Here is a 230,686-nt window from a genome sequence, read left to right on the forward strand (position 1 = left end):
TCAACTTTTAAAAGAACTTCTTAATAAAGACACCAGATAATTCGGTATATGACAAGTTGTAGATATATCATCTCCTTGAAACATGCAAGGAGATCTTTTTTTAAAAAATGCTTTGACATTCACGTTACGTTAAAGTGTACGGTTACTGTATAAGGAGGGAGAAGAAATGGAATATACCGTTCAGAAGTTAGCCAAATTAGCGGGAGTCAGCACAAGAACGCTTAGGTATTATGATGAGATTAACCTTTTACAGCCAGCACGGATTAATTCATCTGGATACCGAATTTATGGGGAAAAAGAAGTCAACCAATTACAGCACATTTTATTTTATCGAGAGTTAGGCTTCCAATTAGAGGAGATAAAAAAATTAATCTTTTCCCCATCTTTTGATCGTCAGAAAGCATTAAAGGATCATCATGCAGAGCTTTTAGAAGAAAGAGCCCGGATTGATAGCCTTATCCAAAATGTAGAGAAAACAATTCATGCAGAGGAGAGAAATGAAAAAATGAGAGATGAAGAGAAATTTACCGGATTTAAAAAAGAGCTTGTGGAAGAAAACGAGAGGAAATACGGAGCAGAAATACGCCAAAAGTACGGCAAAGAAGTGGTAGAAGAAGCTAACCAAAAAGTGTTGAATATGACAAAGGAGGAATATGAAGAGCTGACCGCTACAGAGAAAGAAATGTTTGAAAAACTTAAAAAAGCATTTAAAGAAGGAGATCCAAAAAGTGAAGATGCATTGAAAGCGGCGGAATTGCACAAAAAATGGCTTCTTTATCATTGGAGCGACTACAGCAAAGAAGCGCATGCAGGTCTAGGGGAGATGTATGTATCAGATGAGCGCTTTAAACGATATTACGATCAACATGGTGTGGGATTAGCTGAATTTCTAAGACAGGTGATCTATGTATATACGGGGAAAGTAAATGATTAAGCGTGCAACTGATGCATGGACGTTATCAGGCGAAAACGATTGCGAAGTTTGAAGCACGATTGAAATAAACAAGAGAATTCCTTGGTAATGATGGGGGATCCTCTTGTTTACTTTCTTCAAAAAGTTTTGAATGTAAGGTAGCGTGGGACCTGAAAAATGTAAAAAGCTTACTAATTGTAAGCTTTTTTATAAATGTATGTAAGAATACTTAGCCAAAAGACTAAGCATCCTCGACATCTCTTTCAAATATCATTTCAAAATAAGCAGCTGCTCCATACCCGTCTATACTAGGGGCGAAAATCTGAATAAACTTCCATCCTTTTTGAGCATAGTCACGAATAATTTGTTGGTAGTCTTCTTTGGGCCTTCTTCTCATGGTACTAAGTTCGACTCTAACGAATTCATACTCTTTCATCATGTGATACCTCCTCTAAGGTTATACGAAAGAGCGAGAGAAAAGTTTCCGAAAGATGGGAAAACAAAAGATGAACATACCGAAAATAACTAACGGTTCAAGAACATTCGAGTTCTGATCATATTCACACAGTTCTGATTGACCAGTACCTAATCGTGAGATGCTGATTTTCAAAAAAAAGCCAATGGTCGGAAGCAAGAACGCAGAGCGAGGTACGCCTTGTCCTATCATCTAGATGAACCGGCGATTTAGAAAAAGGGGGAGAGGATCATAACGGTGCTCCTTTTATGATATTTCAATGGGGCATGTGGAAATGACATATTCTTTACCGAGCCGTGTGGCAATCGCGGATCAGCAAAACAAGTGATAATAACACATATAAAAACGAACAGATCATCAGTATACTCATGAGTGGATAGTGTTTCGCAGAGTATATGAAAAAGTCCAGCTGTGAAATTTGTTTGGGGCTGGTGATGGTGTCAATGCCGTTAAGGAGCTTTGTAAATTTGGCTGTGTAATTCCAATCGAATTGATCTGAAACAAGCTCGCTTCCTTGATACCAATTGACAGCGGCTAAAAACAGAAAAGCCATAAATGAAAATCCAAGCTGAACAACTAAAACAATCCCTTTCATCGTATGCCTCCAAATCAATGAACATGAGAAAAGCAAATCATATATTACCATAATGTAGGCAGTTCGACAATTTTTTCTTTATTTCCGGATTGGGACTATTAATGGAAAAGATCTTAGTCTGGTTTAGTTTCATATTTTAAAATGGATAGATATTATGTATTTTATTGGGATTTTAGTTCTGCCTGGGCGGGTGCTTTTTTACTCTTTCGTCTTTTGTCGCTCTCAGCTATGTGTTATTTTGGATATTGGTGATCATATCCAGAAAGTGATGGTGTCCATGAAAAAAGTATCTCTAAAATACATACTTATTATTTTTTCAATATGTGCAGCCCTCCAGGAAACAGATGATATGAGTATTGCCCATAGCTGGATTTTGACTGAAATCATACGATTTTTGATTTGCACGGCTGTGTTTCTTATCATGACATTTCTATTAGAGACTATTTTTCCAAACAAAAAAGAGTCACATTAATGTGTGGCTCTTTTTGCAACATCATCTGATTAAAAACATTACTAAGGAATCAATCATCATGACAAAAAACAGCAAGCAAAAATAAATGAGCGAGTAGACAAACATATCCTTTGCCCACTTTACGTCATCGTCTGTTTTGAATCCGTGGACGCCTTTTTTGATCCATATACCTCCGAGAACCAAGGCAGTTAAAAAATAAAATGGGCTGATATGGCCGGTGCCGAGAGAAAAAGGAAATAATAGCGTAACCGGCACCAGGACTGCAATATATTGAATCATTTTTACTTTCGTTACATGATTTCCTTTTACAACAGGCAAGAGCGGGACACCAGCCGCTCGATATTCCTCTTTGCGTCTTATCCCAATGGCCCAAAAATGCGGGGGCTGCCACAGAAACATAATGGCATATAACATGACGGCGGTTACACTGATTTCTCCTGTGATGGCACAATAACCCATTAGCGGCGGAGCAGCTCCCGGAAAGCTTCCGACAAATGTGCTCCATACCGAGGCCCGTTTCACCCATACTGTATAGATGATGGCATAAAAAATAAAGGCGACCAGTCCGAGAATTGCAGGTAAAGGATTGAGGGAATACAGCATGGCAAGACCTGCTATTCCTAAAACAGAGCCATACGTTAAGATTAAAGCTGGCGGCATTTTTCCTGTGACTGAGGCCCTGCTGCGGGTGCGCTCCATTTTTGCGTCCATATGCCGATCAAAATAGTTGTTGTAGACAGTGCCGGAAGCCATAACAAACGCGGTCCCAAGCATTGCCGTCACCATTGTCATGAAAAAAGCGAGTCCCGTTAATGGTTTTTCTGAGCTCACAAATGCGATCCAAAATCCGCCGAAGGCTGCTATTGAGTTTGATATGATAATGCCGGGTTTTGCAAGCTTTATAAAATCGTAAACGGATACCCGGTTCGAGGCTTTTATGTATTTTGTTTCAGAAATCGGAGCAGAAACTCTTGAATTCTCCAAAAATAGACGCCTCCCCCAAAACTGCATGCTTTTGTTATCGTACCAAGAGGCCAGCCAGATCACAATTATTTCCTGTATTTGTCATGATATTGTCAATATTCATACAAAAAAAGGGGAGCTGGACTGCCCCCATTTTCGGTACATAAACCTGCTATCTGTTGTATCCTCCATATCCGCCGCCGTATCCGTACCAAGGGTAGTAAGGAGGGCGCGGGTAGTAGTAAGGCGGACGTGGATAAAACGGATAAAACGGTCTTGGGTAATAATAAGGCGGATAAAAGGGCGGTCTAGGGCGCGGACGCGGGTAGTAATATGGCTGTCTTTCATCAAAAGGGGAAACTTGCTCATACTGGTCGTAATTCACAGGAAATTCCAAGAGGGTTACCTCCCTAGCATTTTTTATTCTGTTTACCTTATTCCTGATATGAGAAATAGGTGTATGTCCATTGACCAGATTGTTTTTTAATGAGTAAATCCTTAGAAAGGGATTGACAAGAACTTCTAAATCTCCTAATATTACAAATGTGAAATAAATGTTACTTTAATGTTACAAAAACATTTCTCATTGGGAAGAAAAAGCATAAAGAACATTATCTGAATCTATTGATGGAATATAAATCGAAGTGATTACGAAAGAAGGAATTTGTTTTGTTGGGGAAAAGAATCAAATGGTTTCAATTATTGCTAGCAGTAGTTTGTGTGGCAGGGGTCATAGGCTTTTGCCATAATACATCAAAAAAAGAAACGGTCATGAATCAAGTGAAAACCGATTCTCAGTATGGAGATGTAGAGATCGCAACGCTTGTGAATGACGGGAAAACATTTAATTACGCGGTCAACTATCCTGTTTTTAAAAATAAAAAAATGGATGCGGCATTAAAGCGTTTCGCAGAGAAAGAGGTTCGACAATTTCAAAAGGAAACGAAAGATGCTGACCAGGAGCATACAAAAAAGCGCAATGAACTCAACATCGATTACGAAATCGTTCATTACGCCAAGCAGACAGCGGCAGTGGTCTTTACTGAATATAAATACATAGGCGGCGCTCATGGACAAACCGTGAAAAGAACGTTTAACTTTGATTTTAGTAAGGAAGCCTTTCTTTCTATTGATGATATTTTTAAAAAGGAATCGGATTATTTACAAAAGCTTTCGCTGATCGCTTATCATGAGCTTAAAAAGAATAAGGACATTGCAGCGGACGACGAACTGTTAAAAGAGGGAACTGCACCGGCAAAAGACAATTTCAGCCGTTTTGCCGTCAAGGAAGATTATATCGAGTTTTATTTTGATACATATCAAGTCGCTGCGGGCTATCTGGGAGAGCAGTCGATTGCGATTAAGAAACATCTTTTAAAAGATATATTGAAAGAACAATATATTGATAAAGCGAAAAACAAAAATAAAATCAAAGAACAAAAACCGAAGCACGAAGTCATTTCATTACCCAAAGAAGAAACAATTGATCCGAATAAAAAAGTCATTGCGCTTACTTTCGACGACGGCCCGAATCCTGCGACAACAAATCAGATTCTGGACTCCTTGAAGAAATATGAGGGGCATGCAACGTTTTTTGTGCTGGGCAGCAGGGTTCAATATTATCCGGAAACGTTAAAAAGAATGCTGAAAGAAGGGAATGAAGTGGGGAACCACTCATGGAGCCATCCGCTTCTCACAAGGCTTTCAGTGAAAGAGGCATTAAAGCAGATCAATGACACGCAGGACATAATTGAAAAAATAAGCGGGTATCGTCCGGCGCTTGTGCGGCCTCCATACGGGGGCATTAATGATGAACTGCGAAGCAAGCTGAAAATGGATGTCGCGTTATGGGACATTGATCCGGAAGATTGGAAAGACCGAAATAAAAACACAATTGTCAACCGAGTCATGAGCCACGCGGCTGACGGTAAGACGATTTTAGTACACGATATTTACGGCACCTCTGCTGATGCGGCCGATGAAATTATTAAAAGACTGACCGATCAAGGTTACCAATTGGTGACGGTCACTCAGCTTGAAGAGGTAAAAAAACAAAGGGAAGCGAAATAAATGTGGAAAGGCTGTCGCGGGAAATGCCCGTTGGACAGCCTTTTTTCTTTTTAATAAGAGCCTGTGGTTGCCCATACATTCAGGTTGGGGCCTGAATATTTACCGAAAGCGTAGGAGGTTCTCGGGTCTAAGTCATAGACCATAGGCGTATAACAAGATTTTTGGCCTGCCACTGCTTTGCCATTGCCGCCTGCAGAGTCACAGTTATATCTCTTTTTGTCTGTGTTCCGGGTAATTTCCGCATTTGCTTCATAGCCTGTTGTCAAGGTGTTGTTCATCGTGATTTTTGCCCATGCCGTTTTGCACGTACTGCTGAACTTGAGCTCGACGACTCCGATGACTTGATTGTTTGCGTTCACTAGGTTAGAAGATTTTTTTGTGGTGGCACTGGACGCACAATCATTGTAATAAGGGCTTTTTCCATCGTAGGCATGCGTTTCCGCATGAGCGGGTGCTCCCTTGACGGCAAAAATAAATACGAATGCGAACAACGCCAAAGACACCTTTTTAACCATTCTTTTCATTTTTTCCTGACCTCCTTAAAATGACAAACAATAAATCATACGGAGGAAAGAGCAAAACATGCATGCTTTTTTGTGAAAAACAAAGGCGGCCGGGAGATGGTGTTTCTTTGCCGCCTTTAGCGTGAAGCTAAGCTTTTAGGTCAATTTTTTGTCCAAGCGTCGGATGCTGAATCAGCTTAAGGGTTTGATCCGCATTTTGCTGGGCAGTGTCCAGCATCTTTTTCGTTAAAGCGATATCAACATTTTGGGCCAGATTTGCTTGATGCATGGCAACTGATAATGCAGGAATATCCATTGCTACACCTCCTATGCCTTTCCTATCGGCGGCCCGCTTTGATTTTATAGGGCAGAAAGGCTTAATTTTTTCTGTTGATCCTTACGCTGCGGCATACCGTATATTTTTCGTAAGGAGGGATTAGGATGAATATCGTAATAGAACAGACCTTTCAGCAATATGAAAAGCTGTTTTCCATGGAAGAACACGAAAGAGAGGACGAGTTTCGGTATACGATGATGGGACCGTTTGAAAAAATGTGGCGCGCCATACAGGTTCCGCTAAAAGCGAAGACACCGAATGGATATGATGTGATGATGGCGGTAAAGATGCTAGGTTATTTGGATGTGTGTGATGCTGAAACCGGACAGAAAGCATTGAGAAAACTGCAGCAATTGCATATTGCCGAGACTGCTGCATCTGCGCTGCAGCAGTGTATACATTTTGCCGAGCGTGAAAAGCTGCGCGTAAATGCGGAAGAAATGAGGTTCGGGCTTTACATTGCTGATCCAAACAAGCTGAAGCTGCAAAAAGGGTATTGCGGGTTTGGGGGAATTCCAGGCTTTATTCACGTTTGGATGTATCCGAACAGCTATAACCTCCTGAGGATTTCATCGATTATTGCCCATGAATTTCATCATAATCTGCGATTTTCGTATTTTGATTTTCACCGAGGTTCTGTGTCAGTCGGGGATTATCTTGTCATTGAAGGGCTGGCTGAGTCATTTGCGCGGGAGCTCTTTGGCGAAGAACAATTAGGCCCTTGGGTTACTCGCTTTGATCGGGACGATTTGCAATATTCCATTGAAGTTATAAAAGAGGTGCTTGATGTAAAAGGCTTTTCAGAGGTGAGCCGTTACATGTTTGGAGATCAAATAGCGAAAGCGCAAGGCTTCGAGCCGGCGGGATTATCTGCTTTTGCCGGATATGCGGTTGGATATCACGCTGTTCAGTCTTTTATGCATAAACACCGGGTCGATATAAAGGTGGCCACGCTCTTGGATACAGAGACGATTCTGTCTCAGTGCGGGCTGTTCTCGCTATAAGAAAAAGCGTCACGTCAGCGGCGCTTTTTGATGTTTTGATGGAGCAGCTCTATGAGTGTGCAGGTGACAATTCCCATCGTATAAGCTATGATATCGCTCCATAAAAATCCGTACCCCAGCACGAGGCCGCCGAGCGAAGTGTCCCTGATCCGGTCGATCCACTCAGCATGGTACAGCTGGCTGCATTCGATAATAACGCAAAATGAAAGGCTGATAATGCCTGTCATGATGGTTTTCATCGTCTGAAACAGAAAGCCGCAGCCCGTAAAAATCATTGCGGCCCACAGCGCATCTCCGAGATAGGCATTGACGCTAGCCGGAAGAAAACTGGAGAACGCTCTTGACCCCAGTCCCAACCCAATGATGAGGATTGTAAAGGCCGCATATATGAACCGGTTCCTTCTCATTAATGATTGATACCTCTTCTCGTATTTATCCTCCCATGTATTGTAAGGAATCCATCTTCACTTTGTCCATAAAAAAAGAGGCTGAACAGCCGCAGGTACTTTATCTTGCTCTTAGATTGACATGGTTGGCTGTCTGGTCTTCTCCAATAACGAAATGAAGCTCATAGCGGCCTGTATCATAGATATAGTCGATTTCATCCGTGAATGGGACAGTTAAAATTCGATCGGCGGGGCCAATTTGATCGCTCAGTACATCCGGTGTAACCCCTCCAAGATTCAGATGGCGTTCTACTCCGGTTCCGAAGTAACGGATTTCTGAAATGGTCATGTCTTTGTTATAGGAAAAGCCGTAGCCGGGATTTCCCATATTCCAGCTGTATAAATCAAACATATTGTTTCCTCCAGCCGGTCTTTCCGGTTCTCCCATCTTGGCATGGACATCCCCTTTTGTGCTTTTGTTCATCGTAAGGCCTTGTACCTGCTGCGGCATTTCACCTGTAAAAGCGGTGTTATAAAGACTTTTTACAAGCTCAGCGGATGATGAGGTTGTTTCTTCAGCAGGCGGATTTGCCTGAGCGGCAGCTTTCGCCGGAATTGCCGTCCCAAAGCCAAAAACAGTACATGACAGTGCTGCCGCCGCTGTTAATGCGGAAATGGTTTTCTTCATGGTTATCCCTCCCTTTTTGTCTATCATGTCGTTTCCCGGTGTTCGTGCATTAAAACATTCCTATGCGCTCTGTATGTTTTAATCAGCACATGTAAGGGAACTGAAATGGGTAATTCGGTATATAAACGCAAGAAAGGGGAATGGAGATGGCGGACACAAAAAAAGTAACAATTAACGGCGTTGAGCTAGAGACAGCCGGGGACCAGACGGTGCTGCAGCTTTTGAATAACAGTTCAATCGAAGTGCCGCAAGTATGCTATCATCCGAGCCTTGGGCCGATTGAAACATGTGATACGTGTATCGTCAGCATCAATGGTGAGCTGAAGAGATCGTGCTCTGCTGAAATAAAGGATGGCGATGTCATTGATACGGTTTCGTCTGATGTGAAAAAAGCACAGGTCATCGGGATGGATAAAATCTTATATAATCATGAGCTTTACTGTACAGTTTGCGATTACAACAATGGAGGATGCGAAATACATAATACGGTGAAGGAAATGAAAATCAATCACCAAAGCATCCCGTTTGATCATAAGCCTTATCATAAGGATGAATCCCATCCGTTTTACCGGTATGATCCTGATCAATGTATTTTGTGCGGCCGCTGTGTCGAAGCATGCCAAGACGTACAGGTGACAGAAACACTGACGATTGACTGGGAGCGGGAACGCCCGCGCGTCATTTGGGATCATGACGTGCCGATTAACGAGTCGTCATGTGTGTCGTGCGGCCATTGCTCAACCGTATGTCCGTGCAACGCAATGATGGAAAAAGGAATGGAAGGGGAAGCAGGATATTTAACAGGCATCAATAACAAGTCACTGCGCCCGATGATTGAGATCACGAAAGGCGTAGAGACAGGTTACGGCTCGATTCTCGCCATTTCTGACATGGAATCTGCCATGCGTGATGAACGAATCAAAAAAACCAAAACCGTCTGCACTTATTGCGGTGTCGGCTGCAGTTTTGATGTTTGGACAAAGGGCAGAGATATTCTGAAAGTGGAGCCGCAGGAGGAGGCGCCCGCCAATGGCATTTCCACTTGTGTAAAAGGCAAGTTCGGCTGGGATTTTGTAAACAGCGAGGAGCGTCTGACAAAACCGCTCATCCGCGAAGGCGACCATTTCCGGGAAGCAGAGTGGGAGGAAGCTTTAACACTGATCGCCGGCAAGTTCACTGAATTGAAAGAAGAATGTGGCCCTGACTCACTTGCTTTTATCACGTCGTCTAAATGTACGAATGAAGAATCCTACCTGATGCAAAAGCTGGCCAGAGGGGTTATCGGCACAAATAATGTGGATAACTGCTCGCGCTATTGCCAGTCTCCGGCTACTGCCGGACTGTTCCGGACAGTCGGATATGGCGGTGACTCAGGATCGATTACAGATATCGCCCAGGCAGATCTAGTTTTGATTATCGGTTCGAACACGTCAGAGTCGCACCCGGTATTGTCTACCCGCATTAAACGGGCTCACAAGCTGAGAGGGCAGAAGGTCATCGTGGCCGATATCAGAAAACACGAAATGGCTGAGCGTTCTGATCTATTTGTCCAGCCGCGTGCCGGATCAGATATCGTCTGGCTGAATGCCATCGCCAAATATCTGATTGAAAGCGGCAAGGCTGATGAACGCTTTTTGCAGGAAAGGGTCAACGGCCGGGATGAATACGTGAAAAGCCTTGCGCCGTACACACTTGAATATGCAGAGGAGAAAACCGGAATTGATAAACAAACCCTGATTCAAATGGCTGAAATGATTCATGAGGCTGACAGTGTGTGCGCGTTGTGGGCCATGGGTGTGACCCAGCACATTGGAGGCAGCGATACAAGCACTGCGATTTCAAATTTGCTGCTTGTCACAGGTAACTACGGAAAACCGGGTGCGGGTTCTTATCCATTACGCGGCCATAACAACGTCCAGGGAGCAAGTGACTTCGGAAGCATGCCTGACAGCCTGCCGGGCTATGAAAAAGTGAAGGATGAACAAGTCCGCAAGAAATACGAACAAGCCTGGGGTGTGCAGCTGCCGGAGGAGCCGGGCATGACCAACCATGAAATGATTGAAAAAATCCATTCCGGACAGCTGAAAGCGATGTATGTAAAAGGGGAGGAAATGGGTCTTGTCGACTCAAATATCAATCATGTGCACGCCGCATATGAAAAGCTTGATTTCTTTGTTGTGCAGGACATTTTCCTATCTCGGACGGCAGAATTTGCAGATGTTGTTCTTCCTGCGAGCCCGAGCCTTGAAAAAGAAGGCACCTTTACAAATACTGAACGCCGTATTCAGCGTTTGTACCAGGTATTTGAACCACTGGGTGAATCAAAACCGGACTGGCAGATTATTATGGAGGTAGCGAATAAGCTTGGGGCCAATTGGAATTATGAGCATCCTTCCGACATAATGGAAGAAGCTGCAATGCTGTCACCAATTTATGCAGGAGTAACCTATGAACGTCTTGAGGGCTACAATTCCCTGCAATGGCCTGTTCGTGCTGATGGGAAGGATTCGCCTTTACTCTTTACAGAGCGTTTTCCTTTCCCGGACGGCAAAGCGATTCTTTATCCGGTTCAATGGACTGAGCCCGAGGAGTTCGGTGAAGAATATGATATCCATGTAAATAACGGCAGGCTCTTGGAGCATTTCCACGAAGGAAACCTGACGTATAAATCAAAAGGCATTTCTGAAAAAACGCCGCATGTATTCTTAGAAATTTCTCCAGAGCTTGCGGCAGAACGGGGGATTCAGGACGGGACCCTTGTCAGACTCACATCGCCTTTTGGAAATGTGAAGGTGAAATGCCTGATCACCGATCGTGTCAAAGGGAAGGAAGTGTATCTGCCAATGAACGATTCTGGGGAAGCGGCGATTAACCTGTTAACAGGCAGCCACGCGGACAAGGATACCGACACGCCTGCTTACAAAGAAACATCAGCGAAGATGGAAATCTTGAAGCAGGATGGAATCAATCCGCTGCCTAAAATCAATCACCGCAACGGAAACCCGCAGCCGCAAATTGGTGTGCAGGTTCATAAGAAATGGGCGCGGAAGGATTACATTTTCCCTGGCGACGCAGTGAAAAGGGGGCTTGGGCACAATGGCTAAAGCGATTAAACGCATTCAGAAAGTACAGGTGACCGAAGAAGATCAGCGCAAACGTGATTTAGAAGAAATCGAAGATGCCTTAGTCGACAACAAAGAAGCCATTCTGGAGACGCTGCAAATGCTTGGGCACATGAACGATCGGGGCGTACTGCCTTTGCTCCGCGGTCTTTTTGGCCAAGGTGATAAAGTCCTTGACATCCTAGTGAAAAAGGCAGATACAGAGGAAACGGCCAATATGCTTAAAAACCTGCTTCTCCTGTTTGGAACGCTTGGCATGCTGGATGTCAAACAGCTGGAGCCGCTCATTTTGAAAGTGAATGCCGGTGTGGCGAACGCGGTAGAACAGAAGAACAGTGAAGAGAAAACAGGTTATTTTGATATCATCCGGTCGCTTAAAGACCCGGAAATCAACAAAGCGGTTACGCTGCTGTTCTCCTTTTTAAAAGGAATGGGACAAGATACAAAGGAGCTGGAACGCACAACTCAGCCTCCGGAGCATCAAAAACATCATCAGGAACCCCGAGAGAAAAGGGGAATGGATAAGCGAGATTGACCACCCACCCGAGCCGGCTGCTGCCAGCTCGGGTTTTTTGATGAAAAGGTCTAATGGACTAGTGAAAAATGTTCAAATACTAGAAAGAAGTGACTTTGTAATGAATGATGTAGATAAATTTGCTACTTTCTTACCTGTTAAGAAAAGGGAAAATATGATTATAATAGAAAACGATTACTTTAGATGGGGGAACAGTCATGAGAAAAGTCTTATTACTATTATTTGTACTGACGATCGGGTTTGCGCTTTCAGCGTGCAGCCAATCGAGTAATGCGTCAGAGAAGGAAAAACCGAAGGAAAAAACGCAAGAAGAGCTTGAAAAGGAACTTGATAAGGAACTGAAGGAAGGCGGTGTATCAAAGGCTAAAAAAGATGATAAGATACATAAAATAGGAGAAACAATTAAGGCAAATGATATTAATTTTACGGTGAACAAAGTGGATCGTGTACAAAAAGGCCAATATGATTATTTGGGCGGAGATGAAGATAATAAAATAAAAACAGTAAAAGGTAATGAAGAGCGGTTAATTATAGAAGTGACCCTGGAATACGTGGGAAAAGGTTCAATGGAATACAACCGATTCGGATTAGATCTGAAAGACAAGAAGAATAAATCAGTACGTCCTGTAATTTCCATAGAAGAGAAAGGAAAAATATTTTTAGGGGGAACCCTGGCATCAGGAAAAAAAGTGACAGGGGTAGTCAGTTATGTAATTCCTAAAGGTGAACAGAAGAATTACACATTGGTATATAACCCTTTCTTAACTGATAGTACAAGTGAGAGAATGGAAAAAAGCGCAAAATACGATATAGATTATTTGATAAAATTAGATTAATTCCTTTATAAAAAAGCACGTATTGCCCTCTGGGAAACGTGCATTTTTTATAGTGAAAGATAACTTGAAGGGACGAGTGATAAACGTGCAAACCAAGTGGCTTGAACGGGCCCAGCGGATTCAGGCGATCGCACAGTCGGGGCTTGCTTTTTCCAAGGATGTGTATGACAGGGAAAGGTACGAAGAGCTGATGAAGCTCAGCTCTGAGATGATGGCGGATTACTCGAAGAAGGACATTGAAGTCATCACTGATTTATGGAAAGGCGAGAAAGGCTATCCAACACCGAAGGCGGATGTTCGCGGCGCGGTATTTCAAGAGAATTGCATATTGCTTGTCCGGGAGAAGCATGACGAGCTGTGGTCACTTCCGGGCGGGTTTTGCGAAATTGGTTTATCGCCCGCTGAAAATGTGATCAAGGAAATCAAAGAAGAGTCGGGGTACGATACAGTGCCTTCTCGATTACTGGCCGTGCTGGACAGTCATAAGCATCCACACCCCCCTCAGCCTTATCATTACTATAAGATCTTCATTGAATGCAGCATAACGGGCGGGCAGCAGAAAACCGGGATTGAGACGAACCATGCCGCTTTTTTTCCGGAAGACAGGCTCCCGCCGCTTTCTCCGAAACGAAACACTCAGTCACAGCTCAGCATGCTTTTTGACTTTCAGCGTCATCCGGATAAGAAAATCGTATTTGATTAAACAAAAAAGAGCCGGAGGCTCTTTTTTGTTTTACAAGACAATATGTTTTTGGCTGGCAAGCTTCAGAAGGGTTAGTACCGAATCAGCTTGTTTATGGCCGAGCCTTTGTTTTAGTTTGCTTTCTTCAACTAAACGGCTTCCATATATGTCGACAGAGGCTTTGTCAACGACAGTATGCCAGTTTTCCTGTTTTGATCCCTCAACGAGCGGCTTTGAATGTCTCTCAGAAAAAGAGAACACAAACAATACAAATGCAAGTGAAAGTACGATGCCGACAACGAGTTTCTTGCGGTTGATCTGTGCTGTCATTTGTTCTCTCCTTCACCATTTTACTTTCTATTTAATCATATCTTTCGCTTGGATTACATAATGGAAAAGTCATCTTTTAAAGTAGTGCTTATGTTGCGAATGAGGATGGCGTGTGAGATTTTCATAAGCTATTGATTGCGGTTCTTATATGGATGGGCATGCCTAAGGTCACATTGTGAATCAAATCGGGTGTGCGTAATAGAAAAAAATTGAAAGATTATGGTAAGATGAACAACATTCGAGGGGGATTATATGATGCCTGCACCGGCATCTTGAAAACCTGCCTGCTGTTTCAGACGACAAAATGGATATCCCTCTTTTTTTCGATAGCAGGAGGTGGTGAAGTTCGTCAATTGCTGAATCTTTTCTTTCATGGGGAGGGGAAACGCATGAATGTGGTAAATCGGCGACAAGCTTTGCAGCGTGCATTGATGAACGGAAAAAATAACCAGGATGCTTATCATCCGTTTCCGTGGTACGAATCGATGAGAAAGGAAGCGCCTGTTTCCTTTGATGAAGAAAATGAAGTGTGGAGCGTTTTTCTTTATGATGATGTCAAAAAAGTCATTGGGGATAAAGAGCTTTTCTCCAGTTATATGCCGGAGCAGACAAGTTCTATCGGGAATTCGATCATTAATATGGACCCGCCAAGGCATACGCAAATCCGTTCTGTTGTGAATAAAGCGTTCACACCGCGCGTGATGAAGCAATGGGAACCGAGAATTCAGGAAATCACAGATGAACTGATCCAAAAATTTCAGGGACGAAGCGAGTTTGATTTGGTTCAAGATTTCTCATATCCTCTTCCTGTCATTGTGATATCCGAGCTTTTAGGCGTGCCTTCAGAGCATATGGATGCGTTTAAGACATGGTCTGATATATTGGTGAGCACACCAAGGGATGGAAGTGAGGAGGCGGAGAAAGTCTTTCTGGAAGAGCGAAACAAGTGCGAGGAAGAACTGGCCGCGTTTTTTGCCGGCATCATAGAAGAAAAACGGAAGAAACCGGAACAAGACATCATCTCCATTTTAATTAAAGCGGAAGAAACCGGCGAAAAGCTTTCTGGAGAAGATCTGATTCCGTTTTGTACATTGCTGCTGGTGGCGGGAAACGAAACGACAACGAACTTGATTTCAAACGCGATGTACAGCATTTTAGACACGCCGGGCGTTTATGACGAATTGCGGCGGCATCCAGAGCTGGTGCCTCAGGCGGTGGAGGAAGCTCTGCGTTTCAGAGCGCCCGCACCTGTTTTGAGGCGCATTGCCAAGCGGGATACGGAGATCGGGGGCCATCTGATGAAAAAAGGTGATATGGTTCTGGCTTTTGTGGCATCAGCAAATCGTGATGAAGCGAAGTTTGACAGGGCGCACATGTTTGATATTCACCGCCATCCCAATCCGCATATTGCGTTTGGCCACGGCATTCATTTTTGTCTCGGGGCTCCGCTTGCCCGTCTTGAAGCAAAGATCGCGTTAACATCCTTGATTTCTGCTTTTCCTCATATGGAATGCGTCAGTATCACTCCGATTAAAAACAGTGTGATATACGGATTAAAAAGCTTCCGTGTGAAAATTTAATAGATAAGGAGACTGGAGATTCATGAAAAAGCACCATATCTCGATTATCAACATCCCGGCGTACGGGCATGTCAATCCTACGCTTGCATTAGTGGAGAAGCTTTGTGAGAAAGGGCATCGTGTCACATATGCGACGACTGAGGAGTTCGCCGCCAGTGTTCAGCAAGCCGGTGCAGAAGCATTGATCTATCATACATCCTTGAATATTGATCCTAAGCAAATCAGGGAGATGATAGAAAAAAATGAGACGCCGATCAGTATCTTAAAAGAATCACTTAGCATTCTTCCGCAGCTTGAGGATTTATATCAGAATGATCATCCTGATCTGATTATCTATGATTTTATTGCGCTAGCGGGAAAATTGTTTGCTGACAAGCTTCATATACCGGTCATCAAGCTTTGTTCCTCATATGCCCAAAATGAATCCTTTCAGCTCGGAAGTGAAGACATGCTGTTAAAAATGAAAGAAGCAGAGGCTGAATTTAAAGCCTATTTGGAGCAAGAGCAATTGCCGGCTGTTTCATTTGAACAGTTAGCTGTGCCGGAAGCATTAAATATTGTCTTTATGCCGAAGTCTTTTCAGATTCAGCATGAGACGTTCGATGACCGTTTCTGTTTTGTCGGCCCATCCCTTGGGAAACGGACGGAACAAGAAAGTTTGGAAATTGAAAAGGGCGATGGCCCGCTTATGCTGATTTCATTGGGAACGGCGTTTAACGCATGGCCGGAATTTTACAAGATGTGCATCGAGGCATTTCGGAATTCTTCATGGCAAGTGATTATGTCTGTCGGGAAAACGATTGATCCTGAAAGCCTGGATGAGATCCCTGCTAACTTTACCATTCGCCAAAGCGTGCCGCAGCTTGAGGTATTGGCGAAAGCCGATTTGTTTATTTCTCATGGCGGGATGAACAGTACGATGGAGGCGATGAATGCCGGTGTGCCGCTCGTCGTCATTCCGCAAATGTATGAGCAGGAGCTCACTGCAAAGCGTGTCGATGAATTAGGCCTTGGCGTTTATTTGCCGAAAGAGGAAGTGACTGTTTCCAGGCTTCAGGAAGCGGTTCAGGCGGTATCCGGTGATCAAGAGGTGCTCAGCCGCGTCAAGAATATGCAAAAGGATGTAAAAGAAGCAGGCGGAGCGGAGCGTGCGGCAGCTGAGATTGAAGCGTTTATAAAAAAATCCGCTGTACCGCAGTAACATAAAAAACCGAAATCAATTTGATTTCGGTTTTCTGTTTAAATGTTTTTTTTCATCCCGCATCTCCGGCATTCTCTCAAAAACTTTCCGCCTTTTACGGAGCTTTTGAACAGTGTGTAGTCACAATTGTCGCAGCGCCCGCTGTGGACGTCCGGATATTCGTTGAATTCGTAAATTACCGATGTGTCGTAGCCTTTTGTTTCGTATTCTTCTTTTGTTTCCATGATCGATCCTCCGTTAAAAAAACGTGTCTATTGTTTATATTATAGCATGCACCCGGTGTATTCAACGGGTAATGAGAGGCATTTGGTTCATCTTGATTTCTCCTTTGATTTGCGACACAATAGCTTTATTAAAGGTTATATACATATAAAGCCTAAGCTGGCAAAGAGGAGAGGAACGGATATGGGGAAAGGTTTACATGGAAAACGCGTTGCGATCGGCGGTTCTCGGAAAACGGAAGAAATCAGCACAATCATTGAAAAACAGGGCGGAATTCCTGTCGTCCGTTCTCTCCAAGGAACGGTATATTTGGCAGAGGAACAGGTGGAGCCGGAGCTGCGCAAATTTGCGGAAGAAAAAGCCGACTGGGTGATCTTTACGACAGGCATCGGTACGGAGACGCTTGTGAAGATGGCAGAGAAAATCGGCGTGAAGGACGAGTTCCTGATGGCGATTCGCCAGGCTAAAGCGGCATGCCGAGGGTACAAAACATTGTCTGCGTTAAAAAAGCTCGGAATCACAGCAGAGGCTTCTGATGAAGATGGGACAACCAGCGGATTGATCCGGTCCTTGGAGCCTTACGATTTTTCAGGAAAAAAAGTAATGGTGCAGCTTCACGGAGAAAACGCGCCTGCCCTCATAGCATTTTTGAAAGAAAAGGGAGCTTCAGTTTTGCCGATCCTTCCATATCAGCATATCCCGCCAGAGAAGGAAACGGTGGAACAGTTATGCCGGGAACTGCTGAATGGTGAATTGGATGCTGTTTGTTTTACCACGGCGATTCAGGTTCGTTCTCTGTTTGATTTTGCCAAGGAGCGCGGCTTTATCAATGAAGTGAAGGCTGTATTCGAAGAGCGTGTCATCGCAGCGGCTGTCGGAAAAGTGACTGCTGAAGCGCTGCGGGAAGAAGGCATCACAAGGCTGCTTGCACCGGAGATTGAGCGGATGGGCGCGATGATTATTGAGCTGTCCAAGTATTATGAAGAAAAGGAATAACCAGTACAAAAGCCGCTTTCCAAATGGGAAGCGGCTTTGTCGTTATCCATTTTCCTTTAATTGCTGATGCGCGGTGAATAATGACGGGTATGTCAGCACGCTTAAGATCACACATGTCAGCGCAGCGGACGCCATCGTTGTAAAAACAATCAAAAGCTGAAAGCGAACCGCCTGAATCGGATCGGCGCCCGCTAAGATTTGGCCGGTCATCATGCCGGGAAGCTGGACAAGGCCAAGTGTTTTCTGGCTTTCTAGCGTTGGGATCATACTCATTTTCATAGCGGAAGTCAGGATGTGCTGTATGGATTGTTTTGGTGTGCCCCCAAGCGACAAAATCAATTGAATTTCTTCTTTGCGCACCCCGACCTCGGAGTTGATCCGGTTTAAAAAAAGGCTCGCGAGCACCATTGAATTTCCGATGACCATTCCGCTGATCGGGATGACATACCGTGCGGTAAGCGGGATGATGTGAAGCGCCAGAAGAATGCCTTGGGTGACGATTTCTACAATCGCTAAGGCCAGAAACACCCTCCAAAAAGAACCGATTTTCATTTTCTTTCTTTTGACGACGTTTTGGGCTGCCACCCCCAGCATTAACAGCACCATCAGCAGGATAAACACAGGGTGTTCTCCATGAAATATCAGCGATAGCACATAACCGATCACAAGCAGCTGTACCGCCGCCCGGATCGTTGCGATTATCATATCTTTTTCAACGTCGGCTTTAAAGGATTTTGATAAAAACAAGGCAATCAGCACAAAGATCATGGTTAATGAGAGAGAAAGGTAATCCATTACCGTGTGCCTCCCTTCAAAAATTCACGGGCTGCTTCATGCTGAGGACGCGAGAAAAATGTGTCTGTCTCCGCGATTTCCAACAGCCGGCCATCAGCCATAAACCAAATGGTATCGGCTACTCGTTTCGCCTGCTCCATGTTATGGGTCACCCACATCACCGTCAGTTTTTTCTCTTGATGCTGCTTTTTGATTAGCTCTTCAATCTCCAGAGCAGAAACAGGGTCCAGGGCAGATGTAATTTCGTCCAATAATAGGATGGAGGAAGGGTTTGCGAGTGTTCTGGCAAGTGAGAGCCTTTGCAGCTGTCCGCCGGATAAATCCTTGGCGCTCCTGTCTAACAGCTCTGGAGACAGGCCTGTCAGTGAAGCGAGCTCTTCAGGAGAGTAAAGCTGGGTTTGATGCAGCTTCTGTACCAGACTCAAATTGTCACGCACCGTTCCGTCAAGGACGGGAGCGGATTGAAAGGCGAGTGCGGCCGTCCGCCTTAGTTTATTCACATCCCAGTCTCTGACTTCCTTTCCGTAAATCTTCACTTCACCGTGATCCGGTGTTTTCATCAAATTACACATGGACAGCAGTGTGCTTTTACCTGAACCGGAAGGGCCCAAAACGGCCACGATTGCTCCCTGTTGAATGTCTCCGGTGACAGCCTTCAATACGTCATAGGTTTGTCCCTCTTGTTCATAGCTTTTTCGCACAGATGTGAATGAGATCGCTGGTATATCGTCTTTTTGATTGTTTGCTTCCATTAAAATATCACCTTTCAGTTAAGTGGGCTTAGACTCTACATAAATATAACGTGAAACAGGTCTCTTTTGGAAGGAGTTAAAAAAGAAAGGAGAACGGGTTTTCGCCCATTCTCCAGCCGCTGCTATGCAGTCAGATTTGACTGCGTTTTCTTTTTGGGTTTTTGTTGGGAAGCGAAGGTATGTAGCACCATTCCGGCAATAATGATCATTAAGCCGGTAAACGATAAAATGGAAGGGAAAACTCCTGACAGCAGGATTATTTCACCAAGCAAAGCGAATATCACTTCCCCGGATTGTGTTGCTTCAACAGCAGCGAGCTTTTGCGGGTTATCCCTTACCATATCCGTTGCCCAGAAAAATAAAACGGTCGCAATGATGCCTGAGCTGACGGCAACGATAAAGGATTGAACGGTTTGCCCCGCTGTCGGAAGGCCATCTGACCACCAGCCGTAAGCTGCCAATACAAGCCAGAATGGAAGGCTTGCAAGGGTCATTCCCAGCACGCGCTGAAATGTATCAAGCCTGCCTCCGTATTGCTCAAGCATTCTCCGGTTTCCCAGCGGGTAGGCGAAAGCCGCGATGACAACCGGCAGCACGCTGAAGAGCAGCATTTTTCCGGAAAGCGATTCTGCATGCTGGAGCTGTATCAGTGCCGCTCCGATCAGAATGACCACGGAAGTGCCCAGTGAAACAAGGGGAATCTTTTGCCGAACGAGCAAAGTGCCTCCAGGCGTGTCTTTTTTCTCATAGAAAAATGGAGACAGCAGCACACCGGCTACAATGGTAATTTGCCATGTTCCGGCTACGAGCCAGCCCGGCCCGAATGCGGCGGCAAACGTGATTGGCGCATAAAAAAGCACAAAGCCGACAAAGCTCCACTTTATCCAAAATAACGGCTTTTTCCGCATTTCTTGTAAAAGAGGAACGAACTTCCCTTTCATTATGACAATCAGACATAAAAACGGAACCATAAATATAAAGCGTAACGAGGCGCTCCAAAGCCAGCTGCCTCCGGATAATTCCATCGCCCTGTTTAAAATAAAGGTAACGGCGAAAAAGAGAGAAGCCAATATTCCGATTACAATCGCTTTCATCAAATCCCTCATTCTGGCATTATTTTTTTATACTATACTACCCGGGATGATACAGATCAACGGAATTGTGAGAAAATAATGATGTTTTACAGATCAATAGATGTGGAAGACAAAAATAGGGAGGCGAGATGATGGAAACAGAAACGTACTTTTTTCAGGATGACGGAAGGATTCCAAATCACCCTGATTTTCCGCTCGTTATCTATAAAAATGTTTTTATGGGACGTGCTGAACTGGCAGAGCGGATCGTCAACCGGCATGGCTGGCTAAACAGCTGGTCGGGCAGTGTTTTTCCGTACCATCATTATCATAGCAATACGCATGAAGTCCTAATCACAGTCCGAGGGGAGGCTGTTATTCAATTTGGGGGAGAAAAAGGAGCTGCTATTCCTATCAAAACGGGCGACGCAGCGGTCATTCCAGCCGGCGTCGGGCATAAAAAGCTAAGCGCGAGCCCGGATTTTACCGTGATCGGCGCTTATCCAGAAGGTTCTCGGTATGATATAAAGACGGGAAAGCCGGATGAAAGAGCGGCTGCAATAGAGAATATAGAGCAAGCAGTACTTCCGGCATTGGATCCAGTTACAGGAAAAAGAGAACCTCTATTGGACATATGGGTAAGTCGCAGGGGAGAAAATTGTTGGATTGTCAATAACTAGTGCTGAAGAAATGTTATGACACGGGCACCATATAAATTAATTTCATAATCGAAGCAATTCACGTTCAAATTTTGTTCAAAAAGTGTTATCATATAGAAGGTAATCAAATTGGAGTTTTTTATGTTTGCTATTTTCAGAGAGAGTAAAGGATTTTGACTTATTCAATGGTTTATTTTTGAGATAAAAATAATACTGAATATGGCAAGATGAAAAACTGGGTAGTAAACATTTATTTTTGCGAATGATTGTGCATGAATTCACAATCCTTCTTCTCATGCTTTCAAACATGAGATCAGGGAGAGGCACTACCCTTTCCAAAAAATCAGCATACTGCTTATAGTAAAGGAGAATTGGATATGCCAGAAACAATCGATCAAACAAATGCGTCTGTCAGCCAAAGCCAGCAAGATCTTATTGATCAGCTGTTAAAGCCAGAAGTTCAAGAATCACTGACTGTTTTAGTTGACCAGCTTCCAAAGCTGACTGAATTAGTGAATATTTTAACGAAGTCTTATGATTTCGCTCAGTCTGTTGCGACTGACGAAGTATTGAAAAGCGATACAGTCGGTGCGATCACTGAAATTCTTGAGCCTGTAAAAGAAACAGCAAAAGAAGTGGCTGCGACTGCAATCGAAGCGAAAGACCGCGCGGATGCTAGCAACGAAACGATTGGACTTTTCGGCCTGTTGCGCATGCTGAAAGATCCTCAAGCTCAAAAGCTGTTCCGTTTTGCTAACAGCTACCTTGAAATCATGAACGAAAAACAAAAATAATCTCAGATTCAAATTGATATAAAGGACGGAGGATATACGATGTCAAAACATATTGTCATTTTAGGCGCTGGTTATGGCGGTGTTCTTTCTGCTTTAACAGTTCGCAAACACTACACAAAAGAACAAGCACGCGTGACAGTGGTAAACAAATACCCAACTCACCAAATCATTACGGAATTACACCGTCTTGCAGCAGGCAACGTGTCTGAAAAAGCGGTTGCAATGCCGTTAGAAAAACTTTTCAAAGGCAAAGACATTGATCTTAAAATCGCGGAAGTCAGCTCTTTCTCTGTTGATAAAAAAGAGGTTGCGCTTGCTGACGGTTCTACATTAACTTACGATGCGCTAGTAGTAGGCCTTGGTTCTGTCACTGCTTACTTCGGCATCCCAGGACTTGAAGAAAACAGCATGGTTCTTAAATCTGCTGCTGATGCGAACAAAGTCTTCAAACATGTTGAAGACCGTGTGCGTGAGTACTCTAAAACGAAAAACGAAGCAGATGCAACAATCCTTATCGGCGGAGGCGGCTTAACAGGCGTTGAGCTTGTCGGTGAGCTTGCTGACATCATGCCGAACCTTGCGAAAAAATACGGCGTAGATCATAAAGAAATCAAATTGAAACTGGTTGAAGCAGGTCCGAAAATCCTTCCTGTTCTTCCGGATGATCTTATCGAACGTGCTACTGCAAGTCTTGAAAAACGCGGCGTTGAGTTCTTAACAGGCCTTCCTGTTACAAATGTAGAAGGAAACGTAATTGATCTGAAAGACGGATCAAAAGTGGTTGCCAACACATTTGTTTGGACTGGCGGCGTACAAGGTAACCCATTAGTAGGTGAATCAGGCCTTGAAGTGAACCGCGGACGTGCGACAGTAAATGACTTCCTGCAATCTACATCACATGAGGATGTATTCGTTGCTGGAGACAGCGCAGTTTACTTTGGTCCAGACGGCCGTCCATATCCGCCAACTGCACAAATCGCATGGCAAATGGGTGAGCTGATCGGTTACAACCTATTCGCTTACTTAGAAGGAAAAACACTTGAAACATTCCAGCCAGTAAACTCTGGTACACTTGCAAGTCTTGGACGCAAAGATGCGGTTGCCATCATTGGTGCTAATTCTACACCGCTTAAAGGTCTTCCTGCTTCCTTGATGAAAGAAGCAAGTAACGTTCGCTACTTAACACACATTAAAGGACTATTCAGCCTGGCTTACTAATCCTTTGTTGTGGTTCAGACATTGCCAAAGCGTTCCTTTTGGGATGCTTTCCGGCAATGTCTTTTTTATTTAGTTTGCTAACGTTAACATTTCATTTTCAAAAAAGAGATTGATCCCAGAGGAATATAAAGGTAAAATAAAACCATATCAAAATGTTAACGTTAACATTTTGAAATAGAATGAAAGACGGTGAGGACATGGAACCCTTTATGGGCGAAAATTTTTTGCTGAAAAATGAAACCGCTGTCAAACTTTATCATCATTATGCGAAAGACATGCCGATTATTGATTACCACTGCCACTTAAGCCCGAAAGAAATCTATGAGAATAAGAGATTTCAAAACATCACAGAAGCCTGGCTGTATGGAGACCATTACAAATGGCGCATCATGAGAGCCAATGGGATTGATGAGTCATACATTACCGGCGATGCGACTGATGAGGAGAAATTTATGGCTTGGGCGAAAACCGTGCCGATGGCGATCGGCAATCCGCTCTACAATTGGACTCATTTAGAGCTGCAGCGTTTTTTTGGAATTTATGAGATTTTAAATGAGAAATCCGCGCCGGCTATATGGAAACGGACGAATGAACTGCTCCAAGGAGAAGGCTTCGGGGCAAGGGATTTGATTGTGAAATCCAATGTGAAAGTAGTATGCACAACCGATGACCCTGTCGATTCTCTCAAATACCACCTCTTATTAAAAGAGGAAAAAGATTTTCCTGTCAGTGTGCTGCCGGGATTTCGCCCGGATAAAGGGCTGGAAATCAATCGCGAAGGCTTCCCGGATTGGGTGCAGGCGCTTGAAAGGGCTGCGTCACTGTCGATTACAACCTATGATGAGTTTTTGGAGGCTCTTGAAGAACGAGTGCGTTTCTTCCATTCAGTCGGCGGCAGAGTATCTGATCATGCGATTGATTCAATGGTGTATGCCGGAACGGACAAAGAGGAAGCGGGCCTCATTTTTACCGCAAGATTAAACGGGGAACAGGTTTCTTGCGAAGATGAGAAGAAATTCAAGACATATACGCTTCAATTTCTTTGCGGATTGTATGCTGAGCTTGACTGGGCGATGCAGTTTCATATCAATGCACTCAGAAATACGAATACGAAAATGATGAAGAAATTGGGACCGGATACAGGCTATGATTCTATGAATGACGAAGAAATTGCGAAGCCTTTGTACAGGCTGCTGAACTCCGTCGAAATGAAAAACCAGCTGCCGAAAACGATTTTATATTCGCTCAATCCAAATGATAACTATGTCATTGCCAGCATGATCAATAGCTTTCAAGACGGCATCACGCCTGGGAAAATACAATTCGGCACAGCATGGTGGTTTAACGATTCCAAGGATGGGATGCTCGACCAAATGAAAGCGTTATCAAACGTCGGGCTTTTCAGCCGTTTTATCGGCATGCTGACTGATTCCAGAAGCTTTTTGTCGTATACACGCCATGAGTACTTCAGACGGATTGTCTGCAATCTGATCGGCGAATGGGCTGAAAACGGTGAAGTGCCGAAAGATATGGAGCTTCTTGGCGGTATCGTACAAGGCATTTGCTATCACAATGCGAAACAATATTTTCAATTTCAAGAAGAAAAGGCAAACGTATAAAAGAGGTTCCGCTCAGAATACCCTGCGTCAAACTGAGCGGATATCTCACCGAAAATTCTTAAGACACAGAGGTGGAAGATGCGAGCAGAACTGGAAAATAAGGTTGTGTCGATTGAAACGGAGAAGAGGCTACCGCTGAAGGAGAAAATTTCCTATGGTTTTGGTGATTTTGGCAACGGCTTTATGTTTGATCTCGGTCAGATTTATTTATTGAAGTATTTCACTGATGTAGCGGGAATTCCGGCTGCAATGGCGGGGGGCATTTTTTTAGTCAGCAAGCTGTTTGCGGCGATTACAGATCCGATTGTCGGCTCATCAATTGATTATCGCAAAAATATCGGCAGGCGGGGGAAATTCAGGCCTTATTTATTAATCGGCAGTATTGTTCTTGCTGTGCTTACTGTTCTTATTTTTCTGTCCCCGAATGTATCAACGACAGGCAAGCTGATTTATGCGTATGCATCCTATATGCTGTGGGGCGTGGGCTATTCATTTGTAAACATTCCCTACGGCTCATTAGGAGCAGCTATGACTCAAAATACCGAAGATCGGACATCTATCTCTACTTTTCGCCAAATCGGCTCACTCGGGGCTTTGTTTATCACAAGCGTGGCCGTCATGCCGCTGCTCGTCAAGTTTGATAACCCGAAGGTAGGCTACCCGGTGGTCATGGGATTGTTTGCTGTTCTCGGTGTGCTTTGGTTTTATATTTGCTATCGCAACTGCAAGGAACGTATTGTTATTGCGGAAGCGCCAAAAGAGAAATTAACATTTTCATCTGTCGTCAAAACGTTTATAACGAACAAACCGCTGTTAACCCTTGTCCTGATGACCATTTTTTCGATTTCCGCATACAACATTAAATCCGCAATGCTCGTATACTTCGCACAATATAACCTAGGCAATGTCGAACTGATGGCTTATATGAACTTTATCATTATTGGTTCTTCCTTTTTGGGCGTCGTGTTTCTGCCAAAGCTCGTCAAGATGTTTGGAAAGAAACAAACCGCAATGATCGGTTTCGGCATCAGCGTTGCCGCGGACCTGATCAACTTTATTCTTCCTTCAAATGTATATGTGTTTACCATCCTTGCAAGCATCGCGTTTATCGGAATCAGTATTCCCAATGGCATTACGTGGGCGCTTGTCTCAGATATCATTGACTATGGCGAGTGGAAATCCGGTGAGCGGAAAGAAGCAACGACGTATTCCCTCTTTAACTTCTCTCGGAAGCTTGCCCAGTCATTGTCTGGATTTCTCTCCGGGATCGGATTGGGACTTGTCGGGTATATGCCGAACGTAGCCCAGACGGCACAGGCGCTGATCGGCATTAAAGCGCTTCTTCTTCTGTATCCCGCCATTGCTTTGGCATTAGCTATGATTATTATCGGTTTTCTTTATAAACTAACAGATCAGCAGCATGCCCAGATTGTCGAGGAGCTTCAGCATAGAAACTGATCAAACAATCCTATATAGAATATTTTGAATAGTTTGCAAGTAAAAATAATTTGTAAGGGTTTTCGCTAAGTGATGAAACTGAAGGAAAGGAGGCTCTTTATTGAATACGGTAACAATTTCCGCTGAAGAAGCGAAGGAACTGGTTCAGCAAAAGCTGATCGGCGCCAATTTGAATGAACGTGATGCCGAAAAAGTAGCAGACGTGCTCGTACACGCTGATTTACGCAATGTAAATTCTCATGGTGTTTTGCGAACAGAACATTATGTGAACAGGCTCAGGGCTGGAGGCATCAATCCAAAAGCGCGTCCCGTTTTTAAAGAAACGGGTCCGGTGACAGGAGTGCTGGACGGTGATGATGGGTTCGGCCATGTGATTGCCGATAAGGCGATGGCTCATGCCATTGAAATGGCAATGAAAAATGGTGTTGGCATGGTCACTGCGACAAACAGCAGCCATTGCGGAGCGTTAAGTTATTTTGTGCAAAAAGCGGCTGAGAAAAAACTGATTGGTATCGCTATGTCTCATACTGACAGTATTGTAGTCCCGTTTGGCGGGAGGTCTCCTTTTTTAGGCACGAATCCAATTGCTTATGGGGTGCCGGCAAAGCATAAAAAACCGTTTATCCTAGATATGGCGACGTCAAAAGTGGCATTTGGAAAGATTCTGCAGGCGCGTGAAGAGGGCACAGAAATACCAGAAGGGTGGGGAGTCGATGAAAACGGAGAGATGGTAACAGACCCTCACAAGGTCGTCTCACTTTCAACCTTCGGCGGTCCTAAAGGCTACGGGCTATCTGTTGTGGTGGATGTATTTTCAGGCTTGCTGGCTGGGGCGGCTTTTGGGCCGCATATCGCTAAAATGTACGGCGATCTTGATCAAAATAGGAAGCTTGGACATTATGTTTGCGCGATCCATCCGTCCTATTTTACCGGACAAGATATGTTTTTAGAGCAGATGGACGCCATGCTTGATGAACTGCAGCAATCACCTCCGGCTAGAGGAGTCGAGCGCGTCTATGTGCCTGGCGAATTGGAGCAGCTGCATGAGGAAAGAAACAGGAAGCACGGGATTTCCATTGCTCGGAGCGTGTATGAATTTTTAAAAAGCAGGTGAGAAAATGAAAGCGGTTCAAGTGCGAAAAGCGTATGATTTGGTGACAGCAGACATGAAAAAGCCTGTTCTTTCAAAGGCTGATGAGGTGCTCGTCAAAGTAAAACGAGTCGGAATTTGCGGTTCTGACATGCATATTTATCATGGCACGAATCCGCTTGCGACCCTTCCGAGAGTAATCGGACACGAGGTAACGGGAGAGGTGGAGGAGGTTGGTGCGAATGTTAAAGGCCTGAAAGCCGGCGACCATGTTGTGATTGAACCGATTTCTTATTGCGGAAACTGTTATGCCTGCCGTAAAGGCCGGCCGAATGTTTGCGCGAAGCTTTCTGTGTTTGGCGTTCAAGAAGATGGCGGGATGCGGGAATATGTTGTGCTTCCTGAAAAGCAGCTTCACGTCGTTTCAAAAGAGCTGCCCTGGGAGGAGGCAGTGATGGCCGAGCCTTATTCGATAGGTGCCCAAGCCGTTTGGCGTGGACAGGTAGAAAAGGGCGATCGCGTTCTGATTCAGGGAGCGGGGCCTATCGGCATCTGTGTGTTAAAAATGGCAAAGCTTGCGGGTGCTTCCGTCATGATAACCGACTTAAATAATGAGCGGCTGGCATTTGCCACTGAGAACGGTGCGGACGCTGTTGTGAATGTTCAAACAGAACATGCGGCTGAGCGGGTTCGGGAATGGACGGGAGGTGAAGGAGCCAATGTAGTCATTGATGCAGTCTGTCTCCCTGCGACTTTTGAGCTTTCTGTTGATGTCGTTTCTCCGGCAGGGCGTGTGGTGGTGCTTGGATTTGATGAGAGAGTGTCACATATTCCTCAGCTCCCCATTACAAAAAAAGAAGTCACGATTACCGGCTCAAGACTCCAGACAAATCAGTTTCCGAAGGTTGTAAAGCTGCTGAATGAAGGCCGGTTAGCGCATAACGGGCTCGTCACCCATACGTTTTCAGTTGATGATGTCCATCACGCGTTTCAATTTATCAAGGAGCATCCTGATCAGGTGCGGAAGGCAGTGATCACATTTGATTAAAAGGCTCAATCCGGAGGTGCAGGATGAATATGACATTTCGATGGTATGGACGAGGCAACGATACAGTCACACTTGAACACGTGAAACAAATTCCCGGGGTGAAAGGCATTGTCTGGGCTCTCCATCACAAACCTGTCGGAGAAGTGTGGGAAATAGAGGAAATCAAAGCCGAGACGGAATATATACAATCCCATGGTTTTCATGCAGAGGTTGTCGAAAGCGTAAACGTTCATGAAGCGATTAAACTGGGCAGCGAAGAACGCGGCCGGTACATTGAACATTATAAGCAGACCATCCGCAATCTGTCTGCTTTTGGCGTGAAAGTGATTTGCTACAATTTTATGCCGATTTTCGACTGGACGCGCACCGACATGTTCCGTCCGCTGGAAGACGGCTCAACCGCTCTGTTTTTTGAGAAAGCCAAAGTGGAGAGCTTGGAGCCTCAAGAGCTGATCCGGACGGTGGAAGACGCGTCTGACCTGACACTCCCGGGGTGGGAGCCAGAAAAAATGGCACAGATCAAAGAACTGTTTGAGGCCTACAGGGCGGTCGATGAAGAACAGCTCTGGACCAATTTATCGTTCTTTTTGAAGGAAATTCTGCCGGTTGCTGAAGCGCACGGCATTCAAATGGCCATTCATCCGGATGACCCGCCTTGGCCGATTTTCGGATTGCCGCGTATTATCACAGGAGAGGCAAGCTATGAGAAGCTGCGGGCCATATCAGATTCACCTTCTAACTGCATCACCTTATGTACCGGTTCAATGGGAGCCAATCCCGCCAATGACATGGTGGAAATTGCTAAAACATATGCCGGACTCGCTCCATTTTCACACATCCGCAATGTGAAGATCTTTGAAAATGGCGATTTTATTGAAACATCTCATCTGACAAAGGACGGTTCAATTAATATTCAAGGGGTTATGGCAGAACTGCACAAGCAGGATTACAACGGATATGTCAGGCCGGATCACGGTCGCCATATTTGGGGAGAGCAATGCCGTCCAGGCTACGGCTTATATGATCGCGCTTTAGGCATTATGTATTTGAACGGACTGTGGGACGCGTACGAATCAATGGCGAAAAAAGAGGTGGAATTATGATTCCTCTTCATCATCGGCTGGCAGGTAAAGTTGCTGTTATCACAGGCGGTAGCGGTGTGCTCTGCTCGGCAATGGCCCGGGAGCTTGCCCGCCATGGTATGAAGGTGGCGATACTGAACCGGTCATCTGAATCAGGCCAAGAGGTTGTGCGGGACATTACAGAAGCTGGCGGTACGGCATATTCCGTTTCTGCTGATGTGCTGAACAGGACGTCGCTTGAGAAGGCGAAGACTGAAATTCTTGGCCGATTTGGCGCTGTCAATTTGTTAATTAACGGAGCAGGAGGAAATCATTCCGCTGCGATTACTGATGTGGAGACATATGATGACGAGGGAGAAGGGCAATCATTCTTTGACATGGATGAAAACGGATTTTCAACTGTTTTCTCAACCAACTTCACTGGGGCATTTCTGGCTACCCAAGTGTTTGGAAAGGAACTGCTGAAGGCAGACTCACCGGCCATTGTAAATATCTCATCAATGAGTGCTTATTCACCTATGACGAAGGTCCCGGCGTACAGTGCGGCCAAGGCATCAATCAATAACTTTACAATGTGGCTGGCTGTTCATTTTGCGGAAACCGGACTGCGGGTTAACGCAATCGCACCAGGCTTTTTTCTGACAAAACAAAATCACGATCTGCTGATCAATAAGGATGGAAGCTTTACAGACCGCTCTAAAAAGATTATTGCGGGAACACCGATGAAGCGCTTTGGAAAACCAGAGGACCTGCTCGGCACGCTTCTTTGGCTGGCGGATGATTCCTATTCAGGCTTTGTCACCGGCATTACCGTTCCTGTCGATGGAGGGTTTATGGCTTATTCAGGAGTGTGACGAAAGCAGCTACAGATACTGAACCAACATAGGGGTGAGGTTGAGATGTTTTCAAAAGATAAGCTTCCAGTCATCCTTTTTTTGTTCCTGGCTGGTGTAATTAACTATCTAGACCGTTCGGCATTGTCCATTGCAGCTCCATTCATCCAGGATGATCTCACACTGTCCGCTACACAAATGGGCTTGATTTTCAGCAGTTTTTCGATTGGATATGCCGTTTTTAATTTTCTTGGCGGTGTGGCATCTGACCGCTATGGAGCAAAACTGACCTTATTTGTGGCCATGGTCGTTTGGTCGCTATTCAGCGGAGCAGTTGCTTTGGCTTTTGGCTTTGTCAGCCTGCTGATCATACGAATTTTGTTTGGAATGGGGGAAGGGCCGCTTTCGGCGACCATCAATAAAATGGTCAATAACTGGTTCCCGCCGACTCAGCGGGCGTCTGTTGTCGGAGTCACAAATAGCGGAACGCCCCTTGGCGGAGCCATTTCCGGCCCAATTGTCGGCATGATCGCCGTTGCATTCAGCTGGAAGGTTTCCTTCGTTCTGATCATGATCATCGGATTGATTTGGGCATTGCTCTGGTTAAAATTCGTAAAAGAAAAGCCGGCTGAGCCAATGGGCAATGCACCTGCGATGAAAGTAGAAGCCGCTTCCGAGGAAAAAATTCCGCTGACCTTTTATCTGAAACAAAAAACAGTTCTGTTCACGGCGTTTGCTTTTTTCGCTTACAACTACATCCTTTTCTTCTTTTTGACGTGGTTTCCGAGCTATCTTGTCGAGGAGCGGGGATTAAGTGTTGGGTCAATGAGTGTCATTACAGTCATTCCGTGGATTTTAGGATTTATCGGCCTGGCAGCCGGGGGATTTGTTTCTGATTATGTATACAAAAAAACAGTCCAGAAAGGCGTGCTGTTTTCGCGTAAAGTCGTGCTCGTCACATGTTTGTTTTCTTCCGCGGTATTGATTGGTTTGGCTGGGCTTGTCACCACAACTGTAAGCGCTGTTACGCTCGTGGCTCTGTCCGTCTTCTTTTTATATTTGACGGGTGCGATCTACTGGGCTGTTATTCAGGATGTAGTCGATCAAAAGAATGTCGGTTCTGTTGGCGGATTTATGCATTTTCTCGCCAACACCGCAGGCATCATCGGTCCCGCTTTGACTGGCTTTATTGTTGACCGGACAGGTACTTTTTCTGGCGCATTTTTACTTGCCGGAGGGCTGGCCGTATTCGCTTCGCTGGCTGTCATCCGTTTTGTGCGGCCGATCATCAGCAGCACTGCCGGAACGCATGCTGATGATACGGTTTCTTATTAATCTGGAAATATGGTGGGAGAGGCGGTGTGTTTGATGATACAATATGTAATAACTAATCGCAGCCGGTATGATAAGGAAGGGAAATAGATGGTAACCATTAAAGATATCGCAAAACTTGCAAACGTATCCCATACAACCGTTTCCAGAGCACTCAATAACAGCCCTTATATTAAAGAACACACGAAGAAAAAAATATTGGAGCTTGCATCCCAGCTCAACTATACACCGAATGTGAATGCGAAAAGCCTTGCAATGCAAAAATCCCATACGATCGGGCTTTTCTTTACAAGCATCACAAACGGAACCTCACACAGTTTTTTCGCTGATACCATAAAAGGCGTAAACCAGGCGATCAGCGAGGAGTACAACCTGTATGTGCGCGGCATTGATGATCTAAAAAGCTATGATTCTGTAACACCAATGAGATATGACGGCATTATTTTAATGAGTCAAAGTGATATTGATAATTCTTTTATTTATCATATTCAGGAAAAAAAGATCCCGCTCGTCGTGCTGAACCGGGATATCGATGACAGGAGCATTACCAACATATTGTCCAATGACAAGGAAGGTTCTCAGGAAGCTGTAGAATACTTGATTAAAAACGGACATCAGGACATCGCAATCATTGAGGGAATCGAAGGATTTAAATCCTCTCAGCAACGAAAGGAAGGCTACTTAGCGGCGCTGATTCGCCATCATATCCCAATTAAACATGAATACAGTGTAAAAGGGCAATACGATATGGAGAGCGGCTTTCAGGCGATGGAACGTTTGCTGGCGCTTCCGAACACGCCAACCGCTGTCTTTTGTTCGAATGATGACATGGCGATCGGAGCATTGAATGCCATATTTGCCAAGGGGATGCGCGTGCCTGATGATATATCTGTCATCGGATTTGATGATATTGGTTTTTCGCAATATATTACGCCAAGGCTTTCTACAGTGAAACGTCCTGTCGAGAAAATCAGCGTGCTCGGTGCAAAAAAATTATTGGCGCTGATCAGCACACCTGATACAAAAGCAGAAAAAATCTTTGAAAACACAGAGTTTATGGTGCGTGACTCTGTAAAAAATGTCACGACATGATGCCCCGTTTTTCCAGCGGGCATTCTTTATACAGAAAAATGTTAACGTGTGCATAAATCTGAAAGGGAGGCAATGACGGTGCAAAAGCTGAATAAAAAATTGTACGAAGGCTATACACAGTATCCAGAAAGAATTCTCCAATTTGGGGAAGGGAATTTTCTGCGGGCGTTTGTCGATTGGCAAATTGAACAATTGAATCGGCATACTGATTTCAATGGAAGTGTCGCAGTTGTACAGCCGAGAGGCTCAGAGAAAATCAATAGATTAAATGACCAGGATGGCTTATATACTCTTTTTTTACAGGGAATGAAGGATGGGGAAGCGGTAAACGAAAAGACGATTATCAATTCAATCAGCCGCGGGATTGATCTGTTTTCCGACTATGACGAGTTCAAAAAGCTGGCTTCAAGCGAAGAGCTGCGTTTTATCATTTCTAATACGACCGAAGCTGGTATTGTTTGTGAGAAAGAAGACCGCTTAGAGGATAGGCCGCAAAAAACATTTCCAGGGAAATTAACAGCTTTTCTGTACTTTCGCTACCAGGCTTTTGCCGGAGACGAGACAAAAGGGTGTGTCTTGATTCCATGTGAGCTGATTGAAAATAACGGACAAAAGCTAAAGGAAGCGGTTCTGCATTATGCTGATCTATGGGAGCTGGAAGAGGGGTTTACGCAATGGATTCAGAACGCCAACACGTTTTGTCATAGTTTAGTAGACCGCATTGTTCCCGGTTATCCTGTAGACAGCATTGATGAGATCACTGGGGAATTAGGCTATCAAGATGAATTGGTTGTTGTGGGAGAACAGTATTATTTATGGGTGATTGAAGGGCCGAATTGGATTGAAGAAGAATTGCCCTTTGCGGCAGCCGGTCTCCATACAAAGATTGTCAGTGATCTGACCCCATATCGGACGAAAAAAGTGAGAATTTTAAATGGCGCGCATACGGCAATGACGCCAGTGGCTTCTTTATACGGTTTGAAAACGGTGCGTGATTCAGTTGAACATCCGGCAGTGGGGCGCTTTGTTGAGGAACTGATTCATGATGAAATACTTCCTGTTTTGAAAATGGAAGGGCTTACTCAATATGCGGAGGATGTGCTGAATCGCTTTAAAAACCCGTACATCAAACATTATGTAGAAAGCATCGCACTGAATTCAGTGTCGAAATTCAAAACGAGAAACCTGCCGACCCTTCAGGAATATGTTGAACAGAAGGGACAGCTTCCTGCACGTTTAGTGTTTTCATTCAGCGCGCTTCTGTATAGTTATCGAAATAGGGAAATGCAGGATGACCCGGCTGTTCTTCGATTTTTCCAAGAGGTTTGGAATCAGGAGACCGGAGATATGCTCCGTATCGCTTCAGCCTTATTAGGAGAACAATGGCTGTGGGGAGCAAATCTGAATGAGATTCCGAAGCTGACTGAGAGAGTCGCTGAGTACTTGAATCATATTCATGAACTGGGAATGGAGCGGGCTCTTGAACAATGCTGTCTGCAAAGGGGGAAAGTGCTGTGAAATCATTTATAAAGATTCATAGACAGGATAATGTTTTGCTTGCTCTGCGTGATATTCAGAAGGGAGAGCGGCTGAATGCGGGCGGCGTGATGATTGAAGTAAAAGATGATATTAAAAGAGGCCATAAGATTGCATTGCAGCATATAAAGGAAAATGACAGCATCATCAAATACGGGTTTCCGATCGGGCATGCGTTAAAAGATATTTTTATTGGAGAGCATATTCATGTTCATAATACAAAAACAAATTTATCTGATATTCAAACGTACAGTTATACACCGAGATTTGAAAAAAATCCATACACGCATGAGAACCGGACATTTAAAGGATATAGAAGAGAAAACGGAAATGCCGGTGTCCGCAATGAATTGTGGATCGTGCCAACCGTCGGCTGTGTCAATGGAATTGCCGAAAAAATGCTTCAACGGTTTGTCAGAGAAACGGGAGATATTGCCCCGTTTGACAATGTGTTAGTGTTAAAACATCAATACGGATGCTCACAGCTTGGCGATGATCATGAAAATACTAGGCAAATCCTGCTGAACGCCATTCGCCATCCAAATGCCGGCGGTGTCTTGGTGCTGGGGCTCGGCTGTGAAAATAACGAGCTGGCATCAATGAAAAAAGCGCTTCAGGATGTCAACAAGGATCGGGTGAAGTTTCTCGAATCCCAGTCGGTGACAGACGAAATGGAGGCAGGTGTCGCATTGCTGAAGGACATCCATGAAGCCGCCAAAGGGGATAAACGGGAAGACATCCCGCTTTCTGAACTGAAAATAGGGTTGAAATGCGGGGGATCTGACGGTTTTTCCGGCATCACAGCGAACCCATTGCTCGGACGGTTTTCTGATTATATCATCGCGCAAGGGGGCAGCACGGTTCTGACGGAGGTACCGGAGATGTTCGGTGCGGAAACGCTGCTGATGCAGCGGGCTGCCAATGAAGAGGTATTCCATAAGATTGTCGATTTAATCAATGATTTTAAACAATATTTTATTCAGCATGATCAGCCGGTGTACGAAAACCCTTCGCCAGGCAACAAAGCAGGCGGCATTTCCACCCTTGAGGATAAATCGCTGGGCTGCACGCAAAAAGCGGGGATTTCTCCTGTCTCAGATGTATTAAAATACGGAGAAGTGCTTAAGACAAACGGACTGACGCTTTTGAGCGCGCCTGGCAATGATTTAATCGCTTCCTCCGCATTGGCTGCGGCGGGCTGCCACATTGTCCTGTTTACAACTGGGCGAGGTACGCCGTTCGGCACTTTTGTTCCAACAGTAAAGGTGGCGACGAATACACAGCTGTACGAGACGAAGCCGCACTGGATTGATTTTAACGCAGGTCTCTTAGCAGAGGATGATGTTCATGACGAATTTGTGCTTCGAGAGTTTATCGATTATATCACGAAGGTTGCAAACGGAGAGCTTGTGAATCACGAAAAAAATGACTTCAGAGAGCTTGCTATTTTTAAATCGGGTGTGACGCTATAACAAGAAAGGCTATCCTGTAAAGGATAGCCTTTCTTGATTAAATCAGCTTTAATCCGCTGATTAAGATAATGGATGCCATAATAAATTGCAGCGGACGGGGTGAAAATCTAGGTGAGAGATGACTGCCAACCAGCACCCCCGGAATGGAACCGATAAGCAAATTGGCCGCTAACAAATAATCAACGCTCCCGAAGCTTGCGTTTAAAATACCTGCCGCAGTAACGAGCAGAAAAGCATGCGCAATATCGGTTCCGACAATGTCGGATGTTTTCATTTTAAATAAGTACAGCATAGCAATCGCAAACAACGAGCCGGAACCGATCGATGTTAAGCCGACGATAAATCCAAACACGACACCGATTAGAATCGTAAGCATTCGCTTATCTTCTAGCGGCATCAGCTGCCAGCGGTTCGGGCGAAGTTTTTTGTCCAGAAACAGGCGGACGATGATCGAAATGGCAACTAGGGTCAGAACATAACCAAGAGCGTGTTTAATAATCTCTTCCTGATGCTGGTGGAAGGCGGGAAACAAATGAAGTATGCCAATGGCTATAGAAGCACTCGGAATACTGCCGATGGCTAAGTATTTTACCAATTTAAAATTGATTGTTTTCTGCCGCCAATGGGACGCAACGCCAAACAGCTTGGTGATTGAGTTATAGACAAGGTCCGTGCCGACCGCTATGGAAGGATTGATTCCAAGCACTATTAAAAGAGGAGTTAAAAGCGCAGCTCCGCCTACACCTGTCAATCCGACTAAGACACCGACTAACAAACCCATCAAAATGATGCTAACACTCATGATAAAGACCTCCTGAAAACCCGACTATTTTTATCAGATTATATATGATTAGGTCGCTTTAATCAATTAAATTTTTTGAATATTTGTACGGATACTTCTTTGATTTTTGTATGCTCAATATCTTTATTCATTTGCCCCATAATGAGTGTCAGGACGAGATGGGAGTAAGTTTGACCGGTTAAAACAGGTCATTCGGGTCGGTATTTGGTTGAATCAGGTCAACCATTCAGCCAGCTATGTGCCAATACCGGCTGTCACTAGGAATCGAGGTGTGTATTGGATGCGGTAGGAAACGAAGGCAATAAAAAAAGATACCTTTAGGTCAGGTATCTTTTTTTAGGTTACATACGCTGCTGATAAAACGGCAGCTCTGTATGACCCATTTCTCTTACATAAACAAACAGGTTGCCTTTATGGTGAATTTCATGCTCCAGCGCAAGCTGAAGCAATGCGCTGCCAGTGACTTTTCTTCCGAAAGCAGCTGTCAAATCAATTTCTCTGTTAAGGTGTTCCTCAGTCAGCTGTTCAAGGATGGCAGCCGTTTTTTCTGTATACGTTTTAGCCAAAACATTGAGATCCGTTTCCGTTTCTTCCTGCTGGTTTTGAAAAGGTGAGGCATTGCCTTCTTTAATGACATTTGCGAACAGATAGAAAGACGTCAGGATGTGCTTGACCAGCTCTTCTGCTGACATTGATGTTTCCGTCGGTTTGTAGCTGTAATGGTCTTTGCTGATTTTTTCTGTCAGCTCAATCGTCACATTGCGATGTGACAAAAAGTGACTCACAATTTGAGTGGATTGGGTCAATAGAATCTCCTCCATATTCAAAATAAATGGTGCAATGAAATCCTATATCAATGGGCATAAATTAACAAGCAATATGCTAAGAATTGATTGTATATTCTTGCGGTTAGCCGAAATTCGACAATTGCGGTCTTTTTGCGTTCTTCTTTTTCTTGTAAATATGATAAAATATGACATATCTCGGGTATATAAAAGGGGGGATTAATTGAGGATGAAGCAGACTATTCCGTCCTCTTATGTCGGGCTTAAAATTAATGAATGGTATACCCATATCCGGCAGTTTCACGTAGCTGAAGCAGAACGGGTCAAGCTCGAAGTAGAAAGAGAAATCGAGGATATGGAAGAAGATCAAGATTTACTGCTGTATTATTCTCTAATGGAATTTAGGCACCGTGTTATGCTGGATTACATTAAGCCTTTTGGAGAGGACACCTCACAGCTAGAGTTTTCAGAATTATTAGAAGACATCGAAGGGAATCAGTACAAGCTGACAGGACTGCTCGAGTACTACTTTAACTTTTTTCGCGGGATGTATGAATTTAAGCAGAAAATGTTTGTCAGTGCCATGATGTACTATAAGAGGGCAGAAAAGAACCTTGCCCTTGTGTCAGACGACATTGAAAAAGCTGAATTTGCTTTTAAAATGGCTGAGATCTTTTACAATTTAAAGCAGACGTATGTCTCTATGAGCTATGCCGTTCAGGCGTTAGAAACGTATCAGATGTATGAAACGTACACTGTCCGCAGAATCCAATGTGAATTCGTTATTGCAGGTAATTATGATGATATGCAGTATCCAGAAAGAGCATTGCCCCATTTAGAACTGGCTTTAGATCTTGCAAAGAAAGAAGGCAATCCCCGCCTGATCAGTTCGGCCCTTTACAATCTCGGAAACTGTTACGAGAAAATGGGTGAACTGCAAAAGGCAGCCGTATACTTTGAGAAATCTGTTTCTATTTGCAAGTCGGAAAAGTTCGATAATCTTCCGCATTCTATCTACTCATTAACACAAGTTCTGTATAAACAAAAAAATGATGCCGAGGCGCAAAAGCAATATCGTGAAGGATTGGAAATCGCCCGTCAGTATAGCGATGAATTATTCGTGGAGCTTTTTCAATTTTTACATGCGTTATACGGAAAAAACATTGACACAGAATCAGTCTCACACACCTTTCAATTTCTCGAAGAACATATGCTGTATCCTTACATTGAAGAGCTGGCGCATGATGCTGCCCAATTCTATATAGAAAACGGACAGCCTGAAAAAGCACTTTCCTTTTATGAGAAAATGGTGCACGCACAAAAACAAATCCAGAGAGGAGATTGTTTATATGAAATCTAAATGGATGTCAGGTTTGTTAATCGTTGCGGTCGTGTTCAGCTTTACTCAGGAGATGGTCCATGCAGGAGAAACAGCGGATACAGAGGGAAAAACATTTCATATTGCGGCACGCAATCAAACATGATGATAACGAAAAAAACCCCTCCGGTTGCGGAAGGGTCTTTTTTATTTTAGCTTCCATTCCTTAATGGCCAGCTTTAGAGGACCCGCTGGACAGCAATTGATCAGCTTGTCCGATATTTCGGGCGCCTCTTCAGTGAGCACGCTTTGATGACGAAAACTCCGCCTGTAGCGTCGCTGAATGGGCCTAAATTATTAAGCGCGAAGGTGACGGAAGACACAATATTTACGTCCTACGAATGCCACCTATTAATGAAAAAAGAAAAAGGAGAGATGATAGGTGAGCATTCAAGTGAAGAAAAATTTGGTTTCTGAGGCGAAGTACGCGCTGAAATGCCCGAATGCGATGTCCGCTGAATACATTACCATTCACAACACGGCCAACGACGCGTCCGCTGCCAATGAAATCAGCTACATGATCGGGAACACCAGCTCGACAAGCTTTCATTTCGCGGTTGACGATAAAGAGGTGATTCAAGGACTGCCGCTTAACCGTAACGCTTGGCATACTGGTGACGGCACAAACGGTACAGGCAATCGCAAGTCGATCGGCGTAGAAATTTGCTACAGTAAATCGGGAGGCCCAAAGTACGAGGCAGCCGAGGCATTGGCGATCTCTTTTGTGGCACAGCTTTTGAAGGAGCGGGGCTGGGGAATTGACCGTGTCAAAAAGCACCAAGACTGGAACGGTAAATACTGTCCGCACCGCATTTTATCAGAGGGGCGCTGGGAGCAAGTCAAGGCGGCAATTGAAAAGGAATTAAACGGTGGCGTATCAGCGAAAAAAGCTTCATCTTCTGCGCAAGTGTATTATGTAAAAAAAGGAGATACGCTGTCCGGCATTGCAGCATCACATGGTGTGAGTGTGAAAACACTGCAAAGCTTCAATCACATTACTGATCCAAATCTCATTAAAGTCGGACAAGAGATCAAGCTTTCCGGGACCGCTTCTTCTAAAAGCCATGCCCCATCCTCATACCCGCTGCCATCCGGGGTTATCAAAGTAACGAGCCCGCTGACAAAAGGCACAAAAGTAAAGCAGGTGCAAACTGCACTGGCAGCTCTATATTTTTATCCTGATAAAGGGGCGAAGAATCATGGGGTGGACGGTGTATATGGGCCAAAAACAGCAAATGCTGTCAAGCGCTTTCAATCTGTCAGCGGATTAACGGCAGACGGCATTTACGGGCCGAAAACGAAAGCCAAAATGGAACAAAAACTATAATGAAAAAAGGAAGCTTCACCTGAATGGAGCTTCCTTTTACATATTACATAAACGCAGTGAGAACCTCTTGAATATTAGATATACTTTTAGACTGATTTGGCACAGCAGGGGAGCGCCACGCCACAAAAGATTTAAGTGTTATAGACAATTTCCTAGGCTTAAAGCTGCCAAGGAAATCTAGAGAAGCAACAATCTTTGAGCATTAACATAGAAAAAAAAAGACCCGGTGATTACCGGGGAAAATAAATAGAAAGTTAAAGGTTTAGTGATATTTTTTATATTCTACTTTGTAATCATAGTCATGCTTGTCATGATCATAACACTTTTTGCCATGGTCATAATATTTTTTATCATGGTCATAGCACTTTTTGTCGCAATCGTAATCTTTCTCATGATCATCATAATACTTTTTATCATGGTCATAATACTTCTTGTAATATTTCTTTTTGTAAGTGTAATACTCTTCTTTATATTTTTTATAATAACCCATGCTTACTCCTCCTTTAATGTTTGATCAGTTTTATTATATGAATTCAAAAAGAGATGGTATGGTCATATGTATTCGTCGACAAAAAAAGGCTGTTTTAAAAAACAAACTGATAATAATAGATAGCGTGCCAGCTTGTTGAAAGATTTGGCAAGCCTGAAGACATAAAATAGAAATCCTGCTGAATAAACGTAATAATAGTTTAGCCTCGTTTGAGTAAACATGTTTTCCGCCTTGTACCTTGATATGCTTGTGTACGATTGTTTATTGCCGAGTAATCCACCTGTTGATCGACCGTATAAGACGTGTGTCAGAATCACACTCCAATGTAAACGCCGCATTTTTTCCTCTCTAGTAAAAGAAGAGCTAACTTTTCTTTCGCCTCAGCTGTAGAGTCAATCTACCAATAAACCCTTTATCTATCTCCTGAAATGTAAATACGATAAAAAGGTTTTCATTCATAGATGAGTAGCGTAAACTGGTGCTGACTGATAAAGGAGAGCGCTTAGCATGAAAGATATGTATGACAGTTTTTTATCCCTTTCTGCGTCTGAATCGGAGTACCGGATTATATATGAAGAGAACAGCGGGAGCGAGCATATTGTTCTTGGTCCTCACGGCGGAAGAATTGAGCCGGGCGTCAGCGAACTGGTGCGGGCATTTGCTGATCAATGTTCCATTTATATTTTTGAAGGATTGAAGCAGCGCAATAACCGTTCGCTTCACCTGACAAGCACTCGTTTTGATGAACCGCTTGCCTTAGAAAAAGTAAACGCCCACCGATTCGCACTGGCCTTTCACGGCTACCGTGATCTGAAAAAGCCGCATACATTGGTCGGAGGCGCGGATCGAAGAAAAGCAGCAGCCATTTGCGAGTTGCTGAATGAGGCGGGGTTCAGTGCGGAACTGGTCAATGAAAAAGACCGGCTGGCAGGTGTCCATCCGCAAAACATCGTCAATAGGACAAAAAGGGAGATGGGACTGCAGCTGGAACTGAGTACGGCGCAGCGGAGCGCGTTATTTCACAATTTTGGCTGCCGTAAAGGACGGTACATAGAAACCAAGCTTTTTTCTCAATATGTGAATGCTGTTAAGCTTGGTTTTTATGGAAAAAGCAAGTAGGACCTGCAATAACTGCCTATTTCTTCATACGCTGTGAATGTGTGAATGCGTAGGGAGGAATGAACTCATGTTTTATCATATTAAAGAGCTTCAATATCAGGCAAAGCCTTCCCGTCCGGATCCTGTTTATGCGAAAAAGCTTCAAGAGGTGCTGGGCGGCCAATTTGGTGAAATTAGCGTCATGATGCAATATTTGTTTCAGGGTTTTAACTGCAGGGCAGATGCCAAGTATAAAGATTTGCTATGTGATGTGGGGACGGAAGAGATCGGACATGTGGAAATGTTGGCTACAATGATTTCCAGGCTTCTGGATGGTGCTCCCGCTGATGTACAGGAAAATGCTTATAAAAGCAACCCCGCTATTGCAGCCGTGATGTCAGGGATGAACCCTCAGCACGCTATTGTGTCCGGCTTAGGTGCGATGGCATCAGATAGTGAGGGTTATCCGTGGAATGCAAAATACATTATCTCAAGCGGAAATCTGCTGGCGGATTTCCGCGCAAACTTAAATGCGGAAGCCCAGGGGCGCCTTCAGGTGACGCGGCTCTATGCCATGACTGATGATCCCGGGGTAAGAGATATGCTGTCATTTTTGATTGCAAGGGATACTTATCATCAAAATATGTGGTATGCAGCGATTAAAGAGCTGGAAGAAAGAGAACGGGATATTGTCGTTCCCACGACATTTCCGCGTGAGCTAGAAAAGCAGGAAGTATCCTATGATCTGTTTAACTTTTCCAGAGGGGATGAAAGCTCACAGGGAAGGTGGGCTCATGGCGAAGCCTTTGATGGCCGGGGCGAATTCAGGTATATCCCGGCTCCGATTGCGTTCGCATCTGCGCCTCATCTTAAACCGGCGCCAATGTGGCTGCAGAATACCATGCCTCCGATGTCGAAATATTAATATCTATGCCGGGCTGAGGGCAAATGTCCCCAGCCCGTTTTTGATTAGCTGTATTTGCCGATTTGATACAACGCTTTTTCTTCAGCGACCTGCAAGTGCTGCTGATCGCCTTCCTCGTACGCATTTGGCCGCTTATGTGATAATAAATAAGCAAGCCTCTTCTGAAATTGAATACCTGCTTTACGCCGTTCAAACATTTCAAGTCTTTTCTCAGCAAAGTCCTTTGTCACCCGGAATACCGTCGCAATGGTTGCAAGAGCCTGACTTCTCCATTGCGGCAGTTCCATCTGCAACAGCATAAAGGTTGGCACACAGAAGTGGTACATAAATTGGTTCGCCTGGAATTCCTGCAGCTCCCTGAAGAGCTTGTTCATCTGAAAATGATTGCCTGCATGCTTTAATACGTGGCACAGTTCATGGCCAAAATCCTCCCATTGCTCTTCTTGGGACTTTTTTTGGTTCAATATGATACTGTACATGCCGTCGTATTTTACCATCATGCTTCCCATCTCCTCGAAATGAACCCATATATCAAGGTCGTTTGCGATTTTCAGCATGTCAATGTGATGGGGAGAGGTAATGCCCAGCCGACTGTATAAATTTTTTACGTATTCCTCCAGATGTGATAAGTAATCGCCCAATTGAATACTCCCTTTCGAACATATGTTCTGTTTGTAGCGAGAAAGAAAAGCCCGTTTAGGACTAAAAAAGTGTGTTGAAATCTTTCCCTTTTCTTTAAAAAATAAACACTTTTTTCTTTATATCGGTCTATTTTTTATATGTTTTAGAGAACAGAAAAAATATTTATTTGTTTTTCGGTTTCCGGTTCTTTTCTTTTTCTTTTAAATAGTTGATAAATTCAATGGCCTGCTGCTTGCTTTCCGGGGAAAAATCCTGCATATCCCGGTATGCGAGCTGCAAGTCCGGATCAGAAAACATATCATCCTCAGATTTTTTTTCTTTTCCTGTTAATAAGTAATCCGTTGTCACTTGGAAGTAATCAGCCAGCTTTTGCAGTGTGTCGTAATCAGGTTCGCTTCGCCCATTTTCATAATGAGAATAGCGTGCGCGCGATACACCGATGTGAGATGCGATTTCTTCCTGTGTCCTTTTCCCTCTGAGACTCTTCAATCTGCTGCCTATCATACTATGACCTCTCTTTTTTTAACTCCCTAAGTTACTTACGATTATAGATACAATCTGTATCAAAATAAAGTTATGATAAAAAAAGTATCAAAAATAACTTGATGATACATAATGTATCGTTTATACTTGGTAACAGTTGATACGAATTGTATCAAAAACAAATCGGGAGAGTGATCACATGCATCCGATTCAAATCGTTTTTAGTGAAAATCCGATAGATCAGCGTCATCTCGGACAATCCGGCGGCTCCATTTCTTTTACGGCATGCGGCCTTCCGGTATTCCATTTTGAAAATCGAGAACAATTTCAAGCGTACTTGCTGTTAAAAGAAGAGGTGAAACGCAATGAAAAACGATAAAAGCTATCCTTTTCCGATGTATTCAGGGCTGTTGAATTCAGAACATTATGACAAAATAGGATCGGCTCTGTGGCTGTTTCTCTGGTTTATCAGCTCAACGACAAAAGAAATTGAAAAGGACGGCGTGAACTGGGGAATTGTGCTCGGCCATAAGCCGTTAAAAGCGAAAGAGATGGCAGCCTTATTCGGTGTTAGTGAAAAAACAGTCAGAAGATGGCTGGAGCTTCTTGAAAGCCATGGATACATAAAGGCTGCCCGCGCGCCATACGGACTCATGATCTCTGTAAAGCATTCCAAAAAATTCAGCTTCAGATCGGACAAAACGGAACAACGCAGCGATAAAGAGCGGTCATTTTCGCCGCTGGCACTGGACAAAGAAGACCGCTCTAATATAGATAAAACAAAAACATATACTGCTGCTGATGATGCAGTGGATCACATAGCGAAGCGGTTTACACAATTACGGTCGGCTCAAGAAGGACGCACCGTGTATCCTTCCTCCAGAGATTATCAAGCCATCGCCCGTATTGTCGCCATCGGCGTTCCTGTTACGCAAACAATCAAATGGCTTGAGGAATGTTTTCAAGCTTTTGAAAACCGGCGAACAGCTGCTTCTGAAACGATAAAGGCCTTTCGCTACTGTTCGAAATTCATCGAAGACCGATTTTTCGCGCAGCAAGCCAAAAAGACCGTTGCAATACAACATGAGAGGAATGAAAGTAATGACAAAACATACAATCGAGCAGATTTTAGACGAGCTGAGAAAAGGGAGACGTCCATTACTGGCGGACAAACCGGCCGAATCAGACGCAAGCCGGTATGATTGCCAGAGATGCAAGGATCAGGGGGGATATCTCAGCCGGCAAGACGGTCTGGAAGTATGGACAATGTGCAGCTGTATGGCAGAACGAAAAGTGAAACGGCTGCTGGGCGCCAGTGAAATTACCCCTGCCTTCAGACAGCTTGGCTTTCATGAATTCCGCACCCAAGGGAAGCCACAGGCCGTCAAGGACGCGTTTGAATGCGCCAAAGAGTTTGTGGCGGATTATGAACACATCAAGGACAGCCGGAAAAACAGCATCGCCCTTTTGGGTCAGCCCGGTTCTGGGAAAACACACCTTCTTACTGCTGCGGCTAATGACTTGATGAGAAAGCGCCATGTGCCGGTCATTTATTTTCCGTTCGTCGAAGGCTTTACTGATTTAAAAAATGATTTTGACCTTTTGGAAGCTAAGCTGAACCGAATAAAGCAGGCAGACGTGCTGTTCATTGATGATCTCTTTAAACCGGTAAACGGCAAACCACGCGCCACTGATTGGCAGCTGGAACAAATGTATTCCGTTTTGAACTACCGCTACTTAAATCATAAACCGATTCTGCTTTCAAGCGAGCTTACGATTGAAACGCTTGTCCGGGTTGATGAAGCGATCGGCACGAGAATCTATGAAATGTGCAGTGATTATTTAGTGATTATCAAAGGAACAGCGTATGACCTGAATCATAGATTGGAGGGCATCAGATAATGTGCAAGCTCTGTCATGCAAAGAAAGTAATTGTTGAACATACCGGGATCGGAGCGGTTTTTCATCCATGTCCGAACTGCCGGTCCGGCAATGATTTAACGCCGGTTATTCAAAGGCTGGAACAAATGCTGACAGCCGGAAAAGCGGGGCTGAATGCCCGTGATTAAACAGCTGGCTGCTCTGTTCGCTTTGCTGTTTCGGGCGAAGCGAACAGAAAAAAACATCGAACAATGGTACAAGGATGACGGGAAGTGAAGCAGATGCAAGAAACAAAACAATTTGAAATGAGTCCTGCGCCGTGGCGTGCTGTCGCATGCGGAGATACGAAGCCAATTTATATCTATTCTGCTTACAGTGAAGAAGAAAAAGAGAGATTCCCTTATTCAAATGGCCGGCTGATCGCCGCTGTATTTGACCTCAGCTCTTTTTCGCAAATAAGCAATGCCAACTTGATGGCAGCCGCACCTGAGCTGAAGGAAGCGGCTAAAGCGGCGCTGGATTTTCTGAACGGGAACTCCGCCCATTCCAAGGAGCACATCATAAAGGTATTAGAAAAAGCTAACAAAAGCGCTGAACCCGAAAGGAAGGAAAAGACATATGATCAACCCTAAAAAACTTGTAAATATTGATTCCATCACGCTCGACAGCCAGCTTGAGGATGGAAAAATCCGCGTTATTATAGTCGACGGCATAAAGAATGAAGCCTGGATCACAGAAGCTCCAGAGCACGGGAAAACGCTTGTTGAAACGAGAAAGGGAGACCTTGCCCGAGTAGAATTTGAAATCGGCTACAAATTAAACTAAAGCGAAAAAAGAATACGTCCAAGACGGAAAGCCTGCGGACACTGATCAACATGCACAGCATTTGTGCGTTGATTGGTGTCCGCTTTTTTTATTGCATAAATGAGGAGGAATCATAGAATGCAAGACTTATTATTTGAATATAAACGCACATTAAAACAAACAAGAACACTTTATAAACCGCTCGCTGAAGCAGATGAATCAGTGCTCTCAGCTGAAGACATGAAGGATAAAAAGATTATCAGAAACATCATCACAGACCTCGAATATGTAACAGAATGGCTTGAAAAAGGAAGACAGCCCGGCATCAGACGGGCGATTGACCGGCGTGATGCGTATCAGCGGCTGATGATCAAAGATCCAAGAATCATAGAATCATTTTCTGGCAATATGATGTTTGAGCCGGACGGACAGGTATCTGAGGAAGACAGGGACAGAATCCGTGAAGCTTTATCCCTTTTAACGGACAGGGAGAAAGAAATGTTTTTGCTGCATAAGGTAGAATGCTTTTCTTATGAACGCATTGCTGATCTTCTTGGCGTCAAAAAATCAACTGTGCAGACGACAATCAAACGGGCTCTATTAAAGATGCAAAGACAGCAGGAGGAAATGAACCGATCACTTGCCTGAAGCTTGTCATACGTTTGCCACCTATAAGTGAAAAGAGCATGACACATAAGCGGCCGGCATTACCGGCCGCTTTTATGAATAGAAATCTATGCTGGAGGTGGCGGTGATGCCGTAGCATGAAAACACAACAAAGAGAACAAGCATTAGCAATCTATCAGCACCATCAGGGAAATATCACAAACCGGGCCATTGCAGACACAATCGGCGTTTCGGCGAAAACAATCAGCATTTGGAAAAAACAGGACAGGTGGAAAGAAACCTTGTTTTCTGAAAACGGACATAAGCAGCGCCGCATAGAAAACGATGAATTAAATGAACGGCAGCGGCTGTTCTGCCTGTACTACGTAAAAAGCTTCAATGCGACACAATCAGCGATCAAGGCGGGCTATTCTCCGGACAGCGCCCATGTGACGGGCTGCCGACTGTTAAAGAATGAAAAGGTTGCCGCTGAAATCAGGCGGATAAAAAAAGAAATGGTGAATGAAGTGTTTATTGAAGCGATGGACGTTTTGCAGGTATATGTCAAAATCGCGTTCGCCGATATCACGGATTATGTGACCTTTGGCAAAAAAGAGGTGCAGGCCGTCGGGAAGGCAGGACCGCTGTTTGATGAAGATGATAACCCGATCATGAAGGAAGTCAGCTTTGTCGATGTCAAAGACTCCGGTCTTGTTGACGGCACCATTGTCACGGAGGCAAAGCTCGGCAAGGAAGGCATCGCCATTAAGCTTGCCGATAAGATGAAAGCACTTGAAAAGCTGTCATTATACTTTGATTTGTTTCCGGATCAATTTAAGCAAAAAATAGAAAATGAGAAGTTAAAGCTCGCGAAACAAAAAGCGGATAAAACTGATGACGGCCGCGAGCCAATTGAAATCATGATCAAACGAAAAGAGGACAAGGCATGATCGTAAAAGAAATCAATCCTCATTTTGAAGATTACGTGTTCAATTGGGAGCAGACGTACCAGTTTCTCGTCGGCGGCTACGGCTCATCTAAAAGCTATCATACCGCATTGAAAATCGTATTAAAGCTGCTGAAGGAAAAGCGGACGGCGCTCGTCGTCCGCGAGGTGTTCGATACCCACCGGGATTCGACCTTCGCTTTATTTGAAGAGGTGATTGAAGAGCTTGGTCTCACGAAGGCAGCCGCAGCACTTTCTTCCCCGCTTCAGCTGCGGTTTCAAAACGGCAGCCGGATCATGTTCAAAGGAATGGACAACCCGGCGAAGCTGAAATCTGTTCACAACATTTCATTAATATGGATTGAAGAGTGCTCTGAGGTGAAGTATGAAGGCTTTAAGGAATTAATCGGCCGTCTGCGCCACCCTGAGCTGAAGCTGCACATGATTTGCACCACCAATCCCGTCGGCACCTCCAATTGGACATACCGGCATTTTTTTCGGGATGAACGCAATCAGCGGTTTGTGCTGGATGACAGCGAGCTTTACGAAAAGCGGACACTTGTCAGGGGAGATACGTATTATCATCATTCCACGGCAAACGACAACCTCTTTCTTCCGGAAAGCTATATCAGGCAGCTTGACGGACTGAGGGAGTATGATCCAGACCTTTACCGAATTGCCCGAAAAGGCAGGTTCGGCGTTAATGGAATCAGGGTGCTGCCGCAGTTTGAGGTGCTCCCGCACGACCTTATCGAAGAGCATATTGCGGCCATCAGCCAGCCAATCCTTCGCACGGGCATGGATTTTGGTTTTGAAGAATCCTACAATGCTGTTGTCCGTCTCGCCGTCGATCCCGATAAGAAATATCTCTACATTTATTGGGAGTATTATAAAAACAAAATGACAGATGACAGGACGGCTGAGGAGCTGCGGGAATTGCTTGAAACACAGGAAATGATCAAAGCCGACTCCGCTGAGCCGAAAAGCATTCAATATTTCCGCCAGCAGGGTTTTCGGATGGTCGGAGCCAGAAAGTTTCCCGGCTCCAGGCTTCAATATACCAAAAAGGTCAAACGCTTCAAAAAAATTTTCTGTTCGGACCGCTGTGAAAATGTCATCTATGAGCTCAAGACACTGACGTATGCCAAAGATAAAAACGGTGCGCTGATTGAGGATGAATTCACGATCGATCCGCATACGCTTTCTGCCATTTGGTATGCGCTTGATGATTATGAGGTCGCAGATGTGAAGGAGACAGCGCAAAAACGAATCCGTCCGAACCGAGAAAGGAGAAGGTCATAAATGCCGCACAATCAAACAGTCAGAGCAACCGTTTTAAAAGCCAATGCATCTGCTCCTCAGACAAAGCAAATTTATGAAGACGACTTTTCTGATTTGTACGGAGAGGATATCATCGCTCCGCCCTACAATATCACCGAGCTCAAAACAATTGCTGAATACTCAACCATTCTTCAGCAATGCATTGATGCGTACAGAGTGAATATTACTGGTTTTGGTTTTGATGTGGAGTACACGTTTGATGTCAATGCCACGGAGGTCGACCAGGAGAAAAAGAAGAAAGCGGAAAAAGACTGGGCCAGACTTGAAGCCTTTTACAAATGCCTTCACTTTGATGAATCTGCTGAAATGATTTTAGGCTATGCCATTGAAGACAGGGAAAAAACCGGAAACGGCTTTATGGAAGTGCTTCGCGACGGAATGGGAAAACCGGCCGGCATTGAATATTTGGATGTGAAATATATGCGCGTATGCGGGGCCGGCGAGCCTGTCGAAGTATCTTTTATGTATGAAGAAAATGGAAAAGTGAAGAGAATTAAAAGGCAGAAACGGTTTCGGAAATTTGTGCAGATGATCAATGGAAAAAAAGTATTTTTCAAAGAATACGGCGATCCTCGAAAGATGGACATGCGCACGGGCGAATATGTCAGCACACTGGCTGAAAAGCACCAAGCAAATGAAGTGATCCATCTTAAAATCGGAAGCGGCGTATACGGCGTGCCCCGCTGGGTAGGCAATATCGTCAATTTATACGGCGCCCGGAAAGCGGAAGAGCTCAATTTTATGTACTTTAAGCAGGGGCGTCACGTACCCGCTGCGATTACAGTGGAAAACGGGATGCTGTCTGAAGCGTCTTACCGGGAGCTGCAGGCGTACATGAATGACCTTGAAGGTGTGGAAAACGCCCATAAATTTCTTTTGATTGAGGCGGAAGGCATCGCGAAGGAGAAGGATCTACACGGCGGTGAAGATATCACGCCGGTTTCTGTGGAGATCAAATCTCTTGCGGAAATCCTGCAAAACGACGCCTTGTTTCTTGAATATGATGAAAAAAGCAGAAATAAGCTGCGCTCTGCTTTCCGTCTGCCCCCGCTTTATACGGGAGAAGCTCAGGAATACAACCGGGCTACGGCTGATACAGCGAGAAAAATTACGGAGGAACAGGTGTTTCAGCCAGAGCGGAAAACGCTTGTCAACAAATTGAACACACTGCTTTTGCCGGAGCTGAATCTTCATGATGTGAGGCTGACATTAAAAGGACCGGACTTTCGTGATCCGCTAGAGATTGCGAAAGTGCTCGGTCCTTTTATTACGGCTGGAGCCGTTTCGCCAAATGATTTACGAGACCTTGCCGGACGGGTGCTCGGCAAAACGCTTGAGGAGTGGCCGGAGGACGTTTACAAACGCCCTGCCGGACAGGATGCTGAAAAGACGAATCTGACAGCACTTATGCAGGAGCTGAAGGACAGCATCGAAGATATCAAAACGTCCTGAAGGGAGGTGAATCAAGCAGGTGGCGCGGGAATTGAAAAATGCCAAAATCAGCTTTGTCAGCTATGTGGACAAGGCGGCAAACCAGACAGAATTTTTCTTTGCGAAGTCAGCCGAACCTCCGTCATTTGAAAAAAAGGTTCGGCTGTTTACGAAAAGCCAGCAGGATGAACAAAAGCTTGTATACGGAATTGTGTATGAGCCTGATGTTCCAGATGCCCACGGCGACTATATGACCGCAGAAGAAATTGAAAAAGCGGCGCATGGCTTTCTTGCAGACGCGCGGGAGATTGATATCAATCACAGCTTTGAAGGCGGCACAGGCGTGGTCGTTGAATCCTATGTTGCGCCCGATGATTTTATTATCGGAACAAAACGGATTACAAAGGGCTCGTGGGTGCTTGTGACAAGAGCGTCAGATGAGGTGTGGGAACAGATCAAAGCCGGCATCATCACCGGCTACAGCATGGCGGGCACTGCGGATGTACATGAAGAAGAACCGGTTGAAAAAGCCGGATTCTTAAGCGTGTTCAAGCAGCTGCTGGCCGACAAAACAGGAAAGGAGACTGAAGACATGAGGAAAGAAGACATGAGGGAATCAATCGAGCATGCGCTGTATCCGTTACTCAAACGGCTGGAGACCATTGAAAAAAACACAGAAACAGAGGAAAAACCGGAGCAGACGACGGGAGATGACGAGCGCCTGAAGAAGCTCGTTGAGGACATGATTGCCCCGCTGATCGAACGCATTGAAGCCCTGGAAAAAGCTCGGGGAGCCTCTAAACAGACGGCGGACGATGCGGCCGGCAATACAGAGCAAGTCAAAAAAACAATCTGGAGCGGACTGCTGTAAACCAGTCAAAGAGGAGGAAATCAATTGAGAAATCAAGAGATCATTCGGAAAGCGGAAATGTCGCTTTCTGCTTTAAAAAGCGGCGGGCTCATGAACCCTGCACAAGCATCAGCTTTTATCCGCATGGTGCAAAACACGCCGACCATTTTCAGTGAATCCCGCGTGATTCAAATGGAAAACGATTCACAAAAATTTGAGAAAATCGGCTTCGGCCAGCGTATCTTACGTGCAGCTCAAGAAGGAAAGGCGCTGACAACAGACGAGCTGACGGTTCCGACGACCAGCACTGTCCAGCTGAACACAAAGGAAGTCATTGCGGAAATTAACATTACGTACGACACGCTCGAAAACAATATCGAAAAAGGCGGACTGCAGCAAACGATCATGCAAATTTTAGCAGAGCGGGCGGCAGTTGATATTGAAGAGCTGATCGTAAACGGAGATACGGCATCAAAAGATCCATACCTGGCGCAGCTTGACGGGATCCGTAAACAAGCAGTGTCCCACATCGTCGATATGAACGGTGAAGAACTGTCCAGAGCGACATTTAAAAAAGGCTTAAAGGCTGTTCCGCCAAAATATTTGCGTATCCCTCAGGAATTCAGATTCTATACCTCTCACGGCTTAGAAATTGAATGGAAGGACCGCGTGGCGGACCGTCAGACAAATCTTGGGGACCAGGCTGTCCAAGGCGGCTTGTCCACAGCATTCGGCGTACCGGTAAAAGGGGTATCCAATATCCAGCCGTACGCAGTCGGAGAGGGAGACGCGCAATATGATGCGTCTGATATCATTCTGACACATCCGAAAAATATCATTCTCGGCTTCTCGCGCAATATTCGAATCGAAGTCGACAAGGATATCCGCTCCCGTAAGTTCATCATTGTCTTAACAGCCAAGCTGGACAGCAAATTCGAGGAAGAGGATGCCTGCGCTAAATTAATTAACGTAAAAGAATAATAGAAATGGGGTGGCCAGCTTATATGCTCATCGAACCGACTGACATCGTTTCTTATTCGGTCTATGACCAGGTGAAAAACAGGCCGGAAGAACTGCTGGCGCAGGATATCATCGAGGCGGAATCGGAAGCTGCCCTCATTACAGGGCACAGCTTTACAGACAGCGTCTACGATCCGCTTCCTGAAAAGGCAAAATTAGCTTTGCTGAAGCTCGCCCAATACTTTGCGCTAGTAAACAGCGACGAATCAGCGGCATCAAGCTATCAGTCTGAGAAAATGGGGGATTACTCCTACACGGTTTCCGGTGAAGCCGGTATTCAAAAGCCCGATGTGTATCATTTGCTGGAAGAGTTTATCCAACCGGATTATGTTCCGGAGTCCGCCAGATTGAAGGTGCGGTCGTTATGAGCTATCAGCAGATGCTGATCCATCGCTGTGATATTTATCATGAAACAGCGCAGTCGCCGCTGGCGGGACGATTCGGGATTCCGGCGGACAAGCTTCAGCCGGTATTTTCATATCCGGATATACCCGATGAAGAAAATGTCCCCTGCTATTTTACAGAAAAAACGCAGCAGCTGATTCAGGAGGAGCCTGATCAAACCGTGTACCACAGCTTTCTTGTCCATTTTCCAGGATCTTCGGATATCCGTATGAACGACAAAATCATTTGGCAACACAACAGCTATATTCTGAAGCTGCCAAAAAAGATCAGACACCATCATTGGGAAGTCATTGCTGTCAGGGATGAAAGTCTATGAAGATAGCGGGGCTTAAACAGCTGAACGCATCGTTAAAAGAAGCGGCATCCGGCGGTTTTTCCCGCGAGGCGTCCCGGTGGCTTGAAGAGTGTGGGCAAGATTTTCTGGAGATCGTACAATCTGAACTCATCAGCACGCAAACGATAGATACAGAAAAACTGCTCAGCTCCTTTCAGAAAGGCTCAGAGGACAACCTCTGGATGGCACAAAGCGGCGGACTCTCACTTGAGGTCGGGACCCAGCTTGAATATGCCTCTTTTCTCAATGACGGCCACTGGACGTTAAAAGGAGACGATGTGAGATGGGTGCCGGGGCATTTTCAAGGCTCGCGGTTTATCTATGATCCGGCTTCTTCCACAGGCATGGCACTTAAGAAAAAATGGATACCCGGTACGGGCTATTGGGAGCATGCACTGCTTCTATATGAAAAGCTGTTTGCAACATCAATGGAACATAAATTGCGCCAGTGGCTGAAAAAGATGTAAGGAGGAGCGGGATGAACAGCGAAACAGGATCGATCATGGCTTTTTTGTACAGCCAGTGGTCTGTTCCCATTTATGAAAGCCAGCTGCCTGATCAGTTTCAAGTGCCGTCTTTATATGTCCCTGCGCCATCTGTTTTTGAAGAAACAGATACGGTCTCCACATTTAAAAAAACCTACAGTCTCAATGTGAAGCTGTTTCATCTTGACTCCGTGCAGGCGCTGGATGAAGCGGACAGGCTCGCGGATGCCATCAGAGAAGCGAGAAATATGGTTCCGCTGCTCAGTGAATCCGGTGAGAAGACGGGGGATATGGTTCGCATCACCCGAATCGAGACGAGGGTAGGAGACAGGGGCGAGGCGGTCATGGTGATCAGGTGGAGCAGCCGATATTATTATCACAAAACAGAACAGCCTGTCTTACAGGATATCGACATGAACAGCGGGGTGAAGTAGCGGTGGCAAAGCAGAAACAAGCGAAGGCTGTACATACAGAGAGCCGGGAAGCTCTTTTTGATACAGCGGATTTGATCAAGCACGCAAAGGAGCTGTTCGGCGTTAAGCCGGAGATCCTTCAGGGGGCTTTATTTGGCGTGGACAAAACACGTCTGGCGAAATCAGAGGCCAGTCAATTGATACAAACATTTTTAACTAAGGAGGTCATGCAATAATGAATGGCGGAACATTTACAGCAGGAACAGAAAAGGAACGTGCAGGCATTTATTTCAATTTTAAAACGACGGCACAGGAACGGGTGTCACTTGGTGAACGGGGGACGGTCGCACTTCCGGTTGCATCAAGCTGGGGCGAAGCGAAAACATTCGTCTCTATTTCAAGCGTGGAGGATTTAAACAAAAAAGTGGGTCTCAGCATCGACGATCCATCTTTATTACTGTTGCGTGAAGCGAAGAAAAACGCGAAAACGGTATTGATGTACCGTCTCACTGAAGGCGTCAGAGCATCTGCCGATATTGCCGAAGGCGTTAAAGCGACTGCTTTATACGGCGGATCAAAAGGGAATGACATCATCATCCGCATCAATGAAAACGTACTGGATGCAGCGGCATTTGATGTCACAACGTATATGGATGAATCAGAAGTGGATAAACAGACTGTCAAAAAAGCTGAAGAGTTAACAGCGAACGGCTATGTGACATTTACCGGAACAGGAGATCTTTCCTCTTCAATTCCGCTGACTGGATCAGAGGGAGACACGGCTGCCGAGACGCTGAACGCATCTGCGGGAATCCGTTTATCCGGCGGAACAGATAAAGCCCCGGTCAACTCAGACTATACCGATTTCTTGGCTGCGGCTGAAACGGAGAGCTTTGATGTCATCGCTTTGCCGGTTGCAGAAGGAGATCAGCTGAAGGCGACCTTTGCCGCATTCATTAAGCGTCTGCGTGACGGCCAAGGGCAAAAAGTTCAAGGGGTTACAGCTAACTACAGCGGTGACTATGAAGGCATCATCAACGTGACAGAAGGTGTGCTGCTGGAAGACGGAACAGAAGTGACACCGGACAAAGCAACAGCTTGGGTAGCAGGCGCAAGTGCGGGAGCAACCTTTAACCAATCGCTGACATTTGTGGAGTATGAAGGAGCCGTTGATGTCTTAAACCGCCTTGACCACGACACGATTGTGGAACGCTTAGGCAAAGGCGAATTTTTATTCACATTTGACGCCCGTGATAAATCGGTAAGCGTTGAAAAAGACATTAACTCACTTGTCACGTTTACGGCTGAGAAAAACAAGAAGTTTGCGAAAAACAAAATCGTCCGTGTCTTAGACGCCGTCAATAACGATTTAACACGCGAGCTGAAAGCCTTAATTAAATCAAGAAAAGGCAGCGGAAGCGATATTCCGGCGTCTGAAGACGGACTTCAGTATGTGAAAACGATGATTACGCAATACATGACAACGCTTCAGGATGCGGGCGGCATTATCGGTTTTGATTCTGATGAAGATATCACAATTTCAATGAATGAAGATCGTGACGGCTTCTTGATTGACCTGGCTGTACAGCCTGTCGACGCAGCAGAAAAATTCTACTTTAATGTGGAGGTAAACTAATATGGCATTAAAAGCACAAAACACGATTTCAGGTAAAGAAGGACGCTTATTTCTCGATGGCGAAGAAATGGCGCATATCAAAACATTTGAAGCAAATGTGGAGAAAAACAAGTCTGAAGTAAACATTATGGGCCGCCGCATGACAGGCCATAAAACAACAGGCGCAAACGGAACAGGCACAGCGACATTCTACAAAGTCACATCAAAATTTGTCATCCTGATGATGGACTACGTCAAAAAAGGCAGTGATCCTTACTTTACGCTGCAAGCTTTGCTGGATGATAAGTCCTCCGGAAGAGGCACAGAACGAGTCACACTTTACGATGTAAACTTCGACTCCGCCAAAATCGCCAGCCTCGATGTTGATTCAGAAGCGTTAGAGGAAGAAGTTCCGTTTACATTTGAAGACTTCGACGTGCCTGAAAAGCTTTCTGACACGTTTTAATCAAAACTGAACAAGCCATACGCAGACCTTTCTCAGAAAGGTCTGTTTTTTAATGATGAAATCAATTTAAAGATAAGGGAGTTTTTTACATGAGCGAGAAGAACGAAAACGTATATGATCTTTCCTTTTTTATGCCGGGAAAAACAATCGAAGCCGAAGAAATCAAAGTGCCGATCTCTAAGCGTTTTGTTGATAAAAAAGGGGACATCGTACCATTTATATTTAAAGCGATCACGACGGAGCGCATTGATGAATTAGAGAAAGAAACAACAACTTATAAAAATGTCAAAGGCAGAGGCCGTGTAAAAGATTTAGACAGCCAGCGCTTTTATGCCCGAATCGCAGTTGAATCAACCGTTTATCCGGACTTCCGTTCAAAAGAGCTTCGAGAAGCTTACAAAACGGCCGACCCGGTAGAAGTTGCGAAACGCGTCCTCTCAGTTGGAGGCGAATACGCAAACTGGCTCAACAAAGCGATTGAGATTAATGGTTTCGAAGATGAATTAGAGGATCTGGAAGAAGAAGTAAAAAACTAATCAAGGATGGGCATAAAGAAGCCGTGTATCTCTACTATGCGATGCACGAGCTTCATTATTCTCCATCGGATTTATTAGAACTGTATGAAGCGCCCAGAAACTTTAAGGCGCTTTTGTATGGACTGATTGGATATAAGCTGGATCTTCTTGAAAAACAAGCTAAGAAAGGAGGGGCATCGTAATTGGCAAAGCTGACAGCAAGATTTGAAATGGAAGACCGTGTAAGCAAAAAGTTAAGAAAGATACAAAATGGGTTTAGAGCACTTGAAAAGTATAGAAAAATGGCACAGCGAAATAGCGCTATTGATATACGAAAAGAAAGCAAAACTGTGTTAAGTACAATTGATCGGATACAAAAATCAATAAAGAAAAAGCTTGGGGCCCAAACGATATCCATTTCAGCTGAGGATAACGCCAGCACTGTCATTCAGAAGGTTCAAACTCAATTGCAGGGATTGCCGGCATCGGTATCTATTAAAATTGGCGCTAATGATCAAGCAACAGAAAAGTTTGAACGATTAAGAGAGTTCGTTGCGGGTTTCAAAGGCTTTACGATTATGCTGAGTGCGGAAGATCAAGTTTCGCCAGCTGTGCAAAAAATACAGCGTTATATGGAAACCGCACTTAAAAATGGTTACTCTGTTACGATACGCGTGATTGATCACGTCATGAAAACAGTCGGCCGCATTTCAGCAGGCATTGGTGCACTTACACAAAAAGATAATCAAATTCAGCTTACTTTGAATGATCAGGTATCAAAAAAGCTGGATGAACTTCAGAAGAAAATTGATAGCTTTGGGAAACTAAAGACAGCTGAGAAAACCGCTTCCCCATCAGCTAAGAAAGCAGAGAGCAAAAAGGGAGAGGAAAAAGAAGGCGGTTCCTTCTGGGGAAACCTCGTTGAAGAAGGTAAAAAGAAGATCAAAGAAAAACTAGATGAAAAAGTAACTGAATATAAAGAAGCCGTTATTGATCGTGTTACTCAAAAGTTTGAAAAGTTTAATCCAGAAAAAATACTGGATGATAAGTTTTATGCTTTATTAGATAAAGTGTTCGGTCCCGAAGAAAAAACTCCGGCAGAAAATGCGTGCTGCTGCAACGGATTGAACCCAGGAGCTGGAGGAGCCGCAGAATCAGGAGGCGGAGGCCTTTTAGATTCATTTATTAGTGAAGGTACAGTCGGTATCAGCAACGCGATTGAGGAATTAAAAAATACCTTTTTGAAGGAATTTGAACACTTTACACCCGAATCGATCACCTCAAAATTAGAATCATACACAGAATCCATTACATCTAAAATGACTGCACTAGCTGAGAAGTTCAGTCCGGATACGATTTTAGCAGAGCTGGATAAGTTTACAACATCGTTCATGGGAAAAGTGGATGAGATCGCGACGAAGTTCAGTCCAGAGACGATTTTGACAGAGTTGGATAAGTTTACAACATCGTTCATGGGAAAAGTGGACGAAATCGCGACGAAGTTCAGTCCAGAGACGATTTTGACAGAGCTGGATAAGTTCACAACATCGTTTATGAGTAAGGTGGATGCGATTGCGACAAAGTTCAGTCCAGAGACAATTTTGACAGAGCTGGATAAGTTCACAACATCGTTTATGAGTAAGGTAGATGCAATTGCGACAAAGTTCAGTCCAGAAACGATTCTGGCACAGCTGGATAAGTTCACAACATCATTCATGGGTAAAGTGGACAAAATCGCAAGTAAATTTAGTCCTGAAGCCATTTTTAAGCAGCTTGACAAGTTTACAGGCTCCTTTATGAAAAAAGTAGACGAAATCGCAAGTAAGTTCAGCCCTGAAGCCATTTTTAAGCAGCTTGATAAATTTACAGATTCCTTTATGAAAAAAGTGGACGATGTCGTAAGTAAATTCAGCCCAGAAACCATTTTTAACGAACTGGATAAGTTTGCAGATTCCTTTATGAAAAAAGTGGACGATGTCGTAGGTAAATTCAGCCCAGAAACCATTTTTAACGAACTAGATAAGTTTGCGGATTCCTTTATGAATAAAGTGGACGATATCGTAAGTAAATTCAGTCCAGAAACCATTTTTAACGAACTGGACAAGTTTACAGACTCCTTTATGAAAAAAGTGGATGATATCGTAAGTAAATTCAGTCCGGACGCAATTTTCACTAAAGCGGAAGACTTTGTAACAAATATTGTTGACAAAATCTCTGAAAAATTCGATTTCCTCAACCCAGATAAAATCGCGAATAAAGCAGAAAAGTTTTTTGATAATATTGTCTCAAAAATCGCGAAAAAATTTGAGAAATTCAGCCCTGATAAAATTATTGAAAAAGCGGCGGAATTTTTTGAAAAAATGATAAAAGGCATTGCTGAAAAACTGGGGAATCTGGATTTTGGAGGACTGTTTGGCGGCAAATCCAGCGGAAGCAAAGGCAAACAAAGAGCCTCAAAAGCCAATACAAATCATTCAACTTCAAACAACTCAAACCGCACTAAAAAACCTTCGATGAACCAAAAAGCGTCAGGTTCTAAATCGAAGAAATCAGGCGGCAAATGGGGCGGAGCTTGCGGATGCTGTTGTGCCGGTATCAGTACAGGCAAAAGCAAAAAAGTCAAAAATAGAAACGGTTCATCAAAGAAAGGCAATCAATCAAATCCTGTGAATACGCCTAAATCGGCAAAAGCAGCTAAAGGCGGATCAGGCAAAGGTTTTTCAGGCCTTCTGAAAACATTGGGAGAATCAAAAGGTTTGAAGGGCGGACTGAAGGGTTTAAAAGGAGCCGCAAAAGGAATACCGGGATTAGGCGAAATTTTGTCTCTAACTGACTTAGCTGGAATCAATAAGGATAATGCCGGTGAAAAAGTAGGTTCAGCCGGCGGAGGTTTAGCCGGAGCAGCTGCCGGAGCGGCTATTGGAAGCGTTGTGCCTGGAGTGGGAACCGCTATTGGCGGTGTTGTAGGAGGAATTGCCGGCACTTTCGGTGGTGAAAGTTTAGGGAAGGCATTTGATGCCGGCGCACTGAATGATACATGGAACAGCATTACAGAGGGAGCGCAAAATGCTTGGTCAGCCATTCAGGGTATTTGGGGAACTGTATCAACATGGTTTATGGACAATGTTTGGACACCAGTATCATCCGCAGTTGTGGGTGTGGCTACAAGTATATGGTCAAATATTGTAAACGCATGGACCACGATACAAACAATCTTTAGTACCGTGGCAACATGGTTTATGGATAATGTTTGGACACCGGTATCATCCGCGGTTGTCGGTGTGGCTACAGCGATATGGTCTAAAATTGTAAACGCATGGACTACGATTAAAAATGTGTTCAGTGCAGTTGCTTCATGGTTTATGAGCAATGTATGGGAGCCAGTCAAATCGGCTGTTATCGGAGCGGCAACCACTATCTGGGATAAAATGACGGGCGCTTGGGATAAGGTTAAGAGTGTTTTCAGTACAGTATCAGGATGGTTCATGGATACAGTTTGGAACCCAGTTAAAAATACAGTCTTAGATGTAGGCAAGGGAATATCTGATGCTTTCCAAAAAGCTTTAGATACGGTCAAGAACATTTGGAAGGGTCTGAGCGGCTGGTTTAAAAAGAATATTCAAGAACCTCTTACTAAGGTTGGAGAAACAGTTTCGGATGCTTTTTCTAAAGCGTTCGGCTGGGTAAAGAAAATTTGGGATAAAGCAGGCGGCGTTGTCTCAAGCATTGTCAACTTCGTAACTGGCGGAGGAGACCCGGATGACTATAAAGGAGAAAAAACTAAAACTGATAAAAATGCCACAGGCGGCTACATCACCAAACCAACCATTTCATGGATCGGTGAAGCCGGCAAGGAATTCGTTATCCCAGTTGATAATAACCGAGGCAGAGGTAAAATGCTTCTCTCACAAGCGGCGTCTAAACTTGGTATGCAAGTCGTAGACAATATGGGAACCGCTTCGTCTTCTGCTGGAAGCCCGGTATCTGTATCAAGAGGAGCTGCTGCCAGTCCGTTATCAGGATCAGCCTCTCCATCAATGGACACTGCAAATCTGACAGGGCAAGCGTCCACACTCGGACAGCAATTTTCAGAAGGCTTTGGTAAAGGCATCAGCAATCAGCCGGTCAAAATGGAAGATTGGAAAAAGAAAAACATCAATACGCCATTTACACAAATGATTTCTTCTTCACCAAATTACGGAAAACAGATGGTAAGCGGCTATGCTAAGGGGCAAAACGGCACAGCAACCGGAACAGACGGCTTTTTACAATCAAAAGTCAAAACACCGTTCCAAGCTACTGTAAATAAATCTTCATCATGGGGAAGCGGTACAATCAAAGGGTTTGCTTCAGGACAGAATAGTTCCCAAACCGGTACTGATCAATATGTAAATACACATGTGAATAAGCCGTTTTTGCGATCTAAAGAATCATCAAATGGCTGGGGAACCGGTATGATCGGGAATTTTGTATCAGGTATGACTTCAAAAGCAAGTGAAGTCCATGAAGCCGCCAAGGAACTCGCGAAAAAAGTTGAGAAGGCTTTCCGTGAAGAATTAGATATCCATTCGCCTTCTCGAGTTATGATGAGTCTTGGCCGCTTTGCCTCAGTCGGTGTTGTAAAAGGCCTGGATTCTGTCGATGTGAAAAAATACGCTGAAAAGCAAGCTGGTTCACTGGCTGCTGCTTATTCCGGAATGGGAGCAGTGGGAGGAAATGTGAAACAGTGGCTTATGGCTGCAATGATGGCCACAAAAACACCATTGAGCTGGCTCTCGGGATTAATGACGATTGCACAGTATGAATCAGGGGGCAACCCGAACTCTATTAACCTGTGGGATAGCAATGCGAAGGCGGGAAATCCATCCCAAGGGCTCATGCAGACAGTCCCGACCACTTTTAATGCACATAAAGCGCCAGGCATGGGTAACATTAGAAACCCGATTCACAACGCTGCTGCAGCGATCGGCTACATTAAAAGCAGATACGGCTCAATTGACAATGTGCCTGGTATTAAAAGCTTGAGACGTGGCGGACCGTATGTTGGATATGCCAACGGCGGACTGATCACAAAAGAACAAATCGCCCGTGTCGGTGAAGGAAACAAGCGGGAATGGATCATTCCGGAGGAGCGGGGCATTCGCGGCCGCTACCTCCTTCAGAGAGCAGCCCAAGCTTTAGGAATGGAAGTAACAGATCCATCACAAACTCAGCAGTCTGAGCTTTCATCAGGACAAGTTTCAGCAGCCGTTACTTCCGGATCCCGGCAAACGGTACAAACAGCCGGAACGAAAGAAATAAAGATTGAATTCAATGGCGACCAGCATTTTCATAACGGACAGGATGCTGACAGTCTAGTAGCTAAAATCAGGCAAGCATTACTTGATGAATTACAAAAAGACATTAACACCGGAACAAAGGGGGTCGTGGCTTTTGACTAAGTCTGTCTATGAATTTTGGATATCACAGGGGAAGGAAAAGCTGCGATTTCCCGTTCTTCCCGAGACAATTGACGTATCTAATAGCTTACAAAATGACTCAGTAAAAATAACAGGGCTGGGTGAAATCACATTTATTGAAGAGCCCGGAGCTAAAGAAATCTCTTTTTCTTCTTTTTTTCCAAAAAGGTATAGCCCGATAGCTGAATATCAGAATATCCCTTCTCCAGAGAACGCCATTGTTAAAATTGAAAAATGGATGAAGGCGAAAAAGCCTGTCCAATTTTTAATTACGGGAACAAAAATCAATATGACATGCAGCATTGAAAGTCTTAAATACAGTGAAGGAGACAAAGAGATAGGAGATAGGGATTTTGATATTGTACTGAAAGAATACAAAACCGCATCACCCCGAAAAATCAAGCAGAAGAAAAAAACAAAGGCAAAACGCCCGTCGAAGGCGTCTCCGAAAACCTATACAGTGAAAAAGGGGGACACGCTTTGGGACATTGCCGGCAGATTTTACGGGAACAGCACGCAATGGCGCAAAATTTGGAATGCCAATAAAACAGCCATGATTAAACGAAGCAAACGAAATATCAGGCAGCCGGGCCACTGGATTTTTCCCGGCCAAAAATTAAAGATACCGCAATGAGACAGGTGATGTATGATGATAGAATTGTTTGTCATTAAAGATACAGAATGGCTTGAGCTGGTAGCGGAAAGCGTGTCGCTGGAGGGGCACCGCTTTCAGGCGCCGCGCTCCATAGAAGCGACCATCGTCATCAAACAGGGCGACCATACGTATTACAGCGTCACAGAAGGAGATACCGTCTTGTTTAAATGGAAGGGAAAAGAGCTTTTCCGCGGGACCGTCTTCGCCCGAACGCCTGATGAACATACGCTTGCCTTCAGTGCTTACGATATGCTGCAATATCTGGTCAAAAATCAGGATGTGTACGTGTTTTCCAACCAGCGTGCTGACCAGATGATCAGGAGGATTGCCAATGATTTTCAGATACCGACAGCCTCGATTGCGAACACAGGCCATACGATCAAAAGCCTTGTCATTAAAAATGATACGACCCTGTATGACATCATCTTAAAAGCGTTGAAACAGACGAAAAGCCAGACAGGACGGAATTATCAGCTGTATTCGGAAAAAGGAAAGCTCGGCCTGCGCGCTTGGCCAGATCCGGCAGAGGTATGGGTGCTGGAAACCGGAGTCAATATTACGGGCTACCAATACAGCACGTCTATAAATGATACCGCTACACGAGTCGTACTGCGCCGCCAGAAGGATAATAAGACGTATAAAGCGTCTGCGAAGGACAGTTCAGGCTTAAACAAATACGGCGTGCTTCAATATACGGAGACTGTAACAGACGAAATTAACCAGGCGCAGCTTCAGCAGAGAGCTGACGTACGCCTTGCCGAAAAAAAGGGCGTAAAAAAAGAACTGAAAAATATTCAGGCAGTCGGCATTCCAGAAGTGCAGAGCGGCTTGCCTGTTTATATTTCCATTCCGGAGGCCGGGATTAAGAAAACCTACTGGGTAGATACAGATCGGCACGAGTTTAAAGGAACGAAACATACGATGACCATTGATGTAGTCGAAAAGAATACGATGCCGGAAGGGGTTTCCTGATGAGATTGAGTGAAGCCATTAAACATTTGGCCGTCGGTGCGGTTGATGCTGAATCTCCGGTGGAGCTGCTCCCCGCTGAGGTGGTTTCGGTTTCTCCTGTTGAAATCAAATTAAAAGAAAACAGCAAACTGATCATACCGGCTGACGCCCTCATCATCCCAAAACGGATGCAGTCCGGAGGAGACGATGCACTCGAGCCGGGGGATCGCGTCATGGCCGCGGCTCTGACTGGCGGGCAATCGTTTTTTATTTTAGATAAAGTATAGACAAACCGCTTCGGCATGAAGGGGTTTTTATTTAGCTTGTAAAAAGGAGTGGGCATCATGGCCCTGACACCAGAAGTGGAGTTTGAGGATATCGAAGATGACAGCGAAGTCATTGAAACCTCTAAAACATACAAAATAGATTTTGAAAACGGAAGAATTACAAATGAGCTGATTACCGGGCTTGAAGCGATCAGACAGTTTGTGTATATCGCCTTACAAACAGAACGATATGCGTACTCCGTATACAGCCATAATGTCGGAAATGAGCTGCAGGACGTGCTTACAGATCATGAGACGACTGATGCCTACAAAAAAATGGAGATTCCAAGGCTCATAGAAGAGGCACTTGTTTATGATGACCGGATTTCCGCTGTAACAGATTTTGAGATAGAAAAAAAAGGCGATGCGTTTCATGTTTCCTTTGTAGTCGAGACAGATGAAGGATCGCTTGAGATTGAGGAGGTGATTGGCGCAGATGTTTGAAAATCAGACCTTTGAAGAGATAATGGAGCGTATGCTGAACAGCATCTCCGCAGATATTGACACAAGAGAAGGCAGCGTCATTTATAACGCATTAGCCCCGGCGGCAGCCGAGCTTGCGAAGTCGTATATATGGCTGAACACCGTGCTCGAGCTTGTGTTTTCTGATACCGCGCAAGGAGAGTTTTTGGACCGGCGCGCTGCGGAAGCGGGGATTGAACGGACAGCTGCAACAAAGGCAGTGAGAGCAGGAGAGTTCACAGCTGGCGTCAGAATTCCTGAAGGCTCCCGCTTCTACGTGGATAATCTTTATTTTCAATATACAGGAGATGGGACGTTGGTCTGTGAAACGCCGGGAGAAGCAGGAAACGCCAATTTGACCGGACGCAATCTGTTGTCACTGGATACTATCCCGGGATTGGAAAAAGCGATTGTCAAAGAGATCCTGATTCCCGGGCGTGAAGAAGAAGGAGACGATAGTTTAAGAGAACGGTATTTTACGAGGGTTCGTCGCGAGGCTGTCAGCGCTAACAAAATGCATTACAAAGAATGGGCTGAAGAAGTGGACGGGGTTGGAAAAGCAAAGATCTTTCCGCTTTGGAACGGAGACGGGACGGTTAAAATTGTCGTCACGAATGCCAACCTTGAGCCGGCTTCTGAAATCTTAATTCAAAAAGTGAAAGACTACATTGACCCTGAGCCCGGTCAGGGCGAGGGGCAGGCGCCAATCGGAGCCGTTGTCACAGTGGAAAGCGCGGTCTGGAAGGAAGTTGAGATTTCTGCCGAGGTGCTGCCTGAGATCAATCACTCAATTGATGAAGTGAAGTCAGAAATTGAGAAGGGCGTTTTAAATCTCTTTAAGAAAATGGCGTTCGAAGACAATGTCATCCGCCTTTCTCAAATTAATAATATCGTCTATAATTCGCCGTCTGTCAGTGATTATTCCAATATTAAAATCAACGGCACTTCCGAAAATTTAGTGCTGAGCGACGTAGAAATCCCTAAGCTTGGGCAGGTGAAGATCATTGAGCAAACAAGATGACATGACAGCCTATCTGCCTCCGTTTCTCACCAGCCTTAAAGAAATGTCGGAGCTCCTGAAAGCGGAAGCGCCTGAGTTTGAACAACAAAATAACAGCATATTTGATCTGACAGACCAGTTATTCGTGCCAACAGCAACATGGGGGCTCAGCCGCTGGGAAAAGATTTTAAACGTGCCGCGGGAATCAGGAGACACCGACGAAATCAGGCGATTGAGGCTCATTTCAAAAATGTCGAACATTCCGCCAATCACATACCGGGCCATTGAGCAAGCGGTGAATCGTTTCTTAAAAAACCCGTCGGCACAAGTCCGCCTGCTGCCCGGTGAATACCGCTTTAATGTAGACATCAATATTGATGATCTCCAGCACATGAATGAGCTGATCGAAGCATTGGAAAATATGAAGCCGGCACATCTGGCGTATACGCTCAGAGGCGGATTAAATGAGACGCTCCAAATAAAGGACACAGTCATCCTGAATCATCGAAGATACCGAACAGCCAGTGAGCTGAAGGTCGGTTATTCTGTCACCCTTAACAACAATGAGGTGGTCTTAACTTGATTTCAACCATATACAGAGAACGCACAGCTGCCGATCTGAAAAGCAGGATTCATCACGTGCTGCTTAACGGCCAAGAAACAGAAATAGTGGAGCTCACCATTGACGGTGCAAAAGTGACTGTTCTGACAAAACGTGAGGAAGATATTAAACATATCGAAACGGTACAAATTTTTGACGAACTGGGCAATGTCATTACAGAAAGAAAAACAGACCTGGACGTCAGCGAAAACAGAACACTTGATTTCAGATTTACCTTTGAGGTGGTGTAAACATGGCATACGAAGAAAAAACCGACTGGCTCCCGGACGATCCCATCAACGAAGATGACGTCAACCGCTGGGAAAAAGGCATAAAAGACGCCCACACAGACCTGGCAGCCCACAAAAACGACATGAACAACCCCCACAATACAACAAAAGAGCAAGTCGGGCTGGGGAATGTGGATAATGTACAGCAGGCGGCGAAGAAGGATTTTGACAAGCATATTTCAGATGAAACCATACACATTTCATCTAGTGAGAGGACAAAGTGGAACAACGCACAATTAACTAAGTTAACTGATGAAAAAGGAAAATATCTAGCAAGCATCCAAAATGGTCTGGATTTTCATAAAATTGTGGAAGAATTGGATCAAACCTTTTTCTTTTATACTGATAAGACTGGGATCAATACCCCACCGTTTGCCACTAGAGGATTGTATATTGGCTACAAATCTTATGGAGAAGCTTTGGCAATGGATTATGAAGGAGGTACATGGCGAAAAACCCTGAATGATTCCGGCTGGACTGATTGGGTTCAATTAGAAACTTCAGAAGGCGCTCAATTTAAGGTGAGGAGCCATGAAGAAAAAACTGAAATACATGTAAATAAAAGCGATAAAGACAAATGGAATTCGGGACAGTTATTTAAAGTAACTGCCGATAACGGGACACAAAAGATTAACCTGTCATCTGGATCTTTTTATGATTCGCTCAAAGATGTTGGGACTGTTACTTTCTATGGAACAAACGCGGTCACAGATAACCCGTCAGACACAAGTCTTCGAGGTATGCAATTGGTCGGTCAGCTAGGAATAGGTATTGGCTATGCTGTGGATGTGAGAGGTAACGCTTGGTGGTTTTTCTATAACGCTAACGATAGTGCGATCAATTGGTATCAAATTGAGTCTACCTCGGGGGCGCAGGCAAAGATAGATGGCCATGCCAATAAAACAGATATCCATGTAACAAAATCTGATAAAGACAAATGGAATAATGCACAACTATATAAATTAACCGATACTCAAGGCTGCCGGACTAAAATCCCAGATGGGACTGACTTATTAACGTTGCCATCTGGCTTTTATTATGCATTAGGGAATGTCATAATAAACAATCCTGTTTCAGGAGATGGATCATGGTATAACTATGATGTAATTGAAACAGGGGGTGGCGGCCGAAAAACCATTTTTGCATCTAGAAGTTACGACGGAACCTTTTGGATGGCAACGATTCATACAGACGGCGTGTTTAAAGGCTGGAATAAGGTCGAGACTGAGGCAAGTGCTCAAACCAAAGCAGATAAAGCGCTAGCTGATGCAAAAAACTATGTTGACACAAATTATACAAATCAAAAATTAACTGTCTTAACAGGAACAAATGCAATCCAAGATGCGAGAACAAGCGGAAATGATTACCCATCCGGAATCACTTTTATGGATATAGGAGCTAATAACACTACAGGATACCCGCTCACTTATGGATTTGTAAAAAATGAAAAGCATAGTAATTATCGCTTTACTCAGTATTTCTATGGTAATGCAGACACAACTAATGGAACTTATGATCATGTCGGTTCTTGGATCCGCCATTGGTGGGCTGATTCAGGCTGGACAGCTTGGCAGAAAATTTCTGGATTTGCACATGCCAATATTCGGGCTAACAGCATACAATATTTAAATAAAGCTAACCATACAAAAATTCAGTTTAAACGCAAAATAAAAGATAGTCATAATGCTTTTGACACAAATAATAGTAGATTCGTTGCCCCTAATGATGGAATGTTTTTAGTGGGAGTTGGGCTGTATATGATAAATACACCGGCTTACATCAATTTTCATCTGAAACTCTATCTAAATGGATCATTGTATAAACCAATTGACCATAAGAGAGGGGACTTTGTTGATAAGCAAAATGAAATGTACCTTGGATTAAATGGTAATGTAACCGTTCCTATGAACAAAGGTGACTATATAGAGATCTATTGTTATTGCAATTATAGCGGTGATGATAGAAGAGGTGTATCCGATTTTAACGAGCTATACAACTATATAGACGTCCAAGAACTTGGAGGACTTAACTATCCTACAGTATAAGATAGGAGGCAAAATGATGATCGCAGAAGCAATCATGTTTAAATACCCCAGTGCAGACCCAACAAGAGATTTTATCGTTCGAAATGACGGGGAAGGGTCTTATATAGCCGAGTGGAACCTGCGCTCGCCCATCCCAACACAAAAAGAACTCGAAACCTGGTGGGAAGAGCTGCAAAAAAATCCGCCGTACGAGCCGCCTGATCAGGTGGAGGTACTAGCTCAGGAATTGTCGCAGGAAAAGCTGGCACGCAAGCAGCTTGAAGAGCTAAACAAAACGTTGGGGAGCGAGCTGTCAGATATAAAGCTTTCATTATTATCTTTGAAAGGAGAGAGTGCTGAATGAATTATTGGGTGCTTGCCTTACATTATGATTGGGCGACGACAGATATGGTGAAACAGGCCGTCGCATATCAAGACTGTTCATTTGAGGATCTGGCAGAAGGCGTGAGCAAAAAACTGATTACTTCTGACCAGTATGAAGAAATTACCGGTAAAGCCATGTAGGCTTTTTTATTTTGCTCGTTTTTACATGAAAAGGAGGATAAAAATGGTCAAGTATCAATATGAGTTTCCTCTCGATAAGACTGGAAAAGCTGGAGCTGTGAAGCCGTATAGAGGAGAAAAAACCGATTTTGTCACACCTGTTTCGAATCTGTCAGGTGTAGCGGAGATTTTAACAAATGCCGCGCTTAAGGCCACTGAGGCATACAGTCAGCTCGGACAAGACCGGCTTGGCGCAGTTCTGATTTCGAAAGTAAAGGGCTGTGCGTATGCAGATCGTGAAGGCACGCTCTTTATAGAAGAAAGCGACAATAACAATATTTGGACAACGACGGCAGCAGTCAATGTAGCTGCGGGTGTCCTGACAGCGACTGACTGGGTGTATATCACAAAACGCTATTACCGCTTCCGATATGTGAACGGAAATCTCCAGCAATCGGAGTTTGTGTTATATCAATCAGTCGGCGCAGGTGAATTGGACGTACGCTTAAATGAAAATCTTCCTTTGCAAATTGATTTTAAGGAAAATCAGACAGATGACGGACGGCTGAAAGTGGAGGCCGGCAAAACAATTGATTTTGTTTTTCATGAGAATGCCGAGTCGGCTGGCGAAGGTGCTGCCTTATCCGTAGAAGGCGCCTCGCATTTACTCGTTGAAGTATTCGGCACAGCGGAAACGAGTGAGGTGAAATTTTGGGGAAAATCTTTGTCAGGACAGAAACTTCCAATTAAAGGTGTGAAATCGGATGATGCTTCTGCCGCTTGCAGCACCTTAGGCAAGGATGAGGCTTGGTCCTTTGATATTAAAGGCTTTAAGGAGATCGTGATGGAGATTGCCAGCATGACCGGCGGGAGTCTATCAATTAAAGGAACCGCGGTCTCTTAACCATTGCGATTGGCCTCGGAAAGGAGGTGATTCATATGTAAAGGAGGAGTGAATGATGCAGCAAGACATAGATGTTAATGTCTTTCAGCAGGATTTAGCAGACATAAAAGGTGAACAAAAAGCGCTGGAGCAGAGGGTTTCCGCATTAGAACGAGTGTCTGACCGGCAAGACCAGCAAATCATGACGCTCAACGAAAAATTAAACAAAATTGAAGAAAATACAACATGGATTAAACGCTCCATCACAGGTGCCATCATCACAGCAGTGTGCACAGGGATCATCGGCGGAGCCATCGCCATTATGTACAACCTGCTGCAGCATTAAGGGGGATTATCATGAAAACGTATGATAAAGGCACGGTCACTAGGACGGTGCTTCTTTTGCTTGCGCTCATCAACCAGAGCATGCTGATGCTTGGCAAATCACCATTGGATATACAGGAAGAGCAGGTGAATCAGCTTGCAGATGCTCTGTATTCAGCAGGATCAGTGATCTTCACAATTGGGACAACACTAGCAGCTTGGTTTAAAAACAACTATGTAACAGAAAAAGGGAAAAAGCAACGCGACTTGCTAAAGGAAAATAATCTGACGAAATAAGGAGAGATGAAAATGGTTAACATTATTCAAGACTTTATTCCGGTCGGTGCCAATAACCGCCCAGGCTACGCGATGACACCTCTTTATATTACCGTACACAATACAGCGAACACGGCAGCAGGCGCCGACGCCCAAGCGCATGCCCGCTATTTGAAAAACCCTGATACGGCAACAAGCTGGCATTTTACAGTTGATGATACAGAGATTTATCAGCATCTGCCGTTAAATGAAAACGGCTGGCATGCAGGAGACGGGAACGGAAGCGGCAACCGGGCTTCTATCGGGATTGAAATTTGTGAAAATGCGGATGGCGACTTTGCAAAAGCAACTGCTAATGCCCAGTGGCTGATCAAAACATTGATGGCTGAACACGCTATCAGCCTCGCTAACGTGGTGCCTCACAAATATTGGTCAGGGAAGGAATGCCCTCGCAAACTGTTGGATACGTGGGACTCGTTTAAAGCGGGAATTGGCGGTGGCGGCAGCCAAACTTATATCGTGAAACAAGGTGACACACTTACATCCATAGCGAGAGCGTTCGGTGTCACTGTAGCTCAGCTGCAAGAGTGGAACAATATCGAAGATCCAAATTTCATTCAAGTAGGTCAAGTGTTAATTGTAAGTGCCCCCTCGTCCGCTGTAGAGCCAGAACTCTATCCGCTCCCTGACGGCATCATTCAACTGACAACACCATATACCTCAGGCGAACACGTCTTTCAGGTGCAACGAGCGCTGGCGGCTCTCTACTTTTATCCTGATAAAGGAGCTGTGAACAACGGAATTGACGGCGTTTACGGGCCGAAAACTGCTGACGCGGTTGCGCGTTTTCAGTCTGTTAACGGTCTAACCGCCGACGGTATCTACGGACCTGCGACAAAAGCGAAGATCGCTGCTCAATTAAGCTGATGAAAGAACATAAAAATCCCGGAGTTGCTCCGGGATTTATTTTTTCTTCCTCAATTTTTTTAGAATTCCCGCACTCCGCTCTCTCACCCGAAGCGAATACCCGGACAAGCCAAACCTCCCGTAATCAATAACCTTCACACGCCGCACCAATTTTTTCACTGTATCACCTGACATTATCCTCTGTTTGTTTTATTATATGTAGTCCCTTAAGAAAAGGAATAAGGACAAGAGCTGTTTTCCCTTGTCCTTTTAGTGTGATCATGCTTTTTTTCGTTTATACTCATCAATCAGCCGTTCGTTTTCTTTGAAGATTCTTGCTGTGTGCGGACTGACTTGATAGCTTGCGACACTGGTGGTTGAACGTTTTTTCAGGATTTTGAACGGTTTCTTTGCCTGTGGATGGCATCCGTTTTGAAACGCGTTTTCCATTATCCTTCACCTTCCTCCTCAATTGGCAGCACCAAATCATATATGCTCGTTAATGATGTGAAAAGCAAATAATCAAACTCTGTTACAATGCTGTCAGACGTCAGTTTGATGACATAGCTCTGTGTCTCGATTGTAAAGGGAATGAGCACTACTTTCCCATACTGGTCGTAATAGACATCCTTTCGATCCAGCCTCGTTTGTACGTCAGCGGGATCCTCCATATGCTCTGTTAACCGGTCTTTATCAGGCTGTGTCGAATAGTGACAAAGACTGGCTGTCAGATTCATTTTATCAGCATAGGTTTTCAGCAGTTTATCAATTCCTTGAGCATATGCTTCTATACTTCCATAATAAACATGAATCGGTTCGTTTTTCAATAGATATTGGTATGTTTTCAGCCGATCAAGATACATGTGGAGCATTTCGTTGTTTTCTTCGAGAATTTCTCTTGTGTCTGTTTCCAGTTCACTGCCGGCCAGCTTTTTAACATAAGCACTCAAAAAGATAAACGCGTCAATTAAAGCAAAACTGACAGCGACAATCACATACCGCTCCCAGTTTGTGAACAGGGAAGAGGGATCATATGTCCAGTATATCATGGCACCAAAAACAAACAGCAAATACCATGTTTTTCGGATGGCGGACATTTTTTCTTTGACCTTCGCTTCGAACCGCCACGTGGCGTATACGTAAAAGCCTAAAGCGGCCATAGTGCACCAGACCATGATTTGAAAGAATAAAAGCATACATCAATCCCTCGCATCGTAAATAGGTTCTGATTATTGTATTCTAGAAATGCGGCTGGTTTTCCTGTTTCATCAAAAAAACCGCTCCTTTGACAGAAGCGGTGAGACATTAAAAAATCATATTTAAGATAAAGTAGGCGATGGCACCAAGTGTCGCTGAAATTGGAAGCGTGATGACCCATGTAATGAGCATCCGCTTAGCTGTGCCCCAGTTTACGCCTTTTACCCGGTGTGATGCACCGACGCCAAGGATTGATGAAGAAATGACGTGGGTTGTACTGACCGGCAAATGAATAAATGTGGCGCCGAAAATAATGGCTGCCCCGGTTAAGTCAGCGGATACACCGTTTACCGGACGAATCTTCATGATTTTTCCGCCAACGGTTTTAATGATTTTCCATCCGCCGATTGAAGTTCCGAGACCCATGGCTGTCGCGCAGGCGAATTGCACCCAGGTTGGAATATCATTAGCAGAAGTATGTAAATTTGCTGTGATGAGAGCCATTGTGATAATTCCCATTGCTTTTTGCGCATCGTTTGTTCCGTGTGTATACGATTGCAGGGCAGCAGTTATAATCTGCACTCTGCGGAATTGCTTGTTCGTTTTCGCCAAATTGCTGTCTTTGAAGATCAGCTTGACGATGGTGTAAAGAATATAACCAAGGACAAAGGCAATAATTGGTGATAAAATGAGTGCCTCAATGATTTTAATGAAGCCCTTATAATTTAACGCAGTAAATCCGGCTGCCGCTACGGCTGCACCGGCAATCGCCCCGATGATGGCATGGGATGAGCTGCTTGGGATGCCATAATACCAAGTGAGCAGGTTCCACGCTATTGCTGCGATTAAAGCAGCCAAAATAACAACAGAGCCATTTTCCAAAGTATAAGGGTCTACAATATCTTTCGTTATGGTTTTGGCAACACCTGTAAACGTCATTGCTCCGACAAAGTTCATCACTGCCGCCATTATAATGGCATGGCGCGGTTTTAACGCTTTTGTTGATACTGAAGTCGCAATTGCGTTCGCCGTATCATGAAACCCGTTGATGAAATCAAACGCCAGAGCAAAAATGACAATTAGTATCGTTAATATAAATAGAATATCCATTTTTATCCCTCGTTACGCGTTTTTCATAATAATGGTTTCAAGATTATTGGCAACACTTTGGCAAGAATCGGCAATTTCCTCAAGCGTTTCGTAAATTTCACGATATTGAATGACTTTAATTGGATCTGTTTCATTTCCGAAAAGATTCTTTAATGATTTTCTGTGCAGGTTGTCACAGCTGTGCTCATACTCTTTAATTTTGATCGCGTGAGGCTGAATATCCTTTAAGCGGTTTTCTGCCAGAAGCTCAATGGTTATCAAAATTTCTTTCGCGCATTCTCTGATGTAGCCGCTGAATTTATCGATATGCTCGTCTGATGAAGTAATTGAGAAAATCTCCATCATGGCAGAGAAATGTTCGATTCCGTCAAGCACATCATCCAGGCTGTTTGTCAGCTGAAGGATATCCTCGCGCTCAATAGGAGTGATGAATGCTTTGTTAAGCTCTTTGATCATGACATGAACATGATTGTCACCTTTTGTTTCATATTCCTTTAACGTATCTGCAAACTCTTTAAGCGTCGTTTGGTTAGTGACCTTAAAATTCAAAAAATATTCTGCAGTTTCGTCTATGTTCTTTGCAATTTCTGTTAAAAGGAGTGAGAACTTATCTTTTTTTCTTCTTATCATTAAAAACCCTCCATAGTTTGAATGAACAATGCACACATCAAATTATTATATAGCCTTTTGTCGAAAAAAAACAGGAAAAGTCGAAAAAAACGCGGCTTGACTTTTTCAGTAAAACGTGTCTCCTTATTTTGGCCTACTTCATCTCAAAAAAACAAACCAAGTTTGCAAAATCTTTCTGGTTAACGTAAAAAGTATATCAAAAGTTGTGTTTTTTTTGTCAACATTTATCTTCTGATTCACCAAAAAACGATTCCCTAAACAAGGGAACCGTTTTTTTTAGCTGGCTTTTCGTTTTTGCATCCAATAATACAAAGGGAGTCCGGCCAGGCCGATGAGAATTGATAATCCGCAGCTTAATGTGTCTGTAATGAGTGTGCTTCCCAATACAAAGAATGAACCTGCGATCGCCAATATCGGCATGAACGGGTAAAGCGGGACACTGTAAGCACGCGTTTTTCCCTTTGTTTGTTTCCGAAGAATAAATACTGCAAAAAAGGCCATTACGTAAAAGATATAGATCATAAAAATAGAGATTTCAGAAAGCTTATCAGGGTTGCTGATGAGCATCAGGATAATCGCTACAGCAATTTGGAAAGAAATTGCAATCCATGGTGTGCGGAATGTCGGGTGCACGCGGGACAATCTCTCAGCAAAAGGCAGCTGTTTTCGTTCAGCCATTGCAAAGGTCACACGCGGGAAAGAAAGAATCTTTCCGTTTAAACAGCCGAAGATGCTGACAATAATTCCGATACTGATCAGCTTTCCGCCGATTGAACCGAACAGCATGCTGGCAGCAGTGCTTGTTGCATTTTCTCCAAGTGTCACAATCTCGTTCGCAGACAGGATGTGAAGCAATGCAAAGTTAATGAAAATATAAATTGCTGTTACAATTAATAATCCGCCCGTCATTGCGCGTGGCAGCAACTTTTCGGGATTTTTCATTTCTCCGCCGAGAGCCGCAAGCAGGATCCATCCGTCATAAGCAAACAATGTAGCCAAAATGGCTGCCCCGAAATTCATATCAGAAATGCTTTCGTTTACTGCCGTAAAGATATGCTGATCGCCTTTCCAAAGACCGAAAATAATGATACAGGCAATCGGAATCAGCTTTCCGACCGTAGTCAGTGTTTGAACAAAACCGCCGTATTTTGTACCAATAATGTTAATCACACATAAAAAAATAACTGCTATAATACCGATTACCTTTGATAGTCCTGAACCCCAGCCAAAAAGATTTGCCATTAAAGATCCAAAATATAAACCGAGTGCACCGATAATCGCCGGGCCGTAAATAATAATCTGCACCCAGCCGCATAAAAATCCCCAAAACTCGCCGTAAACTTCTTCAAGGTACGTGTAAAGTCCGCCTGTTTTCGGAATCTGCGTACCGATTTCTGCAATCGTCAGTCCGCCTGCCAGCGTTAATATACCGCCTAACAGCCACGCAAATAGCGCAGTCTTTGAGTCTCCTGAATAAGCGAGCACAGCGCCGGGCTTCATAAAAACGCCGGAACCAATAATGGTTCCAATAACAAGAGTAAGGGCAAACAAGAGGCCTATCTCTTTTTTCAAACCGTTTTCTTCATTATGCATGTCCTTAACCTCCTATGATGAAGCTTCGTGATGAAGAATCTATTTTTCATATTGTAAACCCTATTTTAGAAAACTGAAATAAAATAAATTTTCTGATTTTCGATAATTGCTATATTTACATTCGTGAAATCTGTGAAAACGTCTATTTTTTATCTCTTTAAACGAATAAAGGTGAGTATAATCTTTTGTATTGTTCGTGTTTTATGAAGGATGTTCAAGTGGAGAATGAACACAATAAATGGCTGGCGGCGGGACTTAGCAGGATGCCGGACCCAGATGAAGCTGATATGTTGACTTTCGTATGTGAATAAAATATCTTGTAATTAGGAAAATAAATAGACAGCTTTGATATAATATCTCGAAATCGAGATAAATTGACCTGGAGGGACAGCATATGAAAGTCAACGGCATTCACCACGTGTCCGCATTAACAGCTGACGCGCAAAAAAACTTGGATTTCTATAGTAAAGTATTAGGATTAAAACTTGTCAAAAAATCCGTAAACCAAGATGAACCGACGATGTACCATCTATTCTACGGAGATGAAGTGGCAAATCCGGGAACGGAACTGACGTTTTTTGAGATTCCCCGCATTGCGCCGTTTCATGCTGGAACAAACAGTATTTCTTCGATTGGATTACGTGTTCCAAGCACAGACGCGCTGCATTACTGGAAAGAACGTTTTGAAGAGCATCAGGTGGCGCATAGCGGTATCGCCCAAAGAGCTGGACGTGACATATTGGCGTTTGAAGATCATGAAGGACAGCGCCTTGTGCTGACTGCTGATGAGAAAGGCAAAGGTTATGGTCTGCCTGTTAAACAAAGCGGCATTCCGGAAGAAGTTTCATTTCGCGGGTTAGGGCCTGTTGAACTGACAGTGCCATACGCTGAACCAACCTTACACGTATTAACCAAAATTCTTGGATTTACAGAGATCAGCCGGGAGCCGGTTGAAGGACAGGGAACAGCGGTCATTTTAGAATCTGGAGAAGGCGGTGCGGCCACAGAAATCCATTTAATTGAAAGAAATGATCTTCCGCGCGAACGTCAAGGAAAAGGAAGTGTCCATCATGTCGCATTTCGCGTGAGAGATGAAGAAGAGCTTGCTGGATGGCACCGCATCATCAGCCTAGAAGGCTTTAGCAACTCAGGCATCGTTGAGCGCTACTATTTCAAGGCACTGTATTTCAGAGAACCGAACGGCATTCTGTTTGAGTTATCTACAGACGGTCCGGGCTTTATGGTTGATGAAGAAATTGATGAGCTTGGCCAAACCATCGCTCTTCCGCCTTATCTTGAGCATAGAAGAGAGGAAATCGAAGCAAGACTGAAGCCGATTCAATAACGATATATTGTGATTCTTTGCCTTCCGGCGTCACCGGAAGGCTTTTTTTGTTCAAAAACGGGTGTGTTTTTATTAATATTTTAAATTTTGACATATACCGCATGTTGATTAGGTAGAAAATATCAGATTTGAATCAGGATAAAGACTCAAAAACCTTTGTTTTTATGGACAGATCGTATGAATTGGTTTCGGCAAAACTATTGCCATTGTTTATTAATAGTTTTTTCACATTTGCTTGTTACACTATTTCAAAGGTAGACGAAAAGGAGTGAAGACACACGTGGAAACGAAAAAGCGAGAGCTGGACATCTTCCTGATTCTCATTTTGCTCGCATCTGCATTCTTAAATATCTATAACATCTGGAATGACGATACGGTGAATCCTTATTACACCGCTGCCGTCACAAGTATGATGCAAAGCTTTCATAATTTTTTCTATGCCTCATTCGACGCGGCGGGGTTTATAACGGTTGATAAACCGCCTATTACGTTCCAGATACAAACCATCAGCGCACTTATATTCGGTATGCACGGCTGGAGCGTCATCCTGCCTCAGGCACTTGCTGGTGTAGGTTCTGTCCTTTTAATGTATCTGTTAATAAAACCGACATTCGGTAAGACGGCAGCAAGGATCGCCTCTTTCATCATGGCATGCACACCGATTGCGGTGGCTGTCGCCCGGACAAATAATGTTGATGCGTTACTGGTATTTTTCTTATTGCTGGCTACATGGCTTCTCTTTAAAGCCATCAGAAAAGGAAAGCTGATCTGGCTGTTAGCAGCATTTTTCGTAGTTGGTGCAGGTTTCAACACAAAAATGCTTCAAGCTTATATGATTTTACCGGCTTTCTTATTGTTCTACCTGATTGCCGCAAATGCCACAATCAAGAAAAAAATCATTTCACTAGGAAGCGCATTAGTCGTATTAGCGGCAGTTTCGTTATCATGGCCGCTCATCGTTGACAATATCCCTGCCAGCAAACGTCCTTATGTCGGAAGCAGCCAGACCAACTCTGTTTTGGAATTGGCTTTCGGATACAACGGAATTCAGCGGCTGACAGGGCAAAATTCCGGCGGCGGTCAGGGCGGGTCAAGCAAAGACGCAGCAAAAGAAATGCCTTCTTCGGAGAACAGTTCATCTGACGCTCAGGCACCGCCTAATCAGTCAACAAGCAGCAGCTCATCAAACGATGACAAATCTGCAAATGGCAATATGACGGCACCGCCATCCAATGGGGAAATGCCAAGCGGCGGTCAAGGAGGCCCTCCAAACGGCGGAGGAGATGGCGGACAAGGCGGACCTGGCGGCGACAGAGGTAAGGGCGGTTCAGGCGGATCGAAAATGCAATCAGGTACAGGAATGTTCGGAACGGGAACACCTGGCCCGCTTCGGCTCTTCCAACAAGAACTATCTGATCAAATCAGCTGGCTGCTGCCATTTGCGATTTTTGGAATGGCAGGCTTGCTGATTGCAGGCGCGAGAGAAAGAAGAAGATTATCTGTTGAGCAGAAGGAGACGGTGTTCTGGGTTGCATGGCTTGCGCCGATTGCCGGATTCTTTAGTGTAGCAGAATTTTTCCATCATTATTATCTCATTATGCTGGCGCCGCCGATTGCAGCACTTGTCGGAGCTGGATGGGTTGCGCTCGTTCAGTTATACCGAAGCCATACAGGCTGGAAGTCTTGGCTTTTGCCGACAGCGATGGCTGCCACAACGGGATTTGAATTATTTATTCTGAGAAACTACAACGATCAAATCAGTATTGGATGGAGTATCGGCGTAGGAGTTATCGGTGCGTTATCTGCCATAGCTCTTCTGATTTTTAAACAGCGCCAAAAACCGCTCACATATTATATATCACTTGCAGGTCTTCTCGTATTGCTTGTGATGCCGATTTATTGGGCAAGCACACCTTTCCTGTACGGAGGGAACAGCTCTCTTCCTGAAACAGGGCCGCAGCTCGCTTCAAGCAGCGGAAAAGGCATGGGAATGAACGAGTCGAGTGTAAATGAAAAATTGATTGAGTATTTAGAAGAAAACAGCTCCGGAGCGGAATATTTATTCGCCACAACTGATTCAAACACAGCGGCTCCGTATATTATCAAAACGAAAAAGGCCGTCATGACGATCGGCGGATTCAGCGGTTCTGACCCGGCCATCACGCTGACTCAATTTAAAAAGCTCGTAAAAGAAGGGAAAGTAAAATACTTCTTGGCTTCAGGAATGGCGAAAGGCGGAAACAATGAAATTGTCGAATGGGTACAAGAAAACGGCAAGAAAGTTTCTTCTGATAAATGGCAGTCAAGCTCTGATCAGACTGATTCATCAGGTACGGCAAGCAAGAGCAACGCTTCAGGCCAAACCGGCAAAATGGGCGGCGGGACTGGCGGAATGAACCAGTCAGCTACATTATACGAACTAAATGCTGATGAGTAGGAGGAAAAAACATGAGCAGACATATTCAATATTCAATTGTGATACCTGTGTATAATGAAGAGCTTGTCATTCATGAAACCTATCAGCGCTTAAAAGAGGTCATGGATCAGACGAAGGAAAACTATGAGCTGCTTTTTGTCAATGACGGCAGCAAAGATCGCAGTATTGAGATTTTAAGGGAACACAGTCTGATTGATTCGAGAGTGAAAATCATTGATTTTTCCAGGAATTTTGGGCACCAGATCGCGATTACAGCGGGAATGGATTATGCACAGGGGAATGCAATCGTCGTTATTGACGCCGATTTGCAGGACCCTCCTGAGTTAATTTTAGACATGATTGAAAAGTGGAAGGAGGGCTATGAGGTCATATACGCCGTGCGGACAAAACGAAAAGGGGAAACCTTTTTCAAAAAACAGACAGCGGCCATGTTTTACCGGCTTCTCAGCAGCATGACAGATATTGATATCCCGATAGATACCGGGGATTTCCGTCTCATGGACAGAAAAGTCTGTGATGAAATGAAAAAATTAAAGGAAAAAAATCCTTTTGTCCGAGGCCTCGTCAGCTGGGTAGGCTTCAAACAAACGGCAGTTGAGTATGTACGTGATGAAAGGCTTGCCGGAGAAACGAAATACCCGCTTAAGAAAATGCTGAAGCTTTCAATGGATGGCATTACGACATTTTCACATAAACCGCTGAAGCTGGCAAGCTATGCCGGGGTCTTAATGTCAGGCGCAGGTTTTCTGTATATGTTTATCGTGCTGTATTTGAAGCTGTTCACTGACAGCACCATTACCGGCTGGTCATCGCTTATTGTCATCCAGCTCCTGTTCAGCGGCATCGTGCTTCTGATATTGGGGATGATTGGTGAATATATCGGCAGAATCTATGATGAAGCCAAAGACCGGCCGCTTTACATCGTACAGAAATCGTACGGGATTGAAAATAAAAGACTCTATAGAGACCAGCATATGTCCTGACCAGAAACCCCTGTCCTTTACGGACAGGGGTTTTTATGTATCAAAGTAAAAGATGCTGATATGGAAGGGAGAAGGAGAGAAGAAGGGATTGTGAGCTTGCACTGCGGTTCAGGCAAGCTGAAATTAGCTGTTAGATTGAGGGGTTTTTAAGAAACGCATGATCACAGCCGTACCTGTTATGTTTAATAGAATACTGGCACCCAGTGTAACTCCCCATGCCAATGTTGCTGCAGGAAGGAGATAGCTTAGCATCAGAAAAGCCAATCCTGCGCAAATCATGCTCAATCCCATGGTTTTCATGTCATACCTCCTTTTAAACAATGTTTCAAGCATCTGATTAGAATGAAATCAGCCTGTATCATATACGGATGTATCGGTAGAAAGTTTCATAGAGTAGATCGTTCTTTTGTCTAACAAAAAGCCTCAGACCGCTTTTGCGGCCTGAGGCGCTTTTCTTAAGAAGGTGTTTCTTCTTTTTGATCGAGTTTGATTTTTTTCGTCATTTCTTTGCCGTTTCTGAGAATTTTCACTTCGACGGTGTCGCCGATATTTGCGTCTTTGTATAGGATATTGCGCAATTCGCTGCCTGTGTTGATTTTTTTGCCTTTTAAGCTGATGATAATATCTTCGGCTTTCAGCCCGGCCTTTGCAGCAGGGGAGCCTGAAGCGACTTCACGGATGTATACGCCTTTATTCAGCTGGCTGCCGAATAAGCCAAGTGTGCCTTCTTGATAGTTTTGCGGCACCTGTTCCAAATCGAGCATGCTGACACCGATATATGGACGTTCAATTTGCCCTTTAGACAGCAATTCTTCAGCTATCGGTTTGACGTCGTTGCTTGGAATGGCAAATCCGATGCCCTCAACATCATCTTCACTGATTTTCATGCTGTTAATGCCGACAATTTTGCCGTCTGTATTTAACAACGGACCGCCGCTGTTACCCGGGTTAATTGCGGCATCAGTTTGAATCACGTTAATGCTTGTTTGACCGGCTGATGTTGACATTGAAACTGTTCTATCCACGCCGCTTACAATTCCTTGTGTTACTGTGCGAGACAGGTCTTTACCGAGCGGATCTCCAATTGCAATGACGGTTTCGCCTGTTCTGAGATCCGATGAATCACCGAAGTTTGCTACCTTTGTTACGTGGTCATCACTGATTTGAAGAACCGCTAAATCTGTTAAAGAGTCACTGCCTACAAGCTTTGCTGTCACATCAGTGCCGTCGTATAAGGACACTTTAAGTGAAGTTGCGCCTTCTACAACGTGGTTATTCGTAATGATATAAGCCTTGCCGTTCTCTTTTTTGAAAATGACACCCGATCCTGAGCCGCTTTCTGTATCTTCGCTAGAATCAGAGCCGGAACCAAACAAAGAGCTGTTTGACTGAGCCTGAAGGTTTGTGATACCCACAATCGCCGGTGAAAGATCTTCCACCATATCTGAGATTTTAGAAGAATCCTCGCTCTTAAATGCAGATGAGCTGCTTGAGCCCGTCGAGCTTTTGCTTGATTCAGAGGAGGTGCTTTTAGCTGTAACAGATTGAGTTTGCTGCTGGCTGGACGTCTGTTTCGCTGCGTCCTGAGAATCGTGGTCGCCAAGCGGTGTGAACGTATAAATGCCAAGGGCGAGACTTCCGCCGATGACTCCGCCAAGCAGCGGCCTGAACCATCCGAATCCGCGCTTTTTCTTCTCTTGATCATGAATCACATTGCGGGCTGAGTAAGAAGGGTTTTGATCATTCTCTTTCGTTAAAAAAACCTCATTCTCTTGTCCTTCTGTTCTATTTTCGTCACGATAGTTATCCATCATGTTCACTCCGTTTCTCTCTATTTTCAACTCATTACATCTTGATTATGGCAGTTTTATGACTTGATTTTATCATAAACAAAAACTGTGGGATAAAAATGAAAACTTTATGGGAAATTGTGAAAAAGTACGAAAACCGGTACACTTTATAAGGAATATTGTACATGAAAGGGCTGAAACAATGGAACCAATCGGATTGATCGGATATGGCAGCATGGCGGATATGTTCGCCAGACAGCTGCTGAAGCATAAACAAATAGAGGAAAATGAGCTGTTTGTTGAGACAAGAACTAAGGGCGATCGGCTTCAGGCATTGCTCGCTGACTATCCAAACGTTTCGGCAAAACCGCTCGAGGTATGGGCGGAAAAGTGCGCGTTGATCTTTATATGTGTCCCGCCGCTCCATGTCATTGAAACAGTGCGCCGGCTGCACCCGTATGTGAACCGGAATACTCATATTGTATCCGTTGCGGCTGGTGTGCCTCTGCGGCTTTTAGAGGCTGAAACGGCAGCTGGAATATCACGGGTGATCCCGGCCATTACATCTGAAGCAGAAGCCGGCATCTCGCTGGTTGTTCACAGTGAAGCTCTGGCGGCACAGAAGAAAGAACGTTTGGATGAACTGTTATCGGCTTTCAGCAGTGTGCGAGAAATAAAAGAATCCAATTTGGATGCCGCCAGTAATCTGACGAGCTCTGCTCCTGGCTTCATTGCCGCAGTGTTTGAAGAATTAGCGCTGGCGGCTGTGAGAAACAGCGGCCTGACAAAAGAAGAAGCCTTTGATTTCCTGATACACTCACTGTATGGGACAGGCAAGCTGCTGATTGAAAAGAAGATGTCCTTTGAGGAGACGCTGAACCGTGTTGCAACGAAAGGCGGAATTACAGGAGAGGGGGCGGCGGTGATACGTGCCTCCGTGCCGAATGTATTTGATCAAGTATTTGAAAAAACACTCGAAAAATATGAGCAGCTGACAGAACAGGCAGCAAAAGAAACATGAATCCTTGAAAGAGGATTCTTTTTTATCTCTGACCGTTAGTGATTTTTCCCAGCTATATTGCATTTTTCCTCTTTTTTTAATATAATCTGTTAGAATATTCATAATTTAGTAAAAAAGGAGGAGCGCTATGAAACTGTACATGTCAGTAGATATGGAGGGTATTTCAGGTCTTCCGGATGATACCTTTGTTGATTCCGGCAAGCGTAATTATGAACGCGGACGGCTGCTCATGACCGAGGAAGCAAACTACTGTATTACCGAAGCGTTTAACAGCGGGTGTACGGAGGTGCTGGTGAATGACAGCCATTCGAAAATGAATAATCTGATGGTTGAAAAGCTTCATCCGGAGGCAGATTTGATTTCCGGCGATGTTAAACCATTTTCGATGGTACAGGGGCTGGATGATACTTTCACGGGCGCGTTGTTTCTCGGTTATCACGCAAGAGCTTCAACTCCCGGTGTCATGTCCCATAGCATGATTTTCGGTGTTCGTCATTTTTACATAAATGATCAGCCTGTTGGTGAGCTTGGATTAAATGCTTACGTTGCCGGTTATTACGATGTCCCGGTATTAATGGTAGCCGGTGATGACCGGGCGGCCAAAGAAGCTGAAGAGCTCATCCCGAATGTCACAACAGCTGCTGTTAAACAAACGATTTCAAGATCTGCAGTTAAATGTCTGTCGCCTGCGAAAGCCGGCCGGCTGCTGACAGAAAAAACCGCATATGCCCTGCAGAACAAGGATAAAGTTAAACCGCTTACACCGCCTGACAGGCCTGTATTGAGCATTGAATTTGCCAATTACGGCCAAGCTGAGTGGGCTCATCTAATGCCGGGTACAGAAATCAAACCGGGAACCACAACCGTTCAATTTCAGGCGAAGGATATGCTTGAAGCCTACCAGGCTATGCTTGTCATGACTGAACTGGCGATGCGAACATCATTCTCCTAAAGGGGTGTAAAGGCTTTGGCAAGATATATAATGAAGCGTTTTTTGGCAATGGCAGCTACGATTTTGGTCATTACCACCCTGACTTTTGTTCTGATGAAGGTCATTCCCGGGTCTCCTTTTAATGAGGAGAGGGGTACAAATGAAGCGGTTCAAAGAAATCTCGAAGCCTACTATCACTTAGACGATCCTCTCATTATCCAATACACCATCTATCTAAAATCCATCATTACATTTGATTTTGGCCCTTCAATTAAAAAACCGTCAGACAGTGTAAATGATATGCTGGAACGCGGATTTCCCGTTTCCTTCGAACTTGGGATGGCAGCGATTGTCATTGCTGTGATCTCAGGGCTGATACTTGGCGTAACCGCCGCGCTGCGCCGCAACGGCTTTTTGGATTACGCCGCGATGAGCCTCGCGGTACTCGGCATTTCCATCCCGAATTTTATTATGGCGACGTTGCTTATTCAGCAGTTTGCCGTCAATTTTAAACTATTTCCCGCCGCTACGTGGACGAGCCCGATCCATATGGTGCTTCCGACCGCAGCGCTTGCAGTTGGACCGATGGCGATTATCGCCAGGCTGACAAGATCAAGCATGGTCGAAGTCCTGACACAGGATTATATCCGCACAGCGAAAGCGAAAGGGCTGTCTCCGCTCAAAATTATCGTAAAACACGCACTCAGAAACGCGCTCATGCCCGTCATTACCGTACTGGGAACACTCGTTGCCAGCATTTTAACAGGAAGCTTTGTTATTGAAAAAATCTTTGCCATTCCCGGAATGGGAAAATATTTTGTCGAAAGCATTAATCAGCGGGACTATCCCGTGATTATGGGAACGACCGTTTTTTACAGCGTCATTTTGATCGTGATGCTGTTTTTGGTCGACTTGGCCTACGGTCTGCTGGACCCGCGCATTAAACTGCATAAGAAAGGGTGAAGCGTATGAATCTCCCTGTACAAACAGATGAACGCCAGCCGCAGCAGCACGTTCAGGTGCCGGACGAATGGTTTGTTCCGAATCAGGAAAAGACCCAAGAGACCGATTCAGTCAAACGGCCGAGTTTGTCCTACGCGCAGGATGCCTGGAGGAGGCTGAAGAAAAATAAACTAGCGATGGCCGGGCTTTTTATTCTTTTATTTCTATTTGTGATGGCAGCAGTCGGTCCTTTTTTATCCCCTCATAGTGTCGCGCGCCAATCGCTGACAGAACAAAACCTTCCCCCTTCTGCAGATCATTGGTTCGGTACAGATGAGCTTGGCCGGGATGTGTTTACACGAACATGGTACGGAGCGAGGATTTCATTATTTGTCGGAGTGATGGCTGCACTGATTGATTTTTTGATCGGTGTCATTTACGGAGGCATTGCCGGCTATAAAGGCGGCAGAACAGACAGTGTTATGATGCGGATTATTGAAGTGCTGTACGGGCTGCCGTATCTTCTTGTTGTCATTTTGCTGATGGTCTTGATGGGTCCGGGGCTTGGCACCATTATCGTAGCGCTGACTGTTACGGGATGGGTCGGCATGGCGAGAATTGTAAGGGGCCAGGTGCTGCAAATAAAAAATTACGAGTATGTGCTCGCCTCGAAAACCTTTGGTGCGAAAACCTTTCGCATCATTCGCAAAAATTTGCTGCCGAATACAATGGGCGCGATCATCGTACAAATGACTTTAACTGTACCTACCGCCATATTCGCAGAATCATTTTTGAGCTTTCTCGGTCTCGGCATTCAAGCACCGTTTGCCAGCTGGGGTGTGATGGCGAATGACGGCCTGCCGACCATTTTATCTGGGCATTGGTGGCGCCTGTTCTTTCCTGCCTTTTTCATCTCATTAACGATGTACGCGTTTAATGTGCTGGGGGACGGATTGCAGGATGCACTGGACCCTAAGCTAAGGAGGTAGCTGTATGGAGAAAGTTCTGTCAGTCAATGATCTGCACGTTTCTTTTACGACTTACGGCGGGACGGTTCAGGCGGTCAGAGGCGTGAGCTTCGATTTGTACAAAGGCGAAACCTTTGCCATTGTCGGTGAATCGGGCTGCGGCAAGAGCGTCACCTCGCAGAGCATTATGGGACTGCTCCCGCCCTATTCAGCGAAGGTGACAGACGGCAGCATTTTATTTAAAAACAGAGACCTTTGCCGTCTCTCTGACAGAGAAATGAGGAGCATAAGGGGAGCGGACATTTCAATGATTTTTCAAGATCCGATGACGGCGTTAAACCCGACGCTGACTGTCGGAGACCAGCTGGCAGAAGCGCTTCTTCGTCACAAGAGGATGAAGAAAAAGGCTGCTGAGAAAGAGGTTCTTTCTATGCTGGCATTGGTCGGCATTCCAGATCCTGAAGCACGCCTGAAGCAGTATCCCCATCAATTTAGCGGCGGCATGAGACAGCGGATTGTCATTGCGATGGCGCTGATCTGCGAGCCTGATATTTTAATAGCGGATGAACCGACAACTGCCCTTGACGTCACCATACAGGCGCAAATTCTGGAACTGTTTAAAGAGATTCAGAGAAAAACAAAGGTTTCTGTCATTTTGATCACACACGATTTAGGGGTGGTTGCGCAGGTTGCTGACAGGGTGGCAGTGATGTATGCCGGAAAAATAGCGGAAATTGGCACGAGAAAAGATATATTTTACAAGCCGCAGCACCCTTATACAAAAGGGCTGCTGAATTCCGTCCCGCGGCTGGATCTTGAGGACGCGGAGCTGATTCCGATTGACGGCACGCCGCCGGATTTATTTTCACCGCCGCCGGGCTGTCCATTTGCCGCCCGCTGTCCGAGCAGAATGATCGTGTGCGACAGGGTATACCCTGATCAAACCGTTAGATCCGGCACGCACGCTGTTCACTGCTGGCTTCAGGATAAACGGGCTGAGCACGTGGTGCTGCCGGGAGCGAAGGATGAATAACGAAAAAGGGGGAAGAGGATGAAGAAAGTGAAGAAGCTATGGGGAATGGGTCTTGCACTGGGACTTTCATTTGCGCTGATGGGATGCACGGCAAATGAGCAGGCTGGAAAAGAAAGCGGAGAAGATAAGGCAAAGACAAGCGGAGAAAAGGTACTGTACTTAAATAATGAAAATGAACCGACTTCGTTTGACCCGCCGATCGGTTTTAATAATGTGTCTTGGCAGCCGTTAAATAACATCATGGAAGGGTTAACGCGCCTCGGTAAAGACAATGAACCGGAGCCGGCGATGGCAGAGAAGTGGTCTGTGTCGAAGGATAAAAAAACGTACACATTTACGATTCGGGAAAATGCGAAATGGACGAACGGAGACCCTGTGACAGCCGGAGATTTTGAATATGCTTGGAAACGGATGCTTGATCCGAAAACAGGAGCATCTTCCGCGTTTCTCGGCTACTTTATTGAAGGCGGCGAAGCCTATAACAGCGGAAAAGGGAAAAGAGACGATGTGAAGGTGACGGCAAAGGATGATCATACCCTTGAAGTGACACTTGCCGCGCCGCAAAAATATTTCCTGAGCGTGGTGTCAAACCCGGCGTATTTTCCGGTTAACGAAAAAGTCGATAAAGAAAATCCAAAGTGGTTTGCTGAAGCTGATACATTTGTCGGCAACGGCCCGTTTAAACTGGCGGAATGGAAGCATGATGACAGCATCACAATGAAAAAAAGCGATACGTACTGGGATAAAGAAACCGTTAAGCTTGACAAAGTGAAATGGGCAATGGTGAGTGACAGAAATACAGATTACCAAATGTTTCAGTCTGGAGAATTGGACACCGCATACGTACCGGCTGAGCTAAGTGACCAGCTACTGGATCAAGACAACGTGCACATCGTTGATCAGGCGGGTTTATACTTTTACCGCTTTAATGTCAATATGGAGCCGTTTCAAAATGAAAACATCAGAAAAGCCTTCGCAATGGCTGTTGATCAGAAGGAAATCGTAAAATACGTCACGAAAAACAATGAAAAACCGGCACACGCTTTTGTTTCGCCCGGGTTTACACAGCCTGACGGCAAGGACTTTCGGGAAGCGGGCGGAGACCTGATCACACCAAATGAAAACAAAGCGAAGCAGCTGTTAGAAAAAGGAATGAAGGAAGAGAAGTATGACAAGCTGCCTGCGGTCACGCTTACTTACAGTACGAAACCGGAGCATAAAAAGATTGCTGAAGCCATCCAGCAAAAATTGAAAAATACTCTTGGCGTCGATGTGAAGCTGGCCAATATGGAGTGGAACGTGTTTTTAGAGGAGCAAAAAGCGCTTAAGTTCCAATTCTCACAAAGCTCATTTCTGCCTGATTATGCGGACCCTATCAGTTTCCTGGAAGCCTTCCAAACAGGAAATTCGATGAACCGCACAGGCTGGACCAACAAAGAATATGATCAGCTGATGAAGCAGGCGAAAAATGAAGCGGATGAAAAAACGCGTTTTTCACTCATGCATAAGGCGGAAAAGCTTCTCATCAATGAAGCACCTATTATTCCGGTTTATTTCTATAATCAGGTCAATCTGCAAAACGAACATGTAAAGGACATCGTCCGGCACCCTGTCGGCTATATCGATTTAAAATGGGCCGATAAAAACTAACACTGCGATTGAGAAAATACTGCTCTCTTTATGTGAAGGAGCGGTATTTTTTCTCTTATTTATACGTATACGTAGGGTGCAGAGCAAATGAAGGGAGCTGATCGGAGTTGAATCACAAGCCGAACGCACTGAAAAAAGGCGATATAGTCGGTGTCATCGCACCTGCAAGCCCGCCTGATCCGAAAAAGCTTGACACGGCGCTTTTGTTTTTAGAGGAGCTCGGCCTTCAGGTAAAGCTGGGCAAGGCGCTGAAAAACCAGCACGGCTATTTAGCGGGACAGGATGATGAGCGGCTGGCTGATCTGCACGAGATGTTCAAAGACCAGGAGGTGAAAGCGGTGCTGTGCGCATGCGGAGGCTTTGGCACGGGACGGATCGCCTCAAGCATTGATTACAGCTTGCTCCGCAAACACCCTAAAATCTTTTGGGGATACAGTGATATTACGTTTTTACATACCGCCATCCATCAAAACACGGGCCTCGTCACTTTTCACGGGCCGATGCTCAGCTCAGATATAGGCCTGGAAGACGTTCATCCCCTGACAAAAGCGTCGTATCAGCAGCTGTTTCAAGAGATGGCATTCACCTATACAGAAAAACTTTCACCGCTGACGGTGCTTGTCCCGGGAAAAGCGGAAGGGGAGCTTGTCGGCGGCAATCTATCCTTGCTGTCATCTACACTCGGCACGCCGTTTGAGATTGATACGAGGGGAAAGCTCTTGTTTATTGAAGATATTGACGAGGAGCCTTATCAAATTGACCGGATGCTGAATCAGCTGAAAATGGCAGGGAAGCTGTCGGACGCAGCCGGCATTCTTGTTTGTGATTTTCATAATTGTATCCCGGTGAAACGGGAGAAATCTTTGACACTTGAGCAGGTGCTCGAAGACTATATTGTGTCCTCCGGAAGGCCTGCTCTTAGAGGGTTTAAGATTGGCCACTGTTCGCCGAGTATTGCCGTTCCGATCGGTGCGCACGCGGCCATGGATACAGCTAAAAAAACGGTCGTCATTGAGGCGGGCGTTTCTGGAGGGGCGCATTGAGTATGAAAATAATAAAAATAGACACAAAACGGGTCGCCGTGCCGCTGACAAAGCCGTTTAAAACGGCGCTTCGCACAGTGTATACAGCTGAATCTGTGATCGTAACGATCATTTATGACAATGGCGCAATCGGATGGGGAGAAGCGCCTCCGACGATTGTGATTACCGGAGACAGCATGGACAGTATCGAAAGTGCGATACACAACGTCTTAAAGCCGGCACTGCTTGGAAGAAGCGTGTCCGGCTGCGAGGCCATTCTGCATGACATCCAGCATCTTCTGGCGGGAAATCAAAGCGCAAAAGCAGCTGTGGAAATGGCTGTATACGACGGCTGGGCGCAGATGGGCGGACAGCCGCTTTACCAAATGCTCGGCGGATATCGAAGCACGCTTGAAACGGACTACACCGTCAGTGTGAACCCGCCTGAAGAGATGGCGGCGGATGCAGAGCGTTTTCTTAAACAAGGCTTTCAAACGCTAAAAATAAAGGTTGGCAGAGATGACATTGAGACAGATATCGCCCGTATTCAAGAAATCAGAAAACGGGTCGGGCCTGGGGCGAGGCTTCGTTTGGATGCCAATCAGGGATGGGCGCCGAAAGAAGCGGTAACCGCTATTCGGAAAATGGAGGATGCCGGCCTGGACATTGAGCTTGTCGAACAGCCTGTCCATAAGGATGATCTTGCCGGGCTCAAGAAAGTGACGGATGCAACGGACACGCCAATCATGGCTGATGAAAGTGTATTTACTCCGCGACAGGCATTCGAAATCCTTCAAACCCGCAGCGCCGACCTGATCAATATTAAATTGATGAAGGCAGGAGGAATCAGCGGAGCAGAGAAAATCAATGCCATGGCAGAGATTTGCGGGGTGGAGTGCATGGTCGGCAGCATGATCGAAACAAAGCTCGGCATTACAGCTGCGGCGCATTTCGCGGCAAGCAAAAAAAACGTTACGCGCTTTGACTTCGATGCCCCGCTCATGCTGAAAACGGATTTGATCAAGGGCGGAATTGTATACAGCGGCAGCACGATTACGTTGCCAGACAAACCGGGTCTTGGCATTACAGGAGTTGTGCTTCAGAAAGGAGAAACGGAGACATGAACCATACTGTTATATCAGCAGTTGCCAACATATGGACGGCGCCTGATTCACCTCGTCCATTTGATCACACAATGCTCGATCCAACCGTGTCGATCAGAGAATGGCTCAAGATCATGACCTATGATCAGCGGCTTGGGTTATGTAAAGATAATGTGATCCAAACGCAGGTTCTCTTTGGCGAGGAGGTGCTGGTCACGGCGGAACAGGATGAATGGGTGTCTGTCATTGTGCCCGGCCAGTCATCCCGCAAGGATAAACGCGGATATCCGGGCTGGATGAAAAAGAACCAGCTGATAAACACAAATCTCACACAATCGAATCACACCGTGTCGATCAGCAAACCAACAGCTTTTTTGTATGGGGATACCCGAGAAAAGGAAATTGAACTGAGCTTCTTAACTGCTCTGCCTCTGATTGGTGAAGAGGACGGCTTTTTCAAAGTAGCGACTCCTATTGGAGATAGGCTTCTGAGACAAACTGATGCGGAGCTTGTTCAGCATAAGAAAGGAACGGCCGAAGACATCATTCAGACAGGGGCATGTTTTCTCGAACTTCCTTATTTATGGGGAGGTATAAGCGGATTTGGATTTGACTGCTCTGGTTTTATGTACAGCTTATTTAAAGCCAATGGGTACAGTATTCCCCGTGATGCGGGAGACCAGGCGAAAACAGGGAAGAAAGTGCCGCTTCACGACATCGGTGCCGGTGATCTGCTATTTTTTGCATATGAAGAAGGAAAAGGAGCAATTCATCACGTGGGTCTGTCCATAGGAGACGGAAAAATGCTTCATTCTCCTAAGACAGGGAAATCGATCGAAATCATCACGCTGAAAAATACAGAATATGAAAAAGAGCTTTGTGCGGCACGCCGCTGTTTTTCAGAATGAGGAGGGAGACACATGACACCACTGCTAGAGGTCAGTCAGCTGAAAATGCATTTTGACGCAGGGAAAAAGCGAACAGTCAAAGCGGTCGACGGGGTAACCTTCCAGGTTCATGAGGGGGAGACGTTCGGGCTTGTCGGGGAATCCGGCTGTGGGAAATCAACCTTGGGAAGAGTGCTGATGCGTCTATACCATCCCACAGAAGGAAGCGTCAAATACCGCGGAACCAATCTTCACGCCCTCAGTGAGAAAGAGCAGTTTGCCTATAACCGCAAACTGCAGATGATTTTTCAGGACCCTTATGCATCACTCAATCCGAGGATGACAGTTCGAGAAATCATTCTAGAGCCGATGGAAATTCACAATCTTTACAATACCCATAAAGCGCGGCTCCTCGTTGTGGACGAGCTGCTTGAGGCAGTAGGGCTTCACCCGGATTTCGGCAGCCGTTACCCACATGAATTCAGCGGAGGCCAAAGGCAGAGGATCGGGATTGCCAGAGCGCTGTCATTGAATCCGGAGTTCATCGTAGCGGACGAGCCGATTTCTGCGCTTGATGTGTCGGTTCAGGCGCAAGTGGTCAACCTGCTGAAGCGGCTTCAAAAAGAAAAAGGGCTCACGTTTCTGTTTATTGCCCATGATTTATCGATGGTAAAGCATATCAGCGACAGGATCGGCGTTATGTACTTAGGCCACATGATGGAAATTACAGATAGCGGCACATTGTATCGTGAACCGCTGCACCCGTATACGAAGGCGCTGCTGTCTTCGATTCCGATTCCGGACCCTGAGTTAGAGGACAAGCGTGAGCGCATTATTTTAAAAGGGGAGCTGCCGAGTCCGGTTCATCCGCCGAGCGGCTGTGTGTTTCGGACGCGCTGCCCGGAGGCGATGCCTGAATGCGGGGAATCACGCCCTTTGCTTCAAGAAATCGAAGCCGGCCGTTTCGTTGCCTGCCATTTATATCGAAATGCTGAAACGAAAGAAAAGGTGAGATAAATAAAAAGCTGGCTCCGTTGTTAGGAGCCAGCTTTCTTTTATGATTGCTGTAAAAATTTCACGCATACCGGATAAGGGACAGAAACGGTTGAAGGAAGCAGTGTCAGCCGGCCTGTCTCTGTGTCTCTTTCAAACAATACGAGATTGCCTGTTTCTTCGTTTGAAGCGACAAGGAAGGACTCCGTTGGATCCAGCACAAAGTCACGAGGCCAGTTTCCTTCAGTCGACACTCTTTCCACAAATGCCAGCTCGCCTGAATATTGATTCACTTCAAACACAGCGATACTGTCATGGCCGCGGTTTGCTACGTAAACAAAACGGCCGTCCTGAGTGACATGAATGGCGCTTCCCTGGCTGTTATCTGTGAAATCATCAGGAATGGCAGAGACGACTTGAAGTTCTCTGAATTCGCCGGCTGTCGGATTGTATTCAAGCGCAATTACTTCATTGCTTAATTCTGTCATGACATAAGCGTACTTTTCTTTTGGGTGAAAAGCGATATGACGAGGGCCTGCACCTGGAGCGAAGGAATGGCTACCAGATTCCTTCAATTCACCGTCTTTTAGTTGATAGGTGTACAGCTTATCTGTCCCTAAGTCAACCGCTACAACATAATTATGTTCAGGTGTAAAGCCCGCATAGTGTGTATGCGGCTTTTCCTGTCTTTCATGCGGACCCTTTCCTGTATGGGCGGCTTCTGAAGCGGGGGACTGCAAACCTCCGTCTTTTTGAACCGGAAAAGCGTGCACCTTCCCGCTGTGATAGTTGGCTGTCAATACGTATTGCTGATGATCATCGACGCTTACATGACATGGCGATGGGCCATCGATTAACTGATGATTCAGAAATGTTAATTCGCCGCTATTTTTATCGATTTGATAGGCAGCAACACCGCCTATTCCGTCTGCTTTTTCAATTGAATAAAGAATCGTGTTGTCTTTATTCGGCGTCACATATGTGGGGTTTCCCAGCTTTGCAGCAAGCTTTGGCTCGCTGAGTGTTTTTTTGTCAGCATCCAGCTCAAATGAATAAATGCCTTCACTTCCGCCTTTTGTATATGTTCCGACATATCCTATGTACTTTGTCATGCGATTTCCCCCTTAAAAATGATGTCATCTCTATATTAACGTATCTTACTGAAATACGCTGTTTAAAACATGAAAAAGGGGAATATTCTTCATTCGCCTCGAATGAGCGGCATCGTACAGCATCTGAAGGCACCGCCTGATTTGATAATTTCTGACAAGTCAATTTCGATGATGTGATAGCCTCTTTTGGATAATTCACGATTGACATGACGATTGCCCGGCAGGCTGATGATAGTCTTTCTGCCGATAGACAGGACATTGGTGCCAAGTGTAAATTGTTCGTTTTCCGGTACCTCAATGAGATTGTAACGGTCCGCCAGCATATCCACTTCCTGCTGCGGAAGGGCTTTAGGGTAGATTAACGCTTCGCTTTCAGAAATAATATTAAATACGCAGTCCAAATGCAGAAATTTTTCATGGAGCGGAACTGGGATAATGGTGTATTCAGGAAGCTCTTCTTGCAGCTGGCCGACCGCTGAGATGTCCGTCCGCTGGCTGATTCCGACATAAACGGTATCACCATCTATGACGACGTCACCGCCTTCAATGCTAGTATCGAGCATCCGGGTATAAGGAATCCCTTGATTGTGGAAAAATTCTTTTATCACAGCTTCTTCCCCTTGGCGAATGGGCTCAGTCATGCTGGAAAGAAAGGCTTTTTCCCCGATGACAAAACCGATATCCCGGGTAAATACCTGCTCAGGCAGTCCGTGTTGAACAGGCAAAAGGATGACCTCAATACTGTGTGACCTGAGCTCTTCTACTAAGCGGCTGTGCTGCTCTTTGGCGGTTTTGACCTGAATATTGTCATCTTCAAACTGTTTTTGGGTTTCATTAATTACGTCCTTAATTGTCATATGCTCGGGTTTGCATAAAATAACTTTCTTCAAGGTGCCATATTCTGTTTGGCATACGGTTTTGTGCTGATGTTTTGGAACGGATACATCCATTTGTTTCTCCTCCTGACCGTGTGAAATACGTATATTATTCCCTCATCATCCTGATCATTAAACATTCCAGAAAGAAAACCTCACAGACAAACCATTTTAAATTTTAGACAAATGGATGAGAATATTGTTTAATAGGAGAATATGAGTGCATTTACTAATCGATCAGACATCAAAGGGGAGAAAGGTATGGAAGCACAGGAAACAAAATTTTGTAAAGAGTCAAAGGTTGTAAAAACCAGCAGGGTATTCCCTCTTGATACAAACAATCATAATACGCTGTTTGGCGGAAAACTGATGAGTTATATCGATGATATTGCGTCTATTTCCGCAGCGCGCCATTGCAGACGTGATACGGTAACGGCTTCGATGGACTCTGTCGATTTTCTGAAACCGATCGGGCAAAGGGAGTCTGTCTGCTTGGAATCTTATGTGACGTGGGTGGGCACATCTTCCATGGAGGTGTTTGTGAAAGTCATCAAAGAGCATCTGATGACTGGTGAAAGGGAACTCGCCGCGACATCCTTTTTGACCTTTGTCGCATTAGACTCCAACGGCAAGCCGGTGCCTGTGCCGAGAGTTGTACCGGAGACAGAAGAGGAAATCATGCTGCATAACACAGCGGTTCAGCGTGCAAGTGAACGGAAAAACCGAAAAAAACACAGTCAAGCGCTGGCAAATGCGCTTGGAACAGACAAGCCTTGGTAAACATGAAACCCAAAACAAATTTGTTTTGGGTTTTTTTGTGCCTTCGGATTATTTCGCTGCCGATGCTGATAAACCACAAAGATTAGTCCGTTTTTGCTAGGGAATTCTATGCAAAAGCAACAATTGTCACGTTAAATTGATAATTTTGTGGCAACTTTTTTAAAGATTCATTTGAAATATATCTTTTAAGGGCGGGATCATGTATTTTAAAGGTATATTAAAAATACATCTTTTCGGAAGGGTTGTTAAACGATGTTAGATAATAAAACAATCGAAATCATAAAAAGTACTGTGCCAGTATTACAGCAGCACGGTGAATCCATTACAGGACGTTTTTACGACCTCATGTTCCAAAATCATCCTGAGCTTTTAAACATTTTTAATCAAACAAACCAAAAGAAAAAAACACAGCGTACTGCCTTGGCGAATGCTGTTATTGCAGCTGCCGCCAATATTGACCGGCTTGGCCATATCATTCCGGTCATCAAACAAATCGGCCATAAACACCGCAGTATCGGCATTAAGCCTGAACATTATCCGATTGTCGGCAAATATTTGCTGATTGCCATTAAAGATGTTTTGGGAGATGCAGCGGCTCCTGACATAATGCAGGCGTGGGAGAAAGCGTATGGGGTAATAGCTGACGCGTTTATCAGAATTGAAAAAGAAATGTATGAGCAGGCAGAACACCAAACCGGCGGATGGAAGGAGTATAAGCCTTTTGTCATAGCGAAAAAAGTGCGTGAAAGCAAAGAAATTACATCCTTCTATTTGAAACCGGAAGACGGCAAGCCGTTATGTGAATTTCAAGCAGGGCAGTATATCAGCATCAAAGTCCGGATTCCTGATTCTGAATATACGCATATCCGTCAATACAGCCTGTCCGATATGCCGGGAAAAGACTATTATCGAATTTCAGTTAAGAAAGACGGTGTGGTGTCTTCTTATCTACACAATAAGCTGCATGAGGGGGATACATTAGAAATCAGCGCACCGGCAGGGGATTTTGTTTTAGATTTCTCATCCCGTAAAGATCTCGTTCTGCTTAGTGCCGGAGTTGGCATTACGCCGCTGATCAGCATGCTGAAAACGTCTGTTTCCAAACAGCCTGAGCGGCAGATTGTGTTTATCCATGCCGCGAAAAATAGTGAATACCACGCGCTACGCGATGAAGCAGAAGAGGCAGCAGAACATTCTTCTGTTAAAACGGCATTTGTGTATCGCGAGCCAACAGAAAAAGACCGAACAGGTAATATTCAATTTCATGAAGGGCAGATTGATCAGCAGTACCTCAAAGCTCTGATTGCCAATACAGATGCGGATTATTACATTTGCGGTTCACCGTCATTTATCACTCACATGCACAAGCTTGTATCGGAACTCGGATCAGCGCCAGAGTCTATCCATTACGAACTGTTCGGTCCTCAATTAAGTATGGCGAAGTCTATTTCTTAACATATACGCGGCTCTTCTCAAATATTGGGAAGAGCCTTTTTTAGGATAATAGAAGAAGGCGGACGAGCGCCTTCTTCTACATCCGTACAATGACTGATCCGCCTCCGCTGGTGCATACGCGATTTTGCTGCTCTTGAATCGTTCTCAGCAATTCATTGTTCACCTCGATAGCTCTGATCAATTGTTCCATTTTAAGCTCTAAACCGGCCAGCCTGTCAGCTGTATGGTATGGCTGATAGGCTACGGATTTTTGCTGTATGCTTTCATAGTGCCAATTGGCACTCTTATGCTGATGTTTCATGCTGTCCCTCCAATCAACATGGCTTTCTACTATGTTATGTGCCTGCATTCTGCACGTTCGCCTATTTAGATGCTGGATGAAGAGGTAAAGATATGCATAGCGTTACGGTCCCAGGGAACAATATATTCATTATGGCTAGCGGATGGAGGGCAATGATCAGTGTTATGGATGGTATGGGCATTTTTACTCAAGCCTGTTATCGTGTTTTCGATTGCTTATATTTTGTTTCGGCTTGCCGGTAAAAAAGCCGTGTCACAAATGAACAATTTTGATTTGCTTTTGACCTTCGCAATCGGAACCATTATCAGTGAGCCGATTCTCACATCCAAACTGCCGATGTCTATTTATTACGCGTGCTCCTTTTTATTGCTTTATCTTCTGATGAGCAAGCTTGCTCTTTCTAATAAGTGGAGGTGGCTGCTGGTGGTCAGTCCGACAGTGTTAATCCGAAACGGGGATATCGATGAGCGCGGACTCAAAAAAGAGAGGCTGACCGTCAATGAGCTGCTCGGAAAACTGAGAGAAAAGGGCTATGCTGATCCGGCTGATATTGATCTTGCCATCATTGAAGAAACGGGAGAAGTAAGCGTAATCCCGACAGAAGAAGCGAGAGCAGTGCAGATGCGGGATTTGAATATGGAGGCTGAGCGGAACTTTATCCCAATCCCCCTCATATTGGACGGTGAGATCCTTGATCACAATTTGAAGTACCTTCAAAAAAACCGAAGCTGGCTGTATGAAAAGCTTGAGGAAAAAGGGCACAGCCCAAAACAGCTGTCTTTGATCACGCTCGGCACGTTAAATGACCGCGGTGACATCTCACTCGATTTGAATACAGCCAACGATTCGCACCATGACCCGTATTTGTACAAGCCTGGAAATAACAATTAATTTGCTGCCGACATTCTTTCGCGCTTTTTTGATAGATTAGATTGTGCCTTCTGCAAAGGAAATGTTCCCCCTTACGTCAAATGTACACTTAGGTAAGGAGGGAATGGAACATGAGGGACTTATTCATTAGAAAAGACATGGCGCCGACAGTCAGTCTGCTGTATTCCGCAGTGGAAGAAAACAGACTCCGTTTGGCATCTATTGTTAGCCGCATGACTCACAGAGAACTATATGATAAGGGGTGCTGTCAAACAAAAAACAGCACGGCACAGCTGCTGCAGCATATCGCAAATGTTGATATCAGATGGGTGTGGCGCATAAAGGAGAATCGGGTCCCTGACCATATTGAAGACATTTACGGCCCGATGACAGATGAAAGCGGACGATTGCCTGAACCAAAGAATCAGCCGGGATTAGAAGAGCTTTTGACAAGGCACCAACATGTCGTAAACGAGCTGAAATCGGTATGTAAGACCTTGACCGAGAACGATTTGCATCAAACGCTTTCTTACGAGGGTGACAAGGCAACAGTAAGATGGGGCATCTGGCATATGGCGGATCATAATCGCTATCATCAAGCCCATATTGAAGCCCTCAAAAAAGAATGGAAGCAGGATATAATCAAAAATGCGCGCTGAAACGAAGCTTGAGACCGAACGGATTCGTTTGCGCTGTATGGAGGACAGGGATCAAGAAGCTTTACTTGAGCTTTTCAGCGACCCTGAAGTGATGAAGTATTATTCCGGTTTAAAAGATAAACAGGAAACCCGCGAGTGGATCGCTTGGAACAAAAGAAATGAAAAAGGGTATCGGGTCAGTCTCTGGATCGCCGAGGACAAACAGTCGGGGGATTTTTTAGGCCAATGCGGAATCGTTCCTCAGCAAACTGAAAATGAAACGGCGATGGAAATCGGCTATATGTTTGCACGCCGGCACTGGGGAAACGGCTATGCGCAAGAAGCGGCCAAAGCCTGCCTGGAATATGGCTTCAATCACCGGCAGTACGGCAAAATTGCGGCTTTGATTGACCCGGATAACAAAGCGTCTATACGGGTGGCGGAGAAAATCGGCATGCTTTACAGCCGGACGATCAGAAAATGGAATAAACCGATCGCTGTGTATGAAAGAAAATCTTACAATTGAAGACAGCATTGAGGTGTAGTATCATAAGACCAGATAAAGTTTTCTAGGGTTCCGCATGTTAATTGATATGGACTGGTCCGAGAGAAAACACATATGCGCATCATAACAGCGCATATGCACACGGAGGGAAAAAAGCCCGGGAGAGTCAAGCTCATTAGAGTCGACTGTCCGGGGTTTTTTTGTTTTCGGACAATAATAGGAGGAAAGGAATGATGTGATATGAAATGGGGATTGGTTGTGCTGGCCGCCGTGTTTGAGGTTGTTTGGGTTGTGGGCTTAAAGCATGCTGACTCACTCTTAACATGGAGCGGCACTGCCGTCGGTATCATATTTAGCTTTTATTTATTAATGAAGGCGACAAGCAGCCTGCCGGTCGGTACTGTATACGCCGTCTTTACAGGTCTTGGCACAGCAGGAACGGTGATGAGTGAAATGTTTCTGTTTCACGAACCGGTCGGATGGCCGAAGCTTGTGTTAATCGGTGTGCTCTTAATCGGTGTGATCGGATTGAAGCTTGTGACACAGGATGAGGCTGATGAAAAAGGAGGCGAGGCATAATGCTTCATTGGATCAGTTTATTAGGCGCGGGCTTTTTGGAAATGGCAGGCGTCGCACTTATGAATCAATTTGCGAAAGAAAAAAGCGCGAAATGGGTGGTGCTGATCATTATCGGTTTTGCCGCCTCATTTTCCTTATTATCGTTTGCTATGGAAACCATTCCGATGGGCACCGCTTACGCCGTTTGGACAGGCATTGGCACCGCGGGCGGGGCGCTTATCGGCATTCTCTTTTACAATGAGCAGAAAGACGCCAAACGGATCTTCTTTATCGCTTTAATCTTGTGCTCGGCCGTCGGTTTAAAAATTCTGTCATAAATTGATTTTTATCAAATCTTCAGTATAATGGATAATTAGTCTAGACTTACAAAGATAAGAGGGATTATTCATGAAATCATATATGACCCAGCGGTTAAATGAATACCGTGACGGAAATGAAGATAAAGGGCGCCTCTTGGTCAGCTGTCCCGACCAGCCGGGAATTGTTGCTGCGGTTTCTGCGTTTTTATTGGAACATGGCGCCAATATTATTGAATCCAATCAATACACGACAGATCCTGAAGGCGGGCGTTTTTTCCTGAGAATTGACTTCGATTGCAAGGGCATTCAGGAGAAAAAAGAAAAACTCCAGGACGCGTTTTCGTCTATTGCGGATACATTCGACATGACGTGGAGCTTAACGATGGCCAGCGAGCTGAAGCGTGTCGCTATTTTTGTATCAAAGGAGCTTCACTGTCTGCATGAGCTCATTTGGGAATGGCAAACAGGCAATCTCATGGCGGAAATCGCGGTTGTCATCAGCAACCATGAAGATGCGAGAGACCTTGTTGAACCGCTGAATATTCCATTCCACTATTTAAAAGCGAACAAAGATATCAGAGCGGAAGTGGAGAAACAGCAGCTTGAACTGCTGGAGCAATATGATATTGATGTGATCGTTCTTGCTCGCTACATGCAGATCTTAACGCCTGATTTTGTGTCAGCTCACCCGAATCGAATCATTAATATCCACCATTCCTTCCTGCCTGCTTTTATCGGTGCCAATCCGTATAAACGGGCTTATGAGCGGGGGGTCAAATTGATTGGCGCAACTTCTCACTATGTCACAAATGACCTTGATGAAGGGCCGATCATTGAACAGGACATTGAGCGTGTTGACCACCGCGACAATGCCGACGCGCTGAAAAATATCGGCAGAACGATTGAACGCAGCGTTCTTGCCCGCGCTGTGAAATGGCACTTAGAAGACCGTGTCATCGTTCACGAAAATAAAACAATTGTCTTTAACTAGACTGCCAGGCGCCCGCGTAATGCGGGTTTTTTTGATGTGTAAAAAAACTTGACAAGAAGCTTTTTTCTTTGCATAATATAAAAAAATCATTGAGCGTTGAAGAGGATTAGTAAGCAGATCTTTCTGTGACAGAGAGCAAAATGAGTGGCTGAAACATTTTGCCGCATGAAACCTGCCGAACCTGCCTTGGAGTCTTAGGGGGAAAACCTAGGCGCATAACCTGGCGTTACAGGGAAGCGGAACGTGCTGAAGTGCGTTCAAACAAGGTGGTACCACGGAAACCCATTTCGTCCTTATCAATAAGGATGAAATGGGTTTTTTTATTGTAAGTTGGCTGGCGAAAAGCCGCGGAGGAGAATAAATGAAAAAACAAAGAATAGTAGTGAAGATAGGAAGCAGTTCGCTTACAAATAGCAACGGAAGCATTGATGAGGTAAAAATCAGAGAACACGTTCAGGCAATTTCTCTTTTGAAAAAAGCGGGGCATGAACTGATTTTGATTACCTCGGGAGCAGTAGCGGCGGGGTTTTCCAGTCTCGGTTATCCGTCCCGTCCCGTCACCATCAAGGGAAAACAGGCGGCAGCCGCGGTCGGACAAACACTGTTAATGCAGCAATACATGAATCAATTTAAACAATACTCACTTACCCCGGGACAAATCCTTTTGACGAGAAATGATTTTTCGAAAAGAGAGCGGTATCGAAACGCGTATGCAACGATAATGGAATTACTGGAGCGCGGCGTCATTCCGATTATCAATGAAAATGACTCTACATCTGTTGAAGAATTGACATTCGGGGATAATGACATGCTTTCTGCGTTGGTCAGCGGTTTGATTCATGCGGACCAGCTCATGATTCTCACTGACATTAACGGGCTGTATGATGCCAATCCGAATAAAAATCCTGATGCGAAGCGATTTGATTACCTGCCGGAGATCACCCCTGAATTGCTGGGATACGCGGGTTCAGCTGGATCAAAGGTCGGCACTGGCGGTATGAAATCAAAGCTGCTGGCCGCACAAACCGCACTGTCTCTTGGGGTCAAAGTATTCATCGGAACAGGCAGCGGTGAACAAAAGCTGGCGGATATTCTAGACGGCAGGGGAGATGGGACTTATATCGGCGACAAGGAGCTATCCTCAGTCAACAATACGAGACAATGGATTCAATTCCACTCGCCGATATCAGGAGAAATTGTCATTGACGCGGGTGCCCAAGAGGCGATGGTTTATAACGGAAGCAGTCTTTTACCGGCTGGCGTAGTGGGCGTGAACGGAAGCTTTCCAAAAGGGGCTGTCGTGGAAGTCCGGGGACCGGGCGGTGTGATCGGCAAAGGCCAGACCCATTATTCATCTGAGGAAATTATGGAGGCAAAAGGCAAACGAAGCAATGAGCTTGATTTTGACAAAACGTTTGAGGTCATTCACAGGAATGACTGGGTCAACTTAAAAGACTAGGGGGCGGAAAAATGAGTGAAGTTTCTGTAAAAGCGAAGCTGGCAAAAGAAGCAGCAGATGAAATGATGATGAAAACAACGGCTGAAAAGAATGAGGCGCTCAGTCTCATTGCAAACGGACTCCGGAAAGAATTGGATTTTCTCTTATCGGAAAATGCAAAAGACATAAAGAACGGAAAAGCAAATGGGTTAACACCCGATGTCATTGACCGTCTCACGCTGGATGAGAAACGCATACGCGACATCGCGGACGCGGTAGAGCTATTGATTGATCTGGCTGACCCAGTCGGCGAATCTCTTGAAACAATTGAAAAAGAGAACGGCCTGTTTATTGAAAAAATCCGTGTGCCGCTCGGAGTTGCCGGAATGATTTATGAGGCGAGGCCAAACGTCACAGTTGATGCAGCTACCCTTTGCCTGAAAACAGGGAATGCGGTCGTCCTGCGGGGGAGCTCCTCAGCCATTCACAGCAACAAAGCACTCGTCGGTGTTATTCACAGAGCGCTTGAGAAGTCAGTGCTTCCAATCAACGCTGTGCAGCTGATTGAGGATACGAGCAGAGAGACAGCAAAAGAACTCTTTACGTTAAATGACGGCTTGGATGTATTGATTCCGCGCGGTGGCAAAAAACTGATCGATCTCGTTGTTAGAGAATCAACAGTCCCAGTATTAGAAACCGGAGCCGGCAACTGTCATATTTTCATAGATGAAACGGCAAATCCGGAAATGGCAGAAAGGATCGTTGTAAACGCCAAAACGCAGCGCCCTTCCGTTTGCAACGCGATTGAATCACTGCTGATCCACAAAGCGTGGGCAGAGCAGCACGGAAAAGAATTGCTGACGCAGCTGGAAAAAGCGGGAGTCGAAATCCGCGGTGATGAATTCGTATGTGGACTTCATTCTTCAAGCAAACAGGCGTCAGAAGAAGATTGGGGAACGGAATACTTAGGGCCTGTCATCAGTGTAAAGACGGTTGAAAGTGTACAGGAAGCTGTACAGCATATCCAGAAATACGGCACTAATCATTCTGAAGCCATTTTAACTGAAAACGATAAGCATGCAGCTTACTTTCAAACGGCTGTCGATGCCGCCGCGGTTTATCATAACGCGTCGACCCGTTTTACCGATGGCTTTGAATTTGGCTACGGAGCAGAAATCGGCATCAGTACACAAAAGCTTCATGCAAGAGGACCGATGGGTCTTCCTGCATTAACTTCTACAAAATATATCATTAAAGGAACAGGACAAATCCGCGAATAGCGGGGCAATGTTCGATGAAAAAGCTTATCTCGTAACGGGATAAGCTTTTTTGTGCGCTGAAAAATTGACACAATAAATTAGATTGTGTACAATTAAATTGTATAAAATATATTTAGGGGGACACAAAGATGAGTCAGCCATTATTTACAGCGTCTGTTTCAGCGGTAGGAGGAAGAGAAGGAAAGGTGATTTCATCAGACCGCGTTCTCGAGCTCGATGTCGCAATGCCGGGAACACCGAGAGCAAAGAAATTAGAAAAAGCGACAAATCCGGAGCAGCTGTTTGCGGCAGGTTACGCAGCTTGCTTTGACAGTGCACTTCAGCTTGTAGCAAGAACAGAACGAGTAAAAGTGGAGACAGAGGTTACAGCGCATGTCAGCCTGCTAAAGGATGAAGCAGATCAAGGCTACAAACTGGGTGTGACGCTGCAGGTGAAAGGAAAAGGTGTCAGCGCATCAGAATTACAGGCACTTGTCCAAAAAGCGCACGGTGTCTGCCCTTATTCAAAAGCAACCTCCGGCAATATCGATGTCACATTGGAAGTCGCTGAATAAAAAATGAGGATGCCTCACATAGGGCATCCTCATTTTTTTTGGTGCAGGGTTTCAAGCAATGTATATAGAGCCGATTTTAAGTGTTTTAATTCCTCGCCGGACTGGCCTGAGAGTGCCAGAATCGTTCCCGGAATATCAGCCGCTTTTTCTTTTAATAATGTTCCGTTCTCTGTCAGGCTGATCATCACCAACCGCTCATCCTCTTCAGATCTTTTTCTGGTAATCAAGTCCTGCTGCTCCATCCGTTTCAGCATCGGTGTCAGCGTTCCGGAATCCAAATACAGAAGCTCGCCCATTTTTTTGACGGAAAGTGTTTCGTGTTCCCACAATAAAAGCAAAGCCAAATATTGAGGGTATGTCACATTCAGCTTTTCAAGCAGCGGCTTGTACTGCTTTGTCATTTCCCGCGAACTCGCATAAAGCAAAAAACAAAGCTGATTCTCTAATTTCATATGATCAAATCCATTTTGCATCTGTGTTCACCAACTCTTTCTGACATTACATACTATTGTAGCTGAAAATCACCACTTTTCCTATTCTCGGCAAACAAAACATGTTTAAAAAGATGTGTATGGGAAATATAACAACTAAAGACAAATAAGGAGGCTGAAAACAAATGGCATTATTTACAGCAAAAGCCACTGCTCGCGGTGGACGTTCAGGACATATTCAATCAGATGACGGGGTTCTCGATTTTGACATTGTCATGCCCAATGCAAAAAAAGAAGGACAAACCGGTACAAACCCGGAACAGCTCTTTGCCGCAGGCTATGCAGCATGCTTTGGCGGCGCGCTTGAACACGTGGCCAAAGAACAAAATATTGATATTGATTCAGAAATAGAAGGCCAGGTCAGCCTCATGAAGGATGAGAAAGACGGCGGCTTTAAAATCGGAGTCACACTAGTCGTCAATACAAAGGGATTGGATCGGGATCAGGCCCAAAAGCTTGTCGAGGCTGCTCATGAATTCTGCCCTTATTCTAAAGCAACAAGAGGAAATGTTGATGTGAAATTGGAATTAAAATAATTTGCGGCATCCTGAGAGTTCTCAGGATGTTTTTTTGCGGATAATAACGGATTGGTTATGATCTTTTCGAAGTGTGAATACATGTAGTATAGGTAGATTCAGACTAGAGAAAAGGTGAGCAAATGAAAAGACCGAAGCTGTCAGTTTGTATGATTGTTAAAAATGAAGAACGTCATATTGTCCGCTGTTTAGAAAGCGTGCAGCATATTGCTGATGAAATCATTGTCGTTGATACCGGATCAAACGACCAAACAGAAGAAATTTGCAGAAGTTTTCATGCTCAGGTCTATCATCATCAATGGACACAGGATTATTCGCAGGCAAGAAACATCAGTTTACATCATGCCAAGGGTGAGTGGATTTTGATTTTGGATGCAGATGAAGAGTTAGACTTGGATACGGGAAGCTTGTTGCGTTCACTGCTGAATGACTGCAGGCAGTCCCTTGGTTACGTGAAGGTTATAAACTATACGGGAAAGCAATGGGATGAAAACGAAGCATTTGAACAAATGCAAATCAGGCTGATACGGAATCAGCGGAAGATAACTTTTAAGGGAAGAATTTGCGAAAAGCCCGTGGGTGAGGAGGCAAGCGGCGCTTTCTCTCTCCCTTGTGTTATTCACCATTACGGCTATCTGGAGCAGGAGGCAAAGTGTAAGCATAAACACAATGTAAGCATATTGAATACAGAATTATCGTCGTCATATGCCGACCCGCTTCTCATTTATCAAAAAGCAGCTGAGTACGACAGAGGCGGCGAACCGAGCAAAGCCATCCGCCTGGCAATGAATTTCATAAATGAATGTAACAGCAAAAAGCAAATTCCTCCAGCGTTTATATATTATATCAAGTTTAAACTCCTCATTGATACTGAACGGTATGAAGAAGCTGAACGGGATATTGATGAAGCGCTGCGGCATTATCCGGATTACAGCACCCTTTACTACTACAAAGGGATAATGATGTATCAGCATAAAAAAGTCAGAGAAGCGATTACAGCATTTGAATCCTGTCTGCAAACGCAAGGTGAAAACCATCAGTACGTACAGGTTAAAGGAGCCGCTGATTTTCGATCCCTTTGCTGGCTGGGCGTCTGTCACGCTGAATTGAATCAACATATGACAGCAGTTTTATATTTGCAAAAAGCGCTGAAAGCAAACCCGAGGTGTACTCAGGCACAGCAACTGCTCAGCGAATTAACAAAGGATCAGGCCGTACATGCCTGATCCTTTAATATTCTTTTTTATGGTCAACATCCCGCCATGCTTGGAACGGAGACAAATGCTCCGCAAGAGTCACGTGATAAAAGGGGATCGTTCTCTCTTCAGCAGGTTTATCAATTTCTTCATAAATAAATGAATCATCAAATCCTGCTTCAGCAGCATCTGTATGCTCAGCAGCAAAGTAAACGGCTTTCGGCCGGGCCCAGTAGATGGCGCCTAAGCACATGGGGCATGGCTCGCAGCTCGTATACAACATGCAGTCATCCAGCTGGTATGTCCCAAGTGCTTTACAGGCGTTTCGAATAGCAGTCACTTCCGCGTGGGCAGTCGGATCATTGCTTGTAGTGACGTTGTTCTGTCCCTCGGCTATAATAATTCCATCCTTCACGATAACGGCTCCGAAAGGCCCGCCGATTCCAGCTTTCACTCCTTCACGTGCAAGCTCGACAGCCCGCTTTAAAAACGCTTCATGATTCATCCCAAACCCTCCCAGTCGATCGAATGATATAAGTATAGCCGAAAAGAAGTGCAAAAAACATTCTCAAAAAAATGAAAAATAAACAAAATATTTGGGGGATTTGCTAAGATGAAAAAAGGGAGGGGAGCATATGCTGCATTTGTATATTGCCAGGCATGGACAGACGCATTGGAACGTAGAAAAAAGGATGCAGGGCTGGCTGGATTCTAGTCTAACAGAACTTGGACTGTACAACGCCCGTGCTCTTGGAAAACGGCTGAAGGATATTGAATTCAATCAGGTTTACATCAGCCCGAGCAAGCGGACAGAAGAGACGGCAAAAGCTATATTGGGATCGCGTCGCCTGCCGCTGGTGAAAGATCGTATATTCAGAGAGATGTCACTGGGGCCTTGGGAAGGGAAAAAACAAGAGGATATTGAAAGAGACGAACCGGATCTTTTTCATGCTTATTTTCAGAATCCTGAAGCATATCGCCAGCCGGGATGTGAAAGTTTTTTTGACCTTGAAAGCCGGGTAAGACTGGCTCTCCAATCGATTTTAAACAGCCATTCTTCCGGGAATGTTCTTCTGGTTACCCATTCTGTCTTTATATTGATGCTGTTAAATATCATAAAGGGAAGAGGCATTCATGACATATGGAACTCCTCTTACATACATGATACGTCTTTGAGCCTTGTGGCATTTGATAAAAACGGAACAGCCGATATTTTAAAAGAAGGGGATGGAGAGCATCGAAAACCGATTTCCGTTTTCTAAAAGAAAAACCATCTGCATCTGCAGATGGTTTTCATCTTAAACAAGCTGTGTCTGCTTGGCTCTTGCCTGTTTCGCCGCCTCAACCATATTTTTTAAGGCTGCGACTGTTTCTTCCTGCTGTCTTGTTTTTAAACCGCAGTCAGGATTTACCCAAAAACGGTCAGTCGGACATACGGCAAGCGCATCAACGATAATGTTGTACATTTCTTCAGTTGACGGGACACGGGGACTGTGAATGTCATAAACACCAAGACCGAGTCCTTTCAAATACGGATGCTCTTTTAAGTAATCCAAAAATCCTCCGTGGCTTCTGCTGTGCTCGATCGTAATAACATCCGCGTCAAGATCATTAATCGTATCGACGATGTCTTCAAAGTTGCTGTAGCACATATGCGTATGAATTTGCGTCTCGTTTTTCACGGAAGAAGTGGTTAATCTGAATGCTTCTGCCGCCCAAGTCAAATATTCATCCCAATCGTGGGTTTTTAACGGAAGGCCTTCGCGCAGGGCTGGCTCATCGACTTGAATGATTTGAATGCCTGCGTCTTCAAGCGCTTTTACTTCTTTGCGAAGGGCGAGCCCGATTTGGAACGCGATTTCTTTTCTCGAGATATCGTTCCGAGGGAAAGACCAATTTAAAATCGTAACAGGCCCTGTCAGCATTCCTTTTACATGCTTGGATGTTAACGATTGAGCGTATACAGTATCTTTTACTGTCATCGGTTCAATAAACTCTACATCTCCATAAATCACTGGCGGGCGGACACAGCGTGAGCCGTATGATTGAACCCAAGCGTATTTTGTGAAGGCAAAGCCGGCCAGCTTTTCACCAAAGTATTCAACCATGTCTGTCCGTTCGAATTCACCGTGAACAAGAACATCAAGATCCAATTCTTCCTGAATATCAATCCATCTTTTCGTCTCCGCATTGATAAAGTTTTGGTATTGTTCATCAGACCACTCGTTTTTCCGCCATTTTTGGCGTGCGCTCCGCACTTCAGCAGATTGCGGGAAACTTCCGATCGTAGTCGTCGGCAAAAGCGGGAGGCCAAGAGATTCATTTTGCAGGGATAAACGTTCTTCAAACGGAATCGGGCGCTTGAAGTCTTTATCGCTTAACTGCTCCAGCTCTTTCTTTTGTTCAGAATTCGCGCCTGTTGCAAACTGTTTAAGCGCTTTGATGTCGGCTTTCGCCTGCTGAATTTGCTCACTGATTGCGGCTTTGCCTGATACTAAGCCTTCTTTTAAAGCTGTCAGCTCTGCCAGTTTTTCTTTTGCGTAGGACAATCCGTTCAGCAGATCCTGTTCCAAATGCTCATCGGGGTGTTTAGCTACCGGAACATGAAGCAGGCTGCTGGAAGGCTGAATCCATAGTTCATCAACCTGTGCGAGGCTGAGGATATGAAGCACGGCATCGAGGCGTTCTTCAAGATCCGCTTTCCAAATGTTGCGGCCGTCTATAACGCCGGCTGCCAGCACTTTATCTTTCGGAAAGCCGTGTGTCTTAAGCTGTTCCAGGTTTCTGCCCTTATCATGAACGAAATCAAGCCCGATGCCCTGTACAGGATAAGAAATGAGCTCCTCATAAGCATCAACAGAATCGAAATACGTTTGCAAGAGCACATTCAAGGAAGAAAGCTCATTTGTGATGCTTTCGAATAACTCTTTTACGCCGCGTACATCCTCTGCTGAAGCGGTGACAAGCGCAGGTTCATCAATTTGCACCCATTTTACGCCTTCTTCTTCAAGCTCTTTTAAAAGCTGAACATATAAAGGAACGAGGCGCTTTTGAATTGCTTTAGCTTCAGATGGCTCGTAGCCTTTTGCAAGCGTGACGAACGTATAAGGGCCGACGATAACAGGTTTTGTTTCAACGCCGTACTCCTGTTTGATTCGGCGGTAATCTTCAAGCTGTTTGTTTCTTGTCAGTCGGAACTCTAAGCTCTCGTCATATTCAGGCACGATGTAATGGTAATTTGTATTAAACCATTTTGTCATTTCACTTGATACGGCGTCTTTTATTCCGCGGGCGATGGCGAAGTATGTATCTGTACGGTCAGTCAGGTGTCTGAAGCGTTGCGGGATCCAGTTGAAGCTGACCGCCGTGTCAAGAACGTGATCATACTGTGTGAAATCAGAAACAGGCACAACATCAATCTGCTGGTCAATTTGCGTTTTCACTGCGGATAAGAATAATTCATCGATTTGCTTCAAAAACGTATCTTTATCGCTGTTTCCTTTCCAATACGCTTCAAGCGATTTTTTCCATTCTCTGTTCAGTCCGATTCTTGGGAATCCTAAATTCGATGTTTTGATTGTTGTCATTGTTTCTCCTCCTTTATATGTAAAACACTCTTGTTGACCCGCGGATACAGGCTATTAAGAGGTTTTCTCACAACTAAAAAGCCTCTTTCCCATGAGAGAAAGAGGCTTTTTTACAAAACATATAGCCTCTCTCATCTCTCAGAAACAATCTGATGGAATTAGCACCGTGCCTTAAGAGATATAAATCTCGGCGCGAAAATCAGTGCGCCCCATTTCACAATGGAATTACGGTCGGTTGCTGTTGGGGTCAAAAGGCCAATCCCTCGCCCAACTCTCGATAAGAGAAAATGTTATTAATTTTTTGAAAAGTTGAATCATTTGTTGGTAATCTTAACAGCAAGTCAAATTCATTGTCAACAGAGATTTTAAATTTTATTTTACAAATTACGGGATATATTATATGAGAAAAATAATATTATAGGGTCAGTAAATGTGACTGCTCTGCTTTCTCCGACAGCTCATCAGGAGCAGTTAAATACAGGAATCCATTCCCCGCCAATGTTTTTGCGATATCGAGCGGAAGTGTCCTGCGGATCAGCTGCGCATAAAGCTCAGATTCAGAAAGCTCTCTTTGAAAAGATTCTTCTTCAAAGCTTTTAATTAAAGCAAGCGCTCCGCTGACATGAGGGGCAGCCATTGAAGTGCCCGTCAGCTTCCCGTATTTCTTGTTGGGAAGAGTGGATAAAATGTTTTCACCAGGTGCAACAAGATCAATTTCTTTATTGGCGTTTGAAAATTCTGACGATTCTCGCGCTACGGAAACAGATCCAACCGCAATCACATCATTATACGCAGCAGGATAGGAAAGCTCCTCTGTGCGTTCGTCGCCGTCACCTTCATTTCCCGCGGCACAAACGACTAGCACTCCGTTTTTGACGGCGTTTTTGACTGCTTCCTCCAGTTCAGGCACATCGCTCGGCGGTCCGCCAAGGGACATTGAGATGATATCAGCCTTTTGCTCAACAGCATAGTTAATGCCGTTAATAATCCATTCGTACTTTCCGCTGCCGTTTTCACCGCCAAGCACCTTTACAATTAAAAGGCTTGCCTCAGGCGCGACTCCGGCGATGCCGCCGTTTGAATCGTTAGCCGCAATCGTTCCGGCAACGTGAGTGCCGTGTCCGTTGTAGTCGGAAATGGCATCTTCCTTGCCGCCGTCATCATCTGTGAAATTCTTGCCGCCGATGATTTGGTTTTTCAGATCGGGATGGCTTGTATCGCAGCCGGTGTCCAATACAGCAATTGTTACATCTTTGCCTTTAACCCCTTTTGCCCACACTTCTGGCGCCTTAATCACTTTAATACCCTCAGGAAGCTCGTTCACATCCATGATCTGCTCATTCGTCACATACGGGATCAAGCGGATTTCACCATTCATAAAAAAGCCCTCCTTTTTTATGCCTGCAAGTGGATACAAGGGTGTTATCTCACATTATATGAAAAAAACAGCCGCTCGGACAGAGTCGTTTGAAGCATTTTGAAAAAATAGGATACAATCCAATGGATTAGTCATTTTCAAAATAATGGGTGGGTTTAGCGTGTATGACTGGGATTCAGCTGTCAGTCAAGTTATAATAGAAGCTGGGAAAGGAGCAGTGTGATGAAACTGAATGAAAAAATATTTGCGTTTTTTTCTGAGCATGTAGAACAAATGGCCGAGGAATGGATTGACACAATGGAGGAAAGCGATCCGAATTCAATTTATGCCTTACATAATGCAACTGTAACTGAGGAGCTGAAAGAGCAGGACAGAGAGTTCTACCGGCATCTGAATTACATGTATGTTTTACCGGAAAAACAATTTCTCGATGAATTTCAACAATGGGTTATTGAGCTGACGAATGATCAAAAACATCTCGAGACCCCGGTGCAATACGTCATCCGTGAGTTTATGAGAAACCGAAGATTATATACGAAGTATTTTGAGAAATTCGCAAAAGAAAACGAGTCGGCATTTGGACCGGGAGAAAAACAAAAATGGGCTAATTTGATTGTGAAAGTTTTTGATTTTACCATTTATACATTCGTCGATCACGCTGAATCGAATGCAAAACAGCAATTAAATGCCCAGAGAGAAATGATACTGGAATTAAGTTCGCCTGTCATTACTCTGAGCAAAACGACAGCTCTGCTGCCGCTTGTCGGTGATATTGATACTGAACGGGCAAAGTTTATTCTCGAGAACACGCTTAGTGCATGTGCAAAAAGACGCATTGAGCATCTGTTAATCGATCTTTCAGGTGTCGTGGTTGTTGATACAATGGTGGCACATCAAATCTTTAAATTGATTGAGGCGCTTACTTTAATCGGTGTCAGATCCACATTGTCTGGAATCAGGCCAGAAATCGCGCAAACCGCTGTACAGCTTGGTATTGATTTTACGAACATTAATATTAAAACCAATCTTGCCCAAGCATTGAACTATCATCAATAATGAGAAAGCCGCTATTCAACATAGCGGCTTTTTTATGAGGTAAAACATAAAGACACAAGAAAAGATCCTGCGAATAACAAGAGAACGATGAAAAAGAACAGCCAGTCGCGCAGGCTGACGGTAAGCGACCGGTAATACGTCCGGTTTCGGGTGCCTGTAAATCCTTTTGATTCCATCGCAAGAGCTGTTCGTTCCGCTTTTCTGATCGCACTTGCTAATAGCGGGATTGTATAGCGCTTTAACGCGCTTATTTTTTCTTTTAAGCCATTTTCCGCCGCCCCGCCTCGGATTTTATGTGCCTGCTGGATCAGCTGGACCTCCTCTTTTAACAGAGGGAGAAAACGAAATCCGGCAATGACGCCATACGCGAGCTTCGGGGACAGCTTACACTGTTGCACCAGACTCAGCATAAATAGAATCGGATCGGTTGTAAAAACAAACATCATCGATAAGGCAGAAAAGCACAAAATCCGAAACCCGAGTGAGATGCCGACAGCCACATTTTCACTGTTGATCGAAAAAGGGCCGGCTTGGAACAGAATATTATCTGCAGTCGTCGGAATTTTGCCGAAAACAGCGGCTGTCCATACGCAGCCGAATGCTAAAATCAAAAACGGAATCGTGAACAAAAGCCATTTTTTCAGTGGTATTCTGGCCGCAAACAGGACACCCGCAACAATTATGATATAAAAGCACGCCGGTGTGTAAGGATTGTAAATAAACGACAGCATGACGACACAGCAAAAAACCGCCGCTGCTTTTACTGCCGGGTTAATGAGATGTAACGGCTGCTTCATCACGCACCTCCTGCTGGTATGTCATCCATTCATATCGAAGGGGGAGGGTGAGCTTTGCTTTTTGGACGAGCCCCGCTTCCTTAGAAAATAATTGTTCCGGTGTTCCGTCAAAGGCCAAATGTGTGTTGTGAAGCACAAGCACGCTGTCAGCATATGAAGATACAAGCTCCATATCGTGTGTGATCATAAGAACAGCGGTGCCTTCTGCCTGGATATGCTGAATCATCTCCATACATTCAGCCGCTGTTTTGGCGTCTTGGCCAAAGGTCGGTTCGTCTAAAAGCAAGACCTTTACATCATGCATCAGCATGGTAGCGACACTCAGCCGCCGTTTTTGCCCTTGGCTGATCGCAAACGGATGGTGGTCCGCCAAATGTGCAAGACCGAAGCGTTGCAGCAGATTCTGCGCTCTTTTCTCGGTTTCGGCATTTGCCGTATGGCCGAATAGCAGCTCATCATATACTGTATCAGTCACAAACTGGTGTTCTGGATTTTGGAAAACAAACCCCAATTGTTTACGAAGCTCTTTTTCTTTGTAAGACTCCAGCGGCTTATCATGCAGAAGAATCTTGCCGCTATTCGCTTTGAGCAAACGGGCGAGAACAGATAACAGGGTAGATTTTCCTGTGCCGTTTGGCCCGACAAGTGCCGTCAAAGAGCCTGCACGCAATGAAAAACTGATGTCTTTGAAAATGGTCTGCTGTCCTCTTGAAAACGATAAGTTCTTGACCTGCACTGCATGTTCAGCAGAAAGAACCACAGCTTCTTCAGTATGCCCAGCAGGGAAGGGTTCCTTGAACAGCGTTTCCTTTGACAATGTAAACGGTATAATCACATTTTCTTGTAAGTCACAAATTTTTGGCACAGTGATTCCCATTGTTCTTAACATGTTTGAGTGATGCTGAAACATATCCGTAGTCGGCCCGTCTAAGGCTTTCTTGCCTGCTCCATCCAGTACAATTGTTCTTTCAACCCAAGGCGCCCACTCATCAAGCTGATGTTCGATGACGAGAAGGCCGAAGCCTTTTTCCTGCTGAAGCTCTTTGATCATTTGAACGAATTCCCGCGCTGAATAAGGATCTAAAAGGGAAGTCGGTTCATCCAGAATAATGAGCTCAGGCTCCATCGCCAAAATACAGGCGAGCGCGACTTTTTGCTTCAGTCCCCCTGACAGAGTAGAAATTGTGCTTTTCTTTAAATGAGAGATGTGTAATTTATCCAGAACCGCATCAATTTTCTTTGCCATTTCTTCTTGAGGAACTTGCAAATTTTCCAATCCGAAGGCGATTTCGTCCTCCACTGTCAGCATACAAAACTGCTGATCAGGGTCCTGAAAGACGACTCCGACATGCTGAGCGATCGTTTCAGAGGTTTCATCATCAGTGATCGGTTTTTGAAATAAGAATACATGCCCGGACAGCACCCCGTCACAAGCTTCGGGGTAAAGTCCGTTTAAACAGAGGGCAAGCGAGCTTTTTCCGCACCCGCTCGGCCCTAACAATAAAGCGCATTCTCCTTTTAGGAGCTCAAACGTTATCTCTTGAAAAATCGGTTTCTCGTTTTCTTCATATGAAAAACGAAGCCGGTCAACCGAAAGTAACGTATTATAGGCTTGCATGATTAGATACCCGTTTCCGTTTCTTTTTCAGTTCCTTTCCCAGCGCCATTCCGTTTAAGACGCCCGTATATGCGAGAGAATCGCTGACAGCTTTTCCAAGAAGTCCGGCTAGAACCGCACCTGAAACGAGACGGATCACAAGCATAATGAGCAGGTATCCCGGTGAATACGCCGCATAACCGGAAACAAAGAGATCATAAATAAAGCTGGCCACCGAAGACCCCATACCCGCCAGAAGCAGCACAGGAAGGGAATATGCTTTCCAGCGTGTCGCAAGAAATACTGCTTCTGCTCCGAGACCTTGAACAACGCCGATCACGATAACCATCGGGCCTGAAGGATTTCCCAGCAAACATTCAACGAGAGCTGCGATGACTTCAGATACAAGGGCAGCCCCCGGTTTGCGAATGATGTACGCGGCAATCACCGACACGATAAACCAAATGCCGTAAATAGGTTCATAAGCGATGGGCCCGAACATCCCTGCAAGTACGTTTCCAAAATGAGTGAATACTAAATAAACAATGGCAAAAACAATACTGATTACGGACATGATGACAATTTCTTTTACTTTCCAGCTTTTCATTTTATCCCTGCTTTCTGTTTTCTTGATGGACTGTTTGCCGAGAAGTTCACGGTCATTGTGACGTGTGTTGTTTGCTGATTTGCCATGCGGAAAGCGGCTTCCAGCGTTCGGAACACGTCGTGTGCATCTCCGTCTAGCTCACTTGCGTAATGAACACCCTGAACAAAGGTGCCGTCAGCCTTAGCGATTTCAACAGCTTTCATGATGATGTCCATATAATCCGGCTCATTCATCGGATAAAGTGCAAATTGGCATGGAGCCTCTGCTTTCAGGGTATGGACAAATTCTTCGTTGACACGCTTTTCATCTGCTGTCAGAAATGTATCTCCTTGTGTATCGCCGGGGCAGCCGATGGAAAACGTCCCGTTCATAACGATGTGTTTTTCGCTATTTGCTGCATAAAGGTAGATGGCTTTGGCGGCGTCGAATACATGCTCGATCGATCCGCGCAAAACTGTGCTGATATGATCGGTTTTTGTCCAAACCTTTGACGTATCGGTTTTTTTCAGCGCAGACTTAATCACACTGATAAAATCATCCGTCATTGGGTATAAAGAGAACCGAAAACCGGCGATTCTGCTTGTACCGCATAAGTTGTCCATTTCTCTGACCTCCTGTTTTTTTGGTAAAATAAAAAACTGCATATCCTTAGGGAATATGCAGTCATAGATCGAGTAAGCGCACGAAAAAATACACCTTTCGGTCAACCTGCACTTCCCCACGCTGGTATTATCCAGATCGGGTCATAAGGGATCAAAGCGTGTTTTTTCGCGCTTTATCTCAGCCATAACAGCACCCCTAGTGCTTTCCGTATACAATTTTTTATTTTGACATCATAATAGATGATAAGAATCATTTTGTAAACAATGAAATCATTTTTTTCATATAGGAACATGAGAGGATGATCGGATTTGGAAAAAGGGCACATATTAATTGTGGAAGATGAAGAAAAAATCGCCAGGGTCCTTCAGCTTGAATTGGAATATGAAGGATACAGCGTGACCATCAAACATAATGGCACTGAAGGGCTTGACGCGGCCGCCGAAGGTTCGTATTCCCTGCTGCTGCTTGATGTCATGCTGCCAGGGATGAGCGGGCTTGAAGTGCTGCGCCGGCTGAGGAAAACAGATCAAGGAACACCGGTTATTTTATTAACCGCCCGCGACAGCATTCCAGATAAGGTAACAGGGCTGGACATCGGTGCGAATGACTATGTCACCAAGCCGTTTGAAATTGAAGAATTGCTTGCCAGAATCAGAGCGGCACTTCGCCAAACCGGAAGCAAAACAGAGGATATCGGCACATTTTTGACATATGACGATTTGCAAGTAAACGAAAAAACACGTGAAGTCAGACGGGGAGACAAAGAAGTTGAATTAACGCCCCGGGAATTTGATTTGCTTGTCTATATGCTGAAGCATCCGCAACAAGTGCTGACGAGGGAGCAAATTCTCAGCTCTGTATGGGGGTTTGATTACATCGGTGATACAAATGTCGTCGACGTGTACATAAGGTATATCAGAAAAAAATTGGACTATCCTTACGAAAAACAGCTGATTCATACCGTGCGCGGAGTCGGCTATACCATTAAGGGGTAAATGATGAAGCTGAAGACTAAGATTCATCTTTATACATCTATTTGGCTGTTGATTTTATTAATGTTGGTCCATACTGCGGTCTATCTCATTTTTTCATCGGCACTCACCTCAAAGGATGCAGCCCGTCTTGCTGATGAAACAGACAATATCGCCGAAGCTCTTCATACCGCCGAAACACAAGGAGTGGCTTTGCAGGATATGCTGCAGGCGTATCTTCCGGCAAACGGAATGGTACGGATAGTGACTGCGGATCAGAAAGCCGTTATGACCATCACCAAGGAAAAAGCATATAAAGACTTCCCTCTTACTTTTCACAGCGGAGAAACGACAGACGTGACAAAGCATACAGGCAAACTGTTTGCAGCAGCAGCTGTCCCTGTCATTTGGACAGATGGACAAGTCGTATCTCTTCAGCTCGTGGAAAGGCTGGAGCATACAGACGAAAGTCTTTTTCTGCTAAAATTTATTTTAATTGCGGCCAGCGCAGCGGTCTGTATCGCTTCCTTCTTTGCTGGCAGCTTACTCGCCCGCCATATCATCAATCCAATCAGACAATTGGTGACAACGATGAAAGACATCCAGAGAGAAAAAGCATTCAAAACAATTTCTCTGGAAGGACAGTCGCACGACGAATTATATCAAATGGGGCTGACTTTTAATGAGATGGCGAGCATGCTGAAAGAGCACTACGACAAACAGCAGCAATTCGTCCAAGACGCTTCACACGAGCTGAAAACCCCGCTCACCATTATTGAAAGCTACAGCAATCTAATGAAACGCTGGGGGGCAAGAAGGCCTGAAGTGCTTGAGGAATCCATTGAAGCCATTCATTCGGAAGCGATCCATATGAAAAAACTGACCAATCAGCTGCTTACCCTGGCCAAGAGCCATAAAGAAATGGAGCTTGATCTGAAAACGGTTGACCTGATCGAAATGTCGCGCGCCGTCATACAAACACTCCAGCCGGTTTATAAACGCGACATTTTTCTCGAGGCGGGCAAAGAGCATTTGTTCGTAACGGCAGATGAAGAACGCATAAAGCAGCTGCTGACGATTTTGCTTGATAATGCTATAAAGTATAGTGACAAGGGCATTGTGATTTCCGCAGGAACCAAAAACAGCCGGCCGTTTTTGTCTGTAAGGGATGAAGGAATCGGCATACCTGAGGAGCATCTCCCGCGCCTGTTTGAACGTTTTTACCGGGCGGATGAGGCGCGTAACCGCAAAACAGGGGGAACGGGTTTAGGTCTATCCATTGCGAAACATATTGCCGATGAGCATGGCATTGACCTGTCTGTAAAAAGCAAACCGGGACAGGGAACAAATGTCACAATGCAATTTAGAGAACAGAATGGGGGAGCGCTATGACAAAACGTATGAAAACAGGAGCTGCTGCGGCGGCAGCCGTTTTAGCCATTGTCATCTGCGCGGTTCTTATCATTCAGCAGACTCATGAGGACGCGCTGTCAAAGGAGGCAGTCATAAAAAAAGTAGAAGCCTCCTATGAAGGCGACATCACAAAAGTGACGCGATCCAATGATAAAAAAACCTATGATATGACTCTGGAAAATCCAAAAGGAATTTATTTTCTGAAAGCTGATGCTAAATCGGGTGACATATTGTCAATGAACAGAGTGAAAGAGACGAACACAGCTGACATGACAGAAAAAGAAGCTGAGCAGCTTGCTCTGGTGCGGGTGCCGGGCACCGTCAAAAAACACACGCGAAAACATGGAGTTGCGTCGTATACCATTCAAAAAAATAATGGGGAAACATACGAAGTGAAGGTAGATATGAAGACAAAAGCGGTGGTGTCCGCTGATAAAATCAGCAGCAAAGACAAACAAAAGACAACAATTTCGGAAAAAGAGGCAAAAGCCATTGCAGAGCGTGAAGCTGGAGGAAAAGCGGATGACGCCGATTTGGAAGAAAGCGAAGGCACTCTCCTGTTTGAAGTAGATGTTGATCTCCCGAATGACAAGGAAGCTAAGGTGAAAATAAACGCCTATACCGGCAAAGTTTCTAATATTATCTATGAAGACTAATGGTTTTCTCATCAAATTCTCATCTTTCTCTCGTTTTCCTTTCATGTTGAGTGTGTAAACTGAACTCATAACAAAACAAGGGAGGAATCACATATGCTGAAGAAAAGATGGATGATAGGCATATTAGCAGGTTGTTTAGCGGCCGGAGGATTCAGCTACAACGCGTTTGCGAAAGAAAATAATGAACATACACAGTCTGTTTCTGGAACTGGCGGACTTACTGAACAAGAAGCGGAGTCCATTGCCAAAACAGTTGTTGACGGAACAGTGGATGACATCGACAGAGACATCTATAACGGCAAAGAAGCCTATGAAGTTGAAATTGAAAAAGACGGCGAAGATTATGATGTTTATGTGGATATTAAGACCAAACAAGCTCTCAATGACCCGTTAAAAGAGAAAAAAGAGCAAGTTGTTTTGACAAAAGAAGAAGCAGAGCAGATTGCTCTAAAGCAAACAGCTGGAACCGTCACAGAAAGCAAGCTGGATGAAGATGATGGTGCGTACATCTACGAAATTGAGGTTCAAACGAAACAAGGGACTGAAGCAGAATTTGACATCTCTGCAAAGGACGGACGTATAATTAAACAGGAATTAGACGACTAACCCCGCACACGCGGGGTTTTTTTCATGATAACGAACGGTTTTTTGGAGAATCTAATGAGTAAAGGAGGCGTGAAGCGCATGGAAAAGAAAGAAGAACAATACATCAATCAGGCTGAGTATGTTCCACATCCGACGAAGGAAGGGGAGTACGCCTTATTTCTTCATGAAACCTATCATTTGCTTTCTGAAGATGATGAAACGCAAACAACAGAATAAGGGCTTAAGGCCCTTATTTTATTTCATCTGATGAGGTGTAAACGCATTAATAACTTTTTTAAGTTGACATAGCTTGTTTTTTTCTGTAATCTCAGTGTGTCAATTCAATTACGAACTTCGTTAGGTGAGGCTCCTGTATGGAGATACGCTGCTGCCCAAAAATGTCCAAAGACGCCAATGGGTCAACAGAAATCATCGACATAAGGTGATTTTTAATGCAGCTGGATATTGCTCCTATGCCATACAGTGCTAAAGCTCTACGATTGAAGGCGCCCGCACGCTTTTTTTTGCCGTGCTTCTTTCCCCTTCAATCCAGAAGGCTTTTTTTATGCCTTGAAAACGAAATGCTGAACAAAAAGGAGGTGCGGAGTATGGATTCTCCCCATTCGAGTCAATCTGAAGAAGTACCCATATACTATGACAGCGAGACAATTGATCACACGATGAGGAGACGATCTGCCGCACCTTCTGGCGAGGCCGGCACGTCTCCGTAGAGGAGGTACGAGTCCCAATGGTTCAAAACATGACCTATGACGAACTCATTTTACGCATTATTATATTATTGCGAGACGGAAAAATCAGGGATTTCAGAAGTGTTATTGATGAGCTTCAGCCCTATGATATGGCGTTTATTTTTAAAGAAATGCCGGAAAAACACCGCGCCCGCTATTTATCTTATTTAACTGTTGATGATATTACTGATATGATCGGCGAGCTGGAACGGGAATTTCAGCTAGCCGTCTTAAATAAAGTCGGAAAAACAAAAGCAACACTCGCGATGAACAAAATGGACAACGATGACCTCGCTCAATTGCTTGAAGAAATGGATGAAGAACTGAAGGATCAGCTTTTATCCAGCATGGAGGCCTCAGAGTCAAAAGCCGTTCAGCTCCTTATGAATTACCCGGCTGATTCAGCGGGGCGCATGATGACCAACCGCTATGTGTGGATTCCTCAGCATTACACGGTAAAAGACGCGGTCGTCAAACTAAAAAGTTTCGCGGAAATCGCAGAGTCTATCAACTACTTATATGTCATAAATGACAGTAAGCAGCTTGTCGGTGTTCTGTCATATCGCGATTTGATTCTCGGGGAACCGGAAGAAAAGGTGCAAGACTTGATGTTTACCCGTGTCATCGCAGCAGACGCGCTTCAAGATCAGGAAGAAGTGGCGCGGCTGATTGAACGTTACGATTTCTTAGCGATACCGATCGTGGAAGAAAACAATGTGCTTGTCGGGATCGTGACGGTCGATGATATCATCGATGTCGTTATTCGGGAAGCCGATGAGGATTACGAAAAATTCGCCGCTTCAGGTAAAGCCATTACCTTCGATACAAAAGCATATGTTGCAGCATACCGCCGCCTTCCATGGCTAATCCTGCTTTTGTTCATTGGGCTGATTTCAGGCAGCATCATGAGCTATTTTGAAGATACGCTGAAGCAGGTCGTGGCGCTGGCATTCTTTATGCCGATGGTGTCAGGGATGACAGGGAATACAGGAACACAGTCTCTCGCGGTTGTCATCAGAGGTTTATCTAAAGAAGAAATGAATAAAAAAACGATTATGAAACTGATTTTTCGGGAACTCAGAACGAGTATTTATATCGGTGCGGTCTGCTCTGTCTTAATTACGGTGATCGCCATCATATGGCAGGGGAATGTACTTTTAGGATTTGTTGTCGGCTCTTCACTGCTGCTGACCTTGATTATCGGCACGATGTCCGGAACAATCATCCCTATTATTCTGCACAGACTGAATGTAGACCCGGCCATTGCGTCAGGCCCGCTCATTACGACGCTAAATGATATCTTGTCTTTATTAATTTATTTTGGTATTGCAACTGCATTCATTCACTCATTATAAACGATAAAAGTCCGTCTCAGATTGCGAGGCGGACTTTTATCGTTTATCGGTTTTTGTACCTAAAGTGAGCATTAAGCTGCCCCTCCAGCATTTTTTTCCGCACTTGCGGATCGTTTTTTACCATTTGTTCTTTTTTGCGCATATCTTTTAGAATTTCAGCCGTCTGCACGCCGTCTTCGCGTTTGTTGGCGATATCCATCAGCCGCTCGACATCTGCAAAAGAATATTTTCTCGTTCCCCTTGAAGAACGCTGCGGATAAATCAGCTTCCGCTCCTCATAATACCTGATCTGTCTTACGGACAACCCTGTCAATTCACTGACAATCCCAATTGAAATCACTTTTTTGTCTTTATAAGAATGATCTTCTGTGGTCATTTTTCCACCCCTGGATGTCTTTTGATAATAGTATATAAAAAACATAGAGAAAAAACCTGACGCTTGTTATATTTTCTAACATGAAATAACAGATTTTTGAAAAAATACGGCAGAAAAATTAACAAGAATGATGCGTAACCGATAAGCGCGCTTTATCCTATATGTAAAGATTAATGAGGAGGAAGGATAATAATGGAGGAAGAAAAAGCGGTCTCATTGGCAAAGGAAATAATCGAGTTGGATATGAAACGGGATGAAATGCTTGAAACGTTTATGCAGCTTGCCGGAGAACATGCTTTTCAGCTTTTAAGATCAGTTCAAAACGGACTTTACCGAAAATCTTCGTAAACATAAATTCTTTACACTAGATTCATACCACGTTCATTTAAAAAGAGTATCTTATGAAAAGGATACCTCAAAATGAAGGAGGGCGCTATGAGTAATTTATTGAAATCAGCATTAGAAAAAGAACGAAGCCATTATTCAGAAAAACTCTTTCAAATCGGAGTTTATAATAAAGAAGTAATGAACAAAATGACACTTTCTGAATTGCGAAAGGAATACGCATATTTCTTTCGCAGCATTCCATATCACCAAAAAAATCCTTATACAAAATAACGTATAAGGATTTTTTTGTTTCCTGAAAAGGAATTTCTCGAATTATAGCGAATAAAAATAATAAGGGCATTAAACTCTTATTATATGTAAGGGTTTTCATTATTTTTTTATAAAAATTCTATATACGGGGTAGATATGATGAGATTATCGTTTAACGAAGAAGAAGTTGAGCGTGCGATGAATTTGTACAGGGTTTTTGCAAGGGCTTTCAAAAGTGTTTCTGAACACAGCATCCGTGACAGCAAAGAGCACGGCTTCAATCCCACAGAATTTGCCGTACTGGAACTTTTGTATACGAGAGGCCCGCAAAAATTACAGCAAATTGGGTCGAGACTTCTGCTTGTAAGCGGAAACGTCACATATGTCATTGACAAGCTAGAAAGAAACGGGTTTTTAGTCAGGGAGCAGGACCCGAAAGATAAACGCTCTGTTTACGCGCATCTCACCGATAAAGGGAATGAGTATTTGGATAAGATCTATCCAATTCATGCGCTCCGTATAGCGAGAGCGTTTTCAGGCCTTTCGTCTGATGAGCAGGACCAGCTGATCCTCCTGCTGAAGAAAGCTGGCATCCACAGCCAGCATTTACTGTTTCGTTAGCCATTCCACACTCTCTTTCAGGAGAGTGTTTTTTTATATTTAGATTCATCTAATATCCTGTTTAAAACCTCCTCAATCTTCAGGTCGCACATTTGGCCAAGATACCTGCTGATACGCTTTTCTGCTGCTGCCCGTTCATTCGATTGAAAAAATGCGGAAATGCGCTCTTCTGCCCGCTTCATATCCCAGTTTCTTATATCTGTAACAAGCTGCTGTTCTTTTAACAGGTTCACATTCATTTCCTCCTGGCCCGGCAACGCATGATAGATAAATACCGGAAGCCTTTTCTTTAAGCATTCACTAATGGTTACGCCTCCTGGCTTTGTCATGATGCCTGAGGCCTCTGCGTACAGCCGGTTCATTTCTGCTTTGCTGTGAAGGTAAGGGATCGCCTCAATAAAAGGATGCTGTAAACTTTTAACATATCGGTAGAGCTTTTCGTTTCTGCCGCATAATATTTTGTATAAGATATTTCCGCCTGGCGACAGCTCCTGAACCAGCTTAAAAATACCTCCGACTCCCATACTGCCGCCTGTGATCATGACAGTATAAGGCGGACGATGCTGACAGGTGTCTGCGGTTCCTGTTTCAAAAGCTCGGTGAACGGGAATGCCGGTCATAAATATTTTTTCCTGGTTAATTCCTTCGGACATGAGCTGCTTCTTAATATCCATAATCGGGACAAAGTGGTAGTCAATGTTCTCCCGTCCCCATACTTGATTCACAAAAAAATCCGTGTATACATTTACGATGGCCATGTTTGGATATTCCGGTTTTAGCCGGTTCAGCAGGTAAGAAGGCAGGGCATGCGTACAGAAGGCGATATCAGGCTGTTTTTCTTTGAGAATCTGTCTCATGCTTTGCATAAACAGCCATTCATACATGGCATAGCGTCTGACCTTCTTACAATCTCCGCAAGCGAGAAGCTTGTATATTCCGCTGTACGTTTTCGGAACATATTGAATCCATTTTAAATAAGCTGAGGAGGACAGTTTTTCTAAGCGTTTATACGTATGAGAGAAGATATCGATTTTTTCTGAATGCAGCCCTTTAGATTCCAGATCAGTCTTCAGGGTATCAGCGACATGATGATGCCCGGTGGAAATGCTTAAAAAAGGAAAAATGAGAATGTTTGTCATGTCTGTCCCCCTTAAAAATATGCCAACTATATTTTGGGGAGAATCATCACAAAATATAAGGGTGTTTTTTTGCTGATAAGGAAGGTGAAGAGATGAAAACCTGTTTCCTTTCCATTTGGAGAGTGATTGACCCAATTTATTTCTTTTTTTCGAGGCTGACCTTGATTGATGATGAGCAAAAATGCGTCTTTCGAGTCAGACTGACAAAATACAAAGGACATCATGTCGTGCTGAGTGACGGAACCCATATAAGAAAAAACGATGTGCTCGTTAAAATCCATCTGCACAACATCAAGCTGGTCAGAGAGCTGCAAAGCATTGAAAGCGCGGTCAGAAAAGGAATCATCATTTATCAAAAAGTATATCAATCAATGCCGATGCTGCTGGAGTATATCAACAATCATAAAAAAAGCGAAAAAATCAAAGGAATCATTGGCATTACAATGCTTGATAAAGGCGTAGAAAGACTCGGCTTTGACGTGGTTACCCCGGTCAATCCTTTTTACAGATCTTTTAAAAAAATTACCCATATGCCAATCTTATATTTAACGGCAAAGCCAGTGAGCTTGCGGAATTTACCGAATTCATCCTATTTGTTTATCTCGAAAGAAAAGCTTCAGCACACCTATCAAACAAAAGACTGATGCCATGGTCAGCACAGTCTTTTTAAATTTGATGGAAAGTCACTTCCGGGCGGCTTCCTACACGGATATTAACGCCAGTTTGTCCTAAACCTTCACTGATATAAAACGGTTTATCGTGGTGATAATGAAGGCCTTTAATCATATTCATGCGTACAAGCTTGCCCATTTTCACCAAATGATACGGCTTTGGCCAGTGGATTTGCCCTCCATGAAAATGGCCTGATAACAGGTAGTCAAAATGAATATCTTCCATCTCTAATATAATGTTCGGATCATGTGTCAGTACAAGGTGATAGCCATTCTCCAGACCTTTATAAGAGTTTGTGATTTTACTGCGATTCGTACTGTAATCGTCAATGCCGATAATATTAACAGGTCCTGCATCAGTATTGATGTGAACATGTTCATTTTGAAGCGTCATGCATCCATTTTCCTCGAGCACTCGCTTTAATCTTAGAAAGTCCTTTTCTTTTAATACATAATCATGGTTGCCAAACACCGCGTACATGCCATAGGCAGGCTTCAGTTTTTGCAATGCCTGCAAGTAGCCGGTAAGCTTTGGAATATTTCGTTTCCGGTCCAGAAAATCTCCGGTAAGAGCAATGATGTCTACAGGTTGATTATTTGTTAAACGATACAGTTCATCAGGCGATACAGAAATATTTTCTAAATGAAGATCCGATAAATGAAGGATATTCAGTTTTTTTCTTGCTGGAAGGCCGTCTTGCTGATCAATTGAAATCGTGTTGACCTTCACATCTTTTGTGTTGCGGTTTGCTTTATATATAAATGGCATAACAGCCAGTATGACCAATGAAAGTAAGATGGACACATGTATCCCCTCCCTTCTACCAGTATAGTAAGTGGTCCAGCCTTATGGAAAGCGGGAATTAATGGGTTGAAGACCAGTTTGAAAAATGCAGAAAGGATTGACATTTGATGAATGTTTTAGAAGGGAAAAGGGATAATAAATTTTGACACGTGAGGCAGATCATGCCCGATAGAAGTCAGAATAACAGATGGATGTGTTAGGGATGTTACGATTAAGACGACACAAAAAAGAAACCTATTATCTTTTGATGGCTTTATTTCTCCTTTTGCTGTATGTGTCCCCGCTTTTTATTTTAAAGGAAGATGCCCATATTCGCGTACACGATAATTTGGATTCTAATATCGCGTGGTATAAGGTGCTGGCCGACAGCGGAGAAATCATCGGCAAAGTGGATGCGGCCATTCCGCAAATCATTAACGGACTGCCCCGGGATGCGTTCGGCACCGAGTGGAGTGGAATTGTTTGGCTGCACGCGTTGTTTTCTTCTATGACCGCCTATGCGGTAAGCCAGACCATTACGAGAGTTGTCGCTTTTTTCGGAATGTATGTGCTGCTGAAGAAACATGTGATTCCGGAGCAGAAAGCGGCATTGATCCGAATTGGCGTATCGCTCGCATTTGCCTTAACGCCTTTTTGGCCTTCTGGAATGCTGAGCACGCTTGGATACCCTTTGGCGCTGTGGGCTTTTTTGAATATCCGAAAAGGGGATATTTCATGGAGAGAATGGCTGACGCTCGGTTTGCTGCCGCTGTATTCAAGCTTTGTATTAGGCTTCTTCTTTTTCTTGGCTGGGATGGCATGCTTCTGGCTGTATGATGTCATCACAAAAAGAAAATGGAATTTCATTTTTTTAGGCAGCATCGCTTTTATGACAAGTATTTATCTTTTTGTCGAGTATCGGCTTGTCTATTCAATGGTGATCTCACACGCGCCGATGCACCGGATTGAATTTATTTCATCAAGGCATGATGTATGGCACTCTCTGCGTTTATCCGTCAAAAACTTTGTCTACGGCCATAACCATGTCATGACAGTTCATACCGTTGTGATTCTTCCAATCTTATTACTCGTATTTTTTGCTGTGCTGTTCAAACGAAATCGGACAAGGGAAGAAAACGTTTATCTTTTTCTCTGCGTGCTGAATTATGCGCTTTCACTATGGTATGCGTTTTGGTTCAACAAAATATGGGCTGTTCCAAAACAGAAATTTGCATTTTTAGCAGAATTCAATTTTGCCCGTTTTCATTTTTTGCGCCCGCTGGTGATCTATATGAGTTTTGCGCTCGCTTTGTACCTCATTTTGCGAATGGGGAAGAAGTGGCAATGGCTCGTATATGCGGCAGTTACTGCGCAGCTGATGGTGCTGGTGCCTTTTAATGAGGAGTATACGTATGGCGTTCACTACAACGCGCCGACATTTCGCGAATTTTACGCGTCTGACCAATTCAAAGAGATTAAGGAGTATATCGGGCGCCCGCAAGATTCGTACAGGGTGGCGAGTATCGGTCTGCATCCGTCTATTGCCCAATACAACGGCTTTTACACCTTAGATACATATAACAACCTGTACCCGCTCTCATATAAATATGAATTTAGAAAAATCATTGAAAAAGAGCTCGAAAAAAACGCCCAATTGAAACGGTACTTTGATGAATGGGGAAGCCGCTGCTATCTGTTCGTCGATGAGCTTGGCAAACGATATGACTTTAAAAAGAATTCAAAGAAAACAATCAATCATCTTGAATTAAATACAGATGTGTTTAAACAAATGGGCGGACGATATATTTTTTCTTCGGTTCCCATCATGAACGCTGATCAAAACCACCTGGCGCTCGTGAAAACATTTGACCATAAAGACTCCGCCTGGCGCATTTATTTATACGAAACAAAATAAGGAGGATATCGATTGAAACAGCCACAGCCAGTGTTAACCATCGTCGTTCCGTGTTTCAATGAAGAGGAAGTATTTAAAGAGACAAGCCGTCAGCTGACGGAGGTTGTAAACAGCTTAATGGAAGAAAAAATGATATCAGAAGACAGTAAAATTTTATTTGTTGATGACGGCAGCAAAGACCGCACCTGGTCTTTGATTGCCATGGAAAGCGTGAAAAACAAGAAGGTAACCGGATTGAAATTAGCCTGCAATGTCGGACATCAAAAAGCGCTTTTAGCAGGTTTGCATAAAGCAAAGCAAAAATCAGACTGCGTGATTTCGATTGATGCCGATCTGCAGGATGATATCTCTGTTATCAGGGAATTTATGCTGAAATATCACGATGGTTTTGAAATCGTGTACGGCGTGCGCCGATGCCGGAAAACCGATACCTTTTTCAAGCGCACGACGGCTACAGGGTTTTACCGGCTCATGAATAAGCTTGGGATTAAGTTAATTTACAATCATGCCGATTTTCGTTTAATGAATAAAAGGGCGCTTGAAGAACTTGCGCGCTATCCGGAAGCCAATTTGTTTTTAAGGGGCATCGTTCCTATGATCGGCTTCAGATCAGCCGAAGTGTTGTATGACCGCAAAGAACGTCTTGCCGGTAAAACGAAATATCCGCTGAAAAAGATGCTGTCATTCGCTTTTAACGGAATCACATCCTTCAGCGTGGCCCCGATTCGCTTTTTTACGCTTTTGGGTTTTCTATTATTTTTGGTAAGCGCCATGGCGGGGATTGGCGCAGTCATTCAAAAAATGCTCGGACACACAAATGCAGGCTGGGCGTCTCTCATCATCTCCATTTGGTTTCTGGGCGGGTTGCAGCTCATGGGAATCGGGATTATCGGCGAATATATCGGAACGATTTTTTCTGAGGTGAAAAGACGGCCGAAATATGCGGTTGATATCGATTTGTATAATGAGCCCTTGAGCCCGCTGCAGCGGCAGGAAAGTGAACGTTTGGAGAAAAAATACAGCTGAAATAACACAAAGAGCTGACCGAATAAGTCAGCTCTTTTTCTTCAGCTGATTCAAAATAGCGGCAAGAGGTTCATCCTGCGGATTGCGGTAAAATTCATAAAACGGGCATCCGTGTTTCTTGACCCGGTCAACGACGGTATCGATTGTATACATCGCCGGTGTCAAAGATGGCTGTACCTCGTGCCAATAGAGCGGCGCCGCTACGGTGCCAAGCTCGTTTCCCCTGGTGGAATAGGGACAGATAATCGTTTTTCCTTCAGCATGCTGCAAATAATCGAGATACAATTTTCCATGCCTGTTTTTGATCAAGCGTTCGGTTGTAAATAGCTCCGGAAATGCATTGGTACAATATTCGGCAATCAGCTGTGTAAATTGGCGTGTGTCCTCGTACGTAAATGCTTCTGGTGACAAGGGAATGTAAAGCTGAATCCCCTTGTTGCCGGAAAGCTTAGGATACGATGTGATGCCGAAGGATTCGAAGAGCTGTTTAAGTTCATTTGCTGCCTGAACAGCCATTAGAAAGTCATCCCGGGACGGGGGATCTAAATCAATGACAATCTCTGCCGGCCTCCTGCTTGCAATCGTTTGAAAAGGAACATGTAACTCCAAAGCGAGCTGATTGGCAAGCCACAATAAGGTAGACAGGTCCTTACAGACCACATGTTCATGGCTCCCGTCAAAAAAGGATTGGACAAAGTCCGGCGTATAATCAGGCTTATTTTTTTGGAAAAAGGATTCGCCCCTTGATCCGTGCGGATAGCGAATAACCGTGACAGCACGATCTTTGAGAAACGGGAACAGATAGTCGCTGATTTCAATCATATACTGGATGAAATCTTCTTTTGTTTTTTTATGCTTTTCAAATATGATTTTATCTAGGCTTGTAAACTGCAGTTTTGGATGAACCGGCTTTGAGCGGCGCACGAGCTGTGCAAAGGTGCAGTCGGTCCAGTCCATATGAAATTGAAATTTGACAAACGAAACCTCTCTTAGCGTGCCTTGTAAAATCGTTAAATACTGAACAGTAGCGCAGATCGATGGTTCGAGTGTGTATTCACCTGACGATGTTTTTTGTCCGTGCTCTTCCATAATTGCGCGTATGGCATTTTTTTCTTCCTCGCTCATTCCGTGTGATACAGAGGCGACAGGCGTCATTACACCGTTTTTTAACACAGAAACCGTCAGAAATCCATTGTGAGGATTAAATCCTGTGATACAAACATCGGCATGTTTAAAGTTTTTGTATTTCAGCCAATCAGATGACCGTTTTTTTTCGATCCATTTGCTGTTGATTTTTTTCGCTACAATGCCCTCTCCGTCATACTTTATTATCTTCTCCCAAATTGGATCGAAGTGCTGGTGGGAGGGGATATACTGAATGGTTTCCTTTGCGTAAGGATTTGGCTCAGCCGGGAGCTTTGCAGCAGACATCAGCTCATGCAGCGATGTTTTTCGGTCAATATAGGAATGAGTGGATACATCTTGTCCGCTTCGTTCCAAAAGGTCAAATGCGAGAAAGCAGCAAGGCCGAGAGCTTGCGGATTCCTGTATCTTATCCGGCCTTTTCAAGCGTCCCCGCACTTGAATATGTTCAAAATCTGAACGGAATGGATTCGCCAAAAAAACGATTTCTCCATCAAGTGTTAACGGAAGTTCCTTTTTTATATGCTGAAAAGCAGTTTCGGCGAATAGAGAAATTTCAGGGAAGGTACTGTTAAGCTCTAAACCATTTCTGCTCGTTAATGTCACACCTGACGGATTAATGCGGAGAATACAGCGAAACCCGTCATATTTTACTTCGTAACGCCATTCCGCTCCTTTTGGAGGTGAAGAAGTAAGGACGGGCTGCATGGTAAACGCCATTGGCTATGATGTGCCGGAGACTTTTTTTCTAGTGGTTTTCTGCTTTTTTTCTCCGGCTCCTTTCGGTTCTCCGCCTTCGGCTGGTGCTGCCGCTGGTTTTTCCCGATTCGGCCTTTTGGTTCGATCGATGCTGGCTTGAAGTGCGCTGACCAGGTCGATCACATCCTCACGAGGAGGCGCTTTGTCAGGAGTAACGGCTGTTTCTTTATTCTCCAGCTTATCATTGACTCTTTGCAGCAAGGCTTTTCGATACGTGTCCTCATATTGTTCTGGCTGAAATTCAGTTGTCAGCTCATCTATCAACGTAATGGCGGTCTGCAGCTCTTTATCATTTACATTTGATTGATCAGGCACTCCGGGTACGTGGGCAGCGCTTCTTACCTCATCGGGATAATGAATGGATTCCATTACGATGCAATTTTCATATACGCGGAGAATGGCAAGCTGCTGTTTCGACCTAATCGTCATATTGGCGATCCCGATCTTTCCGGTGGATCGAAGCGCCTCGCGAAGAAGAGTATAGGCTTTCGTGCCGTTATCACCGGGCCCGACATAGTAGGAACGGTTAAAATATATCGGGTCTATTTCCTGCAGTTGAACAAAATCGACAATTTCAACCGCTTTCTCTTCATGCTCCTGCTTTAAGCTTTTTAAATCTTCATCAGTCAGCACGACATATTTTCCTTTTACGTATTCATATCCCTTCACAATTTCATCAGGGCTGAGCGTTTTTTCACAGTTTGTGCATATTTTTTCATATTTAATTGGCGCATGATCTTCTTTATGAAGACTTCGCAGCTTAATGTCTTTATCTTCTGTGGCGGCATAAAGCTTGATGGGGATATTCACCAAACCGAAGCTGATGGATCCCTTCCACATTGTATGCATATCGATGAACCACCTTTTTTTCATTATTGTGGAGATATGAGGGGTGATTCATGTGTAGTAACTTATGGGTATAAAAAACAGCCGGCGCTGTTAACGCGGCGGCTGGTTTAATATCAAGTGTTCAAGCTGTTCCGGCGGTATCGGTCTGCTGAAAAAGAAGCCCTGTAAATGGTCACAGCCTTTTTCGTCAAGCAGCTGTTTTTGGCCGGAGTTTTCTACGCCTTCGGCAATGACTTGTAAAGACAGCTGATGGCCCATGGCAATAATGGCGCCGGTAATTTGTTCTGATTTCGGATGAGTCTGAATATCATCGATGAATGATTTATCGATTTTCAGTCTGTGAATCGGAAAATCCTTTAAATAGCTTAGAGAACTGTGCCCCGTGCCAAAATCGTCAATGCTGATCCTGATGCCTAATTTGGTTAAAGAAGATAGAACCTTTTTGGAGTGGTCTAGATTATCCATGGTCATGCTTTCTGTTACTTCAACTTCAAGAAGGCGAGGGGGAAGCCTGTATTTAAAAAGGGTATTCTTGATGAGCGGAATCAGTTCCTCTGATTGAAACTGTCTGGCGGAAATATTAATGGCGACAGAAAGATCAAATCCTTTGTCGTGCCACACTTTTGCCTGCCGGCACGCCTCATCAATAATCCACTTTCCGATATCAATAATAAGGCCGGTTTCTTCGGCAACACCGATGAATTCTCCAGGCGGACGCAGATTGCCGTCTGGAGTGACAAGGCGTATGAGCGCTTCAGCACCTGTCATTTTCTGATCTTTTGAACTGAATTGCGGCTGATAATGCAAGACAAATCTTTTGTTATCAATCGCTTCCCTCAGCTCCATTTCTTGATTAAGCTTGACGGTTTCTTTATTGCCGATTGAGAAAGAGTAGTATCTGTATTTGCTTTTGTTTCGCTCTTTGGCCGCATACATTGCCATATCTGCCTTTTTCATCAATTCAGGGCCGTCTGTTCCGTCTTTAGGAGAAATCGCAATACCGATGCTGACGGATGTAATCAGTGTGTGGTCCTGAATTTTAAATGGCTTTTTGAATTGCTGAATGATTTTTTTAGCCAAAATGTCTGCTTCACCCGTTCCGGTATTGGCGTCAGTCAAAATAATAATGAATTCATCACCCCCAAGCCGTGCGATAAACCCATTATCTGGTATAACAGATGAAAGCCGTTTAGCCGCGAGCTGGAGCAGTTGATCGCCGACATTGTGGCCTAATGCATCATTTATCACTTTAAATCGATTCAAATCTAAGAAAAATACCACGGTGTTATAATCCAGGGCATGCTCGCGGTTCAAGACCTTTGTTAGGTGGGAGATCGCATGTCTTCTGTTGGGTAAATCTGTAAGTGAGTCGTAATGAGCCATTCTATGGATTTTTTTTTCGGCTCTGTACTGTTTTGTCACATCTTTACAGATGACATATATGCTGTCCAGTTCTTGATTAACCTCAACAGGTATAAACGTAATATTCAAATGAAACTGGCCTTTGTCCGTCATAAGAGTGGCATCGCTGTTAATGGCTTGTTTTTCGCTTTTGACCTGCTTAAAAAGCGCATTGATTTTTGTCGGCATATAGTGATTCCAATTTTGATGGTTTAAGCCGAAGTTATTCATCATATCCTCACCAGCATGATTAGAAGAAATAATATCTCCTTTTAATGACAGGATAAAGATCGCATCAATATTGTGGATAATTAAAGATTGAAACCGCTGTTCGTTATCCTTCATGCGTTCATTTTGTTTCATGAATTTTCGATCGGCATGGGAACTGAATAATAATAACGTTTGAATACAGAAGATGATTAAGGCAATCAAAATAGACCAATCGAATGTATGGACTTCCATATGATGGTCGGGAGGTGCACTATCTTTATAAAATGTAGCGGCCATCATTCCTGTATAATGCATTCCCGAAATGCCAATTCCCATTATTAAGGCACTGATGATTTTATAAATCAGCAAATGGTCTGCAGGTTTTTTCATGGACAAGTCAAAGAAAATCTTTAGTGAGACGAATGATGCTGCAATGGCAATGACAATGGATAATGTAAAAAGCAGCGGTTCATATATCATCATTACCCGGGAAATGGAAGACATTCCGATATAATGCATAGATGAAATCGATGCACCCAGCATCACCGATCCTGTAAGCAGCCTGTAAAAGGTAAGCATATACCGGCTGACAATATATAAAGAAACAAATGATCCAGAAACAGCAGCTGCAATCGAGGCAACTAAAGGCACCAGTTCATAATGCATCGGTACCTCCGTATGAACAGCCATCATTCCGATAAAATGCATAGACCAAATCCCAAAGCCCATGATGAAAGAGCCTGCAATCAGCCACACCTTGCTTTTTAATCCTGTATGAATGGTGACTTTTCTTGATAGTTCAAGGGAGGTGAAAGATGCTGCACAAGCAATAAGAATAGATAAACATATGAGTGCTGTATTATATGTTACGTGTAATTCCATATGGAGATTCCCCCGTGTGTTCCAGTCTGGTTGACTCTCCTTAATATCGGCTGCCAGCTAAAGAATTTCAGTCTATATGCCTAGAGAAATTGTCAGAAAAACGTTTGGAATGAAGAATCTCTGTTTTTAGTTCTGCTGACCGTCAAAAATATGTTAAAATCATTTTGATGTTTTGAGTTAAAAACAAAAATGTGTATACATAGATCAGGGAAAAGGGAAGTGAAGATGATCGAAGAATTGGTTATGTCCTGGATAGAAGCATTTAAAAGCTTATCTTATTTCGGAATTTTTCTGGCGCTCTGTATTGAATTTATACCGGCTGAAATTGTCCTTCCGCTTGCGGGTTATTGGGTATCGAGAGGTGACATGACGCTTGCCGGCGCTGTTCTGGCAGGATCATTAGGAGGAGTCGCCGGTCCGCTCACCCTGTATTGGATCGGGCGTTATGGAGGCAGGCCGTTTCTTGAACGTTTCGGAAAGTATCTCTTTATCAAGCCTGAGGCTCTTGACAAATCGGATGAATTTTTTAAAAAACATGGCGGTTTTGTCGCTTTCAGCGGCCGCTTCCTGCCGGGGGTCCGCACCCTGATTTCCATACCGTGCGGCATCGCAAAAATGAATGTCTGGGTGTTTTCTCTTTACACATTTATCGCTATGCTGCCGATCACATTTGTTTATGTATATCTCGGTGTGAAGCTCGGAGAAAATTGGAAAGACGTAGGCTCTATTCTAGACCAATATATGCTTCCGATCGGAATCGCCATTTTGATCTTGTTTGTTCTCTATTTAGTGATAAAGAAGAGAAAAAAACGAATGCAGTCTGAACATTTTTCAGTTTTTTTAAAAAATAAGCGTTGACAAATAAGCTCGCTCCGCATATCATTGACTTATAATATGATATTTCTTGAAATCCCAAAGGGGAGTAGCGTCCGGAATGTTTCCGGAAACAAAGTCGTCATTTCATGGATAGTGATATCCATCGGCTTTGTTGGCATGCCTGAATTCATGTCTAGCAAGACCTTTGCCTTATGTCGGCAAAGGTCTTTTTTGCATGTCCGGCCGGCATAAGATCGGATGAAGAGAAAGAAAACAACTTTTTTGGGAGGGTATCATTTATGGATGCAGCATTATTATTGGAGTATGGTTGGGTTCTTCTCGTCTTGATCGGGCTGGAAGGTATTTTAGCCGCCGATAACGCTTTAGTGATGGCGGTTATGGTAAAACATCTGCCGGAGGAGCAAAGAAAGAAGGCATTGTTTTACGGGCTGGCAGGCGCCTTTGTTTTGAGATTTGGTTCTTTATTCGCTATTTCTTTTTTGGTCAATGTATGGCAGGTTCAAGCCATTGGCGCGCTCTACTTGCTGTATATTGCAGCAAGCCACTTGCTCAAAAGATATGTATTTAAGAAAGAAGACAATCATAAGGTGACGAAGCAAAGCGGATTTTGGCCTACTGTAATAAAGGTTGAGCTGGCAGATATTGCTTTTGCTGTAGACTCCATCTTAGCAGCAGTCGCTCTGGCGGTTACGCTGCCTGGAACTTCACTTCCGAAGATCGGCGGACTTGATGGAGGACAATTCCTCGTTATTTTGGCCGGAGGCATTATCGGGCTGGTGATTATGCGTTTTGCGGCTTCGATGTTTGTTAAGCTTTTAAAGGAACGTCCAAGCCTAGAAACAGCAGCTTTTGTAATTGTCGGATGGGTCGGGGTAAAGCTTGCTTTATATACACTCGCACATGATGACATAGCCATTGTTTCCTCGCACTTTATTCATTCAGGGACATGGAAGCTGATTTTCTGGGTTGTCTTAGCGGCGATCGCAGTTTGCGGCTGGTTTATGTCAGGCTCAAAAAAACAGACGGAAGACGCACAAAATGAACAAAATAACAGAAGCCAAGAAAGGGCTTAATCATAAAGACTCTGCTGAAAAGCAGAGTCTTTTCATGTTTGAAGCGTTTTCACTGGCGAAATAAAATAACAATTTTATAACAGCTTTGTTACAAAAACCTCTTATAAAACCCCCAAAATTCTCTTTAAGGGCACGAAATCCTGTATAGTACGTGAGATTGTGTTGTCACAATTGAGACATTGGAAATCAATATTTCTTTTTCTCCTTTGCGATTCCCTATCAAATTAGCTATCATTAATGAGTAGTTATAGGGAGGAACTGAGGTGAAACCAGTGCTTAGCCTTTTGTTTAAATTGGGAAAAAAGAAGCAAACGCTTGAAAAAGCTGTTGAAAGTATACAAAAAGGCAATAAAGATCTGCAAAACGAGTTGATACAGCAGTATAAGCCATTTATCGCAAAGACGGTTTCATCCGTTTGTAAACGATATATAGATGAAAAAGACGATGAGTTTAGCATCGGACTGATTGCATTTAACGAAGCTATTGAAAAATACTCACCTGAAAAAGGAAATTCGCTGCTCGCATTCGCAGAGCTTATTATAAAAAGAAAAGTTATTGATTACATTAGAAAAGAAGCAAGAACCGCTCAAAATATTAATATGGATTTACAGGAGGGTGACGATCAGGAATCCTCACAAAGCTTGATTGAAGCCGAGCTTTCTATTGATGAATACCGCCGCCAAATAGAACAGGAACAGAGGCGTGAGGAAATCCTGTATTTTCAAAAGCAGCTCAAAGACTACGGTCTTTCATTTCAAGAGCTGCTTGAACATTCTCCAAAGCATGCGGACGCAAGGCAAAACGCCATAAAGGTGGCGCTCACCCTTGTAGAGCATGAAGAATTAGCTGCGATTCTTTATACGAAGAAACAGCTTCCTGTTAAACAGCTCGAACAGCTCGTTTCAGTAAGCAGAAAAACGATTGAGCGAAACAGAAAATATATCATTGCCATGTGCATTATCATTACCGGTGATTATATTTATTTAAAAGATTATCTTAAAGGGGTGCTGCACTCATGAGAAGAGGGATCATAGTCGAGAAAAATAAAAAATTCGTCACGTTGCTGACCCCTGACGGACAATTTTTAAAAGCCAAAAATGATCGCCAAACATATGAAATCGGAGAAGAAATCATGCTTCCGAGTGAGACACGCATGGGCAGAAGGGCCAGCTTTTTTGATTTTTTAAGACTGCGCCCTTTCAAAATGGGGATTTTTACGATGACTGCTATTATGCTTTTTATTTTTATTATTCTCCCCGTTTTCTCTAATGACAAGGCCTATGCGTATATGACAATAGATATTAATCCAAGCTTCGAAATGGCGTTAAACAGCGATTACGAAGTGATTGAACTGACGCCCCTCAATGATGACGGCAAGAAGGTTATCAGTGACATCGATGATTGGGAGGAGACTGATTTTAAAAAGGTGATAGACGATATTATTACGGATTGCAGCGAGCATGGATATGTAAAGGAATCGAAAGAAATATTGATTTCCACTGTTTATGAAAATACGGATGACAATACATATAAATCAGGAGTAAAAAAACAGCTGAATGATGTAACGGAAAAATATAAAACGACATACCGCATGGAATCTCTCGAAACCGATATGAAAACGAGAGAAAAAGCAAAAAAGGAAGGCGTATCAACAGGAAGCTACATAAAATCAAATGAAAAGAATAATGTGAAAGATCCAAACGAAGATTCTCAAAAATCCGGGGAAGAGGATCAAAAAAATACCGGCAGCGAGGAAGAAAACACGGATCTAACAGATGATCAAGACAGCAAACAAGGAGAAAATGAACAGCTGGATGATACGGACTCAGAGAAAGAAGATACAACAGACACGCAGAATGACGATAGTGAACTGAATAAAGACGTAAAGGAATCAGATGAAAACACGAAAACTGAAAAAGATGGGGATACTGAGCAAACCCCTACACAAGATCCTCAAGATAACGGAAATGAAGAAGAAGACAATGGTGAACAGAATAGCAAGAATCAAAAAAATTGGAATAACGGTGAAAAAGGAAAGGGTCATTCCTCATCTAATCGGGATAATGCTTCTTACCACCGTAACCCAAATAGCTACAGCAGCAATAATAGTTCAGCTCAAACTGAAGATTCGCCGAGTGCCCCCGGCGAATAGAGTCCTGAGTTTATTTATTTGTGCCATTTAGCTGTGATTGTGCTTGCTGAACCAGACGCTTTGTCATTTCCCCGCCTACAGAGCCGTTTGCACGTGAAACTGTATCAGAACCAAGGTTCACACCGAATTCTTGAGCTACTTCAAGTTTAAATTGGTCTAGTGCCTGCTCCACCCCTGGAACAACGAGTTTATTTCTGCTCGCCATCTTTTTTCATCTCCTTTTTCTCGTAAGAAATTCTTAACGCGTATTTAGTTTGAAATGTACGGGGTTTATTTATGCTGGCAATTGTTGTGGGGGAATAAAAAACCCCCCGGCAACCTGCCGGGGGTACATCCTGATTATAGGATATCTGCGGTCATTTTGTTCGCGGTCGCCTGAATATGGAACGTCAAAATGGAGAGAACTGTAATGGCAATAATCTGCCTGATTTTGACCCATTGAGCGTCACTCAGCTCTTCAAAATGGTGACGGATAAGGTCCGTTTCCTGTTCGACGATCTGCTGGAGATTTGAATCCTTCATGGAAGGAGTGTCTTGGTGATGAATGGCATGCAGCACACGCGCGCAGCTTTCGTAGTATGCTAACGGGCTGATGACATCATCAGATCTGTCTGAGATGGTGTTAAAAGCAACTTTTAAGATAGCTCGTATGTGTTCAAAGTCATAAATGGATTTTAGGTCACGTACAATTAAAAGAATCACTGCCTGTTCAACTGAATACTTTTTACCCAGCTCAGGATGGCCAATGAGATCTTTGATATCGCGTTTCACCCAATTTTGAATCGCGGTTGACTTTAACGACGTCAGCTCGCATAAATTGCCAAGCTCAACGATTTCGTTGGTAGACAGACCGTATTCTTTTTTCTGTTTTTTTCGTTCATATCTTGTAAGAAATTCCGGAATCTGAAGATGGCTTGCAGCTTCTTCCGCTGGCATATTCGCTGATTTGACGAGGATGTCGAGCGGGCTAATGTCTCCCAGGCCTTTAAGGGAATAGAGCAGCCGTACCATCTCAATTCGAGTGAGTTTAAAAATATTCATTGTTCACCTCTTCAAGACAATTTGACGCGGATATAATCTTTATGTATAAATGCACTATTAAAGCGTCAGCAATACATTAACATCATACGTCTAAATCCTTGCATTTTCAAACAGATGTTTTATAATTTAAATATACAAGTTCTTTTGATCTTAAAAATAACGGAGGTTATTATGGCGAAAAGAATTTTTCTGTTTATTTTAACGAATATTTTGGTGCTTACAACAATCGGAATTGTTTTATCTGTCATAAGCTCTGTCACTGGAGTTGGGACGTACTTTACAGCTGATGGCGGTATAGATCCTATTGCTCTTCTTGTATTCAGTTTAGTCGTCGGTTTTGTCGGTTCCTTTACATCTCTTGCGATGTCTAGATGGATGGCAAAAACAATGATGGGTGTCAGAGTGCTGAATCCGGAAAAACATACACTTAGCTATGAAGAGCAGCAATTGGTTGACCGTGTTTATAAATTAAGCCGCTCTGCCGGCTTAACGAAGATGCCGGAGGTCGGAATTTACCGCTCATCCGAAGTGAACGCGTTTGCGACTGGTCCTTCAAAACGCCGCTCTCTTGTCGCTGTGTCGTCAGGTCTGCTTGACCAAATGGATGACGCTGCGGTTGAAGGCGTGCTTGCCCATGAGGTCGCGCATATTGCAAATGGTGATATGGTGACAATGACGCTTTTACAAGGTATTGTGAATACCTTTGTCGTCTTTTTATCACGTATCGCTGCATGGATCGCGAGCCGCTTTGTTAAGGAAGATCTTGCGCCGATTGTTCATTTTATCGCAATGATTGTGTTTCAGATTGTCTTTTCCATTCTCGGAAGCCTCGTTGTTTTTGCGTATTCACGCCACCGTGAATTCCATGCTGACCGGGGAGGAGCTGATCTTGCCGGCAAGGATAAGATGATTCATGCTCTTCGAACGCTTAAGAGCTATTCTTCCCGCATCATGGAAGAAGATCAGACAGCTGTCCAAACGCTAAAGATTAATGGCAAGAAACGTTCATCGCTTTTCTCTACTCACCCTGATTTAGATGAAAGAATCAGACGGTTAGAAGCTAAATAAAACCAAAACATCCTTCCTCTGAGAACCCTCAGAGGTTTTTTTTCTGTTTCACTTTGACTAAAATAATAAAAAAATATGCAAGTTAAGAAAATGTTTCGCAAAAGCCTTTAAAAATGGAACTAATATCTTTAGAATAATTACCGTACTTTAAATGGAGAGGCAGAAGGATTTCACATGAGATTAAAGCTTGGAAAATTGATACAGGCATTATCTCCGGCCCAGCTGATTGCATTATATTATTTTCTCGCAGTAACTGTGGCCCTGATATTGCTGAGTCTGCCTGCTGCCCATAAGCAGGGAGCGGATTGGACCTTTATTGACGCACTTTTTACGGCTGTCAGTTCAGTCAGCGTCACGGGGCTGACGGTTGTTGATACAGCTGATACATTCAGCACTACAGGCATTTTTATTTTGGCATTTGTTCTGCAATTTGGCGGAATCGGTATTATGACGCTCGGCACATTTATTTGGCTGATCATGGGAAAAAGAATCGGCCTTAAAGAACGGAAATTGATTATGGTAGACCAAAATCAATCCCAGTTTTCAGGAATTGTCAATTTAATGAAACAGGTTCTTTTCCTTATATTGTGGATTGAATTTTTTGGAGGAATCATACTTGGCACTTATTTTCTAACCTACTATGATTCCTTTCAAGAAGCTTATTTACACGGGTTTTTTGCAAGTGTCAGTGCAACCACAAATGGCGGGTTTGATATAACAGGAAATTCTATGGTTCCGTTCCGCCATGATTATTTTGTGCAGTTTATTACGATGCTTTTGATCATATTCGGAGCGATTGGCTTTCCGGTGCTTGTCGAAGTAAAGGACTTCTTGTTTTCAAAGCATCGGAGATATCCGTTTACGCTTTTTACAAAAATCACGACGATTATGTTTGGCTCACTCGTAGTGTTTGGCGCCATCGGCATCTATGCGCTGGAAGCAAGCCACTCGTTTGCGGGAAAGGCTTGGCACGATATATTGTTTCTCTCCTTGTTTCAATCAACAGCTACCCGAAGCGGAGGGCTTGCAACAATTGATATCAGCCAGCTGTCGGATCCCACGCTGTTTTTTATGTGTGCGCTGATGTTTATCGGTGCGTCACCAAGCTCAGTCGGAGGAGGCATAAGGACAACAACGTTTGCTTTGAACCTGCTTGCGCTGTTTCATTTTGCGCGCGGCAATAAAGCGGTAAAAGTATTCAAACGGGAGCTGCACCCAGCAGATTTGATGAAGTCTCTTGTTGTCACAATGATGGCGATTTTGCTCGTTTTTGGAGCGACACTGATCCTTACGATAACAGAGAAGCATTCTCTGCTGGAGCTCTTGTTTGAGGTATGTTCGGCCTTTGGAACGACCGGTCTGTCCCTCGGCATTACAGCTGATTTGAGCAACGTAGGAAAATGTGTCATTATGATCGTCATGTTTATCGGACGAATCGGAATATTGACCTTCCTTTATCTGATCGGAAGAAAAGAAATTGAAGCAAATTATCATTATCCGAAGGAAAGAGTCATTATTGGATAATTAAACACCGCATCTGGCGGTGTTTTTTATTGCCAAAAAAAAGATGTGTGACCCGGCACCAGTTGGAGATCCTAACATAAACAGCTGCAGTTGATTAGCTGGTCTTGCATTTTCAAGCAGAAATAAAAATTTGAAAAACTGGCGAGGAGGATTTCTGTGAAACGTAAAGCTGAGGTCAATGAAGCCATAAAAAACAACAATACACCGACTGAGAGTATGGACAGAAATGCATATAAGACTCAATATCACGACGACCCGAATTTCCGTGGGGCCAATCGCAATTCCAAACAAGGTCAGCAAGGAGGCGCGTGATCATGAAAAAGAACCAGCATAGCAAAGATATGCAAAATCATAAAAAGCCGATGAATAAGAAGGTGCTTGAGGAAGAATTCTCAAGTGAGCTCGGGGATTACAACGCTGGGAAAATAATTGAAACTCTTGAAATAACAAAGCCGAAAAAGAAAAAAGAGAAAAAACAAAAATAAAAAACACCTCTTAGGCGGAATGCCGCTTAAGAGGTGTTTGTCTATTTTAAATAGGCATTTTTGTTGTTTCCTCTGACTAGCTGCAGCAAGCCTGTCATTCTCAGTTCAATGAACGGCTGAGCAACCGTTTTGACGAAATTGCTTGAGAGAATGGAGGTAAGGGCAGCAGTTAAGAGCAGCAGGATGACTAAGTTTTGATAGTCCGTGAGTCCATCCTCAAGCCCGACCTGCCGGAGTGTTTTAATGATAAACCCGTGGAGCAGGTATACGTAAAATGTCCTTGTTCCCCACTTTGTAAAGAAATAGCGTTTTTGCGGAACAAGCGCTAAAAAGCTAAAGGTTGCCGCAAAGGCAAGTACATACCAGCTGATCCGGGAAAGGCCGCTTGCCAAGGTGACATCGCCAAATGATGAGTACGGCTTAGAGCCGAACAGCCATGAATAGTCAAAGTCGACCCCCCAACAGATGACAAATACAGCAGCGAGCACACCGAGCGCAATCTGTTTGCCTCGTTTTGATCTCAGTAAATCAAAATGATGTTTATTCAAATAAAACCCTACAAGGAACATCGGCAAGAATACAAATGTCCGGGAGAGGCTCAGTGTGCTGCTGACAAAGTCGAGATAGCCGATCAGCACCGCGATTCCGCAGCTGACAAACAGCGCCCACTGCTTAGAAAGCTTTGAAAAAGGATAGAGCAGGATATTCCAGAAAAATAAGCTTACCAGAAACCATAATGACCATTGCGGATCAATCGGATTCATATTTGTCATGCTTTCGTCTTGAATAATGTAATAAAAGACGGAATAGATGCTTTGGAAAATCAAATATGGAATAATCAGCTTAACCGCCAGCTTTTTCACATATCCGGCACGTTTAAAACCTTTGGCGAAATAACCGGATACAAGAATAAAGGCAGGCATGTGGAACGTGTAAATGAACTTGTAGAGGTAGAGCATAAAATTGTTATCATGAATAAAAGATCGAAGAATATGACCGAATACAACAAGGAATATCAATAAAAATTTTGCATTGTCAAAATAACTGTCTCGCGATTTATTCATAGCATCACCTTCTCTTTAAATCAGTCACTAAAAGATTATTCCCTGTTGGTATTTATTTTAAAATAAAAGATCAAAAAGGATTTGAAAAAATGGCTGATTGTTAGGACGATGTAAAGTGACGGTAAGGATCGTTGAAAATGTCTTCTTTATGTAATGACGCTGAAATTTTCTGAAATGTATAGGGCGAATGAAGGAAGTTCATGCAATTTGTAGAAATATTGAGGGATAGGTTTTGAAGAAGGAGTGTTTACGCATGGAAACTCTCGATGTTGAGACAAATTCAGGTCTGAAAGAGGAACTGAAGCGCCTCAAAGAAGAAAATGATCGGCTGAAAAAGGAATTGCATCAGCATCAAGTGATTGTGAACAATACGCTCGATGCTATTTTTATATGTGATAATGAAATGAAAATCGTGCAGGCAAATGAAGCAACAGCGAGGATGCTTCAAGTGGATGCGGAAGGTTTGAAAGAGCGTTCCGTTATTGATTTTTTGTTTTCTATTCCAAAGGATGAGCTGGACCTTTCCGTAAAGAAGTTTTTTAAGAAAGGTTTTCTGTGGAAGGAGGTACCAATCCGGCTGGACAGCGGAGCGACAAAATATATTGAGTTTCTTGCCAAAAGAGGGATTGGTGAAGATTTCTTTTTTGTCGTTATGAGAGATATTTCTTCAAAGAAAATTCTGGAGCGGGAATTTTCCATGAATGAACAGCTTTTTAAGGACTTGTTTGACAGAGCCGTTGACGGAATCGTTCTATTTGATAAAGACGGCGGCTTTATTGATGCCAATCTGTCCTTTTGCAAAAGCTTTGAAATCGATCAGAATGAGTTGTCACATTTGTCGCTGTATCAATTTATAGACAGCGGCTCACGAAAAGATTTCGATAACATTTGGCACACGCTCTATCGAAAGGGAAAAGCAAAGGGCGAGCTGCCTGTCAGGCTTCGTTCAGGAGATCAGAAGCTGTTTGAATTTACGATTACGTCTAACATCATCAGCGGTTTTTATATGTCGATTATGCGGGATATCACAGAGAAGAGGTCCATGGAGCTCCAGCTATTTAAAAGTGAGGAGCGCTTCAGAGAAATTTTTGAAAACGCCATGGATGCCATTATCATCTGGTCGAATGACGGAAGAATCGTTAAGGCCAATCAGTCAGCCTGTAAAATTTTTGAGCTGCCGATGAATTTGCTGTTAAAAAGAAAGCTGTGTGATTTTCTCGTGGACTCGAAGAAATACAGCATGACGAAGAGAAAATATGCAAAATACGGTGAGATCAGAGAAGAGATGCTGTTTCAAATGGGAAACGGGCAGTTCAAAGAGCTTGAATTTACATCAAAGCGGACAATCCTTGAAAACCAGCACTTAACAATTCTAAGAAATGTCAGTGACCGAAAGCGGATGGAAAAGGAGCTTCGGGAAAGCGAGCTCAAATTCAGAAAAGTGTTCAACGGTTCAATGGACGGCAACGTATTATTCGACAATCAGTACCGAATCATCGACGCCAACCCGTTAGCGAGCGATATTTTGGGCCTGCCGCATGAAGAGCTAAAAAGACACAGCCTGCTTGATATTATATCTTCCTATGAAATAGAAAATTTGGCATCGCCGGCAAGGCAAATTAATTTCGATGAAATGGATAATGAAATTCCATTCTTGCTTAGCAGCAATGATAATAGAAAACTAGAATTTTCATTTAAACGAAATATTATTCAAAATATGAACCTGGCTATCTTTAAAGATGTCACAGAGCGAAAAGAACTGGAAGAGCGCCTTCGCAAATCTGATACCCTCCATGTGGTTGGAGAACTCGCTGCCGGCATCGCTCACGAAATCAGAAATCCAATGACAGCCCTTAAAGGCTTCATTCAGCTCCTGAAAGGAAGTGTGGAGGGAGACTATTCTCTTTACTTCAACGTCATCACCTCAGAATTAAAGCGCATCGAATCCATCATCACAGAGTTTTTAATTTTAGCCAAGCCCCAGGCTATCATGTATGAGGAGAAACATGTGACACAAATTATGAAAGACACATTAGACCTTCTTAACGCGCAAGCCAATCTCAGCAACGTACAAATGCATCTGGATTTAGTCGGCGACATTCCGCCGATATACTGTGAACCGAATCAGCTGAAACAGGTTTTTATCAATATATTAAAGAATGCCATCGAAGTCATGCCTGACGGCGGCAATATTTATGTGACAATCAAAAAAGCTGATCAACATCATATTTTAATATCTTTAAAAGACGAAGGAGTCGGAATCACAGAGGATAAATTAAAGCGTCTCGGAGAACCGTTTTATACAACAAAGGAACGGGGAACTGGACTCGGGCTCATGGTAAGCTATAAAATTATTGAAGAACATCAAGGCAAAATAATGGTGGAAAGTGAAGAAGGAAAGGGAACTGTTTTCCATCTTACACTGCCTGTCCGGCAGAATTTTGAAGAAAGAAGGCTAGACGAATGAATTACTATACGACAGCGGAAACGCCGCTCGGGAACCTCGCGATTGTCGAGGAAGAAGGCCGCATCACCCGTCTCTTTCTCAGTAAGGAAGATTTGATCGAGTGGAAAGAATCTGTTGAGGGTGCGGAGCAGTTTGAGACTGCTTTTTTGGCAGAAGCGAAAAAGCAGCTTCACGAATATTTTGCGGGGGAAAGAAGGACATTCTCACTGCCATTGAGCCAAAAGGGCACGCCTTTTCAGCAAAAAGTATGGGAGGCGCTTGCCATGATTCCATATGGAGAATCACGAAGCTATGCTGATATCGCCGTTGCGGTAGGCAGTCCGAAAGCGGTACGTGCTGTCGGACAGGCAAATAAACGAAATGACCTGCCGATATTTGTCCCATGCCACAGAGTGATTGGCAAAAACAGCACGTTAACAGGGTATGCCGGAAGCAAAACTGACATCAAAGCTTATTTGCTTAGCATCGAGCAAATCTCCTACAAAGAAAAATAAAACATATGGCACGTTCCCTTTTTTCGCTGCCGACATATGATTTTACTAAGTTAAAAAAGTTGGTCTGATGAAAGAGGAGGACAAAGCAATTGAAGCCGAGCCGCTCTGAGAAAATTGCCGTTTTTGCCGAACTGCTTGTGAAACTGCATATCTTATCCAGCGCTCAAAAAGATGAAATGATCAATATGAATATGAGTAAACAAAAAAACCGCTGACTCGCCCCTTTATGAGCAAAGTCTTCAGCGGTTTTTTAATGAACCTTTTCGCCTGTGAACAGCTTTTCAATTTCTTCTTCATAGGAACCAGTCATAATCCCTTTTTCAGTAATGATCCCAGAAATAAGATGGTGAGGTGTAATATCAAAAGCAGGATTAAAGACAGGCACTTCAGCCGGAGCGGTCCGGACGCCGGAAATGTTCCTGACTTCATCAGGATCCCGTTCCTCTATCGGGATATCAGCCCCGCTTTTTACTTTTGTGTCAAAAGTAGATAAAGGTGCTGCTACAAAAAACGGAATATCGAAGGCGTTTGCTAAAATAGCAAGACCGTAAGTGCCAATTTTATTCGCAGTATCTCCGTTCCTTGCAATTCGGTCAGCGCCGACGATGACGGCAGAAATTTGTTTTTCTTTCATCGTATGGGCTGCCATACTGTCCGTAATCAGAGTGACGTCAATACCGCCCTGCATCAGCTCCCAAGCAGTAAGCCGTGAACCTTGAAGAACCGGTCTGGTTTCACAAGCATAAATATGAAGCCCCAAATCCTTTTGTTTGGCCAAATAAAACGGGGCAAGTGCGGTTCCATAGCGGCTTGTCGCGATAGAACCGGCATTGCAGATTGTCATAATCCGGTCGCCTCTTTTGAAAAGCTGAAGCGCGTTTTGGCCGATCATCCGGCACGTTTCTTCATCCTCGACTTGAATCTGAATCGCTTCATGGACAAGGTTGGTTTTTGCTTCATTTACAGAAATGGCGTTTTGAATTGAATGGCTCAGTCTTTCGAGCGCCCATGATAAATTGATCGCGGTCGGCCTTGAACTGTTCAAATCATTTTTGATAATATCCAATTCGCGGCGGAAATCCGCCACATTATCAGTTTCAATGTCTTTTGCCGCCAGCGCGAGCCCAAATGCTGCCGTAATGCCGATCGCCGGGGCTCCTCTCACTTTTAGTGAGACAATCGCGTCAAATACTTCTTCTTTCGTTGTCAGCTCCAAATATTCCGTGACATCAGGAAGCTTTTGCTGATTTAAAATCTTAATGGCTGTTTCTTTCCATTCAACAGAACGCGGAACAGCAAATGAATTGGTCATGGTTGAATCATTCCTTTACAAGTAACTTAAAACATTTAATAACATCTGTAATGGTTTTTAATTGTGAACGTTTTTCAATAAAGGCAGCACCGGTTTCCAACGCCAGCCGTTTTCTTTCGATTCGTTTATCAAACGGTACAATCGTATCCAGATCTGCAACATGGGCAAGGCCGATGGTGCGGCGTATCAGTTCGCAGCCGGCAAACCCAATTGTCTCTTCAAAAATATGGCTGAGTGTATCAGCGAGATAACCTTCGATTTTGGCATACACATCGAGGCTGTGTTTCTCCCAGGCTTCACTGAACGTTGTTTGAAACGTGTTCCAAACTTGTTTTACATGTTCATATAACGAATCTCGATCAGCACCGTCACGGCTGAGTGCATTTAACAATAAGTTGGCGATAAATTGGCCTACATCAAAACCGATTGGTCCGTAAAAAGCGAATTCAGGATCAATCACCTTTGTCTCAAGCTCGCTGGCAAAAATGCTTCCTGTATGCAGATCACCATGAATCAGGGTTTCGGCAGATGTTAAAAATGACTTTTTCAGCTTAGCGGCTTCAACTTTGACCTTGTCATTTTTCCAAAGCTTTTCAACATATGGACGAAGCTCTTCCTCAAATTCATTTGTATCATGATCAAAGAAAGGATCTGTAAATACAAGTCTTTCGGTAATATCGCAGAGCTCAGGATTTGTAAACTGTTTAACAAGCTGTTTTTTCACCTTAGGCTCAAGTGCGTAATCAGAAGAGTAAAAAAGCGTTTTTCCTAAAAATTCTCCAACGTCGCGTGACAGGTTTGGATAATTTTCACCTTCAAGAAGTCCCTTTCTAGCGATCTTCAGATGTGAAAGATCCTCCATGACTGTGACCGCCAATTCAGTATCTGAATAGTAAACTCTCGGTACGAGGTGAGGGACGTGCTCACCCTGACGAATCAGTGCGCTGCTTTCAATTCTTGCCCGATCGATTGTCAGAGGCCAGCTTTCCCCGACAACTTTTGCGTAAGGAACCGCCTGTTTAATGATCAAAGCCCTGTCATTTTCTTGGTCATAAATATGAAAGACGTAGTTTAAATTTCCATCGCCGATTTCCTGGCATGTCAGCGTGCTTTTGCTTTGAAACAAGCCGAGTTTTACCGCCAGAGCGACAGCTGAGCTTTCATTTAACGTTTCGTATAAAGGTGTTTTTGTGACTGCCATCGTCATTCCCTCCAATTATGTAACATCTTGATATGTGTGCCGCAGAATGGCCGTAAAAAAGCCTCCTTCTCAGAGAGAAGGAGGCTTAACAATCATGTCCCGCCTCTCTTATCTCTCAGATCAGATCTGATGGAATTAGCACCGTGCCTTACGAGACCTCAGTCTCGGCGCCATGAAGATGCGCCCCATTTCACAATGGAATTACGGTCGGTTGCTGTTGGGGTCAAAAGGCCAATCCCTCGCCCAACTCTCGATAAGAGAATATATTCACTTGTTAAACAATTCTAATTTATCAGTTGATGAACATAGTAACAGGTGAGTGTTTTAATTGTCAATATATTTTTTAATATAAATCTTTTCTGATATCATCGAAAACAGGGATTTTCCCCCGTACCTCAACGCTTTCTTGGAGGTCAATTTCCGCTCTGACAATGCCTTCTTCTCGGCCGCCCTCTGCCAATATACGTCCCCAAGGGTCAATAATCAGGCTGTGCCCGGCGAATTCATTATCGGGATTAGCTCCTGTGCAATTGCAGGCAGCGACAAAGCATTGATTTTCAATGGCCCGCGCAATAAGCAGGATTTTCCAATGATCAAGGCGGGGCAGAGGCCATTCCGCAGAAATGAACAGCACGTTAGCGCCTTTTGTCGTATGTTTTCTGATCCATTCCGGAAAACGGATATCATAACAGATCAATCCTGAGCTTTTGACGCCATCAAGCTCGAAGTATCCGTCCTCGGAACCGGCTGATAAATATACATGCTCATCCATCAGCTGAAAAAGATGGGCTTTGCTGTACTCTTTAATGATTTGTCCTTCCTTATCTGCGATGAACATTGTATTATAAACATCAGAACCCTTTCTGACAGCAACAGATCCTGCGATAATATGAACCCCGTGTTTTTTTGCGGTTCTTTGCAGCCAGCTTTGAGCAGTGTGCCCGTCTTCATCAGCAAGCTGATCAAGATTGGCAAGGTCGTAACCGGTCGTCCATAATTCAGGGAGAATAAGAACATCAGCATGTTTACTCTCTTTTTCGATTAAATATTCAGCCTTTTTTATATTTTCAGAAGGTTTTCCGTATGAAATATCAAATTGAAGACAAGATATGGTCCATTTCATTTTTTAACACCCCATATTTTTCTTTACTTTTTTCATTTAACCATATATGATACTGGACTATCATTTCAAGATTTTTTTAGAAGGTGAAAACAGATGAAATTTGAACATTCTCAAGTGCTGCAGGAACTGCCTAAACAATTCTTTGCTTCTCTAGTGCAGAAAGTGAATCGAAAGCTGAAAGAAGGACATGATGTCATTAATTTGGGGCAGGGGAATCCCGATCAGCCGACGCCCGAGCATATCGTGGAGGAAATGAAGCGAGCCGTTGCTCAGCCCGAAAATCATAAATACTCGTCATTCCGAGGTTCGCACAGTCTAAAATCAGCAGCGGCGGCATTTTATAACAGAGAATACGGCGTTCAGCTTGATCCGGAAACTGAAGTAGCCGTATTATTCGGCGGGAAAGCCGGTCTTGTCGAGCTGCCGCAATGCCTGCTAAATCCTGGGGATACGATTTTGGTTCCTGATCCCGGTTATCCGGATTATTGGTCCGGTGTCACGCTTGCGAAAGCGAAAATGGAAATGATGCCGCTCACTAAGGAGAAAGCGTTTCTTCCTGAATACGCAAGCATTCCCGCTGACATAAGAGAACAAGCGAAATTGATGTACTTGAATTATCCGAATAATCCGACTGGAGCCGTCGCTACCGCCGATTTTTTTGAAGAAACGGTGAGTTTTGCGAAAGAAAACGAAATCTGTGTGATCCATGATTTTGCTTACGGGGCAGTGGGCTTTGACGGACACAAGCCTTTAAGTTTTTTGCAGACTGAAGGCGCTAAGGATATCGGAATTGAAATTTACACACTGTCCAAAACATATAATATGGCGGGCTGGCGGGTCGGTTTTGCAGTTGGAAACGCCTCGGTCATAGAAGCGATCAATCTTTATCAAGACCATATGTTTGTCAGTCTTTTCAGAGCAACCCAGCAGGCTGCTGAGACGGCACTCCTATCAGAGCAGACTTGCGTAGCGGAGCAAAATGCCCGATATGAAAGCAGGCGCAACACTTGGATAGCAGCATGCCGGGAAATCGGCTGGGATGTAACAGCACCGTCGGGGTCATTTTTTGCGTGGCTGCCGGTGCCTGAAGGCTATAGCTCTGAGCAATTCTCAGATCTCTTGCTTGAAAAAGCGAATGTGGCGGTGGCAGCTGGAAACGGCTTTGGTGAATATGGAGAAGGGTATGTCAGAGTGGGGCTCTTAACGAGTGAAGCTAGGCTCAAAGAAGCAGCTTACCGAATTGGCAAACTGAACCTGTTTACCCAAAAAAGCATTGACAAGATTCTTTAACGGTGGGATAATTCAAAATAATTTATAAAATCTATATTTTCTTATCAAGAGCAGGCAGAGGGACGAGCCCGATGAAGCCCGGCAACCGACTTGTAAAGCACGGTGCTAATTCTTGCAGCTGGCGGCTGAGAGATAAGATTCGGACGAGAAACGAAACCTCTTTAGACGCATTGCTGTTTGAAGAGGTTTTTAATATGGGTTAAAAAATGAAAGGAGCTCTGGCATGAGTGAATTATTAGCAACATATCTCCTGACCGATCCGGGAGCCGACACGGTGAAAAAAGCAGAACAAATGGCAACAGGGTTGACGGTGGGCTCTTGGACTGATCTGCCTCTGGTGAAGCAGGAGCAGATGCAAAAGCATAAGGGACGGGTTGTGAAGGTTGAGGAGAGAGAGGGACATCTTGCATCAGGAAAACAAGCGGTCATCACAATTGCTTATCCCGAGGTTAATTTTTCACAGGATATTCCGGCATTGCTGACAACTGTGTTTGGCAAGCTGTCGCTGGACGGAAAAATCAAATTAATAGATCTCGAATTTTCAGAAGCGTTTAAGCGTACACTTCCAGGACCGAAGTTTGGCGTATACGGCATCCGGAAGATGCTTGGAGAGTTTGAAAGACCGCTGTTAATGAGCATTTTTAAAGGGGTCATCGGAAGGGACCTGAGTGATATTAAAGAACAGCTCAGGCAGCAGGCGCTCGGCGGGGTTGACATAATCAAAGATGATGAAATTTTCTTTGAGACGGGTTTAGCACCTTTTGAAACAAGAATTACAGAGGGAAAACAAATTTTGAAAGAAACATACGAGCAGACCGGCCATAAAACGCTGTATGCAGTGAATTTGACTGGAAGAACGGCTGAGCTTAAAGATAAAGCAAGACGCGCCGCTGAATTGGGAGCGGATACGCTTTTATTTAATGTCTTCGCTTACGGTTTGGACGTCATGCAAAGCCTTGCGGAAGATCCGGACATATCAATCCCCATTATGGCGCACCCTGCAGTCAGCGGGGCATTTACGTCCTCACCGTTTTATGGGTTTTCCCATGCCCTTTTGCTCGGAAAATTAAACCGATATTGCGGCGCTGACTTCAGTCTGTTCCCTTCTCCATACGGTTCAGTTGCGCTTCCGAGAGAAGACGCGCTGGCAATTCATGAAGAATGCGTAAGAGAAGATGCCTTTAATCAGACATTTGCCGTTCCGTCTGCTGGCATTCACCCTGGTATGGTTCCGCTTTTAATGCGTGATTTCGGCATTGATCATATTATTAACGCCGGAGGAGGCATACACGGACATCCAAACGGCGCCCAAGGCGGGGGCAAAGCGTTCAGAGCTATGATTGATGCGGTTTTGGAGGCGCAGCCGATTGAAGAAAAAGCCGGTCAATGCGAAGATTTGAAGCTTGCGCTTGATAAATGGGGAAAGGCTGAAGCCGTATGACGTCTCAAAAACCGTTGATTATATGTGATTTTGATGGAACCATCACGATGAACGACAACATTATAAACATTATGAAAACATTCGCTCCGCCGGAGTGGACTGCGTTAAAAGACGGCGTGCTCTCCAAAACAATGTCGATCCAAGAAGGCGTCGGGCGGATGTTCGGCCTTCTGCCGAGCAGTTTAAAAGAGGAGATTACGAGATTTGTAATAGAAGACGCAAAAATCAGGGGCGGCTTTCGGGAATTTGTCGCATTTGTTAATGAGCATGAACTCCCGTTTTATGTCGTAAGCGGGGGGATGGACTTTTTTGTCTATCCGCTGCTTGAAGGAATTGTTGAGAAAGATCATATTTATTGCAACCGTGCTTCATTTGAGAACGAATTCATTCATATTGATTGGCCTCATTCTTGCAAAGGCACATGCACAAATCAATGCGGGTGCTGCAAGCCAACTGTTATTAACGAGCTTTGTGAGCCGGATCAATACATCATCATGATCGGTGACTCCGTTACCGACGTGGAGGCGGCAAAGCTGTCTGATCTTTGCTTTGCAAGGGATTATTTATTAAATGAATGCAAGGAGCATCATCTGAATCATATGCCATACCATGATTTTCATGAAATAAAGAAAGCAATTGAAGACGTAACGGAGGTAAAGAAATGGCTGCAAAACAAGAGCGCTGGGGAGAGCTTGCCGAAGTAAAACGGGAGTTGGCAGAAAGAGATTGGTTTCCGGCGACCAGCGGCAACCTGTCCATCAAGGTTTCCGATGAGCCATTGCAATTTCTCGTAACGGCGAGCGGAAAAGATAAACGAAAAGAAACGGATGAAGACTTCCTGTTGGTGGATCAGAACGGAGAGCCTGCCGAAAGCGGACATCATCTAAAACCGTCAGCGGAAACGCTTTTGCATACGCATCTGTACAATAAAACAAATGCCGGATGCTGTCTTCATATTCATACGGTAAACAATAATGTCATCTCAGAGCTGTATGGAGATCAAAAACAAATCACTTTTAAAGGACAAGAAATTATAAAAGCGCTTGGCCTGTGGGAAGAGAATGCAGAAGTGTCCATTCCAATTATAGAAAATCCGGCTCATATTCCGACTCTCGCAACGCTTTTCGCGGATCAGGTTACTGGAGATTCAGGAGCTGTCCTGATCCGGAACCATGGCATTACGGCTTGGGGAAGAACAGCATTTGAAGCGAAAAGAGTGCTTGAAGCATATGAATTTTTATTCAGCTATCATTTGAAACTGAAAACACTCCAGCATCAGCTGGTTAAATAAAAGGGGGAACCGCAAATGGCAACAATTCGAATTCATGATGAGGCAAATACAACAATTGAAAATCAAGAAGAAGTGGCAAGCTTTCTGGACAGTCAAGAGGTAATCTATGAGCAATGGAATATCGCTAAGCTCCCTGAACAGCTTTCAGAAAAATATGACCTGTCTGAAAAAGAAAAACAACAAATTCTTGACACCTTCGACGCCGAAATTAAAGATATTTCAGCCCGCCGCGGCTACAAAGCCCAAGATGTCATCTCTTTGTCTGACGCTAATCCGAAACTGGATGAACTGCTTGAAAACTTTAAAAGAGAACATCACCATACAGACGATGAAGTCCGTTTTATCGTAAGCGGCCACGGAATTTTCGTCATTCAAGGCAAGGACGGCACATTTTTTGATGTCCGTTTAAACCCTGGAGATTTAATCTCAGTACCTGAAAATATCCGCCATTACTTCACGCTTCAAGAAGATCGCAAAGTTGTGGCGGTGCGGATTTTTGTTACATCTGAAGGCTGGGTTCCGATTTATGAAAAAGACAGCGTAAACCAATAAGAAGAAAAAGCCCCGTTTATAAAAGCGGGGCTTTTTAATTTATCGTAAACGCCATTCCTCGTATTGGGACATTTCTTTTTTGATCAGCGTCCAAATCAAACCGAGAACGGCAGCATCGTCAAGAATTCCTAAACCGAGCACGAAGTCCGGAATCATATCAATCGGCATGATGATGTAAAAGACAGCAGCTGTCAGAAGCAAAAGTGTTTTCATCTGTGAACGGGGATAGTCACCGTTTCGCCAATCACGGAGCATTTGGCAAAAGATTGTAATATGATTGATTAATTTTTTGCGGGTTTTTCTTTTCAGAATAGCTTTTCCGCCTGCTGCACCGAGCATTATCGCTTTTTTTTTCTTCATTTAGCATACCTCCTGCCTGCCGGTGTGTTTAAGATGGTCTTCGTCTGGGTATTGTTCTTCTAATCCTATCAATATATCTATTATAAATGAAAAATTAAGTTATTTAATAAAAATATGTTTACAAATAAAGTATAATCTGTAATAATGCACAATAACCCAATCAAACTTGTTTCCTATTTCTTAGCGGCGAGGGGTGAATTGAATGGGCTGTTCTTCTGAACAAGAAAGATTGCTGGTGTCTATTGATGAAAAAAGAAAGTTAATGATAGACGCCGCTAGTAAGCAGGGATTTACAGGGCATGACACAATCAGACACAGTCAGGAGCTGGATTCTTTAATGAACGAATACCACCAGCTCATGCAAGAAAGCGAACATTCCCAAGGAATTCAAGGCCTTGTGAAGAAATTAGGCTTGTGGCCCCGAAGAGACGTCATGCCTGCATATGATGCACATAAATAGCGGCGCTATCTGATGCATATATAAAGAGAGAGCTTTTCAGAAGCGCTCTTTTTTTCTGGGAAAATTTCATACGAAAGAGGGAACTGATGAAAGAACTGGCGGTAGTCATTACTGAAATGATAAACCAATTTCATGATGCTTTTATTTCGATATGCGGGCTGCTTGGCATTCAATTAACCGACAAAGAAATGCATTTTTGGGTAATTGGGATATTTGGCATCTTCTTTTTCGCTGTCACTCACGCTGTATTTACATGGCTTTCTAAATGGAGCTTGACGGCTTTGTCCTTTATCTATACCGTAACGATCATCATTGTGATCGTATTTGCAATTGAGATTCAGCAAAAAGTGACCGGACGGGGAAATATGGAGTTTTTAGATGCAACAGAAGGGTTAAAAGGCTTTTTGGTGTTCTTTGTCATCTTTTTGCTTTTAAAAATGCTTCTGCGTTTGATCCGATACTTCTTTTCAGGAGGAGCTGTAAGCAAGGGGAATGGAAATACCCGTTCCCGAAAATAAAATAAGCCCTCCTGAGACTGTCAGGGGGCTAGGAAGAGGAGACGGGGAGGGTAATGGTAACCTCGGTTCCTCTTCGTACTTCACTTTCTATATGAATGGAACCTCCGTACATCAGAACGATCCGTTTACATACGACAAGCCCGAGGCCGGTTCCTTTTTCTTTAGAAGTGACAAATGGAAGAAAGATATGTTCCAGCATTTCCTGTGATATCCCTTCGCCGTTATCCATCACTTTTATAATGGCCTTTTTATCAATTGCTCCTAAGGAAATTGTGAGTTTGCCGCCTTCCGGCATAGACTCAAGGCCATTTTTCGCAACATTCAAAATGACTTGTTTAATATGGTCTTTTGTACATTTTACTTTTAGAGGTTTATCAGTTAAAAATGTTAACTCTACCTCCACATTATATAAATTTCCTTCAGAATAAATGATCGGCATAATTTCTTCGATAATATCCTGAAGCGAGTTAAGCTCCCATTTCTCAGCTGTCGGTTTTCCGAGAACTAAAAACTCACTCACAATTTGGTTGATACGTTTAATCTCTTGGTCGATAATTGAAAAGTAAAGCTGATCCTCTTCACCTTTATATTTCTTTTGCAGCAGCTGAATAAAACCGCTTATGCCGGTGAGCGGATTGCGGATTTCGTGAGCCGTGCTGGCAGCAAGCGTTCCGATCAGCTCTAATTTTTGCTGCTCATTTTCCGAGCGCTCCAGTTGGGTCCGCCGCTTCAGCAAATAATAAAGCACAAGAATAAAAAGAATATTCAGCAAAACGATAATACAGGAAAGAGGAAGCACAAGGCTTTTACTCAGCTCCTCTATTGAGACAGGATTCGGGTATACTTTCATATTCCAGCTGATATCATCGAGATAACCGCTTACAGGTTTTTGATCCTTTGCGTGAGAAGCCTGTCCGCTTGAGAAAATCATTTTGTCATTTTCGTTCACAACTTCAATATAGACATCAGGGCTCAGCAAGTTAATCAGGTTTTGCAGATAGTCAATTTGTATAGCTGCCACAAGATAATCTGTGACATTTTTCTTTTCGTCCAGCGCGGGAACACAAATTGTAAAAATCGGCTGGCCTGTAATTCTGCTTGAATAGCTGTCTGTAATGATAGTCTTTTTTGTTTGTTTTGCTTTTGTAAAAAAGGATCTGTCAGCCAGATTGACTTTAGTTTTTAATTCTGTTGCGCTGGCAGTGACATCTCCTTTGGCATTGAGCAAATAAAGACCGGAAAACCTTGGTTCGGAATCAAACGTTTTTTCTAAAACAGTTTTCATTTTTTTAATATCTATCGGTCTGTCGATAGCAATAGACAAGGAAGTCATTCTCGCTTTTGTTTCGCCGATTAAATAATTTATTTTGTTGCGGTGAAGATTCAGCATAACACTGGCTTCTTGCTTATGTTCGGCAGCTATTGTTTCTTTTTCCTTTTCATAGACGAAAAAGCTTATGACGAGTGCCGGAATCACTACTAGTGCAATATAAAGCTTAATTCTCCCGCAGGCGCCTTTTAGTATTTTCAATTTGCATCGCTCCAACATACACCTGATTAGAGGTATTATATCATTGTTTCTTCTTGTTTAATAAGAAAAAATAACCAAAATAATTAAGAAAAACAAGTTGTTCACATGAATAATAAAAAAGAAGAGAAATATTGGAAAGATTTTTATTGACATTTCGGTATTTGTTTATTAATGTTTCTCTGTAACGGTTTCTAAAAGGATGATTGAGACATGACAGAAAAATCACTGAAGTTATTTATCGTGCTGTCGCGCGCGTATCGGTCTATTAATGATCATATGAATAAGCATATTCATAAGCATGGACTGAATCCTACTGAATTTGCTGTGCTGGAGCTGTTATATCATAAAGGTGATCAGCCGCTGCAGCAGATAGGGGATAAAATTCTCTTGGCCAGCGGGAGCATCACCTACGTCGTAGATAAGCTTGAGCAAAAAGAGCTCCTTATTCGGAAAGCATCACCTACAGACAGACGAGTAACATTTGCACAAATTACCGAAAAAGGCATCAGTCTTTTGGATGATATTTTCCCTGATCATGCAGCTGAGATTGATGAAATGATCAGTGTATTAAGCGAAGAAGAAGTTGAACTGTGCACTGAAATGTTAAAAAGGGTAGGATTAAACGCAAAACAGTTTCATAATAAGTAAAAAAAGGAAGCCTTGTGATAGATAAGGCTTCCTTTTTTACTATTTTTCATTTGTTTCCGCTGCGCCTCTTGGCAAGATGAGAACTTCAACCCGTCTGTTTTTGCTTCGGCCTTCCGCAGTTTTGTTGGAGGCCACTGGTTTATACTCCCCATAGCCTTTGGCACTGAAAACTTTGGCATCAAGCTTAGGGTTCTCAATCAGAAGCCCCATGAAGTTTACGGCTCTCATTACACTTAAATGCCAGTTCGACTGAAATTCTGAATTTCTAATCGGCATATTGTCTGTATGTCCGCTGATAATAATGTTTCTCGGCGGATTAATCACGAGAAGGTTTGAAATCTCTTTTGCAAGCGGAATGTCTTCCTTGCGGATGGTCGCTTTTCCTGAATCAAAGAAGATACTGTCTTTAATCGTGATCAGAAGACCTTCCTTAGTCATCTTTGTTTCCAGTTGATGCTCCATCTTTTTATCTTTAATGAACTTTTCCACCTGGCTCTGCACATTTTTAAGTTCTTCTTGATCAGCTGCTTTTTCCTTTAGTTTCTTGTTTTCCTTTTTCTCTTCTTTTTCCTTTTCTACTTCATCGATTCCGTCTGACTCATTTTTAGGAGGGGTGACGCTGGAATAATCCAATACGCCGGTTCCGCCTGTAAAGACTTCATTAAATGATTTAGAAAGCATTTGAAACTTAGCTGCGTCAATCGAGCTGCTCGCGTACAGCACAATAAACAGTGCTAGGAGAAGGGTAAGGATATCGGCGTAAGGAACCAGCCATGATTCATCAACGTGCTCGTCCTCATGCTTCTTCTTCTTTTTTCTCGCCATTTTGCGCCTCTCCTTCTCGTTCTGCAAATTTCAAACGGTCCTTCGCAGGAAGGTACATTAAAAGTTTTTGCTCGATCACTTTCGGTGCCTGTCCTTCTAAAACGGACAGTACGCCTTCAATCATAATTTCACGGAGCTTGACTTCCTGTTTTGACTTGCGTTTTAATTTGTTTGCAAAAGGATGCCATAATACATATCCCGTAAAGATACCGAGGAGGGTGGCTACAAAGGCTGCACTGATGGCGTGACCAAGTTCATCTGTATTGTCCATATGAGAAAGCGCGGCAATCAGTCCGATAACAGCACCGAGCACCCCAAGTGTCGGCGCGTAAGTTCCCGCCTGTGTAAAAATGGCGGCTCCGGCCTGGTGTCTGTCCTCCATCGCTTCAACTTCTTCAGTCATGATATCTCTGATAAATTCTGCGCTTTGCCCGTCAACAGCCATGCTGAGGCCGTTTTTCAGAAACGCGTCATCTACATTTTCAATACTTGCTTCCAAAGCCAGCAGACCTTCACGGCGTGCAAGCTGAGCCCATTCAGAGAACATAGGAATGAGTTCTTCTATTGTCAGCTGTTTGTTTTCTTTAAATAGCACACGGAACAGCACAGGCACTTTTTTAATTTCTTTCGTTGGGAACGCAATGACTACCGCTGATATCGTTCCGGCGATGATAATTAAAATGGCAGCGGGATTTGCAAGAGCAGCGAAACTGACGCCCTTCAGAACCATTCCCACACTCAATGCAACAAAAGCAAGAATAATACCGATAATCGAAGTTTTATCCATAATTTTCACCAAATCCTTTTTTACTAGCTTGTCTATGGTTAATATCGGTATCAGTGTCTGGAACTTTAGGGACATTGTGAAATTGTTCATGAAATATTCAAGGAAGATACATAGAAGGGAGAAATAAACAAACGCGGGCTTTTCAGCATGGAAAAGCCCGCGGGTTTTAACGGTACCGGGATTGATTGGTTGGTATCTGATTCTCTAAACGGCTTTTGTCAATAGAAATAGATAAACATGTTCCATCCTTCCTTAAGAAAGGGAAGGAATGACATGTTCTCGTACAAGAGAAGGATTTTACATAAATAGCGGCATCCCCGAAAAGGAAGCCGCTGATTTTTATTTTGCATGAACTTTGATGTTATCATCTTCTACTGTGACGTGAAAACTTGCAATCTCGTTATTGTCAAGCAGCAGATCAGTCATTTCATCCTCAATCCATTCCTGGATCGTTCTTCTGAGCGGGCGCGCACCGAATGAAGGATGGTAACCCAGTTCAGCTATTTTTTCTTTTGCTTCATCTGAAACACTCAAGCTGATGCCGCGTTCTGCCAAGGTTTCTTCCAATTCTCCAAGAAGAAGGCTGACGATTTTGACCAGATGCTCTTTTTCAAGGGAACGGAATTCGATGATGCTGTCAAAGCGGTTGAGAAACTCAGGTTTAAAGAACATGCTGAGCGAATCAATTAATGTTTGTTCTTCAATCACGCTGTCTTCTGATTGGAAACCGACTTTTGTTTGTTTTTCACCGGTACCTGCATTGCTTGTCATAATGATGACGGTGTCTTTAAAGCTTACGGTTCTGCCTTGGCTGTCCGTTAAGCGGCCGTCTTCCATAATTTGCAGGAACATATGCTGAACATCTGGGTGCGCTTTTTCAATCTCGTCAAGCAGCACGATGCTGTATGGATTGCGGCGCACTTTTTCCGTTAATTGTCCAGCTTCCTCATGGCCGACGTAACCAGGCGGTGAACCAATGATTTTAGACACGGCGTGTTTCTCCATGTATTCACTCATATCGAGACGGATAATGGCATCTTTCGTGCCGAATAATTCATCCGCCAGTGTTTTAGAAAGCTCTGTTTTCCCTACGCCGGTTGGTCCGACAAAGAGGAAGGAGCCGACTGGTCTGTTTTTTGATTTTAAGCCGGCGCGGCTGCGTCTGACCGCTTTTGCCACTTTTTGAACAGCCGCTTCTTGTCCAATAACGCGTTCATGTAGCTTTGCTTCAAGCTCTTTCATTTTTGTTTGCTCGTCTGCCTGCAGTTTTCCCACAGGAATGCCGGTTTTTTGTTCGACGATATCCTGAATGTGCTCAGCTTCCACTGTGACGGCGGAATGTGCGGAAGAGCTGTTCAGTTTTTTCTCCAGTGCGATTTCTTCATCACGGAGTTTTGCTGCCAATTCGTAATTTTCTTCTTCCAGCGCTTTTGTTTTTTCTGCTTCAATTGCAGTCAGCCGTTCAGCTGCATCTTCATCATTTAAATCATCAATTAACAGATTGGCTTTAGATCCAGCTTCGTCTAATAAATCAATCGCTTTGTCCGGCAGATGTCTGTCCTGAATGTAGCGTGCTGATAAAGTGACACATGCTTTCAATGCTTCATCGCTGAATGTCACGCCATGGTATGCTTCGTATTTGTCTTTAATTCCTTGCAGAATGCTGATCGCTTGTTCAATTGTAGGCTCCTGTACCATGACAGGCTGAAAACGTCTTTCCAGCGCCGCATCTTTTTCAATTTGACGGTATTCTTTCAGTGTTGTCGCTCCGATGACTTGCAGCTCACCTCTGGCAAGAGCGGGTTTGAGAATGTTTCCTGCATCCATTGAGCCTTCTGCAGAGCCTGCGCCAACGAGAAGGTGAATTTCATCAATGAAAAGAATGACATTTTTGCGCTCTTTCAACTCAGTGATCAGCTGTTTCATTCTTTCTTCAAATTGGCCTCTGATGCCAGTGTTTGCAACAAGGGATGCGACATCTAGCAAGTAAAGCTCTTTGTTTTTTAATTTATGTGGTACATCGCCTTCAGCGATTTTTAAAGCGAGTCCTTCTGCAATAGCTGTTTTCCCTACACCTGGCTCTCCAATCAGCACCGGATTGTTTTTGTTGCGGCGGTTTAGAATCTCGATCACACGCGCAACTTCTTCATCACGGCCGATGACAGGGTCAATCAGACCGGCTTTAGCGCCGTTTGTAATATTTTGCGCCAGCTCATCAAGCAAACCTTTTTTCTCGCTTGCTTTAGCTGCGCTTTGTTCTTTCGGCTGGAATGCTTGTTCAAAGGGAAAACCGAAAGATTGAGGACCCATGCTCATTGAAGGTTTACGAGTCAGTTCGTGATAGCAAGTTTCACATAAAACCATTTGTTTATGAACAGAATTTATTTGCATGTTAAGGCGAATCGTCGCCTCGTTTTGATGACAGTGTTGACAACGCATTTGCCAAAACCCCCTTATAAAATTTGATCATCTTTGACCAATTAACTTGGAAAAAAAGGTCGATTTAATTGACCTTCTTTGACTAATAGTATACGCCAGATTCACTGGCTTTCAAAACCATTTGCTCAAAGCAGTCTTTCTTGACCAACTTTGACCAATAGAATAATAAAAAAGACGGCTGGTTTGACCTTCTTTGATTAATAGTATACTCTGACCTTTTTTGACTTTCAAGCCTTTTGCTCAAAAATATTTTTGAGTTGTTTCCACAGTAAAACTTGTTTTGTTCGTCTTTTCAAGGAACTTGTCTCATAGGCTATAAAAAGGCTAAAAGGACAATACTGCTGTTGGTTCGGAGGGGAGAAATGGAACAATCAAAAGGGTCTGCACATCAGCTCGCTTTTGTGTATGTAGGCACAGTCGTCGGAGCGGGATTTGCAACTGGCAGGGAAATTGTTGAGTTTTTTCTGAAGTTCGGCTGGTTCGGATTGCTTGGTATTATTATAAGCGGAGGGATGTTTACGTTTTTAGGCGCAAAGCTGATGATCATTTCAAAGCGAATCAATGCCAAGTCATATCAGGAAATGAATATATACTTGTTCGGGGAGGCTGCCGGAAGGATTATCAATGTCTTTATGCTGTTTGTTCTCCTCGGTGTCACATCTGTCATGCTGTCTGGCGCAGGGGCGCTTTTTGAGGAACAGCTTGGCATGTCAGCTCAAGTTGGAATGCTGATCACAATTGGATTAAGTTTGATTGTGATGACAAGAGGAGTAAAAGGCATTTTCGGTGTAAATGTGTTTGTTGTACCGCTTTTGATTATCTTTTCTATGGTTGTGGTGGCCGATTCTTTTATTTTCAGTGAGACGCGGAATACAACTCAGTGGGTGTGGCCGCATCGATGGGACTGGCTATTATCAGCGGTGTCGTACGGCGCTTTGAATTTATCGCTTGCCCAGGCTGTTTTGGTGCCGCTGGCGAATGAAATGTCTTCAGAACAAGTGATAAGAAAAGGCGCTTTCATCGGAGGGACAATGTTGACAATTGTGCTTTCTGCGAGTTTTTTGTCTTTGTCGATGCTGCCGGATGTATTTTTGTATGATATTCCAATGGCTCAAGTGGTTTACCTCTTTGCGCGATCTGTACATTTGATTTACTTGTTGATTATATTCGGCGAAGTGTTCACGTCGGTGATCGGAAATCTTTATGGGCTGGAAAAACAAGTGAAGAGCTTTCTTCCTATAAAAAGTAAATATATCTTTGCGGCAATTATGATTACGGCTTATATCACGAGTCAAATTGGTTACGGCAAGCTCATTTCAACCATTTATCCATTGTTTGGCTATGTGAGCTTGGCCTTTATAGGCGCTTTGGTCTGTAAAAAGGTTCCCCGGCACAGTTTGTAGTCAAAATGTTTATACGTATATAATAATGAAGCAAACGTTTATGCTGAACTCTGCGCTAGCCAGGAATTGATGTGTTTTTGCTGTGTAGAAGAATTAAGCCAAAGAAATGAGACAGGCTTTTGGCTATCTTTTTATTGTCAAGAAAAACAACATTATGGTAAGATAGCAGAAGTGAAAAAAATGAAGAAAATCCGTGGATATGCGGGAGAGGTTCTAGCTACACCCTCTATAAAAAACTAAGGACGTGCTGTATCCTTGGATACGGCCTTTTTTATGTTTTTCTAGAGCACCTTTCCGGAAAGGTGTTTTTTTATATTTTAACAGTTGTAGCGATGTCTCTCGCCGAGGTTTTTTATAGCGGAGAAGGAGAGGAATCATGAAAAAGGAAAAAGCAATTGTCGTATTTAGCGGCGGCCAAGACAGTACTACATGTTTACTGTGGGCGTTAAAGGAATTTGAAGAAGTTGAAACTGTAACTTTTCATTATAATCAGCGTCATTCGCAGGAAGTTGAAGTGGCGAAGGGGATTGCGGATAAGCTTGGCGTGAAAAATCATTTGCTTGATATGTCACTTTTGAACCAGCTTGCGCCTAATGCCCTGACGAGAAATGATATAGAAATTGAAGCAAAAGACGGCGAGCTGCCATCAACATTTGTTCCAGGCCGTAACTTAGTATTCTTATCTTTTGCGTCTATCCTGGCGTATCAAATTGGCGCCCGTCATATTATCACAGGCGTTTGTGAAACGGACTTCAGCGGCTATCCAGACTGCCGTGATGAATTCGTTAAATCTTGCAATGTGACGGTGAACCTGGCCATGGAGAAGCCATTTGTGATTCATACACCGCTCATGTGGCTGAATAAGGCAGAAACGTGGAAACTTGCTGACGAACTGGGCGCGCTTGATTTTGTGAAGAACAACACGCTCACATGCTATAACGGCGTGATCGCAGACGGATGCGGCGAATGTCCGGCATGTCACCTTCGCTCCAGAGGCTATGAAGAATATATGGCGATGAAAGGAGAGAGGGCATAAATTGTTATCTCAAATATATCCACAGGTCCAGCATCCATATTCATTTGAATTGAATAAGGACATGCAAATCTCTGCCGCTCATTTTATTCCGCGTGAAAGTGCGGGAGCGTGCAGCAGGGTGCACGGGCATACGTATACCGTAAATATTACCGTTGCCGGTGATGAGCTTGACGATTCCGGCTTTCTCGTGAATTTCAGTGTGCTCAAAAAACTGGTTCACGGCTCCTATGATCATACGCTTTTAAATGATCATGAAGAATTTGCTAAGGACGACCGGTATTCGCTGCCGACAACTGAAGTCGTGGCAAAAACGATCTATGACAAAGTGCAGGCTTATTTAAACACACTGGAGAATAAACCAAGCTGTGTGCAGGTGTTTGTCCGTGAAACACCAACCAGTTATTGTGTTTACCGTCCGAAAAAGGGTGGTTTGAATGGCTAAAGGAATTCCTGTATTAGAAATTTTCGGCCCGACGATTCAAGGGGAGGGCATGGTGATCGGACAGAAGACAATGTTTGTCCGTACAGCTGGCTGTGATTATTCCTGCAGCTGGTGTGACTCCGCCTTCACTTGGGACGGATCTGCTAAAAAAGATATTCGCTGGATGACAGCCGAGGAGATTTTTTCAGAGCTTAAGGAGATTGGAGGAGACGCGTTTTCTCACGTAACCATCTCCGGCGGAAACCCGGCGCTGTTAAAACAGCTGGATGCTTTGATAGAGCTGCTGAAGGAAAACAATATCCGTGCAGCTCTCGAAACACAGGGGACAGTCTATCAGGATTGGTTTACACTGATCGATGATCTGACGATTTCACCTAAACCACCAAGTTCGAAAATGGTGACGAACTTTAATAAGCTGGATCACATTTTGACATCACTGAAAGAGAATAACAGACAGCATGCTGTCAGCTTGAAGGTTGTCATTTTTAATGATGAAGATCTCGAGTTTGCCAAAACTGTACACAAACGCTACCCGGGAATACCGTTTTATCTGCAAGTCGGGAACGATGATGTGCATACGGCAGATGACAAATCACTCATTGCACATTTACTTGGAAAATATGAAGCGCTTGTTGATCAGGTCGCTGCCGATGCGGAGCTGAATCTCGTCAGAGTGCTTCCGCAGCTGCATACCCTGTTATGGGGCAACAAAAGAGGAGTTTAATAGGAAGGAAGATAAATATGACGACAAGAAAAGAATCCGAATTAGAAGGTGTAACACTGCTTGGCAACCAAGGAACAAATTATTTGTTTGAATATGCGCCGGACGTGCTGGAATCCTTTCCAAATAAACATGTAAACCGTGATTATTTTGTAAAATTCAACTGCCCTGAATTCACATCTTTATGCCCGAAAACAGGACAGCCTGACTTCGCAACAATTTACATCAGCTATATTCCTGATGAAAAAATGGTGGAGAGCAAATCACTAAAGCTGTACCTGTTCAGCTTCAGAAACCATGGAGACTTCCACGAAGATTGCATGAACATCATCATGAACGACTTGATTGAATTAATGGACCCGCGCTACATTGAAGTATGGGGCAAATTCACGCCAAGAGGCGGAATTTCCATTGATCCGTACACAAACTACGGAAAACCTGGCACGAAGTATGAGAAAATGGCCGAGTACCGCATGATGAATCATGACTTGTATCCGGAGACGATTGATAATCGTTAATTTTTCCGTTGTGTGATGCGCAGTGTTCAACGAAGTGAGGTCACAGTAAAATACGAACATTTAGCGTCAGTTTTAGGCGGAAATGTGACCAAGTCACAATTTGGCGGCCCTCTTGTGACCATACCGTGACCGAAAATATATAAATGTGTGACCACGATCCTCGCTTTTTGGCGGGGATTTTTTATTTGATTCGATTTAGTTTTCAACATAATTATATGAGGTGATTTTTAATTATTGTGTAGGTCAGAATCGATATTTACCGAACAATTTGATTCGATAGCGCCTCGGTAGCATCTTCATGCGTTAGTTCGTCGTGTTGTTAGTGAATAATTTCGTTCACTGTTTTATGTTCGTTTTTTAGATATAAAAAGAAATTTTTATTTAGTTATATCAATGAAATTTTCGTAAAAAAGACGCCGATTTATTCAGCGTCCTCTTCTTCTGCTTCATCTATTTCGAATAGCTCCTCGATTTCTACTTCCAGCGCCTTCGCAATCGAGTATACGTACCAGTTTTCGTGGCGACTGTTCTTATTGAATCACGATATTGAATCTTGTGTTACGCCGGATGCTTCGGATAGTCTTACTCTCACGTGTAATGTAAAATGAATTATCGAAAGGGTGATTCTATAAAAAAATACATTTTTATCCTAATAATAATAATTATTATAGCAGTTGGAGGTTATAATGAAGAATATTAATGATAAAAATGAACAGGCAGAAGAGGTAAAGATTGCTCAAGAACGCATGGATATCAAAGCGAAATAGATCCAATGGGTGGAATAGAGGTATTTGGCTGTTACAACGATGATACAGCGAATAAATTTGACGGTATTTATGATAAGGCAAAGGACAAGATTATCGGGCACACTATAGATGCTGTAAGAATGTAGAGATAAAGACTGCGATTATTAATAAGACGCCACGCTGACGTCTTTATTTTTGTATTATATCTTCAATAACCTTCTTAATCCTCCGTGTTCTAGAATTGAATAATACAAAAAAAGACGAGTGAATCCGGGGGGAATGCCACTCGTCACCTTCTAATGAAAGACGGGATGCTGGATGGCAGCTCGTCTGTTTTATTATAAAATATCGAACGTATGTTTGTAAAGGCGTCTTTTTTAAAGAAATGGTTAATCAGAACAGATTCATTGTAAACGTTAGCTGCGTTATGTTAAGACGCATGAATTGATAAGGAGTGATACAAAGTGAAAACATTGCGTTTAAACGATGTCACGTTAGAAATGTCTGCATTTCAAGAAGAGAGCGAGCCCAAGCGGAAAATTGCCTTTACCTTACACGTTACCTGTGAGGCTTATCATGATATCGCTGTGCTGTTATATGAAAAGACATTTAACGTCGAAGTTCCGGAAAGAGATCTTGCCTTCCGCGGTGAAATCACAAATTATTCAACGTCATTGACCAACCTGTACGAAGCGGGAGCCGTGAGTGAATTTTATATCGAAATAACGGAAACAGATGCGAACGCCGATTTATAATTGGTGTTTTTTTGATGAAAAAAGCTGCCGGCCGGCAGCTTTTGAGAAAGCTAATTTGATATGTAAGGTGTTTAATTGTTTGTCTAGCAGTTTTTGCAAATGCGTGTGGATGAAGGAGGATTTAATAGGAGTCTTTGATGATCTTGTAATTTTTATGATTTACAACGGTCAGTGAATCTAGCTCAAGATCCCGATAGTTATCCATAATGGTAACATCTACGATTACAGAATTCTCATTAACTTTTTCAACAACACCGGTTAACCCGTTTTTAAATTCAATGACGTTTCCGACCTTAGCGATTTTCACAAGCTTCCTCTCCTTTAAACATAATAATTCCTTTTGAAAGTATTAAACAGTATTTTCATTGAGAAGTAAAGCGATAAGGAGTTTTATCGTCCTAAGGAATTGTCCTGGCGCAGGAAAAATGATATATTGATTTTCGTTCAAAGATTGAAAAGGGGGAGTTTTGATTGCGTCCCGAAGATATAACAGAACAGATTGAGCAGCTGCGTACCGGTGAAATAAAAGAACTGAGAGTCCAAAAAGAACACTTTCTTGATTTTAGAGCCGTTTTATCGAAACAGGACGATTTTAAGCATTTCCGAGGCATTGCCCAGCAAGGCGGAGATGTGGTGTTTCAATATTTAGAACAGCCAAGAAGCTAAAAGGTTTCTCATTAGTGAGAAGCCTTTTTATCATATATGACAGAACAGTAGTTATTTATTACAAACGTTGTAACATACGTAAATTAAATGTAAAACGGAAAAAGTGGAAAAAAATGCTTTGGATTGACAAGATTTATAGAAAATGAGGCTGTTTTTTTGCCATTAATCAGTGCGTCACCCGGTATATTCCATCCTGATACCTGTTTGGGAGAGTTGGAAAATCTTTTTCCGTGAAATTGGTTTGATCTCTTGTTAAGGTTATGAAGTGTTTTTTGAGCACTTAAGGAGGAAACTGTATGACGACAAAATTTACTGCTCTAGCTGTTTTTCTTCTTTGTTTCATGCCTGCTTCGAAAATTGAACATACACAAGCTTCACTACTGAACACAAAGAAGACAAACCATGAAGAAGCTAAGCTGCTTACCCATATAAATCATGACACAGACATATCTTTCTCTTCACTGTCTGCTGATGAGGACAAGAAAAAAATAAAGCCGATCAAGCTTTCAGCGAACACTGAAAAGAAAGAAGAACAATCAGAGAAAACGAATGAGAAGAAAGAAACTTATTCTCAGTCTGAAAAAGAATTGCTTTCCCGACTCGTTCACGCAGAAGCGAAGGGCGAATCCTATGAAGGCAAGGTCGCTGTTGCAAGCGTCGTGCTGAATAGGACGGATAAGAAGGGCTTTCCCGATACAATCAGAGGGGTTATTTATCAGAAAAATGCCTTTGAACCTGTCGCAAACGGAAGCATTAATCAAGAGCCTGACAAAGAATCAATTGAGGCTGTTGAAGAAGCGATGTCATCTAAGGACAGAGAAACAGAAGCCCTTTTCTTTTATAACCCGAAAACGGCGTCAGATGACTGGATTCGCTCAAGGAAAATCATTGAAAAAATCGGCAGGCATGTCTTTGCCATATAAGCATAGAAGAGACCATTCGTCTCAGCTGTGCTTTTTTTTATAGAAAGAGTAAAAATAAAATAATTTTTGAACTTGTCTCATATGATGTTGATAGTACAAGAGACAAGGAGAGACATCATGAATCGATTTGTAAAAGGGATTATTCTTTTATCCATTGCCGCCTTTTTCGCCGAATGCCTTGAATTTGTCGTGAATATGATTTTGGCGCGCGAGCTTGGCGAGCACGGGATGGGGCTTTACATGAGTATTTTGCCTACCATCTTTTTAATTATTGTCATCGCAAGCCTGGAGCTGCCTATATCAATTTCTAAATTTATTGCTGAATCAAATCCAAAGCTCCATGAAAGCATGCTGAGGCACGCCTTTCGAATGACAGCTGTTTTCACAGCCTTTTCCACTGCCGCCGCCAGTATTGCGCTTCCTTTTATTCCGGTGTTTGATACATATCACCCGTTTATCAAAGGAATCGTCATCGGCTTGATTCCTATTGTCGCCTTTACGTCAATTGCCAGAGGCTACTTCATGGGTGTGCAAAAAATGGGGAAGATCGCAATCGCTAATGTACTCAAAAAAATCATTCAGCTGTTGTGCTTGTTCATCTTTTTTCAATGGTACTCGTTTGAGCTGGACATGGCTGTGCTGATTTCGCTGTTTGTCCTTGTCGTGAGCGATGTGATCGTGCTTGTGTACTTGTATTCGCAGTTTATTCTGGCGAGACGTGCGGTATCGGGCCAGCAGCATATCCATTTACGCGGGAAAGATGTTAGAAAAAGACTGCTGGCCGTATCGATTCCGACAACCGGGCTGCGCATTTTTCACGCTGTGGTCAATGCCATTGAGCCCTTTTTAGTAAAAGGAGCGCTTTTGGCCGCGGGCGTTGCCGGGACAACTGCAATCGATCAATACGGCATGCTTGCCGGAGTGGCTGTGACGATAGGGGCGTTTCCTGCTTTTATCGCCCACTCGCTAATGGTCGTCATGATTCCGAGTATTTCTGAAGCTTATTCTCTCTCTCAATATGACATCGTATTAAAAAGGCTGAAGCAGTCGATCTTTATCACGTTTGGATACGGTATACCAGCTGTCTGGATCATGTTCCAGTTTGCGGAGCCCTTGACCCATCTGTTTTTTCACTCTCCAGAAGCACAATATTATTTGCAGCTTTTGTGGCCGTACTTTCTCTTTCATTTATTTGTGATGCCCCTTCAGGCATGTTTAATTGGGATGGGCTTTGTCAAAGAAGCTTTTTATCATAACGTGTGGAGCCATCTCGTTGCGTTGAGTATGATGTATGTGCTGGGTTCAATGGAAAACCTTCAAATGCTCGGTATTATCCTTGGGATGAATACAGGTATGATTTTGCTGACGAGCCTACATTATACAACGATCTGCAAAGCGCTGCGTGTATCTGTTTTTCTGACGGGAGGAAACCGAACGCCGCGGATTGAAGGATGATAAATCTCTAGCGGGGCAAGCTATTTGAAAAGCATGAAAGGAAGATTCCATGTTGACGAAACGCTTGACCCTCACTACTTGCCTAATCTTATTTGCTATGATTTCATGGCTGCCTCTTTCGGCACAGGCTGCCAATAAACAGCCTGCTGTTCCTGCGGTTTTTCTCATGAAAACGATAGAAGGGGAGGATATCTCCATCCCCAATAAAGGGCAGAAAACGATCCTTCATTTTTGGACTTCATGGTGTCCGCCCTGCAAAAAGGAACTTCCTCAGTTCCAATCATTTTATGAGGCTCATCGATCTGACAGTGTGAAGCTGGTAACGGTCAATTTAGTCAATTCAGAACAAAATCAGCAAGTCGTTGAAGACTTTATCAAAGCAAACCACCTGACCTTTCCGATTGTTCTCGACACAAAAGGGGATTTGATGAAGGAATATCATATTATAACGATTCCTACCTCGTTTTTGCTGAATGAAAAGGGTGAAATTGAGGAAACAAAAGTGGGGCCGATGACGGCAGAACAATTGAAAGAATGGACGAAAGAATAAGCTGAGAGCGTAGCCTTTCAGCTTTTTTGTCATATAATGAAAGGTGAACAGTTATTAATGATAATTATTATCAAAAAGAAATTAAAATAATTATAATTGAAATTCTCTTTCTGCATGCTATAATTAAGAAGACATCATGAAATGACCCAACGATGAAGCTGCCTTTTGGGCGGCGATTTTTGTTTTTATAAGAGAAATGAAGATGATTTACGTTCTCAATTAGGGAGGAGAATTCGATATGGATGAACAAGTGATGCTCCAACATGATCAGCATCAGCCTTTAAAGAAAGAACAGCCAGAAAAAAGCTGGACTCAGCATGCGGAACTTATCGCAGCCCTGGTGTCAGGTGCTCTTATTTTAGCAGGCTGGCTCCTTTCCGCACATCAGTTGTTATCGGTAACGCTATATTTGCTGGCCTTTGTCATCGGCGGATTTGCTAAAGCGAAAGAAGGAATCGAAGAAACGCTTGAATCCAAAACGCTGAATGTCGAGCTTTTAATGATTTTTGCAGCCGTGGGTTCCGCATTGATTGGGTACTGGGCAGAGGGTGCCGTTTTAATCTTTATTTTTTCCTTAAGCGGAGCTTTAGAAACATACACGATGAATAAAAGCAGCAGGGATTTAACTTCTTTAATGAAGCTTGAACCTGAAGAAGCAACGCTGATTGTAAACGGCGAAACCAAAAGGGTACCGGTTGCAGATATAAAGGCCGGTGATAAGATTGTTATCAAACCTGGGGAACGGGTGGCAGCTGACGGGGTTATTGAATCTGGTTCTACAAGCCTTGACGAATCAGCGTTAACGGGCGAATCGATGCCTGTAGAAAAAAACGCCGGCGATGCTGTATATACGGGAACTGTTAACCGCAACGGCTCCCTGACCGTCCGTGTTACAAAAGCAAACGAAGATTCTTTATTCCGAAAGATTATCAAATTGGTGGAATCTGCGCAAAACAGTGTATCACCTGCGCAAGCCTTTATCGAACGGTTTGAAAATGCATATGTAAAAGGCGTTCTGATCGTGGTGGGGCTGCTGTTATTTGTCCCACATTTTGCACTTGGCTGGAGCTGGAGTGAAACCTTTTATCGCGCGATGGTATTTATGGTGGTTGCGTCACCTTGCGCACTTGTTGCGTCCATCATGCCGGCAGCGCTGTCCTTGATATCAAATGGCGCCCGCAACGGCATGCTGGTGAAAGGAAGTGTATTTCTTGAACAGCTGGGATCTGTGCAAATGATCGCTTTTGACAAGACCGGGACTGTAACAAAAGGCCAGCCTGCGGTTGAGACGGTCAAAATTGCGGAAGGATACGAAGAAACGGAAGTACTTGAAGCTGTCTATGCGATTGAGAAGCAGTCCAGCCACCCGCTCGCGCAAGCCATTGCCGGCTACGCTGAAAGCCGCGGCATCAACAAGTCAGGCTACATATCAATCGAAGAAACATCAGGCTTTGGTGTAATGGCTGTAGTGGCGGGTGCCAAATGGAAAGTCGGAAAAGCAGGCTTTATTGGGGAAGAATTGGCAGCTCAATTTTTGAACCAATCTGCATCAGATATCCTTCAAAATGGCCAACACACCATTGTGTTTGTGAAAAAGGACGACCACATTGCCGGCTGTATCGCTCTGAAAGACCAAATCAGACCTGAAGCAAAAGAAGTCATGGATGAACTAAGCCGTCTGGGGATTAAAACGGCCATGCTGACGGGAGATCACGAAGACACGGCTCAAGCGATAGCGAAGGAAGCGGGAATGACAACTGTTGCAGCAGAATGTCTGCCTGACCAAAAAGTAAATGAAGTGAAACGATTAAAAGAAGAGTTCGGGACGATTGCAATGGTCGGAGACGGAATCAACGACGCGCCGGCACTAAAAGCGGCGGATGTCGGTATTGCAATGGGCGGCGGAACAGATGTGGCGCTTGAAACTGCTGATATGGTGCTCATGCAAAACGATTTGAAAAAACTCGTAAAAATGTGCCGTTTATCACGGAAAATGAACAGGATTGTAAAGCAGAATATCGTATTTTCTCTCGCAGTCATTTGCCTCCTTATTTGTGCAAACTTTTTACAGTTGATGGAATTGCCGTTTGGCGTTATCGGCCACGAAGGAAGTACAATCTTGGTGATTTTAAACGGCTTAAGGCTTTTAAAATAAAAAACAGCGGTCCAAATGGACAGCTGTTTTTTTATGGATCAAGTTTTACTTTCCTTTGCTTTTTTTCTTGATCTGGCCTTTTCATCACGATGATGAGAGCAAGGATGCAGCAAAGGAAGCCGGCTGCACAGCCTATGATAGAGCTGTAATAATAAAAATTCACCAGCTTCATACCGACAAAAGGAGCGGAAATTCCCACAACTGTTAACAGCACAACTGCCTTACGTCTGAAAAATTTCATCAGCAAACGGAACAACTCCCTGCGTTTCACTCTCCTCTCAGTATACAAGATGACCGGCAGGAAATAAAATGATGGATAAAGGAAAGTCGCCGTGCAAGGCAAACACCCGTAAAACCTGTTACAATATATAAAGAACAACGCATGGCAAAAGGCAGGGAGGAACAAGAAATGAACAGAATACAACGCATATCTTCATGGCTGAAGGAAGCGGGGCATACTGCCGCATTTATTCATACGAAAGAAAATGTATTTTACTTAACCGGTTTTTATACAGAGCCGCATGAACGTGTAATGGGTTTGTTTATCTTTCAAGAGGAGGAGCCATTTTTCGTTTGTCCGGGAATGGAGGCAGATCAGGCCCGAAATGCCGGATGGAATCACGAAATTATTGGCTATGCCGATCACGAAAATCCATGGGAGCTCATTGAAAAAGCTCTCAAAAAACGAAATGTCAGCATACATACGCTTGCCGTGGAAAAGGATTCAATCTCGCTTTCGCGTGCCGAACAACTGAAGCATTCAGCTGGAGGGGCACAATTTGTATCAGCAGAAGAAACCCTTAACCAGTTTCGTCTGATTAAAGACGAGCATGAAATTAAATTGCTGAAAGAGGCGGCAAAGCTTGCCGATTTTGGTGTTGAAGTCGGGACAGCTGCTTTGCGTGAAGGCATCAGTGAGGTGGAAGTTCTTGCTCAGATTGAGTATGAGTTGAAGAAAAAAGGAATTCAGGGCATGTCTTTCTCGACAATGGTGCTATTCGGCAAAAAATCAGGTCAGCCTCACGGAAATCCGGGTACAGCCACATTAAAGAAAGGCGATTTTGTCTTGTTTGACCTGGGTGTTATTATGGATGGCTACTGCTCTGATATCACGCGAACCTTTGCCTACAAAACAATCAATCCGAAGCAGGAAGAAATTTACGAGACGGTGCTTCAAGCGGAAAAAGCCGCGATAGAAGCTAGCAACCCAGGCGTGAGAATCGGAGATCTCGATTTAACTGCCCGCGGAATCATTGAAAAAGCCGGATATGGAGAATATTTCCCTCACCGGCTGGGCCATGGTCTCGGCATTTCAGTGCATGAGTACCCGTCGATGAGCAAAGCCAATGACACGCTGCTGCAAGAAGGAATGGTTTACACAATCGAACCGGGCATTTATGTGCCGGATGTTGGCGGCGTACGTATTGAAGATGACGTTCACGTAACAAAAGAGGGGGCAGTTACGCTGACTCAATATCCGAAGGAATTAACGATATTGCCGTAACAAGGCAGAGATAAAAAAGGACTTTGTTCTCGACATCGTCCTTTTTTATCTGCTTTAAATAAAAAAATCATCAAACGTCCGAAATGGTTTCACTTCATGTTTTTGATTGAGCGGTCTTACAGCCAGGCAGCTTCCGCCCAGAACGGCCAGACATAATCCAATTAAAATGAAGAAACCCATGTAAATCTTCTCCTTTCAGCAAAAACCATCTAATCTGTCGGTACGTTCTTATCGTATTGTATGAAACGCATTCCAGATCAAGGGAAATCAGAAAGAAGGGAATTTATGGCTAATATTAAAGACATTGCAGATAAAGCCGGTGTCTCCGTTACGACGGTTTCCAGAGTCATAAACAATCATCCTTATGTCAGTGAAGAGAAAAGAAAAAGAGTGCTTGAAGCAATGGAAGTTTTGGAGTACACAAGAAATGTCCACGCTGTGCATCTGTCGAAGGGGTTTTCAAACATGATCGGTGTCGTGATGCCGACGATCAGCCTTCCTTATTTTGCGGAGATGATGGCGGGAATCGCAGACGCTGCCGCAGAGTCGGGCATTCACCTCTCTTTGTTCCAGACAAATTATGACGTGAAGAAAGAAATCTTTGCACTGTCCCAGTTAAAACAGCGCCAGGTTGACGGTTTGATTTTTTGTTCGAAGGCACTGTCTGATGACAAGCTCAAGGAGTGGGAAGGCCCGATACTGCTTTGTCAGAATTCAAACAAGGAGGGATTTTCCACAATCAGCATTCCCCATCAAGCCGCATTCCGGGACGGACTCGACTACTTAATCGCCAAAGGGCACAAAAAAATAGCGATTTGCTTAGCGAGAAAAAAAGGCATGAACAGTCATATTCGCATCAAAGCATATAAAGATGCATTGGAAGAGATCGGAGAAACATTCAAGGAAGAATGGGTGATTGAGAAAGCGATTACAATGAACGACGGAAAAGCGCTTTTTCATAAATGGAACAGATGGAGGGAAAGGCCGACGGCTATTTTTGTCGCCAATGACCAGGTATCGGCAGGGCTTATATTGGAAGCGAGAGCTCAGCAAGTGTCTGTTCCGGATGAACTTGCGATCTTAAGCTTTGATAACCATGAAATCAGCCAATTGCTTGGGATATCGACCATTGATATTCAAGCGAAGGAAATGGGCAAGCAGGCGTTTGCCATGCTGGAAAAAAGGATTCAGGGCCAGCCGATTGAAAGCAAGGTTCTTGATTACCGTCTCATTGAAAGATCAACTGTTTAGTGAAAGCATGAAAAAAGGTTTGACGCGCATTCCGTTCGTTATGTACGATATGAGGTATTGAATGACAAAGGAGCTGAGGATCGTGAATGGGTCCTTTACAGTGAAAAAGGTACTGAATAATAACGTATTAATTGCTTCTCATCATAAATACAGTGAAGTAGTTTTGATCGGAAAAGGAATTGGTTTCGGAAAAAAACAAGATGATGTGATTGAAGATAAAGGGTACGATAAAATGTTCATTTTAAAGGATGAAAAGGAACAGAAGCAGTTTAAAAAGCTCCTCGACTATGTTGATGAAAAGCTCGTTGATATTTCAAACGATGTCATATATCACATCAGCAATCGGACAAACCGCTCACTAAATGAACATATTCATATTGCACTGACTGACCATATTGCATTTGCAATCAAGAGGCAGCAGCAGGGCTTTGACATGAAAAATCCTTTCTTAATGGAGACGCAGTCACTTTATCCGGATGAATATCAGATAGCCCAAGAAGTCATTGACATTATCAATGAAAAAGCGGGAATCTGCCTTCCGGAAGGGGAGATTGGTTTTATCGCCCTGCACATTCATTCAGCTCTGACGAATCGCCCGCTGTCAGAAGTCAACAAGCACTCACAGCTGATGGCGCAGCTTGTAGAGGTGATTGAAGACTCGTTTCAAATGAAAGTAAATAAAGAAAGCGTCAACTATTTACGGCTTATCAGGCACATCAGATTTACGATAGAAAGAATTAAAAAAGAGGAACCGACTAAAGAACCAGAAAAATTAATGTTGTTATTGAAAAATGAATATCCGCTATGCTACAATACAGCTTGGAAATTGATTAAAATCTTGCAGCAAACATTGAAGAAACCAGTTCATGAGGCGGAAGCGGTTTATCTCACGCTTCATCTGTACCGATTAACCAATAAAATTTCATAAATTCAGTTTATCCTTTAAAAACGTGTTACTGATCCGATCAGGCATGAGTGATTGAGGGGAAAAAACGGGAAGTCCATTCTCGTTCTTTTGCGCACCCTATTTTGCTCATGCCTTTTTTGTTGTGTAAAAGGGCAAATGTAAACGGTTAAACTGGAAGACTTACGCCTGTGAATTCGTTGTCATGATTTTTAGCTGTAAGGTCAGACTAGTAAAAAGAGGAGGTCAATTCTTATGTTTAAAGCATTATTCGGCGTTCTTCAAAAAATTGGGCGTGCGCTTATGCTTCCAGTTGCGATCCTTCCGGCTGCGGGTATTTTGCTTGCGATCGGGAATGCAATGCAAAACAAGGACATGATCCAAGTCCTGCATTTCCTGAGCAATGACAATGTTCAGCTCGTAGCGGGTGTGATGGAAAGCGCTGGACAGATTGTTTTCGATAACCTTCCGCTTCTTTTCGCAGTAGGTGTAGCCATCGGGCTTGCCAACGGAGATGGAGTTGCCGGGATAGCAGCAATTATCGGTTATCTGGTGATGAACGTATCCATGAGTGCGGTTCTTCTTGCAAACGGAACCATTCCTTCCGATTCAATCGAAAGAGCCAAGTTCTTCACGGAAAACCACCCGGCATATGTAAACATGCTCGGCATACCTACCTTGGCGACAGGGGTATTCGGCGGTATTATCGTCGGTGTGCTGGCGGCATTGCTGTTTAACAAATTTTATACAATTGAATTGCCGCAATATCTTGGTTTCTTTGCGGGTAAACGTTTCGTACCGATTATTACGTCAATTTCCGCACTGATTCTGGGTCTTATCATGTTAGTGATCTGGCCTCCGATCCAGCATGGATTGAATGCCTTTTCAACTGGATTAGTGGAAGCGAATCCAACCCTTGCTGCATTTATCTTCGGGGTCATTGAACGTTCACTTATTCCATTTGGTCTGCATCACATTTTCTACTCGCCGTTCTGGTATGAATTCTTCAGCTACAAAAGTGCAGCCGGAGAGATCATCCGCGGGGATCAGCGCATCTTTATGGCGCAGATTAAAGACGGCGTACAGTTAACAGCAGGTACGTTCATGACAGGTAAATATCCATTTATGATGTTTGGTCTTCCTGCTGCGGCACTTGCGATTTATCATGAAGCAAAACCGCAAAACAAAAAACTTGTTGCAGGTATTATGGGTTCAGCAGCACTGACATCCTTCCTGACAGGGATCACAGAGCCATTGGAATTCTCATTCCTATTCGTTGCCCCTGTCCTGTTTGCGATCCACTGTGTGTTTGCAGGGCTTTCATTCATGGTCATGCAGCTGTTGAATGTGAAGATTGGTATGACATTCTCCGGCGGTTTAATTGACTACTTCCTTTTCGGTATTTTACCGAACCGGACAGCATGGTGGCTTGTCATCCCTGTTGGTTTAGGGATTGCGGTTATTTACTACTTCGGATTCCGATTTGCGATCCGCAAATTTAATCTGAAAACACCAGGCCGTGAGGATGCTTCAGCTGAAACAGCAGCATCTGGGAAAACAGGAGAAGCAGGCGACCTTCCTTACGAGATTCTGCAGGCAATGGGTGACCAAGAAAACATCAAACACCTTGATGCTTGTATCACTCGTCTGCGCGTAACTGTAAACGATCAGAAAAAGGTTGATAAAGACCGTCTGAAACAGCTTGGCGCTTCCGGGGTGCTGGAAGTGGGCAACAACATTCAGGCGATTTTCGGACCGCGTTCTGACGGTTTAAAAACACAAATGCAGGACATCATCGCGGGACGCAAACCAAGACCTGAACCGAAAACATCCGCTGAGGAAGAAGTAGGGCAGCAGGTTGAGGAAGTCATTGCAGAACCGCTGCAAAATGAAATTGGCGAGGAAGTCTTTGTTTCTCCGATTGCTGGTGAAATTCACCCGATTACTGATGTTCCTGACCAAGTCTTCTCAGGAAAAATGATGGGTGACGGCTTTGCGATCCTTCCTTCTGAGGGCATCGTCGTTTCTCCGGTACGAGGAAAAATACTAAATGTTTTCCCGACAAAACATGCAATCGGCCTGCAATCCGACGGAGGAAAAGAAATTTTGATCCACTTCGGCATTGATACAGTCAGCCTCAAGGGCGAAGGGTTTACGTCTTTCGTATCAGAAGGGGACCGCGTTGAGCCTGGACAAAAGCTTCTTGAAGTTGATTTGGACGCAGTAAAACCGAATGTACCGTCTCTGATGACACCGATCGTATTTACGAACCTTGCTGAAGGAGAAACAGTCAGCATTAAGGCAAGCGGATCAGTTAACAGAGAGCAAGAAGACATTGTGAAGATTGAAAAATAAGGGTATATAGTACGCTGTGCTTGTCAGATGACAAGTACGGCTGTATGATATAATATTGTGAAGTAATAAAGCTTTAAGTTAAAAGGAGAATGATAAAAATGGCACAAAAAACATTCAAAGTAACTGCAGATTCTGGAATTCACGCTCGTCCTGCGACAGTTCTTGTACAAACTGCAAGCAAATACGACGCTGACGTTAATTTGGAATATAACGGCAAAACTGTAAACCTTAAATCAATCATGGGTGTTATGTCTCTTGGAATCGCTAAAGGCGCTGAAATCACAATTTCTGCAGCTGGCGCTGACGAAAACGATGCTCTTAACGCTTTAGAAGAAACAATGAAAAGCGAAGGACTCGGCGAGTAATGCAAGAATTAAAAGGGATTGGTGCTTCAGCCGGCATCGCGATTGCAAAAGCGTACCGGCTTGAAGAGCCAGATTTAACGGTTGAAAAGAAAAACATCTCTGATTCTGAAGCGGAAGTAAGCCGTTTTGAAGAAGCGATTGCACGTTCTAAAGAAGAGCTCGAAAAAATCAAAGAGCATGCTTTGAAAGAACTGGGTCAGGATAAAGCTGATATTTTTTCTGCTCACCTTTTAGTCCTCAGTGACCCTGAGCTTCTGAATCCTGTGAAAGAAAAAATCAGCTCTGATTCTGTGAACGCTGAATTCGCTTTAAAAGAAACGTCTTCTATGTTCGTTACCATGTTTGAATCAATGGACAACGAATATATGAAAGAGCGTGCGGCAGATATCCGCGACGTAACAAAACGCGTAACCGGCCACCTGCTTGGCGTTGAAATTCCAAACCCAAGCATGATTTCAGAAGAGGTTATTATTGTAGCTGAAGACTTAACACCGTCTGATACAGCTCAATTAAACCGTGAGTTCGTTAAAGGATTCACAACTGATATCGGCGGACGCACATCTCACTCTGCCATCATGGCGCGTTCTCTTGAGATTCCGGCAGTTGTTGGAACGAAAGCGGCTACAGGCACGATCCAAAACGGCGTGACTGTTATCGTTGACGGTATTAATGGGGATGTCATTATCGATCCTTCTGCGGAAACTGTAAAAGAGTATGAAGAAAAACATAACGCTTATTTAGCTCAAAAAGCAGAGTGGGCGAAGCTGGTCAATGAACCGACTGTATCAAAAGACGGTCATCATGTAGAGCTTGCAGCGAATATCGGTACTCCAGATGATGTGAAGGGTGTTCTTGAAAACGGCGGAGAAGCAGTTGGTCTTTACCGTACAGAATTCCTTTACATGGGAAGAGATCAGCTGCCTACAGAAGATGAACAGTTTGATGCTTATAAAACGGTTCTTGAGCGTATGGAAGGAAAATCAGTTGTCGTGCGGACACTTGATATCGGCGGAGACAAAGAGCTTCCTTACCTGCAGCTTCCTAAAGAAATGAACCCGTTCTTGGGATACAGAGCAATTCGTCTTTGCCTTGAAGAGCAAGAGATCTTCAGAACACAGCTTCGCGCGCTGCTTCGTGCAAGTACATACGGAAACTTGAAAATCATGTTCCCTATGATTGCGACAGTTAACGAATTCAAAGAAGCGAAAGCGATCCTTCTTGAAGAGAAAGAAAAGCTTGTCAAAGCGGGACAACCTGTATCTGACGATATTGAAGTCGGTATGATGGTTGAGATTCCGTCGACTGCAGTCATCGCTGATCAGTTTGCTAAAGAAGTTGACTTCTTCAGTATCGGAACAAATGATTTGATCCAATACACAATGGCAGCTGACCGTATGAATGAACGTGTAGCTTACCTGTATCAGCCATACAACCCTGCAATCCTTCGCTTAATTACACTCGTAATTGAAGCGGCACATAAAGAAGGAAAATGGGTCGGCATGTGCGGAGAAATGGCAGGAGACGAAATTGCGATTCCGATTCTTCTTGGCTTAGGCTTAGATGAGTTCTCAATGAGCGCAACTTCTATTCTTCCGGCAAGAACTCAAATCAGCAAATTGTCTAAACAAGAAGCTGAGTCATTCAAAGAGAAAATCTTATCTATGAGCACGACAGAAGAAGTTGTCGCGTTCGTAAAAGAAACATTCAAGTAATGCGCAAAAACCAGACGGCCTCCGGCCTGTCTGGTTTTTTTTCATAATCAGGGTTGCAGCGGGGCACAATAACATGGCTAGGAGGGATAGAATGTCAAACGAATTTAACGCAGGAGATACAGTCTACGTGATCTACAGAAATCCGCACGCCGCCAATGTTGCTCATATAAAGGAAGCTGAAATTGTGCATCATCCATACCATGAGGGTGAGCTTTCCCTGTTTATATTTGAAACCTACCATCCGTTTGCCGAGGATGATGCTGTTTTTGCAAGCTATGAAGAAGCAAAAACACTTTACAAAGAATTGTTTGATATCGATCCGTACGAGTAACAAGGAAAACATTACAACTCATATCCTTTCCGTTTTATGAGAAAAGTAACGGTAGAAAAGGAAAAGGAAAAGGATGTGGCACCATGCAGAACCCATTTGTTCCGCAGCTCGTTTATATTGAACCGAGAGCAATGGAATATCCATTGGCACAGGAATTACATGATAAATTTGAAAAAATGGGCATCGAAATCAGAGAAACGACGTCCCATAACCAAGTGCGCAATATTCCTGGTAAAAACCATCTGCAGCAATACCGTAATGCAAAATCAACGTTAGTAGTTGGTGTCCGAAAAACATTGAAGTTTGATTCTTCAAAACCGTCAGCTGAATATGCGATTCCGTTTGCGACAGGCTGTATGGGGCATTGCCATTACTGCTATTTACAAACCACAATGGGAACAAAACCCTATATTAGAACCTATGTAAACGTCGAAGAAATATTGGATCAGGCAGATCAGTATATGAAAGAACGTGCACCGGAGTTTACAAGGTTTGAGGCTTCATGTACCTCTGATATTGTGGGCATCGACCATTTGACACACACGCTCAAGCACGCCATTGAACATTTCGGACAGAGTGAGCTTGGCAAGCTCAGGTTTGTCACAAAGTTTCACCATGTTGACCACCTTTTGGATGCTAAACATAACGGAAAAACAAGATTCAGATTCAGCATAAATGCTGACTATGTGATTAAGAATTTTGAGCCGGGAACCTCTCCTCTCGATAAACGGATTGAAGCGGCTGTAAAAGTAGCGAAAGCAGGCTACCCGCTAGGCTTTATTGTTGCGCCGATATACATTCACGAAGGCTGGGAGGAAGGATACAGACATCTGTTTGAAAAGCTGGATGCTGCTTTGCCGCAGGACGTCAGACATGATGTTACCTTTGAATTAATTCAGCATCGTTTTACAAAACCGGCCAAACGAGTGATAGAGAAGAATTATCCGAAGACGAAGCTAGAATTAGATGAAGAAAAACGTCGCTATAAATGGGGACGTTACGGAATCGGAAAATATATTTATCAGAAAGATGAAGAACATGTGCTTCGAGAAACACTCGAATCTTATATCGATACGTATTTTCCTAATGCGAAAATTGAATATTTCACGTAAACGGGCTGTCAGTTTTACAGCTCGTTTTTTCATAAAAGGGATTTTTCCACTCCATCAAAACCCCGTAATTCAGCGATTCTTCATCGTCTAAATAATTACTGACGATACAGAGCGGTGAACGGCCGCAATGCAGGAGAAATGACAGTACAGGATCTTTCTTTTTTCCTTCTATTACATCCTCTACATATTGTGAAGCGCTGATCTCGTGGGCGTACTTATGATAAAAAGGAATACGTCCGCCGCCGAGTAACCGCTCCATTCGCTTTTCAACGGCTAATTCATACATCGTATTCATCAGCCATTTTCCTATTCCAATCTTCCGGTAATGCGGTGAAACCGAAATATCAACTACATATAATGTATTTGCCTGCGGATCATGACATGTAATATAGCCGTTATCTGTTGTCTCCGCCCATGTATGCTCGGGAGCATCGGGATCAAAATGCACGATAAGGGCAGTCATCGAACCGACGATTTCACCATTAACCAGCGCGCATAAAGCCCCTTCCGGAAAAGTGTTGATATGGCTGTCAAGCTGTTCTTCTGACCACAGCAATTCCTGCGGAAATGGAGGGGGAAAACACTCTTGCTGAAGAGAAAGCAATCCCTTAATGTCTGTTTTTGAATAATTTCTGATCGTCAGCCGCTCAAATTTAATGCCATTATGGACATACATCTGTTTAAAAATGACAATCACTCCCTCTCATGCTGTTTATTATATCGTAATCAAACTGCTGAAACACAATTTTTAATGAATATTCTGTGTTTTTAATATCATTTATTTTATGATTATTCATTTTTTGGGTGAAAAGGCCGATATAGAAATTAGGAGGGGATTGGTTTGTTTAAAAAACTTCACATGAAAATTGCTGTTTTTGTTTCTATCATGTTAATCGTTACAGTTGTTCTTTTAATGCTTTCTTCTTACCTGACGTTAAAACCGATGATTACAGAGGATGGGAAAAACACGACACAAAACGTAACAAACTCGCTTGAACAAAATATTGAACTGCAATTAAAGAGTTATGACATTTCGCTGTTAAGATTGGCAAATGGAGAGGTAACCCGTGCGTTTGTGACAAACTCAAGTAAAGATGCTGCCAGGCTGTTTAATGATGACATCAAACAAATTAAAGAAAACGATGATTATGTAGCGATGGCCTATATTGGCACCGCAAAAAAAGAAATGTTTACATATCCGAAAGCCGAATTCGCAGAAGATTATGACCCGGCTTCTAGAACATGGTATAAGCGCGCGGCTGAAACACCGGATAAAGTCGTCTGGACTGAACCCTATAAAGATGTCGTGACGGGAGAAATGGTCGTCACAGCCTCAAAAGCAATTCTTGACGGGCAGAAGGTGATAGGGGTTGCCAGTTATGATCTGAAACTTTCTTCCATTCAAGCTATGGTAAATAAGCAAAAGGTGCCATACAATGGCTTTGCTTTTTTAGCTGATGCAAGCGGCAATCTTTTAGCACATCCGTCAAACCAAGGAAAAAATATCTCCAAGGACCAAACATTAAAAACCATTGCATCTGACAAAAACGGGATACAAGATGCAAAGGGAAAAATGATTGTGTATCAAACGGTTGGAGAAACGGGATGGAAAGTCGGAACACAATTTGACACAAATCAATTAATGTGGATTTCAGATAAAATGAATCGGGCGAACCTTTTCATCTCACTCATCGCGCTGGCGGTGACGATTATTCTCAGCTACTTCCTCGCCAAAACAATAACCGGGCCGATCCAGCAGCTGATTGCGAAAACAAAGGCTGTCTCTGCAGGCGATTTGACAGTCCACGCAGAGTCAAAGACTAAGGATGAAGTCGGCATGTTAACAAGAGACTTTAATCAGATGGTTGAAAACATGAAGGAAATGGTGGAACAAGTCAGATATTCCTCAGGAAAAGTGTCTGACACCTCTGAACAACTAACAGCTGTCTCCGCTGAAACCAATGAAACGAGCGGACAAATTGCGAAAGCGATCGAAGAAGTGGCAGCAGGGGCAACAGAACAGGCTTCAGAGGTTGAAACCATTAACGAAAAATCGGAAAACCTATCTGCTAAAATCAGACGAATTGCGGATCAGGCAGGCGGCATGAAAGCACGTTCAAAATCCTCAGAGGATGCAAGCTATAAAGGGCTTGACGCTCTCGGCCAGCTGCTGATGAAATCAAACGAAGCCAATACGGAAACAAAGAAAGTCGAAACGATGCTGCTGGATTTAGAAAATCAAACCAAGAATATTGAAGAAGTGGTTACTGCGATTTCAAATATCTCGGATCAAACCAATTTACTTGCCTTAAACGCCAGTATTGAGGCAGCCAGAGCCGGTGAAAGCGGACGCGGATTTGCAGTCGTGGCTGAAGAGGTGCGGAAGCTTGCCGAGCAATCAGCACTTTCCACCAAGCATATCAGTGAGACAGTGAAGTTGATCCAGCTTGAAACAAAAGAGGCTTCCCATGCAATGGTTGAAGCAAGTAAAATGAATGATGAACAAAACAGCGCAATCCATGAGACTGGCGAAGTATTAAACACAATCACGTCGGAAATGCAGTCACTTGTACAAGGTATTGATCAAATTTACGAAGACATACAAAGAATGAGTGAAGAACAGCTTGCCATTTCTGAAGCGATTCAAAGCATCTCAGCTATATCACAGGAATCGGCTGCTGCAGCGGAGGAAGTCAACGCCTCAACCGATGAACAGCTGATCACGCTTGAGAAAGTCAAACACTCAACTGATACATTAAAACATGCTAGCCAAGAGCTTATGAACGCTATTGAGAAATTCACATTATAAATATTGGATACCCAGAACTTTTTCAAGTTTTGGGTTTTTTCATTTTCTAGACTCTACTATATGTTTACTAGATATGGTAGTCTAGACAATGATAAATTTTAACTAAATGAAAACAATACGTCTGGGAGGAATCGCCTTGAAAAAAACAGTCGGTTTTATCGGTCTTGGAGTAATGGGAAACAGTATGGCTTCACATATCCTTAATGATGGACATCCTGTATTGGTGTACACCCGCACAAAAGCAAAAGCGGACAGCATACTGGAAAAAGGTGCGGTATGGAAAGGCACCGTAAAAGATCTTTCAAAAGAAGCTGATGTCATTATTACAATGGTAGGCTATCCCAGTGATGTAGAAGAAGTGTATTTCGGCAGCAACGGAATTATTGAAAATGCTAAAAAAGGCGCGTATCTCATTGATATGACGACTTCTAAACCGTCGTTAGCCAAAAAAATTGCGGAGGCAGCCAAAGAAAAATCATTATGTGCCTTAGACGCACCTGTTTCAGGAGGTGACATCGGCGCGCAAAACGGAACACTGGCGATTATGGTCGGAGGAGAAAAAGAAGCGTTTGAAGCTTGCCTGCCCATCTTCTCTTTAATGGGAGAGAATATTCAATATCAAGGGCCGGCAGGAAGCGGACAGCACACAAAAATGTGTAATCAAATCGCGATTGCAGCAGGTATGATCGGTGTAGCCGAAGCGATGGCTTATGCCCAAAAATCAGGTCTTCAGCCGGAAAACGTCCTGAAGAGCATTACAACTGGAGCGGCAGGAAGCTGGTCATTGTCAAACCTCGCCCCGCGTATGCTGAAAGGTGATTTCGAACCAGGTTTTTACGTAAAGCATTTTATTAAAGATATGGGAATTGCTTTAGAGGAAGCGGAATTAATGGGGGAAGAAATGCCAGGCTTGTCGCTAGCGAAATCATTATATGACCAACTTGCCGTACAAGGAGAAGAAAACAGCGGAACTCAAAGTATATATAAACTTTGGGTGAAATAAAAAGAGATTGCCTGTCAAAACAGGCAATCTCTTTTTATTATTTTCCGATAAATTGCTGTGTCCAGTAGCTGCCTGATTCAACATAACCCACACCGATGTGTGTAAAGTTAGGGTTAAGAATGTTTTTTCTGTGGCCCTCACTGTTCATCCAAGCTTTTACTACTTCTTCAGGTGTTTTTTGTCCTTTAGCAATGTTTTCACCAGCTGTTTTGTAGCTGATTCCGAAAGATTTCATCATATCAAACGGTGAGCCGTAAGTTGGGCTTTGGTGATCAAAATAGTTTTTGTCTTTCATATCCTGTGATTTTGCACGTGCAGATTTGCTTAATGTTTCATCAATTTGAAGCGGTTTTAAACCTTGTTTTTGTCTTTCTGCATTTGTCAGCTCAACAACTTTTTTCTCATATGCACTTACAGATGAAGGTGCAGCTGTTGTTGTATTATTGCTGGTTTTTTCAGCAGTAGCCGGTGCTTTAGCAGCAGTGCTTTGATCAGCGGCTTTTTCAGGAGCCTTTTGAGCTGGCTTTACAGCTTCCGGTTTTTGAACATCCTGAATCTTCATGTTGGATTGTTTCGCATGCTTTTGAAGAAGCTGCTCAAGCTCTTTTTCATTCGCCGCGTTTAGTGTTTTTATATTTGTTTTAATATGTAGCTTTTTCACTACATCCTTAAGTGTAAGGTTTTGCACTGTGTTCCCCGTTTTGACCGTTACCACAGGCTGGCAGGAGAGTTCTTTCGCTGATGCTTGCTGTACGCCTCCGAATGTGAATAATCCAACCGCAGCGGCAGCAGATAAAATAAATGCTTTTTTCATTAGTTCGTAACCTCCTAGAGTTGTTTGTTTTCTACAAAAAAATCATAACATAGCTTTTTTGTCATAAAGAATCCATCACTTTCCTTTGACAAATGATGATTGTCATTTTTGTAATCAAAACGCGCTGAACCGCTGATGACAAGCGAGTCATGTGTATGTAGTGACTTTATCTCACAGTTACATAGCTTCCTATTTTTTGAATCGTTAGTTATATTTTAATGTATTTCATTATTGACAACTTTTTTTATCCCTTTTCGCTGTAACAACTATTACAAAGGTGTTACAATTAAAAACAGTATATGTAAATATATTGAATGATTTGAGAGGGGTAACCAGAAGTGACTGAAATAGGACGTGAACCAAAGAAAAAGCGAAAAGGAAGCAGAGCAATCAGAATGAATCTGTATTTCTTAGCGGTCTTTGTTCTATTTACTGCATTAATCTTTAAGCTTGGCGTTGTTCAAATTGTCGAAGGCGAACAGCATGAAGAAAACGCTGAGAAAGCTAATGCGAAAACAGCGTATTATCCAGCGCCTCGGGGAAAGATGTATGACAGAAACGAGAAAGTGGCTGTTGATAACCAGAGCGTGCCGGAAATTGTGTATGTCTCAACATCAAGCACAAAAACAAAGGACAAAATCAAAACAGCTAAACGGCTTGCCGCTTTGATCGATATTGATACCGAATTTTTAAAGGATAGAGATTTACGTGATTACTGGCTCGCTTCTCATCCGAAAAAAGCCGCCCGCCTGTTAAAGGAATCTGAAAGCAATCTGAAGGGGACACAGGCTTACAAGCTTCAAGTGGAACGCGTCCCGGCTAAAGAATTGAAGGCCATCCAGCGGGATGACGGAGAAATGCAAACCGCGGCCATATACACAAGATTTTCAAGCGGGAATGCGTATGAACCTCAGATTGTAAAAGCGATGGACCCAAATAACAGCAATGGCAACGGCAAGAATGGATCATTGCTTGATGAAAAGAAAAACTTCTCGCAAAGACCGAAAAATGATTTAACATATGATGAAATTTCTATTGTGTCTGAGCATTTAGAAGAGCTGCCGGGGATAGATGTCGTAAACGATTGGACACGAAAATACCCTTATGACAAAACACTTTATTCCGTTTTTGGAGGTGTCACAACACCTGATCAAGGGCTGCTCAGCGACCGGAAAGACTTTTATGTTACGAGAGGCTATGCGAGTAATGACAGAGTCGGCAAAAGTTATTTGGAGTATCAATATGAGGACTATTTAAATTCTCATAAAGAAAAAGTGGAATACGTGGAAGACAATAAAGGAAATGTCGTCAGCCAGAAAACAATTGACAAAGGCAGCAGGGGCTATGATCTTCGGCTTTCTTTTGACATGGAGCTTCAGGCAAAGGTAGAAAAGATTGTTGAAGAAGAAGTGAGAAATAGCCGCGCGCGCGGAAACTATATGCTTGACCGGGCCTTTGTTGTGATGATGGATCCGAATAACGGCGATATTTTGTCGATGGCAGGAAAAAAGATAGATTTAGAAACAAATAAGATTCAAGATTATGCGATCGGTGCTTTTACAACCCAATATGAAATGGGATCAGCAGTAAAGGGTGCAACCGTTCTCGCCGGCTATCAAGATGGTATCCCGCATTATAAATATTTCGTTGATACACCTCTGTATTTTGCAGGAAATAATAGGCCTAAGAAATCCTATATGAACATGGGAACCATCAATGAATTAACGGCTTTGCAAAAAAGTTCAAACGTATATATGTTTAATGTTGCTATGCATATAGCTGGGGTAACGTATAAGCCGCATGGACCGCTTCCTGCTGATCAGAAGGATCTGCTCAAAATGAGAAATTACTACAGCCAGTTTGGCCTTGGAGTCAAGACTGGTGTTGACCTGCCGCAGGAATCTGCAGGAATGCAAACGACACCTGATGCCGTAGGGGGACTAATTTTAGACTTGGCCATCGGTCAATATGATACATATACACCGCTTCAGATGGCACAGTACATTTCGGCAATCGCAAATGGCGGATACCGCATACAGCCTAGAATCGTCACAAGTATCCATAAACCCAGCAGTAAAGAGGAGCTTGGAAAAACAATTGAGCAAAGAAAGCCTAACATCCTGAATAAAATCAATAATACGGAAAGTGATATTCAGCAAGTAAAAACTGGAATGAAATTAGTTACAACTTCGGGGACCGCTAAAAATACTTTTACAGAAGACGTGTCTGGAAAAACGGGAACAGCTGAAACATTTTACTACGGCACAAATCAAAATTGGTGGGGAAAAAGGACATACAATCTAACATTTGTCGGCTATTACCCATCGAAAAATCCAAAAGTTGCATTTAGTGTGGTTGTACCTTCAGTAGCAAACGATCACGATCCGATCAATAAGTTAATCGCCAAAAGAGCCATACACGCCTACGCAGAGCTCGAAAAGAAAAATAGCGAAAAATAAAAAACAGGGTGCACATCTGACAGATTGTGTGCCCTTTCTTTTACTCAAAAATTAGAGATCACTATAAGAATAGAAGGAGAATACTCATTTTCTAGCGAATCATACTAGGTAAAAGTCAATCTGTAAATGTCGAACATGATGATCATGCAAAGGAGGGATTCTGTGGAACAGGATACGCAGTATGTTAAGCCATTTCAAACGAAAACCGATATTCATGCAGTCTTGGCTTCTAATGGACGCATCATTTATATATCAGCCAACTCCAAACTGTATCTGGGTTATCTCCAGGGAGAAATGATCGGATCATTCCTCAAGACATTTCTGCATGAGGAAGACCAATTTTTAGTTGAAAGCTATTTTTATAATGAACATCATCTGATGCCGTGCACCTTTCGTTTCATTAAAAAAGATCATACGATTGTATGGGTGGAGGCTGCAGTAGAAATTGTGACGACGAGAGCTGAGCGGACGGAACGGGAAATCATTTTGAAAATGAAGATTCTCGAAGAAGAGTCCGGGCATCAGCCTCTTACCTGCGAAAAACATGAAATTGAGCCTGCGAACCCGGAATCAACTACATATATAACGGATGATTATGAGCGGCTAGTTGAAAATCTTCCAAGCCCGCTATGCATCAGTGTCAGCGGCAAAATCGTCTATGTGAACAGCGCGATGCTTTCCATGCTGGGAGCAAAGAGCAAGGATGCTGTTATTGGTAAATGGTCCTATGAATTTATTGAGGAAGAGTATCATGATATCGTCAAAAACAGAATTATACGAATGCAAAAAGGAATGGAAGTCGGAATGATTGAACAGACGTGGAAAAGGCTTGATGGCACACCTGTTCATTTAGAAGTGAAAGCGTCCCCGACCGTCTACAAAAACCAGCAGGCTGAACTGCTTCTGCTAATCGATATCTCTTCAAGGAAAAAATTCCAAACCATCCTGCAAAAAAGCCGTGAAAGATATCAGCTGCTGATTCAAAATTCAATCGATACTATTGCTGTGATTCATAATGGGAAATGGGTGTTTATGAATGAGTCGGGAATTTCGCTGTTTGAAGCGGCTACCTATGAGGATTTAATCGGCAAAAATATATACGATCAGCTTCACCCTTGCGATCATGAGGATGTGAAAGAGAGAATCCAAAACATTGCCGAGCAAAAAACAGAATCAGAAATTGTTAAGCAATCATGGTTTACCTTTCAGAACAGGGTCATCTACACGGAGATGGTCTGCATTCCGACGACCTTTTTCGGTGAAGCAGCTGTCCAAGTCATTCTGCGTGATATTTCTGAGAGAAAACAAACAGAGGAACTCATGCTTAAATCAGAAAAGTTATCTATCGCAGGACAGCTCGCAGCGGGTATCGCGCATGAGATCCGCAATCCGCTGACAGCGATCAAAGGATTTTTACAGCTGATGAAACCGACGATGGAAGGAAATGAACATTATTTTGACATTGTATTCTCTGAGCTCAGCCGAATTGAATTAATACTCAGTGAACTGCTGATGCTGGCGAAACCCCAGCAGAATGCGGTTAAAAAGCATTTGAACTTGAAAAAACTAATTGGTGAAGTCTCGGCGCTGCTGGAAACTCAGGCGAATTTGAACGGGATTTTCATCAGAACCCGTTATGAGAAAGACAGCATTTATATAAACGGGGACCAAAATCAGCTAAAGCAAGTATTCATTAATTTAATAAAAAATGCCGTAGAATCCATGCCTGACGGAGGCACTGTAGACATTATCGTAACAGAAGATGAGCATTCTGTTCATGTTACCGTCAAGGACGAAGGGGAGGGCATACCTGAAAAGGTGCTCAACCGTATTGGAGAACCATTTTTAACGACAAAAGAAAAGGGAACGGGACTCGGGCTGATGGTAACATTCAATATCATTGAGAATCATCAAGGCGTTATCCATGTAGACAGTCAGCCGGATAAAGGCACAGCGTTTAAGATCTCATTTCCAAAAAAATAAAACAACGGCTTAAACGCCGTTGTTTATATCGTCTGCATCGATTCCCTTTTCTTTAGTACAAATAATTCTAAACGATCTAATCCTTCTCTTAATGTGTCCAGCGAGTATGCAAAAGACAGCCGTACATATCCTTCACCAAACGCTGAGAACGAGCTGCCGGGCACAAGCGCCACACCAGCATCCTCCAAAAGAGCCATACTAAAATCAAACGAAGACATTCCAAAGGATTTAATAGAAGGAAAAATATAAAATGCGCCAGACGGTTTTACGACATCAAGCCCCATAGACACGAGGCGGTCATACACATAATCGAGCCGTTTTTTGTACTGCTCTCTCATGATCAGGGCGTCGTCAAATCCGTTAGTGACAGCTTCAAGCGCTGCCTTTTGAGAAATAGAGGACGCACATGACACATTGTATTGATGAACCTTTAAAATGTGTTTTGCTATTTCTTTAGGAGCGAATAAAAATCCGATTCTCCATCCCGTCATGCTGTGGGATTTTGACAAGCCGTTAATAACAATCGTTTGATCCCGCAAATGTGTTGCGATCGAATGGTGCGGTCTGTCATATGTTAATTCGCTGTATATTTCGTCTGACAATACGAAGACATTTCTGCCTTTTAATAGAGCCGCGATGCTTTTCAGCTCTTCTTCAGATAACGTGACACCGGTAGGGTTTGACGGATAAGGAAGCACGACACATTTGGTATTGGGAGTCAGAGCTTCTTCAATCAGCCGGGCTGTGAGCTTAAAACCGTGGGACGTCGTGTCAACAATGACAGGTTTAGCACCGCACAAATTAATAATAGGTTCATAACCCGGGTATATCGGACCGGGCATAATGACTTCATCGCCGGGAGACAAAATGGTGCGGAATGCTGCATCAATGGCTTGGCTTGCTCCTGTTGTGATCATTATTTCACTTTCAGCTTCATAGTTGAAATCCGCTTTTTTCTTCATATAAAGTTGAACAGCTTGTCTCAATTCCAGGTAACCGGCATTCGGAGTGTATGATGTAACGTTGTCATCAATGGCTTTTTTTGCGGCAGCTTTTACGTGATGCGGCGTGAAAAAATCAGGCTGGCCGATCGTAAGTGAAATGACATTTTCGTGTTGAGATACAAGATTTGCGAATTTGCGTATTCCTGAAATTTCAATCTCTCTGGCTTTCGGATTCAGCAAATGTTCCATAATTCATCACCTTAATATATATAATGAGTTTATCCTATTTTACCACTAGCTGGCCATTTGTCACCTTTTTAACCGATATATTTCGATTGTATGCGCCTATTTTCTAAACATACCTTCCTTCTCAGAAAAAAAGAAGACAACCAGCGATTTGATTGTCTTTATTGTATCATGTTCTATTATTGTTTATATGTGCCAATTTCATCAATAACCATAGTCAAAATGAAGGTCTTCGTGCCAAATCATGTACGGGGGATGCTCTTGTTGAAGAACAGCAGATTCTTTCTTCATATGAAGATAAGTCTCTTCACTGATATCCTCTAAAACAGTCATTTCATCTTCTTTAAATATTACTAAAGTACCCATTATTTACACCCTTCTTTGGAAAAATCCTTGACTATTTTATCACTGTCAGTCGGAATGTCAATGGACATTAGGAAAAAAGTTTCTTTTTTTGAGATTGTCAGCATAACTATGGCCAGAATAGGATTTTGAAGAGCCTCACCATTCATTTTTTATAATTTGCGCCGATATATACAGTACAATACTGAATGCGAATAGCGAGGGATTGAATTGTCGTTACAACAATACGAAATTTTATTGGATTCTGGTACAAATGAATTAGAAATTGTGAAGTTTGGCGTTGGTGGCAATGCTTTCGGCATTAACGTCATGAAAGTGAGAGAGATTATTCAGCCTGTCGAGGTCACATCAGTGCCTCACTCCCACCAGCATGTAGAAGGAATGATTAAACTAAGAGGAGAAATTCTCCCAGTCATCAGCTTGTTTTCCTTTTTTGGGGTTGAGCCTGAGGGATCAAAAGACGAGAAGTATATCGTAACTGAATTTAACCAGCGAAAAATTGTTTTCCATGTCGGATCTGTTTCTCAAATTCACAGGGTTTCCTGGGAAGCGATTGAAAAGCCAACTTCCTTAAATCAAGGAATGGAGCGCCACCTCACAGGGATTATTAAACTGGAAGACATGATGATCTTTTTGCCTGATTATGAAAAAATCATCTATGATATCGAATCAGACTCAGGTGTTGATACGTATAATATGCATACCGAGGGCTTCGATGAAAGAAGAGCTGATAAAAAACTTATCATTGTGGAGGATTCACCGCTTCTGATGCGCCTCTTAAAGGATGAATTAACAGAAGCCGGATACAACAATATTACAGCGTTTGAGAATGGAAAAGACGCATATGACTATATCATGAACCTTGCTGAAAGCGGCAATGATTTAACAGAACAGATCGATATGATCATCAGTGACATTGAAATGCCGAAAATGGACGGGCACAGGCTGACAAAGCTGCTTAAAGACAATCCGAAGAGTTCTGATGTGCCGATTATGATTTTCTCATCATTAATTACAGATGATTTGCGTCACCGGGGAGAAGTGGTCGGTGCCGATGAGCAAATCAGCAAGCCGGAAATCGGCGATCTGATTAAAAAAGTAGATACGTATGTGATCGATTAATAAAAAGACGGATGCCATAAGTGGGTACTGACCCCATAAGATGAGACAAATAAAAAACACCTTCAAGTTTGAAAACGGATCGTTGTTGTCCGAAATAAGACTGGAGGTGTTTTTTGTATGGGAACAAGCCGTATTCAAACGAAACTAAACAGCCAATCACCGATAAGCTATCGGCAATTGGCTGGATAAAATGTGTTTTGATCCCTGTCTCAAAAACGGGGGTCAGTCCCCCAGTGGCAGCGGCTTTTTTTATTAAAAATAACTCTCGCCGAGTTTCTTAAAGACAGGCTTATGATATGCAGGCTGCTGGCGATTCGCCACAAGCGGCTTTTCTTTCATGCCGACGTATTGTTGCAATAGGTGTTTTGCTTTTGTTAAAGACATTTGAGCTTTAGGATTTCGGTACGACTGATTAAGTGTACCTAAATGCGGAAGATGTTCGAAGTCTTCTTTAGTTGGAGGCATGTGAAAATAGTAGTCTCCGATTGAGATAAGCACGTCCGATTGCTGCTGGCTGAACCTTGGATTTTTGGAAAAATGAAGCCCTATTTTCTTTCCTTTACCTTCTTTGACAAGCTTTTGCAAAGCCCGTTTTTTCAGCAGATATAGGTATTTAGGGTTGGGGGCGGTTTTTGCATGGCGGTTCACAGTGTAAACTGCTTTTGAAAGATTATCTACGGTTGGCTGCAGATCTTTCGAGTATGCATGGTCGTCCATTATTTCTCTCCTTTGCTCTAATCAAATTCTTTATGATTAGATTATACTTTTTTAAGGTTGAAATGCAAATATTGAATGCAAAAATGCGCTTTTTCTGAGGAAAAAAGCGCATTTTTAACTTATATTATACAGATTTTGCTTTCTTTTTCGGCTGAGCTTGAAATGTTTCCTGTACATTCACTTCCACAGCCTGCGCACTGTATTTTGGCAGTGCCACAAAATAGAAAATGAAAACAGCCAGGATGAAAACGCCCATGCCGTAATACAGATAATCGATGTTTGATACGAACTTAGGGAATAACAGCGCCACTAAGCCGAGTGTCAAAGACTGCGCAAACATCATAAAAGGATCTTGCCAGCCGCTTACACGTCCCATCAGCTTCGGATGGACAATCTTAGGCATCCATCCCCCGATGGCGATGTTTACCGGACCGATGCACATCCCCAGTACAAAAGTAGTCGCGTAGTACACCCATAAAACTTTGGTGTAGCCAAGGACAAAAATCAGCAAGCCTGCAATTAAAATCGGCACCGACATTAAAAAGTGAGGCTTCACTTTTCTAGAGATTAACGTGCCAATCACACTTCCTGCCAAAAGCCCAAACCCGATCGCGATCGTAAATACGGATGTATGCCACTCATAACGGTCGGGGGCCAGTCCATACTTCATTGTAAACATCGGCAATACAGCAAATCCTCCGTTCACAAAACCAAAAACAAAGAAACCGAAAATAAGAGAGGCCAGTAGCTTGTTTTTTAAAATGTAGACAATGCCTTCCTTAAAATCGTTTATCGAATCCTTTAAGGAAGCTTGTCTCCAGTTAAATGTACCGTTCGGCTGTCTGGCTTCTTTCGGAATCCGGCAGGTACGGATCAGCAGGCCGGAAATAATAAAGCTGATAAAATCAAGAATAATCGCTCCATGAATTCCGATTGTGTTATACATAAAAGCACCGATTCCAACCCCAAATACCATAAAGATACTAAAAAGCATCTGATTAAGCCCGGCCGCTTTCGCATAATGCTCCTTCGGCAGGATGGCTTGTACTAAACTGTTTTCTGCAGGAAAGAAAAACTTGGTTACAGCGCTTCTGATAAACAAAATACAGAAAACAAGAGGAATATTGCCGGTAAATAAAGTGAAAAAAAGAACGACAGTCAGGGCGGCTCTGATCCAATCACAGTTTTCCGCGACTTTTTTTCTGTCAAACCGGTCCGCCACAACTCCCACAAGTAAAAACACAAATACTGTAGGAAGGGAATACATCAGTTCAGCCAAGGTTGTGTACGAAGGCTGGCTGCTGAAACGGTCCAGCAAGAAAAAAGCAAATGCCATGTTGCCTACTGTCGTGCCCATTTGAGAAGCGAGTGCTGCGAAAAATAGACGAACAAAATTACGATTTTTAAATATATCCATAAAAACGCTCCTTACCCTAAAGGTCCCACTTTATCATATTATAAACCGCCTGTTTTTGAAACAAATAAGAAAACATTACCGGTTAATCATGACTCTTGTTCCGTTTGGCACAATGGAAGCGAGTTCTAGAACATCTTTGTTATGCATGCGGATACAGCCTTTAGACACAGCCTTGCCAATCGAAGCGGGATTATTCGTGCCGTGTATTCCATAGTGCTGCCTTGAAAGGCTCAGCCAATAAGCGCCAAATGGGCCGCCGGGATTGCGTTGGCGGTTAATAATATAGAACTCGCCAGTCGGTGTTTGTGTCAGTATTTTACCGACGGCGATCGGATATGTTTTTATTACCCGATTATTTTGGTGCAAAGTAAGGGTTTTAGCCCCAATTGAGACTGCAATATGATAGGGGATCGTATTCGGGTCCGGGAGACCGGGGATGACAATGCGCTGTCCGGCGATAACTCCTGATTGCAGCGAAGGGTTGGCCTGAGTTAAAGCAGCGGTGCTGATTCTGAAATCGGCCGCGATGCTGGTGAGTGTATCGCCTTGTTTAATCTGGTACGTGAGCAGTTTCCTCATCCTCCCTTTTTTATTTATAAGTATTGATGAGGAACCCATTCTGCTACATTAATTTGTGCTTTTTAATGTAAAGACTGTGATCTCAGGTTTAGCCAGAAATCGCAAAGGCAGTCTCGTCATCCCAAGGCCGCGGTTCACATAAATATGAGTGTCATCTGTTTGATACATTCCTTCGGTATAGACTTTTCCGTACGGAGGCGTAATAAGCGGTCCGTAGAAGGGCAGCTGAATTTGCCCGCCGTGTGTGTGTCCGGATAGCTGCAGATTGACAGGATATGTTTTTGTATTCAAGGCGGCATCAGGCTCATGGACGAGCAGGATGGAAAAAAGCTTCTCGCTTAGTTTTGATAGGGTGCCTTCATAATCGGGTTTCCCGAGCATTAAATCATCGAGCGCAGCAATCTCAATTTCGCTGCCGTCTGTGAGCGTCAATTTTTGATAGGCGTTGCGGAACACCGTAAAACCTCCTGAAGTCATCAAGCTTTTATAAGCATCGGTTCCATAGCCGCCGTGATCATGATTGCCGTAAACACAAATCTTTCCGAAGGGTGCCTGCAGCTTTCTCAAGAAAGGAATCACTGCCTGATAATTGTGATACGTATCAGGGTTATCGATAATATCACCGGTAAAAACAATTAAATCAGGCTTAGATTCATTGATTGTCAGAATGACAGTTCTAAAGTCATCAAGCGTAAAATAATCGCTTAAATGTGTATCACTGAACTGCACAATTTTAAAACCATCAAATCCATGGGGAATGAGAGAGCTTTTAATCGTGTGTTTAGTAGTCTCAATCATATGCGGTTCCAGATAGCGGGCATAGCCATATCCGCCGCCAGCCGTTAAAACCCCGGCCGCAAAAACGCCGAACGTTCCTTTTAAAAATTGTCTTCTGGACATCTTTTTCATTTCAAACCAACCTTTAATAGAGTTTTTCTATTATATCACCTGTACCTTTAAAAAATCTCATCTCAGCATGTGCTGACAGAAGATGGTGTATGATGGTAGAATAATATTGAATGAATGATCATTCATAATAGGAGGGATCATACAATGGAAAAAAAGGTTGTTATTATTACCGGCGGGTCAAGCGGCATGGGAAAAGCAATGGCAAAGAAACAGGCCGACTTGGGATGGAACGTCATGATAACAGGGCGGAACCAGGAAGCGCTTGAAGAAACAAAAAAAGAAATTGAAACCTTTGAGGGCCAAGTTGCCTGCTTTCAAATGGATGTCCGTTCTGATTCTTCTGCAGTACAAATGGTTGCAGAAGCGCTAAATCGGTTTGGGCGTCTTGATGCACTTATTAATAATGCAGCCGGCAATTTTATTTGTCCGGCGGAAAAGCTCACGCCCAATGGATGGAAAGCGGTAATTGAAATTGTATTAAATGGTACATTTTTTTGCAGTCAGGCCGCAGCCAGGCACTGGATTGAGCATCAGCAGAAGGGTGTTATTTTAAATATGGCCGCCACTTATGCGTGGGGAGCGGGTGCGGGGGTTGCTCATTCCGCTGCGGCAAAAGCTGGCGTATTATCGCTCACTAGAACTCTTGCCGTAGAGTGGGGCAGTCAATACGGAATCCGTTCCAATGCGATTGCACCCGGTCCAATTGAACGAACAGGCGGTGCAGAAAAGCTTTTTGAATCAGAAAAAGCGATGTCCCGAACGATAAACAGTGTGCCGCTCGGCCGGCTTGGCACACCCGAGGAAATTGCCGCTTTGGCAGCGTTTATGCTTTCTGATGAAGCTTCCTATATGAATGGAGAATGTGTCACTCTGGATGGGGGGCAATGGCTGAATCCCTATCCGTTTTAAAGCATATTAATCTTTGGATTCAATGTGGTATAATTAGACAAAGATAGAGAAGCAGGTGATAACATGTTGGATCCACTTGATATTTTAACGAACATTGATGATGTCCACCCATATTACCAGGCGATTTTCAGTGCCGAGGAGCAGAAAATCGTCGGGTATGAGGTGCTGGGACGTATATTGGCAGATTCAGAAATTCAAAGTCTCGGACCCTTTTTTTTAGATGCGGGGATACCCGAAGAATATAAATTAGAGGTTGATAACAGAATTATCCGCCAGGCTCTTGACCGCTTTTTAGAAGCGGATTCGGATCTGCTGATTTTTATGAATCAGGATGCCAATCTTTTAATGCTTGATCACGGCGAAAGCTTTCTTGAGCTTCTGAAAGAGTATGAAGCGAGAGGGATCGAACTTCATCGTTTCGTGCTTGAAATTACGGAGCACAATTTTGAAGGGGATATTGAGCAGCTTTACCATATGCTTGCCTACTATCGTACATACGGAATTAAAATTGCAGTTGATAATATCGGAAAAGAAAGCAGCAATCTGGACCGAATTGCGCTGCTTTCACCAGATTTGTTAAAAATTGATCTACAGGCGCTGAAAATATCGCAGCCATCTCCGTCTTATGAGCATGTGCTGTACAGCATTTCATTATTAGCAAGAAAAATCGGTGCGGCGCTGCTTTACGAAGATATTGAGGCGAATTTTCAGCTTCAATATGCATGGAGAAACGGAGGCCGCTATTTTCAGGGCTTTTATTTGGTGTCCCCGTCAGAATCGTTTTTAGAGAGAGATGTATTGAAGCGAAGACTTAAGACTGAATTTCACCAATTTATCACACATGAGAAAAAGAAACTAGAAACCGTCTATGAGCACTCTGAACAGTTTTACAAACGGGTGCATCAGGCTGTTACATCATTGCGAAAATACAACCAGTCTCCGGATGATGACGACTTTATTAAAAAGCTGGCGGAAGAGCTGACGGATTGCAGTTTTAGAATTTATATTTGTGATGAAGAAGGCGATCAGCTGACTGGAAATGTTTTTAAACAAGACGGAGAATGGATTTACCAGCCGGAGTATACCGAGAAGAACTGGAGCTGGCGTCCTTATTTTTTAGAGAATATTATGAGAATGAGAAACCTCAGAAAAGGATTTTTCAGTGATTTGTACAGCGATTTGGAAACAGGTGAAATGATTAGAACGTTTTCGTATCCGATGGATGATCATATGTATTTATTTATAGACCTGCCGTATTCTTATTTATATGAGCAGGATGGTTTGATTTAAACGGCTGAAGAGCCGTTTTTTTTATGAATTGAAAAAAAAATCAAAAAAACGATTGACATTGATACTGAGAATCATTATCATTTAATTATAGAGAGAAGCTACTCTCTGTTCCCCAACCCCTCTATCAGATCAAGATCCGAAAAGCTTGGCGCTACCCCCGCCAAGTTTTTTATTTGTCAACGAATAAGACAAACCATAAAACAATAAACCTTATTAGTGGTAAACAACGCCTCTAGGAGGATAAAAATTGTTCAAAAGGAGCAACAGCCTGCGCATTGACCTTCCAACCCCAGAACATCCTGACCCAAATGCTCTAGCCGCAGTTCAAGAGCTGTTAGGCGGCAAATTTGGTTGTCCACTCTCAATCATTACATGTTCCAATCCTGTAACTTTCGCTGCAAGAAAAAAGTAAAACCGTTTTACGACGATCTCGTATCAAGCATTACGGCTGAAGGATTATGTCTTTAATGCTGACAGGTTCGGCATTTAAAGGTGATCCCGATGTTTTACACCGATGAGAGATGCAAAAAATAAACGCAATTTCCAGTATCTTATTGAAACGGCTCAAACGTATCCGTTTGATCGATGGGGAAGTCTGGACTGGTGAAAATGGGTTTAACAGCGGAAACCTGGTGCTGAATTTGCTCATGTACGGCGGCGTTTACATCGTGGCTTATGCCAAAGCGCTTGAGGTTGCGACTGGCGTAAGTATCGGCAAAATGCATCCAATCTCGAATCCCGTTATTCAAAAGAGGATTTTGACAAAATTGCAAAAAGGCTGTTGGATTCTGCCGGAATATCAAAAAAACTATAATTGTGTGTATGACATTCCAAAAAAAGCCTCAAACTACGTAAAAATAGTTTTTTCACTTTTTTTCTTTTCTTAAATTCAGCAGGGAAAATGCCATCCTGTCCGACTTTATGGTATGATGCTCAATAGAACTTGTATTATAATAAATACTTGTTGATTTGAAGTTGTTTTTTGAAAGGAGTCTTTTTTTAGAATGTCACAATTAATGGGTATCATCACACGGCTGCAAAGTCTGCAAGAAACGGCGGAAGCGGCTAGCGAGCCAATGCAGCGCTACTTCGAAGTAAATGGTGAAAAAATATGCAGTGTTAAATATTTCGAAAAAAATCAAACGTTCGAACTGACGGTTTTCCAAAAAGGTGAAAAGCCGAACACATATCCGTTTGATAATATCGACATGGTTTCAATCGAAATCTTTGAACTTCTGCAGTAAGACTCTTGATATAGGGGAAACAAGCTTTCGCTTTGCAGCATGTAATCGAAATAAACGGTAAGGAGCATACTTGTTTCATGGTTGTAAATCCTTGAAAAGGAGTGTCGTCATGGCCGATTCTTTTCTGTTTTATAATCTTTCAGAAGCACAGATGACCTTTCAAGATGTGATGGAGCGGCTTAAAGCCTTTATCCGAAAGGACCCCCGTTCTTCATATGTGTTATCGATCGGAACCGATTCTCAGGTTTATCGTGATTACACAAAGTTTATTACTGCATTACATTTGCATCGTACAGGCAAGGGAGCTTGGGGCTGCTTGAAAAACCACGCAGTCGACAGACCCATACATAGCCTTCGTGAAAAGATTTCGTTAGAAACGGCGTACAGTCAAGAAACAGCCGCCTATATTCTGGATGGACACTTGATGGATATTACCGATCTGCTCCTGCCTTTTACAGGTGAAGGGGCGGATCTTACATTTGAGGTTACTTGGATATTGGGAAAAAAGGGCTTACAAAAGAACTGATTCAAGAAATGACAGGACGTATTACTTCAATGGGGATTGAGGCTAAAATCAAACCGGATTCATACACAGCCTTCAGCTATGCAAATCGTTTCACAAAATAATTCCGGCTCGCAAGCCGAGGGAAATGTCGAATTATGCGGTTGACGATTGTTTTCTGATTACTTATTCTAGCGGTAGAGCTGAAAGTAAGTTTTCTTGCTTTCAGAGGTATTCAGTATAAAACAGGGGGCCTGATTACGAATGAGTCTTATCGGTGAACGATTTACAGAAGAAGAACAAAAACTTCTGCTGAATATCCTGATCAATCATGAGTATGCTATCGAGCTTTTAAGCAGTGAGATCAACGATATAGAGACAGGAACCAAAAACGTTGACGGAACCACCTACAAAAAACTTGTAACGCTATACGACCGATTTCGATTTGAAAATTAATGGAACACTTTATAATTGATACTCCTCCAAAGAGTATCTTTTTTATTGAGGAAACTTTTCGACAAATACTGATAAAGTTTATATTATTGTAGTATAGGGAATGTATGTGTTGATGAAAATGAAAAGGGGTCGAAAACATGATAAGCTTGCAATCAGATCAGCTTCTTGAGGCAACAGTCGGACAATTTATGATTGAGGCGGACAAAGTAGCGCACGTTCAAGTTGGGAACAACCTGGAGCACGCTTTATTAGTGCTGACAAAAACAGGATACACGGCCATCCCGGTGCTGGATGCGTCTTATCGTTTACACGGCTTAATTGGGACAAATATGATCATGAACAGCATTTTTGGTCTTGAAAGAATTGAATTCGAAAAGCTTGACCAGATTACCGTAGAGGAAGTCATGCTTAGTGATATTCCGCGTCTTCATATAAATGATCCGATTATCAAAGGATTCAGCATGGTCATTGATAACGGGTTTGTTTGCGTTGAAAATGATGATCAGGTCTTTGAGGGGATCTTCACGAGAAGAGTGGTTTTGAAGGAATTGAATAAACATATTCGCTCATTGAACAAGTAGGCTGCTCGGCCTATTTTTTATTATATTTGCAGAGCTATAAAGAAAGCGCATACATAAATTGGGGTGAAAAGGACTTGAATCATAAACTAAGTTTTTATTAGAATGGGAGATAAGAAAAACTTATTGATAAAAAAAGGAGGACGACATGCAGCTTCAAGAGCTTCATATGCTCGTAGTTTTAGCTGAGGAGTTAAATATGAGAAAGGCGGCTGAACGGCTTTTTGTATCCCAGCCGGCTTTATCTCAGCGTTTACAAACCATTGAAAAGGCGTGGGGGACAAAGATATTTTTAAGATCCCAAAAAGGATTGACGGTAACGCCGGCCGGAGAGAAAATCATTCAGTTTGCGAATGACGTTACGTCAGAGCAGGATAGAATTAGAGAAAATATCGATGAGCTCGAAGGAGAAATTCACGGCACACTGAAGCTCGCCGTCGCCTCTATCATCGGCCAGCATTGGCTTCCTAAAGTTCTGAAAACGTATGTGGAAAAGTATCCGAATGCAAAGGTTTCGCTTATTACCGGCTGGAGCAGCGAAATGCTGAAAAGCCTTTATGAGGATCAGGTTCATATTGGCATTATTAGAGGAAACCCCGAGTGGAAAGGCCGCAAAGACTATTTAATGACAGACCATCTGTATTTAGTCGATACTGAAATATCCTGTATAGAAGATATTGCTCATACAGAACGGCCGTTTATCCAATTTAAAAGCGACAGCACTTATTTTCAGGAGATTCAGCATTGGTGGCATCAAAAATTTAAAACGTCGCCAAAACAGACTATATTGGTTGATCAGATTGAAACGTGCAAACAGATGGCGCTGCACGGGATCGGATATGCGATTTTGCCGTCTGTTACCCTTCAGAACGAAGACAAAGTCAATAAAATGCCTCTGTTAGACGGTAAAGGAAATCCTATCGGGCGGGATACGTGGTTATTAGGCTATGAACCTGCTTTTGAACTAAAGCAAGTTCAAGCTTTTGTTTCAGTTGTAAAGGAGATGCTTGATCAAGAGCACCCATTTTAAGAGAAAAGACAGCACAAGGCTGTCTTTTTTTATTTACATATTGACAATGAAAATCATTATCATTTAAAGTGGTAAATATGATATTGAAAATCATTATCAATTATGAGGTGATAACATGGCAAAAGCCTTGATTACATATGCCAGCATGTCAGGAAATACAGAAGACATTGCTGGAATTATAAAAGATACGCTGCAGGAATATGGTTTAGACATTGATTGCATCGATATGGATGACGCAGAAACATCGGCTCTGACTTCTTATGATTATGTGCTCATTGGCACCTATACATGGGGGGATGGCGATTTGCCTTACGAAGCAGAGGACTTTTTCGAAGAGGTTCAGCAGCTCGAGCTGAACGGATTGAAAACAGCTTGCTTCGGCTCGGGGGATTATTCTTATCCAAAATTTTGCGAAGCTGTCAATCTGTTCAGTGACATGCTGCAAGAGGCGGGAGCTGCTGTCTATCAAGAAACACTTAAAATTGAGCTTGCCCCTGAAACGGATGATGACGTGGAAAGCTGCAGAGAATTTGCAAGAGGTTTTCTTGCATGGGCAGATTTTGTGAACAAGGGAAAAAGCCATGTTTCATAAAGGTGCGACAGCTGTTGCGGCATCATCGTTTTCTGGCTATTTTGTGGCAGTAAAAAGAGAGGGCATTTTTCATTATTCTTTGGAACAAGGCTGGAAGAAGCTTTTTCGTTTAAAAGCGAAAATACACTGCATCAGTTACATCGGTCCTTATTTATTCGGTGTCGGTGAAAAGGGAACGATCATTCGTTCATCTGACGAGGGGAAAACATGGTCGATATCGAGCTTCCCGACAAATGCGACAGTGTGGGCGATTACGGGCAGGAATGATGGATTTGTTTGCGCCCATGGCAAGCATTGCGTTTATGTATCAGAAGACTTCGGTATTTCGTGGCGGGTTGCCAAACCCTTTGCGGAATTTGAACATCCGCCTGTTATCCGTTCACTGTGTCTGCACGGCGGTAATCTTTATATTGGTACACAAATACACGAATGCTTCGGAGGGATTTGGGTTTACGATTTCACACAAGACGCTGTCCGAATGGTGAAAAAAGAAGACAACCGTATGACGGCATCCATGCTAGTGTTCAATGAAAAATGGCTGGTTGCTGCAATGGGCTCTGTAAAAGGGAAACGCGGAGCCGTCATTGCACAGCATATTTTAACGGCTGAAGAAGTCACGATACATTCCAGCATGATGAAAAAGGAAGAATCGTTTCTTGATATTTCAGAGGATGATGGCATTATTTATGTCACAACGGCTCAAGATGAAAATGGCTATTCGAGGATTTATCAGGCTGATCTTGAGGCCCGAGAGCTAAGATGGTTTGATACCATTAAAGGTCATGGCTGGAGAGTGGCCAATCAAAGAGAAAATTTCTTTTGTGCAGGTTTGTATGAATGTAAATTTGTCCAGCCGTACGAAGTTTCAGCAATGATTCATTAGAGGAGGAATACGGAATTGGGGAAGATTTTGCTGGTTTACGCAACGATGTCAGGCAACACAGAAGCCATGGCTGATTTGATTGAAAAGGGACTTCAGGAGGCGGAAGCGGAAGTAGACCGCTTTGAAGCGATGGACATTGATGATGCTGAGCTTTTTAATGATTATGAACATATCATCTTAGGAACCTATACATGGGGAGACGGAGATTTGCCTGACGAATTTCTCGAACTTGCCGAAGAAATGGATACACTTGACTTTACCGGGAAAACCTGCGCCGTTTTCGGTTCCGGTGATACAGCATATGAATTTTTCTGCGGTGCTGTAGATACACTTGAAGAGAAAATAAAAGATCGAGGCGGCGAAATCGTGCTTCCTTCCGTAAAAGTTGAAATGAATCCTGAAGGGGAAGAAGAGGAAGCATTAAAGGAATTCGGCAGACAATTTGCTAGAAAAAGCGGCTGTGCTGTCTGATAGATGCAAAGAGAAATGCCGAGCGCCTGTTTCCTTTTTTTCTTGTCTTTGTATCTTTCCTTTGATACAGTAATGAGGTAGAAAATCAGGAGGAGGACTATACATATGAAAATGATGGACGCAAATGAAATTATTTCATTTATTCAAAATAGTACAAAATCTACACCTGTAAAGGTTTATGTAAAAGGTGAGCTGGAAGGAATCAATTTCGGTGAATCTGCGAAAGCTTTTCTAAACGGAAACACTGGTGTTGTTTTCGGTGAATGGAACGAAATCAAAACAGCAATTGAAGAAAACAAAAGCAAAATCGAGGATTACGTGGTTGAAAATGACCGCCGCAACTCTGCGATTCCTATGCTTGATCTTAAAGATGTAAAAGCGCGCATCGAGCCGGGTGCGATCATCCGCGACCAAGTTGAAATCGGCGATAACGCAGTCATCATGATGGGGGCTTCTATCAATATCGGATCAGTTATCGGAGAAGGTACAATGATCGATATGAACGTTGTCCTTGGCGGACGAGCTACTGTCGGTAAAAACTGTCACATTGGTGCGGGTTCTGTGCTTGCGGGCGTTATTGAGCCGCCATCCGCTAAACCGGTTGTCATTGAAGACGACGTTGTGATCGGCGCAAATGCTGTCGTGCTCGAAGGTGTAACAGTTGGTAAAGGAGCTGTTGTTGCTGCGGGTGCGATCGTAGTGAACGATGTTGAGCCATACACAGTTGTTGCAGGAACACCTGCTAAGAAAATTAAAGATATCGATGAGAAAACAAAAGGCAAAACTGAAATCAAGCAGGAATTACGCCAGCTGTAAGGAATGATTTGATCAAAAAGGCGTGGATGATATATCCACGCCTTATTCGTATAGGCAGGAGGAAATGAAAATGAAGAAAGAGGAGCTCATTGCAATCCGCAGAGATCTGCACCGTATTCCCGAACTTGGATTTCAGGAATTCAAAACACAGCAATATTTATTAAACGTCTTGGAGCAATATCCGAAAGACAGAATTGAAATTAAGAAATGGAGAACAGGGCTTTTTGTGAAAGTGAACGGAACAGCGCCGGAAAAAATGCTCGGATACCGAGCGGACATTGATGCGCTATCAATCGAAGAGCAGACAGGGCTGCCATTCGCATCAGAGCATCACGGCAAAATGCACGCCTGCGGACACGATTTGCATATGACGATTGCGCTGGGCATCATCGACCACTTTGTTCATCACCCTGTTAAGCATGATCTGCTCTTTTTATTTCAGCCGGCAGAGGAAGGTCCAGGCGGAGCGGAACCGATGCTAGAGAGCGACGTTTTGAAAAAGTGGCAGCCTGATCTCATCACTGCGCTTCATATTGCTCCAGAGCTGCCGGTCGGAACCATCGCGACAAAAAGCGGTTTGCTTTTTGCGAATACATCAGAGCTTGTCATTGACCTGGAAGGCAAAGGGGGGCATGCAGCTTATCCGCACTTAGCTGAGGATATGGTTGTAGCGGCAAGCACACTCGTTACTCAACTGCAAACAATCATCTCCAGAAATACGGACCCGCTGGACAGCGCTGTGATTACTATCGGTACGATTACGGGCGGCTCCGCGCAAAATATCATTGCGCAAACAGCTCACCTGGAAGGCACAATCCGCACGCTTTCTGAAGAATCCATGAAGCAGGTAAAGGAACGGATCGAAGATTTAGTGAAAGGAATCGAAATCGGCTTTCGCTGTAAAGGAAAAGTGACGTATCCGTCTGTGTATCACCAAGTTTACAATACAAGCGGGCTCACAGAGGAATTTATGTCTTTTGTTGCTGAGCACAAATTGGCACAAGTAATTGAAGCAAAAGAAGCGATGACCGGAGAGGATTTTGGCTACATGCTGAAAAAATATCCGGGTTTCATGTTCTGGCTCGGCGCTGATTCATCGCACGGACTCCATCACGCGAAGCTGAATCCTGATGAAAATGCGATCGAAACAGCGGTTAACGTGATGACAGGTTATTTTTCTGTTTATGCCAATTAAGTACGATGGAAAGAATAAAATGCCATATGATGAGCACCCTATTTAACGGAGGTGTTCTTTATGACAAAAAAAATTGGAATTGAACAGTCGTTATCAGATGTAGAAGCTGCATTAAGAGAAAAAGGATATGACGTTGTCATGATGAAAAGTCCTGCAGATGCAAAAGGCTGTGACTGCTGTGTCGTAACAGGGCTAGACAACAATGTGCAAGGTATAGCCGATACAGTAACACAAGCACCAGTCATTACAGCTTCCGGGATGACTGCTGAAGAAATTTGCAGCGAAGTTGAAAGCAGAATTCAGTAAGTAAAAACCGAAGCAAAAGCTTCGGTTCTTTTGTTATTCTGTTTCTTTAGGAAAAGCGCGGTCGAGTGCGGTTTTTATTTCTTTTCTCAGCACGCGTTCGACCCGCCACTGTTCCATATTTTCTGTTTTGGCAATGACTCTGATCACAATTTCAGAGGTTCCCAGCTCTTGAATGCCGATAACATTAGGGCCCTCTTTAATTTGCGGAAGAGCAGCTGCCGTTTCGTCACATACATGTTGTAAGATGTGAATGGTTTCATCGAGGTTTCTTTCAGCCGGGACTTTAATATCAACCAGCGCCTGCATCGTTCCGCGGGAATGGTTGCTTACATTTGTGATGTTCCGATTCGGGATATAATGCAGTGTGCCGTCAAAGCTGCGGATTTGGGTCGTTCTTAAACCGACCTGCTCCACAATTCCATTAAAGGTTGCAACGGTTATATAATCTCCGACATCCAATTGTTTTTCAAGCAGAATAAAAAAACCTGTCACGATGTCGCTGACAAGGCCTTGGGCGCCAAAACCGACCGCCAGACCTACAATTCCCGCACCTGCTAAAAGAGCGCTCGGATCGTAATGAAACAAATCCAGAACCATAACGAAAAAAATAAAAATCAATATGTAAGCAAATACATTAAGTGTCAGGCTTCGGAGCGTGTGAGCCCGTCCAATAGTCAGGTTGTTTTGCGCTTCAAATTTTGCAAATAGATGTTTAATAATTCTCATGCCTACAGATCGAACGATAAAATAGAGGCAAATCATAATGACGAGCTTAATGAGTAAAACACCCGCATTGGTGACAAGACCTGCCCAATCATAGTGTGTAATAAAATCCATGTTGGAGCTTCCTTTCTGATTGTGTTGCAGCATGTTAAAATTTGTTTCCCTATACATGAACATGTTAAACTTTTTAACGTAAAATGTCGAAGGCAAAGACATGTATTCTTTGTTAAAAATTGACTGTGAAAATGCGCTTCGATATAATGGTCATTGTGATGTTATTAACGAAATAAGGGATATTTTCCTTTATTTTCTTATCCGTCTGGCTTTTAAAGCCAAACTATCAATTGGAGGGATACATATGGCAGAACGTATGGTAGGTAAACAAGCTCCTCGTTTTGAAATGGAAGCAGTCCTTGCAAATAAGGAATTTGGCAAAGTTAGTCTTGAAGAAAACATGAAAAACGACAAATGGACGGTTCTTTTCTTCTATCCAATGGACTTTACTTTTGTCTGTCCGACAGAAATTACAGCGATGTCTGACCGTTATGACGAATTCGAAGATCTTGATGCTGAAGTGATCGGCGTTTCAACTGATACAATCCATACCCACTTGGCGTGGATCAACACAGACCGCAAAGAAAATGGTCTAGGTCAGCTGAAATATCCGCTTGCTGCTGATACTAACCATGAAGTATCCCGTGAATATGGCGTTTTAATTGAAGAAGAAGGCGTTGCACTTCGCGGATTGTTTATTATCAATCCTGAAGGCGAGCTACAATATCAAACGGTTTTCCATAACAATATCGGCCGTGACGTTGATGAAACGCTTCGAGTGCTGCAAGCACTTCAAACAGGCGGACTATGCCCGGCTAACTGGAAACCAGGTCAAAAAACACTTTAATTCTTTTTGAGAACGAAAGAAAAAGGTCTAACATTCGTTAGGCCTTTTTGACTCTTACTGCTCACTAGGAGGAAAAAGCGATGAAATTACGTCAGCCAATGCCTGAATTGACAGGAGAAAAAGCTTGGTTCAACGGTGAAGTAACAAAAGAACAACTGATTGGAGAAAAACCGACACTGATTCATTTCTGGTCTATCAGCTGTCATCTGTGCAAAGAAGCAATGCCGCAGGTGAATGAATTCCGTGACAAATATCAAGACAAGCTGAACGTTGTAGCTGTTCATATGCCTCGTTCCGAAGACGACCTGGATCTCGACAAAATCAAGGAAGTAGCTGCTGAACATGACATGACTCAGCCTATTTTTGTTGATAGCGACCACGCTTTAACCGACGCATTTGAAAACGAGTATGTGCCTGCGTACTATGTGTTTGATAAAACCGGCCAGCTTCGTCATTTTCAAGCGGGCGGAAGCGGCATGAAAATGCTTGAAAAACGTGTGAACCGCGTTCTGGCTGAAACAGAACAAGCAGCTGAATAATGTTGCGCAAATAAAAAAACCTGAGGTTATCAGGTTTTTTTTATTTACGGAAAAAAGGAAAAGAGTAAGAAGCTTATTTTTCCATATTTGGGTATAAGAAAACCCTTTGTTAATGACTTATCTTCTAAAAAAGAGACCCAATTTCTTATGTTTTTCTGCAAATTTAGATATTTTTCATATCTCAGAACGTGAAAATTGTAGATATTACACTAAATTTCATTAAAGAAGTAATTAAAAGATAGATTTTCAACATTATTCCAAATAATTGACATAAGCTTTAAACCCTTGTGGATAAAGAGGTCTGTTGAAAAATAAAACGTTTTCAGAAAATAAGGAATTTTTCATAGAGTAAATATAATAGTAAAATGCTAAAATAATAGTTGATAAAATTACTTTTGTAATCTAATATCTTAATTAAAGATGTTAATTCTGATAGGGGGTACATTGAGGAATGTTTAATGAAAGAGAAGCTTTGCGCTTGCGATTAGAACAATTAAATGAAGCTGAAGTGAAAGTCATTCGTGAATATCAAATTGAACGCGATAAAATATACGCAAAATTAAGAGAGCTGGACAGAAATGGAAGCCCTTCCGAAACGAAAAAGGAGTTCCGTTCTGAAAGAAAAACTGACTCTCTGCCAGTTCTCGCCGAGCTTGCAGCTCAGGAAATCAGAAGCTATCAGCCGCCATCACAGCAGCAGTCCGCCCAGCCTCAGCTTCAAACTATTTCCTCTCTTCCTGCCGGTATACCAGATGGAGCGACAAGAAGAAGAAGAGGAACGGCAAGACCGGGGTCAAAAGCAGCTAAACTGCGTGAAGCGGCTATTAAAACATTAAAACGCCACAACGCGGCAATTAAAAGTTCCGAACTTCAAAAAGAGATTGAAAAGGAAAGCGGTCTGGAAATTCCTAATATGACAACGTTTATGCAAAGCTTAATTAAAATGTATCCTGAAGTGAAAAAACCGTATCGTGGCCAGTACATTTTAGAGGGCGAAATCGAATCCGTTGAATCAACTGAATCAGCAACAGAATAAGCACACAGAAAAACTGCTTGAAGAGCTCAAGCAGTTTTTTTATTATTGGGTTTTTTTCGAGGAAGGTTTGTTTTCTTTTTCAAGATTAAGCTTATACACCCATTTTTGATAAGGTTTTTCTTCGGCGGCGCGGCTCTTCAGCTCTTCAATTTTATGATTGATAAGCTGGTCAGATGATTGGGCTCTGGTCAGCTGTTTTTGAAGCTCATTTACTTGTTTTGTGACATCTTCAAGGATGGTCTCTACATGACTTGACGGTGCGTAAACGGTTTGAGCTTCTTCTGCCGTTTTTTCTTTCTGTTTCGCGCCGCCATCAATATCGGCAAAATGAGAAGCAATCCAGGCATCACTTTCATCAAGCTGCCGTTTGTACGAAATAATAGTTTCTTGAAATAGTTTTTCTTTCGTTTTTTCTATTTCAAGCAGCCTTTCTTTCGTTTCTATGATTCGATCTTTCATATGATCTATTTCTATTTTGATATGTTTTAGCTGGTATTCTTTTTCTATCATTTGCTCTTTTAAGTGTCCGTTTTCGGCTTTTATCGTTTCGGCTTGCTGCTTTGCTTGAAACAATTGGTGCTGTTCTCGCTGGATAGAGGTATTAAGATGAATGATTTGTTTATGCAAATTTTTATTTTCTTCCTCAATTTTGATTTTTTCGATATGAAGCTTATGTTTTTCTTCAATTTCAGTTTTGCGTTTGTAGGTTTCCGCGGAAAGAAGCTCCTGCAAGGTGACGATTTTATCGAGTAGTTCGGCTCTCATTTGATGCAGTGTATGGCTCGTATGGGAGGCGTGTTTTTCTTTCATTGACATTTGCTTTAACTCAGCAGACAGCTGCTGAAGTTTTTCTTTCATATTGGTATTTTCTTTGAGCAGTTTGTTATTTTTCTGATGGAAGTAGCTTGCCTCAAGCTCGGAAATAAGTTTATGGCACCTTGACAGCTCTGATTTTAAATAAAGGTTCTCCTGTGACACGTCATGGAAAAAAGGACCTGATCTTTTCAAGCGAACCATCTCCCTCATGATGTTAACATTACAATATGCAAATACTGAACAGCTATTCCTCTTTAATAAACAGACAAGCATTGGCGTTGGAGCCTTGCTTTTGCTATGCTTTTGGTAACTAGAGGTGAGAGCATGAAGCATATAAATGTACTTTTAGCAGGAGGAGCCTCACGCCGATTTGGGGAGCCAAAGGCTTTTGTAAAATGGAAAGGCCACATGTTTTACGAGTGGGCTAAAAAGGCGCTTGGTGAGCAAGCGGTCATCATCAGCCGTCCCGAGTTTATCGATAGATTTCAAGAAAATGGCGAAACCGAAGTATATCAAGACGCGGAGCCGTTCCAGGGAATGGGCCCATTGGCTGGTATCTATACTGCTTTTGAAAAGACAGACGGTGACCTTTATACGATTCTATCCTGTGACACACCGTTAATACGTAGAAGGACGATGGCGGAACTCAGGCGCATGGTGACTGCCGATACGGACGCTGTCATCCCGATATCAGGCGGACGAGAGCAGCCATTGATAGCACTGTATCATAAAAGGATCATGCCTATTCTATATGAACAGCTATCCGAGAAAAAATTAAGAATATCAGATTTGTTAGACCGTATTTCAGTTCGTTACGTACAGGCAGAGGAAATCGCGGCAGTGCCGGAAGAGTTTATGAATATTAATACACGCGATGACTATAGGCGTTTGGAAGAATTCAAGACATTCTCCTGCTGGGACTGACGGGAGAAAAACATGGTATGATTGACATAAAAGATAAGGAGATCAGGTTTGATGGAGGAGCGTTATTCACGGCAAATCAGATTTAAGCAAATTGGAGAAGAGGGCCAGCAAAGACTGGCAGACAGCCGCGTGCTGATCGTAGGAGCAGGAGCGCTCGGAACAGCCGGAGCTGAAGGGCTTTCGAGAGCGGGAGTGGGAACCATCACCATCATTGACCGTGATTATGTAGAATGGAGCAATCTGCAAAGGCAGCAGCTCTATACAGAAAGCGATGCAGAACTCCGCATGCCGAAAGCTATGGCTGCCAAAGAACATTTATCCGCTATAAACAGCGGCATACATATTGAGGCATATGTTACAGAGGGGACGGCTGAAACACTTGAACCGCTGATTGAAAAAGCGGATATTGTTATCGATGCGACAGATAATTTTGAAACACGTATGCTTATCAACGATCTAGCTCAGAAAACAAAGACACCGTGGATTTATGGCGCATGTGTAAGCAGTCAAGGGATGTTCATGACGATCATACCGGGGGAGACACCTTGTTTGTCTTGTTTGTTTGAACAAATTCCTGTCGGCGGAGCGACGTGCGATACAGCGGGAATTATTCCCCCTGCGGTCCATATGGTTTCAGCCTATCAGCAGGCAGAAGCACTGAAACTGTTAACGGGAAACATAGAAACGATACAGCGCGGCTTTGTCACGTTTGATGTCTGGAACAATTCACATATGAAAATAAACGTTAGCGATGTACGAGTCGAAGATTGTCCGTCATGCGGCGCACACGCAGTTTATCCTTATCTTCAAGACTGGAACACGCCAAAAGCCGCTGTACTGTGCGGCCGTGATACAGTTCAAGTCAGATCAGAGTCATTAAAAAGAATACCGAAGCAGGAGCTCGTCAGTCGGCTGAAAACAATCGGCAAGGTAGAGGCCAATGCATTTTTGCTTCATATCTATTATGAACATTTTAGAATCGTCATTTTTAATGACGGACGGGCTCTGATTCACGGAACAAGTGATGTGAAAGAAGCCAATTCTGTGTTGGCAAGAGTAATCGGATTGTAACAACAGGAGGGTTCAGAATGCTTGAGAAAAGAACACCGATACCGGTAGATGAAGCTGTTCGGCGTGTCGGCCGATTTCAAAAACGAGGGGAAACAGAATGGGTGACACTTGAAAACAGCCTTCACCGATTTTTAGCTGAAGATGTAACGGCAGATCACCATGTGCCTGCATTTGACCGTTCGCCATATGACGGTTTTGCTGTCAGAGCATGCGATACGGCTGAAGCTTCACGCGAGCACCCTGTCCGCTTTGAGGTCATTGACCATATCGGAGCAGGGGCTGTATCTGAGAAAGAACTTGCTGCGTTTCAGGCAGTGCGAATCATGACAGGTGCGCAAATTCCAAAAGGCGCGGATGCCGTGGTCATGATTGAGCTGACTCAAACCTTTGAAGAGAATGGTCAGCCGTTTATGTCTTTAAAACGCCGCTTCCACCCAGGGGACAATATTTCAAAAACAGGCGAAGATGCTCGAAAAGGGAGCGTTTTAGTCAGAAAGGGCACTCGAATTACCCCGGGAGTAACAGCTCTTCTGGCAACCTTTGGATACGCTTCTGTGCCTGTCGTGAGAAAGCCTGTTGTTGGGATCATCGCAACCGGCACAGAATTGCTGAATGTCAGTGACCCGCTGGAGCCGGGGAAAATACGTAACAGCAACGCAAGTATGGTATATGCACAAGTCATTGAAGCGGGCGCTTCACCTCTTTACTTAGGGAAAATTTCCGATGATCTTGATCAAAGCTTTGCTGCGGTCAAAGAAGCAATGGAAAAGGTTGATTTTCTAATCACAACAGGCGGCGTGTCAGTTGGTGACTTTGACTTTTTGCCTGCAATCTATGAAAGACTCGGGGCGGAAGTGCTCTTTAATAAAGTTGCTATGCGTCCAGGAAGTGTAACGACTGTGGCTCATGCAAATGATATGCTGCTGTTTGGGCTGTCAGGTAATCCATCGGCATGCTATGTCGGTTTTGAACTGTTTGTAAAACCGATGATACGGACATGGCTGCTTCATGATAAACCGCATCCCATTTGCGCAGAAGCAGTTTTGACTAAGGACTTTCCTAAGCCAAATCCTTTTACCCGATTTGTACGTGCTTATGTACACCATCAGGAAGGAAAGCTGTTAGCGGCTCCCGTTGGATTGGATAAGTCAAGCTCTGTCACTTCACTTGCAGAGGCGAATGCGTTTATCATCCTGCCGGGCGGTACGAGAGGTTACGAATCGGGCAGAGCGGTTCACGTGCTGCTGATCAGAGAAGAGAATGGAAGTGAGTGGCCTTGGTCCGTCCTTTCCCAATCGTCCAAATTGTAGGGTTCCAAAACAGCGGAAAAACAACGTTGATAGAGCGTATACTTAAAAAAGCCGCACAACAGGGGCTGCATGCAGGCTGCTTGAAGCATCACGGTCATGGCGGCGAACCGGAAGTATTCACTGAAGGAAAAGACACTGACCGTTACCAAGCCGCAGGAGCTGATATAACAGCAGTAGAAGGAGCAGGTGTTTTACAGCTTACGGCCCGCCGTAAATGGGATCTCCCGCAGCTGATCGAGTTATATCGCTTTCTCGATATGGATTGCCTGCTCATAGAAGGCTTTAAAAAAGCTCCTTATCCTAAAGTCGTTATAGTACGAGATAAGGATGATCTGGCCAAACTGCAGGCAGTAAATATAATCGCAATCATGTACAGAGAAAAAGAACAAATGGCTTCACACCAAGGATTACCCGTTTTTCACGCGGATGATCCAGCAGGAGTTGATTATGTGCTTTCACAGCTGAAGGGGGAATCTGTGTAATGGGTCGATTTGAGATCACGAAAACACCCATCGTTACTGAAGATATCATAAAAAAGGTTGAGAAACGAAAAGCCGGAGCTATTACCACGTTTATCGGGACGGTTCGGGAGTGGACAAACGGAAAAAAAACAATCAGGCTGGAATATGAGGCTTATGAACCGATGGCTGTGCAGATGCTGGCCCAAATCGGGGCTGAAATAGAAGAGAAATGGAAAGGTGCCTCAGCTGCTATCACACACCGGATCGGTGTACTGGATATCGGCGAAGCGGCAGTTGTCATCGCTGTGTCTTCCCCCCATCGAAAAGCTGCTTATGAAGCCAATGAGTATGCAATCGAACGCATTAAACAAATAGTGCCTATTTGGAAAAAAGAAATTTGGGAAGACGGAGAGCAATGGATTGGTGACCAGCTTGAGACAACAGCTTATCCGAATGGAAAACCAGATCTAAGTGAGGGAGAGCAGCATGATTAAAATTCTTTTGTTTGCGGGACTTGCTGAAAAGGCCGGCACGTCAACGCTTGAAATTGATATGGAACAAGCAACAACCGATGATGTAAAAGCAGTATTAAAGGAACAATACGGACTTGAATCAATTGATACGGCTATGATTGCCGTAAATGAAAGCTACGTCAAAGAAAATACTTCTGTATCTTCCGGTGACACGGTGGCTGTTATTCCTCCTGTCAGCGGGGGATGAAAACCGGACGGCGATAAAGCCGTCCGGTTTTTGCGTTAGAAGCCATATCTCTCGTTTTTTGCATATCCTGCTCCTCATCCTGCATACAATGATTTTCTGTAAGCATTTATTTTACATAGTCCCACCATATAAAGTAAGAGACCATCTCCATCATTAGATTGAATTTTGAAAAATTAATAGAATTTTATTTCGGGAATCGATATAGTAAGGGTGAAAAAACTGGAAGGGTGCTGGATATGGAGACATTTAAAAGATTAAAATCATTTTATTGGCCGTACAGAAAGGTGTTTATGTGGTCGCTTCTGGCGATGTTTTTGATGACAGCGATAACGGTCGTTTATCCGATCATTCTTCAAATTACGATTGATGAGATCGTACTGGGGAGACAGTATCAGCTTGCAGTATGGGTCAGTCTGGGATTTATTGCGGTAATGGCTGTAAAAGGAACCGCCACTTTTTTTCATCAGTATTTAGGTGATATGTTTGGAATCAAATCTGTTTATCGGCTGAGAAATGGCCTGTATGGAAAACTGCAGAGGCTTTCTTTTTCTTACTATGACAATGCCAAAACAGGTGATTTGATGTCCAGGCTGACAGCCGATGTTGAGGGGCTTAGGTTTTTTTTATCCTATGGGCTTGCTGAGTTTATTCGATTCGGCTTGCTGGTTGCGATCAGCTTATCAGTCATGTTTTACTATTCGGTTCCTCTGACGTTGGTCACAATCGCTGCTTTGCCTTTTCTGGCGATCGCAGTATATCAATTTGACAAAAGAGTACACCCTGCCTTCCGAGGTATCAGAAAATCGTTTGCGAAGCTCAATACAAAGGTGCAGGAAAATATCAGCGGCATCAACACAGTTAAGTCACTATCAAGAGAAGATTTTCAAATTAGCACCTTTAATAAGGCAAATGCGGCCTACAGAACAACATATTTACAAACGTCATTCATCTGGTCTGCGTATTTTCCGCTGATGGAATTTATCGGCAATATTTGTATTGTGGCTCTTCTTTCATACGGCGGCTTTTTGGTCATGCAAAATCAGCTGAATCCGGGTGAGCTTGTCGCTTTCTTCAGTCTTGTCAGTTATATGATGTGGCCGATCATGAACTTAGGTTTTGTGATTAATATGTTTTCTCAGGCAAAAGCCTCAGGAGAGCGTCTGTTAGATATTCTTGATGAAGAGGAAGACATTAAAGACCATGATCATGCTTTACACCAGCCAAAGTTAACCGGAGATGTCTCATTCAAAGATGTGACTCTCGCATACAAAAATGAGCAAACGAACGCGCTTTCCAATGTAAGCTTTGAAGCCAACAGCGGAAAGATGATCGGACTTTTGGGCCCTACGGGATCTGGAAAAAGCTCAGTCACACAGCTCCTCACTAGATTTTACAGTCCGGCAGGCGGAATCATCACGATTGATCATAAACCTATCACAGATTATTCATTAAAAACCCTTCGCTCAAATATTGGAGTCGTACCTCAAGAATCATTCCTATTTTCATCTACTATTCGATCAAATATTTTATACGGGAAGCCGGATGCTTCGATGGAGGACGTTATAGCTGCGGCAAAAAGGGCTCAGGCTCACGAGTTTATTATGGAACTGCCTGACGGATATGACACCATGCTTGGAGAAAGGGGGATGGGGCTTTCAGGCGGCCAGAAGCAGCGGATTGCTATTGCCAGAGCCATCTGCTTAAATCCAAGCATTTTAATATTAGATGACGCTACAAGTGCAGTAGATATGCAAACGGAGCACAGCATACAGCTTGCGTTAAAAGATGTCATGAAAAACCGCACAACGTTTATCATCGCTCACCGCATTTCATCACTGAAACACGCAGATGAAATTCTCGTCTTCGATAAAGGCAGCATTCGTGAAAGAGGCACTCATCACGAGCTTCTTGCCAAAAACGGCTATTACAAAAAGATATACGATTTGCAATACCGGGATGCCAATATGATAAATGAGCCGCATCAGGTCGGATAGGGAGGAACATATGAAACAAGCAAAAAAACAGGGGATTTTGGAGCGTTTCTATTATTCTTCAGATGAAATCATTGAAAAACCGTTTAACTGGGCTCAAATGTGGCGGCTGTTAAGCTATGTCAAACCGTATCGAAAAACAATTCTGCCGCTTTCTTTTCTCACCGTTTTGATTGGGACTGCTGTGAAGCTTGTCATTCCCATTCTGATCGGTGTTTATGTTCTCGATCAAGCCATTACAGCAAAAAATTCGGAATTGCTGATGCAGCTGATGATTTTGATCAGTGTTTTATACGCAGTTAATTATGCAGCCAATATGCTAAGGATCAGATGGATGAACCAGCTTGGCCAGCATGTCATTTACGATTTGCGCCAGCATTTATTTACCCATGTGCAGCGCTTGTCCCATCGATTTTTCGATCAGAGATCGGCAGGGTCTATTCTCGTCAGAATTATGAATGACATTAACTCCCTTCAGGAGCTTTTCACAAGCGGCGTAATTAACTTATTAACAGATTTATTGCTTTTGGCGGGAGTCGTCATCATTTTATTCACGCTAAGTCCTGAACTGACCATAGCCATCATGGTGACTCTGCCGATTATGTTTTTTATTTCAACAAGTCTCAGAAAAAAAATCCGCCGTTCATGGCAAACGGTTCGCCTGAAGCAATCAAAGCTGAACTCCCACTTAAACGAAAGCATCCAAGGTATCCGCGTAACGCAGGCTTTCACGCAGGAACAAGAAAACATGACGTATTTTGACGGAGTCAATCAAGAAAACTATCGATCATGGCGGGAAGCAACAAGAAAAAATGCTGTGTTCCGTCCGCTGGTAGAAATGACAAATGCGATAGGAACAGCCGTATTAATATGGTATGGCGCCACACTCATCATGAACGAAACCATTACGATAGGTGTCTTCGTATCTTTTGCCTTCTATTTAGGCATGTTTTGGGAGCCTATTTCAAGATTAGGCCAGGTTTATAACCAATTGTTAATGGGGATGGCCTCGTCAGAGCGGATTTTTGAATTTTTAGATGAACAGCCGAACGTCAAGGAAAAACCGGAAGCCATTCATAAGAAAAATATAAAAGGCCATATCAGCTTCGAAGAGGTTGAATTTTCTTATGATGAAAAACGAAAGGCTCTTCATTCTGTCTCCTTTTCCATTCCTGCAGGCTCTACACTTGCACTTGTCGGACACACAGGGAGCGGGAAAACAACGATTGCCAATTTAATCAGCCGTTTTTATGATGCAACAGGAGGAACCATTAAAATAGACGGCATTCCGATAACAGACCTATCCCTTGCCAGTTTGCGCTCTCAAATCAGCATTGTGCTTCAAGACACGTTTATTTTCTCCGGAACGATTATGGAAAATATTCGCTTCGGAAGGCCGGATGCCTCAGACGAAGAAGTAATAAAAGCTGCTCAAGCAGTCGGAGCGGATGAGTTTATTTCTGGTTTAGCAGAAGGATACGAAACAGAGGTGGAAGAAAGGGGAAGCGTATTATCCGCCGGTCAGCGCCAGCTCATTTCCTTCGCAAGAGCGCTGCTCGCAGATCCTGCTATTATCATTCTTGACGAAGCCACGGCAAGCATTGATACAGAGACAGAGGTCAAAATCCAGCAGGCTTTAAAAACATTGCTGAAAGATCGTACAGCCGTCATGATTGCCCATAGACTGTCCACGATCCGCGACGCCGACCATATCATCGTTCTAGATCACGGCAGGAAAATAGAAGAGGGGAATCACGAACAGCTGCTTGGGAAAGGAGGTATTTACGCAGGACTGGTGAAATCGCAGTACAGCATCGCTGCAGAATAAAAGCCTTCAGTTTTAACATCAGGAAGGTCTTTTGTATGATTTGGATATTTTTTAAAAAATATGAAACTTTTTTTAGGTCCTTACGTATTATCAGCTAGATATGTTAAAGGAGGATTTATATGGAAGCAAATGTAGAAAAAAACGGTGGAGTAACAACTGAAAAGCCATCCCTTTTTGGCGTGATCACAAGTCCTGGAATTCAATTTGAGAGAATAAGAGAAAGGCCAGTTGTATGGGGCCCCCTCTTGATTGTTGCGGCAATCATCATAGTTGGTGCTGTATTGCAGGGGCTCGGAACGGATTATAGCGAGCTTCTGAAAAATACAAATACGAATGGATTAACAGCTGAACAGGTTGAAACTCTCGGAACGATGACCAAATACACTGGAATAATAGGTTCTATTCTTGGCGGAATTGCAGCTTTATTTATTGCGCCTCTCATTTATTGGCTCTGCGTGAAAATATCAGGAGGCGTAACGACGTATAAGAAAATGCTTTCTCTCGGTCTGTTTGTCTCTTTAATCAGCAGCTTAGGATTATTGGTTAATGGAATTGTAGCTTTTACAACTGATGCAAGTTCACTTTACAGCATGACATCACTTGCTGGAATTATTCATTCAGACATGCCTTTAGCAAGCGTATTAAATACATTTGAAATTTTCAGCATTTGGAGCTATGTATTATTAGCGATCGGTCTTCATAAAACGGGAGGCATCTCAAAAAAAGCAGGGTGGATATCCGTTATTATTCTTTTCGTCCTTTTGGTCGCATTTTCGTTTATTTCAGGATCAATAAGCTCTGTGGCAGGTGCATAATTAGATGAAAAAAGTCTGGATCGGAATTGGGATTGCAGCATTAGTCGCTCTTTTTATTGGAATTAATATTTACCGGTCTGCCGCTCCTGCAAGCGGCAGCGCCGGCCAGAAGGTGGAGACGGGAAGCCTCGAAGAAAAAAAGATATCGTCAACGGTTATGGTTCCAGGCACACTTAAATTTTCAGATGAACAATATGTGTTTTATGAAGCGGATAAAGGTACTCTGCACGACATTAAAGTGAAGGAAGGCGACAAAGTCAAAAAGGGTACGCCGTTAGTCACTTATTCGAATGAGCAGCTCAGTCTTGAAAAAGAACAAAATGAATTAACCGCTGAATCGAACCGGCTGCAAATCGATCAGATTCTAGAAAAGTTACAAGCGTTGGACAATAAAGAAAAAGAACTGACAAAACAGCTCGGAAAGAAAGAAGCAGAAAAACAAATTGAATCTGAGCGCACAGAGCTTGAAATGCAGGAAAAAACGGCTCAAATTGAATTAAAGCAAACTGAGCTTCAGCGGCAGTCGCTTGCTAATAAAATGTCAGATCTTCAAGTGAAAAGCGAGATCGATGGCACTGTAATTTCAGTCAACAAAGAAGCGGCATCAAAAAAATCAGATATTCAAGAACCTGTCATACATATTGGTAATCCTAAAAACCTTGTTGTTTCAGGGAAATTATCTGAATACGATACACTTAAAGTCAAAAAAGGCCAAAAGGTCACACTCACTTCAGATGTCATTCAGGATAAAACATGGAGAGGGACAGTTTCCGCTGTCGGGCTGGTGCCGGATCAGCAGGAAAACGCCGCGGCAGCAGCTGGCACAGATCAGGCGGTTCAATACCCGCTTCAAGTTAAAATAAAAGGCGATCTTCCAGAAGGAAAGCCGGGTTTTAAATTCATTATGAATATTGAGACGGATAAGCGGAAAACCAATACGCTTCCTTCTAAGGCAGTTAAAAAAGAAGATGATCAATATTACGTGTATACAGTAAAGGATGGGAAAGCCAAGCGAGTCGATGTCAAAATCGGTGAAGTAACAGACGACGTAACGGAAATCAAAGAAGGAATTTCTAAGGATGACCAAGTCATTTTAAATCCTGCTGATGATTTGGCTGACGGAACGGATGTGAAAGCATAAATGATTCAGCTTTCTAAAGTGCGAAAAAGCTACCAGATCGGCAGAGAAACGTTTGATGTTCTTCATTCGATTGATTTGAACATCAATCAAGGGGAATACGTTTCGATCATGGGGCCGTCAGGATCGGGAAAATCAACGATTATGAATATTATCGGCTGTCTGGATCGTCCGACTTCCGGTATATATAAGCTGGACGGCGAAGACATCTCTTCTTATAAAGACAAAGAACTGGCCGCGGTCCGCAACAAATCCATCGGTTTTGTCTTTCAGCAATTCCAGCTTCTCCCGCGGCTAAACGCTAAAAAAAATGTCGAGCTGCCAATGATTTATTCCGGTATTGGAAAAAAAGAACGCCAAGAGAGAGCTGAAAGAGCCTTAGAAAAGGTCGGATTAGCCGATCGAATGCTTCATATGCCGAATGAGTTATCCGGCGGCCAGAAGCAGCGTGTGGCCATTGCAAGGGCAATCGTCAATGAACCAAAATTAATTTTGGCGGATGAACCGACGGGCGCGTTGGATACAAAAACAAGTGCATCGATTATGGACCAATTTACAGCGTTAAACGACGAGGGAACAACAATTGTACTTGTTACCCACGAGCCTGAAGTTGCAGATTGCACGAACCGGGTCATCATGGTGCGAGATGGAGAAATTGTTCCTCCGGGCTCCGGACAAAGGAGCGTGGGAGAATGAGTCTGTTAGAAAACATCAGAATGGCTTTGAGCTCTGTTCTTGCACATAAAATGCGTTCCATTTTAACGATGCTCGGAATCATCATTGGTGTTGGCTCTGTTATTGTTGTCGTTGCTGTAGGGCAGGGCGGCGAGCAGATGCTTAAGCAGTCCATCAGCGGTCCGGGGAATACGGTTGAACTATACTACATGCCGAGTGACGAAGAGCTTGCAAGCAATCCGAACGCCGTAACGGAGTCAACTTTCACAGAAAACGATATTAGCGGATTAAAAGAGATTGATGGGATAAGACAAGTGGTTGCATCCACTTCTGAAAGCATGAAGGCGCGTTATCATGAGGAAGAAACCGATGTAACCATTAACGGAATCAACGACGGATATATGAATGTGAATTCCTTAGAAATAGAAAGCGGGAGAACCTTTACTGATAATGACTTTCTTGCAGGAAAAAGGGCGGGCATTATATCACAAAAAATGGCCGAAGAGCTGTTTGATAAATCCTCTCCTCTCGGTGAAGTTGTCTGGATAAACGGACAGCCTGTTGAAATTATCGGTGTACTGAAGAAGGAAACAGGTTTGCTGTCTTTCGGACTAAGTGAAATGTATGTGCCGTTTAATATGATGAAATCGTCTTTTGGTACAAGTGACTTCAGTAATGTGTCATTGCAGGTCGAATCGGCTGATGATATAAAATCTATCGGAAAAGAAGCGGCACAGCTGATGAATGACAATCACGGCACTGAGGATTCATATCAAGTAATGAACATGGAAGAGATTGCAGCAGGAATTGGAAAGATCACAACAATCATGACCACAATTATCGGCTCAATTGCAGGCATATCGCTTGTAGTCGGCGGAATAGGTGTCATGAATATTATGCTTGTGTCAGTGACAGAACGAACGCGGGAAATCGGAATTCGTAAGTCTCTCGGAGCGACTAGAGGACAAATTTTGACCCAGTTTTTAATTGAATCTGTGGTATTAACGCTCATCGGCGGACTAATTGGGATCGGGATCGGATATGGAGGGGCCGCGCTGGTTTCTGCCATCGCCGGCTGGCCGTCATTAGTATCCTGGCAGGTCGTATGCGTAGGCGTGCTGTTCAGTATGCTTATTGGCGTAGTGTTTGGAATGCTTCCTGCAAATAAAGCTGCTAAGCTCGATCCGATTGAAGCGCTGCGTTACGAGTAACCTCATGCATATGCATGAGGTTTTTTAATGCTTGGTGTTTTTTACTATGAATATAAAAGACTTTTTACATTAAGATAAGGAGAAAAAGTCATACAATTGTCCTTGTTTTTGTCGAATTTACAGTTTACAAACCCTATATACATACGTTAATATGAAGAAACGTGAAAGATTTTGATAGTTATTGAATGAATTTGAATGATTTCAGTTGCCTATTGTAAAAAAAGCGTTTACAATGAAATTGTATTCAAAATGAATACGTTTTCATTAGGAGGTGAAGCATGCTAACTCCTGAAAGATATCAATTGATTATTGATCAAATAGAAAAGCATGATGTGGTAAAGATTCAAGAGCTCATAAATCTAACAAATGCTTCTGAATCAACAATCAGAAGAGATTTATCGACGCTTGAAGAACGCGGTTTTTTAAAGCGTGTTCACGGGGGAGCTGCCAAGCTTTCCGATATCAGACTTGAACCCGATATGCTTGAAAAATCATCCAAAAACCTTCAAGACAAATTGAAGATTGCTGAAAAAGCCGCTTCACTTTTGGAGGATGGGGATTGCATTTATCTCGATGCGGGCACGACGACTTTGCACATGATTGATTTTATGGATAAAAGCAAAGATATCGTTGTGGTCACGAATGGGGTTATGCACATCGACGCATTGATAAGGAAAGAAATATCTTTTTATCTGCTTGGAGGATATGTAAAGCACAGAACAGGCGCGGTTATCGGGGGCACTTCACTGATTGCCATGGATCAGTACAGATTCGATAAGAGTTTTCTGGGGGCAAACGGTGTGCATACAGAGGCTGGCTTCACAACGCCTGACCCTGATGAAGCCCTTTTGAAAACGAAGGCTGTCAAACAGGCAAAACACGCTTACGTCTTAGCGGACCCTTCGAAATTTGGAGAAATTTCATTTTCGGCATTTGCCGGCATAGGCGACGCAACAATCATTACGACTGACGCTGAAGAGCTTACATTCGATAATTACCAAGAAAAAACTGTCGTAAAGGTAGTGAAACCATGATTTATACTGTAACACTTAATCCATCTGTCGATTATATTGTTCACGTTGAAGATTTTACTGTAGGAGGCCTGAACCGTTCCGCATATGATACAAAGTATCCAGGGGGAAAAGGCATCAACGTATCGAGACTGCTGAAAAGACATCATGTTCAGTCAAAAGCGCTCGGATTTGTCGGCGGATTTACAGGAGAATATATCAAAACATTTTTGCGGGAGGAAAATCTGGAAACAGCTTTTTCTGAAGTAAAAGAAGATACCCGCATCAATGTAAAACTGAAAACTGGTGATGAAACGGAAATTAACGGTCAGGGACCAACGATTTCAGACGAAGATTTCAATGCCTTTTTAGAACAGTTTACATCTTTGCAAGAGGGGGATATTGTCGTTCTTGCTGGCAGCATTCCATCTTCACTGCCTCAAGATACCTATGAAAAAATCGCAGAGGCTTGCAAACGGCAGAACGCGCGTGTTGTGTTAGATATCTCTGGCGAAGCGCTTATGAAAGCAACAGAAATGAAACCGTTTTTGATGAAGCCAAACCATCACGAGCTTGGTGAAATGTTCGGAACGACGATTTCATCTGTTGAAGAAGCTGTTCCTTATGGGAAAAAGCTTGTAGAACAAGGCGCTGAGCATGTAATCGTATCCATGGCCGGTGACGGAGCGCTTCTGTTTACAAAGGATGCCGTCTACTTTGCAAACGTACCAAAGGGGAAATTGGTAAACTCTGTCGGAGCAGGAGATTCTGTCGTTGCAGGTTTTCTTGCCGGTGTTTCCAAGCAGCTGCCGCTTGAAGAGGCATTCCGCTTAGGAGTTACATCAGGCAGCGCTACCGCGTTTTCTGAGGAACTTGGTACAGAAGAATTTGTCCAGCAGCTTCTTCCTGAAGTTAAGGTCACACGTCTATAGAGGAGGAAACAAAAGTGAAAATAACTGAGCTTTTAACGAAGCATACGATAAAGCTTAATATTGAAAGCAAAGAAAAAGAAAACGTTATTGACGAGATGGTCACAGTTCTTGATAAGGCTGGTAAATTAAATGACAGACAAGCCTACAAAGAAGCCATTTTAAATCGTGAAAGCCAAAGTTCAACGGGTATCGGTGAAGGAATCGCTATTCCGCATGCAAAAACGGCAAGCGTTATCAACCCGGCGATTGCCTTTGGGCGTTCAAAAGACGGTGTCGATTATGAATCACTAGACGGCCAGCCGGCTCACTTGGTCTTCATGATTGCAGCGACTGAAGGCGCAAACAACACCCACCTTGAAGCACTGTCAAGACTGTCTACACTGTTAATGCGTGAAGAAATTCGCAAACAGATGCTTGAAGCTGAATCAGAAGACGCAATTATTGACATTATCAATCAGCATGATAAAGATGATGATGAAGAGGAAGAAGAAGAAGAAACGGCACCAGCACCAGCCGGAAAAGGCAAAATTCTAGCGGTCACAGCTTGTCCGACAGGTATCGCCCATACTTTCATGGCAGCGGATGCCCTTAAAGAAAAAGCAAAAGAGCTTGGTGTTGAGATTAAGGTTGAAACAAATGGATCAAGCGGTATTAAGCACAAGCTAACTGCCCAAGAAATTGAAGATGCACCTGCAATCATTGTCGCAGCGGACAAGCAGGTTGAAATGGAGCGCTTCAAAGGCAAACGCGTGCTTCAAGTTCCGGTAACGGCAGGCATCAGACGCCCGCAAGAGCTTATCGAAAAAGCGGTGAACCAAGACGCACCGATTTATCAAGGCAGCGGCGGCGGCTCTTCTGCTCAGAGTGATGAGAATGAAGCAAAAGGCAGCTCCGGCGGTATTGGAAACGCGTTTTATAAGCACCTTATGAGCGGTGTCAGCAACATGCTTCCATTCGTAGTGGGCGGCGGTATACTCGTTGCAATTTCATTCTTCTGGGGGATCCATTCTTCAGATCCGAATGATCCTAGCTACAATACGTTTGCTGCAGCATTGAACTTTATCGGCGGCGACAACGCATTAAAACTGATTGTTGCAGTTCTGGCCGGTTTTATTGCGATGAGTATTGCAGATCGTCCGGGATTTGCTCCTGGTATGGTCGGCGGGTTTATGGCCACTCAAGCGAATGCGGGATTCTTAGGCGGCCTGATTGCCGGATTCCTTGCTGGTTATGTCGTAATTTTATTGAAAAAAGTATTTGTGTTTATCCCTCAGTCACTTGATGGATTGAAGCCTGTATTGATTTATCCGCTGTTTGGTATTTTTATCACTGGCGTATTAATGCAATTTGTAATCAATACACCTGTGGCAGCATTTATGAATTTCTTAACAGACTGGCTTCAAAGCCTTGGTACAGGAAACCTGGTGTTAATGGGTATTATTTTAGGCGGTATGATGGCGATCGACATGGGCGGTCCGCTTAATAAAGCAGCCTTCACGTTCGGTATCGCGATGATTGATGCAGGCAACTATGCGCCTCATGCAGCGATCATGGCCGGCGGTATGGTTCCTCCATTAGGTATCGCACTTGCAACAACAATTTTCAGAAACAAGTTCTCTCAGCGTGACCGTGAAGCAGGTATTACGTGCTACTTCATGGGTGCGGCTTTCGTAACAGAAGGCGCAATCCCGTTTGCTGCGGCTGATCCGCTTCGTGTCATTCCAGCTGCTGTGGTCGGTGCAGCGGTTGCCGGCGGATTAACTGAATTCTTCCGTGTAACCCTTCCTGCACCTCACGGAGGCATATTCGTAGCCTTTATTACAAACCATCCGCTCCTTTACTTATTAAGTATTGTAATTGGTGCTGTGGTTATGGCGATTATCCTAGGTATCGTGAAAAAACCTGTAACTGAAAAATAAGGAAAAAAGCGTCCTGTTACTAAAGGACGCTTTTTCTCTATCTTCTTGCAGCAGCGCGGTTAAGTTATGTATTTTATAATAAATTATGATAAAGTAAAAGAAGGGAAACAACTGATATAGCAATCGTCTAGGAGGAAACACTTTGACCGAAGAAAATCAAATAAAAACTGAAAAAGCGGGGAAGAAAAAAACCAATACGTATTGGGAATGGGGAAAAGCGATTGTCATTGCTGTCCTGCTGGCACTCATTATCCGCCACTTCCTATTTGAACCGTATTTAGTCGAAGGTTCATCTATGTATCCCACTTTACATGACGGCGAAAGGCTGTTTGTCAATAAAACGGTACACTATATCGGTGAGCTGAAGCGGGGAGATATCGTCATTATCAATGGCGAGACTTCAAAAATCCATTACGTCAAACGATTGATCGGTAAGCCTGGAGAAACCGTGGAAATGAAGGATGACACGCTTTATATAAACGGAAAAAAAGTTGACGAGCCTTATTTGTCTAAAAACAAAAAAGAGGCAGAAAAGCTTGGTGTCAGTCTTACAGGCGACTTTGGCCCGGTGAAAGTACCGAAAGGCAAATATTTCGTCATGGGGGATAACCGGCTAAACTCCATGGACAGCAGAAATGGCCTCGGACTGATTGCGGAAGATCGGATTGTGGGTACGTCGAAGTTTGTATTTTTCCCGTTTAATGAAATGCGCCAAACCAAATAAAAACGCCTTGCTGGCCTTTGGACAGCAGGCGTTTTTTAATTGGAAAAAGAAGCTACCAATGCAATGCATAATACAGTGACAAATACTGAACCGATAATGGCCAGCACACTGAAGAAAAGGTGCACTTGTTTGTTCTCTTTGCCGCGTTTTTCTAATAATCGTTTAGAGAAGATATGTGAGAAGATATAAATCAGGGCGATCCCGATATATAAGCCGATATCTTTGGCGGTAAAGCCAGTTACGGCAAGATAAAAGCCTGTAAAAAAGATCAATAAGCAATATTCAGTCAGTGTTAAAAGCCTCAATGTGTTCCTCCGAGTAAGAATGTATGATTTTCCATCTGGATGCATCCTCTTTGCCTTCAATTGTACCACAGCTTCTCCCTTTTAGTGTAGAAGTGTTTCTGCCTGCTTTTATCAGGGAAGCATTTCTCTTGTCTTCCATTCATGGTATACTTTTAATGATGATAGACATGATGGAGGATATTAAATGATTGCTGTAAATAATGTGAGCTTGCGGTTTGCGGATCGCAAGTTATTTGAAGATGTAAATATTAAATTTACCCCAGGCAACTGTTACGGGTTAATTGGTGCCAATGGTGCTGGTAAATCAACGTTTCTGAAAGTGTTATCAGGAGAAATTGAGCCTCAGACAGGCGATGTTCATATGAGTCCTGGCGAGCGTCTTGCC

247 protein-coding genes, 4 pseudogenes and 7 riboswitches (2 of these 258 only partly in view) are annotated in these 230,686 nt (G+C 43.6%); of the genes and pseudogenes, 183 read left to right on the forward strand and 68 right to left on the reverse strand.

What is annotated here, in order from left to right:
- A protein-coding gene (locus HC660_RS06650) for a YrzO family protein (RefSeq protein ID WP_010333841.1) crosses the window boundary here: on the forward strand, positions 1–40 show its final stretch. 104 nt of this gene lie to the left of the window's left edge; only the last 40 of its 144 coding nucleotides appear in the window; its start codon lies off the left edge, out of view; its stop codon occupies positions 38–40.
- A gap of 126 nt (positions 41–166) precedes the next feature.
- A complete protein-coding gene (locus tag HC660_RS06655) occupies positions 167–934 on the forward strand; it encodes a MerR family transcriptional regulator (protein WP_168747465.1) in 768 nt (255 codons plus the stop codon).
- Between the two features lie 220 nt (positions 935–1,154).
- On the opposite strand, the gene HC660_RS06660 is transcribed toward HC660_RS06655, so the two are convergent.
- From HC660_RS06660 to HC660_RS06675, 4 genes are all read right to left on the reverse strand, one after another.
- Complete coding sequence (locus HC660_RS06660; protein WP_106020643.1) at positions 1,155–1,349, reverse strand: DUF4177 domain-containing protein; 195 nt, start codon at positions 1,347–1,349, stop codon at positions 1,155–1,157.
- Positions 1,350–1,674: 325 nt separating this feature from the next.
- A complete protein-coding gene (locus tag HC660_RS06665; RefSeq protein ID WP_010333844.1) occupies positions 1,675–1,983 on the reverse strand; it encodes a YjdJ family protein in 309 nt (102 codons plus the stop codon).
- 493 nt (positions 1,984–2,476) lie between these two features.
- Complete coding sequence (gene cyoE / locus HC660_RS06670) at positions 2,477–3,466, reverse strand: heme o synthase (RefSeq protein ID WP_168749419.1); 990 nt, start codon at positions 3,464–3,466, stop codon at positions 2,477–2,479.
- A gap of 124 nt (positions 3,467–3,590) precedes the next feature.
- Positions 3,591–3,815, reverse strand: a complete 225-nt coding sequence (locus tag HC660_RS06675; RefSeq protein WP_168747466.1) for a spore coat protein — start codon at positions 3,813–3,815, stop codon at positions 3,591–3,593.
- A 272-nt stretch (positions 3,816–4,087) separates the two neighbouring features.
- Here HC660_RS06675 and HC660_RS06680 point away from each other — a divergent pair, with 272 nt between their 5' ends.
- The gene (locus HC660_RS06680) at positions 4,088–5,488 is read left to right on the forward strand and encodes a polysaccharide deacetylase family protein (protein WP_168747467.1); all 1,401 of its coding nucleotides are present in this window, start codon (positions 4,088–4,090) and stop codon (positions 5,486–5,488) included.
- Positions 5,489–5,538: 50 nt separating this feature from the next.
- On the opposite strand, the gene HC660_RS06685 is transcribed toward HC660_RS06680, so the two are convergent.
- Complete coding sequence (locus tag HC660_RS06685; RefSeq protein ID WP_168747468.1) at positions 5,539–6,012, reverse strand: YjfA family protein; 474 nt, start codon at positions 6,010–6,012, stop codon at positions 5,539–5,541.
- 127 nt (positions 6,013–6,139) lie between these two features.
- On the reverse strand, positions 6,140–6,307 hold the full coding sequence (locus HC660_RS06690) for a YjfB family protein (protein WP_010333849.1): 168 nt from the start codon (positions 6,305–6,307) through the stop codon (positions 6,140–6,142).
- A 125-nt stretch (positions 6,308–6,432) separates the two neighbouring features.
- Here HC660_RS06690 and HC660_RS06695 point away from each other — a divergent pair, with 125 nt between their 5' ends.
- The gene (locus tag HC660_RS06695; protein ID WP_168747469.1) at positions 6,433–7,332 is read left to right on the forward strand and encodes a DUF2268 domain-containing putative Zn-dependent protease; all 900 of its coding nucleotides are present in this window, start codon (positions 6,433–6,435) and stop codon (positions 7,330–7,332) included.
- Between the two features lie 14 nt (positions 7,333–7,346).
- Here the strand turns inward: HC660_RS06695 and HC660_RS06700 are convergent, their stop codons facing one another.
- Together HC660_RS06700 and HC660_RS06705 are read right to left on the reverse strand one after the other, a co-directional pair.
- Positions 7,347–7,739, reverse strand: coding sequence for a ribosomal maturation YjgA family protein (locus HC660_RS06700; protein ID WP_168747470.1), 393 nt, complete (start codon positions 7,737–7,739; stop codon positions 7,347–7,349).
- Positions 7,740–7,839: 100 nt separating this feature from the next.
- Entirely contained in the window at positions 7,840–8,406 is a 567-nt protein-coding gene (locus HC660_RS06705; RefSeq protein ID WP_010333852.1) for a YjgB family protein, read from the reverse strand.
- Between the two features lie 146 nt (positions 8,407–8,552).
- Here HC660_RS06705 and fdhF point away from each other — a divergent pair, with 146 nt between their 5' ends.
- From fdhF to HC660_RS06725, 4 genes are all read left to right on the forward strand, one after another.
- Entirely contained in the window at positions 8,553–11,510 is a 2,958-nt protein-coding gene (fdhF, locus tag HC660_RS06710) for a formate dehydrogenase subunit alpha (protein WP_168747471.1), read from the forward strand.
- Entirely contained in the window at positions 11,503–12,063 is a 561-nt protein-coding gene (locus HC660_RS06715; RefSeq protein ID WP_059292983.1) for a helical membrane plugin domain-containing protein, read from the forward strand. The genes fdhF and HC660_RS06715 overlap by 8 nt, the downstream gene beginning before the upstream one ends.
- 197 nt (positions 12,064–12,260) lie before the next feature.
- Complete coding sequence (locus HC660_RS06720) at positions 12,261–12,899, forward strand: DUF4352 domain-containing protein (RefSeq protein WP_168747472.1); 639 nt, start codon at positions 12,261–12,263, stop codon at positions 12,897–12,899.
- A 76-nt stretch (positions 12,900–12,975) separates the two neighbouring features.
- Positions 12,976–13,602 (forward strand): NUDIX hydrolase, encoded by a 627-nt coding sequence (locus HC660_RS06725; protein WP_168747473.1) that lies wholly within the window; start codon positions 12,976–12,978, stop codon positions 13,600–13,602.
- A gap of 30 nt (positions 13,603–13,632) precedes the next feature.
- Here the strand turns inward: HC660_RS06725 and HC660_RS06730 are convergent, their stop codons facing one another.
- A complete protein-coding gene (locus HC660_RS06730) occupies positions 13,633–13,911 on the reverse strand; it encodes a hypothetical protein (protein ID WP_010333857.1) in 279 nt (92 codons plus the stop codon).
- Between the two features lie 389 nt (positions 13,912–14,300).
- On the opposite strand from HC660_RS06730, the gene yjiB reads away from it, so the two are divergent.
- Complete coding sequence (gene yjiB, locus HC660_RS06735; protein ID WP_168747474.1) at positions 14,301–15,491, forward strand: monooxygenase YjiB; 1,191 nt, start codon at positions 14,301–14,303, stop codon at positions 15,489–15,491.
- 22 nt (positions 15,492–15,513) lie between these two features.
- Positions 15,514–16,692, forward strand: coding sequence for a macrolide family glycosyltransferase (locus HC660_RS06740; RefSeq protein ID WP_168747475.1), 1,179 nt, complete (start codon positions 15,514–15,516; stop codon positions 16,690–16,692).
- A 38-nt stretch (positions 16,693–16,730) separates the two neighbouring features.
- Here HC660_RS06740 and HC660_RS06745 read toward each other — a convergent pair whose 3' ends face one another.
- Entirely contained in the window at positions 16,731–16,916 is a 186-nt protein-coding gene (locus HC660_RS06745; RefSeq protein ID WP_010333860.1) for a DUF8096 family protein, read from the reverse strand.
- Positions 16,917–17,097: 181 nt separating this feature from the next.
- Between HC660_RS06745 and HC660_RS06750 the strand changes: the two genes are divergently transcribed.
- Positions 17,098–17,910, forward strand: a complete 813-nt coding sequence (locus tag HC660_RS06750; RefSeq protein WP_168747476.1) for a uroporphyrinogen-III synthase — start codon at positions 17,098–17,100, stop codon at positions 17,908–17,910.
- A gap of 42 nt (positions 17,911–17,952) precedes the next feature.
- Here the strand turns inward: HC660_RS06750 and HC660_RS06755 are convergent, their stop codons facing one another.
- The 3 genes from HC660_RS06755 to HC660_RS06765 form a co-directional block, all read right to left on the reverse strand.
- A complete protein-coding gene (locus HC660_RS06755) occupies positions 17,953–18,705 on the reverse strand; it encodes an ABC transporter permease (RefSeq protein ID WP_168747477.1) in 753 nt (250 codons plus the stop codon).
- A complete protein-coding gene (locus tag HC660_RS06760) occupies positions 18,705–19,457 on the reverse strand; it encodes an ABC transporter ATP-binding protein (protein WP_168747478.1) in 753 nt (250 codons plus the stop codon). The genes HC660_RS06755 and HC660_RS06760 overlap by 1 nt, the downstream gene beginning before the upstream one ends.
- Positions 19,458–19,579: 122 nt before the next feature.
- Complete coding sequence (locus HC660_RS06765; protein WP_010333864.1) at positions 19,580–20,551, reverse strand: DMT family transporter; 972 nt, start codon at positions 20,549–20,551, stop codon at positions 19,580–19,582.
- Positions 20,552–20,679: 128 nt separating this feature from the next.
- Here HC660_RS06765 and HC660_RS06770 point away from each other — a divergent pair, with 128 nt between their 5' ends.
- From HC660_RS06770 to HC660_RS06830, 13 genes are all read left to right on the forward strand, one after another.
- The gene (locus HC660_RS06770; protein WP_425321652.1) at positions 20,680–21,210 is read left to right on the forward strand and encodes a cupin domain-containing protein; all 531 of its coding nucleotides are present in this window, start codon (positions 20,680–20,682) and stop codon (positions 21,208–21,210) included.
- Between the two features lie 356 nt (positions 21,211–21,566).
- Entirely contained in the window at positions 21,567–21,983 is a 417-nt protein-coding gene (locus HC660_RS06775) for a helical membrane plugin domain-containing protein (RefSeq protein ID WP_010333866.1), read from the forward strand.
- 39 nt (positions 21,984–22,022) lie between these two features.
- Positions 22,023–23,201 (forward strand): NAD(P)/FAD-dependent oxidoreductase, encoded by a 1,179-nt coding sequence (locus tag HC660_RS06780; protein ID WP_010333868.1) that lies wholly within the window; start codon positions 22,023–22,025, stop codon positions 23,199–23,201.
- 197 nt (positions 23,202–23,398) lie between these two features.
- Positions 23,399–24,820, forward strand: coding sequence for a glucuronate isomerase (gene uxaC, locus HC660_RS06785; RefSeq protein ID WP_168747480.1), 1,422 nt, complete (start codon positions 23,399–23,401; stop codon positions 24,818–24,820).
- 78 nt (positions 24,821–24,898) lie between these two features.
- Positions 24,899–26,278: an MFS transporter gene (locus tag HC660_RS06790; protein ID WP_168747481.1), complete on the forward strand. Its 1,380-nt coding sequence runs from the start codon at positions 24,899–24,901 to the stop codon at positions 26,276–26,278.
- Positions 26,279–26,378: 100 nt separating this feature from the next.
- Positions 26,379–27,392 carry an ureidoglycolate dehydrogenase gene (allD, locus tag HC660_RS06795; RefSeq protein WP_168747482.1) on the forward strand — a complete coding sequence of 338 codons (1,014 nt, stop codon included), beginning with the start codon at positions 26,379–26,381 and terminating at the stop codon, positions 27,390–27,392.
- Between the two features lie 4 nt (positions 27,393–27,396).
- Entirely contained in the window at positions 27,397–28,416 is a 1,020-nt protein-coding gene (locus tag HC660_RS06800; RefSeq protein WP_168747483.1) for a zinc-binding alcohol dehydrogenase family protein, read from the forward strand.
- A 23-nt stretch (positions 28,417–28,439) separates the two neighbouring features.
- A complete protein-coding gene (gene uxuA / locus HC660_RS06805) occupies positions 28,440–29,519 on the forward strand; it encodes a mannonate dehydratase (RefSeq protein ID WP_168747484.1) in 1,080 nt (359 codons plus the stop codon).
- The gene (locus HC660_RS06810; protein WP_168747485.1) at positions 29,516–30,352 is read left to right on the forward strand and encodes an SDR family oxidoreductase; all 837 of its coding nucleotides are present in this window, start codon (positions 29,516–29,518) and stop codon (positions 30,350–30,352) included. The genes uxuA and HC660_RS06810 overlap by 4 nt, the downstream gene beginning before the upstream one ends.
- Before the next feature lie 45 nt (positions 30,353–30,397).
- The gene (locus tag HC660_RS06815) at positions 30,398–31,666 is read left to right on the forward strand and encodes an MFS transporter (RefSeq protein WP_168747486.1); all 1,269 of its coding nucleotides are present in this window, start codon (positions 30,398–30,400) and stop codon (positions 31,664–31,666) included.
- A gap of 87 nt (positions 31,667–31,753) precedes the next feature.
- Positions 31,754–32,755, forward strand: a complete 1,002-nt coding sequence (locus HC660_RS06820) for a LacI family DNA-binding transcriptional regulator (protein ID WP_168747487.1) — start codon at positions 31,754–31,756, stop codon at positions 32,753–32,755.
- Between the two features lie 78 nt (positions 32,756–32,833).
- On the forward strand, positions 32,834–34,273 hold the full coding sequence (locus HC660_RS06825; protein ID WP_168747488.1) for a tagaturonate reductase: 1,440 nt from the start codon (positions 32,834–32,836) through the stop codon (positions 34,271–34,273).
- Positions 34,270–35,763: a UxaA family hydrolase gene (locus HC660_RS06830; protein ID WP_168747489.1), complete on the forward strand. Its 1,494-nt coding sequence runs from the start codon at positions 34,270–34,272 to the stop codon at positions 35,761–35,763. Before HC660_RS06825 ends, HC660_RS06830 begins: the two co-directional genes overlap by 4 nt.
- A gap of 37 nt (positions 35,764–35,800) precedes the next feature.
- Here the strand turns inward: HC660_RS06830 and HC660_RS06835 are convergent, their stop codons facing one another.
- Together HC660_RS06835 and HC660_RS06840 are read right to left on the reverse strand one after the other, a co-directional pair.
- On the reverse strand, positions 35,801–36,565 hold the full coding sequence (locus HC660_RS06835) for a sulfite exporter TauE/SafE family protein (RefSeq protein WP_044156273.1): 765 nt from the start codon (positions 36,563–36,565) through the stop codon (positions 35,801–35,803).
- Between the two features lie 341 nt (positions 36,566–36,906).
- Positions 36,907–37,371: a DinB family protein gene (locus tag HC660_RS06840; protein ID WP_010333879.1), complete on the reverse strand. Its 465-nt coding sequence runs from the start codon at positions 37,369–37,371 to the stop codon at positions 36,907–36,909.
- Positions 37,372–37,573: 202 nt separating this feature from the next.
- Here HC660_RS06840 and rapA point away from each other — a divergent pair, with 202 nt between their 5' ends.
- The 3 genes from rapA to HC660_RS06855 all read left to right on the forward strand — a co-directional run bounded on the left by rapA (position 37,574) and on the right by HC660_RS06855 (position 40,055).
- Positions 37,574–38,710 (forward strand): response regulator aspartate phosphatase RapA, encoded by a 1,137-nt coding sequence (gene rapA, locus HC660_RS06845; protein WP_168747490.1) that lies wholly within the window; start codon positions 37,574–37,576, stop codon positions 38,708–38,710.
- Positions 38,700–38,834: a phosphatase RapA inhibitor PhrA gene (phrA, locus tag HC660_RS06850; protein ID WP_010333880.1), complete on the forward strand. Its 135-nt coding sequence runs from the start codon at positions 38,700–38,702 to the stop codon at positions 38,832–38,834. The genes rapA and phrA overlap by 11 nt, the downstream gene beginning before the upstream one ends.
- Before the next feature lie 276 nt (positions 38,835–39,110).
- On the forward strand, positions 39,111–40,055 hold the full coding sequence (locus HC660_RS06855) for an N-acetylmuramoyl-L-alanine amidase (RefSeq protein ID WP_010333881.1): 945 nt from the start codon (positions 39,111–39,113) through the stop codon (positions 40,053–40,055).
- A gap of 262 nt (positions 40,056–40,317) precedes the next feature.
- Here the strand turns inward: HC660_RS06855 and HC660_RS06860 are convergent, their stop codons facing one another.
- Positions 40,318–40,545: a hypothetical protein gene (locus HC660_RS06860; protein ID WP_026014694.1), complete on the reverse strand. Its 228-nt coding sequence runs from the start codon at positions 40,543–40,545 to the stop codon at positions 40,318–40,320.
- 507 nt (positions 40,546–41,052) lie between these two features.
- On the opposite strand from HC660_RS06860, the gene HC660_RS06865 reads away from it, so the two are divergent.
- Both HC660_RS06865 and HC660_RS06870 read left to right on the forward strand, forming a co-directional pair.
- Positions 41,053–41,664 carry a poly-gamma-glutamate hydrolase family protein gene (locus HC660_RS06865; RefSeq protein WP_168747491.1) on the forward strand — a complete coding sequence of 204 codons (612 nt, stop codon included), beginning with the start codon at positions 41,053–41,055 and terminating at the stop codon, positions 41,662–41,664.
- A 67-nt stretch (positions 41,665–41,731) separates the two neighbouring features.
- Positions 41,732–42,568 carry a manganese catalase gene (locus HC660_RS06870; protein ID WP_010333883.1) on the forward strand — a complete coding sequence of 279 codons (837 nt, stop codon included), beginning with the start codon at positions 41,732–41,734 and terminating at the stop codon, positions 42,566–42,568.
- 44 nt (positions 42,569–42,612) lie between these two features.
- Here the strand turns inward: HC660_RS06870 and HC660_RS06875 are convergent, their stop codons facing one another.
- Positions 42,613–43,209: an ImmA/IrrE family metallo-endopeptidase gene (locus HC660_RS06875; RefSeq protein ID WP_010333884.1), complete on the reverse strand. Its 597-nt coding sequence runs from the start codon at positions 43,207–43,209 to the stop codon at positions 42,613–42,615.
- 163 nt (positions 43,210–43,372) lie between these two features.
- Entirely contained in the window at positions 43,373–43,714 is a 342-nt protein-coding gene (gene xre, locus HC660_RS06880) for an HTH-type transcriptional regulator Xre (protein WP_168747492.1), read from the reverse strand.
- Between the two features lie 178 nt (positions 43,715–43,892).
- On the opposite strand from xre, the gene HC660_RS06885 reads away from it, so the two are divergent.
- The 36 genes and pseudogenes from HC660_RS06885 to HC660_RS07060 all read left to right on the forward strand — a co-directional run bounded on the left by HC660_RS06885 (position 43,893) and on the right by HC660_RS07060 (position 71,487).
- The gene (locus tag HC660_RS06885; RefSeq protein ID WP_168747493.1) at positions 43,893–44,072 is read left to right on the forward strand and encodes a YjzJ family protein; all 180 of its coding nucleotides are present in this window, start codon (positions 43,893–43,895) and stop codon (positions 44,070–44,072) included.
- A complete protein-coding gene (locus HC660_RS06890) occupies positions 44,059–44,895 on the forward strand; it encodes a DeoR family transcriptional regulator (RefSeq protein WP_168747494.1) in 837 nt (278 codons plus the stop codon). Before HC660_RS06885 ends, HC660_RS06890 begins: the two co-directional genes overlap by 14 nt.
- Complete coding sequence (locus tag HC660_RS06895) at positions 44,795–45,595, forward strand: ATP-binding protein (RefSeq protein ID WP_168747495.1); 801 nt, start codon at positions 44,795–44,797, stop codon at positions 45,593–45,595. The genes HC660_RS06890 and HC660_RS06895 overlap by 101 nt, the downstream gene beginning before the upstream one ends.
- Positions 45,595–45,762 (forward strand): hypothetical protein, encoded by a 168-nt coding sequence (locus tag HC660_RS06900; RefSeq protein ID WP_168747496.1) that lies wholly within the window; start codon positions 45,595–45,597, stop codon positions 45,760–45,762. Before HC660_RS06895 ends, HC660_RS06900 begins: the two co-directional genes overlap by 1 nt.
- Positions 45,763–45,855: 93 nt before the next feature.
- Entirely contained in the window at positions 45,856–46,206 is a 351-nt protein-coding gene (locus tag HC660_RS06905; protein ID WP_410034137.1) for an XkdD/Y8K6 family phage-associated protein, read from the forward strand.
- Positions 46,193–46,399, forward strand: coding sequence for an XtrA/YqaO family protein (locus tag HC660_RS06910; protein WP_168747498.1), 207 nt, complete (start codon positions 46,193–46,195; stop codon positions 46,397–46,399). The genes HC660_RS06905 and HC660_RS06910 overlap by 14 nt, the downstream gene beginning before the upstream one ends.
- Before the next feature lie 117 nt (positions 46,400–46,516).
- A complete protein-coding gene (locus HC660_RS06915) occupies positions 46,517–47,026 on the forward strand; it encodes a sigma-70 family RNA polymerase sigma factor (RefSeq protein ID WP_168747499.1) in 510 nt (169 codons plus the stop codon).
- A 116-nt stretch (positions 47,027–47,142) separates the two neighbouring features.
- The gene (locus HC660_RS06920) at positions 47,143–47,934 is read left to right on the forward strand and encodes a terminase small subunit (RefSeq protein ID WP_168747500.1); all 792 of its coding nucleotides are present in this window, start codon (positions 47,143–47,145) and stop codon (positions 47,932–47,934) included.
- Complete coding sequence (locus tag HC660_RS06925) at positions 47,931–49,232, forward strand: PBSX family phage terminase large subunit (RefSeq protein WP_168747501.1); 1,302 nt, start codon at positions 47,931–47,933, stop codon at positions 49,230–49,232. Before HC660_RS06920 ends, HC660_RS06925 begins: the two co-directional genes overlap by 4 nt.
- Positions 49,233–50,723, forward strand: a complete 1,491-nt coding sequence (locus HC660_RS06930; RefSeq protein ID WP_010333897.1) for a phage portal protein — start codon at positions 49,233–49,235, stop codon at positions 50,721–50,723.
- Between the two features lie 19 nt (positions 50,724–50,742).
- Positions 50,743–51,573, forward strand: a complete 831-nt coding sequence (locus HC660_RS06935; RefSeq protein WP_168747502.1) for an XkdF-like putative serine protease domain-containing protein — start codon at positions 50,743–50,745, stop codon at positions 51,571–51,573.
- A gap of 21 nt (positions 51,574–51,594) precedes the next feature.
- Positions 51,595–52,533 (forward strand): annotated as a pseudogene (locus tag HC660_RS06940) (phage major capsid protein); the annotation flags it as partial.
- Between the two features lie 23 nt (positions 52,534–52,556).
- Positions 52,557–52,940 carry a protein YqbG gene (gene yqbG / locus HC660_RS06945; protein ID WP_010333900.1) on the forward strand — a complete coding sequence of 128 codons (384 nt, stop codon included), beginning with the start codon at positions 52,557–52,559 and terminating at the stop codon, positions 52,938–52,940.
- Positions 52,937–53,293, forward strand: a complete 357-nt coding sequence (locus HC660_RS06950; RefSeq protein WP_168747503.1) for a YqbH/XkdH family protein — start codon at positions 52,937–52,939, stop codon at positions 53,291–53,293. The genes yqbG and HC660_RS06950 overlap by 4 nt, the downstream gene beginning before the upstream one ends.
- A complete protein-coding gene (locus HC660_RS06955) occupies positions 53,290–53,778 on the forward strand; it encodes an HK97 gp10 family phage protein (protein ID WP_168747504.1) in 489 nt (162 codons plus the stop codon). Before HC660_RS06950 ends, HC660_RS06955 begins: the two co-directional genes overlap by 4 nt.
- Positions 53,779–53,789: 11 nt before the next feature.
- Positions 53,790–54,230 carry a phage tail terminator family protein gene (locus tag HC660_RS06960; RefSeq protein WP_010333903.1) on the forward strand — a complete coding sequence of 147 codons (441 nt, stop codon included), beginning with the start codon at positions 53,790–53,792 and terminating at the stop codon, positions 54,228–54,230.
- A 2-nt stretch (positions 54,231–54,232) separates the two neighbouring features.
- Positions 54,233–54,445: a YqzN/YkzM domain-containing protein gene (locus HC660_RS06965; RefSeq protein WP_168747505.1), complete on the forward strand. Its 213-nt coding sequence runs from the start codon at positions 54,233–54,235 to the stop codon at positions 54,443–54,445.
- Positions 54,445–55,845: a phage tail sheath family protein gene (locus HC660_RS06970; RefSeq protein WP_168747506.1), complete on the forward strand. Its 1,401-nt coding sequence runs from the start codon at positions 54,445–54,447 to the stop codon at positions 55,843–55,845. Before HC660_RS06965 ends, HC660_RS06970 begins: the two co-directional genes overlap by 1 nt.
- A gap of 1 nt (position 55,846) precedes the next feature.
- Positions 55,847–56,290, forward strand: coding sequence for a phage tail tube protein (locus tag HC660_RS06975; RefSeq protein ID WP_168747508.1), 444 nt, complete (start codon positions 55,847–55,849; stop codon positions 56,288–56,290).
- 89 nt (positions 56,291–56,379) lie between these two features.
- Positions 56,380–56,826 (forward strand): phage tail assembly chaperone, encoded by a 447-nt coding sequence (locus HC660_RS06980; RefSeq protein WP_003327445.1) that lies wholly within the window; start codon positions 56,380–56,382, stop codon positions 56,824–56,826.
- Between the two features lie 41 nt (positions 56,827–56,867).
- Entirely contained in the window at positions 56,868–57,008 is a 141-nt protein-coding gene (locus tag HC660_RS06985; RefSeq protein ID WP_072692631.1) for a hypothetical protein, read from the forward strand.
- On the forward strand, positions 57,009–62,246 hold the full coding sequence (locus HC660_RS06990; protein ID WP_168747510.1) for a transglycosylase SLT domain-containing protein: 5,238 nt from the start codon (positions 57,009–57,011) through the stop codon (positions 62,244–62,246).
- Entirely contained in the window at positions 62,239–62,898 is a 660-nt protein-coding gene (locus HC660_RS06995) for a LysM peptidoglycan-binding domain-containing protein (RefSeq protein ID WP_010333907.1), read from the forward strand. The genes HC660_RS06990 and HC660_RS06995 overlap by 8 nt, the downstream gene beginning before the upstream one ends.
- Positions 62,899–62,913: 15 nt before the next feature.
- Positions 62,914–63,891 carry an XkdQ/YqbQ family protein gene (locus tag HC660_RS07000; RefSeq protein WP_168747511.1) on the forward strand — a complete coding sequence of 326 codons (978 nt, stop codon included), beginning with the start codon at positions 62,914–62,916 and terminating at the stop codon, positions 63,889–63,891.
- Positions 63,891–64,157 (forward strand): DUF2577 family protein, encoded by a 267-nt coding sequence (locus tag HC660_RS07005; protein ID WP_168747512.1) that lies wholly within the window; start codon positions 63,891–63,893, stop codon positions 64,155–64,157. Before HC660_RS07000 ends, HC660_RS07005 begins: the two co-directional genes overlap by 1 nt.
- 57 nt (positions 64,158–64,214) lie before the next feature.
- Positions 64,215–64,640: a DUF2634 domain-containing protein gene (locus HC660_RS07010; protein ID WP_168747513.1), complete on the forward strand. Its 426-nt coding sequence runs from the start codon at positions 64,215–64,217 to the stop codon at positions 64,638–64,640.
- Positions 64,633–65,679: a baseplate J/gp47 family protein gene (locus HC660_RS07015; RefSeq protein ID WP_168747514.1), complete on the forward strand. Its 1,047-nt coding sequence runs from the start codon at positions 64,633–64,635 to the stop codon at positions 65,677–65,679. The genes HC660_RS07010 and HC660_RS07015 overlap by 8 nt, the downstream gene beginning before the upstream one ends.
- On the forward strand, positions 65,663–66,241 hold the full coding sequence (locus HC660_RS07020) for a YmfQ family protein (protein ID WP_010333912.1): 579 nt from the start codon (positions 65,663–65,665) through the stop codon (positions 66,239–66,241). The genes HC660_RS07015 and HC660_RS07020 overlap by 17 nt, the downstream gene beginning before the upstream one ends.
- Positions 66,238–66,510, forward strand: coding sequence for a hypothetical protein (locus HC660_RS07025; protein WP_010333913.1), 273 nt, complete (start codon positions 66,238–66,240; stop codon positions 66,508–66,510). The genes HC660_RS07020 and HC660_RS07025 overlap by 4 nt, the downstream gene beginning before the upstream one ends.
- Before the next feature lie 2 nt (positions 66,511–66,512).
- A complete protein-coding gene (locus HC660_RS07030; RefSeq protein ID WP_168747515.1) occupies positions 66,513–68,594 on the forward strand; it encodes an XkdV family phage structural protein in 2,082 nt (693 codons plus the stop codon).
- Positions 68,595–68,607: 13 nt separating this feature from the next.
- Complete coding sequence (locus HC660_RS07035; protein ID WP_168747516.1) at positions 68,608–68,937, forward strand: XkdW family protein; 330 nt, start codon at positions 68,608–68,610, stop codon at positions 68,935–68,937.
- Complete coding sequence (locus HC660_RS07040; RefSeq protein ID WP_168747517.1) at positions 68,934–69,098, forward strand: XkdX family protein; 165 nt, start codon at positions 68,934–68,936, stop codon at positions 69,096–69,098. The genes HC660_RS07035 and HC660_RS07040 overlap by 4 nt, the downstream gene beginning before the upstream one ends.
- Positions 69,099–69,141: 43 nt before the next feature.
- The gene (gene xepA / locus HC660_RS07045; protein WP_168747518.1) at positions 69,142–69,981 is read left to right on the forward strand and encodes a phage-like element PBSX protein XepA; all 840 of its coding nucleotides are present in this window, start codon (positions 69,142–69,144) and stop codon (positions 69,979–69,981) included.
- Between the two features lie 55 nt (positions 69,982–70,036).
- Positions 70,037–70,306, forward strand: a complete 270-nt coding sequence (locus tag HC660_RS07050) for a hemolysin XhlA family protein (protein WP_168747520.1) — start codon at positions 70,037–70,039, stop codon at positions 70,304–70,306.
- Between the two features lie 11 nt (positions 70,307–70,317).
- Positions 70,318–70,581, forward strand: coding sequence for a phage holin (locus HC660_RS07055; RefSeq protein ID WP_010333919.1), 264 nt, complete (start codon positions 70,318–70,320; stop codon positions 70,579–70,581).
- 12 nt (positions 70,582–70,593) lie between these two features.
- Positions 70,594–71,487, forward strand: a complete 894-nt coding sequence (locus tag HC660_RS07060) for an N-acetylmuramoyl-L-alanine amidase (RefSeq protein WP_168747522.1) — start codon at positions 70,594–70,596, stop codon at positions 71,485–71,487.
- A gap of 36 nt (positions 71,488–71,523) precedes the next feature.
- Here the strand turns inward: HC660_RS07060 and spoIISC are convergent, their stop codons facing one another.
- The 6 genes from spoIISC to steT form a co-directional block, all read right to left on the reverse strand.
- A complete protein-coding gene (spoIISC, locus tag HC660_RS07065; RefSeq protein WP_128568473.1) occupies positions 71,524–71,661 on the reverse strand; it encodes a three component toxin-antitoxin-antitoxin system antitoxin SpoIISC in 138 nt (45 codons plus the stop codon).
- Positions 71,662–71,745: 84 nt separating this feature from the next.
- The gene (locus tag HC660_RS07070) at positions 71,746–71,916 is read right to left on the reverse strand and encodes a three component toxin-antitoxin-antitoxin system antitoxin SpoIISB (protein WP_010333922.1); all 171 of its coding nucleotides are present in this window, start codon (positions 71,914–71,916) and stop codon (positions 71,746–71,748) included.
- Positions 71,916–72,662, reverse strand: coding sequence for a toxin-antitoxin-antitoxin system toxin SpoIISA (locus HC660_RS07075; protein ID WP_010333924.1), 747 nt, complete (start codon positions 72,660–72,662; stop codon positions 71,916–71,918). Before HC660_RS07075 ends, HC660_RS07070 begins: the two co-directional genes overlap by 1 nt.
- Before the next feature lie 109 nt (positions 72,663–72,771).
- Entirely contained in the window at positions 72,772–73,773 is a 1,002-nt protein-coding gene (locus tag HC660_RS07080; protein ID WP_010333925.1) for an inorganic phosphate transporter, read from the reverse strand.
- A 12-nt stretch (positions 73,774–73,785) separates the two neighbouring features.
- A complete protein-coding gene (locus HC660_RS07085) occupies positions 73,786–74,403 on the reverse strand; it encodes a DUF47 domain-containing protein (protein WP_010333926.1) in 618 nt (205 codons plus the stop codon).
- 276 nt (positions 74,404–74,679) lie between these two features.
- Positions 74,680–75,996, reverse strand: coding sequence for a serine/threonine exchanger (steT, locus tag HC660_RS07090; protein WP_168747524.1), 1,317 nt, complete (start codon positions 75,994–75,996; stop codon positions 74,680–74,682).
- Between the two features lie 394 nt (positions 75,997–76,390).
- Here steT and HC660_RS07095 point away from each other — a divergent pair, with 394 nt between their 5' ends.
- The 3 genes from HC660_RS07095 (at position 76,391) to HC660_RS07105 (ending at position 80,761) form a co-directional block, all read left to right on the forward strand.
- On the forward strand, positions 76,391–77,341 hold the full coding sequence (locus tag HC660_RS07095) for a ring-cleaving dioxygenase (protein WP_168747526.1): 951 nt from the start codon (positions 76,391–76,393) through the stop codon (positions 77,339–77,341).
- 280 nt (positions 77,342–77,621) lie between these two features.
- The gene (locus tag HC660_RS07100) at positions 77,622–79,778 is read left to right on the forward strand and encodes a glycosyltransferase family 39 protein (RefSeq protein WP_168747528.1); all 2,157 of its coding nucleotides are present in this window, start codon (positions 77,622–77,624) and stop codon (positions 79,776–79,778) included.
- Between the two features lie 11 nt (positions 79,779–79,789).
- The gene (locus HC660_RS07105; RefSeq protein WP_168747529.1) at positions 79,790–80,761 is read left to right on the forward strand and encodes a glycosyltransferase family 2 protein; all 972 of its coding nucleotides are present in this window, start codon (positions 79,790–79,792) and stop codon (positions 80,759–80,761) included.
- A 123-nt stretch (positions 80,762–80,884) separates the two neighbouring features.
- Here HC660_RS07105 and HC660_RS07110 read toward each other — a convergent pair whose 3' ends face one another.
- Positions 80,885–81,061: a hypothetical protein gene (locus HC660_RS07110; protein ID WP_168747531.1), complete on the reverse strand. Its 177-nt coding sequence runs from the start codon at positions 81,059–81,061 to the stop codon at positions 80,885–80,887.
- 155 nt (positions 81,062–81,216) lie between these two features.
- The gene (gene htrA, locus HC660_RS07115; RefSeq protein ID WP_168747540.1) at positions 81,217–82,572 is read right to left on the reverse strand and encodes a serine protease HtrA; all 1,356 of its coding nucleotides are present in this window, start codon (positions 82,570–82,572) and stop codon (positions 81,217–81,219) included.
- A gap of 181 nt (positions 82,573–82,753) precedes the next feature.
- On the opposite strand from htrA, the gene proG reads away from it, so the two are divergent.
- From proG to HC660_RS07165, 10 genes are all read left to right on the forward strand, one after another.
- Complete coding sequence (gene proG / locus HC660_RS07120; protein ID WP_168747542.1) at positions 82,754–83,572, forward strand: pyrroline-5-carboxylate reductase ProG; 819 nt, start codon at positions 82,754–82,756, stop codon at positions 83,570–83,572.
- 127 nt (positions 83,573–83,699) lie between these two features.
- Complete coding sequence (gene dppA, locus HC660_RS07125) at positions 83,700–84,524, forward strand: D-aminopeptidase DppA (protein ID WP_168747544.1); 825 nt, start codon at positions 83,700–83,702, stop codon at positions 84,522–84,524.
- 15 nt (positions 84,525–84,539) lie between these two features.
- The gene (gene dppB / locus HC660_RS07130; protein ID WP_168747546.1) at positions 84,540–85,466 is read left to right on the forward strand and encodes a dipeptide ABC transporter permease DppB; all 927 of its coding nucleotides are present in this window, start codon (positions 84,540–84,542) and stop codon (positions 85,464–85,466) included.
- Between the two features lie 5 nt (positions 85,467–85,471).
- Positions 85,472–86,434 (forward strand): dipeptide ABC transporter permease DppC, encoded by a 963-nt coding sequence (gene dppC, locus HC660_RS07135; RefSeq protein WP_168747548.1) that lies wholly within the window; start codon positions 85,472–85,474, stop codon positions 86,432–86,434.
- 4 nt (positions 86,435–86,438) lie between these two features.
- Positions 86,439–87,446, forward strand: a complete 1,008-nt coding sequence (locus tag HC660_RS07140) for an ABC transporter ATP-binding protein (RefSeq protein ID WP_168747550.1) — start codon at positions 86,439–86,441, stop codon at positions 87,444–87,446.
- Between the two features lie 18 nt (positions 87,447–87,464).
- On the forward strand, positions 87,465–89,096 hold the full coding sequence (gene dppE / locus HC660_RS07145; protein WP_168747551.1) for a dipeptide ABC transporter substrate-binding protein DppE: 1,632 nt from the start codon (positions 87,465–87,467) through the stop codon (positions 89,094–89,096).
- Between the two features lie 107 nt (positions 89,097–89,203).
- Positions 89,204–90,139: a S66 peptidase family protein gene (locus HC660_RS07150; RefSeq protein WP_168747552.1), complete on the forward strand. Its 936-nt coding sequence runs from the start codon at positions 89,204–89,206 to the stop codon at positions 90,137–90,139.
- 2 nt (positions 90,140–90,141) lie between these two features.
- Complete coding sequence (gene ykfB / locus HC660_RS07155; protein WP_168747553.1) at positions 90,142–91,242, forward strand: L-Ala-D/L-Glu epimerase; 1,101 nt, start codon at positions 90,142–90,144, stop codon at positions 91,240–91,242.
- Entirely contained in the window at positions 91,239–92,129 is an 891-nt protein-coding gene (gene eepC, locus HC660_RS07160) for a gamma-D-glutamyl-L-lysine dipeptidyl-peptidase (RefSeq protein ID WP_168747554.1), read from the forward strand. The genes ykfB and eepC overlap by 4 nt, the downstream gene beginning before the upstream one ends.
- Positions 92,130–92,141: 12 nt before the next feature.
- Positions 92,142–93,125, forward strand: coding sequence for an ABC transporter ATP-binding protein (locus HC660_RS07165; RefSeq protein ID WP_168747555.1), 984 nt, complete (start codon positions 92,142–92,144; stop codon positions 93,123–93,125).
- A 38-nt stretch (positions 93,126–93,163) separates the two neighbouring features.
- On the opposite strand, the gene HC660_RS07170 is transcribed toward HC660_RS07165, so the two are convergent.
- Together HC660_RS07170 and HC660_RS07175 are read right to left on the reverse strand one after the other, a co-directional pair.
- Positions 93,164–94,213 (reverse strand): lactonase family protein, encoded by a 1,050-nt coding sequence (locus HC660_RS07170; protein WP_168747556.1) that lies wholly within the window; start codon positions 94,211–94,213, stop codon positions 93,164–93,166.
- Between the two features lie 89 nt (positions 94,214–94,302).
- Complete coding sequence (locus HC660_RS07175; protein WP_168747557.1) at positions 94,303–95,163, reverse strand: dimethylarginine dimethylaminohydrolase family protein; 861 nt, start codon at positions 95,161–95,163, stop codon at positions 94,303–94,305.
- Between the two features lie 186 nt (positions 95,164–95,349).
- Between HC660_RS07175 and HC660_RS07180 the strand changes: the two genes are divergently transcribed.
- Positions 95,350–95,868 carry an acyl-CoA thioesterase gene (locus tag HC660_RS07180; RefSeq protein WP_010333945.1) on the forward strand — a complete coding sequence of 173 codons (519 nt, stop codon included), beginning with the start codon at positions 95,350–95,352 and terminating at the stop codon, positions 95,866–95,868.
- A gap of 252 nt (positions 95,869–96,120) precedes the next feature.
- Complete coding sequence (gene hmpA, locus HC660_RS07185; RefSeq protein ID WP_168747558.1) at positions 96,121–97,323, forward strand: NO-inducible flavohemoprotein; 1,203 nt, start codon at positions 96,121–96,123, stop codon at positions 97,321–97,323.
- 76 nt (positions 97,324–97,399) lie between these two features.
- Here hmpA and HC660_RS07190 read toward each other — a convergent pair whose 3' ends face one another.
- Positions 97,400–97,624 (reverse strand): hypothetical protein, encoded by a 225-nt coding sequence (locus HC660_RS07190; protein WP_168747559.1) that lies wholly within the window; start codon positions 97,622–97,624, stop codon positions 97,400–97,402.
- 159 nt (positions 97,625–97,783) lie between these two features.
- On the opposite strand from HC660_RS07190, the gene HC660_RS07195 reads away from it, so the two are divergent.
- The 9 genes from HC660_RS07195 to HC660_RS07235 all read left to right on the forward strand — a co-directional run bounded on the left by HC660_RS07195 (position 97,784) and on the right by HC660_RS07235 (position 104,778).
- Complete coding sequence (locus tag HC660_RS07195) at positions 97,784–98,515, forward strand: DUF421 domain-containing protein (protein ID WP_010333949.1); 732 nt, start codon at positions 97,784–97,786, stop codon at positions 98,513–98,515.
- A gap of 110 nt (positions 98,516–98,625) precedes the next feature.
- Positions 98,626–99,153, forward strand: a complete 528-nt coding sequence (locus HC660_RS07200) for a DinB family protein (protein ID WP_168747560.1) — start codon at positions 98,626–98,628, stop codon at positions 99,151–99,153.
- On the forward strand, positions 99,143–99,658 hold the full coding sequence (locus HC660_RS07205; RefSeq protein WP_010333951.1) for a GNAT family N-acetyltransferase: 516 nt from the start codon (positions 99,143–99,145) through the stop codon (positions 99,656–99,658). Before HC660_RS07200 ends, HC660_RS07205 begins: the two co-directional genes overlap by 11 nt.
- A gap of 32 nt (positions 99,659–99,690) precedes the next feature.
- Positions 99,691–99,803, forward strand: a riboswitch (guanidine-I (ykkC/yxkD leader).
- 74 nt (positions 99,804–99,877) lie between these two features.
- Entirely contained in the window at positions 99,878–100,216 is a 339-nt protein-coding gene (locus tag HC660_RS07210) for a DMT family transporter (protein WP_010333952.1), read from the forward strand.
- Entirely contained in the window at positions 100,216–100,533 is a 318-nt protein-coding gene (locus HC660_RS07215) for a DMT family transporter (protein ID WP_010333953.1), read from the forward strand. The genes HC660_RS07210 and HC660_RS07215 overlap by 1 nt, the downstream gene beginning before the upstream one ends.
- A 70-nt stretch (positions 100,534–100,603) precedes the next feature.
- Positions 100,604–101,506, forward strand: a complete 903-nt coding sequence (gene purU / locus HC660_RS07220) for a formyltetrahydrofolate deformylase (protein WP_168747561.1) — start codon at positions 100,604–100,606, stop codon at positions 101,504–101,506.
- Positions 101,507–101,867: 361 nt separating this feature from the next.
- Positions 101,868–102,965: a glutamate 5-kinase gene (gene proB / locus HC660_RS07225; RefSeq protein ID WP_168747563.1), complete on the forward strand. Its 1,098-nt coding sequence runs from the start codon at positions 101,868–101,870 to the stop codon at positions 102,963–102,965.
- A gap of 11 nt (positions 102,966–102,976) precedes the next feature.
- The gene (proA, locus tag HC660_RS07230) at positions 102,977–104,224 is read left to right on the forward strand and encodes a glutamate-5-semialdehyde dehydrogenase (protein ID WP_168747565.1); all 1,248 of its coding nucleotides are present in this window, start codon (positions 102,977–102,979) and stop codon (positions 104,222–104,224) included.
- Positions 104,225–104,352: 128 nt separating this feature from the next.
- Complete coding sequence (locus tag HC660_RS07235; RefSeq protein ID WP_010333956.1) at positions 104,353–104,778, forward strand: organic hydroperoxide resistance protein; 426 nt, start codon at positions 104,353–104,355, stop codon at positions 104,776–104,778.
- A 29-nt stretch (positions 104,779–104,807) separates the two neighbouring features.
- Here HC660_RS07235 and ohrR read toward each other — a convergent pair whose 3' ends face one another.
- A complete protein-coding gene (gene ohrR / locus HC660_RS07240) occupies positions 104,808–105,251 on the reverse strand; it encodes an organic hydroperoxide resistance transcriptional regulator OhrR (RefSeq protein ID WP_168747567.1) in 444 nt (147 codons plus the stop codon).
- A gap of 143 nt (positions 105,252–105,394) precedes the next feature.
- Between ohrR and ohrB the strand changes: the two genes are divergently transcribed.
- Both ohrB and HC660_RS07250 read left to right on the forward strand, forming a co-directional pair.
- On the forward strand, positions 105,395–105,805 hold the full coding sequence (ohrB, locus tag HC660_RS07245) for an organic hydroperoxide resistance protein OhrB (protein WP_010333958.1): 411 nt from the start codon (positions 105,395–105,397) through the stop codon (positions 105,803–105,805).
- A gap of 122 nt (positions 105,806–105,927) precedes the next feature.
- The gene (locus tag HC660_RS07250; protein ID WP_168747569.1) at positions 105,928–107,031 is read left to right on the forward strand and encodes a glycosyltransferase family 2 protein; all 1,104 of its coding nucleotides are present in this window, start codon (positions 105,928–105,930) and stop codon (positions 107,029–107,031) included.
- 4 nt (positions 107,032–107,035) lie between these two features.
- Here HC660_RS07250 and guaD read toward each other — a convergent pair whose 3' ends face one another.
- A complete protein-coding gene (gene guaD / locus HC660_RS07255) occupies positions 107,036–107,506 on the reverse strand; it encodes a guanine deaminase (RefSeq protein ID WP_095713465.1) in 471 nt (156 codons plus the stop codon).
- A 130-nt stretch (positions 107,507–107,636) separates the two neighbouring features.
- On the opposite strand from guaD, the gene HC660_RS07260 reads away from it, so the two are divergent.
- Positions 107,637–108,263, forward strand: a complete 627-nt coding sequence (locus HC660_RS07260) for a histidine phosphatase family protein (RefSeq protein WP_168747571.1) — start codon at positions 107,637–107,639, stop codon at positions 108,261–108,263.
- A gap of 36 nt (positions 108,264–108,299) precedes the next feature.
- Here HC660_RS07260 and metE read toward each other — a convergent pair whose 3' ends face one another.
- Entirely contained in the window at positions 108,300–110,588 is a 2,289-nt protein-coding gene (gene metE / locus HC660_RS07265) for a 5-methyltetrahydropteroyltriglutamate--homocysteine S-methyltransferase (RefSeq protein ID WP_168747572.1), read from the reverse strand.
- Positions 110,589–110,716: 128 nt separating this feature from the next.
- Positions 110,717–110,872: riboswitch (SAM riboswitch) on the reverse strand.
- 131 nt (positions 110,873–111,003) lie between these two features.
- Positions 111,004–111,966: a serine protease Isp gene (isp, locus tag HC660_RS07270; RefSeq protein ID WP_168747574.1), complete on the reverse strand. Its 963-nt coding sequence runs from the start codon at positions 111,964–111,966 to the stop codon at positions 111,004–111,006.
- 222 nt (positions 111,967–112,188) lie between these two features.
- Between isp and rsbRB the strand changes: the two genes are divergently transcribed.
- The gene (gene rsbRB, locus HC660_RS07275) at positions 112,189–113,022 is read left to right on the forward strand and encodes an RsbT co-antagonist RsbRB (protein WP_168747576.1); all 834 of its coding nucleotides are present in this window, start codon (positions 112,189–112,191) and stop codon (positions 113,020–113,022) included.
- 32 nt (positions 113,023–113,054) lie between these two features.
- On the opposite strand, the gene HC660_RS07280 is transcribed toward rsbRB, so the two are convergent.
- Genes HC660_RS07280 through HC660_RS07295 form a run of 4 tightly spaced genes read right to left on the reverse strand, consistent with a single transcriptional unit; the run spans position 113,055 to position 116,625 of the window.
- Positions 113,055–113,819 carry an HMP/thiamine ABC transporter permease ThiX gene (locus tag HC660_RS07280; RefSeq protein ID WP_168747577.1) on the reverse strand — a complete coding sequence of 255 codons (765 nt, stop codon included), beginning with the start codon at positions 113,817–113,819 and terminating at the stop codon, positions 113,055–113,057.
- A complete protein-coding gene (locus HC660_RS07285; RefSeq protein WP_168747578.1) occupies positions 113,794–115,437 on the reverse strand; it encodes an ABC transporter ATP-binding protein in 1,644 nt (547 codons plus the stop codon). Before HC660_RS07285 ends, HC660_RS07280 begins: the two co-directional genes overlap by 26 nt.
- Positions 115,424–116,023 carry an ECF transporter S component gene (locus HC660_RS07290; RefSeq protein WP_168747579.1) on the reverse strand — a complete coding sequence of 200 codons (600 nt, stop codon included), beginning with the start codon at positions 116,021–116,023 and terminating at the stop codon, positions 115,424–115,426. The genes HC660_RS07285 and HC660_RS07290 overlap by 14 nt, the downstream gene beginning before the upstream one ends.
- Positions 116,020–116,625 carry an HMP/thiamine ABC transporter substrate-binding protein ThiU gene (locus HC660_RS07295; RefSeq protein ID WP_168747580.1) on the reverse strand — a complete coding sequence of 202 codons (606 nt, stop codon included), beginning with the start codon at positions 116,623–116,625 and terminating at the stop codon, positions 116,020–116,022. Before HC660_RS07295 ends, HC660_RS07290 begins: the two co-directional genes overlap by 4 nt.
- A gap of 96 nt (positions 116,626–116,721) precedes the next feature.
- Positions 116,722–116,833, reverse strand: a riboswitch (TPP riboswitch).
- A gap of 101 nt (positions 116,834–116,934) precedes the next feature.
- On the opposite strand from HC660_RS07295, the gene ykoG reads away from it, so the two are divergent.
- From ykoG to mgtE, 7 genes are all read left to right on the forward strand, one after another.
- Positions 116,935–117,621, forward strand: coding sequence for a two-component system response regulator YkoG (gene ykoG, locus HC660_RS07300; protein ID WP_010333969.1), 687 nt, complete (start codon positions 116,935–116,937; stop codon positions 117,619–117,621).
- A 3-nt stretch (positions 117,622–117,624) separates the two neighbouring features.
- Positions 117,625–118,989 carry a sensor histidine kinase gene (locus HC660_RS07305; protein WP_168747581.1) on the forward strand — a complete coding sequence of 455 codons (1,365 nt, stop codon included), beginning with the start codon at positions 117,625–117,627 and terminating at the stop codon, positions 118,987–118,989.
- Positions 118,986–119,666, forward strand: a complete 681-nt coding sequence (locus HC660_RS07310; protein ID WP_168747582.1) for a PepSY domain-containing protein — start codon at positions 118,986–118,988, stop codon at positions 119,664–119,666. The genes HC660_RS07305 and HC660_RS07310 overlap by 4 nt, the downstream gene beginning before the upstream one ends.
- 93 nt (positions 119,667–119,759) lie before the next feature.
- Positions 119,760–120,272 (forward strand): PepSY domain-containing protein, encoded by a 513-nt coding sequence (locus HC660_RS07315; RefSeq protein ID WP_168747583.1) that lies wholly within the window; start codon positions 119,760–119,762, stop codon positions 120,270–120,272.
- A gap of 78 nt (positions 120,273–120,350) precedes the next feature.
- Positions 120,351–120,488, forward strand: a complete 138-nt coding sequence (locus HC660_RS07320; RefSeq protein ID WP_003218541.1) for a transcriptional regulator SplA domain-containing protein — start codon at positions 120,351–120,353, stop codon at positions 120,486–120,488.
- Between the two features lie 109 nt (positions 120,489–120,597).
- Positions 120,598–120,763: riboswitch (M-box (ykoK) riboswitch) on the forward strand.
- Between the two features lie 96 nt (positions 120,764–120,859).
- Positions 120,860–120,982, forward strand: a complete 123-nt coding sequence (locus HC660_RS21220) for a hypothetical protein (RefSeq protein ID WP_267495994.1) — start codon at positions 120,860–120,862, stop codon at positions 120,980–120,982.
- A 17-nt stretch (positions 120,983–120,999) separates the two neighbouring features.
- On the forward strand, positions 121,000–122,355 hold the full coding sequence (gene mgtE, locus HC660_RS07325) for a magnesium transporter (RefSeq protein WP_168747584.1): 1,356 nt from the start codon (positions 121,000–121,002) through the stop codon (positions 122,353–122,355).
- A gap of 43 nt (positions 122,356–122,398) precedes the next feature.
- Here mgtE and HC660_RS07330 read toward each other — a convergent pair whose 3' ends face one another.
- A complete protein-coding gene (locus HC660_RS07330) occupies positions 122,399–122,731 on the reverse strand; it encodes a MerR family transcriptional regulator (RefSeq protein WP_003239028.1) in 333 nt (110 codons plus the stop codon).
- A gap of 192 nt (positions 122,732–122,923) precedes the next feature.
- Between HC660_RS07330 and HC660_RS07335 the strand changes: the two genes are divergently transcribed.
- From HC660_RS07335 to HC660_RS07345, 3 genes are all read left to right on the forward strand, one after another.
- Positions 122,924–123,079, forward strand: a complete 156-nt coding sequence (locus HC660_RS07335) for a protein YkzB (protein ID WP_010333974.1) — start codon at positions 122,924–122,926, stop codon at positions 123,077–123,079.
- Between the two features lie 87 nt (positions 123,080–123,166).
- Positions 123,167–123,349: a hypothetical protein gene (locus tag HC660_RS07340; RefSeq protein ID WP_010333975.1), complete on the forward strand. Its 183-nt coding sequence runs from the start codon at positions 123,167–123,169 to the stop codon at positions 123,347–123,349.
- Positions 123,350–123,484: 135 nt separating this feature from the next.
- Positions 123,485–123,949 carry a MarR family winged helix-turn-helix transcriptional regulator gene (locus tag HC660_RS07345; protein ID WP_081638289.1) on the forward strand — a complete coding sequence of 155 codons (465 nt, stop codon included), beginning with the start codon at positions 123,485–123,487 and terminating at the stop codon, positions 123,947–123,949.
- 17 nt (positions 123,950–123,966) lie between these two features.
- Here the strand turns inward: HC660_RS07345 and HC660_RS07350 are convergent, their stop codons facing one another.
- Positions 123,967–125,088, reverse strand: coding sequence for an MGDG synthase family glycosyltransferase (locus HC660_RS07350; RefSeq protein ID WP_168747585.1), 1,122 nt, complete (start codon positions 125,086–125,088; stop codon positions 123,967–123,969).
- Positions 125,089–125,180: 92 nt separating this feature from the next.
- Here HC660_RS07350 and HC660_RS07355 point away from each other — a divergent pair, with 92 nt between their 5' ends.
- The gene (locus HC660_RS07355; RefSeq protein ID WP_168747586.1) at positions 125,181–125,732 is read left to right on the forward strand and encodes a YkoP family protein; all 552 of its coding nucleotides are present in this window, start codon (positions 125,181–125,183) and stop codon (positions 125,730–125,732) included.
- Between the two features lie 22 nt (positions 125,733–125,754).
- On the opposite strand, the gene HC660_RS07360 is transcribed toward HC660_RS07355, so the two are convergent.
- Complete coding sequence (locus HC660_RS07360; RefSeq protein ID WP_168749421.1) at positions 125,755–126,528, reverse strand: metallophosphoesterase; 774 nt, start codon at positions 126,526–126,528, stop codon at positions 125,755–125,757.
- A 238-nt stretch (positions 126,529–126,766) separates the two neighbouring features.
- Here HC660_RS07360 and HC660_RS07365 point away from each other — a divergent pair, with 238 nt between their 5' ends.
- Complete coding sequence (locus tag HC660_RS07365) at positions 126,767–128,458, forward strand: DUF6044 family protein (RefSeq protein WP_168747588.1); 1,692 nt, start codon at positions 126,767–126,769, stop codon at positions 128,456–128,458.
- Between the two features lie 12 nt (positions 128,459–128,470).
- Positions 128,471–129,484, forward strand: a complete 1,014-nt coding sequence (locus HC660_RS07370) for a glycosyltransferase family 2 protein (RefSeq protein ID WP_168747589.1) — start codon at positions 128,471–128,473, stop codon at positions 129,482–129,484.
- 27 nt (positions 129,485–129,511) lie between these two features.
- On the opposite strand, the gene HC660_RS07375 is transcribed toward HC660_RS07370, so the two are convergent.
- From HC660_RS07375 to HC660_RS07385, 3 genes are all read right to left on the reverse strand, one after another.
- Positions 129,512–131,347, reverse strand: a complete 1,836-nt coding sequence (locus HC660_RS07375) for a DNA ligase D (protein WP_168747591.1) — start codon at positions 131,345–131,347, stop codon at positions 129,512–129,514.
- A 3-nt stretch (positions 131,348–131,350) separates the two neighbouring features.
- Positions 131,351–132,235 (reverse strand): non-homologous end joining protein Ku, encoded by an 885-nt coding sequence (gene ku / locus HC660_RS07380; RefSeq protein WP_168747592.1) that lies wholly within the window; start codon positions 132,233–132,235, stop codon positions 131,351–131,353.
- Between the two features lie 90 nt (positions 132,236–132,325).
- Positions 132,326–134,728 carry a bifunctional diguanylate cyclase/phosphodiesterase gene (locus HC660_RS07385; RefSeq protein WP_168747594.1) on the reverse strand — a complete coding sequence of 801 codons (2,403 nt, stop codon included), beginning with the start codon at positions 134,726–134,728 and terminating at the stop codon, positions 132,326–132,328.
- Positions 134,729–134,917: 189 nt separating this feature from the next.
- Here HC660_RS07385 and HC660_RS07390 point away from each other — a divergent pair, with 189 nt between their 5' ends.
- The 4 genes from HC660_RS07390 to HC660_RS07405 all read left to right on the forward strand — a co-directional run bounded on the left by HC660_RS07390 (position 134,918) and on the right by HC660_RS07405 (position 138,790).
- Complete coding sequence (locus HC660_RS07390) at positions 134,918–135,586, forward strand: DedA family protein (RefSeq protein ID WP_050549475.1); 669 nt, start codon at positions 134,918–134,920, stop codon at positions 135,584–135,586.
- A gap of 257 nt (positions 135,587–135,843) precedes the next feature.
- Positions 135,844–136,638: a TerC family protein gene (locus tag HC660_RS07395; RefSeq protein WP_168747595.1), complete on the forward strand. Its 795-nt coding sequence runs from the start codon at positions 135,844–135,846 to the stop codon at positions 136,636–136,638.
- A gap of 263 nt (positions 136,639–136,901) precedes the next feature.
- On the forward strand, positions 136,902–137,657 hold the full coding sequence (gene sigI, locus HC660_RS07400; protein ID WP_010333987.1) for an RNA polymerase sigma factor SigI: 756 nt from the start codon (positions 136,902–136,904) through the stop codon (positions 137,655–137,657).
- Positions 137,654–138,790: an anti-sigma-I factor RsgI family protein gene (locus tag HC660_RS07405; protein WP_168747596.1), complete on the forward strand. Its 1,137-nt coding sequence runs from the start codon at positions 137,654–137,656 to the stop codon at positions 138,788–138,790. The genes sigI and HC660_RS07405 overlap by 4 nt, the downstream gene beginning before the upstream one ends.
- A 10-nt stretch (positions 138,791–138,800) precedes the next feature.
- On the opposite strand, the gene sspD is transcribed toward HC660_RS07405, so the two are convergent.
- Together sspD and HC660_RS07415 are read right to left on the reverse strand one after the other, a co-directional pair.
- Positions 138,801–138,995 (reverse strand): acid-soluble spore protein SspD, encoded by a 195-nt coding sequence (gene sspD / locus HC660_RS07410; RefSeq protein ID WP_010333988.1) that lies wholly within the window; start codon positions 138,993–138,995, stop codon positions 138,801–138,803.
- Positions 138,996–139,129: 134 nt separating this feature from the next.
- Positions 139,130–139,831 (reverse strand): transcriptional regulator HtpK, encoded by a 702-nt coding sequence (locus tag HC660_RS07415; protein ID WP_168747597.1) that lies wholly within the window; start codon positions 139,829–139,831, stop codon positions 139,130–139,132.
- A 171-nt stretch (positions 139,832–140,002) separates the two neighbouring features.
- On the opposite strand from HC660_RS07415, the gene htpX reads away from it, so the two are divergent.
- The 4 genes from htpX (at position 140,003) to HC660_RS07435 (ending at position 142,908) form a co-directional block, all read left to right on the forward strand.
- Positions 140,003–140,899, forward strand: coding sequence for a protease HtpX (gene htpX / locus HC660_RS07420; RefSeq protein ID WP_168747598.1), 897 nt, complete (start codon positions 140,003–140,005; stop codon positions 140,897–140,899).
- Positions 140,900–141,073: 174 nt separating this feature from the next.
- Complete coding sequence (ktrD, locus tag HC660_RS07425) at positions 141,074–142,423, forward strand: Ktr system potassium transporter KtrD (RefSeq protein WP_010333991.1); 1,350 nt, start codon at positions 141,074–141,076, stop codon at positions 142,421–142,423.
- A 156-nt stretch (positions 142,424–142,579) separates the two neighbouring features.
- Positions 142,580–142,735 (forward strand): protein YkzP, encoded by a 156-nt coding sequence (locus HC660_RS07430; RefSeq protein ID WP_010333992.1) that lies wholly within the window; start codon positions 142,580–142,582, stop codon positions 142,733–142,735.
- Between the two features lie 2 nt (positions 142,736–142,737).
- On the forward strand, positions 142,738–142,908 hold the full coding sequence (locus HC660_RS07435; RefSeq protein WP_010333993.1) for a protein YkzE: 171 nt from the start codon (positions 142,738–142,740) through the stop codon (positions 142,906–142,908).
- 41 nt (positions 142,909–142,949) lie between these two features.
- Here the strand turns inward: HC660_RS07435 and HC660_RS07440 are convergent, their stop codons facing one another.
- Positions 142,950–143,972, reverse strand: a complete 1,023-nt coding sequence (locus HC660_RS07440; RefSeq protein WP_168747599.1) for an acyltransferase family protein — start codon at positions 143,970–143,972, stop codon at positions 142,950–142,952.
- A 253-nt stretch (positions 143,973–144,225) separates the two neighbouring features.
- Between HC660_RS07440 and HC660_RS07445 the strand changes: the two genes are divergently transcribed.
- The 3 genes from HC660_RS07445 to HC660_RS07455 all read left to right on the forward strand — a co-directional run bounded on the left by HC660_RS07445 (position 144,226) and on the right by HC660_RS07455 (position 147,148).
- Positions 144,226–146,439: a PAS domain-containing sensor histidine kinase gene (locus HC660_RS07445; RefSeq protein WP_168747600.1), complete on the forward strand. Its 2,214-nt coding sequence runs from the start codon at positions 144,226–144,228 to the stop codon at positions 146,437–146,439.
- Positions 146,436–146,933 carry a methylated-DNA--[protein]-cysteine S-methyltransferase gene (locus HC660_RS07450; protein WP_168747601.1) on the forward strand — a complete coding sequence of 166 codons (498 nt, stop codon included), beginning with the start codon at positions 146,436–146,438 and terminating at the stop codon, positions 146,931–146,933. The genes HC660_RS07445 and HC660_RS07450 overlap by 4 nt, the downstream gene beginning before the upstream one ends.
- Before the next feature lie 89 nt (positions 146,934–147,022).
- On the forward strand, positions 147,023–147,148 hold the full coding sequence (locus HC660_RS07455) for a hypothetical protein (RefSeq protein WP_010333997.1): 126 nt from the start codon (positions 147,023–147,025) through the stop codon (positions 147,146–147,148).
- 35 nt (positions 147,149–147,183) lie between these two features.
- On the opposite strand, the gene mtnA is transcribed toward HC660_RS07455, so the two are convergent.
- From mtnA to HC660_RS07470, 3 genes are all read right to left on the reverse strand, one after another.
- Entirely contained in the window at positions 147,184–148,245 is a 1,062-nt protein-coding gene (mtnA, locus tag HC660_RS07460) for an S-methyl-5-thioribose-1-phosphate isomerase (protein ID WP_168747602.1), read from the reverse strand.
- A 7-nt stretch (positions 148,246–148,252) separates the two neighbouring features.
- The gene (gene mtnK, locus HC660_RS07465; protein WP_168747604.1) at positions 148,253–149,446 is read right to left on the reverse strand and encodes an S-methyl-5-thioribose kinase; all 1,194 of its coding nucleotides are present in this window, start codon (positions 149,444–149,446) and stop codon (positions 148,253–148,255) included.
- 105 nt (positions 149,447–149,551) lie between these two features.
- A riboswitch (SAM riboswitch) is annotated at positions 149,552–149,706 on the reverse strand.
- A gap of 83 nt (positions 149,707–149,789) precedes the next feature.
- Positions 149,790–150,569, reverse strand: a complete 780-nt coding sequence (locus HC660_RS07470) for a carbon-nitrogen family hydrolase (RefSeq protein WP_168747605.1) — start codon at positions 150,567–150,569, stop codon at positions 149,790–149,792.
- A gap of 93 nt (positions 150,570–150,662) precedes the next feature.
- On the opposite strand from HC660_RS07470, the gene HC660_RS07475 reads away from it, so the two are divergent.
- The 5 genes from HC660_RS07475 (at position 150,663) to HC660_RS07495 (ending at position 155,143) form a co-directional block, all read left to right on the forward strand.
- Entirely contained in the window at positions 150,663–151,859 is a 1,197-nt protein-coding gene (locus HC660_RS07475; RefSeq protein WP_168747606.1) for a pyridoxal phosphate-dependent aminotransferase, read from the forward strand.
- Between the two features lie 38 nt (positions 151,860–151,897).
- A riboswitch (SAM riboswitch) is annotated at positions 151,898–151,998 on the forward strand.
- An 84-nt stretch (positions 151,999–152,082) separates the two neighbouring features.
- Positions 152,083–153,300, forward strand: a complete 1,218-nt coding sequence (mtnW, locus tag HC660_RS07480; protein ID WP_168747607.1) for a 2,3-diketo-5-methylthiopentyl-1-phosphate enolase — start codon at positions 152,083–152,085, stop codon at positions 153,298–153,300.
- Positions 153,297–154,004: a 2-hydroxy-3-keto-5-methylthiopentenyl-1-phosphate phosphatase gene (mtnX, locus tag HC660_RS07485; protein ID WP_168747608.1), complete on the forward strand. Its 708-nt coding sequence runs from the start codon at positions 153,297–153,299 to the stop codon at positions 154,002–154,004. The genes mtnW and mtnX overlap by 4 nt, the downstream gene beginning before the upstream one ends.
- The gene (locus HC660_RS07490) at positions 153,962–154,591 is read left to right on the forward strand and encodes a methylthioribulose 1-phosphate dehydratase (protein ID WP_010334004.1); all 630 of its coding nucleotides are present in this window, start codon (positions 153,962–153,964) and stop codon (positions 154,589–154,591) included. The genes mtnX and HC660_RS07490 overlap by 43 nt, the downstream gene beginning before the upstream one ends.
- Positions 154,592–154,606: 15 nt before the next feature.
- Positions 154,607–155,143 (forward strand): 1,2-dihydroxy-3-keto-5-methylthiopentene dioxygenase, encoded by a 537-nt coding sequence (locus tag HC660_RS07495; RefSeq protein ID WP_010334005.1) that lies wholly within the window; start codon positions 154,607–154,609, stop codon positions 155,141–155,143.
- 39 nt (positions 155,144–155,182) lie between these two features.
- Here HC660_RS07495 and HC660_RS07500 read toward each other — a convergent pair whose 3' ends face one another.
- On the reverse strand, positions 155,183–155,503 hold the full coding sequence (locus tag HC660_RS07500) for a YkvA family protein (protein WP_168747609.1): 321 nt from the start codon (positions 155,501–155,503) through the stop codon (positions 155,183–155,185).
- A 202-nt stretch (positions 155,504–155,705) separates the two neighbouring features.
- On the opposite strand from HC660_RS07500, the gene spo0E reads away from it, so the two are divergent.
- Positions 155,706–155,963, forward strand: coding sequence for an aspartyl-phosphate phosphatase Spo0E (gene spo0E / locus HC660_RS07505; RefSeq protein WP_010334007.1), 258 nt, complete (start codon positions 155,706–155,708; stop codon positions 155,961–155,963).
- 86 nt (positions 155,964–156,049) lie between these two features.
- Entirely contained in the window at positions 156,050–156,481 is a 432-nt protein-coding gene (locus tag HC660_RS07510) for a hypothetical protein (protein WP_168747610.1), read from the forward strand.
- A gap of 28 nt (positions 156,482–156,509) precedes the next feature.
- Here the strand turns inward: HC660_RS07510 and HC660_RS07515 are convergent, their stop codons facing one another.
- Entirely contained in the window at positions 156,510–158,030 is a 1,521-nt protein-coding gene (locus tag HC660_RS07515) for a sporulation kinase KinD (RefSeq protein WP_168747611.1), read from the reverse strand.
- A 192-nt stretch (positions 158,031–158,222) separates the two neighbouring features.
- Between HC660_RS07515 and mhqR the strand changes: the two genes are divergently transcribed.
- A complete protein-coding gene (gene mhqR, locus HC660_RS07520; RefSeq protein ID WP_010334010.1) occupies positions 158,223–158,660 on the forward strand; it encodes a MarR family transcriptional regulator MhqR in 438 nt (145 codons plus the stop codon).
- A 39-nt stretch (positions 158,661–158,699) separates the two neighbouring features.
- On the opposite strand, the gene motB is transcribed toward mhqR, so the two are convergent.
- The 3 genes from motB to clpE form a co-directional block, all read right to left on the reverse strand.
- Positions 158,700–159,485, reverse strand: coding sequence for a flagellar motor protein MotB (gene motB, locus HC660_RS07525; protein ID WP_029441222.1), 786 nt, complete (start codon positions 159,483–159,485; stop codon positions 158,700–158,702).
- Positions 159,457–160,272, reverse strand: a complete 816-nt coding sequence (gene motA / locus HC660_RS07530; RefSeq protein ID WP_029441223.1) for a flagellar motor stator protein MotA — start codon at positions 160,270–160,272, stop codon at positions 159,457–159,459. The genes motB and motA overlap by 29 nt, the downstream gene beginning before the upstream one ends.
- A gap of 339 nt (positions 160,273–160,611) precedes the next feature.
- Positions 160,612–162,711 (reverse strand): ATP-dependent protease ATP-binding subunit ClpE, encoded by a 2,100-nt coding sequence (gene clpE / locus HC660_RS07535; protein WP_168747612.1) that lies wholly within the window; start codon positions 162,709–162,711, stop codon positions 160,612–160,614.
- A 362-nt stretch (positions 162,712–163,073) separates the two neighbouring features.
- Between clpE and HC660_RS07540 the strand changes: the two genes are divergently transcribed.
- From HC660_RS07540 to HC660_RS07565, 6 genes are all read left to right on the forward strand, one after another.
- A complete protein-coding gene (locus tag HC660_RS07540; RefSeq protein ID WP_010334013.1) occupies positions 163,074–164,114 on the forward strand; it encodes a YkvI family membrane protein in 1,041 nt (346 codons plus the stop codon).
- A 201-nt stretch (positions 164,115–164,315) separates the two neighbouring features.
- A riboswitch (PreQ1 riboswitch) is annotated at positions 164,316–164,360 on the forward strand.
- Between the two features lie 130 nt (positions 164,361–164,490).
- Positions 164,491–165,150 carry a 7-cyano-7-deazaguanine synthase QueC gene (gene queC, locus HC660_RS07545; RefSeq protein ID WP_168747613.1) on the forward strand — a complete coding sequence of 220 codons (660 nt, stop codon included), beginning with the start codon at positions 164,491–164,493 and terminating at the stop codon, positions 165,148–165,150.
- Position 165,151: 1 nt separating this feature from the next.
- Positions 165,152–165,592, forward strand: a complete 441-nt coding sequence (gene queD, locus HC660_RS07550; RefSeq protein WP_168747614.1) for a 6-carboxytetrahydropterin synthase QueD — start codon at positions 165,152–165,154, stop codon at positions 165,590–165,592.
- Positions 165,585–166,316 carry a 7-carboxy-7-deazaguanine synthase QueE gene (queE, locus tag HC660_RS07555; RefSeq protein ID WP_010334016.1) on the forward strand — a complete coding sequence of 244 codons (732 nt, stop codon included), beginning with the start codon at positions 165,585–165,587 and terminating at the stop codon, positions 166,314–166,316. The genes queD and queE overlap by 8 nt, the downstream gene beginning before the upstream one ends.
- A gap of 17 nt (positions 166,317–166,333) precedes the next feature.
- A complete protein-coding gene (gene queF, locus HC660_RS07560; RefSeq protein WP_003218613.1) occupies positions 166,334–166,831 on the forward strand; it encodes a preQ(1) synthase in 498 nt (165 codons plus the stop codon).
- Between the two features lie 1,210 nt (positions 166,832–168,041).
- On the forward strand, positions 168,042–168,332 hold the full coding sequence (locus HC660_RS07565; protein ID WP_168747616.1) for a DUF3219 family protein: 291 nt from the start codon (positions 168,042–168,044) through the stop codon (positions 168,330–168,332).
- A gap of 121 nt (positions 168,333–168,453) precedes the next feature.
- On the opposite strand, the gene HC660_RS07570 is transcribed toward HC660_RS07565, so the two are convergent.
- A complete protein-coding gene (locus HC660_RS07570) occupies positions 168,454–168,639 on the reverse strand; it encodes a YkvS family protein (protein ID WP_003218620.1) in 186 nt (61 codons plus the stop codon).
- A 164-nt stretch (positions 168,640–168,803) separates the two neighbouring features.
- On the opposite strand from HC660_RS07570, the gene HC660_RS07575 reads away from it, so the two are divergent.
- The 5 genes from HC660_RS07575 to HC660_RS07595 all read left to right on the forward strand — a co-directional run bounded on the left by HC660_RS07575 (position 168,804) and on the right by HC660_RS07595 (position 174,081).
- A complete protein-coding gene (locus HC660_RS07575; protein WP_010334023.1) occupies positions 168,804–168,998 on the forward strand; it encodes a protein YkzS in 195 nt (64 codons plus the stop codon).
- 296 nt (positions 168,999–169,294) lie between these two features.
- Positions 169,295–169,921 carry a cell wall hydrolase gene (locus tag HC660_RS07580; protein WP_168747618.1) on the forward strand — a complete coding sequence of 209 codons (627 nt, stop codon included), beginning with the start codon at positions 169,295–169,297 and terminating at the stop codon, positions 169,919–169,921.
- 117 nt (positions 169,922–170,038) lie between these two features.
- On the forward strand, positions 170,039–171,376 hold the full coding sequence (gene ykvU, locus HC660_RS07585) for a sporulation protein YkvU (protein WP_010334025.1): 1,338 nt from the start codon (positions 170,039–170,041) through the stop codon (positions 171,374–171,376).
- 49 nt (positions 171,377–171,425) lie between these two features.
- Positions 171,426–171,926 (forward strand): endospore biogenesis thiol-disulfide oxidoreductase StoA, encoded by a 501-nt coding sequence (stoA, locus tag HC660_RS07590; protein WP_168747619.1) that lies wholly within the window; start codon positions 171,426–171,428, stop codon positions 171,924–171,926.
- Positions 171,927–172,164: 238 nt separating this feature from the next.
- Positions 172,165–174,081 carry a heavy metal translocating P-type ATPase gene (locus HC660_RS07595; RefSeq protein WP_168747621.1) on the forward strand — a complete coding sequence of 639 codons (1,917 nt, stop codon included), beginning with the start codon at positions 172,165–172,167 and terminating at the stop codon, positions 174,079–174,081.
- Between the two features lie 31 nt (positions 174,082–174,112).
- Here HC660_RS07595 and HC660_RS07600 read toward each other — a convergent pair whose 3' ends face one another.
- Positions 174,113–174,328, reverse strand: a complete 216-nt coding sequence (locus tag HC660_RS07600) for a hypothetical protein (protein WP_168747623.1) — start codon at positions 174,326–174,328, stop codon at positions 174,113–174,115.
- A gap of 162 nt (positions 174,329–174,490) precedes the next feature.
- Here HC660_RS07600 and HC660_RS07605 point away from each other — a divergent pair, with 162 nt between their 5' ends.
- The gene (locus tag HC660_RS07605; RefSeq protein ID WP_010334029.1) at positions 174,491–175,585 is read left to right on the forward strand and encodes a M24 family metallopeptidase; all 1,095 of its coding nucleotides are present in this window, start codon (positions 174,491–174,493) and stop codon (positions 175,583–175,585) included.
- A gap of 54 nt (positions 175,586–175,639) precedes the next feature.
- Here HC660_RS07605 and HC660_RS21225 read toward each other — a convergent pair whose 3' ends face one another.
- Positions 175,640–175,765 (reverse strand): hypothetical protein, encoded by a 126-nt coding sequence (locus tag HC660_RS21225; protein WP_010334030.1) that lies wholly within the window; start codon positions 175,763–175,765, stop codon positions 175,640–175,642.
- 105 nt (positions 175,766–175,870) lie between these two features.
- On the opposite strand from HC660_RS21225, the gene HC660_RS07610 reads away from it, so the two are divergent.
- The 7 genes from HC660_RS07610 to splB all read left to right on the forward strand — a co-directional run bounded on the left by HC660_RS07610 (position 175,871) and on the right by splB (position 183,615).
- Positions 175,871–176,836 (forward strand): LacI family DNA-binding transcriptional regulator, encoded by a 966-nt coding sequence (locus HC660_RS07610; RefSeq protein WP_168747625.1) that lies wholly within the window; start codon positions 175,871–175,873, stop codon positions 176,834–176,836.
- A gap of 61 nt (positions 176,837–176,897) precedes the next feature.
- On the forward strand, positions 176,898–177,764 hold the full coding sequence (glcT, locus tag HC660_RS07615; protein WP_026014700.1) for a glucose PTS transporter transcription antiterminator GlcT: 867 nt from the start codon (positions 176,898–176,900) through the stop codon (positions 177,762–177,764).
- Between the two features lie 231 nt (positions 177,765–177,995).
- Positions 177,996–180,095: a PTS glucose transporter subunit IIABC gene (ptsG, locus tag HC660_RS07620; protein WP_029441227.1), complete on the forward strand. Its 2,100-nt coding sequence runs from the start codon at positions 177,996–177,998 to the stop codon at positions 180,093–180,095.
- 98 nt (positions 180,096–180,193) lie between these two features.
- Entirely contained in the window at positions 180,194–180,460 is a 267-nt protein-coding gene (locus HC660_RS07625; RefSeq protein WP_010334034.1) for a phosphocarrier protein HPr, read from the forward strand.
- A complete protein-coding gene (ptsP, locus tag HC660_RS07630) occupies positions 180,460–182,172 on the forward strand; it encodes a phosphoenolpyruvate--protein phosphotransferase (RefSeq protein ID WP_029441228.1) in 1,713 nt (570 codons plus the stop codon). Before HC660_RS07625 ends, ptsP begins: the two co-directional genes overlap by 1 nt.
- Positions 182,173–182,263: 91 nt before the next feature.
- Positions 182,264–182,503 carry a splAB operon transcriptional regulator SplA gene (gene splA, locus HC660_RS07635; RefSeq protein ID WP_044156104.1) on the forward strand — a complete coding sequence of 80 codons (240 nt, stop codon included), beginning with the start codon at positions 182,264–182,266 and terminating at the stop codon, positions 182,501–182,503.
- Between the two features lie 83 nt (positions 182,504–182,586).
- The gene (gene splB / locus HC660_RS07640; protein WP_168747627.1) at positions 182,587–183,615 is read left to right on the forward strand and encodes a spore photoproduct lyase; all 1,029 of its coding nucleotides are present in this window, start codon (positions 182,587–182,589) and stop codon (positions 183,613–183,615) included.
- Here splB and HC660_RS07645 read toward each other — a convergent pair.
- Positions 183,608–184,309 carry a GNAT family N-acetyltransferase gene (locus tag HC660_RS07645; protein ID WP_168749422.1) on the reverse strand — a complete coding sequence of 234 codons (702 nt, stop codon included), beginning with the start codon at positions 184,307–184,309 and terminating at the stop codon, positions 183,608–183,610. The two genes, splB and HC660_RS07645, sit on opposite strands and share 8 nt — an antisense overlap.
- Positions 184,310–184,456: 147 nt before the next feature.
- Between HC660_RS07645 and HC660_RS07650 the strand changes: the two genes are divergently transcribed.
- Positions 184,457–186,424, forward strand: a complete 1,968-nt coding sequence (locus tag HC660_RS07650; RefSeq protein ID WP_168747629.1) for a methyl-accepting chemotaxis protein — start codon at positions 184,457–184,459, stop codon at positions 186,422–186,424.
- 136 nt (positions 186,425–186,560) lie between these two features.
- The gene (locus HC660_RS07655) at positions 186,561–187,427 is read left to right on the forward strand and encodes an NAD(P)-dependent oxidoreductase (protein WP_168747631.1); all 867 of its coding nucleotides are present in this window, start codon (positions 186,561–186,563) and stop codon (positions 187,425–187,427) included.
- 37 nt (positions 187,428–187,464) lie between these two features.
- On the opposite strand, the gene HC660_RS07660 is transcribed toward HC660_RS07655, so the two are convergent.
- Positions 187,465–188,241 (reverse strand): CAP domain-containing protein, encoded by a 777-nt coding sequence (locus tag HC660_RS07660; RefSeq protein WP_029441230.1) that lies wholly within the window; start codon positions 188,239–188,241, stop codon positions 187,465–187,467.
- 338 nt (positions 188,242–188,579) lie between these two features.
- Here HC660_RS07660 and HC660_RS07665 point away from each other — a divergent pair, with 338 nt between their 5' ends.
- Positions 188,580–190,700 (forward strand): peptidoglycan D,D-transpeptidase FtsI family protein, encoded by a 2,121-nt coding sequence (locus HC660_RS07665; protein WP_168747633.1) that lies wholly within the window; start codon positions 188,580–188,582, stop codon positions 190,698–190,700.
- Positions 190,701–190,862: 162 nt separating this feature from the next.
- Positions 190,863–192,683, forward strand: a complete 1,821-nt coding sequence (gene kinA, locus HC660_RS07670; protein WP_168747635.1) for a sporulation histidine kinase KinA — start codon at positions 190,863–190,865, stop codon at positions 192,681–192,683.
- Positions 192,684–192,692: 9 nt separating this feature from the next.
- Here the strand turns inward: kinA and HC660_RS07675 are convergent.
- Positions 192,693–193,876 (reverse strand): annotated as a pseudogene (locus HC660_RS07675) (aminotransferase A).
- Positions 193,877–194,077: 201 nt separating this feature from the next.
- The gene (locus HC660_RS07680; protein WP_168747637.1) at positions 194,078–194,239 is read right to left on the reverse strand and encodes a protein YkzT; all 162 of its coding nucleotides are present in this window, start codon (positions 194,237–194,239) and stop codon (positions 194,078–194,080) included.
- 207 nt (positions 194,240–194,446) lie between these two features.
- On the opposite strand from HC660_RS07680, the gene cheV reads away from it, so the two are divergent.
- The gene (gene cheV, locus HC660_RS07685; RefSeq protein ID WP_168747638.1) at positions 194,447–195,358 is read left to right on the forward strand and encodes a chemotaxis protein CheV; all 912 of its coding nucleotides are present in this window, start codon (positions 194,447–194,449) and stop codon (positions 195,356–195,358) included.
- A gap of 252 nt (positions 195,359–195,610) precedes the next feature.
- Here cheV and HC660_RS07690 read toward each other — a convergent pair whose 3' ends face one another.
- From HC660_RS07690 to HC660_RS07705, 4 genes are all read right to left on the reverse strand, one after another.
- Positions 195,611–196,075, reverse strand: a complete 465-nt coding sequence (locus HC660_RS07690; RefSeq protein ID WP_168747640.1) for a YkyB family protein — start codon at positions 196,073–196,075, stop codon at positions 195,611–195,613.
- 124 nt (positions 196,076–196,199) lie between these two features.
- On the reverse strand, positions 196,200–197,492 hold the full coding sequence (locus HC660_RS07695) for an MFS transporter (protein WP_168747642.1): 1,293 nt from the start codon (positions 197,490–197,492) through the stop codon (positions 196,200–196,202).
- A gap of 75 nt (positions 197,493–197,567) precedes the next feature.
- Entirely contained in the window at positions 197,568–198,062 is a 495-nt protein-coding gene (locus HC660_RS07700; RefSeq protein WP_081720804.1) for a L,D-transpeptidase family protein, read from the reverse strand.
- Between the two features lie 57 nt (positions 198,063–198,119).
- Positions 198,120–198,980: a metallophosphoesterase gene (locus HC660_RS07705; protein WP_168747644.1), complete on the reverse strand. Its 861-nt coding sequence runs from the start codon at positions 198,978–198,980 to the stop codon at positions 198,120–198,122.
- Positions 198,981–199,124: 144 nt separating this feature from the next.
- Here HC660_RS07705 and fadH point away from each other — a divergent pair, with 144 nt between their 5' ends.
- The 14 genes and pseudogenes from fadH to HC660_RS07775 all read left to right on the forward strand — a co-directional run bounded on the left by fadH (position 199,125) and on the right by HC660_RS07775 (position 209,252).
- Positions 199,125–199,889, forward strand: a complete 765-nt coding sequence (fadH, locus tag HC660_RS07710) for a 2,4-dienoyl-CoA reductase (protein ID WP_168747645.1) — start codon at positions 199,125–199,127, stop codon at positions 199,887–199,889.
- Positions 199,890–199,952: 63 nt separating this feature from the next.
- Entirely contained in the window at positions 199,953–201,179 is a 1,227-nt protein-coding gene (locus HC660_RS07715; protein WP_010334051.1) for an EAL domain-containing protein, read from the forward strand.
- Between the two features lie 247 nt (positions 201,180–201,426).
- Positions 201,427–201,916 (forward strand): annotated as a pseudogene (locus tag HC660_RS07720) (manganese catalase family protein); the annotation flags it as partial.
- 267 nt (positions 201,917–202,183) lie between these two features.
- Positions 202,184–202,423, forward strand: a complete 240-nt coding sequence (locus HC660_RS07725) for a YkuJ family protein (RefSeq protein ID WP_010334055.1) — start codon at positions 202,184–202,186, stop codon at positions 202,421–202,423.
- A 109-nt stretch (positions 202,424–202,532) separates the two neighbouring features.
- Positions 202,533–203,050: pseudogene (locus HC660_RS07730) on the forward strand (ribonuclease H-like YkuK family protein).
- A gap of 139 nt (positions 203,051–203,189) precedes the next feature.
- Positions 203,190–203,381 (forward strand): AbrB antirepressor AbbA, encoded by a 192-nt coding sequence (gene abbA, locus HC660_RS07735; protein ID WP_003218673.1) that lies wholly within the window; start codon positions 203,190–203,192, stop codon positions 203,379–203,381.
- A 137-nt stretch (positions 203,382–203,518) separates the two neighbouring features.
- Positions 203,519–203,962 carry a cyclic-di-AMP-binding protein CbpB gene (cbpB, locus tag HC660_RS07740; protein ID WP_010334057.1) on the forward strand — a complete coding sequence of 148 codons (444 nt, stop codon included), beginning with the start codon at positions 203,519–203,521 and terminating at the stop codon, positions 203,960–203,962.
- A gap of 145 nt (positions 203,963–204,107) precedes the next feature.
- Positions 204,108–204,989, forward strand: coding sequence for a transcriptional regulator CcpC (gene ccpC / locus HC660_RS07745; RefSeq protein ID WP_010334058.1), 882 nt, complete (start codon positions 204,108–204,110; stop codon positions 204,987–204,989).
- Positions 204,990–205,104: 115 nt separating this feature from the next.
- Positions 205,105–205,581, forward strand: a complete 477-nt coding sequence (locus tag HC660_RS07750; protein WP_010334059.1) for a flavodoxin — start codon at positions 205,105–205,107, stop codon at positions 205,579–205,581.
- Complete coding sequence (locus HC660_RS07755) at positions 205,571–206,464, forward strand: WD40/YVTN/BNR-like repeat-containing protein (RefSeq protein ID WP_010334060.1); 894 nt, start codon at positions 205,571–205,573, stop codon at positions 206,462–206,464. Before HC660_RS07750 ends, HC660_RS07755 begins: the two co-directional genes overlap by 11 nt.
- Positions 206,465–206,479: 15 nt before the next feature.
- Positions 206,480–206,935: a flavodoxin gene (locus HC660_RS07760; RefSeq protein WP_168747646.1), complete on the forward strand. Its 456-nt coding sequence runs from the start codon at positions 206,480–206,482 to the stop codon at positions 206,933–206,935.
- Between the two features lie 105 nt (positions 206,936–207,040).
- A complete protein-coding gene (gene dapD, locus HC660_RS07765) occupies positions 207,041–207,751 on the forward strand; it encodes a 2,3,4,5-tetrahydropyridine-2,6-dicarboxylate N-acetyltransferase (protein ID WP_168747648.1) in 711 nt (236 codons plus the stop codon).
- A gap of 70 nt (positions 207,752–207,821) precedes the next feature.
- Positions 207,822–208,946 carry an N-acetyldiaminopimelate deacetylase gene (locus HC660_RS07770; RefSeq protein ID WP_168747650.1) on the forward strand — a complete coding sequence of 375 codons (1,125 nt, stop codon included), beginning with the start codon at positions 207,822–207,824 and terminating at the stop codon, positions 208,944–208,946.
- Positions 208,947–209,006: 60 nt separating this feature from the next.
- Positions 209,007–209,252: a YkuS family protein gene (locus HC660_RS07775; RefSeq protein ID WP_010334064.1), complete on the forward strand. Its 246-nt coding sequence runs from the start codon at positions 209,007–209,009 to the stop codon at positions 209,250–209,252.
- Positions 209,253–209,285: 33 nt separating this feature from the next.
- On the opposite strand, the gene HC660_RS07780 is transcribed toward HC660_RS07775, so the two are convergent.
- Positions 209,286–210,089, reverse strand: coding sequence for a mechanosensitive ion channel family protein (locus tag HC660_RS07780; RefSeq protein WP_010334065.1), 804 nt, complete (start codon positions 210,087–210,089; stop codon positions 209,286–209,288).
- Between the two features lie 244 nt (positions 210,090–210,333).
- Here HC660_RS07780 and ahpA point away from each other — a divergent pair, with 244 nt between their 5' ends.
- From ahpA to rok, 3 genes are all read left to right on the forward strand, one after another.
- Positions 210,334–210,876 carry a biofilm-specific peroxidase AhpA gene (gene ahpA / locus HC660_RS07785; RefSeq protein ID WP_010334066.1) on the forward strand — a complete coding sequence of 181 codons (543 nt, stop codon included), beginning with the start codon at positions 210,334–210,336 and terminating at the stop codon, positions 210,874–210,876.
- 80 nt (positions 210,877–210,956) lie between these two features.
- A complete protein-coding gene (ykuV, locus tag HC660_RS07790) occupies positions 210,957–211,415 on the forward strand; it encodes a thiol-disulfide oxidoreductase YkuV (protein WP_010334067.1) in 459 nt (152 codons plus the stop codon).
- Positions 211,416–211,866: 451 nt separating this feature from the next.
- Positions 211,867–212,451 carry a transcriptional regulator Rok gene (gene rok / locus HC660_RS07795; protein ID WP_010334068.1) on the forward strand — a complete coding sequence of 195 codons (585 nt, stop codon included), beginning with the start codon at positions 211,867–211,869 and terminating at the stop codon, positions 212,449–212,451.
- A 42-nt stretch (positions 212,452–212,493) separates the two neighbouring features.
- On the opposite strand, the gene HC660_RS07800 is transcribed toward rok, so the two are convergent.
- Positions 212,494–213,459 (reverse strand): coiled-coil domain-containing protein, encoded by a 966-nt coding sequence (locus HC660_RS07800; protein ID WP_168747652.1) that lies wholly within the window; start codon positions 213,457–213,459, stop codon positions 212,494–212,496.
- A gap of 132 nt (positions 213,460–213,591) precedes the next feature.
- Between HC660_RS07800 and HC660_RS07805 the strand changes: the two genes are divergently transcribed.
- The 16 genes from HC660_RS07805 to sipT all read left to right on the forward strand — a co-directional run bounded on the left by HC660_RS07805 (position 213,592) and on the right by sipT (position 229,996).
- Positions 213,592–214,191 (forward strand): molybdenum cofactor guanylyltransferase, encoded by a 600-nt coding sequence (locus HC660_RS07805; protein ID WP_168747654.1) that lies wholly within the window; start codon positions 213,592–213,594, stop codon positions 214,189–214,191.
- A gap of 51 nt (positions 214,192–214,242) precedes the next feature.
- On the forward strand, positions 214,243–215,262 hold the full coding sequence (locus HC660_RS07810; RefSeq protein ID WP_168747656.1) for a MoeB/ThiF family adenylyltransferase: 1,020 nt from the start codon (positions 214,243–214,245) through the stop codon (positions 215,260–215,262).
- A gap of 17 nt (positions 215,263–215,279) precedes the next feature.
- The gene (locus tag HC660_RS07815) at positions 215,280–216,572 is read left to right on the forward strand and encodes a molybdopterin molybdotransferase MoeA (RefSeq protein ID WP_168747658.1); all 1,293 of its coding nucleotides are present in this window, start codon (positions 215,280–215,282) and stop codon (positions 216,570–216,572) included.
- Entirely contained in the window at positions 216,533–217,054 is a 522-nt protein-coding gene (mobB, locus tag HC660_RS07820; RefSeq protein ID WP_168747660.1) for a molybdopterin-guanine dinucleotide biosynthesis protein B, read from the forward strand. Before HC660_RS07815 ends, mobB begins: the two co-directional genes overlap by 40 nt.
- Positions 217,054–217,527 (forward strand): molybdenum cofactor biosynthesis protein MoaE, encoded by a 474-nt coding sequence (locus tag HC660_RS07825; RefSeq protein WP_168747661.1) that lies wholly within the window; start codon positions 217,054–217,056, stop codon positions 217,525–217,527. The genes mobB and HC660_RS07825 overlap by 1 nt, the downstream gene beginning before the upstream one ends.
- The gene (gene moaD / locus HC660_RS07830; RefSeq protein WP_010334075.1) at positions 217,520–217,753 is read left to right on the forward strand and encodes a molybdopterin converting factor subunit 1; all 234 of its coding nucleotides are present in this window, start codon (positions 217,520–217,522) and stop codon (positions 217,751–217,753) included. Before HC660_RS07825 ends, moaD begins: the two co-directional genes overlap by 8 nt.
- A 236-nt stretch (positions 217,754–217,989) precedes the next feature.
- Entirely contained in the window at positions 217,990–219,747 is a 1,758-nt protein-coding gene (locus HC660_RS07835; protein WP_168747662.1) for an ABC transporter ATP-binding protein, read from the forward strand.
- 10 nt (positions 219,748–219,757) lie between these two features.
- Entirely contained in the window at positions 219,758–221,572 is a 1,815-nt protein-coding gene (locus HC660_RS07840) for an ABC transporter ATP-binding protein (protein WP_168747664.1), read from the forward strand.
- 119 nt (positions 221,573–221,691) lie between these two features.
- The gene (gene yknW / locus HC660_RS07845) at positions 221,692–222,387 is read left to right on the forward strand and encodes a YknW family membrane protein (RefSeq protein WP_168747665.1); all 696 of its coding nucleotides are present in this window, start codon (positions 221,692–221,694) and stop codon (positions 222,385–222,387) included.
- Positions 222,388–222,391: 4 nt separating this feature from the next.
- Entirely contained in the window at positions 222,392–223,528 is a 1,137-nt protein-coding gene (locus HC660_RS07850) for an efflux RND transporter periplasmic adaptor subunit (protein ID WP_168747667.1), read from the forward strand.
- Positions 223,529–224,221, forward strand: a complete 693-nt coding sequence (locus tag HC660_RS07855; RefSeq protein WP_168747669.1) for an ABC transporter ATP-binding protein — start codon at positions 223,529–223,531, stop codon at positions 224,219–224,221. It begins immediately after the preceding gene.
- The gene (locus HC660_RS07860) at positions 224,218–225,411 is read left to right on the forward strand and encodes an ABC transporter permease (protein ID WP_168747670.1); all 1,194 of its coding nucleotides are present in this window, start codon (positions 224,218–224,220) and stop codon (positions 225,409–225,411) included. Before HC660_RS07855 ends, HC660_RS07860 begins: the two co-directional genes overlap by 4 nt.
- 278 nt (positions 225,412–225,689) lie before the next feature.
- Complete coding sequence (locus tag HC660_RS07865; RefSeq protein WP_168747671.1) at positions 225,690–226,445, forward strand: DeoR/GlpR family DNA-binding transcription regulator; 756 nt, start codon at positions 225,690–225,692, stop codon at positions 226,443–226,445.
- Positions 226,442–227,353 carry a 1-phosphofructokinase gene (pfkB, locus tag HC660_RS07870; protein ID WP_010334084.1) on the forward strand — a complete coding sequence of 304 codons (912 nt, stop codon included), beginning with the start codon at positions 226,442–226,444 and terminating at the stop codon, positions 227,351–227,353. The genes HC660_RS07865 and pfkB overlap by 4 nt, the downstream gene beginning before the upstream one ends.
- Positions 227,354–227,367: 14 nt before the next feature.
- A complete protein-coding gene (locus tag HC660_RS07875; protein WP_168747673.1) occupies positions 227,368–229,272 on the forward strand; it encodes a PTS fructose transporter subunit IIABC in 1,905 nt (634 codons plus the stop codon).
- Positions 229,273–229,414: 142 nt separating this feature from the next.
- Entirely contained in the window at positions 229,415–229,996 is a 582-nt protein-coding gene (gene sipT / locus HC660_RS07880) for a signal peptidase I sipT (RefSeq protein ID WP_029441233.1), read from the forward strand.
- A 35-nt stretch (positions 229,997–230,031) separates the two neighbouring features.
- Here sipT and HC660_RS07885 read toward each other — a convergent pair whose 3' ends face one another.
- Entirely contained in the window at positions 230,032–230,301 is a 270-nt protein-coding gene (locus HC660_RS07885; RefSeq protein ID WP_010334087.1) for a hypothetical protein, read from the reverse strand.
- A gap of 184 nt (positions 230,302–230,485) precedes the next feature.
- On the opposite strand from HC660_RS07885, the gene HC660_RS07890 reads away from it, so the two are divergent.
- Positions 230,486–230,686, forward strand: partial view of an ABC-F family ATP-binding cassette domain-containing protein gene (locus HC660_RS07890; protein ID WP_168747675.1) — the start only. It continues 1,419 nt past the right edge of the window; 201 of the gene's 1,620 nt are visible here — the first part of the coding sequence; it begins with the start codon at positions 230,486–230,488; its stop codon lies off the right edge, out of view.

Source organism: Bacillus mojavensis, assembly GCF_012648005.1.
Lineage (GTDB): Bacteria > Bacillota > Bacilli > Bacillales > Bacillaceae > Bacillus > Bacillus mojavensis.

Coding starts and splice junctions, on each gene's coding strand:
- HC660_RS06655 (WP_168747465.1), top strand. CDS start 167: ATGGAATATACCGTTCAGAAGTTAGCCAAATTAGCGGGAGTCAGCACA.
- HC660_RS06660 (WP_106020643.1), bottom strand. CDS start 1,349: ATGAAAGAGTATGAATTCGTTAGAGTCGAACTTAGTACCATGAGAAGA.
- HC660_RS06665 (WP_010333844.1), bottom strand. CDS start 1,983: ATGAAAGGGATTGTTTTAGTTGTTCAGCTTGGATTTTCATTTATGGCT.
- cyoE (WP_168749419.1), bottom strand. CDS start 3,466: ATGCAGTTTTGGGGGAGGCGTCTATTTTTGGAGAATTCAAGAGTTTCT.
- HC660_RS06685 (WP_168747468.1), bottom strand. CDS start 6,012: ATGAAAAGAATGGTTAAAAAGGTGTCTTTGGCGTTGTTCGCATTCGTA.
- HC660_RS06690 (WP_010333849.1), bottom strand. CDS start 6,307: ATGGATATTCCTGCATTATCAGTTGCCATGCATCAAGCAAATCTGGCC.
- HC660_RS06695 (WP_168747469.1), top strand. CDS start 6,433: ATGAATATCGTAATAGAACAGACCTTTCAGCAATATGAAAAGCTGTTT.
- HC660_RS06700 (WP_168747470.1), bottom strand. CDS start 7,739: ATGAGAAGGAACCGGTTCATATATGCGGCCTTTACAATCCTCATCATT.
- HC660_RS06705 (WP_010333852.1), bottom strand. CDS start 8,406: ATGAAGAAAACCATTTCCGCATTAACAGCGGCGGCAGCACTGTCATGT.
- fdhF (WP_168747471.1), top strand. CDS start 8,553: ATGGCGGACACAAAAAAAGTAACAATTAACGGCGTTGAGCTAGAGACA.
- HC660_RS06715 (WP_059292983.1), top strand. CDS start 11,503: ATGGCTAAAGCGATTAAACGCATTCAGAAAGTACAGGTGACCGAAGAA.
- HC660_RS06720 (WP_168747472.1), top strand. CDS start 12,261: ATGAGAAAAGTCTTATTACTATTATTTGTACTGACGATCGGGTTTGCG.
- HC660_RS06730 (WP_010333857.1), bottom strand. CDS start 13,911: ATGACAGCACAGATCAACCGCAAGAAACTCGTTGTCGGCATCGTACTT.
- yjiB (WP_168747474.1), top strand. CDS start 14,301: ATGAATGTGGTAAATCGGCGACAAGCTTTGCAGCGTGCATTGATGAAC.
- HC660_RS06740 (WP_168747475.1), top strand. CDS start 15,514: ATGAAAAAGCACCATATCTCGATTATCAACATCCCGGCGTACGGGCAT.
- HC660_RS06745 (WP_010333860.1), bottom strand. CDS start 16,916: ATGGAAACAAAAGAAGAATACGAAACAAAAGGCTACGACACATCGGTA.
- HC660_RS06750 (WP_168747476.1), top strand. CDS start 17,098: ATGGGGAAAGGTTTACATGGAAAACGCGTTGCGATCGGCGGTTCTCGG.
- HC660_RS06755 (WP_168747477.1), bottom strand. CDS start 18,705: ATGGATTACCTTTCTCTCTCATTAACCATGATCTTTGTGCTGATTGCC.
- HC660_RS06760 (WP_168747478.1), bottom strand. CDS start 19,457: ATGGAAGCAAACAATCAAAAAGACGATATACCAGCGATCTCATTCACA.
- HC660_RS06765 (WP_010333864.1), bottom strand. CDS start 20,551: ATGAAAGCGATTGTAATCGGAATATTGGCTTCTCTCTTTTTCGCCGTT.
- HC660_RS06770 (WP_425321652.1), top strand. CDS start 20,680: ATGATGGAAACAGAAACGTACTTTTTTCAGGATGACGGAAGGATTCCA.
- HC660_RS06775 (WP_010333866.1), top strand. CDS start 21,567: ATGCCAGAAACAATCGATCAAACAAATGCGTCTGTCAGCCAAAGCCAG.
- HC660_RS06780 (WP_010333868.1), top strand. CDS start 22,023: ATGTCAAAACATATTGTCATTTTAGGCGCTGGTTATGGCGGTGTTCTT.
- uxaC (WP_168747480.1), top strand. CDS start 23,399: ATGGAACCCTTTATGGGCGAAAATTTTTTGCTGAAAAATGAAACCGCT.
- HC660_RS06790 (WP_168747481.1), top strand. CDS start 24,899: ATGCGAGCAGAACTGGAAAATAAGGTTGTGTCGATTGAAACGGAGAAG.
- HC660_RS06800 (WP_168747483.1), top strand. CDS start 27,397: ATGAAAGCGGTTCAAGTGCGAAAAGCGTATGATTTGGTGACAGCAGAC.
- uxuA (WP_168747484.1), top strand. CDS start 28,440: ATGAATATGACATTTCGATGGTATGGACGAGGCAACGATACAGTCACA.
- HC660_RS06810 (WP_168747485.1), top strand. CDS start 29,516: ATGATTCCTCTTCATCATCGGCTGGCAGGTAAAGTTGCTGTTATCACA.
- HC660_RS06815 (WP_168747486.1), top strand. CDS start 30,398: ATGTTTTCAAAAGATAAGCTTCCAGTCATCCTTTTTTTGTTCCTGGCT.
- HC660_RS06820 (WP_168747487.1), top strand. CDS start 31,754: ATGGTAACCATTAAAGATATCGCAAAACTTGCAAACGTATCCCATACA.
- HC660_RS06835 (WP_044156273.1), bottom strand. CDS start 36,565: ATGAGTGTTAGCATCATTTTGATGGGTTTGTTAGTCGGTGTCTTAGTC.
- phrA (WP_010333880.1), top strand. CDS start 38,700: ATGAAATCTAAATGGATGTCAGGTTTGTTAATCGTTGCGGTCGTGTTC.
- HC660_RS06860 (WP_026014694.1), bottom strand. CDS start 40,545: ATGGGTTATTATAAAAAATATAAAGAAGAGTATTACACTTACAAAAAG.
- HC660_RS06865 (WP_168747491.1), top strand. CDS start 41,053: ATGAAAGATATGTATGACAGTTTTTTATCCCTTTCTGCGTCTGAATCG.
- HC660_RS06870 (WP_010333883.1), top strand. CDS start 41,732: ATGTTTTATCATATTAAAGAGCTTCAATATCAGGCAAAGCCTTCCCGT.
- xre (WP_168747492.1), bottom strand. CDS start 43,714: ATGATAGGCAGCAGATTGAAGAGTCTCAGAGGGAAAAGGACACAGGAA.
- HC660_RS06885 (WP_168747493.1), top strand. CDS start 43,893: ATGCATCCGATTCAAATCGTTTTTAGTGAAAATCCGATAGATCAGCGT.
- HC660_RS06890 (WP_168747494.1), top strand. CDS start 44,059: ATGAAAAACGATAAAAGCTATCCTTTTCCGATGTATTCAGGGCTGTTG.
- HC660_RS06895 (WP_168747495.1), top strand. CDS start 44,795: ATGACAAAACATACAATCGAGCAGATTTTAGACGAGCTGAGAAAAGGG.
- HC660_RS06900 (WP_168747496.1), top strand. CDS start 45,595: ATGTGCAAGCTCTGTCATGCAAAGAAAGTAATTGTTGAACATACCGGG.
- HC660_RS06905 (WP_410034137.1), top strand. CDS start 45,856: ATGCAAGAAACAAAACAATTTGAAATGAGTCCTGCGCCGTGGCGTGCT.
- HC660_RS06910 (WP_168747498.1), top strand. CDS start 46,193: ATGATCAACCCTAAAAAACTTGTAAATATTGATTCCATCACGCTCGAC.
- HC660_RS06915 (WP_168747499.1), top strand. CDS start 46,517: ATGCAAGACTTATTATTTGAATATAAACGCACATTAAAACAAACAAGA.
- HC660_RS06920 (WP_168747500.1), top strand. CDS start 47,143: ATGAAAACACAACAAAGAGAACAAGCATTAGCAATCTATCAGCACCAT.
- HC660_RS06925 (WP_168747501.1), top strand. CDS start 47,931: ATGATCGTAAAAGAAATCAATCCTCATTTTGAAGATTACGTGTTCAAT.
- HC660_RS06930 (WP_010333897.1), top strand. CDS start 49,233: ATGCCGCACAATCAAACAGTCAGAGCAACCGTTTTAAAAGCCAATGCA.
- yqbG (WP_010333900.1), top strand. CDS start 52,557: ATGCTCATCGAACCGACTGACATCGTTTCTTATTCGGTCTATGACCAG.
- HC660_RS06950 (WP_168747503.1), top strand. CDS start 52,937: ATGAGCTATCAGCAGATGCTGATCCATCGCTGTGATATTTATCATGAA.
- HC660_RS06955 (WP_168747504.1), top strand. CDS start 53,290: ATGAAGATAGCGGGGCTTAAACAGCTGAACGCATCGTTAAAAGAAGCG.
- HC660_RS06960 (WP_010333903.1), top strand. CDS start 53,790: ATGAACAGCGAAACAGGATCGATCATGGCTTTTTTGTACAGCCAGTGG.
- HC660_RS06970 (WP_168747506.1), top strand. CDS start 54,445: ATGAATGGCGGAACATTTACAGCAGGAACAGAAAAGGAACGTGCAGGC.
- HC660_RS06975 (WP_168747508.1), top strand. CDS start 55,847: ATGGCATTAAAAGCACAAAACACGATTTCAGGTAAAGAAGGACGCTTA.
- HC660_RS06980 (WP_003327445.1), top strand. CDS start 56,380: ATGAGCGAGAAGAACGAAAACGTATATGATCTTTCCTTTTTTATGCCG.
- HC660_RS06985 (WP_072692631.1), top strand. CDS start 56,868: ATGCACGAGCTTCATTATTCTCCATCGGATTTATTAGAACTGTATGAA.
- HC660_RS07000 (WP_168747511.1), top strand. CDS start 62,914: ATGATAGAATTGTTTGTCATTAAAGATACAGAATGGCTTGAGCTGGTA.
- HC660_RS07005 (WP_168747512.1), top strand. CDS start 63,891: ATGAGATTGAGTGAAGCCATTAAACATTTGGCCGTCGGTGCGGTTGAT.
- HC660_RS07010 (WP_168747513.1), top strand. CDS start 64,215: ATGGCCCTGACACCAGAAGTGGAGTTTGAGGATATCGAAGATGACAGC.
- HC660_RS07015 (WP_168747514.1), top strand. CDS start 64,633: ATGTTTGAAAATCAGACCTTTGAAGAGATAATGGAGCGTATGCTGAAC.
- HC660_RS07030 (WP_168747515.1), top strand. CDS start 66,513: ATGGCATACGAAGAAAAAACCGACTGGCTCCCGGACGATCCCATCAAC.
- HC660_RS07035 (WP_168747516.1), top strand. CDS start 68,608: ATGATGATCGCAGAAGCAATCATGTTTAAATACCCCAGTGCAGACCCA.
- HC660_RS07040 (WP_168747517.1), top strand. CDS start 68,934: ATGAATTATTGGGTGCTTGCCTTACATTATGATTGGGCGACGACAGAT.
- xepA (WP_168747518.1), top strand. CDS start 69,142: ATGGTCAAGTATCAATATGAGTTTCCTCTCGATAAGACTGGAAAAGCT.
- HC660_RS07050 (WP_168747520.1), top strand. CDS start 70,037: ATGCAGCAAGACATAGATGTTAATGTCTTTCAGCAGGATTTAGCAGAC.
- HC660_RS07055 (WP_010333919.1), top strand. CDS start 70,318: ATGAAAACGTATGATAAAGGCACGGTCACTAGGACGGTGCTTCTTTTG.
- HC660_RS07060 (WP_168747522.1), top strand. CDS start 70,594: ATGGTTAACATTATTCAAGACTTTATTCCGGTCGGTGCCAATAACCGC.
- spoIISC (WP_128568473.1), bottom strand. CDS start 71,661: ATGTCAGGTGATACAGTGAAAAAATTGGTGCGGCGTGTGAAGGTTATT.
- HC660_RS07070 (WP_010333922.1), bottom strand. CDS start 71,916: ATGGAAAACGCGTTTCAAAACGGATGCCATCCACAGGCAAAGAAACCG.
- HC660_RS07075 (WP_010333924.1), bottom strand. CDS start 72,662: ATGCTTTTATTCTTTCAAATCATGGTCTGGTGCACTATGGCCGCTTTA.
- HC660_RS07080 (WP_010333925.1), bottom strand. CDS start 73,773: ATGGATATTCTATTTATATTAACGATACTAATTGTCATTTTTGCTCTG.
- HC660_RS07085 (WP_010333926.1), bottom strand. CDS start 74,403: ATGATAAGAAGAAAAAAAGATAAGTTCTCACTCCTTTTAACAGAAATT.
- steT (WP_168747524.1), bottom strand. CDS start 75,996: ATGCATAATGAAGAAAACGGTTTGAAAAAAGAGATAGGCCTCTTGTTT.
- HC660_RS07095 (WP_168747526.1), top strand. CDS start 76,391: ATGAAAGTCAACGGCATTCACCACGTGTCCGCATTAACAGCTGACGCG.
- HC660_RS07105 (WP_168747529.1), top strand. CDS start 79,790: ATGAGCAGACATATTCAATATTCAATTGTGATACCTGTGTATAATGAA.
- HC660_RS07110 (WP_168747531.1), bottom strand. CDS start 81,061: ATGAAAACCATGGGATTGAGCATGATTTGCGCAGGATTGGCTTTTCTG.
- htrA (WP_168747540.1), bottom strand. CDS start 82,572: ATGGATAACTATCGTGACGAAAATAGAACAGAAGGACAAGAGAATGAG.
- proG (WP_168747542.1), top strand. CDS start 82,754: ATGGAACCAATCGGATTGATCGGATATGGCAGCATGGCGGATATGTTC.
- dppA (WP_168747544.1), top strand. CDS start 83,700: ATGAAACTGTACATGTCAGTAGATATGGAGGGTATTTCAGGTCTTCCG.
- dppC (WP_168747548.1), top strand. CDS start 85,472: ATGAATCTCCCTGTACAAACAGATGAACGCCAGCCGCAGCAGCACGTT.
- HC660_RS07140 (WP_168747550.1), top strand. CDS start 86,439: ATGGAGAAAGTTCTGTCAGTCAATGATCTGCACGTTTCTTTTACGACT.
- dppE (WP_168747551.1), top strand. CDS start 87,465: ATGAAGAAAGTGAAGAAGCTATGGGGAATGGGTCTTGCACTGGGACTT.
- ykfB (WP_168747553.1), top strand. CDS start 90,142: ATGAAAATAATAAAAATAGACACAAAACGGGTCGCCGTGCCGCTGACA.
- eepC (WP_168747554.1), top strand. CDS start 91,239: ATGAACCATACTGTTATATCAGCAGTTGCCAACATATGGACGGCGCCT.
- HC660_RS07165 (WP_168747555.1), top strand. CDS start 92,142: ATGACACCACTGCTAGAGGTCAGTCAGCTGAAAATGCATTTTGACGCA.
- HC660_RS07170 (WP_168747556.1), bottom strand. CDS start 94,213: ATGACAAAGTACATAGGATATGTCGGAACATATACAAAAGGCGGAAGT.
- HC660_RS07175 (WP_168747557.1), bottom strand. CDS start 95,163: ATGGATGTATCCGTTCCAAAACATCAGCACAAAACCGTATGCCAAACA.
- HC660_RS07180 (WP_010333945.1), top strand. CDS start 95,350: ATGGAAGCACAGGAAACAAAATTTTGTAAAGAGTCAAAGGTTGTAAAA.
- hmpA (WP_168747558.1), top strand. CDS start 96,121: ATGTTAGATAATAAAACAATCGAAATCATAAAAAGTACTGTGCCAGTA.
- HC660_RS07190 (WP_168747559.1), bottom strand. CDS start 97,624: ATGAAACATCAGCATAAGAGTGCCAATTGGCACTATGAAAGCATACAG.
- HC660_RS07200 (WP_168747560.1), top strand. CDS start 98,626: ATGAGGGACTTATTCATTAGAAAAGACATGGCGCCGACAGTCAGTCTG.
- HC660_RS07205 (WP_010333951.1), top strand. CDS start 99,143: ATGCGCGCTGAAACGAAGCTTGAGACCGAACGGATTCGTTTGCGCTGT.
- HC660_RS07210 (WP_010333952.1), top strand. CDS start 99,878: ATGAAATGGGGATTGGTTGTGCTGGCCGCCGTGTTTGAGGTTGTTTGG.
- HC660_RS07215 (WP_010333953.1), top strand. CDS start 100,216: ATGCTTCATTGGATCAGTTTATTAGGCGCGGGCTTTTTGGAAATGGCA.
- purU (WP_168747561.1), top strand. CDS start 100,604: ATGAAATCATATATGACCCAGCGGTTAAATGAATACCGTGACGGAAAT.
- proB (WP_168747563.1), top strand. CDS start 101,868: ATGAAAAAACAAAGAATAGTAGTGAAGATAGGAAGCAGTTCGCTTACA.
- proA (WP_168747565.1), top strand. CDS start 102,977: ATGAGTGAAGTTTCTGTAAAAGCGAAGCTGGCAAAAGAAGCAGCAGAT.
- HC660_RS07235 (WP_010333956.1), top strand. CDS start 104,353: ATGAGTCAGCCATTATTTACAGCGTCTGTTTCAGCGGTAGGAGGAAGA.
- ohrR (WP_168747567.1), bottom strand. CDS start 105,251: ATGCAAAATGGATTTGATCATATGAAATTAGAGAATCAGCTTTGTTTT.
- ohrB (WP_010333958.1), top strand. CDS start 105,395: ATGGCATTATTTACAGCAAAAGCCACTGCTCGCGGTGGACGTTCAGGA.
- HC660_RS07250 (WP_168747569.1), top strand. CDS start 105,928: ATGAAAAGACCGAAGCTGTCAGTTTGTATGATTGTTAAAAATGAAGAA.
- guaD (WP_095713465.1), bottom strand. CDS start 107,506: ATGAATCATGAAGCGTTTTTAAAGCGGGCTGTCGAGCTTGCACGTGAA.
- HC660_RS07260 (WP_168747571.1), top strand. CDS start 107,637: ATGCTGCATTTGTATATTGCCAGGCATGGACAGACGCATTGGAACGTA.
- metE (WP_168747572.1), bottom strand. CDS start 110,588: ATGACAACAATCAAAACATCGAATTTAGGATTCCCAAGAATCGGACTG.
- isp (WP_168747574.1), bottom strand. CDS start 111,966: ATGAATGGTGAAATCCGCTTGATCCCGTATGTGACGAATGAGCAGATC.
- rsbRB (WP_168747576.1), top strand. CDS start 112,189: ATGAAACTGAATGAAAAAATATTTGCGTTTTTTTCTGAGCATGTAGAA.
- HC660_RS07280 (WP_168747577.1), bottom strand. CDS start 113,819: ATGAAGCAGCCGTTACATCTCATTAACCCGGCAGTAAAAGCAGCGGCG.
- HC660_RS07285 (WP_168747578.1), bottom strand. CDS start 115,437: ATGCAAGCCTATAATACGTTACTTTCGGTTGACCGGCTTCGTTTTTCA.
- HC660_RS07290 (WP_168747579.1), bottom strand. CDS start 116,023: ATGAAAAGCTGGAAAGTAAAAGAAATTGTCATCATGTCCGTAATCAGT.
- HC660_RS07295 (WP_168747580.1), bottom strand. CDS start 116,625: ATGGACAACTTATGCGGTACAAGCAGAATCGCCGGTTTTCGGTTCTCT.
- HC660_RS07305 (WP_168747581.1), top strand. CDS start 117,625: ATGAAGCTGAAGACTAAGATTCATCTTTATACATCTATTTGGCTGTTG.
- HC660_RS07310 (WP_168747582.1), top strand. CDS start 118,986: ATGACAAAACGTATGAAAACAGGAGCTGCTGCGGCGGCAGCCGTTTTA.
- HC660_RS07315 (WP_168747583.1), top strand. CDS start 119,760: ATGCTGAAGAAAAGATGGATGATAGGCATATTAGCAGGTTGTTTAGCG.
- HC660_RS07320 (WP_003218541.1), top strand. CDS start 120,351: ATGGAAAAGAAAGAAGAACAATACATCAATCAGGCTGAGTATGTTCCA.
- HC660_RS21220 (WP_267495994.1), top strand. CDS start 120,860: ATGGATTCTCCCCATTCGAGTCAATCTGAAGAAGTACCCATATACTAT.
- mgtE (WP_168747584.1), top strand. CDS start 121,000: ATGGTTCAAAACATGACCTATGACGAACTCATTTTACGCATTATTATA.
- HC660_RS07330 (WP_003239028.1), bottom strand. CDS start 122,731: ATGACCACAGAAGATCATTCTTATAAAGACAAAAAAGTGATTTCAATT.
- HC660_RS07335 (WP_010333974.1), top strand. CDS start 122,924: ATGGAGGAAGAAAAAGCGGTCTCATTGGCAAAGGAAATAATCGAGTTG.
- HC660_RS07340 (WP_010333975.1), top strand. CDS start 123,167: ATGAGTAATTTATTGAAATCAGCATTAGAAAAAGAACGAAGCCATTAT.
- HC660_RS07345 (WP_081638289.1), top strand. CDS start 123,485: ATGATGAGATTATCGTTTAACGAAGAAGAAGTTGAGCGTGCGATGAAT.
- HC660_RS07350 (WP_168747585.1), bottom strand. CDS start 125,088: ATGACAAACATTCTCATTTTTCCTTTTTTAAGCATTTCCACCGGGCAT.
- HC660_RS07355 (WP_168747586.1), top strand. CDS start 125,181: ATGAAAACCTGTTTCCTTTCCATTTGGAGAGTGATTGACCCAATTTAT.
- HC660_RS07360 (WP_168749421.1), bottom strand. CDS start 126,528: ATGCCATTTATATATAAAGCAAACCGCAACACAAAAGATGTGAAGGTC.
- HC660_RS07365 (WP_168747588.1), top strand. CDS start 126,767: ATGTTACGATTAAGACGACACAAAAAAGAAACCTATTATCTTTTGATG.
- HC660_RS07375 (WP_168747591.1), bottom strand. CDS start 131,347: ATGGCGTTTACCATGCAGCCCGTCCTTACTTCTTCACCTCCAAAAGGA.
- ku (WP_168747592.1), bottom strand. CDS start 132,235: ATGCATACAATGTGGAAGGGATCCATCAGCTTCGGTTTGGTGAATATC.
- HC660_RS07385 (WP_168747594.1), bottom strand. CDS start 134,728: ATGGAATTACACGTAACATATAATACAGCACTCATATGTTTATCTATT.
- HC660_RS07390 (WP_050549475.1), top strand. CDS start 134,918: ATGTGTATACATAGATCAGGGAAAAGGGAAGTGAAGATGATCGAAGAA.
- HC660_RS07395 (WP_168747595.1), top strand. CDS start 135,844: ATGGATGCAGCATTATTATTGGAGTATGGTTGGGTTCTTCTCGTCTTG.
- HC660_RS07405 (WP_168747596.1), top strand. CDS start 137,654: ATGAGAAGAGGGATCATAGTCGAGAAAAATAAAAAATTCGTCACGTTG.
- sspD (WP_010333988.1), bottom strand. CDS start 138,995: ATGGCGAGCAGAAATAAACTCGTTGTTCCAGGGGTGGAGCAGGCACTA.
- HC660_RS07415 (WP_168747597.1), bottom strand. CDS start 139,831: ATGAATATTTTTAAACTCACTCGAATTGAGATGGTACGGCTGCTCTAT.
- htpX (WP_168747598.1), top strand. CDS start 140,003: ATGGCGAAAAGAATTTTTCTGTTTATTTTAACGAATATTTTGGTGCTT.
- ktrD (WP_010333991.1), top strand. CDS start 141,074: ATGAGATTAAAGCTTGGAAAATTGATACAGGCATTATCTCCGGCCCAG.
- HC660_RS07435 (WP_010333993.1), top strand. CDS start 142,738: ATGAAAAAGAACCAGCATAGCAAAGATATGCAAAATCATAAAAAGCCG.
- HC660_RS07440 (WP_168747599.1), bottom strand. CDS start 143,972: ATGAATAAATCGCGAGACAGTTATTTTGACAATGCAAAATTTTTATTG.
- HC660_RS07445 (WP_168747600.1), top strand. CDS start 144,226: ATGGAAACTCTCGATGTTGAGACAAATTCAGGTCTGAAAGAGGAACTG.
- HC660_RS07450 (WP_168747601.1), top strand. CDS start 146,436: ATGAATTACTATACGACAGCGGAAACGCCGCTCGGGAACCTCGCGATT.
- mtnA (WP_168747602.1), bottom strand. CDS start 148,245: ATGACCAATTCATTTGCTGTTCCGCGTTCTGTTGAATGGAAAGAAACA.
- mtnK (WP_168747604.1), bottom strand. CDS start 149,446: ATGGCAGTCACAAAAACACCTTTATACGAAACGTTAAATGAAAGCTCA.
- HC660_RS07470 (WP_168747605.1), bottom strand. CDS start 150,569: ATGAAATGGACCATATCTTGTCTTCAATTTGATATTTCATACGGAAAA.
- HC660_RS07475 (WP_168747606.1), top strand. CDS start 150,663: ATGAAATTTGAACATTCTCAAGTGCTGCAGGAACTGCCTAAACAATTC.
- mtnW (WP_168747607.1), top strand. CDS start 152,083: ATGAGTGAATTATTAGCAACATATCTCCTGACCGATCCGGGAGCCGAC.
- mtnX (WP_168747608.1), top strand. CDS start 153,297: ATGACGTCTCAAAAACCGTTGATTATATGTGATTTTGATGGAACCATC.
- HC660_RS07490 (WP_010334004.1), top strand. CDS start 153,962: ATGGCTGCAAAACAAGAGCGCTGGGGAGAGCTTGCCGAAGTAAAACGG.
- HC660_RS07495 (WP_010334005.1), top strand. CDS start 154,607: ATGGCAACAATTCGAATTCATGATGAGGCAAATACAACAATTGAAAAT.
- HC660_RS07500 (WP_168747609.1), bottom strand. CDS start 155,503: ATGAAGAAAAAAAAAGCGATAATGCTCGGTGCAGCAGGCGGAAAAGCT.
- spo0E (WP_010334007.1), top strand. CDS start 155,706: ATGGGCTGTTCTTCTGAACAAGAAAGATTGCTGGTGTCTATTGATGAA.
- HC660_RS07510 (WP_168747610.1), top strand. CDS start 156,050: ATGAAAGAACTGGCGGTAGTCATTACTGAAATGATAAACCAATTTCAT.
- HC660_RS07515 (WP_168747611.1), bottom strand. CDS start 158,030: ATGTTGGAGCGATGCAAATTGAAAATACTAAAAGGCGCCTGCGGGAGA.
- mhqR (WP_010334010.1), top strand. CDS start 158,223: ATGACAGAAAAATCACTGAAGTTATTTATCGTGCTGTCGCGCGCGTAT.
- motB (WP_029441222.1), bottom strand. CDS start 159,485: ATGGCGAGAAAAAAGAAGAAGAAGCATGAGGACGAGCACGTTGATGAA.
- motA (WP_029441223.1), bottom strand. CDS start 160,272: ATGGATAAAACTTCGATTATCGGTATTATTCTTGCTTTTGTTGCATTG.
- clpE (WP_168747612.1), bottom strand. CDS start 162,711: ATGCGTTGTCAACACTGTCATCAAAACGAGGCGACGATTCGCCTTAAC.
- HC660_RS07540 (WP_010334013.1), top strand. CDS start 163,074: ATGGAACAATCAAAAGGGTCTGCACATCAGCTCGCTTTTGTGTATGTA.
- queC (WP_168747613.1), top strand. CDS start 164,491: ATGAAAAAGGAAAAAGCAATTGTCGTATTTAGCGGCGGCCAAGACAGT.
- queE (WP_010334016.1), top strand. CDS start 165,585: ATGGCTAAAGGAATTCCTGTATTAGAAATTTTCGGCCCGACGATTCAA.
- queF (WP_003218613.1), top strand. CDS start 166,334: ATGACGACAAGAAAAGAATCCGAATTAGAAGGTGTAACACTGCTTGGC.
- HC660_RS07580 (WP_168747618.1), top strand. CDS start 169,295: ATGACGACAAAATTTACTGCTCTAGCTGTTTTTCTTCTTTGTTTCATG.
- ykvU (WP_010334025.1), top strand. CDS start 170,039: ATGAATCGATTTGTAAAAGGGATTATTCTTTTATCCATTGCCGCCTTT.
- stoA (WP_168747619.1), top strand. CDS start 171,426: ATGTTGACGAAACGCTTGACCCTCACTACTTGCCTAATCTTATTTGCT.
- HC660_RS07595 (WP_168747621.1), top strand. CDS start 172,165: ATGGATGAACAAGTGATGCTCCAACATGATCAGCATCAGCCTTTAAAG.
- HC660_RS07605 (WP_010334029.1), top strand. CDS start 174,491: ATGAACAGAATACAACGCATATCTTCATGGCTGAAGGAAGCGGGGCAT.
- HC660_RS21225 (WP_010334030.1), bottom strand. CDS start 175,765: ATGGGTTTCTTCATTTTAATTGGATTATGTCTGGCCGTTCTGGGCGGA.
- HC660_RS07610 (WP_168747625.1), top strand. CDS start 175,871: ATGGCTAATATTAAAGACATTGCAGATAAAGCCGGTGTCTCCGTTACG.
- glcT (WP_026014700.1), top strand. CDS start 176,898: ATGACAAAGGAGCTGAGGATCGTGAATGGGTCCTTTACAGTGAAAAAG.
- ptsG (WP_029441227.1), top strand. CDS start 177,996: ATGTTTAAAGCATTATTCGGCGTTCTTCAAAAAATTGGGCGTGCGCTT.
- HC660_RS07625 (WP_010334034.1), top strand. CDS start 180,194: ATGGCACAAAAAACATTCAAAGTAACTGCAGATTCTGGAATTCACGCT.
- ptsP (WP_029441228.1), top strand. CDS start 180,460: ATGCAAGAATTAAAAGGGATTGGTGCTTCAGCCGGCATCGCGATTGCA.
- splA (WP_044156104.1), top strand. CDS start 182,264: ATGTCAAACGAATTTAACGCAGGAGATACAGTCTACGTGATCTACAGA.
- splB (WP_168747627.1), top strand. CDS start 182,587: ATGCAGAACCCATTTGTTCCGCAGCTCGTTTATATTGAACCGAGAGCA.
- HC660_RS07660 (WP_029441230.1), bottom strand. CDS start 188,241: ATGAAAAAAGCATTTATTTTATCTGCTGCCGCTGCGGTTGGATTATTC.
- HC660_RS07680 (WP_168747637.1), bottom strand. CDS start 194,239: ATGGGTACTTTAGTAATATTTAAAGAAGATGAAATGACTGTTTTAGAG.
- HC660_RS07690 (WP_168747640.1), bottom strand. CDS start 196,075: ATGGACGACCATGCATACTCGAAAGATCTGCAGCCAACCGTAGATAAT.
- HC660_RS07695 (WP_168747642.1), bottom strand. CDS start 197,492: ATGGATATATTTAAAAATCGTAATTTTGTTCGTCTATTTTTCGCAGCA.
- HC660_RS07705 (WP_168747644.1), bottom strand. CDS start 198,980: ATGAAAAAGATGTCCAGAAGACAATTTTTAAAAGGAACGTTCGGCGTT.
- fadH (WP_168747645.1), top strand. CDS start 199,125: ATGGAAAAAAAGGTTGTTATTATTACCGGCGGGTCAAGCGGCATGGGA.
- HC660_RS07715 (WP_010334051.1), top strand. CDS start 199,953: ATGTTGGATCCACTTGATATTTTAACGAACATTGATGATGTCCACCCA.
- HC660_RS07725 (WP_010334055.1), top strand. CDS start 202,184: ATGTCACAATTAATGGGTATCATCACACGGCTGCAAAGTCTGCAAGAA.
- abbA (WP_003218673.1), top strand. CDS start 203,190: ATGAGTCTTATCGGTGAACGATTTACAGAAGAAGAACAAAAACTTCTG.
- cbpB (WP_010334057.1), top strand. CDS start 203,519: ATGATAAGCTTGCAATCAGATCAGCTTCTTGAGGCAACAGTCGGACAA.
- ccpC (WP_010334058.1), top strand. CDS start 204,108: ATGCAGCTTCAAGAGCTTCATATGCTCGTAGTTTTAGCTGAGGAGTTA.
- HC660_RS07750 (WP_010334059.1), top strand. CDS start 205,105: ATGGCAAAAGCCTTGATTACATATGCCAGCATGTCAGGAAATACAGAA.
- HC660_RS07755 (WP_010334060.1), top strand. CDS start 205,571: ATGTTTCATAAAGGTGCGACAGCTGTTGCGGCATCATCGTTTTCTGGC.
- dapD (WP_168747648.1), top strand. CDS start 207,041: ATGAAAATGATGGACGCAAATGAAATTATTTCATTTATTCAAAATAGT.
- HC660_RS07770 (WP_168747650.1), top strand. CDS start 207,822: ATGAAGAAAGAGGAGCTCATTGCAATCCGCAGAGATCTGCACCGTATT.
- HC660_RS07775 (WP_010334064.1), top strand. CDS start 209,007: ATGACAAAAAAAATTGGAATTGAACAGTCGTTATCAGATGTAGAAGCT.
- HC660_RS07780 (WP_010334065.1), bottom strand. CDS start 210,089: ATGGATTTTATTACACACTATGATTGGGCAGGTCTTGTCACCAATGCG.
- ahpA (WP_010334066.1), top strand. CDS start 210,334: ATGGCAGAACGTATGGTAGGTAAACAAGCTCCTCGTTTTGAAATGGAA.
- ykuV (WP_010334067.1), top strand. CDS start 210,957: ATGAAATTACGTCAGCCAATGCCTGAATTGACAGGAGAAAAAGCTTGG.
- rok (WP_010334068.1), top strand. CDS start 211,867: ATGTTTAATGAAAGAGAAGCTTTGCGCTTGCGATTAGAACAATTAAAT.
- HC660_RS07805 (WP_168747654.1), top strand. CDS start 213,592: ATGAAGCATATAAATGTACTTTTAGCAGGAGGAGCCTCACGCCGATTT.
- HC660_RS07810 (WP_168747656.1), top strand. CDS start 214,243: ATGGAGGAGCGTTATTCACGGCAAATCAGATTTAAGCAAATTGGAGAA.
- HC660_RS07815 (WP_168747658.1), top strand. CDS start 215,280: ATGCTTGAGAAAAGAACACCGATACCGGTAGATGAAGCTGTTCGGCGT.
- HC660_RS07825 (WP_168747661.1), top strand. CDS start 217,054: ATGGGTCGATTTGAGATCACGAAAACACCCATCGTTACTGAAGATATC.
- moaD (WP_010334075.1), top strand. CDS start 217,520: ATGATTAAAATTCTTTTGTTTGCGGGACTTGCTGAAAAGGCCGGCACG.
- HC660_RS07835 (WP_168747662.1), top strand. CDS start 217,990: ATGGAGACATTTAAAAGATTAAAATCATTTTATTGGCCGTACAGAAAG.
- HC660_RS07840 (WP_168747664.1), top strand. CDS start 219,758: ATGAAACAAGCAAAAAAACAGGGGATTTTGGAGCGTTTCTATTATTCT.
- yknW (WP_168747665.1), top strand. CDS start 221,692: ATGGAAGCAAATGTAGAAAAAAACGGTGGAGTAACAACTGAAAAGCCA.
- HC660_RS07850 (WP_168747667.1), top strand. CDS start 222,392: ATGAAAAAAGTCTGGATCGGAATTGGGATTGCAGCATTAGTCGCTCTT.
- HC660_RS07855 (WP_168747669.1), top strand. CDS start 223,529: ATGATTCAGCTTTCTAAAGTGCGAAAAAGCTACCAGATCGGCAGAGAA.
- HC660_RS07860 (WP_168747670.1), top strand. CDS start 224,218: ATGAGTCTGTTAGAAAACATCAGAATGGCTTTGAGCTCTGTTCTTGCA.
- HC660_RS07865 (WP_168747671.1), top strand. CDS start 225,690: ATGCTAACTCCTGAAAGATATCAATTGATTATTGATCAAATAGAAAAG.
- pfkB (WP_010334084.1), top strand. CDS start 226,442: ATGATTTATACTGTAACACTTAATCCATCTGTCGATTATATTGTTCAC.